We start from the raw sequence: 229,738 nt of genomic DNA on the forward strand, positions 1-229,738 counted from the left end.
TCCCAGAAAAAAAAGCCGCGTTTCTCGATCGAGAAACGCGGCTTTTTTGTCTGGCGGATTTACACCCGAAAGCGCTGCACCATGCCCTGCAGAGCATTGGCCAACTTCGACAACTCATGACTGGAAGCACTGGTCTGATCCGCACCGGAGGCGGAACGCACCGACAGATCACGGATATTCACCAGATTGCGATCCACTTCCCGAGCGACTTGAGCCTGTTCTTCCGCAGCACTGGCGATCACCAGATTGCGCTCGTGAATCTCGTGGACCGAGGCCGTGATGGTCTGCAATGCGTCACCGGCCCGTTCAGCCAACACCAGCGTACTCGTGGCACGGGAAGCACTGGCATTCATGGAGTCCAGCGCCAGGTTGGAACCGTTGCGCATGCCCTGAACCATTTGCTCGATTTCCTGAGTCGATTGCTGCGTACGATGCGCCAATGCACGCACTTCATCGGCTACCACCGCAAAACCGCGCCCACTTTCACCCGCGCGCGCCGCTTCAATGGCGGCGTTGAGCGCCAACAGATTGGTTTGCTCGGCGATGGCCCGAATGACATCCAGCACTTTGCCAATGTCCTGGGACTGATTGGCCAGCGACTGCACCAACTCACCGGTGTGCTGCACATCCTTGGCCAAGGCGCTGATCGCGCTGGCGGTTTCGCTGACCCGCTCCTGCCCCAATTGCGCCGACTCGCTGGATTGGCGGGTAGCATCAGAAGTCGACACGGCGTTGCGCGCCACTTCTTCCACGGCCGAGGTCATTTCGTTGACCGCCGTGGCGGCCTGCTCAATTTCGTTGTTCTGCTGTTGCAGGCCTTGGGTGCTGTCGAGAGTGACAGCATTCAATTCATCCGCCGCCGTGGCCAGCTGAGTCGCTGAACCGCTGATGGCTTGCAAGGTTTCTCGCAGGTTCTGCTGCATGGTCGCCAGTGCCTTGAGCAAACGAGTCACTTCGTCGTTGCCATGGGTTGCTATCGGCCGGGTCAGATCGCCCTGCGCCACGCTCTCGGCAGCCGTCAGGGCTTCGTTCAGGGGGCGGACGATGCTGCGGGTCAGCAACATGGCCAGGCCGACAGTGGCCAGCGCCGCGAAGGCGATGAACAGGCTGACGATGGTCCGCGACGTTTCGTAGTGCGCTGCGGATTTCTGGCTCTCAGCGGCGACCTGTTTGGCGAACAGGTCCGCCAGATCACTGAGTTGTTTGCCGGAGCCATCGACCACGGTTTTCATGTCAACCAGCAGCAGCCTGGTCAATTCGTCACGACGCCCCTGCTCTGCGAGAGTGAACGACTGGGCAATGCCGGTGCGATAGGCCGCAAAGGTGGTTTTGAACTGGTCATACAAGGCCTGGCCTTCGGCGGTGTTGACCAACTGGTCATAGACCGCGATCTTCTCGCTCAATTCCTTGTCGCGAGTGTCCATCTGACCGCGGTAGGTCGGAATGTTCTTTGGGTCCTGATCCAGCGCCATGCGCAAGGAAATGGTGCGGATACGCAACATCAGTTCGCGGATCTCGTCACCCCCGCGAATGCTGGGGAGCCACTGCTTCTCCACGGCCACCTCGCTCTCGCGAATGCTCGCCATTTGCCCCAGGGCAAACACCCCGAGCAACGCCACCAACACAGCGATCAAGGCAAAACCCAGCGCGGCACGGGGGGCAATATTCAGCTGACGAAGAAACATAACGAGCGCCTTTCTTGTTGTTGGCTTGAATGGGGGGCCGCGTTTGCGCCCCGACAGCTCGTTATCGGCTAGTTGTACGACGACTTGATAGGATTCGGCTTTTTCGAAGACAAAAAAAATCCCCGTATCTTTCGATACGAGGATTTTTAATATGGTCGGGGTAAGGGGATTCGAACTCCTGACATCCTGCTCCCAAAGCAGGCGCGCTACCGGACTGCGCTATACCCCGGTAAAAAAAAGGCACCTTTGAAAGGCGCCTTCTGCGAACAGAGCTTTTGGCGTCTGATCTTAAGATTCGATTCCAGCGCTAACTGGTTTCAAAAATGGTGGGTCGTGTGGGATTCGAACCTACGACCAATTGGTTAAAAGCCAACTGCTCTACCAACTGAGCTAACGACCCAAAAATGGTCGGGGTAAGGGGATTCGAACTCCTGACATCCTGCTCCCAAAGCAGGCGCGCTACCGGACTGCGCTATACCCCGGTTTGAAATTGGCTCCGTGACCAGGACTCGAACCTGGGACCCAATGATTAACAGTCATTTGCTCTACCGACTGAGCTATCACGGAACTACATATTTCAATTTACAACGGTGAAGCTTTACTGCGTTCTCTTCGACCCGTTCGCATCGCTGCGTTCGTGTGTCTGAGGCGCGCTATTCTACAATCTTAAGCACCTCTGTCAACCCCCTAAATTGCTTTCAAGTTAATGATTTGCAACTTATTTCAGATTCCTGCTTGGGGAGCGGGAACCCTTCAGGGCGACTTACTGCGGGGCGCACTTTACAAGCCTTTTCCTTTCAGTTCAACAACCTGACGAAAAAAAGGCCTCGCAATGCGAGGCCTCTTCAATTTTGTTGCCGGCGTGGGTCAGGCGAAGACGATCTCGTCGTTTTCCACAATGCCTTTGGCGGTATCGCCGGGCATGAAACGACCCGACAGAATGAGCTGCGCCAGCGGGTTTTCGATCCAGCGCTGAATCGCTCGCTTGAGCGGCCGTGCGCCATACACCGGGTCGTAGCCAACCGCGATCAGCTTGTCCATGGCCTCAGGGCTGAGCTCCAGCTTCAGTTCCCGCTCAGTCAGGCGACTGCGCAGACGACTCAACTGGATCTCGGTAATGCCCGCGATCTGATCCCGTGCCAATGGCTCGAAGATCACCACTTCGTCGACCCGGTTGATGAACTCCGGCCGGAAGTGCGTGGAAATCGCATCCATCACCGCTGCGCGCTGCGCCTCACGATCACCGACCAGTTCCTGGATCTGTACCGAGCCCAGGTTGGAGGTCATGACAATCACGGTGTTCTTGAAATCCACCGTGCGGCCATGGCTGTCCGTCAGGCGGCCATCTTCCAGCACTTGCAGCAGGATATTGAAGACGTCCGGGTGGGCCTTCTCGACCTCATCCAGCAGGATCACCGAATAAGGCTTGCGACGCACCGCCTCGGTCAGGTAACCGCCCTCTTCATAGCCCACGTAGCCTGGTGGCGCACCAATCAGTCGAGCCACGGAATGTTTCTCCATGAACTCGGACATGTCGATCCGCACCATCGCCTCTTCGGTATCAAAGAGGAACTCGGCCAACGCCTTGCACAGCTCGGTTTTACCGACACCGGTCGGGCCGAGGAACATGAACGAACCGCTTGGACGATTCGGGTCGGACAACCCGGCCCGCGAACGCCGCACCGCGTTGGATACCGCGATCACCGCTTCGTCCTGGCCGATCACACGCTGGTGCAACAGGCTTTCCATCTTCATCAGCTTGTCGCGCTCGCCTTCGAGCATTTTCGACACGGGGATGCCGGTCCACTTCGACACGACTTCGGCGATTTCTTCCTCGGTCACCTTGCTGCGCAGCAACTGGTTTTCGCTTTTGCCATGCTGGTCGACCATTTGCAGGCTGCGCTCCAGGTCCGGGATCACCCCGTATTGCAGCTCGGCCATGCGGTTCAGGTCGCCTTTACGGCGCGCAGCTTCCAGTTCCTGACGGGACTGTTCGATTTTCTGCTGGATCTGCGCAGAACCCTGAACCTCGGCTTTTTCCGAGTTCCAGATTTCTTCGAGGTCCGAATACTCACGCTCGAGACGGACGATTTCTTCCTGGAGCTTTTCCAGACGCTTGATCGCCGCTTCGTCGCTCTCTTTCTTCAGCGCCTGGGACTCCACCTTCAACTGAATCAGACGACGCTCCAGACGGTCCAGCACCTCCGGCTTGGAGTCGATCTCCATGCGAATGCGGCTGGCGGCTTCGTCGATCAGGTCGATCGCCTTGTCCGGCAACTGACGGTCGGTAATGTAGCGATGACTGAGCTTGGCCGCGGCGATGATCGCGCCGTCGGTAATCGCCACTTTATGGTGAACTTCATAGCGTTCTTTGAGGCCACGCAGAATGGCGATGGTGTCTTCTTCGCTCGGCTCATCCACCAACACTTTCTGGAAGCGCCGCTCGAGGGCCGCGTCCTTCTCTATATATTGGCGGTATTCATTGAGCGTGGTTGCGCCGACGCAGTGCAATTCACCACGGGCCAATGCAGGCTTGAGCATGTTGCCCGCATCCATTGAGCCTTCGCCTTTACCGGCGCCGACCATGGTGTGCAGTTCGTCGATGAACAGAATGATCTGCCCTTCCTGCTTCGACAGTTCGTTGAGCAGGGATTTCAGGCGTTCTTCGAACTCGCCACGGTACTTGGCACCGGCAATCAGTGCGCCCATATCGAGGGAAAGCAGGCGCTTGCCTTTCAGGCCGTCCGGCACTTCGCCGTTGATGATCCGCTGGGCCAGGCCTTCGGCGATGGCGGTTTTACCCACGCCAGGTTCACCGATCAATACCGGGTTGTTTTTGGTGCGGCGTTGCAGCACCTGAATGGTCCGGCGAATTTCGTCGTCACGGCCGATCACCGGATCGAGCTTGCCTTCTTCGGCGCGTTTGGTCAGGTCGACGGTGTATTTATCCAGCGCCTGACGCGACTCCTCGTGGTTGGCGTCGTTGACCGCCTCACCGCCGCGCAGGTTGTTGATCGCGTTCTCCAGGGCTTTCTTGCTCACACCCTGGCCGAGCAATAATTTGCCGAGCTTGCTGTTCTCGTCCATGGCGGCGAGCAACACCAACTCACTGGAAATAAATTGATCGCCCTTCTGCTGGGCCAGGCGATCGGCCTGGTTGAGCAGGCGCGCCAGATCCTGCGACATGTTGACGTCGCCGGTGGGGTTCTGGATTTTTGGCAGCTGATCGAGCTGTTTGGTCAGCTCTTTGCGCAGGCTGTTGACGTCGAAACCGACCTGCATCAGCAGGGGCTTGATCGAGCCGCCCTGCTGCTCAAGCATGGCTTGCATCAAGTGCGCCGGTTCAATGCCGGGATGGTCAAGACCGACGGCCAGCGATTGGGCGTCGGATAGAGCTAACTGTAATTTGCTGGTTAAACGATCGATACGCATGGGTCACCTTCCTTTTGAGCAGGCCGGACCTATAAAACATCCTGAATGAAGAAACCTGCCAGATACCGTTATAGATGCGGTCGATTCTGGGAGTTTCAAGCGTCGTACAGTTGATGTAGATCAGAGAAGTCTAGCGTTCCAGCCAGACAAGGGAGGCAAACCGACCAGTGCGTGGACTGCGGCGGTAAGAAAAGAAGCGCGGATCGGTCACGGTGCAGAAACCACCGCCATAAACAGCGGTAACGCCGCGAACAGCCAGACGCAAGCGCGCCAGTTCGTAGATATCGGCCATGAACTTGCCGGCATTTGCACTGGGCACAAAGGCTTTGGCGGCTTCAGGCAGTTGCTCGACGAAGGTTTCGCGCACTTCCGGGCCGACTTCAAAGGCTTGAGGACCAATGGCCGGACCGAGCCAGACGAGCACTTCTTCCGACGGCAAGGCCAGCGTGTCGAGCGTCGCTTCGAGCACACCCGCCGCCAGCCCGCGCCAACCGGCATGGGCGGCTGCGACACGAGTGCCGGCACGGTCGCAGAACAATGCTGGCAGGCAATCCGCCGTCATCGCCGCGCAGGCAATGCCGGGCGTCGCCGTCCAGCTGGCATCGGCAGTTGCCACAACGCCTGGGTCCGCGTGAGCCACGACAATGCCGTGAACCTGCTTTAACCAGGCCGGCTGAATAGAGAAATGATCGGTGAGGCGACGGCGATTCTCGGCAACAGCGTCGGGGCTGTCGTCGACGTGATCGCCGAGGTTGAGGCTGTCGAACGGCGCCAGACTGACGCCGCCCGCACGGGTGGTCACACAGGCTTTCACCCCGGCAGGCGCAGGCCAGTCGGGAATCAGCCAGTCACTCATCCGATGAACGCCTCGCGGTCTTGCTTGAGCAGGGTCAGCAACCAGACGAAGTCGTCCGGCAGCGGCGATTCCCAGCTCATGCGTACACCAGTGGTCGGGTGATCCAGCTCCAGGAACCGCGCATGCAGCGCCTGGCGCGGGAACGTCTTCAAGGAATCGACCATAGTCTGGCTGGCGGCTGGCGGGATTCGGAAACGACCGCCGTAGGCAGGATCTCCGACCAACGGGAAGTTGATGTAGGACATGTGCACCCGAATCTGGTGCGTACGACCGGTTTCCAGCTTCACCCGCACGTGAGTGTGGGAGCGGAAACGCTCGAGCACGCGGTAATGGCTGACGGCTTGCTTGCCACCTTCCATCACGGCCATGCGCTGGCGTTGCTGGCCGTGACGGCCAATCGGCGCATTGATCTTGCCGCCCGCCGTCACCACGCCGATCACGATGCACTCGTAGATCCGGCTGACGCTGCGGCTCTGCAACTGTGTAACCAGCTGCGTCTGCGCCTGAATGGTCTTGGCCACAACCATCAGACCGGTGGTGTCCTTGTCCAGGCGATGCACGATACCGGCGCGGGGCACATTGACGATGTCCGGCACGTGGTGCAGCAAGGCGTTGAGCAAGGTGCCATCAGCGTGGCCGGCGGCAGGATGCACCACCAGGCCCGCAGGCTTGTTGATCACGAGGATGTCGTCATCTTCATAGACGATGTCCAGCTCGATGTCCTGAGCGATCCATTCGCCCTGAGCTTCCTGCTCGGCAGTCAGCTCAAGAATGGCGCCACCGTGAACGATGTCTCGCGGGCGGATTACCGCCCCATCCACAGTCAGGCGGCCGTCTTTGATCCAGGCGGAAAGGCGCGAGCGCGAGTGCTCAGCGAATAATTGTGCGGCGACTTGATCGAGGCGTTGGCCGCCCAATTCGGACGGCACCTCTGCGCGAAGTTCAATTTTATCGGACATGCTCGGACTAGGCGTCGGCACAGCCTTTGGTTTCGGCTGCGCGCTTGTGGTTAAATACGGCGTCTTTTGCCCCGAGGCTATTCAACGGGGCGCTCATCATAACAGGACGGCCCCGCCCAAGACAGCGGCCGTCATAGGGACGCAAGCCGCCATGCAAGTGAAACACCTGCTGCTGATCGCCATCCTCGCATTGACCGCTGCTTGCTCATCGAAGGAAGTCGTAGACGAAAACCTGAGCGAAGTCGAGCTGTACCAGCAGGCACAGCGCGATCTGGACAACAATAGCTACACCGCCGCCACAGCCAAGCTGAAGGCGCTGGAGTCGCGTTATCCGTTCGGTCGCTACGCCGATCAGGCTCAACTCGAGCTCATCTACGCCAACTACAAGAACACCGAGCCTGAGGCTGCGAAGTCTGCCGCCGAGCGTTTCATTCGTTTGCACCCACAGCATCCGAACGTGGATTACGCCTATTACCTCAAGGGTCTGACCTCTTTCGACCAGGACGTCGGCCTGCTGTCGCGTTTCCTGCCGCTGGACATGACCAAGCGTGACCCGGGCGCTGCGCGTGACTCCTACAACGAGTTCGCCCAGCTGACCAGCCGCTTCCCGAACAGCCGCTACTCGCCGGACGCCAAGCAGCGCATGATTTACCTGCGCAACCTGCTGGCAGCCTACGAGATTCACGTCGCCGACTACTACCTGACCCGTCAGGCCTATGTCGCTGCCGCGAACCGTGGCCGTTACGTCGTGGAAAACTTCCAGGAAACCCCATCGGTCGGTGACGGCCTGGCGATCATGACCGAAGCCTACCAGCGTCTGCACCTGGACGACCTGGCGGCCACCAGCCTCGAAACACTCAAGCTCAACTACCCGAACCATCCAACCCTGGTGGACGGTCAGTTCGTGCCGACGGTAGATGAAGCCGACAACCGTTCGTGGCTGAGCAAGGCCACCCTGGGCCTGATCGAGTCCCGTCCACCGCTGCCGCCGGGCGAAACCCGCGCCAACCAGGACGTACAGAAGCAATTCCAGGACGCCAAGGACGCGATTCCGAACGATCTCAAGCCTAAAGATGAAAATGGCGACGTGATCGAAGAAGAGGAACACGAGTCCGAAGCCAACAACAGCGACCGCTCGTGGTTCAGCTACATGACCTTCGGCATGTTCGACTGACACACCGGGTTGTGCAAAAAGGGAGACGCTTGAGTCTCCCTTTTTATTTCCGCGATTTATTACGCTGTGCGCCCGTCATGTCCTTGGCTAAACTGCAGAATCACTCGTCATAAAGCAGCTCACCATGCTTCGTCTATTGTTCTGGATCGCCCTGATTGCCGTTGCGGTATGGTTCTGGCGCAAGTTCAAGGCTCAACCCTCTGTGCCCAAGTCCTCTGCCGAACTGGAAGCAGCGCCCATGGTCCGCTGCGCCCATTGTGGCGTCCACCTGCCTCGCGACCGCGCGCTGAGCCTTCAACAACAATGGTATTGCAGCCAGGCTCACCTTGAGCAAGGCCCCAGCACCCGTGATCGCTGAGACGTCCAGTCCCGGCAGCAAACAGGCCCAGCGACTGCTGCGCCTTTATCATCTCTACCGTTTAAGTGTCGGCATCACCCTGGTGCTGCTGATCTCCAGCAACCTCGACAACCAGTTGCTGACCTATTCCAATGACGACCTGTTGCGCAGTGGCAGCTGGTTGTATCTGGTCCTGAACATTCTGCTGGTGGTCTTCCTTGAGAACACCCGCCGTCCGGCACAACTGTTCAGCCTGGCGTTGATCGATGTCCTGCTGCTGTGCGGCCTGTTCTATGCCGCCGGTGGTGTCGCCAGCGCCATTGGCAACCTGCTGATCGTCTCGGTGGCCATCAGCAATGCCTTGTTGCGAAGTCGTATCGGCCTGCTGATTGCCGCCGTCGGCGCACTCGGCATCGTCGGGCTGAGTTTTCTGCTGAGCTTCAGCCATCCCGCCACCCCTAACGATTACCTGCAAGTCGGTACGCTCGGTGCGCTGTGTTTTGCCGCGGCATTGCTGGTGCAAGGGCTGATCCAGCGGGTGGAAGTCAGCGAAACCCTCGCCGAGCAACGGGCCAGTGAAGTCGTGGGCCTGGAAGCCCTCAATGCGTTGATCCTGCAGCGCATGCGCACCGGCATCCTGGTGCTCGACGAACAGCGGCGAGTGCAACTGGCCAATCACAGCGCCCAGGCCCTGCTGGGCCGGGACAACCTCGAAGGCCGAAGGATCGATGACTGCTCACCCGCTCTCGTCGAGCGCCTGCAACTGTGGCGGAATAACCCGACGCTGCGCCCCCAAAGCCTGAAAATCACCAGCAGCGGCCTGGAACTGCAACCGAGCTTCATTGCGCTGGACCAAAGCCCGCACCACCAGACCCTGGTGTTTCTCGAAGACCTCGCGCAAATCGCCCAACAGGCTCAACAACTGAAGCTCGCCGCCCTTGGCCGCCTGACTGCCGGTATCGCCCACGAAATACGCAATCCGCTGGGCGCCATTAGTCATGCCGCCCAGCTATTGCGGGAATCCGAGGAACTGAACGGCGCGGACCGACGTCTGACCCAGATTATTCAAGATCACTCTCAGCGTATGAATCGGGTTATCGAAAACGTCCTGCAACTGTCCCGCCGCCAACAAACCGCGCCGCAACGGCTCGATCTGAAGCCGTGGCTGGAACAATTCGTTGCAGAAAGTCGCGAAGGCGCGCTCGACCGCCAAAAAATTCATCTGCATATCGGCTCGGGCGACTTCAAAACACTGATGGACCCGAACCAGTTGACCCAGATTCTCGACAACCTGCTGCGCAATGCCTGGCGCCACAGCGCTCAAACCCATGATCAGGCGCAGGTCTGGCTTGATCTGTTCATCGACCCCGACACCCAGTTGCCCATCATCGAAGTGTTGGACGATGGCGCCGGTGTGGCGCCGGATCAGCAAGTGCATCTGTTCGAACCGTTTTTCACCACCAGCGCCCAAGGCACAGGTCTGGGGCTTTATCTGTCCCGTGAACTGTGCGAAAGCAACCAGGCCCGCCTAGACTTCAAGCCACGCCAAGGCGGCGGCTGCTTTCGCATCACCTTTGCTCACGGACGGAAACAGAGTTGAACACCAGCCCACAGCAAAAAGTCCTGATCGTCGACGACGAACCGGATATCCGCGAACTCCTGGAAATCACCCTGGGACGAATGAAACTCGACACGTTCAGCGCCCGCAACCTTGGCGAAGCCCAGACCTTGTTGAAGCGTGAAACATTCGATCTGTGCCTGACCGACATGCGTCTTCCGGACGGCACCGGCCTTGAGCTGGTGCAACACATTCAGCAACGCTATCCCCAACTGCCGGTTGCCATGATCACCGCTTATGGCAACCTGGAAACGGCGATCAACGCGCTCAAGGCTGGTGCTTTCGACTTCCTGACCAAACCGGTGGACCTCGCCTGCCTGCGCGAACTGGTCACCAGTGCACTGCGTATGCCCGCGCCAGGCGCCACCGTCGATCGTCGTTTGCTGGGCGACTCGTTGCCCATGCGCAATTTGCGTAAACAGATCGACAAGCTGGCCCGCAGTCAGGCGCCGGTGTACATCAGCGGCGAGTCCGGCAGCGGCAAGGAGTTGGTCGCCCGGCTGATCCATGAACAAGGGTCACGCGCCAACCAGCCGTTTATCCCGGTGAACTGCGGGGCAATCCCGTCGGAGCTGATGGAGAGCGAATTTTTCGGGCATCGCAAAGGCAGCTTCAGCGGCGCCATCGAAGACAAACCCGGACTGTTCCAGGCAGCCCATGGCGGCACGCTGTTCCTCGACGAAGTGGCTGATTTGCCGCTGGCGATGCAAGTGAAACTGTTGCGGGCGATTCAGGAAAAAGCCGTTCGCAGCGTGGGCGGGCAACAGGAAACCGTGGTCGATGTGCGCATCCTCTGCGCCACTCACAAAGACCTCGCCGCCGAAGTCGCCGCCGAACGCTTTCGCCAGGATTTGTACTACCGGCTCAACGTCATCGAACTACGTGTTCCGCCCTTGCGCGAACGCCGCGACGACATCGAAGCGTTGGCCAGCAATGTTCTCATGCGTCTGGCAGCCCGCGCCGGCGAGCCCGCCACGAAACTCCAACCGCAAGCCCTTGAAGCGCTGAAAAACTATCGTTTTCCGGGCAACGTGCGCGAGCTGGAGAACATGCTCGAACGGGCTCACACTTTGTGCGAAAACAAGCAGATCGAAGCCAGCGACCTGCGACTGGCCGAAGGCAACTGCACCGCAGACAGTGGGGTGCAGGACCTGACGCAGATCGACAATCTGGAGGTCTATCTGGATAACGTCGAACGTAAACTCATCCTCCAGGCCCTGGAGGAAACCCGCTGGAACCGCACGGCGGCGGCTCAGCGGTTGAATTTGTCGTTTCGGTCGATGCGTTACAGGCTGAAGAAATTCGGGTTGGATTGAGGGATCTTTTGATCTGCTGTCAGATCCGCCCGGCTGGCGCATACGGCGCCGGATCAATGATCGGCGCCCTGCCCAGCATCACATCCACAAACAACTGGCACGACGCCGGCGCCAGCACCAGCCCGTTGCGGTAATGCCCGCAGTTGAGCCATAACCCATCGAACCCCGGCACCCGGCCGATGTAGGGAATCCCCTCCGGCGAACCCGGTCGCAGCCCGGCCCAGTGCCCGACCACCTCCGCCTCCGCCAGCGCTGGAATCAGCTCCACCGCAGAAGCCTTCAGGCTCTCCAGCGCAGACGCGGTCGGTGTCTTGTCGAAGCCTTCATGCTCCAGCGTACTGCCAATCAGAATGTGGCCATCCCGGCGAGGAATCGCGTAACGCCCCTTGGCCAACACCATGCTCGGCAGGAAGTCCGCCGCGCACTTGTACAGAATCATCTGCCCTTTCACAGGCTCGACCGGCAGCTCCAGCCCCAGGCTTTTGAGCAAATCACCACTCCAGGCGCCAGCCGTCAGCACCACTTGATCACCGTGGATGGCCCCCGTCGAAGTCTGCACGCCGACGACGTGATCGCCTTCACGAATAAACCCGCTGACCTCGCACTGCTCGTGAATCGTCACGTTCGGCAGCGCCAGCAGGGCAGCCTTGAGGGATTTCACCAGCCGCGGATTGCGCACATTGGCCACGTCGGCCATGTAGATCGCCCGAGAGAAACCGGCGCCCAGTACCGGCACGGCATCGTGCGCCGCCGAGATATCCACAGCCCGCAGCGGACGGTTTTCCCGCTCGGCCCAGGCGAGCGCCTCGGCCTCATCATCCAGATCCAGCCAGTACAGACCGGTGGTGTGAACCTCGGGATCAACCCCGGTCGCGGCAAACAGCCGCTCGCCCAGCTGTGGATAAAAATCCTGGGACCAATGGGCCAGCGCGGTGACCGCCGGACTGTAGCGCCATGGGTAAAGCGGGGAAACGATGCCTCCGCCCGCCCAGGACGATTCCTGACCGACATTCGAACGGTCCAGTAGCACAACGCTCTGCACTTCGGACGCGAGATTGAACGCCGTCATCAAGCCAATCACACCGCCGCCGACAATCACCACTTGCTGTTGCATGGTCATGTTCCGATCCAAACCTTAAGTAGACAGAGGGCGCAAAAGGCGCCCGAAAGAAACTCAGCGTCCCCAGCAATCCTTGGTGGTCAGCCCGGTCTTTGCTCCGACCATGCTTCTGACACCGGTGTTGGTGATAGTGAAGTCGCCACACTTGTCAGTGGCCATGCTGCCGGCCTTGCGTGTCGCGGTCAGCAGGAAGGTCTGGTCGGTCAGGGTCGGGGTGATCGTGTAATAGTCATTGCCGGTGCTCAGGCCGGTGGCACCGGTGTAGACATTACTCTTCGAGTAAAACCGTTCGAGAATTTGCGCCTGCTCGGAGAGCAGACCCGCCACTTCAGCCCGACGCCCCTTTTTCACGTATTCGGTGAGGCTCGGGTAGCCAATGGTGATGACGATCCCGATGATCGCAATCACGATCATGATTTCGATCAGGGTAAAACCTCGGTTGGATCTGCGCATGCCTCAACTCTCACTTACTGAATTTGTCGCCACATGATGCGACGGCTGCCGCCGCCGCCTTTTTCAACAAGCCTGACCACCGCACCACTGGTATCACCCAAGAACTTACCAGTTCCACCGTTGACGATGGCGTTCAACATCGGAATACCGCCCGTAGAGATCACACCACTGGACAACACATCGTTGCTGTCGACTAACCCGTCGCCGTTGGTGTCGAGTACCGCGTAGTTGAGCATCTTACCGCTGAACGCATCCAGTTCGACCAGTTTGCCGGTGCCGAAACTGGCGCAAGGGTCCGTGGTGTCGACGTTGGCGGTGGTAAATACGATTCGCCCCAGCACCAGAGACGCCTGATTGATCACCCGCTCACCGGTCAATACACTGTTATAGACCAGAGGCAAGTACCAGCCCTTCTCCGACGGATAAGTCACTTCGCTCTGGCTGGTAGTGATGAACTGTCCCGAGCTTCCCGAGAACACGCCCGTCACCGACTGGATCTGCAAACTGGCCGTGGTGATCTGCCCGGAACCGCCCTCCGCATCCCACACCGCATAAAACGCCTGCAAATCCTTGTTCGTCTTGTCGATGGTCTCGTTGAATTTGCCGGTGCCGAAAAACACCACTTTGCCGCCCAGGGAGTTGTCCGCCAGCAATGGCTGCGCGGTGATCGGCTGCGTGGCACCACCTGCTGCGGTGAACAGCGGCTTGCCGGAAAACGCTACGCCCCAGGTGTCCGTGCTGGCGCCGCTTAAATCAAATTTCCACAGCCTTCCTTTCAGGTCGCCACCATAGGCGGCCTGCACCACATTCTGCGAGTTGACCTTGAGCTTCACCGACGACAAGCCGTTGGTCGTTTCCGTACTGTCGACCACGATTTTCTTGATCAGCGACCCATCGAGGACATCCACCACGTACAACGCTGCCACGCCCGAGTTGCTGCCATAGCCGTTGGAGATGAACGCTGCCCACCGCCCATTCGACAAGCGTGCCACTTCCGGACGGGCGTAGGCATAACCCAGATCATTGAAAACATTCGCCGGATCTGCAGTCGCGGGAGCACTGATTTCCCACAACGCCTTGATCACGTTACTGGGCGACGCGTCGAACAACTGCAGCGCGTAAAAAGTCTTGCCACCCGCCCCGGTCCCGCCGAGCGCCAGGGTTTTCCAGGCGTTATTGAGTTGCGCATCGAACACGCCGACCTGACCGTCGACCAGAAACTTGTGGCTGACGCCGTTGATGTAAGCGGTATCGGCGATATAGCGCAGCGATGGCAAGACACTGGAAGGCATGTAGGCATAGCGCCTGGCACCGTTACCGTTGTCGATGACACTGACAAAACCGTCATTGCCGTTGACCACCAGGCTACTTTTCATGTTGATGGCTTTTGTAGCCAGATAGGTGCTGTAGCTGGTGTCGCCCGTCAGGTCGGACGCGGTTTTTTCCGTCGGCGAGGCCAGCACCAGTGGCGAGTTGATGATATCGCCGAGCAGCACACTGCGCACTTTCAAGCCGGTTTTGTTGGTGCCTTTGCTCCACTCCACCAGATCGGCGCCGGTGATACCGGTGGGCAGGCTCTGGCCCAGCAGCGTCTGCTGCGCCGGGGCAAAATTGGTGAAGGCCAAAGTGATCGGCGCGTTGCTCGCAGAGTTCCAGGATTGGTAAACGGGCGCGGTGGCGCCGGGGACGATGGCCGTGTCGGTAGTCCAGAGCACCGCTGCGGTATTCACCGAGCCGGTGGCGGTAATCCCATAGGACTTGATCGCACCTCGCCAGTCCTTGGGGTCGTAGCTGGTCTGATAGTAGGAGGAACCGACACCGACGATGGAACTGCTGGTGGTGCCACTGCCGCCGGATCCAGCCTTGGACGTGATTTCGCTCAGAGCGGAGGACAGAGCGGTATTGAGTTCGTCGCTGTCGGTCGCCTGATAATACTTGCCCTGCCCATACGTGGCGGCATCTTCCAGCATCTTGTTAGCGGTCGTGAAACCAACGGTGTAGGTATTCATGTTTTGCTTCTGAAAGTCCGGAGAGTCCCAGCTTTTTTTCGACAAATCGACACCCGCACCGCGCATGTCGATGTCGAAGGCGAATTTGGCAATGTCGTCCAGAAAAAGGGAGTCCCCCTCTTTATCGCCAGTCAGGGGATTATCGCCATCGTTACTGATCCTGTCCCAATTGGGCAGTCGGGGGCCATTGGTGGCAATTGCCTGCGGGTCATTGCCGGGAAAAGTCCGATCAAACGTGGGTAAACCATCGGTGACGACCACCCCATAGTTTTTCTGGCAACGATACTGAATCGGGCTGCTGTAGGTGCTGGGCGTACCGTTGTAATACGGTGTAATCCCGCGCATGTAACGGGTGACTTCGTAATAGGCTTCGGCCAGCGGAGTATTCGCAATGGCCCTCAAAGCGCCAATCGAGTCAGTCAACGCTTTGGCTTTTGCATCCGTGGTCACGTCATCGATGGGAAGAGCGATGTAGCCGCCGTTGCCGCTGTTGTTACTGGTTACGCCATTGAAAGTCGCCAGCCCCATTCGAAGCGTGCGGTTGGTGTTGACCAGATCGATGGCAACACTGCGTGCAACACTGATACGAGATTCGGTGGGAATGCTTGAGGTGGCCGTCGAAAAATCGGTGTTCCGACCATTGGCCAAGCTGACGACGTAGGAAATATAGGCAGCGGAGTATCGCGTATCGCCGTTACCTGCCGGATCGGGCAATTTGATGCACAAGGGCGTGAAACTGTTGTTGTAGAACGCGTTGTAGCCACTGGAGCAGCCCGATCTCGGGAGGCTTGAAAGAAATACCAGGTCGTCGGTGATGGCGGGTGAATTCGAGCTGAAGCAAGACCCCAGGAAAAGATTGCACTCCCTCGCCGGTGTCCAATTGGTGGCTGTCGGATCAAATTTCGGGGCATAAATGATGCTGTTCATGCTCCCCGAATTATCAATCAACAACATCACGTTTGGCGGCACTGCGGCAGCGCTCAACAGCGGTGAGTCGGAGGGTGTGAATGCATACGCCGGCGCTGAAAGATAAAGCCCTGACAACATGCCACACAACAGTCGCCACCACCCGGCGCGTCTTTCAGTACTTCGCATAAATACTCTCCACCACACTGCGAACGTTATTGCCGACGATGGCCACTGCCGTGACCCGATAAAGCGTCGCAGAGGTGTTGCTCGGTACATTCACCGCGTTCAACGTGGTGCCGATGTTCTGCACCCCGTAGAAACCGTTGGCGGCGGCGATCCAGGTGACCCCCGAAGTGGAATTGAGACCGGCAGCCGTGACGGTCGATGACTCGGCGGGCGGCAAACATTGATTGCCGCTGCAAACCGGCAACGTATAAGTACTCAGTTGCACCGCACTTTCACCGATGCGCAACGCAGCTTCGGCGATCTGGAACGACTGATTGCGCAGGGTCACGCTGGTGGCCATTTTTTCCTGGAGGGTGGCGTTCTGCATCGATGAAATGCCGATCAGGGTCAGCAACAGTAGGAACACCAAGCTGACCAGCAACGCCATGCCGCGCTGGGTGTGAGAGGTCACGGAAGAGAAATTCATCGGCCCTCCCCTCATGGCAGGCGGTTGCGCAATGCTGCAACCGCGTTGAAGGTTTGCTCGCGAACGCGACTGTCCGGATCTCTCAGCGTCAGTGTCAGGCGCACGCTACGGATTCGCGCAGGGTCGGATGGGTTGGGGCTGTAACTGGAAGCGGCGGTATCGGTGGCCGACGCAGCGAGACCGAAGCTCACGTCGAATTTGCTGACATTGTCGATAAGTACCGCCTGAGCCGGCGTCCCGATGCCAGTGCCCATCGTCAATTGCCCGTTCTTGAGGCTGTAGATCAGCCGCCGAATCGGAAACGCCAGCTGTCCCGTCGCAGGAGACTGCACATTGGAATAAGCCGTCGCCGTGTTTCGGCAATCGGAAACCACCGTCCAGGTCGGCGTGCCGCCGCCTGCTCCCACATCGGCCGTCACCAGGGTCAGCTTGAGCGTGGCATTGTCCCAACTGATCGGCGCTACCTGGCTGAGATAAAAACTTCCCCCCGCGCTGGCATCGGTAATCGTCCCCAGGCAACCAAACATCCCCACCATGCGGATTTCCTGAATCATCTTGCTCAGCACGAAACGCGCATCTTCCTGTATGTTCGCCGCCGCGTTCTGACTGACGTAGGTGTTCTTGGCGGCGATAAAAACCTGCGCCACGCCGAGTACCACGACCAGGCTCAACGCCAGGGCGATCAGCATTTCGATCAGGCCGAAACCTCTGTTGAGCCGGCTCATGGCGTCGACACCGGATCGACCGCGGCACGACTGGTCAGCACAAAGCTGCGGCGGGAATTGGCGGTGTTGGCTGCCCGGGAGTCGTCCCAGGTGATGGTGATGGTGTACACGCGCTGATTGAGCGTGACGCTGCCCGTGGCGGTGCTGCCGAGGAAATTGACGATGTTGGAGGTGAAGTCGTACAGGTCCTGATCCCGCGCGACACTCAGGTTGCCCGACGTCGGCGGCGTGACGGTGTAATCGGCGCCGGAGTTGGCGCGGATGCGGTCCATCATGTCGTAGGCGATGAAACTGGCCTGGCTGGTCATCCGCGAGCTGTCGGTGTACTTCAGCGCATTGAGCTGAAACGCCGCCGCCCCCAACAGGCCCACGCTCAGAATCAACAACGCCACCAGCACCTCGATCAGCGTCATGCCCTCCTGTGCACGCTTGCTCCATCCCCTCATCCGCAACTTCCACCCAATAGAATTCGTCCGTTCAAACACACATTCAGCGTCCTGCTTTGCGCCCCCAGTACATAGCTGATCACCACCGTCGTGGACGGTGCCGACAGCCCCCCCAGATTGTTGAAATCGATGGCGGTCACTCCTGAGGTTAGTGTCAGAGTTGCGCCGCTGCTCATCGCTGGAACAACCCGCAATACATTGGCCGGCGTGCCAGTACTGTCGTAGACAGCCAGTTCCCCGGTCCAGACGCTACCGCCGGCCGTTGGCCGCACCCGGGTAGTAATGCCGCGGTCGATGGCTTCGAGTCGGGCGAAATTCAAAGCTCGCTGCAGATCGCCGATCTCGGTGTCTGCCTTGGTGCCTTGCACCGAACGGGTAAACGCCGGCACCGCCAGGGTAATCAGGATCAGAAAGACCGCGAGCGCGACCAGCAACTCGATCAGCGTGAAACCTTTTGTACGATGACCCATCGGTGCCCTCCGTTGCCGTCGGCTATACCTGCTGTTACACGCTAGAACATTCGACCGACAGATGTTCGGTTGTTTTGCCATTACTCGCGCAAGGATTGCGCGGGCCACCGCATTCCAGGGAGGGAGATTTCATGCGCCAGCAGGGTTTCAGTCTGGTTGAACTGCTCATGGGACTGATGATTGTCGGAATTGTTCTGCATTTGGTCAGTCCGGCGTTCGCAGCGCTTACGGAATCGAACCATCGAGAAGCAGCAGCGCAGTCGTTGATCAACGGTATACGCAATGCCAGAACCCTCGCTATCTCGCGCAATCAGAGCGTTGTGATTCACGGCATCAACGGCGATTGGGGTCAGGGCTGGCGAATCATTCTCGACATCAGTGGAAAAGGGTCGGAGGACCGCAGCAACCCGGTTGTGGTCGAGCACGCGAGCGGCACCGGGGTGCCGATTGTCGGCAATTGGTGGGTCAGGCGATACATACGTTTCAGCAGTCTGGGTGAGCCGCTGATGCCCAAAAAAGCTTTTCAAGCCGGAACGTTGCACCTTTGCGATGCTCGTGCGCCGGTGAGCCAGCTTCAGGTGGTGCTGGCCGCAACCGGTCGAGTCAGCCTGCGCAGCGATAAGACGGCACAGGCATTGTGCGAGAAAGGAGAAAAATCAAAGCAGCGAACGAACGCGTAACTCTTTAGGCATGGAGAACGTGATGTTCTCCTCACGACCGGCCAGCTCATCGGCACCGGTAGCGCCCCAGGCCTGCAGTTGCTGAATCACGCCACGCACCAGCACTTCCGGAGCGGAAGCGCCCGCGGTGATGCCGATACGCTCGACACCATCGAACCAGCTTTTTTGCAGGTCTTCGGCGCCGTCGATCAAGTAGGCCGGGGTGGCCATGCGCTCGGCCAGCTCACGCAGGCGATTGGAGTTGGAGCTGTTCGGGCTGCCGACCACCAACACCACATCGCATTCGTCAGCCAGTTGCTTGACTGCATCCTGGCGGTTTTGCGTCGCGTAGCAGATGTCGTCCTTGCGCGGACCACCGATCGCCGGAAAGCGCGTACGCAGGGCGTCGATGACGCGGCTGGTATCGTCCATGGACAGGGTAGTCTGGGTGACGAACGCCAGTTTTTCGGGGTTGTGAACCTGCAACGCGGCAACGTCTTTTTCGTCCTCGACCAGATAGATCGCGCCACCATTGCTGCCATCGTACTGGCCCATGGTGCCTTCGACTTCCGGGTGACCGGCGTGGCCGATCAGAATGCATTCACGGCCATCGCGGCTGTAACGCGCGACTTCGATGTGCACCTTGGTCACCAGCGGGCACGTCGCGTCGAACACTTTGAGGCCACGGCCGGCAGCTTCGGTGCGTACAGCCTGGGAAACGCCGTGGGCACTGAAGATCACGATGACGTCGTCAGGCACCTGATCCAGTTCCTCGACGAAGATCGCGCCGCGAGCACGCAGGTCTTCAACGACAAATTTGTTGTGTACCACTTCGTGGCGCACATAGATCGGCGGCCCGAAGACTTCCAGGGCGCGGTTGACGATTTCGATCGCCCGGTCCACACCGGCGCAGAAGCCACGGGGGTTGGCGAGTTTGATTTGCATGCTGTGCCTCGTGTCTTGCGCGCAAGAAAATTAAATCATTGCAGGAACCGGCTTGCCGGCTCCCACAGAAAAGCATCTACAACGATTTGACGCTGATGATCTCGACGTCAAAGGTCAATGTCTTGCCAGCCAGCGGATGGTTGAAGTCGATGGTCACTTGCTCGTCATCGAACTCTTTCACAACGCCAGGCAGCTCAGTATTGGCCGCATCGTTGAAGATCACCAGCAAACCCGGTGACAGTTCCATGTCCTTGAACTGCGAGCGCGGGATGATCTGTACGTTTTGCGGGTTCGGCTGACCAAAAGCGTTTTCCGGCTGAATCGTCAGCGTACGCTTGTCGCCCGCCTTGAAGCCGAACAGGGCCGCTTCGAAACCTGGCAACAGGTTACCGTCGCCGACCTTGAAGGTCGCCGGGGCTTTGTCGAAGGTGCTGTCGACGGTGTCGCCGTTCTCCAGGCGCAGTGCAAAGTGCAAGGTGACTTCCGTGTTCTGGCGGATGCGTTGCTCAGCCAATACCTGTTCAGTCATGAACGGCTTCTCCGGTTTTCTTGGATTTGAACATGTCCAGCGCCAGCATCACCGCACCCACAGTAATCGCACTGTCGGCAAAGTTGAACGCCGGGAAGTACCAGCGGTTCTGCCAATGCACCAGAATGAAATCGATCACATGGCCCAGGGCAATGCGGTCATACAGATTGCCCAGCGCGCCACCGAGTACCAGGGCCAGCGCAATGGCCAGCCACGTTTCGTTGCGCCCCAGACGTTTGAGCCACACCACCAGCACCGCACTGACCACGACCGCGATCAGGGCAAACAGCCAGCGCTGCCAGCCCGAGCTGTCGGCCAGGAAGCTGAACGCCGCGCCGGTGTTATAGGCCAGGGTCCAGCTGAAGTAATCGGGGATCACCACGATCTGCTGATACATCTTCAGCGAGCCTTCAAAGTAGAACTTGCTGGCCTGGTCGATGACCAGGACCAGCAAACTCAACCAGAGCCAGCCCAGCCGTCCGAAACGGCCAATGGCATTAGGCATAGTGACGAACCTCGCCTGCGCCGCTGATGTTGTCGACGCAACGACCGCAGATTTCCGGGTGCTCCGGATTCACGCCGACGTCTTCACGGCAGTGCCAGCAACGGGCGCACTTGGCGAAGGCCGACTTGACGATTTTCAGCTTCAGGCCGCTGACTTCGGTGACTACCGCGTCCGCTGGTGCCTGAACAAAAGGTGCAACGCTGGCGGTCGAGGTGATCAGCACGAAGCGCAGTTCGTTGCTCAGCTTGGCCAGGTCGGCGCTCAGCGCGTCTTCGGCAAACAGCGTCACTTCGGCTTGCAGGTTGCCACCGACGGCCTTGGCCGCGCGCTGGATTTCCATTTCCTTGTTCACAGCGACCTTCACCGCCATGATCCGCTCCCAGTAGGCGCGGCCCAGTTCAACGTTTTCCGGCAGTTCGGTCAGGCCTTCGTACCAGGTGTTGAGCATCACCGATTCGTTGCGCTCGCCCGGCAGGTATTCCCACAGTTCGTCGGCGGTGAACGCGAGGATCGGCGCGATCCAGCGCACCAGCGCTTCGGAGATGTGGTACAGCGCGGTTTGCGCCGAACGGCGGGCCTTGCTGTTGGCGCCAGTGGTGTACTGACGGTCCTTGATGATATCGAGGTAGAAACCGCCCAGCTCCTGCACGCAGAAGTTGTGGATCTTGGAGTAGACGTTCCAGAAGCGGTATTCGCCGTAGTGCTCTTGCAGCTCGCGTTGCAGCAGCAGCGTGCGGTCCACGGCCCAACGGTCCAGCGCGAGCATTTCTTCGGCCGGCAGGATGTCGGTGGCCGGGTTGAAACCGGTCAGGTTGGAGAGCAGGAACCGCGCGGTGTTACGGATCCGCCGGTAGGCGTCCGCACTGCGTTGCAGGATCTGCTCGGACACCGCCATTTCACCCGAGTAATCGGTAGAAGCGACCCACAGACGCATGATGTCGGCACCCAGGGTGTCGTTGACCTTTTGCGGCGCGATCACGTTGCCCAGCGATTTGGACATTTTGCGACCGGACTCATCCACGGTGAAACCGTGGGTCAGCAGCTCGCGGTACGGCGCGTGGTTGTCGATGGCGCAACCGGTCAGCAGCGACGAGTGGAACCAGCCGCGGTGCTGGTCCGAACCCTCCAGGTACAGGTCGGCACGCGGGCCGGTCTCGTGGCCCATCGGGTGCGAACCGCGCAGGACGTGCCAATGCGTGGTACCCGAATCGAACCAGACGTCCAGGGTGTCGCTGATCTTGTCGTACTGCGGCGCTTCGTCACCGAGCAACTCGGCCGCGTCCATCTTGAACCAGGCTTCGATGCCTTCGACTTCGACGCGCTTGGCGACTTCTTCCATCAGCTCGGCGGTACGCGGGTGCAGTTCGCCGCTTTCCTTGTTCAGGAAGAACGGGATCGGCACGCCCCAGTTGCGCTGACGGGAGATGCACCAGTCCGGACGGTTGGCGATCATCGAGTGCAGGCGCGCCTGGCCCCAGGCTGGAACGAACTTGGTGTCTTCGATGGCTTTGATCGCCCGCTTGCGCAGGGTTTCGCCGGTCGCAGGCTCTTTGTCCATGCCGATGAACCACTGCGCGGTGGCGCGATAGATCAACGGAGTCTTGTGACGCCAGCAGTGCATGTAGCTGTGTTCGATGATGGTGGTGTGCAGCAGCGCACCGACTTCGGTCAGTTTGTCGACGATGGCCGGGTTGGCTTTCCAGATGAACTGGCCGCCGAAGAACTCCAGCGACGGTACGTAAACGCCGTTGCTTTGAACCGGATTGATGATGTCATCGTTGACCATGCCATATTTCTTGCAGGTCACGAAGTCGTCTACGCCGTAGGCCGGCGAGGAGTGAACCACGCCGGTGCCGGCGCCCAGTTCAACGTAGTCGGCCAGGTAAACCGGCGACAGGCGATCGTAGAACGGGTGACGGAAGTTGATCAGTTCCAGTTCTTTACCGGTGGTGGTCGCGATGACCGAGCCTTCCAGGCTGTAACGGGCCAGGCAGGATTCGACCAGCTCTTCAGCCAACACCAGCAGTTTGTCGCCGACATCGACCAGGGCGTAGTTGAATTCCGGGTGAACGTTCAGCGCCTGGTTGGCCGGGATGGTCCACGGGGTGGTGGTCCAGATCACGATCGAAGCCGGTTTGGCCAGGGACGACAGACCGAAAGCGGCAGCCAGTTTGGCTTCATCGGCAATCGGGAACGCCACGTCGATGGTCGAGGACTTCTTGTTCTCGTACTCGACTTCCGCTTCAGCCAGGGCCGAACCGCAGTCAAAGCACCAGTTCACAGGCTTGAGGCCCTTGAACACGAAACCGCCCTTGACGATTTCGGCGAGCGCGCGGATTTCACCGGCCTCGTTCTTGAAATCCATGGTCTTGTACGGGTTGGCGAAGTCGCCCAACACGCCCAGGCGGATGAACTCGGACTTCTGGCCTTCGATCTGCTCGGTGGCGTAGGCACGGCACAGTTCGCGGGTCTTGTCCGCGCCCAGGTTCTTGCCGTGGGTCACTTCGACTTTGTGCTCGATCGGCAGGCCGTGGCAATCCCAGCCCGGAACATAAGGCGCGTCGAAACCCGACAGGGTCTTCGAGCGAATGATCATGTCCTTGAGGATCTTGTTCAGCGCATGACCGATGTGAATCGTGCCGTTGGCGTACGGAGGACCGTCGTGAAGTACGAACTTCGGACGATCCTTGCCAATTTCGCGCAACTTACCGTACAGGCCAATGCTGTCCCAGCGCTGCAGAATCTGCGGTTCGCGCTGAGGCAGGCCGGCCTTCATTGGGAAGGCGGTGTCCGGAAGGTTTAGCGTGGCTTTATAGTCGGTCATTTATGGCTCTTCATTAGCGATTGGCGCTAGGTGCGACAGGGCACGGGCGGCGGCGACATCCGCATTGATCGCCGTCTTAAGCGCCTCCAGAGAGGCGAAACGCTGCTCTTCACGCAGCTTTTGGTGGAAAACCACCGTCAAACGCCGGTCATACAGATCGCCGGCAAAATCTAAAAGATGGACTTCGAGGTGGGCCTTGCCATCCCCTTGGACCGTTGGCCGCACGCCGATATTGGCGACGCCTGGCCAGGTCTTGCCGTCGATGTCGATGTCGACCAGGTAAACCCCGGACAACGGCACACGACGACGCTTGAGTTGAATGTTGGCGGTGGGCGTACCCAGTTGGCGCGCCAGCTTCTGGCCGTGCAACACGCGCCCGGTAATCTGGAACGGACGACCGAGCAGGCGTTCGGCCAAGGCAAAATCTGCAGCGGCCAGGGCATTTCGCACCTGCGTGCTGCTGACGCGAATACCCTCCAGCTCAACGGTTTGCGCCGCTTCGACAGTGAAGCCTTGCATGACGCCGGCCTGTTGCAGGAAATCGAAATCCCCTACCCGGTCACAGCCGAAGCGGAAGTCGTCACCGACCTCCAGATGCTGGACGCCGAGGCCGTCCACCAGAATGGTATCGACGAACTCGCTGGCACTGAGCTTGCTCAGGCGCTGGTTGAAGGCCAGGCACAGAACCCGGTCGACACCTTCGGCAGCCAGCAGCTGCAGTTTGTCTCGCAGACGGGCCAGACGGGCCGGTGCCGTATCCGGGGCGAAAAACTCCCGCGGCTGCGGCTCGAAAATCACCACGCAGCTGGGTACGCTCAACTCGAGCGCTCGCTCACGCAGCCTCGCCAGGATAGCCTGGTGGCCACGGTGAACACCGTCAAAGTTGCCAATAGTGGCGACACAGCCCCGATGCTGGGGGCGCAGGTTGTGGAGGCCTCGAACCAGCTGCATAACGCGCTTCTTGCTCATAAAGTGGTCGATTATAACCACACCCGGCGGCCGACGACAGGCAACACCGTAACCCAAAGTGATCGAACCGACAAAACCGCCGCCCCGCCCGTGTTTATCGAGGCCGAAGCCTCAGCTCAACGCCTTGCGATTGAAGTCGCGCAAACGGAAGCCCATCAACAGCAACATGCCGAAATACGAGACCACGCCAGCCCCTACCAGAGCGCCCAGCCGCAGGAATCGCTCAAGCATGTGGCCCTGATCCCAGGCCGGCATAAAGTGCATTCCGGCCAGCAACACCGCAGACATCACCGCAACCGCGACCACCAGTTTGCCGCCAAACTTCGCCCAGCCTGGTTGCGGCTGATACATCTGCTGCTTGCGCAGTTGATAGAACAGCAGCCCGGCGTTGATGCAGGCACCAACGCTGATCGCCAGCGCCAGACCGGCGTGGGCCAGCGGGCCGATCAGCACCAGGTTGAACAACTGCGTGACGACCAACGTGAAAATCGCGATTTTCACCGGGGTACGGATGTTTTGTTGCGCATAAAAGCCTGGCGCCAGCACTTTGATCACAATAATTCCGAGCAAACCGACCGAATAGGCGATCAGCGCCCGCTGGGTCATGGAGGCATCAAAGGCACTGAACTGGCCGTACTGGAACAGCGAAACCGTCAGCGGCTCGGCCAGAATCCCCAGCGCCAGCGAGCACGGCAACACCAGCATGAAGCACAGGCGCAGGCCCCAATCGAGAATCCGCGAATACTCGGCGCGGTCCTTGCTGGCATAGGTCTTGGCCAGGGTCGGCAGCAGAATCGTGCCCAACGCCACGCCCAGGACCCCGGATGGCAATTCCATCAAGCGGTCGGCGTAATACATCCAGGACACGGAACCGGCAACCAGGAACGAGGCAAAAATGGTGTTGATGATCAGCGAAATCTGACTCACCGAAACGCCGAGAATCGCCGGCAGCATTTGTTTCATGACCCGCCAGACACCGCTGTCGCGCAGGTTCAGGCGCGGCAGCACCAGCATGCCGATTTTTTTCAGGTGCGGCAGCTGGTAAAGCAATTGTGCCAGGCCACCTGCCAGGACCGCCCAGCCCAGGGCCATGACCGGTGGATCGAAGTACGGCGTCAGGAACACCGAAAAGATGATCATGCTGACGTTGAGCAAGGTCGGCACGAAGGCCGGCACCGAGAAGCGGTTATAGGTGTTGAGAATCGCCCCGGCCAACGAAGACAGGGAGATCAGCAATATATAAGGAAAGGTCACCCGCAACAGGTTGGCGGTCAGCTCGAATTTTTCCGGGGTGTCGGTAAAACCTGGCGCGGTCGCCCAGATTACCCATGGCGCCGCGAGCATGCCCAATGCAGTGACCAGGGCGAGCACCAGCGTCAGCAGACCGGAGACGTAGGCAACAAAAGTGCGCGTCGCCTCTTCGCCCTTCTGGTTTTTATATTCGGCAAGAATCGGCACGAACGCCTGGGAAAAAGCCCCTTCGGCGAAGATCCGGCGCAGCAGATTGGGCAGTTTGAAGGCGATGAAGAAGGCGTCCGTCGCCATCCCCGCGCCAAATGTACGCGCAATGAGGGTGTCACGGACGAACCCCAGAATCCGGGAAAGCATCGTGATAGAGCTGACGGCGGCCAACGATTTGAGCAGATTCATTGAAAGAGTTTGTGCCTGTCGATAAACAGCAGGCGAACAACGCGCCCACTTATGCGATACTCCGCGCCGCAGCAGCACAGAGCCAAAGCTCGCGAGTTTACAGGTCAAGCGCCGGAAATAAATATCCCGCCTCTTTATACCTACCACTTAGCGGAACGTCTCAACCGCCCTTGACAAGACATCAACTCATCGGCATGATTCGCGGCCTATTTTGTTTGCTATTTCCTAAAAAGTCTTTCGAGGAGCTCGACGGTGGCCAACACACCTTCCGCCAAAAAACGTGCAAAACAGGCTGAGAAGCGTCGCAGCCACAACGCCAGCCTGCGTTCCATGGTTCGTACCTACATCAAGAATGTAGTTAAAGCCATCGACGCAAAAGACGCTGAAAAAGCTCAAGCTGCTTACGTTCTGGCCGTGCCAGTTATCGACCGTATGGCCGATAAAGGCATCATCCACAAGAACAAGGCTGCTCGTCATAAGAGCCGCCTGAACGGTCACGTCAAGGCTCTGAACCTTGCTGTTGCCGCATAAGCGATAAGCTTGTTGAAAAACCGACCCCAGGGTCGGTTTTTTATTGCCTGTGATTTGGCAAACACAGGACAAAAAAATGTGGGAGCGAGCCTGCTCGCGATGAGTGACTAACATTCAACATCTCTGCTGAATGAAAGTCCGCTATCGCGAGCAGGCTCGCTCCCACAATTTGGATCTTTGCTAGCTTATTGAGCGTGCGTCCACGGCAGAATCGGAATCGCCGTCACCGCATTCTGAGGGCTGCCCTCGATCAAGCGATCGCTGTAGACCAGGTACACCAGCGTATTGCGCTTCTTGTCGAGGAACCGCACCACCTGCATGGTCTTGAACACCAGCGAGGTGCGCTCCTTGAACACCTCTTCACCATCCTTCAACTCGCCCTTGAAGTTGATCGGACCCACCTGACGACAGGCGATAGACGCTTCAGCGCGATCCTCAGCCAGGCCCAGACCACCCTTCACGCCACCCGTCTTGGCGCGCGACAGGTAGCACGTCACGCCCTCCACCTTCGGATCGTCAAATGCCTCGACCACGATGCGGTCATTCGGGCCGACGAACTTGAACACCGTCGACACCTGGCCAATCTCCTCGGCCGAGGCCAGCAACGGCATTACCAACAGCAGACCCAACAATCCTTTTGTCACGCGCATTCAGGTATTCCTTCAGACCAGGATCAGGTTATCGCGGTGAACCAGTTCCGGCTCCGCCATGTAACCCAACAGACCGACAATCGCCTCAGACGACTGACCGATGATTTTCTGCGCTTCCAGCGCGCTGTAGTTGGCCAGGCCACGGGCGATCTCACGACCGTCCGGCGCCACACACACCACCATTTCGCCGCGACGGAAACTGCCCTGGACCAGCTTGACGCCGACCGGCAGCAGGCTTTTGTTGCCTTGGGACAACGCCGTCACCGCGCCCGCATCCAGCACCAGCGTGCCGCGGGTTTGCAAATGGCCGGCCAGCCATTGTTTGCGCGCTGCCAGCATGCCGCGCTCAGGCGACAGCAAGGTGCCGATACGCTCGCCCGCCTTCAGGCGATCCAGGACACGCTCGAGGCGTCCACCAACGATGATGGTGTGCGCACCGGAACGCGCCGCCAGACGCGCCGCGCGCAACTTGGTTTGCATGCCGCCGCGCCCCAACGCACCGCCGGTACCACCCGCCACGGCGTCCAGCGCCGGGTCATCGGCGCGCGCTTCGTAAATCAGCTTGGCATCGGGATTGTTGCGCGGATCGGCATCGAACATGCCGTCGCGATCCGTCAGGATCACCAGCAAATCAGCTTCGACCAGGTTGGCCACCAGCGCCGCCAGCGTGTCGTTGTCACCGAAACGGATTTCATCCGTCACCACCGTGTCGTTTTCGTTGATCACCGGGATCACTTTCAACTCGACCAAGGCACGCAAGGTGCTGCGGGCGTTCAGGTAGCGCTTGCGGTCGGACAGGTCGTCGTGCGTCAGGAGAATCTGCGCGGTATGCCGGCCATGCTCGGCAAAGCTCGATTCCCAGGCCTGAACCAGGCCCATCTGACCGATGGCGGCCGCCGCCTGCAACTCGTGCATCGCACTGGGTCGTACGGTCCAGCCCAGACGGCTCATGCCCGCTGCCACCGCCCCGGAGGACACCAGCACCAGCTCAACGCCCGCCTCATGCAAGGCCACCATCTGCTCAACCCAGACACCCATTGCCGCGCGATCCAGGCCCTTGCCGTCCGCCGTCAGCAAAGCGCTGCCGATTTTCACGACCCAACGCTGCGCACCTGTCACCTTGCTCCGCATCATCTTCAACCTTAGCTTGAGGACAGCGCGACCCAGCGCTGCCCGTAACGTTATTCGTGACTACCGATTTCCAGATACCAAAACGCCGCTCAATTGAGCGGCGCTTAAGTTTACTGCAACGAATCAGTCGCGCACGTAAATGATTTCCGGACCGTCCTCATCATCCACGTCTTCCTCGTCCCAATCATCGTCGCCGATGTCATGGACCGACTTCACGCCGCTGCGACGCAGTGCACGCTGGTCGTCCAGGGCTTGCAACTGAGCACGGGCTTCGTCTTCGATGCGCTGATCGAGATCGGCCAGCTCTTCCTTGTAAGCCGGGTCGTTCGCCAGGCGATCGGCACGATCTTCCATGTAACGCATGATGTCGTGACACAGACGCTCGGTGCCCAACTTGGAAATGGCAGAGATCACGTAAACCGGACCGGTCCACTCCAGGCGATCGACGATTTCCTTGACGCGAGCATCGTGCTCTTCTTCAAGGATCTGGTCGCACTTGTTCAGCACCAGCCAACGATCACGCTCAGCCAGGGACGGGCTGAACTTGGTCAGTTCGCTGACGATCACTTCGGCAGCATCCGGGGCACTGGTGTCGTCAAGCGGCGCCATGTCCACGAGGTGCAGCAGCAAACGGGTACGCGACAAGTGCTTGAGGAAGCGAATCCCCAGGCCTGCACCATCGGAAGCGCCTTCGATCAGGCCCGGAATGTCCGCGACCACGAAGCTCTTCCAGCGATCGACGCTGACCACGCCCAGGTTCGGCACCAGCGTGGTGAACGGGTAGTCGGCGACTTTCGGCTTGGCGGCCGACACCGAGCGGATGAAGGTACTTTTGCCCGCATTCGGCAAGCCCAGCAGACCCACGTCCGCCAACACTTTCATTTCCAGTTTCAGGTCACGCGCCTCACCCGGCTTGCCCGGAGTGGTCTGACGCGGAGCGCGGTTGGTACTGGATTTGAAACGGGTGTTGCCCAGGCCGTGCCAGCCGCCGTGAGCCACCAGCAGTTTCTGGCCAGCCTTGGTCAGGTCGCCGATCACTTCCTGGGTGGCCGCATCGATGACAGTCGTGCCGACCGGAACACGCAACACCAGCTCTTCACCTTTCTTGCCGGTGCAGTCGGTGCTGCCGCCGTTGGAGCCGCGCTCGGCATCGAAGTGCCGGGTGTAACGGTAGTCCACCAGGGTGTTGAGGTTTTCATCGGCGATCATGTACACCGAACCGCCATCACCACCGTCACCGCCGTTCGGGCCACCGTTTTCGATGAATTTCTCGCGACGGAAGCTCATGCAACCGTTGCCGCCGTCGCCGGCCTTTACTCGAATCGATACTTCATCAACAAACTTCATAACAAAACGCCTCTCGCCATACGGACGAGCCGAAAAAATCTAGACATAAGACTCTTGCAAAAATGAGCGCAGCGACCTCAATCAACGACCGCAAATCCAGCGCTGGAGCCCATTACAAACAGCTTTGCAAGAGACTCACCCCACAAACGAAAAAGCCCCGTCGCAAGACAGGGCTTTTCCAGCAACCACGTAATTATGCCGCGACGACTTCAGTCTTCGGGACAATGCTTACGTAACGACGACCGAAGGCGCCCTTTACTTCGAACTTGATCACGCCGTCGATTTTAGCGAACAGAGTGTGATCTTTACCCATGCCAACACCGTAACCGGCGTGGAATTGGGTGCCGCGCTGACGCACGATGATGTTGCCCGGAATGATAACCTGGCCGCCATACATCTTCACGCCAAGGCGTTTGGCTTCTGAGTCGCGACCGTTACGGGTACTACCACCAGCTTTTTTGTGTGCCATGAGTTCAATTCTCCTAGTGAGGAATTAGGCTGAAATTAAGCCTGAATACCGGTGATTTTGATCTCGGTGTACCACTGGCGGTGGCCCATACGCTTCATGTGGTGCTTACGACGACGGAACTTGATGATGCGGACTTTATCGTGACGACCTTGGGAGATCACTTCAGCCACAACGGTAGCGCCAGCAACAACTGGAGCGCCGATATTCACGTCATCGCCATTGGCGACCAACAGAACGCGATCAAAAGTTACGGATTCGCCGGTAGCGATTTCCAGTTTTTCAATCTTCAGGTATTCACCTGGGGCGACTTTGTACTGCTTGCCACCAGTAACGATTACTGCGTACGACATGGTATTTCTCCGATAATCCTGCTCACCCAGCTCTTTATAAGAAGAGGTATTGGCTGGCATGGCTGCATAAGGCTGGAAGGCCTGTTTGCAATTGCGTAAGGCAGGTGCTGCCCAGGAAGTTCAGGGTGCGCGATTGTACGCAAGCTGCCGGGGCGATGCAAGAGGCCGTCCATCGTGCCTTGACACCCGCCGACGTGGGTCCTAGCATGCCGCGCAACCCTTCTGGAGCAACTGTCGCTGATGCAACCCCAAGCTTTCTACCGCGCGGTGGCGGACGATTTTAGCGCCGTCGACGGCATCATCAAGAAGCAGCTGACTTCCCGAGTGCCGCTGGTATCGAAAATCGGCGACTACATTACCTCGGCTGGCGGAAAACGCCTGCGTCCTTTATTAGTGCTGTTGTGTGGCAAGGCCCTTGGCCGCGAAGGCGACGACCTGCGTCTGCTGGCCGCGACCATCGAGTTCCTGCACACCGCCACCCTGCTGCATGACGACGTGGTCGACATGTCCGGCATGCGCCGTGGCCGCTCGACCGCCAATGCCATGTGGGGCAACGCTCCGAGTGTGCTGGTGGGCGACTTCCTGTATTCGCGTTCCTTCGAAATGATGGTCGAACTGGGCTCCATGCCGGTGATGAAAATCCTTTCGCAGGCCACGCGCATCATCGCCGAAGGCGAAGTGTTGCAGCTGTCGAAGGTCCGCGACGCCAGCACCACCGAAGAAACCTACATGGAAGTCATCCGCGGCAAGACCGCGATGCTCTTCGAAGCTTCGACCCACAGTGCTGCAGCCCTCTGCGAAGCCACTCCGGAACAGGCAGAAGCCCTGCGCACCTTTGGTGATCACCTGGGCGTGGCTTTCCAACTGGTGGACGACCTGCTGGACTACAAGGGCGATGCGGAAACCCTGGGCAAGAACGTCGGCGACGACCTGGCTGAAGGCAAGCCGACCCTGCCACTGATCTACACCATGCGCGAAGGTACGCCGGAACAGGCGGCACTGGTGCGAAAGGCGATTCAGAAAGGTGGCATCGAGGACCTCGAAAGCATCCGCGAGGCCGTTGAAGCGTCCGGTTCCCTTGAGTACACCGCGCAACTGGCCCGTGATTATGTGGCCCGTGCGATCAAATGCCTCGATGCGCTGCCTGCCAGCGAATACCGCGATGCATTGGTGGAATTGAGCGAGTTCGCAGTAGCCCGCACACACTAAAAGCAAGATTAAAAGATCGCAGCCTTCGGCAGCTCCTACGGGCGGACACAAAACCCCGCAGGAGCTGCCGAAGGCTGCGATCTTTTGCTGTCAGCTCCCTCGCCCGAAAAAACCCTATATAATGTGCGCTTTTTAGCGATCCTGAATCCAAGGAGCTTTAGTGAGCACGTTGCCACCCTGCCCGAAATGCAATTCCGAATACACTTACGAAGACGGCGCTCAGCTGATCTGCCCCGAGTGCGCCCACGAGTGGTCCGCCAGCGGCGAAGCTGAAGCAGCGTCCGACGACACCGTGAAAAAAGATTCCGTAGGCAACGTCCTGCAGGACGGCGACACCATCACCGTGATCAAGGACCTCAAGGTCAAAGGCACGTCGCTGGTGGTCAAGGTTGGCACCAAGGTCAAGAACATCCGCCTGTGCGATGGCGACCACGACATCGACTGCAAGATCGACGGCATCGGGCCGATGAAGCTCAAATCCGAGTTCGTCAGAAAAGTCTGAGCCGTCTGCAATCCATCCCGCGCCCTGCGTGGGATGGTGCTTCGCCCTCCTCCGCTTCGCCCAGCAATCCCTGGCAATAGCCAAACGCCAGCCGTTTTGACCTTACGCAATCTTTACCCGGAAAAAACCGCAAACCGCCAATAGGCCCTTGCTATTTGACGAATAAGAATTATTCTCATTGGAACAACCCAATGGAGATGAGAACCATGACTTATTTGATCGATGCCTGGCTGGACCGCCCACACCCATACCTCAGGATCCTGCATCGGGAAACCGGGGAAGTCTGCGCGGTGCTTGAAGAGGAAGCCTTGAACGAGTTGCAGGATCAGGGTGATCTGGACGTCAACGGCCTGAGTTCCAGCGAGCCGGTGGTGCTCAAGGAACTGGTACGCAATCTGTTTCTGTTCTGCTATGCCCGGGCGTTGCGCCCGACCAGTGAGCTGCACAACAAGCTTGAAGTATGAATAGCGCCGTAAAAACTGTGGGGCCAGCCTGCTGGCGAGGGTATCAACGCGGTCTTGAAGAAACCCGGTCGCTCCCATCGCCAGCAGGCTGGCTCCCACATTAGACCGTCATGGTGACAGCCCAGACCTTACAGAACGTCGAGCAGCTCGACGTCGAAGACCAGTACGCTGTGCGGCGGAATGCTGCCAACGCCTTGAGCGCCGTAAGCCAGTTCGCTCGGCACGTACAGGCGCCATTTGCTGCCGGCGTTCATCAGTTGCAGGGCTTCGGTCCAGCCAGCGATCACGCCGCCAACCGGAAACTCTGCTGGCTGACCACGATCGTAGGAGCTGTCGAACACAGTGCCGTCGATCAGGGTGCCGTGGTAGTGAGTACGCACGGTGTCTTCACGGGATGGCTTGGCGCCTTCGCCGGCAGTCAGCACTTCGAATTGCAGACCGGAAGCCAGGGTAGTGATGCCATCGCGCTTGGCGTTTTCAGCCAGGAATGCCAGGCCTTCGCCAGCAGCCGCTTCAGCTTTGGCAGCCGCTTCGGCTTGCATGATTTCGCGAATAACCTTGAAGCTCGCGGACATTTCTTCCTGACCCACACGGCTTGGCTTGCCGGCGAACGCGTCGGTCAGGCCTGCGAGGATCGCGTCCAGGCTAACGCCCGGCGGCGGGTTGTCGCGCAGTTGGTCGCCCAGCTGACGGCCAATACCGTAGCTGACGCGGGTTTCGTCGGTGGACAGATTTACTTCGGACATGACACTGCTCCGCTGTGCGGACGGCCCTGGAACTTGCCGTGCGTGCACAGCGCGTCCCGGAGCGCCCGGAACCAAAAGGGCCAGCAGACTAGCACAGATGTCGCTGCGCTGATGAGGGCTGTCAGCGCAGCCCTGTTGTACGGAAAGAGATCGGCACCTTCAGACTTTCTCCAGCACTGCCGCCCAGACCGCACATTTCGTCATGAACCGAGGTATGCACCAGGTTGAACGGCAAGCTGGGGCAGGCATGGAGTATTTCGCGTGCATGCTCGACCGAGCGCAGGTGAAACATCTGGCCGCGAGCGTCGCTCAAGGGGTACGCCGCGCCATGCATGCGCGCTTCCAGCAGGTAGATTCCACCTTCCATGGAGATCAGGTTCAACTCATCGACCTTCCCGGCGATGGCATAAGCATTCAGCTCTTGCAGGTTCATGAACGCACCTCACACAGTGGCGAGCCAACATCCTTACAGGCATAGGCCTCACTGCATCAAAGCACAAGCCACAAACGACACCGCCCGTCTGTTTCGCAACGGACGGGCGGTGTAAAAAAGGCAAAAACGCAGCAATCAGTGCTTGGTCAGCTTATCCAGATACCCCATGGCAAAGGCCGACACCACGAAAGTCATGTGAATGATCACGTACCACTTCAAATGCTCGGGATCGACGTTTTTGGCGTCCATGAAGATCCGCAACAGATGGATCGATGAAATCGCCACGATGGACGCCGCGACCTTCATCTTCAACGAAGACGAATCCATGGTGCCCAGCCAGTTGAGTTTTTCCTTGCTGTCGTCGATATCCAGTTGAGAGACGAAGTTCTCGTAACCGGAAATCATCACCATCACCAGCAAACCACCCACCAGTGCCATGTCGATCAACGACAGCAGCACCAGGATCAGGTCCGACTCAGCCATCGAGAACACGTTGGGAATGACGTGGAAGACTTCCTGGAAGAATTTCAGCGCCAGAGCCAGCAGACCGAGGGACAGGCCGAAGTAGATCGGCGCCAACAGCCAGCGGGAGGCGTACATTGCATTTTCGATAAAGCGTTCCATTGAATCTCACATGTGGACTGGAAATGGCCGCGAGTATACCAGCCACCTGTTACAGCCAGAAACCATCGGGAAATCCGCCACCTGCACGTGTGTCACAAGGTTTTTCTGCTAGTGTCCAAACCATTGACAGCTCAGCGACAGCGGACAGGAAGACGGGAAATGGGTGTGCGATTGCCTTTGATGAGCGCCGGGGTTTGCCTGGCCGTGCTGATGAGCGGCTGCTCGCCCAGCGATGACAAACGCCAGGTCAGCCTCGAGGAAAAAACCGCGCAGTTCGAGAAGGCCCTGGATGCCATTCAGGACCCGAAACTCAAGGATATCGTGGCCGAACTGGGTGGTTCGCTGCTGTTGCTCGAGCGCGCACAACTCAAACTCGACAGCAAACCCGTGGTCACCGAGTACGGTGAAGACGTCCTTGCGGTGCTCAAGCACTATCCCACGCCCCAGGCGCTGGTCGACACGTACATCAACGGCCTGATCGTGTTGCACAAGGACTCCAGCTCCGACTACCTGACCGACCTGCAGCCAGTGTTCCCCTTCAACTTCGACATTCCGGCCGCGTTTCTCTTTCCCCATGGCCTGGAATGGCAGTCGGTGACCCTGAGCAACAAACGCGTGATCGCGTTCCAGCCGGAATGGTCGGAAACCGACCCCGGCATTCAGCTAAGCCCGTCGAGCTCCAACCTGACCAACCCCGATGACCTGACAGTGACTTATCCGTTCATCGATGGCCTTGACGTCGACAACAAGCACCAACCGCAGCCGGTCAGCCTGCAAGGCAAAGTGGAAGTCATCGCACCCCGCAGGCTTTATAGCTTCGACCTGACAAAAAAGGACGTGGGCCAGACCCGCACCAACGACAACCTCAGCGTCACCTTGCTTAAACTGACAAACAACTACGCCGAGATCGAATTCAACAACAGCGCACCGCTGGCGCCCGAGGTGGGCGGAACGCCGCTCAACCCGCTGATCGTCCAGGCCAAAGACACCACCGGGCAATTTCTTTCGCGCGCCGGCTCGATCAACGAAACCGCCGCGCAAATTGCCTTTTTTCAACAACAGCTCGCAAAAATGCAGCAACAAAAGGCCTGGAGCGAAACGTTCGAAAAACAACTCTATGAAGAGCAACGCGCTTTTGAAAAGCAGCAAAAAAACCATTACTCCAAGGTGTACTTCAACGGGCCGATCGAGACCCTTGAAGTCAGCCTGCTCGACTTCTCGGCGGTCACGGTCACACGCAAGGACCTGGACCTGCCAGTCCGTCGCTTCGACCAGCACACCACCGATAAAACCATCCAGCCACTGACCTTGCCGGTGGTGGTGTACGACGATCAGGCCCCGACCTGGCTCAAAGGTGCGACGCTGACTGAGGAACAACTGAAAAAGAGCGTCAGCATCCGTCAAGCGGTGGAAGATCCTAGCGCGGCGCGCATCGAATTCGACCACGCCCAAAGTTTCAACGATGAATTGCTGGGGACGTCCTTCAACCCCGGGGACAGCCCGGTCAGCTTCTTTACCGAGGACAGCAGCGGTCAACGCGATGAGCCGATCGAGTTACCGCCGGAGGCGTTTCAGATCGATCCTCTGCGCGGCATCATCACCTACGATCTGAACCTGTTTGCGCAAACGCCGGCCTACGCGGTGGGCTCCATGCCGCTGTTCCTGGCGACGGTCGACAAGCAGACACTCGATGCCCACCAACTGCCCAAAGGCCTGGAATTGAAAGGCAATGCGCTGGTGGTTGATCTGAAGCTGTTTCCCGCCCAGGACTGGCGCTTTTTCGCCAGGGACGATAGCGGTCACTATCTCAAGGAGATTCTTTCGGTCATTCACGACGCGAGCGCAGAAGGCCCGGCGTTATTCGGTGTGCATTACTTCTATGGCCAGCCCACTCATCTGGAAACCTATCAGCGAACCGACCTCACCACCGTGCAATACGGCTTCGAGGTCAAGCTCGACAAGGCTGACACGTCCAGCCTTGACCAATAGCCTTCTCAATGGTCGGGGCGAAACTCGAAGCCGCCCAGGTTGCGGCAACGGCCACCATTGATTTCCCGCAGCTGGGCTTGCAGGTGCAGGCACCAGATTTGTGGATCGTCGGCCAGTTCGTAGCCGTGCAGGGTCAGGCTTTCAACAATGGTGTCGAGGATTGATTCAGCCACGAAAGGGCCATGAAACGGGCCCTGGGCCTTGATGGCTGACGGTTGTTCGCCGGCCATTCCGGCGGCAAACAGCAAGGTCCACATGCCCGTATCGCCAGCCAATGGCTTGATGGCGCATTCGATACGGGTCACAAGACCCAGGCATTGACGGGTGAGGCAGAGGTTGCGCGACATGGCGGCGACCCTCGTTAGATCCGGTATTCAGCCCCCACGGGAGAGCTGTCTCGATCCAGTGATTACTGTCGATATCCTTGAGCTCAGAATAGAAGAAAAGTCTGACCAGCACGTCAACTGAGACCAGAAGGCGCCGAATGGTCATTGTGTGAATATTGACGTCAGAGTGATGGCACTTTTTCAGGACTCATCCAATACAAATGTAGGAGCGGGCTTGCTCGCGATTGCGGACTGACACTCAACATCTTCGTTGAATGTGAAGCCCTCATCGCGAGCAGGCTCGCTCCCACAGTTTTGTTGCGCGTCAGGCCGGCTTGGCTTCGACCAAGGCTTCCTGCGCAGCTTCTTTCTCGGCCTCTTTCAGGTCTTCTTCGCTGATCATTTCCGCGATCACCCGCAAGCGCTCCACCACCCGCGCATTCACACTGCCCTCAGGGAATTCGCCATTTTCATCCGGCGCACCGGCAGGCTCGCCCACCAACAGGCTCAGCGCTTCGTCAGCCTGGCGCACTGCGTAAACGTGGAATTGACCTGCGCGCACGGCTGCCAATACCTTCTCATCGAGCATCAGCGTCGCCACGTTGGCGTGGGGAATGATCGCCCCCTGCTCGCCGGTCAGCCCACGAGCTTCGCAGAGACGGAAGAAGCCTTCGATCTTCTCGTTGACCCCGCCTACCGCCTGCACTTCACCGAACTGGTTGATCGAACCGGTGATGGCAAAGCACTGCTTGAGCGGCGTTTTCGACAAGGCCGAGATCAACGTGCACGCTTCACCCAGCGACGCACTGTCGCCATCGACGTAACCATAGGACTGCTCCAGCGCGATACTCGCGGAAATCGCCAGCGGGAATTCCTGGGCGTAACGGCTGCCCAGATACCCGGTGAGGATCATCACGCCTTTGGAGTGAATCGGCTGGCCGAGGTTGACTTCGCGTTCGATGTCGACAATGCCGCTGCCGCCCGGATAGACCGTGGCGGAAATCCGTGCCGGCACACCGAACGCCGAGTCACCGACCTCCAGCACCGTCAGCCCGTTGCACTTGCCGACTGCCGCGCCATCGGTGTCGATCAGGATGATCCCGGCCAGCATGTCATCGAGAATCCGCGCCGAAACACGCCCGGTGCGGGTGGCCTTGGCTTTAAGCGCACGCTCGATATGCCCGGCGTCGGTCATTTCGTCGCCCGCCAGATGACGAATGAAATCCGCCTCGCTGACCAGTTGGAACAGATCGCCGATCCGCGCCGACAAACGCCCCTGATGCTCGGCCAGACGCGCGCTGTACGTCGCCAGACGCGCCACCGCGTCGGCGGTCAGCGGCGCCATGCCTTCTTCGGAGGTGCGGGTTTTCAGTAGCTGGGCGAACTGTTCCAGGCTCTCGTCGACCATCGGGATGTCTTCGTCGAAATCCACCAGGACGCGGAACATCTCCTGGAAGTCCGGATCGAGGTCTTGCAGCGTGTAGTACAGCTGTCGGGCACCGATGATGACGACTTTGACCTGCAACGGAATGTGCTGCGGTGTCAGGGTCACGGTGGCCAGGCGGCCCAACTCGCCCAGCGGCGATTCCATTTTCAGCTTGCGCGATTGCAGGGCGCGCTTGAGCGCATCCCACACAAACGGTTCGCTGAGCATTTTTTCCGCTTCGAGGATCAGAAAGCCGCCGTTGGCACGGTGCAGCGCGCCCGGGCGCAGTTGACGATACGTCGTGTAGAGCGCGCCCTGATCGGTGCTGTATTCGATGCGGCCAAACAGGTTTTCGTAAGTCGGGTGCGGTTCGAACACCACCGGCGCACCGCCGCTGGCCGAATGACCGACCATCAGGCTCGGCGCGTATTGCTCTTCCAGCATCTTGCGGGCAACGGCGTCGGCTTTGCTGTCGTCCACCAGTTGCTCGACCACGGTTTTCAGCAGATAGACCTGCATCGCCTGCAGGTAACCGCACACCGCCGCGTTCTCGGCGTATTTCTCCGACAGCGGCGACAACAATGGTTGCAAGGCCAGGGTGATGGTTTCTTCGTTGAGGTGGCGCAGTTGATTGCTCGACTCGCGCTTCCATTGCGGCAGGCTGGCGAGCTCTTCGTTCAGGCGCTCTTCCAGACCGGAAATGTCATCGTGAAAACGCTCGCGATCGGCTTCCGGCAACTGGGCGAATTCCGCTTCATCCAATGCCTTTCCTTCGCTCATCGGGGTAAACGCGATGTTGCTGGCATCGCGGTAAAGTGCGACTTCTTTCTCCAGCGCCAGGCGTTCGATGATGTCCAGCGCCTTGTCGTAGCGCTGGTTGAAAGCCCGGTCGATGGCGCTTTTCTTCTGCTGGTAGGACGGGTGTTCGAATACGGCCGGAAACGTCGCCAGCAGGTTGTCGATCAGCGCGTTGATATCACCGATGAACGCGCCAGCGGTGCCCGAGGGCAATTCCAGGGCGCGGGGTTCACGGGGCTCATCGAAGTTGTTGACGTAGACCCAGTCCGCCGGGGTCTGCAGGCGTTTGCCTTCGGCTTTCAGGTAGCGTTTGACGAACGAAAACCGGCCGGTGCCAGGCTCGCCCATGACGAAGACGTTGTAACCGGGGCGTGGCATGGCCACACCGAACTGCAAGGCTTCGACCGCACGTTCCTGGCCAAGCACACCGCGGAAAGGCTCCAGATCATTGGTGGTAGAGAAGCTGAACTGTTCAGCGGAAAACGGACGGGTCAGCGCTTCGGGCGCTAGACGCAAGCTGGCAGCAACAGGATCAGGCATCGGGCTTCCTTACATCAGGCGGGGCAGATAGCGGCATTCTGGCGCTGCCTGTACCCCACTGGCAAGGCGCGCCTTTAGCCAAAGCATAGCTAAACTGCTATCCCCAGGCGGACCGGGTCTAAATCAACGTTTTCAACGAATATTTCGCAAAATGTCACGGAACCCTTGGAACGTGCCTAAACTCCAAACTGCGCGGCTGGAACAATAACCGGCCCACTGGCGCCAGATCGGGCCAGACCCCTTGTCCATTGGTATGCACATAAAGAGAACAAAGCTATGAAACGGATTCTTCTCGGTACTCTCTTCACCGCTGTATCCCTCAATGCCATGGCTCAGGCGCCAGGCGGCCCGGATTGCGGTTGGGGCAACATGCTGTTCGAAGGTCAGCGTGGCACCCCGGCTCACTTCCTGGCATCCACCACCAACGGCACTTCCGGCAACGCAACCTTCGGTATGACCTCCGGTACCAACGGTTGCTCGACTAATGCGTCGCTGACCTATGGCGGCAAATCCTGGATTGCCATGAATGGCATGATGAACGAGCTGTCCGAAGACATGGCCAAGGGTCAGGGCGAAGCGCTGACCACTTACGCCGTGGTACTGGGCGTGGCGCCGGAAGACCGTGCGCACTTCGCCGCCGTCACTCATGAGCACTTCCAGCAGATCTTCAGCAAGGCTGACGTGACCGCTGACGACGTGCATACCAACACCCTGGCCGTTCTGAAGAGCGATCCACGTCTGGCCAAGTACGCCACTCAAGCTTAAGCTCGACCCGCCCGTTCCTTTCGGGGAGCGGGTTTTGTTTTTTGGACCTGCCCCTTTTTTTGGGTCTTTATTCTCGAATCTCTAAGTTGCCCACTATGCTCAAACGCCTTGCCTGGCTGGCGCTCTGTGTCTGCGCCCCGCTGTCCGCCGCGCCACACATCGACAATCAACGTTTGCAGCAACTGGCCAATGACCCCTTCTGGATTTCCCTCGGTCATTACGAAACCGCCAAACTGGGCGGCTGGCGCAGCTATGTCAGCGACAGGAAATTCTTCCTGGCGCCCGACGGCAACGAACATCCCGACCGTGAACTGGCCGCCACCGTGCAAGCGCTGTACGCCCCGGCCAGTGCCGGCGAGCAACACGCGCAGTGCGTCTATCCGGCCCGTACTCGCTGGCTGAAAGCACAACTCAATCTGACCGACCTGCCTTCCCTGGACTGCGCCGAGTTCAAGCAATGGTTCAAGGATGTCTCACCCCATAGCGCGGTGATGATTTTCCCGGCGGCCTATCTGAACAGCCCGTCATCGATGTTCGGCCATACGTTGCTACGGATCGATCAGGCGGGTGTGCAGAGCGACAAGACATCACTGCTCAGCTACGCGATCAATTTCGGCGCCTACATCGAAGGCTCGGACAACAGCATCCTCTACGCCTGGAAAGGGTTGATGGGCGGCTATCCGGGCCTGTTTGCGCTGGTGCCGTATCAGGAAAAACTCTCGGAATACCGCAGCCTCGAAAACCGCGACCTGTGGGAATACCGGCTGAACCTGACGCAGCAAGAAACCGAGCGCATGGTCGAGCATGTCTGGGAGCTCAAGCAGATCCAGTTCGATTATTTCTTCTTCGACGAAAACTGCTCCTATCGCCTGCTGGAATTACTGCAAGTGGCGCGTCCGAGTTTGCGCCTGACCGAACAATTCCCGCTGACCGCGATTCCAACCGACACCGTCAAAGCCGTCAAAGAAGCCGGTCTGGTGGAGTCGATTGAGTATCGTCCGTCCCGCGAGCGTGAGCTGCTGAGCCGCGCCGAACCGTTGAATCCTGAAGAGCAGCAGTGGGTGCTGAAAGTCAGCGCCGACCAGAAAAAATTGCAGGAGCCAGCATTCAAGGCGCAATCGCGCGAGCGTCAGGCGCTGATCATCGACGCGGCTTACCGACTGGAACGCTACCGCGCCAACGGCCAGGAGCGCGACCCGCAACGGGCCCAACGCAGTTTCGAATTGCTGCGGGCGATCAACCAGAACCCGCCCCCCGAGCTGAACATTCCCCAACCCGGCCTGCCTGAAGACGGCCATGAATCGCGCACCTGGCAAGCCGGCATCGGCACCCGGGGCGACAAGGCGTTTGGTGAATATGGCCTGCGCATGGCCTATCACGACCTCAACGACAACTCGGAAAGCTTCCCCCTCGGCGCGCAGATTGAAATCCTGCAGATGAAACTGCGCCAGTACGAAGGCAATCAATGGCAGTTGCAGCAACTGGACCTGGCGACCATTCGCTCCCTGACACCGCGTAATGAGTTGTTGCAGCCGCTGTCGTGGCAAGTCACGGGCGGCCTTGAGCGCGTACCGGGCAAACATGACGATGAAACCCTGGTCAGCCACGTCAACGGCGGTGGCGGCGGCACCTGGCAGTTGAGCGAGGACATGCTCGGTTTCGCCTTGGGCACGGTGCGCGTCGAGCACAACAATGACTTTGCCGGTTTCATCGCTCCGGCGGCGGGTTTCAACAGCGGCGTGCTGTGGAAGAACCCGCTGGGCAACTTCAGCCTTGAGGCCAAGGGAGATTTCTTCACCAATGGCGAAGTGCGTCGTAGCGTGAGCCTGAACCAGCAGTGGGAATTGTCGCGCAACCTCGGTTTGCGCCTGAGTGCACAGCGTGAATTCAGCCACCTCGCCTCCCCTGAAAACGAAGTGATGCTTGAGGTGAAGTGGTATCACTACTGACTCAGAAGCACTTGCTCCCCTGTGATGTTGAATGGATTTTTCACAGAGCGACTACAAACGCCTCACGAATCCACTCCTAGACTTCACGTATAGGCCGTCGCACGGCCGGGAGTCCGAGATGTGGCGTTGTGTAGGTATGGTGGTTGTGTTGATGTCGATCGCGGGCTGCCAGACCACCCATGAAGATTTGATTGCCAAAGGATATCCACCGGCCTTCGCCGACGGCTTCGACGACGGCTGCAGCAGTGGCCGACAAGCTGCCGGGGCGATCACCGGTGAATTTCGCAAGAACGTGCCGCGTTATCTCAAGGACAAGCAATACGCTGAAGGCTGGAGCGATGGTTTTCGCCAATGCCAGGCCATGCGCGAAAGCGAAGATCGCGAGGACTATCGCAGCCACCATTGGGACGAGCGTGAAAGAGCCTGGCAGCACCAGAAAGACCAGGACGCCGCCCGTGCGTTTCGCTCGCAATGAGTCGCTTCCAGACATCCGCCGAAACTAAAAGACAGTGACCATGGCCCAAACCCTATAACGGGAGAAAACCATGAGTCGCGCCTTCGTCAATGAAGATAACGCTGCTGCGCAAGCCGATCAGCCAGTCGAACGGCAGGTCAGCGCGCAGCCCAATTACGTCACCCCCGCCGGACTTGCCCAGTTGCAGGCGAAAGTCGCCGAGCTGCAACAGTTGCACAGCGACCAGTCCGCCATGGGCGAGCAGGCCGACAAGCAGCGCCAGGCTGACCTTGAGCGGGATTTGAGGTATTTCAATCAGCGCCTGCAAAGCGCTCAGGTGGTGACGCCCGCCACCTCAACGCAAAAGGTGCAGATCGGCAGCCGGGTAACGTTCGCCGACGAACACAGCGCCGAGCAAACCGTGCAACTGGTCGGCGAGGACCAGGCCGATGCGGCGGCGGGCCTGATCAACTGGGGTTCGCCGCTGGGCCGGGCATTGCTCGGGGCGCAGCTCGGCGACGAGGTGTTGTGGCAACGCCCGGCGGGCAATCAGATGATCGAAATCATCCGCATCGAACCGGCTTAAACCACGCCTTGGGCGAGCATGGCGTCAGCGACTTTGACGAAGCCGGCGATGTTCGCGCCTTTGACATAGTTGATGCGACCGTTCTCTTCGCCGTAGTGCACACAGGCGTGGTGGATCGACTGCATGATCCCGTGGAGCTTGCTGTCCACTTCACCCCCGGTCCACAACAGGCGCATCGCGTTCTGTGACATCTCCAGCCCGCTCACCGCCACACCACCGGCATTGGACGCCTTGCCCGGCGCGAACAGGATTCCCGCCTCGATGAACAGGTCCACGGCCTCAAGGGTGGTTGGCATGTTCGCGCCTTCTGCCACACAGAGGCAGCCGTTGCGAAGCAATGTGCGAGCAGCCTCGGCATTCAGCTCGTTTTGCGTCGCGCATGGCAGCGCGATGTCGCACGCCAGGTTCCAGGGGTGCTGGCCGGCGCGAAACTCCAGGCCGAAGCGACTGGCCAACTCGCCGATCCGTCCACGCTTGACGTTTTTCAACTCCAGCAGCGCCAGCCATTGCTCTTCGGTCAAACCGCTTTCGCAGTGCAGCATACCTTCGGAATCCGAGAGCGAAATCACCTTGCCGCCCAGGTCCATGACCTTGCGTGCCGCGTACTGTGCAACGTTGCCCGAACCCGAAATCGCAACGCGTTTGCCTTCGACGGTTTCACCGTTGCGTTTGAGCATTTCCTCAGCAAAGTACACGCAGCCGAAACCGGTCGCTTCTGGGCGAATCAGGCTGCCGCCATAGCTCGGGCCCTTGCCGGTCAATACGCTGGTGAACTGGTTGCTCAGGCGCTTGTACTGGCCGAACAGGAAACCGATCTCGCGGGCCCCCACGCCGATATCGCCGGCCGGCACGTCAACATCTGCACCGATGTGACGGTACAGTTCGCTCATGAATGCCTGGCAGAAGCGCATGACTTCAGCGTCGCTTTTGCCTTTCGGGTCGAAGTCCGAGCCACCCTTGCCGCCCCCCATGGGCAACGAGGTCAGGGAGTTCTTGAAGGTTTGTTCGAAGGCGAGAAATTTCAGTACGCCGAGGTTGACCGAAGGATGGAAACGCAAGCCGCCCTTGTACGGACCGATTGCACTGTTCATCTGCACCCGGAAACCGCGATTGACCTGCACCTTGCCCTGATCGTCGACCCAGGAAACCCGGAAGACAATGGCCCGCTCCGGTTCGCACATCCGCTCCAGGATCCCGGAGGTCAGATAATGCGGATTGGCTTCAAGAAACGGCCACAGGCTGCGCAGGACTTCTTCCACAGCCTGATGGAATTCAGGTTGATCCGGGTCGCGTTTTTTCAGTCGGACAAGGAAGGTTTCGACGGATTCGATCATGGAAAAGTCTCGGTAAAATTTATTATCGTTGGAGAAGATTGAGCCGGACTTTAGCAAACGGAATGCGCACCACGACAGCGCAAAATGTCGCAGTTATGAAATTAAATGGTGCGCTGGATATAAATAATGCGTGTTTAAGCCGTTCGTCGCACCTAAACAGGGATTCACAATTCAAGTATTGCACCGTCATGGAGATCACTTTCGCGAGCAAGGCGCGCCGCGGTCTTTCTGAGGCCCATAAAAAAACGGAGCCCCGAAGGCTCCGTTTTTTTTCATGCGACCAACCCGATATCAGGCCAGTTTTTTGTGCCGTACACGATGCGGCTGGGCAGCCGCTTCGCCGAGGCGTTTTTTCCGATCGGCTTCGTACTCGGTGTAGTTGCCTTCGAAGAACACCGCTTGCGAGTCGTCTTCGTACGCCAGGATATGCGTCGCCACACGGTCAAGGAACCACCGATCGTGAGAGATCACAATGGCGGCGCCCGGGAAGTCCAATAGGGCTTCTTCGAGGGAACGCAGGGTTTCAACGTCGAGGTCGTTGGACGGTTCGTCGAGCAGCAGGACGTTGCCACCCTCCTTCAGGGTCAGGGCCAGGTGCAAGCGACCGCGCTCACCACCGGACAGGTCCTTGACGAACTTCTGCTGATCGCCGCCCTTGAAGTTGAAGCGACCGACGTAGGTACGCGACGGAATCTCGTAGTTGCCGATGCGGATCTGGTCCGAACCGTCGGAGATCTGCTGGAACACGGTCTTGCTGCCGTCCAGGTCTTCGCGGCTCTGGTCGACGCACGCCAGTTGCACGGTTTCGCCGACTTCGATGCTGCCCGAATCCGGGGTTTCCTTGCCCATCAGCATGCGGAACAGGGTCGATTTACCGGCACCGTTACCGCCGATCACGCCCACGATGGCGCCCTTCGGCATCGAGAACGACAGGTTGTCGATCAACACGCGATCGCCGTAGCCCTTGGTGACGTTCTTGAACTCGATGACCTTGTCACCCAAGCGCGGACCGGCCGGGATGTAGATCTCGTTGGTTTCCGAACGCTTCTGGAATTCCTGCGATTGCATTTCTTCGAAGCGTTGCAGACGTGCCTTGGATTTGGACTGGCGGGCCTTGGCGCCTTTGCGCACCCACTCCAGTTCTTCCTTCATGGCTTTTTCGTGGGCCGACTGCTGCTTGGATTCGGCCGCCAGACGATCGGACTTGGCTTCGAGCCAACCGGAATAGTTGCCCTCGTAAGGAATGCCCGCGCCACGGTCGAGTTCCAGAATCCAGCCGGCAACGTTGTCCAGGAAGTAACGGTCGTGCGTGATCGCAACGACGGTGCCCGGGAAGTCGTGGAGGAAATGCTCCAGCCAAGCGACGGAGTCAGCATCCAGGTGGTTGGTCGGTTCGTCGAGCAGCAGCATGTCGGGGGCGGACAGCAGCAGGCGGCACAGGGCTACACGACGCTTTTCACCACCGGAGAGGAATTCGACCTTGGCGTCCCAGGCCGGCAGGCGCAACGCATCGGCGGCGACTTCCAGTTGGCGATCCAGGTTATGACCGTCGCTGGCTTGCAGGATGGCTTCGAGCTTGGCCTGTTCGGCTGCCAGCTTGTCGAAGTCGGCATCTTCATCAGCGTAAGCCGCGTAGACCTCGTCCAGGCGCGCCTGGGCGTTCTTGATCACGCTGACCGCTTCCTCGACCACTTCACGCACGGTTTTGGTCGGGTCCAGGATCGGCTCTTGCGGCAGGTAACCGATGTTCAGCTCCGGCATCGGACGGGCTTCGCCCTCGAACTCGGTGTCGACGCCGGCCATGATTTTCAACAGCGTGGATTTACCCGAACCGTTAAGGCCGAGCACGCCGATCTTGGCGCCAGGGAAGAAGGACAGCGAAATGTTTTTCAGGATTTCCCGCTTCGGCGGAACAACTTTGCCCAGCCGATGCATGGTGAAGACGTATTGAGCCATGGAGAACCTTGGGTCAGTGACAGATGAATGATTAGGGCGCAGGCGATGCCTGGCCAGGCCGTGCGCGTCGCCCGATTGAAAGCTATCAATATGTGCGCGCTGAAAAAGCCTGATTTTAGGAGCTGGAACGCTCCCGCGTAACCGGCAAAGCTACCTGAATGACGAGAGGCAGTCCAGCCGGGAGGGACTGGCACTTTGCCACAACTCAAGGCATGCTAGCCGCCCTCCGGGCGTCCGGCTTATAGTGCACGTCGCGCCAGTCCAGCCAAACCGCAGGATTACAGTTTGTCCAATGTCACTCCGCCCCTGATCCCCCGTGCACCGACTGTTGCGCCCGGCTCCCCCCTGCGCGGAACCTTGAAGGGTGCGCTGGCGACACTGGTGTTGCTGCTGCTCGCCCTGCTGTTCTGGCAACTGCTGGATCAGCTGCGCGAAACCCAGAAAAACCAGCGTCAGTACACCATCGACTACACCGCCGATCTGGCCGCGCAAGTCAGCCTGAACATGGCACTCAACGCGCAGATCGCCCTCAATCTGCTACCGATCGTCGAACAGCCACAAAGCGCCGACGAACAGCAGGAGTTGCTTCGCAAGCTGCAAAAATCCTTGCCCGACCTGATCAGTCTTGCGCTGTTGAGTCCCTCCGGCAAAATCCTCAGTGACAGCGCCACCGACAGCGAGGACGCCGACTACCTCGCCGACCTGGTTCGTCACAGCCGTCGCCAGGCCCACTATTTCAGCAACGCCGATAACGGTTCGACGGTGCACTTGCTGCTGCATCAGTCCAGCGGCAGCACGCGTGGCTACTGGGCCCTGCGCCTGAAGCCGAGCTTTTTCTCGTCACTAACCAAACAGAACGAAACCGGCATCCGCCCAATGTGGCTGGTGGAAAACCGCTTCAACCACCAAGTCATCAGTCGCGATGATTCGCGCCCCTCGGCCAAGCCGGGCGAGCTGACCGAAGAGGATGTGGCCAACAGCGTGCTGACGGTTCCCCTGAGCAGCAGCGACTGGCAATTGCGCGGCTTGTTCGACCGCAAGCGCGTGATTGAGGAATTGTTACCGGCGTTCATCGGCAAATGCCTGTTGGGGCTGGCGCTCTCCCTGCTGCCGCTGATTGCCCTGCTGAACATGCGCCGCCGTCAGCGCCAGGTGACTGAAGGTCGTCGGCGCTACAAGGATATTTTCGAAGGTACCGGCGTGGCGCTGTGTGTACTTGACGTGTCGGGGCTCAAGCAGGCGTTCGACAAAGCCCGGTTGCACAGCAGCGAACAACTGCGTGGCTGGCTGGAATCTGCGGAGCAACGGCAGCAATTGCTGCAGGAACTGCGCATCACCGAGGTCAACCAGGTTGCCCTGCAACTGCTCAACGTCAACACCTGCGAACAAGCCTGGAAACTGCTGATCGACGGCAATCCGCTGGACGGCACTGCCATCGGCAATCAAGTGCTCGACGCGGTGCTCAACCAGCAGAAACAGCTCGAGCTGGAGATAAAACTCCCGGACGCCAACGGTCGCGACCAGCACTTGTGGCTGGTGCTGCGCCTGCCGGAAGACCAGGATGACTATAAAGCGGTGATCCTGAGCATCAACGACATCACCAGCCGCAAGCTCATTGAATTGTCGCTGCTCGAGCGTGAAGGGTTCTGGTCCGATGTGGTGCGCACGGTGCCGGATCATCTGTATGTGCAGGACGTGATCAGCCAGCGCATGATCTTCAGCAACCACCACCTGGGCCAGACACTCGGCTACAACCGCACCGAGCTGCACCAGATGGGCGAGTACTTCTGGGAAATCCTCCTGCACCCCGAAGATGCCGACCACTACCACCGTTCGCGCCAGACCCAGCGCCACGCCGGCTACACCCAATTGCTACAATGCCAACTGCGCTTCCGTCATCGCGATGGCCAATGGCGGCGGTTCGACATTCGTGAGCAGGCGCTGGCGCGGGACAAACATGACCAGGTCACGCGGATCATCGGTGTGGCCAAGGACATCACTGAGCAGATCGAAGCCAGCGAGTCCCTGCGCGACAGCGAGCAGCGTTACCGGATGCTCGCCGAAAGCATCAGCGACGTGATCTTTTCCACCGACAGCAAGCTCTCGCTCAACTACGTCAGCCCGTCGGTGCAGGCCGTGCTGGGCTACGACACCGACTGGATCTTCCAGAACGGCTGGCAGACGACCATTGCCAACCCACAGCAATTGTCCGGCATCTACAGCCTGATGGACCGCGTCAGCAAGGCGCTGGACAAGCCCGACCAACTGGCGTTGCTGCGCAGTCAGGTGCAAACCCAGCTGTTCCTGTTCGATTGCCTGCGGGCCGACGGGCGCAAGATTCCTATCGAGCTGCGCCTGGTGCTGGTCTGGGATGAACACGGCGCCTTCGAAGGCGTGCTCGGTGTCGGTCGCGACATCAGCCAGCAACGCCGCGCAGAGAAAGACCTGCGCATGGCGGCCACGGTATTCGAACACTCGACCTCGGCGATTCTGATCACCGACCCGGCGGGCTACATCGTCCAGGCCAACGAAGCGTTCAGTCGCGTGAGCGGCTATGCGGTGGAGCAGGTGCTCGACCAGTTGCCGAACATGCTGACCGTCGACGAGCAGCAGGAGGCGCATCTGCGCTATGTGCTCAAGCAACTGAACCAGCACAGCACCTGGGAAGGCGAAGTCTGGCTCAAGCGACGCAATGGCGAGCATTACCCGGCGTGGGTCGGCATCACGGCGGTGCTCGACGACGAAGGCGATCTGGCCAGCTACGTGTGCTTCTTCAGCGACATCAGTGAGCGCAAGGCCAGTGAACAACGGATTCACCGCCTCGCCTATTACGACGCCCTGACCCACCTGCCCAACCGCACGCTGTTCCAGGATCGCCTGCACACCGCCTTGCAATCGGCGGAACGGCAGAAGTCCTGGGTGGTGCTGATGTTCCTCGACCTGGACCGTTTCAAGCCGATCAACGACTCCCTGGGCCACGCTGCCGGCGATCGCATGCTCAAGGAAATGGCCACGCGCCTGCTCGGTTGCGTCGATGACGACGACACCGTAGCGCGCATGGGCGGCGACGAGTTCACCCTGCTGCTGCAACCGCGCATCAATCGGGAAATCGCCCTGAACCGGGCGATACACGTGGCGGAGCAGATCCTCGCCAGCCTCGTGAAACCGTTCGTGCTCGAAGGCCGCGAGTTTTTCGTCACCGCCAGTATCGGCATCGCCCTGAGTCCGCAGGACGGTAACGAACTCAGTCAGTTGATGAAGAACGCCGACACCGCGATGTACCACGCCAAGGAACGCGGCAAAAACAACTTCCAGTTCTATCAGGCCGACATGAACGCCAGCGCCCTCGAGCGCCTGGAGCTGGAAAGCGACTTGCGCCATGCCCTGGAGCAAAACGAATTCGTTCTGTATTACCAGCCGCAGTTCAGCGGCGACGGCAAACGCCTGACCGGCGCCGAAGCCTTGCTGCGCTGGCGTCATCCACGCCGTGGCCTGGTGCCGCCGGGGGACTTCATTCCGGTGCTCGAAGAGCTCGGCCTGGTGGTGGACGTTGGCGACTGGGTGATCAGCGAGGCGTGCCGTCAGCTCAAGTCCTGGCATCAGGCCAAGGTGCGGGTGCCGAAGGTCTCGGTGAACATCTCTGCCCGACAGTTCTCCGACGGCCAGCTCGGCACGCGGATCGCCACCATTCTCAAGGAAACCGGCCTGCCGCCGGCGTGCCTGGAACTGGAACTGACCGAAAGTATCCTGATGCGCGAAGTCAGCGAGGCGATGCAGATTCTCGCCGGGCTGAAAAACCTCGGGCTGAGCATCGCGGTCGACGACTTCGGCACCGGTTATTCATCGCTCAACTACCTCAAGCAGTTCCCGATCGACGTGCTGAAAATCGACCGCACCTTTGTCGACGGATTGCCCTCAGGTGAACAGGATGCGCAGATTGCCCGGGCGATCATCGCCATGGCCCACAGCCTCAATCTTGCGGTGATCGCCGAAGGCGTGGAAACCCATGAGCAACTGGACTTCCTGCGTGAGCATGGTTGCGATGAGGTTCAGGGGTATCTGTTCGGGCGTCCGATGCCGGCGGGCCGGTTTGAAGCGCAGTTCAGCAATGATGCGTTGTTCATGTTCGACTGAAGCGCAATTATTGTGGCGAGGGAGCTTGCTCCCGCTTGAGTGCGCAGCGCTCACAAGATTTTTGGGGCCGCTTCGCAGCCCAACGGGAGCAAGCTCCCTCGCCACAGGCCGGCATGATCACCGCTGATCCCGTCATGAAGCCCACTTGTCTGCGACATGATCTCCTTTCATATGCCATCTAAAACCCATTGGGTTAGAATGCCCCCCTTTTCTGCCCCGATCCTTGAGGACCGCCATGTTCAGCCGTGATTTGACTATTGCCAAGTACGACGCCGATCTCTTTGCCGCCATGGAGCAAGAAGCTCAGCGCCAGGAAGAGCACATTGAGCTGATCGCTTCGGAAAACTACACCAGCCCTGCGGTGATGGAAGCTCAAGGCTCGGTACTGACCAACAAGTACGCCGAAGGTTACCCGGGCAAGCGCTACTACGGTGGTTGCGAGTTCGTCGACATCGTCGAGCAACTGGCCATCGACCGCGCCAAGGAGCTGTTCGGCGCCGATTACGCCAACGTTCAGCCACACGCCGGTTCGCAAGCCAACAGCGCCGTTTACCTGGCCCTGCTGCAAGCAGGCGACACCATCCTGGGCATGAGCCTGGCCCATGGTGGTCACCTGACCCACGGTGCCAGCGTTTCCTCGTCCGGCAAGCTGTACAACGCCGTTCAGTACGGCATCGACGCCAATGGTCTGATCGACTACGACGAAGTCGAGCGTCTGGCCGTTGAGCACAAGCCGAAAATGATCGTGGCCGGTTTCTCTGCGTACTCGCAGATCCTGGACTTCCCGCGCTTCCGTGAAATCGCTGACAAGGTTGGCGCTTACCTGTTCGTCGACATGGCCCACGTGGCCGGCCTGGTCGCCGCTGGTGTCTACCCGAACCCGGTTCCTTTCGCTGACGTCGTGACCACCACCACCCACAAGACCCTGCGCGGTCCACGTGGCGGTCTGATCCTGGCGCGCGCCAACGCCGACATCGAGAAGAAGCTGAACTCCGCGGTATTCCCGGGCGCCCAGGGTGGCCCGCTGGAGCACGTGATCGCCGCCAAAGCGATCTGCTTCAAGGAAGCCCTGCAACCTGAGTTCAAGGCTTACCAGCAACAAGTGGTGAAAAACGCCCAGGCCATGGCCAGCGTATTCATCGAGCGCGGTTTCGACGTGGTCTCCGGCGGTACTGAAAACCACCTGTTCCTGCTGTCGCTGATCAAGCAGGAAATCTCCGGTAAAGACGCCGACGCCGCTCTGGGCAAAGCGTTCATCACCGTGAACAAGAACTCCGTGCCAAACGATCCACGCTCCCCGTTCGTTACTTCCGGCCTGCGCTTCGGCACTCCGGCTGTGACCACTCGTGGCTTCAAGGAAGCTGAGTGCAAAGAGCTGGCCGGCTGGATCTGCGACATCCTGGCTGACCTGAACAACGAAGCGGTGATCGACGCCGTTCGTGAGAAGGTCAAGGCCATCTGCAAGAAGCTGCCGGTGTACGGCGCTTAATCAGCCCGCTAAACCGCAGCAATGAAAAAACCGGCCAGCGATGGCCGGTTTTTTTTGACTGAAATTCCTGACGGCTAATCTGACGGCAGCTCCTACGGGACCAGCACCACTGGTCAGACCGGTAATGCCAATTTGTCTGCTTACCCTTGTAATCCTGAAAAAATCCAGCGTAGACTGCGCCTGCACTGGACATACCGGTAAGACCACAATAATTAAGTCCTGAATCTGATGCGCCCCGCGCACGGCAGCCAGGACACCGACCAGGATTCCTCCCATGCTCAGATGGTGCTCGCGTTCAATCTTCCTTCAAGTGGTTCTCGGACTGGTGCTCGGCATCGTCTGCGGGCTGACCCTTCCCGAATATTCCGCCCAGCTCAAACCGCTCGGTGACGGCTTTATCAAGCTGATCAAGATGCTCATTGGTCTGATCGTGTTCTGCGTGGTGGTCAGCGGCATCAGCGGTGCCGGCGACCTGAAGAAGGTCGGGCGCATCGGCCTGAAATCGGTGATCTACTTCGAAGTGCTGACCACCATTGCCCTGGTGATTGGCCTGGTGTTCGCGTTCACCACCGGCATCGGCAGCGGCGCGAACATTCATCTGGAGCAGTTGTCCGCCGCCGACATGGGCGACATCGCCCAGCGCGGTCAGCATATGCAAACCACCTCGCAGTTCCTGATGAACCTGATCCCGAGCTCGGTCATCGGCGCCTTCGCGGAGAACAACATTCTGCAAGTGCTGCTGTTTTCGGTGCTGTTCGGCAGCGCGCTGAACCTGGTGGGCGAAGCGGCATCGGGTATTTCCCGGTTGATCAACGAGCTCAGCCACGTGATTTTCCGCATCATGGGCATGATCGTGCGCCTGGCGCCGATCGGCGTGTTCGGCGCGATCGCTTTCACCACCAGCAAATATGGCCTGGATTCGCTGCAACACCTGGGCAGCCTGGTCGGTCTGTTTTACCTGACCTGCGTGGCGTTTGTGACACTGATTCTCGGCCTGGTGATGCGCCTTTCGGGCCTGAAGATGTGGCCCTTGCTCAAATACCTGCGTGAAGAATTGCTGATCGTCATGGGCACCGCGTCGTCCGACGCCGTGCTGCCTCAAATCATGCGCAAGCTTGAGCATCTGGGCATCGGCAGCTCGACGGTGGGTCTGGTGATTCCAACCGGGTACTCGTTCAACCTGGACGGTTTTTCGATCTACCTGACCCTGGCCATCGTCTTCATCGCCAATGCCACCGGTACGCCGCTGGCCATGACCGATCTGCTGACGATTCTGCTGGTGTCATTGATCACGTCCAAAGGCGCCCACGGGATTCCCGGCTCGGCGCTGGTGATTCTGGCGGCGACGCTGACCGCGATTCCGGCGATTCCGGTGGTCGGCCTGGTGCTGGTCCTGGCGGTGGACTGGTTCATGGGCATCGGCCGCGCGCTGACCAACCTGATCGGCAACTGCGTTGCCACCGTGGCCATCGCACGGTGGGAAAAAGACATCGATATCCAACGGGCAAATAAAGTGCTTTCGGGTCAGGTCGGTTATACCTTCCAGCCGAAAAAACCGGTTGCCCCGGCGCATCAGCAGGAATTTTAAACAACATGTGCCTGCCTGCGGGCGGGCACATTCATCGCGACTTGGAGCGAACAGTGATTACCTCGTCAACCGTCGTCAATTCAGTGGTAGAAAAACTTCGGGCCGCCCTGGCCCGTGGTCAGTGGCGCTCCGGCGAGATGTTGCCGGGCCAGCGTGAACTGGCCGAGCAACTGGGCATCAGCCGCCCTAGCCTGCGCGAAGCGGTGATCGTGCTGGAGACCCTCGGCCTGGTGCGTTCAATGCCCGGCAAAGGCGTGGTGGTGCTGGACGCCCATCTGAGTGACAGCCAAAGCCACGACAGCGCGGTGGCCGGTGCAAGCCTCGAAGATGTGCTGCAACTGCGCTACACCCTTGAGCCGTTTATCGTCGGCCTGGTGGCGCAATCCATCAGCAGCAAGGAAGTCGGGCAACTGCGCCTGACGTTGATGGACATGCGCGAAGCCCTGGAGGCCAACGACAGCGAGGCGGGCGTAAACGCCTACATCGCCTTCCACGAAGAGCTGTTCACCCTGACCTCGAACCCGATCTTCCAGAGCGTGGTGCAGCAGACGAGCAATGCCCTCAAGCAAAGCGCAGAGGTGTTGCGCAACTCCCCCGAGCATCTGGCTGAGCGTCTGGAAGAGAACGAAGCCGTGGTGCGCGCGATTCGCAGCAAGAACAGCGCCCAGGCCAGTGCCGAAATGCGCCGCCATATCCTTCGCGAAGGAAAGCGGATGGGCATCGAATTGAATATTCCGGACGACAACCTCGGCAGTTGAAACCTATAAAACCGGAGACAGGCCATGAACAGCTTCGCTTCACCACACACTCTTGTCGCCCTGCCCTTTTCTCCGCCGGCGGATGATCTCTACTCGCGAGTCTTCGACGCCATTCTCGAGCAACGCCTCCATGCTGCCAGCCGCTTTACTGAAGAGAGCCTGGCGCAAATGTTCGGTGTTCGCCGCAGTGAGATTCGCGGGGTGTTGACGCAACTGTCCCATCAGCAGGTCATCGTCCTTCGGGCCAACCATCGCCCCCGCGTCGCCATGCTCGATAGCGAGCTGATTCGGCAGACACTGCATGCCCGGCGGTTGACTGAGACCATGGTGGTGCGGCTGGCGTGCCAGCAGCCCCGGTCACAGGACTTGAAATGTCTACGAGCCCTGATCGATAGCGAGCGTCACTGTGCAGCGCGTGGGTCGGCGATCCGGTTGTCGGGGGAGTTTCATCTGAAGTTGGCGGAAATGGCGGGGAATGCACCATTGGCGCATTTTCTGGGCAGCCTTGTGCCGCTGTCTTCGCTGGCGATTGCGCAGGTTGAGGTGCGGGTGGAGGGTTATTGCGATTGGCAGGTGCATGCAGGGATTCTGGATGCAGTAGAGCGTAGCGAGGCAGTCAAGGCGGTCATGCTGCTCAGCAGGCATCTGGATTATCTGGAGGAAACATTGCTGAGCACGGGACCGGGCCTGAGCCAGAATCGTGTTGCGGGTTAGATCGCCATCGCGGGCAAGCCCGCGATAGCGTCATCACTGACGCTACACATATTTCAGCCCGCGGCCACCCGCGCAAAGCCCTCTCGAATTTTCTCTTCCGGCAGATCATCGGCGATAAACACGATCACGCTTTCACGCGCCTCGCCGTCCGCCCATTCCGTATCCCAATCGAATCCGTACAACTTCAGCACACCCTGAAACACCATCCGCCGCGGCTCACCGAGAATGCTCAACACACCTTTGTAGCGCAGCAGTTGCTTGCCATGATCTTCCAGCAGTTCGTTCATGAACTCGCTGAGCTTGTCGATATCCAGCGGCTTGTCAGTGCGCAGCACCAAGCTGGAAATGCGGTCGATGGAAGGCGCCTTGCTGACCGGGCGCAAACTCACGCCGCCACCCAGGTCGGCATTGAGATTGAAACCACGCACGTCGAGCAATTCGGCCAGGTCGATCTTGCCGTGGTCGACCACGCGGATAGGCGCGCGACGGTTGATGCGGGTCAGGCGTTCGCTTAATGCGGTGAACGTTGGCTCGTCCACCAGATCACGCTTGCTCACCAGCAAGCGGTCGGCAAAACCGATTTGTGCCTGGGCGATGGTTTGGGTCAGATGAGTATCGGCATGCGCCGCGTCGACCAGGGTGATGATGCCATCGAGGATGTAACGCTCGCGCAATTCTTCGTCGATGAAAAAGGTTTGCGCCACGGGGGCCGGATCCGCCAGGCCGGTGCACTCGATCACCAGGCGGTCGAAGGCGATTTCACCGCTGTCCAGGCGTTCGAGCAACAGGTAAAGCGCCTTGGTCAGGTCAGTGTGAATCGTGCAGCAGACGCAGCCGTTGGACAGCGTCATCACTTGCACCGGCTCATCACCCAACAGTTGGGTGTCGATGCCGGCGTCGCTGAATTCGTTTTCGATCACGGCAATTTTCAGGCCGTGCTCGGTTTTGAGCAGGTGGCGCAGCAGCGTGGTCTTGCCGGCGCCGAGGAAGCCGCTGAGGATTGTTACCGGGATGGGAGAGGACAAACTGGATCTCCTGTCTCACAAAGTTAAAGTATCAACACAAAATAAATGTGGGAGCTTGCCTGCCAGCGATGGCGGACTGTCAATCAACAAGGATGTTGAATGTTCAGCCGCCATCGCTGGCAGGTTAGCTCCCACAGGGGTTGCTGCTAATCCGGCAACCGGGTCAACAGCACTTGGGCCCACCCTTGCCACCGTAACGGGCTTCCTGACGTTCCCGGAAGAACATTTCGTAGCTCATCACCGGTTTGTCCGGGTGTTTGGTCTGCATGTGCTCGACGTAGTTGTCGTAGTCGGGCATGCCGACCATCAGGCGCGCGGCCTGACCGAGGTATTTACCGAGGCGACTCAGGTCATTGAACATCGTGCATTCCTCGATTACGCATCAGGCAGCGCCTGGAACGGTGCTTCTTTATCCGTACGCTCCTTGGTACCCCAGGCGGAAATACCGACCTTGAGCGCATAGAACAGGATACTGAAGACCACAAACAGGAACAGTGCCGTCAGCGTTGCGTTGGTGTAGGCATTGAAGATCACGTGTTGCATCTGAGTGATGTCCTTGGCCGGGGCGAGGATCTGACCGTTGGCCAGCGCATCGCTGTATTTCTTCGCCAGCGACAGGAAGCCGATCGCCGGGTTGGCGTCGAACAGCTTGATGAAGCCGGCCGTGGTGGTGCAGATCAGCAGCCATACTGCCGGGAGCATCGTGACCCAGACGTAGCGTTGACGTTTCATTTTGATCAGCACGACGGTGCCGAGCATCAGCGCGATACCGGCCAGCATCTGGTTGGAGATACCAAACAGCGGCCACAAGGTGTTGATGCCGCCCAGCGGATCGATCACGCCCTGATACAGCAACCAGCCCCACATCGCCACGCAACCGGCGGTGGCGATCAGGTTGGCCGTCCAGGATTCGGTGCGTTTCAGCGCCGGTACGAAGGAGCCAAGCAAGTCCTGGAGCATGAAGCGTCCGGCACGGGTACCGGCGTCTACCGCGGTCAGGATGAACAGCGCTTCGAACAGGATCGCGAAGTGGTACCAGAACGCCATGGTGTTTTCACCCGGCAGGACACTGTGCAGGATCTGCGCGATACCGACCGCCAGGGTCGGCGCACCGCCCGCGCGGGCCAGAATGGTAGTTTCACCGATGTCCTTGGCCACTGCTTGCAGCGCTTCCGGGGTAATTGCAAAACCCCAACTGCTGACGGTTTGAGCCACAGCCACCACATCACCACCGACGACTGCCGCTGGACTGTTCATGGCGAAGTAGACGCCCGGCTCGATCACCGACGCGGCGACCATCGCCATGATGGCGACGAAGGATTCCATCAGCATGGCGCCGTAACCGATGTAACGGGAGTTGACTTCGTTATCCAGCAGTTTCGGCGTGGTGCCGGACGAGATCAGTGCGTGGAAACCCGAGACCGCGCCACAGGCGATGGTGATGAACAGGAACGGGAACAGACCGCCCTTCCACACCGGACCAGTGCCATCGACGAACTGGGTCAATGCCGGCATTTTCAGCTCTGGCATGGTGATCAGGATGCCGATCGCCAGGGCCACGATGGTGCCGATTTTCAGGAACGTCGACAGGTAGTCACGTGGCGCCAGGATCAGCCAGACCGGTAACGAGGCGGCCACGAAACCGTAACCGACCAGCATCCACGTAATCTGGACGCCATTGAAGGTGAAGGCCTTTGCCCAGACCGGATCGGCGGCAATCTGCCCACCTAACCAGATCGAGCCGAGCAGCAGCAATACACCGACCACCGAGATTTCGCCGATACGGCCCGGGCGGATGTAACGCATATAGATGCCCATGAACATCGCGATCGGGATGGTCGCCATCACCGTGAAAATACCCCACGGGCTCTCGGCCAGGGCTTTGACCACGATCAGCGCCAGCACCGCGAGGATGATGATCATGATCAGGAAGCAGCCGAACAGCGCGATGGTGCCGGGGATGCGGCCCATTTCTTCACGGACCATATCGCCCAGAGAGCGGCCGTTGCGGCGGGTGGACATGAACAGGACCATGAAGTCCTGAACCGCACCGGCCAGCACCACGCCGGCAATCAGCCACAGCGTGCCGGGCAAGTAGCCCATCTGCGCCGCCAGAACCGGACCGACCAGCGGACCTGCGCCGGCGATGGCCGCGAAATGGTGACCGAAGAGGATGTGTTTGTTGGTCGGTACGTAGTCCAGACCGTCGTTGTTGAGCACGGCGGGGGTGGCCCGTCGCGAATCGAGTTGCATCACATTGTTAGCGATGAACAGACTGTAGTAACGGTACGCAACCAGATAAATGGCCACGGCAGCGACCACAATCCACAAGGCATTGATTGCCTCGCCGCGACGCAATGCCACTACACCAAGGGCGCACGCGCCTACGATTGCCAGCAGCAGCCAGGGTAGGTGGCGTAGCAGGCTATTATTATTTTTCATTTTATGATTCCAGCCAGGGTGGACAAGAAAGACAGCCACCCCGAGTTTAGCTCGGCTGACGGCAAAGGCCATACCCCGACGTTGGTCTGGACGCCCTCTGGGCTGGCAGGCTTTGACAATGCGGGTCTATAGTCAGCGAACATTCAGAGGATTGCGCCATGAGTGAACACCCTGCCGATCGCCGCCGCTTCAAACGTATTGAGTTCGACGCCCGAACAGAGCTGTGCCAAGGGGACTTCATCTGGCCAGTGAAGTTGATTGACCTGTCACTCAAGGGGTTGCTGATCGAAAAACCCGAGCCGTGGCTGGGCGATCGGGCAAAGGCTTTTTCCGTCGACATTCATCTGAATAAAGACGTCGAGATCAAGATGGATGTGCAGCTAACGCACGACGATCACGGCCAGCTGGGTTTCGTCTGCCGACACATCAGCCTGGATTCCATCGAGCGCCTGCGGCGGTTGATCGAACTCAATCTGGGGGATCAGAAGGCGATGGAGCGGGAATTGGGTGCGCTTATAGAGGTGTGAACATGCCATTGCAGGAGCCCGCTTGCTGGCTCCTGCAATGATGGAGGTTATTCGAACAATGCGTCGAGAGCCTGTTCCAGACGCGTCACGGCAATAATCTGCAACCCCGGCGGCGCCTCTTTCGGCGCGTTGCCCTTGGGCACAATGGCCCGTTTGAAGCCGTGCTTGGCGGCTTCCTTCAAACGCTCCTGACCGCTGGGCACCGGGCGCACTTCGCCAGACAAACCGACTTCACCGAACACCAGCAGATCATGGGGCAGTGGCCGGTTGCGCAAACTGGACATGACCGCCGCCATCAGCGCCAGGTCCGAAGCGGTTTCCAACACCTTCACGCCACCCACCACGTTGAGGAACACGTCCTGATCGTGGGTCGGAATGCCGCCATGACGGTGCAGTACTGCCAGCAACATCGCCAGCCGGTTCTGATCCAGTCCCAGCGTGACGCGGCGCGGGTTGGCCAAATGGCTGTCATCCACCAGCGCCTGGACTTCCACCAGCATCGGTCGGGTCCCTTCCCACGTCGCCATGACCACACTGCCCGGTACTTCTTCCTGAGCACGGGTCAGAAAAATCGCCGACGGATTGGACACTTCCTTCAAGCCCTTGTCGGTCATGCCGAACACGCCCAGTTCGTTGACTGCACCGAAACGGTTCTTCACCGCCCGCAACAAGCGCAAGCGACCGTCGGATTCACCCTCGAAATACAGCACGGTATCGACCATGTGCTCCAGCACGCGCGGACCGGCCAGCGCACCTTCTTTCGTCACGTGGCCAACCAGAAAAATCGCCGTGCCGCTCTGCTTGGCGTAGCGCACCAGCAATGCCGCGCTCTCCCGAACCTGGGACACGCCGCCCGGTGCCGATTGCAGTTGCTCGGTGAAGATCGTCTGAATCGAGTCGATCACCATGACCTTGGGCTTTTCGACCCGGGCAGTGGCGATGATGGTTTCGATGCAGGTTTCGGTCATGACGCGCAGTTGATCCTGCGGCAATCCAAGACGCCGGGCGCGCATGGCCACCTGTTGCTGGGACTCTTCGCCGGTGACATACAGCGCCGGCATGCTTTTGGCGAGGTTGCACAAGGTTTGCAAAAGAATGGTTGATTTGCCGATGCCGGGGTCACCGCCGATCAGCACCACCGAACCGTCCACCAGACCGCCACCCAAGACCCGGTCCAGTTCACTGGACGCGGTGGAAAAGCGCGGTATTTCCTCGACGCTGACTTCGGCCAGGGTCTTGATCTGCGCCTGTTGGCCGGTCCAGCCGGTGCGACCGCTGGGGGCCGCAGCCCCGCCGCTCTCGACCATGGTTTCGGTCAAGGTGTTCCAGGCCCCGCACTCGCCGCACTGGCCGGCCCACTTGGGGAAGGTTGAGCCGCACTCGGTGCAGCCGTACATGCGTTTGGCCTTGGCCATCTGAACTCCCGGCAAAAAACGCGATGATAGCTCAGCTGGACTGATTCGGCGCGAGGCAGTTGCCCAATGAAACTTGGGCCGAAACTTTTACGATTGCCGGGACTGTCGAGTGACGGCACACAAATCTGTACAACTTTGCGTATCGACACTCCCATTAAAATCCGGACGGCCCTTTCAACAACATTGAAAAGCTGTACAAACCATTTAAATCTCGCTTGGAAAACGTACAACATATTCTTCAATATTATTGTCTTGGCAAGACACACCAACTTACTGGCAATTTAACAGCATGTACAACTTGCCCTGAACCGACGGCTTATACACTCCAACTAACAATGTAAAACTTCAGAGCTCCTATTACTCAATACAACAAGTCGACATCCATTCAACCGCTTCCCTTTCAAACTTTGAAACGATCCGACTATTAGCAGGCCGAACAGGCTGACACCGATAAAGCACGTCCCCGCAATGAAACGGTCACCACGGACAGATCGCAAGGATGATGGCATTTTGTAAACTTTTTTTCGACGACCCGGTCGATAGCAGGCAAGCTCTGTAAGCAGTTGTTTCGGGCGAGAAGCCTTTGGCTGATTTACACTGCATTACCAACCTCATCTGTAACAAGGAAATAACCTATGGGCGTGATAAGTGAGTTCAAGGCCTTCGCGGTCAAAGGCAACGTGGTCGACATGGCCGTCGGGATCATCATAGGCGCCGCTTTCGGCAAGATCGTTTCGTCTTTTGTCGGCGATGTGGTCATGCCGCCAATCGGCCTGCTGATCGGTGGGGTGGACTTCAGTGACCTGGCCATTACGCTCAAGGCTGCCAACGGGGACATTCCCGCGGTGGTGCTGGCGTACGGTAAATTCATTCAGAGCATGATCGACTTCATCATCGTCGCGTTCGCGATCTTCATGGGCGTCAAAGCCATCAACCGCTTGAAGCGCGAAGAGGCCGTTGCGCCCACCCTGCCGCCTGTTCCGACCAAGGAAGAAGAGCTGCTGGGTGAGATCCGCGATCTGCTGAAGGCCCAGAACAATCGGCCTGAATGATCTGATGCACGCAAAAACGGCGCCTTCGTGGCGCCGTTTTTTTACCAGTAGTTTTCCACTGCCACCTGCCCGGGGCGTCGGCTGAGGCTCAAGTGCATGTCGCGCTGTTTCAGCAGTTTTCGCGTTTCATCGATCATCTGTGGGTTACCACAAAGCATGACCCGCGAATGCTCGGCCGACAGCGCCACACCCGCTACCCGTTCAAGTTCGCCATTGTCGATCAGCGTTGTGATCCTGCCATTCAAGGCACCCGGATGCTCCTCGCGCGTGACAGTGGCGATAAATTGCAGCTTGTGTGCGTACTCGGCCAGATAGTCACGTTGCGCCAACCCCGAGATCAGCTCCTGATAAGCCAGCTCCCTGGCTTCACGCACGCTGTAGACCAGGATGATTCTTTCGAATTTCTCCCAGACTTCGAAGTCCTGCAGGATTGACAAAAACGGCGCCACGCCGGTGCCTGTGGATAGCAACCAGAGATCACGTCCGTCAGCAAAACGGTCAAGCGTCAGGTAACCAAAGGCCTGACGGTCAACCAGCAGGGTATCGCCCTCGCCCAACCGACTCAGCTCACTGGTGAATTCGCCGCCCGGCACCACAATGGAAAAGAACTCGAGGAATTCGTCATAGGGTGAAGAGACCATGGAATAAGCACGCCATACGGTGCTGCCATCGGCCTTGGTGACCCCTAGCCGGGCGAACTGTCCGGCACGAAAGCGAAAGCCTGGATCCCGAGTCGTGCGTAGAGTGAACAGGTTCGGGGTCAACGGCTGGACGTCGAGCAGGGTCTGGCGTGTGAATTTTTCTGCGCTGGCGGTCATGGGGCGCTCCATTGAACAGGTGGCTCCAGTGTCCCGCAAAACATGCGAATTAAACACGGACGATTTGTGGTGACTTTAATGCGCATTATCAAAACCCCCTATCACCGAAAACAACAACTTTACGGACTATTCGGTTAATTCGGACGATTCAAATTAAGGCTGTCATTCAATATTTCTTCCTATGTAAATCGACATTTATTAGAACCAGATATTTAGTTTTTAACTTGTTTACAAAGCCAAAAAATCTCACCATGCATGTAGGAATCATCCTACACTCGTTGGGTGCTGGATCTCGGATCCAATTTGCACCCCAGAGAACATTGGATAATGGAGATACAAGATGGAGCGATGGAAGGAATCACAACTCAATCAACTGTCGAAAACAACGGATATAGAAAACGCCTATCGGATCGCCCTTGGATTTGCGAAAAACATCGGGTTTAAATTTTTTGCCTTTTCAACTACTTATCAAACGAATAACAACCAGTTCAATACCGTACGACACAACAACTATCCGGCCGACTGGAATCAGGAATATGAACGAAAGAATCTGAGATCAATCGATCCGGTAGTAGCCCATTGCAATCACTCCATGCTGCCCATTCTGTGGAGCGAAAACCTTTTCTCTAACGTTCCTTCACTGTGGGAGGCCCTTGTAGCGCAAGGTTTGGAGCATGGCTGGTCACAATCATTTCACGACGAAAAGAGTGGTTTGTGCAGCATTCTGAGCCTGGCCAGGAGCCACTCTCCAATCACCGCATTGGAGGTGTATGAAAATTTTGGCTTCTCAATGCTCATGTCCAGTCATCTCCATGAGTTGATCGCACGATCGTTGCCCCAAAAAACGGCAAAACCGGCAACCCCGCATCTCTCACCACGCGAAATCGCCGTATTGGAACTGGCAGCAACGGGCAAGACAGCAGAGCAAAGCGCCAGGATTCTTAACCTCAGTGCCCGTACCGTCCATTTCCACACGCAAAGCTGCATCGAGAAACTCGGGGTCTGCAACAAGATTTCGGCAATCATTGCCGCCATCAAGGCCGGTTACCTGGACAGCACTTCGATCCGTTGAGGATCAAAACCTGCGAGTAATCCAAAAGAAAAAAACGTACCATCTGCGACGCCTCCAGAGTGTTGACGTGTGAACCTTCACGACGCAGTACGCTCGGAGCCTCGCCCGCTACAACGCCCCTGGGCCGCGGGAAACCCGTTGATTACCCAGAGCCCCGCCCCATGCCTTTGCTCGAAACACCCTTCGCCCGCCTCGACCTTATCCGTCAGCCCGAACAGCAGAACGAACCGCTGCAAGCGTTTGATGCCGCCGACGAATACCTGCTCAATCATCTGGCCGAACAGCAACCGACCGCGAACACTCGCGTGCTGGTGCTCAATGACAGCTTCGGCGCATTGGCCGCCAGCCTGGCAGGCAAGGTTCAGGTAACCACCAGCGGCGATTCGTTCCTGGCCTTCCAGGGGCTGGAAAAGAATCTGATCCGCAACGGCCAGGCATTTGATGCCGTGCCGAGTGTACCTGCCAGCGAAGCAGTCACCGGCCCGTTTGACCGGGTGCTGATCCGGGTACCGAAAACCCTGGCTCTGCTGGAGGAGCAACTGATCCGCCTGCAAAACCAGCTGGCACCCGGCGCCCAAGTGATTGCCGGCGCCATGATCAAGCATCTGCCGCGCGCCGCCGGGGATTTGCTGGAGCGCTACATTGGTCCGGTGCAAGCATCATTGGCGGTGAAAAAGGCTCGACTGTTGATCGCTACGGCTGAAGCCAAAGCGCCCGCGACATCCCCCTACCCGACCCGCTATCGTCTCGACACGCCGTCCATCGAGCTGCTCAACCACGCCAACGTATTTTGCCGCGAGGGCCTGGACATCGGCACGCGGGCGTTTCTCCCGCACTTGCCGACGAACCTTGGCCCGGCGCGGGTCGCCGACCTCGGTTGCGGCAACGGTGTACTGGCCATCGCCAGTGCCCTGCAAAATCCCGAAGCGCACTACACGCTGGTGGACGAGTCCTTCATGGCTGTGCAATCGGCTGCCGAAAACTGGCGCGCAGCGCTGGGTGATCGGGACGTGATCGTGCGTCCCGGAGATGGTTTGGCCGGGCAGGAACCACAATCGCTGGACGTGGTGCTATGCAACCCGCCGTTTCATCAGCAGCAAGTGGTGGGGGACTTTCTGGCCTGGCGGATGTTCCAGCAAACCCGGGAAGCGCTGGTGGTGGGCGGTGCACTGTATATCGTCGGCAATCGTCATCTGGGTTATCACAGCAAGCTGGCGCGGTTGTTCCGTGGTGTTGAACAAGTGGCAGCCACGCCGAAATTCGTGATTCTTAAAGCCCGAAAGTAATTCCGGGCAAAAAAAACCCTCCAGTGCAGGAGGGTTGTAAATCCGTGCCGCAAGGCATCGGTATGGGATCTTGCGAATCAGTGCGTCGACAGGCCTGCGGCATTCATGAACATGCGCATCAGGCTCGCGACGATGAAGAGCGCCACTACGCTGCCGGTCCAGATCATCACCAGCCAGCCGAGACGCTGCCACAGCGGTTTTTTCTCTGCTGCTTCGATTTCCTGCAAGGAATGTTTGCCAGCCATCATCGTGATCTCCTCTGAAATGGCGCGGGTTTCAACCCTGCGCCATTACGGTGTGCGCTAGTGGTAGCCGTCTTCGTGGGTGACCTTGCCGCGGAACACGTAGTAGCTCCAGAAGGTGTAACCCAGGATAAACGGGATGATGAACAACGTTCCCACCAGCATGAAACCCTGACTCTGCGGCGGTGCGGCGGCGTCCCAGATCGAGATCGACGGTGGCACGATGTTCGGCCACAGGCTGATACCCAGACCGCTGTAGCCGAGGAAGATCAGCACCAGTGTCAGCAGGAACGGCGTGTAGTTCGCATTGCGGGCCACGGCGCGAATAAGGCCGTACATGGTCACCAGCACCAGAATCGGCACCGGCAGGAACCAGAACAGATTCGGCAACGTGAACCAGCGCGCGGAGATCTCGGGGTGCGCCAGCGGCGTCCAGATGCTGACGATGCCGATCACAGCCAACACCACAAAGGCCAGTGGCCGCGCCAGGTCATGCATCTGTTCCTGCAACTTGCCTTCGGTTTTCATGATCAGCCAGGTGCAACCGAGCAGCGCATAAGCCACCACCAGTGCGACGCCGCAGAACATCGTAAAGGGCGTCAACCAGTCCAGTGAACCACCGGCGAACTGACGGTTGACCACCGGCAATCCATCAATGAACGCCCCCAGAGCCACGCCCTGGAAGAACGTCGCGGCGATCGAACCACCGATGAACGCTTTATCCCAAAGGTGACGCTTGTCGTCCTTGGCCTTGAAGCGGAACTCGAACGCCACGCCGCGGAAGATCAGCCCGATCAACATGAAAATCAGCGGCAGGTACAGCGCCGAGAGCACCACTGAATACGCCAGTGGAAAGGCGCCGAACAACGCTGCACCACCCAGAACCAGCCAGGTTTCATTGCCGTCCCACACCGGTGCGACGGTGTTCATCATCACGTCACGGTCGGTCTTGCCCGGGATGAACGGAAAGAGAATCCCGATCCCCAGGTCGAAACCGTCCATGACCACGTACATCATGATGCCGAAGATGATGATCACGGCCCAGATCAGCGGAAGATCAATACCCATGACTCAAATCTCCTTTTGCAGGCTGGGGTCGTGGTCGGCATCGACGGAATCGTCGGCAGCGGACAGCGGACGGGCCGGCGTACGTTTCTTGCCTGGACCGCCCTCGGGCGTTTCCGCGCCTTCGCCGATCTTCGGACCTTTGCGCACCAGACGCATCATGTAGCCCAAACCTGCGCCGAACAGCGCGAAATAGACTACGACGAACAGGATCAGCGTGATGCTCATCTGCAGGAAGCTGTGATTGGACGACGCGTCTGCCGTGCGCATCAAACCGTAGACGACCCACGGCTGGCGGCCGATTTCAGTGGTAAACCAGCCGGCGAGTATCGCGATCAGGCCGGATGGCCCCATCCACAACGCCAGGTACAGGAACGGTCGCGAGGTGTACAACCTGTCGCGCTTGCGCAGCCACAGGCTCCACAAACCGGTGAAGATCATCAACATGCCCAGGCCGACCATGATCCGGAACGACCAGAACACGATGGTCGAATTCGGCCGGTCTTCAGGCGGGAACTCCTTGAGCGCCGGCACCTGCTTGTCCAGCGAGTGGGTGAGGATCAGGCTGCCCAGGTACGGGATTTCAACGGCAAATCTGGTCTTCTCGGCTTTCATGTCCGGCCAGCCGAACAGGATCAGCGGAGTCGGTTCATCGCCGTGGTTTTCCCAGTGGCCTTCGATCGCCGCGATTTTCGCCGGCTGGTGCTCCAACGTGTTGAGACCGTGGAAGTCACCAATGACCGCTTGAATCGGTGCCACGATCAGAGCCATCCACATGGCCATCGAGAGCATGGTGCGGATCGCCGGGTTGTCCTTGCCGCGCAGTAAATGCCAGGCCGCCGATGAACCGACGAAGAACGCCGTCGCCACGAATGCGGCCGTGGCCATGTGCATCAGGCGGTACGGGAACGACGGATTGAAGATCACCGCCAGCCAGTCGGTTGGAATCACCTGGCCGTTGATGATTTCGTAGCCCTGCGGGGTCTGCATCCAACTGTTGGAAGCGAGAATCCAGAAGGTCGAGATCAGCGTGCCGATGGCGACCATGACCGTGGCGAAAAAGTGCAGGTTGCGCCCGACCTTGTTCCAGCCGAACAGCATCACCCCAAGGAATCCGGCCTCGAGGAAGAAGGCCGTCAGTACTTCGTACGTCAGCAACGGCCCGGTCACGGAACCGGCGAAGTCCGAGAATCGGCTCCAGTTGGTGCCGAACTGATAGGCCATGACCAGCCCGGAGACCACCCCCATGCCGAAGTTGACGGCAAAAATCTTCGACCAGAAGTGGTACAGGTCGCGGTAGGTGTCGTTATGGGTTTTCAGCCACAGGCCTTCGAGCACCGCCAGGTAACTCGCCAGGCCAATGGTGATGGCCGGGAACAGGATGTGGAACGAGATGGTGAACGCGAACTGAATTCGGGCGAGATCAAGCGCCTCCAAACCGAACATAAGTCTTCCTCTGTCAGGTAATACCGGCTGAAGGCTTGCGGCCTGCACCCACTGCCCCCACGGATATGGAGTGTGGCGAATTTGAATTCGTTCTTCTTTTAGCAACATCACACGCAGGGAATCTGGCCATCTGGCCGCCGGATCAATTCCAGAAAGGTTTTGATCTGGATCAAGCATCGCTGAAAGAGTAGTCCGGTTTTTGACGATGGACGGTGTGGTCTTTTGCCGCGTGACAGGTTGCCTCATAGCCCACGCAGTCAGTCGCAGCACATTTCCTGTGGGAATCTGCGGTGAGGCGATTTATCCCCGTTGGCCTGCGAAGCAGTCGTCAACCCTTTACACGCGGTGGGTCTTTGAAATGCCGGGGCTGCTTCGCAGCCCAACGGGGATAAATCCCCTCGCCACAAAATCCCCTCACCATGGGTGGGATATCAGCGCTTTCGGGATCGGTGTCTAGCTAACTGAATTTCCCGCCTCTGCAACTTCTGGTTACAGGTTGGTGATAATCTCGGCCTTCACCTCGCTCAAGACCTGCCTCAGATGCCCAGCCAAGCGCCCTTGCTGTTACGTCATCATCGCCCTTTCATCGCGTTCTGGCTGGCTCGGGTGTTTACCGCCAGCGGCTTTCAGATGCTCACTGTCGCCATCGGCTGGAACCTGTATCAGCTGACCGGCAACGTGCTGGATCTGGGCCTGGTCGGCCTGGTGGAATTTGCCCCGCGGGTGCTGTTCATGTTGCACACCGGGCATGTCGCCGATCGCTATGACCGCCGTAAAGTCGCGGCCATCTGTCAGTCATTGCAGGCATTGATTGCGCTGACGCTGGCGATTGGCGGCGCTACCGGCCACGTCACCCGGGAAATGATCTTCATCCTGGCATTTCTGCTCGGCGCCGCTCGCTCCTTCGAGATGCCGACCACCCAGGCGCTATTGCCGAGCATCGTTCCCGCTGCGCTGTTCCCCCGCGCCGTCGCCGCTGCACAGTCGGCGCAACAATCGGCAACCATCGTCGCCCCGGCCTTGGGTGGTTTGTTGTATGCCTTCGGCAGCGTCTGGGTCTACGGGCCGACCGTGATCCTTTATGTGATCGCCTGCCTGTTGATGCTCAACCTGCCCGCCCGGCAAACGCCGCTGAACAAAGGCAAGGCGACTTTGGATTCGCTGTTGGCAGGCATCCGTTTCATTCGCAGCCGTCCGGACATTCTCGGTGCGATTTCCCTCGATCTGTTTGCCGTTCTGTTGGGTGGCGCGACGGCATTGCTGCCGGTGTTCGCCAAGGACATTCTGCTGACCGGGCCATGGGGGCTGGGCCTGCTGCGTTCCGCTCCAGCAGTCGGTGCGTTGCTGATGTCGCTTTGGCTGGCGCGCTTCTCGGTGGATCGCAAGGTCGGTCGGGTGATGTTTACCGCGGTGGGTGTATTTGGCGTCGCGACCATCGCGTTTGGCCTGTCGACCTCGTTCTGGTTCTCGCTGGCCGTGCTGGTGGTGTTGGGCGCGGCAGACATGATCAGCATGGTGATCCGCGCGTCCTTTGTGCAACTGGAAACACCGGATGAAATGCGTGGCCGGGTCAGCGCCGTCAACGGCCTGTTCATCGGCGCCTCGAATCAGTTGGGCGAGTTCGAGTCCGGCCTCACCGCCCACTGGTTTGGCACCGTGCCGGCGGTGGTCATGGGTGGCATCGGCACGCTGGTGGTGACGGGAGTGTGGATCAAGCTGTTCCCGACGCTGGCCAACCGTGATCGCATGCATGTGCCGGTGGAAGAAGCCAGGGTTTGACACCGTTTAAACGACCAACTCCCCCGCCACCGTCAGCCGAGTCGCCTTGCCGCAAAGTTGCTCCACCAGCGTCAGGGCGAACGCCAAAGCGCCCCCTGAACCTTGGGCGGTAACGCAGTTGCCATCGACTACCACCGGTTGATCAACGAAGTTGCAGCCAGACAGTTGATGACTGGCCGAAGGCAGGCAGGTCATCCGCCGCTGACGCAGGACGCCAAAAGCCTGGAGTGCCACGGCCGGGGATTCGGCGATGGCGGCGAACAGACGACCTGCCGCCGCCTGATCCTTGATCAATTGTTGCAAGGGTTGATGGGCGGCCAGATGCTGCGCACCGACGGCACCGCCGGGCAGTACGATCAAATCAAACGGCTGGGCCAGCAAATCCACCAGCATCGCATCGGCCGTCACTCGGGTACCGCGGGCACAGGTGAGCATGCGGCGCCCCTCGATGCTGGCCACCACCACTTCGACCTTGGCGCGGCGCAGCACATCGATCAATGTCACGGTTTGCAGGTCATCGATGCCCTCGGCGAGGGTAATCAGAGCTCTAAAGGTCATGGGCGCAGTCCACAAGATGATCTTTAAAGCGTAGTCAGCTTTCCTGACCCTTGTTCGAGCGGGCCGTTACTTGATGTAAAGCTGCGTCGACATCGTGTTGCCCGGCGCGTTGATGGACGTGTTGCTGAAGGTGAAGGTGCCTTCCTGTTTGCCGGCCAGATCGAAGACATACAGGTAGCCGACAGTTTTTCTGCCGACGGTGCACTCGGTCAGGTTGCCGTTATCAAACGCACACACCGGGGTCCGGGTGCCGTTCACTTCAAAACCGTCCAGCCCGACTTGCGCGCGACGACCGTAGCCGACTTCGAGCACGTAAACCTTGATGTTCGGTCCAGTGTGATCGCAGCCCGTTTTCACTTGCCCCGGCGAAATGCTCTCAAAACCGCACGCCGGCGATTCGACCTTGAGCACCTGGACCTGGCTCAACGGTGCCGCCGAAGCAGCCCAAGCGCTTTGCGCCCCCAGCAACAAGGCAATCAATGCTCCAAATACGGCAACCAGACGCTTTTTCATGCAATCCCCATGTCCCCCAAAATCCAGCGCGCAGTATGGCGCACTTGGCTTTAACGCAAAACATCGACGACGATCACAGCCATAAGCAGCCACAGCCCCACGCTGCTGGTATGATGCGCGGCTTTTTCCGACCGACAGAAAATTACCAGGCGCCTGCAGCGGTCTGTGCTTTGCTGTTGAGGTCGATACATTCACGGCGCCGGGCGCGCCACGGGGAGCAGACATGCTGGAAAGGCTGTTTCAACTCAAGGCACACAACACCAACGTGCGGACCGAGATTCTAGCGGGCGTCACGACTTTCCTGGCCATGGCCTACATTCTGTTCGTCAACCCGAGCATCCTCGGCGAGACCGGCATGGACAAGGGCGCGGTGTTTGTCGCGACCTGCCTGGCCGCCGCCATCGGCTCCACGACGATGGGCCTGATCGCCAACTACCCGATCGCCCTCGCACCGGGTATGGGCCTGAACGCCTTCTTTACCTACACCGTGGTCCTGCACATGGGCCATACCTGGCAAGTGGCGCTGGGGGCGGTGTTCATCTCGGCCGTGTGCTTCTTCCTGCTGTCGATCTTCCGCATCCGTGAGTGGATCATCAACAGCATTCCGCTGCCGCTGCGGTCGGCGATCGCCGCCGGTATCGGCCTGTTCCTGGCGCTGATTGCCTTGCACAACGCCGGCATCGTTGTCAGCAATCCGGCAACCATGGTCGGCCTTGGTGACCTGAAACAACCGGCGCCCATCCTCGCAACGCTTGGCTTCGCCCTGATCGTTGCCCTCGAAGCACTGGCCGTACGCGGTGCGGTGCTGATCGGGATTCTGGTCGTGACCATCGCCTCGATTGCCCTGGGCTTCACGCCGTTTGGCGGCGTGGTGTCGATGCCGCCTTCGCTGGCGCCGACTTTCCTGCAACTGGACATCAAGGGTGCACTGGACATCGGCCTGGTCAGCGTGATCTTCGCCTTCCTGTTCGTCGACCTGTTCGACAACTCCGGCACCCTGATTGGCGTCGCCAAACGCGCCGGCCTGATGGGCAAGGACGGCCACATGCCGAAAATGGGCCGCGCCCTGATCGCCGACAGCACCGCGGCCATGGCCGGTTCGTTGCTGGGTACGTCGACGACCACCAGCTACATCGAATCCGCTGCCGGCGTGAGTGCCGGTGGCCGCACCGGTCTGACGGCCGTTGTGGTGGCGATTCTGTTCCTGTTGGCGCTGTTCTTCTCGCCGCTGGCCGCCAGCGTTCCGGCGTTTGCCACCGCACCGGCACTGCTGTTCGTCGCAGTACTGATGACTTCCGGCCTGGCCGAAATAGACTGGGACGACATCACCGTTGCCGCACCGGTCGTGGTCACTGCGCTGGCCATGCCGTTCACTTACTCCATCGCCAACGGCATCGCCTTCGGTTTCATTTCCTGGACCGCGATCAAGCTGCTGTCCGGTCGCGGCCGTGAGCTGAACCCGGCGCTGGTGATTCTGTCGATTCTGTTCGTGATCAAGTTGGGTTGGTTCAACGCATGACTTTTGATTCCCAGGCTTACACCGTTCAGCTCGAAGAAAAGGTCTCGCGCCTGCGCGACCTGCTGGCCCCGTTCGATGCACCCGAACCGGCCGTGTTCGATTCGCCGCTGAAAAACTTCCGCCTGCGTGCCGAATTCCGCCTGTGGCGTGAAGGCGGCGAGCGTCACTACGCGATGTTTTCCCAGGAAGACAAACGCACGCCGATCCTGATCGAAGAGTTCCCCATTGCCAGCCTGCGCATCAATGAGCTGATGCCGCAGCTCAAGGCCGCGTGGAAAGCCAGTGCCGCCCTGAGCCACAAGCTGTTTCAGGTGGAATTCCTGACCACGCTGGCCGGCGATGCGATGATTACCCTGTGCTATCACCGCCCGCTGGATGAACACTGGCACGCGGCGGCCACGAAACTGGCGGCAGACCTGAACGTCAGCGTGATCGGCCGCTCGAAAGGCAAACGCGAAGTGATCGGCCATGATTACGTGGTCGAGAAACTGGAAGTCGGCGGCCGCACCTTCAGCTACCGTCAGCCGGAAGGTGCGTTCACTCAGCCCAACGGCACCGTGAACCAGAAAATGCTCAACTGGGCTTACGACGCCCTCGGTGATCGTCCGGACGATTTGCTGGAACTGTATTGCGGCAACGGCAACTTCACCCTGCCGCTCGCGACCCGCGTGCGTAAAGTGCTGGCCACCGAAATCAGCAAGACTTCGGTCAACGCGGCGTTGAGCAACCTCAGCGAAAACGCCGTGGAAAACGTCACGCTGGTGCGCCTGTCCGCCGAAGAGCTGACCGAAGCCCTGAACGAGGTCCGCCCGTTCCGGCGCCTGCAGGGTATCGACCTCAAGAGCTATGAATTCGGCAGCGTCTTCGTCGACCCGCCTCGCGCCGGCATGGACCCGGACACCTGCGAGCTGACCCGGCGCTTCGACAATATCCTGTACATTTCCTGCAACCCGGAAACCCTGGCGGCCAACATCGCCCAACTGCACGACACCCACCGCATTACTCAATGCGCGATGTTCGACCAGTTCCCGTGGACCCACCACATGGAATCCGGGGTGTTGTTGACCCGGCGTTGATTGCATTCGTCCGATACAAAACAGCCGTCAGTACGACGGCTTTTTTGTGCGTGCTCAAACGGGGACATCCGGTTTGCGCGGACGCCCGCCCTTGCGACCATTAGCCCGCGCAGCCTCAGCCTTGGCGGCGCTGCTTTGGCGACCATTGCGCGACGCGATGACCGAAGCGGCCATGTCCATCAGTGGCTTGCTCGCGGAGATCATCCCGGCGATGGACACATGCAGATCCTTGCCCTCATGGCATAGGGCGGTGCCGGAAAAGCCGACTTTCAGGTCTGCGAAATCCTCGACCTCGAAACTGTCGAATTCCGGATAGTGCTCAACGGGCAGCAGCACGCCACTGCCATCAATGAAACTGACGGCCAGACACGGTTCCAGAAAGGTCACGGCAGTCGCCTGCAAACCGCTTTTGTGGCGCACTTGCCCTCGCCGGACGGCTTCATCCAACACGGCCTCACTGACGGGCCGATCGGCCAGTATTCCTGCCTCTATCGTTTTCATAGTTCTATCTCCACGCCCTCCGAAGCGCCAAACAGCGCCAGCAAGGTCCTGTTCGTCTCGGGCTCATAGCTAGCCGAGCAAATCATGTCAGTCGTACTCGCAATCCTTTTCACCACCAGGACTTCGCTGGTCCGCCAGTCCCATATCTGATGATCGAGGCACACCGTGCGCAGCTTTTCCCACCAGATCGTGCGAGCGCGACGCAAGTGGGCAGGTTGTCTGAGTGCTTGACGCAGGCCTTCCAGCACGGCGATGGGTGGCCGGTTGGAATGAGGCACCACATCCCACAGCTCGACACTGTTGTGCCAAAAGCTGAATTTGAAGCGTGCGCTCCAGGCTCCGGCGTCCACATGCGCGTGCGGCGGACAGTGCTCATCGCGCAACATGATCACCATTGAAAGCCCTTGGTAGCTGAACAATTTCATACTAACCCATCCGTTAGGTTATTGAGCCTCATGACTCACCATTCCTTGATCAATCCGATAACCGGTGCTGACCTTCATTCAGTCCCCGCACTTCAGGCTAGCGCTTGACGTCGCCACGGGAGCGGTAATCAGGGGCAAAAATGGTAAGCAATCCTTTCACCAATTTGATAAACACTGTTTACGGCCCTTCATTTGATCCCCGGTGTAATCAATCATGCAGCGAACATTCGACGATCTTCAGCTCGGCAGCATTGAGCTGTTTTGCCTCGCCGCCGAAGCAGGCAGCTTTACCGCCGCGGCCCTGGTGGCTGGCGTAACGCCCGCAGCAGTAAGCCGTTCGGTGTCGCGCATGGAGGAGCGGCTGGGCGTTCGGTTGTTCGCGCGCACCACTCGCAGCGTCAAACTGACTGATAGCGGGCGCCGGTATTACGAAGAATGTCGTCAGGCGCTGGCGCAATTGGTCGAGGCCCAACGCGAAGTGATGGGCCAGCAGCAGGAGCCTTCCGGCACCTTGCGCATCAGCATTCCCACAACGTATGCCCACCACCGGATCCTGCCGTTGCTGCCGGCGTTTCGGGAGCGCTTTCCGCAGGTCAAAGTCGAATCGCACATCAGCAACCGCAACATCGATTTCGTCGGCGAAGGCTATGACCTGGCCATCCGCGTACGGGCGATTCCGGATTCCGGGCTGATTGCCCGGCAGCTTGAGGACGCGGAACTGGTGATGATTGCCAGTCCTGATTACCTGAAGCGCGCGGGCACTCCGCAAACCCTGGACGACCTCAAACAGCACGAATGCATCCAGTACGACTTGCCCAGCAGCGGTCGGCGGATTGCCTGGTTGTTCAACGACCATGGCGAGCAACGCGAGATTCAGGCCGAGGGCAATTTCAGCTGTTCCGACGATGTATTAGGCGGCGTGACGCTTGCCAAACACGGTGCGGGGCTTTTCCAGACCTATCGTTTCATCGTCGAACACGAACTGGCCGAGGGGTCGCTGGTGGAACTCCTCAAGCCTTATGGCGGACGCTCGCGGCCGTTCACCCTGCTCTATCCACAAAGCCGTCATGTGCCACTTCGGCTGCGGGCGTTTATCGATTTTCTGGTTGAGCATATGCCGCGCTAAAAGATCGCAGCCTTCGGCAGCGCCGACAGTGGAATGCGTTTTCCTGTAGGAGCTGCCCAGGCTGCAATCTTTGCAATTGTCCGATCACCGCACACAAAAGCCCGGTTCGCCACCCCTTCAATTGACCAAATTAACCATTTAGTACAATTTATCTCCACAGGCTGGAGCATCAGTCCATGCCAACAATAATAAGTGGAGAGACCCCGATGAACCCTATCGTTCTGGTGCTCAACGGCCCGAACCTCAACCTGCTGGGCACCCGTGAACCGGCGACTTACGGTCACGAAACCCTGGCGGACATCTCAGCGTTGTGCGGCCGTGCCGCCGAAGAATTCGGCCTGGCAGTCGAGTTTCGCCAGACCAACCATGAAGGCGAATTGCTCGACTGGATTCACGCCGCCCGCGGCCGTTGCGCCGGGATTGTCATCAACCCGGCCGCCTGGACCCACACCTCGGTTGCCCTTCGCGATGCCCTGGTCGCCTGCGAACTGCCGGTGATCGAAGTCCACCTGTCGAACGTCCACGCCCGCGAACCTTTTCGCCACCACTCCTTCGTGTCGGCCATTGCCACCGCGGTGATGGCCGGTTTCGGCAGCCACGGCTATCGCCTGGCGCTTGAACATTTCAGCCTGCGCTTGAAGGGGTGAACGTCGTGACTCAGAACAACGCTGTACTGGCCGGGCTGATCGGCGCCGGCATTCAGGCGTCCCGTACTCCCGCGCTGCATGAGCATGAAGGCGACGCCCAGGGTTTGCGTTATCTCTACCGCCTGATCGACCTCGACCAGCTCAATCTCGACAGCAGTGCCCTGCCCGACTTGCTGATGGCGGCCGAGCGGATGAATTTCACCGGTCTGAACATTACCTTTCCGTGCAAGCAGGCGATCATCCCTTTGCTCGACGAATTGTCGCCGGAAGCGCGCGGCATCGGTGCGGTGAACACGGTGGTGTTGAAAGATGGTAAACGCATCGGCCACAACACCGACTGCCTGGGCTTTGCCGAAGGTTTTCGGCGTGGTCTGCAGGGCGTTGCCGTTGACCGTGTCGTCCAGATGGGCGCCGGAGGGGCCGGTGCAGCGGTGGCCCACGCGTTATTGAGCGAAGGCGTACAACTGCTGAGCATTTTCGATGTGGACAACAGTCGCGCTCAGGCGCTGGCGAACAACCTTAATCAGCATTTCGGCGCGGGCCGCGCGGTGGCGGGTCATGATCTGCCAAGCACGCTGGCGCAGGCCGACGGATTGGTCAACACCACGCCCATGGGCATGAAAAAACTGCCGGGCATGCCGGTGCCGGCGGCGTTGCTTCGCAAACAGTTGTGGGTGGCGGAGATCGTTTATTTTCCGTTGGAAACCGAACTGCTGCGCAACGCCCGCGCCCTGGGTTGCCGGACGCTGGATGGCGGCAACATGGCGGTGTTTCAGGCGGTGAAGGCGTTTGAATTGTTCAGCGGCGTGGTGCCGGATGCGCAGCGGATGCTGGCGCATTTTCAAAGCATGAATGGTTGAAGTTTCAGGCTGAACCGTATTCTGTGACGAGGGTGCTTTTTCCCGCCGGGCGGCAATGCCGCCCCAACATATCGGCTATTTTGTGAGTGCTACGCACTCAAGCGGGAGCAAGCTCCCTCCCCACAAAAGCCCCCTGAAACTCATCACAAATCAAGCCTGAAGGTATCGCAACACCGAATCGCAAATCATCTCCCGATGACGCTGCTTGATACTTTCGTCCGCCAGCTCGATCTGAAAAATCTCCCCGAACGTATTGCGATTCGACACGCGATAGAAGCAGAACGAACTGATCAGCAAATGCACATCCAACGGATCAAGCCCCGCCCGGAACACACCGTCTTCAGCCCCGCGACGCAAAATCACACCCAGTGAATCAAGAATGGTGTTGTTCATCGCCTTGATCGCATCGGAACGCTTCACGAATTCCGCGTTGTGGATGTTCTCGATACTGACGATGCGCACGAAATCGACATTGCGATCATGGTGATCGAAGGTGAACTCCACCAACCGCCGAATCGCTTCCACCGGCGCCAGTTCGGCCAGGTGCAGGCGGTTTTCGGTGCTGCGGATATCGCCGTAGAGTTTCTCAAGCACCTCGATGTAGAGCTGTTCCTTACTGCCGAAGTAGTAATAGATCATGCGTTTGGAGGTGTGAATGCGCTCGGCGATCGCATCGACGCGAGCACCGGAAAGCCCCTGCTGGACGAACTCGACAATAGCTTCTTGCAGAATGTTCTCGCGGGTCTTTTCCGGGTTGTTCTTGCGACTCTTGCGCGGCTCGACCAGGGGCTCGTCGGGCGCTACGGAGAGTTCTGAAATTATTGTCATTGTGGGCTCACGGCCATCACTGCACAGGCTGGCAATTATGAGCCGCGCTGCACAGTGAAGGAAGCCGCGCGGCAGCGGTTTAACCTCGCGTTTACCAAATTCCTACAACTTGGCCTGACGAATGGCGCCGCTGCGGGATTTGGCCATGGCTGCCAGTCGCACCGCCACGTTGGCCGCGCCGTAACCGGCGTAACCATTCTTGCGCTGGATGATTTCAAAGAAAAACCGCCCTTCGAACGGCTCCGTATAAACGTGAAACAGCTCGCCACCCTGGGCATCACGGTCGTAAAGCACGTTGTAATAGGCGAGCTCGCTGAGGAACTCATCATCGAAATCGAACCGCGCAGCCAGGTCGTCGTAATAATTAAGCGGGATATCCAGCAGCGGAACCCCCGCCTCCTTGGCGCGGCTGACTTCGGCAAAGATATCGTCGCAATCAAACGCAATGTGATGCACGCCAGAGCCGCGATAACTCGACAGTGCGTGTGAGATCGCGGTGTTGCGGTTCTCGGAAATGTTCAGCGGCAAGCGGATCGAACTGTCGCGACTGCGCAGTGCCCGGCTCTTCACCAGACCATAAGGGTCCGGCAACACCACTTCGTCGTCGGCTTCGAAATCCAGCAGGCTCTTATAGAACAGCACCCAACTGTCGAGGCTGTCGGCCGGCAACGCCATGGCCATGTGGTCGATGCGCTTGAGGCCACCACTGGCCACGGCGGCCGGTTGCAGATTGAAGTCGGTGCCATAGACGTCGGCGTCCCGGTCCACCAGATAAATCAGGCTGCCATCCGGCGCACGTACCGCCGCCAGCTCCAGCTCATTGGGGCCGACCAGTCCGCGATAAGGTTGACCTTTGTAAGCCACCGCCCGGGCCAGCGCGCTGGCGCTGTCCTTGACCCGCACCGCAGTGGCGCACAGCGACGGGCCATGCGCTTCGAAAAAGCTGTGGGCAAATGAGTAAGGCTCGGAATTGAGAATCAGGTTGATGTCGCCCTGACGCAGCAGGCTCACGCTTTTGGAGCGGTGCTGACCGGCCTTGACGAAGCCCAGTCGCTCCAGCCAATGAGAAAGCTTGGCGCCAAGGCTTTCGTCCACGGCGAATTCGAGAAACTCGATGCCGTTGTATTCGCTGGCTTTAGGCGTCTCGAACAGAATCTCCGGATTGGCCGCTGGCTTGGCTTCCTGCGCCAGTCGTTCGCGGGTTTTCTCTTCCAGGTACAACAACGAACGCAAACCGTCGGCGGCGTTGGCTCGCGGCGGCGCGGCGCGGAAGCCGTCGTTGAATATTTCCAGCGACAACGGCCCGGTGTAGCCACTCTTGATGATCGGCGCGAGGAACCCCGGCAAATCGAATTCGCCCTGGCCCGGGAAGCAGCGGAAATGCCGGCTCCATTCCAGCACGTCCATGGCCAGGATCGGCGCGTCGGCCATTTGCACGAAGAAGATTTTGTCGCCAGGGATCTCAGCAATGGCCGTTGGATCGCCCTTGAGCGACAGCGTGTGGAAACTGTCCAGCAACACACCGAGGCTTGGGTGATCCGCCTGGCGAACGATGTTCCACACCTGCTGCCAAGTATTGACGTGGCGCCCCCAGGCCAACGCTTCGTAGCCGATGCGCAGGCCGCGCGCACCGGCGTGTTCGGCCAGCAGGCGCAAGTCGTCGACGAGGATCTGTTCATCACCGATGGCGTCGGCCGAGGCGTTGCTGCAGACCAGCACCAGGTCGGTGCCCAATTCCTGCATCAGGTCGAATTTGCGCTCGGCCCGTTCCAGGTTGCGTGGCAAGCGGTCGCGGCGGCAGCCTTCGAAATCGCGGAAGGGTTGAAACAGCGTGATGGCGATCCCGAGATCGGCGCACATCTGTTTAATTTCCCGAGGACTACCGTCGTAATAGAGCAGGTCGTTCTCGAAAATTTCCACCCCGTCGAAACCGGCGGCGGCAATGGCTTCGAGTTTTTCCGGCAGGGTACCGCTCAAGGACACGGTGGCAATGGAACGCTGCATGTTTCGACTCCCGGTGGAGGCTTCGGCTACAGGGAATTTGCGCCGCTTTTAAAAGAGTGAGTGAATTATTGAGCGGCCCCATACAATGAGCAATTCAAAGTGTACTACCCAGTTAGTTTTGCGTGCGATTATCGAACACAATGGCCTTTGGCGAATTGACGATTTTTCGTCCACTGCCCACCATCCACTACACATTGAGTCCGGTCACAACCAGCGGTCTCGGTGACCAAAGACTCAAAACACCACATAAAAATAATCGGTGGCCTACATGACTCCTTCCCAAAGCTCTCCCGTGGAGCGCTCCTCCACGACTCCTGCCGTCGGCGGTATCGGCGATAAAATCCGCGGCGCCATGGCCGTCGGCAAAACCCGTTGGGGCATGCTGGCGCTGGTGTTTTTCGCCACCACCCTGAACTACATCGACCGCGCCGCACTGGGCGTCATGCAGCCCATTCTCGCCAAGGAAATGAGCTGGACGGCGATGGACTACGCCAACATCAACTTCTGGTTCCAGGTCGGTTACGCCATCGGTTTCGTGCTGCAAGGCCGGTTGATCGACCGGGTCGGCGTGAAGCGTGTGTTCTTCTGCGCGGTGCTGCTCTGGAGCCTGGCGACCGGCGCCCATGGCCTGGCTACCTCGGCGGTCGGCTTCATGGTCTGCCGCTTTATCCTCGGGCTGACCGAAGCCGCCAACTACCCGGCCTGCGTGAAGACCACGCGGTTGTGGTTCCCGGCCGGCGAACGCGCCGTGGCCACCGGCATTTTCAACGCCGGCACCAACGTCGGTGCGATGTTCACGCCGATGCTGCTGCCGCTGATCCTGCATGTGTGGGGCTGGCAGGCTGCGTTCCTGTGCATGGCATCACTGGGCGGGATCTGGTTGCTGTTCTGGGGCTTGAAGTACTTCAACCCGGAAGATCACCCGAGCGTCAAACAGTCGGAGCTGGACTACATCCAGAAGGAAGTGGAACCGGAACAGGCCCGCGTACCGTTCTCGAGAATCCTGCGCATGCGTGGCACCTGGGCCTTCGCCCTCGCCTACTCGATAACGGCACCGGTGTTCTGGTTCTACCTGTACTGGCTGCCGCCCTTCCTTAATCAGCAATACAACCTGGGCATCAACGTGACCCAGATGGGTATCCCGCTGATCATCATCTACCTCACGGCCGACTTCGGCAGTGTCGGCGGCGGCATCCTGTCCTCGTTCCTGATCGGCCGTGGCATGAATCCGATCAAGGCGCGACTGATGTCCATGTTCCTGTTCGCCTGCTGCATCGTCGGCGTGATCATGGCCGCCGGTTCGAGCAGCCTGTGGGTGGCGGTGTTTGCGATTTCCCTGGCCATAGGTGCACACCAGGCCTGGACAGCGAACATCTGGAGCCTGGTGATGGACTACACGCCTAAACACATGATGAGTACGGTGTTCGGTTTCGGCGGCATGTGCGCCGCCATCGGCGGGATGTTCATGACCCAATTGGTCGGCCACATCCTGACCATCACGAACAACAACTACACCGTGCTGTTCACCATGATTCCGGCGATGTACTTCATCGCGCTGATCTGGATGTACTTCATGGCGCCGCGCAAGATTCCGACCGTTACTGAGTAAAGTTCGACGCAATACCCCCTGTGGGAGCGAGCCTTTGTGGCGAGGGGACTTGTCTCCTCGCCACAAAGGCTCGCTCCCACAGTTTGTTACCGTGATCCTCTACTTGCGGCTTTGCTGCCACGCCGCCGCCAACCCGCTGCAGCAAATCACCGCAATCCCGACCACCGTCGTGAGCGTCGGGGTGTGGGAAAACAGCAACCAGCCCAGCAACCCGGCAAACACAATCTGGCAGTACCCGAACGGCGCCAGCAACGCAGGCGCGGCGTGGCGGAAAGCCTGGGTCAGAAACAGATGCGCCGTCATCCCGCAGGCGCCTAACGCCACCATCATCACTCCATGCCCAATGCTCGGCACTTGCCAGAAAAAGGGCACCAATGCGCTCATCACCAGAGTGTTGCACAGGCCGGCAAAGAAGTTGCTGGTGGTCGGGCTGTCGATCTCACTGAGCTTGCGGGTGAGCAATTGATAGAAGCAGAAAAACAGCGCCGAGCAGAGCGGCAGCAGAACCGCTGGCGTGAACAGATCGCCACCGGGGTGGACGATGATCAACACACCGACAAATCCGCAGATCACCGCGATCCATTGGCCGCGGGTGACGCGCTCACGCAGCAGCGGCACCGACAGTGCAGTCACCAGAACCGGTGCGAGAAAGTTGACCGCCGTGGCTTCGGCCAACGGGATGTACTGCAAGCCGGTGGTGAAAAACAGACTGGTGCCCAGCAGACACAACGCCCTCATCAACTGCAGCGATGGCCGTTTAGTGCGTAGGACGCGCAGCCCGGATTGCGGCAGAAAAATCCCGGCCATCAACAAGGTGTGAACCACGTAACGGGCCCAGACCACCATGACAATCGGGTAGAACCCCGAAAGGTATTTCGACAAGGCATCGTGGCTGGAGAAAAGGAAGGTGGCGACGACGATCAGCAGAATCCCTTTGAAGGGTTGGTTTACGCCGGAGAGCGGGGTGCTGACGGTCATGGGTTGCCCTTGTGCCTCGCGAATTCAATTAAATTTAGAACCTGGTTCCAGATTCTTACATAGCCGCAGCGTAAAACCGGGCGAACAGCGCACACAATTTTCAGCAGCGCCGTTAATTGAAGAACTCAGACGCCAGGCTTGCTGCAGACAATTCCTCGGTAAATTTCAGCAACAACGGGGCCAACTCATGAAGTCGGGCTCCCGGCATCCGCGCGCTTGGGCCGGCAATGCTCAGTACGCCAATCACCCGCCCATCGGTGGGGTGCCGTACCACGGCCGCAATCGCTGAAGTGCCCACCGCCGAACTTTCCTCGACCCAGGCGTAGCCTTGCTCCCGCGCCAGCCGCAGCCGTTCCAGCAGTTCAATGTTGGACCGCGGTGCGTTCGGTCCCAGGTCTTTCGGCCGGTCGCCACCCTGGCGTTCCACCAGCGACAAGGCCTCGGCGTCGCTCATGCAGGCCAGCCACGCATGGCCCGAAGCCGTGTAGAACAACGGCGCATCACGCCCCATGTCCGGGTCGTAACGCAACCCGGAACGTGCGCCCTGGGATTTGGCGATCCAGATCTGCCGCTCACCTTCGATGAGCCCAAGACGCACCAGTTCCCCGGTTTCCTGGGCTAGACGATCCAGCACGGGCTGAACGATATCGGCGCCGCTGCCCGCCAGGTAACGAAAACCCATCGCAACCAGTTTGGTCGACAAGTGATACCGCTGGTTCTCCGGATTCTGCCGCACATAACCCAACCGAATCAGCTCCGCGAGCAAACGGTGGGTGGCGCTCTTAGGGATGTCCAGTTGCTCCGCGAGCATCTGCATAGGCAAACCGCGAGGGTCACGGGTGAGGCTTTCGAGCACATTGAAGACACGTTCGATCTGACTGCCGGCCATGGGAGGTTCCGAATTCGATTTGCCCTGATTCTAGAAGATGAACCGGGTAATGCGAAATCTGGAACCCGCGGCCCGAGCGACGCAGACACTCGACTGTTTGATAAAAACCCGCCCCCTGAGGGAATTCGATGGGTTATCCATGTTCCTACAGCCTGCAACCTACCGGCCAGCGAGTGAAAGACGGACGACCGGACTGGCGCCGCTCTCACTCACCAGCAACACTCATCCCCACGGACAATCAGAGGATTCCCACATGCTATGGAAAAAAGGCCGACGCAGCGACAACGTGGTCGATGCCCGTGGCGATGATGTCGGCGGTGGCGGCGGGATGCGCTTTGGTGGCGGCAAGGGCCTGAGCCTGACGGCGATCATCCTGATTGTCGGGATCGGCTGGATCACTGGCCAGGACCCGTTGCAGATCCTCGGGCAGCTGACCGGTCAAATGACCGAGCAATCGGCACCGGCCTCGACGCAAACCCGCAAGGCACCGCCGGCCAATGATGAAGGGGCGGAATTCGTACGCTCGATCCTCGGTGACACCGAAGACACCTGGGGCCAGATTTTTCAGCAGGCCGGTCGGCAGTACAAGAACCCGACCCTGGTGCTGTTCAGCAACCGGGTGAATTCGGCGTGCGGCCTGGCGACGTCGGCAACCGGTCCGTTCTATTGCCCGGCAGACCAGAAGGTCTATCTGGACATGGCGTTCTTCCAGGAGATGTCGCAACGCTTTTCCGCCGCGGGTGACTTCGCTCAGGCCTACGTGATCGCTCACGAAGTCGGACACCATGTTCAGACCTTGCTCGGTGTCTCGGCGAAAATTCAGACCGCCCGCCAGCAAGGCCGGCAAATGGAAGGCGACGGTGGTTTGCTGGTGCGTCAGGAACTGCAGGCGGATTGCCTGGCGGGTGTCTGGGCCAACAACGCGCAGCAGCGCCTGAACTGGCTGGAACCGGGCGACATCGAAGAAGCCTTGAATGCCGCCAACGCCATCGGCGACGACCGCTTGCAACAGCAAGGTCAGGGTCGCGTGGTGCCGGACTCGTTTACCCATGGCACGTCAGCGCAAAGGGTGCGCTGGTTCAAAACCGGATTTGCGCAAGGCCAGGTCGGCCAGTGCGATACCTTTGCGGCGAAAACCCTATAGATGAATAAGTGGCTGTTGGTTCTGTTGTTCACCTGTGCAAGTACCCAGGCTGCCGAGCAGGGGGTCAAGGAGATCAGCCCCGGACGGCTATTGTTGAACGAAGGTGAGATGGCGGTGGGCATCGGTCCGGCACCGGCGAAAATCGAACGCGTGCTGATCATCATCCATGGACGGTTGCGCAACGCCGAGACGTATCGCCAGAGTGCCGAGCGTGCGGCGGAGCAGGCCGGGCAAAGCGCGAATACGCTGGTGATTGCTCCGCAATTTCTCAATGAGACCGACGTGGCACTCCATCCAGTGGCCGACACCGTGTTGCGCTGGCAGGGCAATGACTGGATGGCCGGCGGTGTATCCACCGCTCCGTTTGCGCTGAGTTCCTACGCTGCTCTCGACCAGATCATCGCCCGGCTCGGTGATCGCCGACAGTTTCCAGACGTGAAAGATGTCGTCATCGCGGGCCACTCGGGCGGGGCCCAGGTGGTTCAGCGTTATGCGTTGTTGAGTCACGAGCAACCGGAGCTCAAGGCCGCTGGCGTGCACGTGCGTTATGTCGTCGCCAACCCGTCTTCTTATGCGTATTTAGACGAGCGACGGCCGGTGGCCTTCAGTCACGCCCGCTGCCCGGGCTTCCATCGCTGGAAGTACGGCTTGAGCGATCTGCCGGCTTATGCTGAAGGACAAACGCCCGCACAGCTGGAGGAAAACTACGTCCAGCGTGACATCGTTTATCTGCTGGGGCAGCAGGACACCGACCCGAATCACCCGGGGCTGGATAAAAGCTGTGAAGCCCAAGCCCAGGGTGCTTATCGATTGGCGCGCGGGCGCAGTTTTTTTGATTTTTTAAAGCGCAGCCATCCGAAAGGATTGAACCAGCAACTGATCGAGGTGCCTGGGGTTGGGCATAACGGGGACGGGATGTTTACGTCGCCGGAGGGGCAGAAAGCGTTGTTTCAGTAAAAAAATCAAGCTCAAAGCAATTCCCGCAATGCGACACAATCCGCCGCATGCCAATCGGTCAACTCCGGCCACGGGTTGTCCGGCAGATTCACCAACACCGTCCGCGTTCCCGCCGCCCGCCCGCAATCCAGATCAAAGCGATAGTCACCGACCATCACCATCTCGCTCGCCGGCACCTTCCAGGCCTCGGCCAGTTTCAATAAACCGCCGGGATGCGGTTTGGGTGGCGCTTCATCGCGCCCCAGCACATCTTCCACCGCGAAGCAGTCCGCCAGGCCGATGGCCTCCAGCGTCACATGCGCCAGTTCGCGCGCATTACGCGTGAGAATGCCCAGACGATAACCGCGCCCTGCCAACTCACGCACCAACTCGACGGCACCCGGCGCCGGTTTCGAACCCAGCGCCAGATCCCGTTCATGCTCCAGCAGCCACGCGTGTTTGGCCGCGGCTTCATCGGCTGGCAGCGCCGCGAGGTGGGTCAGAATGTCGTCTTCGGCCGGGATCGCCAATGCCACGCGAATCGCCGCGAAATCATGCACGGCCACCGTCAGGGTGCCGTCCATGTCGAACACCCAGTGCCGCACCTCGGACAGGCTCATGCCCAATCCTTGCGGTGACGAATCAGGCCTTCCTGGGTGACCGACGCCACCAGTTGCCCGGCGCGGTTGAACACGCTGCCACGGGTAAAACCACGGGAATTGCCGGCCCACGGGCTGTCCATGGCGTAGAGCAACCAGTCATCGGCACGCAGGTCCGCGTGGAACCACAGAGCGTGATCGAGGCTGGCAACCTGCATGTCTTTCTGCCAGACCGATTTTCCGTGCGGCTGCATGGACGTGGTCAGCAGACCGAAGTCCGAGGCGTAGGCCAGCAGGTATTTGTGCAGCGCAGGGGTATCGGCCAGGGCACCGTCGGCACGAAACCAGACGTACTTGATCGGATCGGACGGCTGCGGGTTGTAGGGATCTTTCTCGGTGATCGGTCGGAATTCGATCGGTTTCGGGCACAGCAGTTTTTCACGCATGTGCTCGGGAATCAGGTGGGCGCGCTGCTGAGTCAGTTCCAGCTCCGACGGCAGGTTCTCCGGGCCGACCACCACCGGCATCTCGGCCTGGTGCTCGAAGCCTTTTTCGTCGTACTGGAACGAGGCGCTGCACGTGAAGATCGGGTTGCCCTTCTGGATCGCCGTCACCCGGCGCGTGCTGAAACTGCCGCCGTCGCGCACCCGGTCAACCTGATACACCACGGGCAACGCGGAGTCGCCCGGACGCAGGAAATAACCGTGCATCGAATGCACATGGCGCGCGGCTTCGACCGTCTGACTGGCCGCCGACAGGGACTGGCCGATCACCTGACCGCCGAACAACTGACGAAAACCCAGGTCCTGACTGCGGCCACGGAACAGGTTTTCTTCGATCGGTTCCAGGGTCAGCAAGTCGACCAGATCATCCAACACTTGGCTCATTCAGACTCTCCTCACACAACGCTATGCCGCGCAGTCTTGGCTGCGGCGGTCGATTCAGGTTCAGGCCAGGGCCATCATTGTGGCCATTGTAAACGTCCGGGCCGGCTTATCCATGCAAGGTTTGCAGCCATTGTTCACGGGTGATGCGGTACAGCACATGGTGACGCAGGGGATGATCGGCCGCGAGCTTGGGGTGTTCGAAGTCATCGGCTGAATCATGCTGCATGCCGATCGCCTGCATGACTTTCTGCGAAGGCAGATTGGCTTCACTGGTAAAGGACACCACTTCTTTCAGCGCCAGCCGGTCAAACCCGCACCGCAGAGCGGTCCATGCGGCTTCACTGGCATAGCCAAGACCCCAATGCTCGCGAGCCAGACGCCAACCGATTTCGATGGCCGGCGTAAACGGCGCGTCGAAACCGACCACACCCAAGCCGGTAAAACCGATGAACGCGCCGGTGTCCTTGCGCTCCAGCGCCCACAGGCCGAAACCATGCTCGGCAAAATGCCCGCGAACGCGTCCGATCAACGAAGCACTGTCCAGCCGACTCAGGGGCGCCGGAAAATAGCGCATCACTTGTGGATCGGCGCACATCGCCGCAAACGCCGGCAAATCTTCATCACGCCACTGCCGCAACAGCAGTCGCGCGCTCTCGAGTTCCAGTATCGGCTCCATCGTTTTTACTCCCCCCTTTCCATGCCGCAAGTCTACATCGCTGGTAGGATCGTTCACTCATTCCTACCGCCGTACTTGATAAAAGCCCGCCATGCCGCTGCCGCTGATCTACCACGAAGACTACAGCCCCGAGTTCCCGGCGGATCACCGCTTCCCGATGGACAAGTTTCGCCTGTTGCGCGATCACCTGGTGGACAGCGGGCTGACCCGGGACGCCGACCTGCTGCGCCCGCAACTCTGCCCGCCGGAGATTCTCGCCCTCGCCCATGACGCTGCTTATATCGAACGCTACATGAGCGGCGAGTTGTCCCGCGAAGACCAGCGGCGCCTCGGCCTGCCGTGGAGCGAAGCACTGGCCCGGCGCACGGTGCGCGCGGTCGGCGGCTCGTTGCTGGCGGCGGAACAGGCGCTGGAACATGGATTGGCCTGTCACCTCGCTGGCGGCACGCATCATGCGCATTACGACTACCCGGCGGGGTTCTGCATCTTCAATGACCTGGCGGTGATCAGCCATTACCTGCTGGAAAGCGGTCGTGTGAATCGGGTGCTGATCTTCGATTGCGACGTGCATCAGGGCGACGGGACTGCACGGATCCTGCACAACACCCCGGAAGCGGTCACTGTTTCCCTGCACTGCGAGAAGAACTTTCCTGCACGCAAGGCCGAAAGTGACTGGGACATCCCGTTGCCCAAAGGCATGGGCGATGCCGACTACCTGAAGGTGGTGGACGACGCGCTGAATTACTTGCTGCCGCTCTACCAACCGGACCTGGTGTTGTACGACGCCGGGGTGGATGTGCATAAGGACGACGCGCTCGGTTATCTGAAGCTGACAGACGAAGGCGTGGCGGCTCGGGATGAAAGCGTCATGCGCCATTGCCTGGGGCGGGATATTCCTGTGGTCGGGGTCATTGGCGGCGGTTACAGCAAGGACCGCAAGGCGTTAGCACGTCGGCATGGCATCCTGCATCACAGCGCGCAACGGGTGTGGACGTCATCAGGTTGTCATTGAGGTATGAGTCTTTACCCACAATGCCTGTGGAACTGCCTGTGGATAACCTGAGTGAAAGGGCCTGCAGGCCCTGCCGGGTATAGGCTTCAGAGCGGTGGTTGTTTTTTGACCAGCCATTGAAAACGCCAGCGATCCCTGTGGGAGCGGGCGAGCCCGCTCCCACAGTTATGGTGTACTGCTAGAATGCGCGGCTATTCCGTCAAACCGCAGCGCACTCCCCATGACCCAATCTTCCGCCGCCCTCTCCCCTCACGTAGCCATCATCGGCGGTGGCCCCGCCGGCCTGATGGCCGCCGAAGTGTTGAGCCGGGCCGGAATCAAGGTCGACCTGTACGACGGCATGCCGTCGGTGGGCAGGAAGTTTCTCCTGGCGGGGGTCGGCGGCATGAACATCACCCATTCCGAAGCCTACCCGGCCTTTCTCTCACGCTACGCCGAACGCGCACCGCAGATTGCACCGCTGCTGCGTGCCTTTGGTGCCGAGGCGCTGTGCCAGTGGATTCATGACCTGGGCATCGAAACCTTCGTCGGCAGCTCCGGCCGGGTGTTTCCGACTGACATGAAAGCCGCGCCCCTATTGCGCGCCTGGCTCAAACGGTTGCGGGATGCCGGCGTAGTTATCCACACCCGCCACCGTTGGCTGGGCTGGGATGACAACGGTGGATTGCGTGTCGAAAGTCCCGACGGCGAAAAAACCATTCGACCCGACGCGACCCTGCTGGCCCTCGGCGGCGGCAGCTGGTCGCGTCTCGGTTCGGACGGCGCGTGGATGTTGCCCCTGGAGCAGCGCGGTGTAGGACTTATGCCGCTGCAGCCAAGTAATTGCGGCTTCGAGGTGCAGGCCTGGAGCGAATTGATGGTCAGCAAATTCGCTGGTGCGCCGCTGAAAAACATCGCCATCGGGCTCAACGACGATGTTCCGCGGCTCGGGGAATGTGTGATTACGGCCACCGGGATTGAAGGCAGCCTGATCTACGCCCTGTCAGCGCCGATCCGCGAAGCCATCAATCAACACGGCTCGGCGACCATTCACCTCGACCTGTTGCCGGGCAGACCTGTGGATAAAGTTCAGGCGGCGCTGAGCAAACCGCGCGGTTCACGTTCCATGTCCAAGCATCTGCACAGCCAGCTCGGGATTGATGGTGTGAAAGCGGCGTTGCTGCGCGAACTGACGCCGGCAGAATGCTTCGCCGATCCGGCATCACTGGCCAAAGCGATCAAGGCGTTGCCACTGACGCTGGTAAAAACCCGCCCACTGGACGAAGCCATCAGCAGCGCCGGTGGCGTGATGTTCGAGTCGATGGATGAACGTTTGATGCTCAAGCAACTGCCTGGCGTGTTTTGCGCGGGGGAAATGCTGGATTGGGAAGCGCCGACCGGCGGTTATCTGCTGACGGCGTGTTTCGCCAGTGGGCGAGCGGCCGGGTTGGGGATGGTGGAGTGGCTCAGGCGCAAGGATTGAGACCGCGGCGCGCCCATCGCGAGCAAGCCCGCTCCCACACTGGATCTTTTGTGAACACATAATTTGTGAACACCAGAGATCAAGTGTGGGAGCGAAGGCGGCCTAGCAGACGCTGCAGCGAATCAAGGCTTACGCTTACGCGGCCCAGTATTAAACACGGGTACTTTTCGCACAGGCTTGATCGAAGGTTCCGGCGCCGAAGCATCCCCGCTCTCGACCCATTTACCCAAATTGCGTTTGCCGCCACTGGACGTCTTTGGCTTCTTCGGCTTTTTCGGCTTCTTGACCACCTGACCGCTGGCATCGGTATCTGGCACACGGTGCTCAGGTTCGAAGTCATGTTCCACCTGACGAGGCAACGTCTGACGCGTCAACGTCTCGATGGCCGACAGCAGATTCACTTCATCGGCACACACCAGCGAAATAGCCTGCCCGGTGGCGCCCGCACGGCCGGTACGACCGATGCGGTGGATGTAGTCCTCTGCCACGATCGGCAGGTCGAAATTGACCACCAACGGCAGGTCTTCGATGTCCAGACCACGGGCCGCGACGTCAGTGGCGACCAGAATCTGCACTTCACTGGCCTTGAATCGGTCCAGCGCACGCTGGCGAGTCGCCTGCGGTTTGTCGCCATGGATGCCGTCGGCATTGATGCCCAGGCCCTGGAGTTTTTCCACCAATGCGTCCACGCCATTGCGAGTCTTGGCGAACACCAGCACCTGCTTCCACTTGCCCTTGCGCAGCAAGTGGATGAACAGTTCCGGCTTGCGCTTCTTGTCCACCGTCACCACCCACTGTTTCACAGTGTTGGCTGCAACGTTGCGCGGGCTGACTTCGATGCTCAGCGGATCGTTGAGCATTTGCCCGGCCAGCAGGCGAATCGCATCGGAGAAGGTCGCGGAGAACAGCAGCGTCTGACGTTTCTTCGGCAGCACCCGGTAAATGTTCCCCAGCTCCTCGGAAAAGCCCAGGTCGAGCATACGATCCGCTTCGTCCAGCACCAGGGTTTGCAGCTGGTTGAACTTCAGCGCGTTCTGGCGGAACAGGTCGAGCAAACGGCCCGGCGTCGCCACCAACAGGTCGACGCCTTTGCGCAGCTTCATCATTTGCGGGTTGATGCTGACGCCGCCGTACACCGCGTAAGTGCTCAGCGGCAGGTTCTCGGCGTACTGACGCACGGCCTCGTGAACCTGCTCGGCCAATTCGCGGGTTGGCACCAAAATCAGAGCGCGCACCGAGTTGGCAGTGACTTTCGGCCCTTCCATGGCCAGCAATTGCAGGAGCGGCACAGCGAAACCGGCGGTCTTGCCAGTGCCGGTCTGGGCGGCGGCCATCAGGTCGCGACCGGCCAGCACCGCCGGAATGGCTTGCGCCTGAACCGGCGTCGGGGTCTGGTAGCCGAGCGTCTCGAGAGAGCGCAGCAAGGGTTCGATCAGGCCAAGGGTGGCGAAAGTCATGGGATTACCGTAGGAGAATTCAGCGCGGTTGTGCGAAACAAGTGTGCAATGGCGCGCAGTTTACCCTAATTCACGCTCGATTCTGTCTGCACCACGGCAGCCGGTCGTTGCGGCGCCCGGCGCCACTGCGGCAAACCGATCAACACCACGGCACTGATGATCACCAGCATGGCCAACGCTTCTTCGATACCGATGGTCTCGCCGACAAACACGATCCCCAGCAACACCGCCACCGCCGGGTTGACGTAGGCGTAACTGGTAGCCGCCGCCGGACGCACGTTTTTCAACAGGTACATGTAAGCGTTGAAGGCGATGATCGAACCGAAGAAGGTCAGATAGGCCAGCGCCGCCCACCCTTCGATCGGCGGCATGGCCTCCAGATGCTCACCGCTCAAGGCACTACCAATCAACAACGCCACGCCCCCCACCAGCATTTCCACGGCACTGGCCATCGCGCCCTGGGGCAGCGGCAAGTGTTTGCTCCACACCGAACCAAACGCCCAGGAAGCTGCCGCGAAGATCAGCAACAGGGCACCCAGCGGGCTCGATTGCAGGTTGGAACCGAGGTTGAGCATGGCGATGCCGATCAGCCCGAGCACAATCCCGGCCCATTCGAGACGGGTATTACGCGCGCCCCAGAAATAGCCGCAGAGCAAGGTAAACAACGGCACCGTCGCCACCGCCAGCGCGGCGACACCGGACGCGACGCCCATGTGCTCCGCCACACTGACCCCGCCGTTACCGCACGCCAACAGCAAAATCCCGATGATCCCCGCCGCTTTCCACTGCGCCCAGGTCGGGGCCGGCGCCCCGCGCCAGCGCAGGAACGCGTACATCAAGGTCCCCGCGATGACAAAGCGAATACCGGCGAGCAGCAAGGGCGGCCAATACTCCACGCCGATACGGATCACCAGGTAAGTCGAGCCCCAAATCACGTACAACGCGAAAAAGGCAGCGATCAACGGCAAGGGAAAACGGCGCAGGCCAGGCATGGGGGCAGCTCGCAGGCAAGGACAAATGAACAGCTATTCTAGAAAGGCCAACCGCATAAAATAAGTTACAAAACCTGTTTATAGCGCCGGTACACTTTTCAAATCACGGAGATCAGCGCTATAAACCGTGCTTTCGAAAGTCAGTCATTTTTCAGGAATCCGACCATGGACAAATACGACCGCATGCTCCTCAGCGCCCTGCTGGAAAACGGTCGCGCGTCCTACGCCGACCTCGCGCGCAAGGTCAACCTGTCCGCCCCGGCCGTGGCCGAGCGCGTGGCCAAACTCGAAGCCAGCGGGGTGATTACCGGTTACCAGGCGAAAGTCGACATGGCCAAGCTTGGGCTACCGATCCAGTGCGTCATCGAACTGCGCCTGAACCAGCACGGCAACCAGAAGGCCTATGACGACCTGATCAAAATCCCGCAACTGACCGAATGCCACCGGGTAACGGGGGATCCGTGCGTGATCATGCAAGCGGCGGTGGGCTCGATGCCGGAGCTGGAGGAGTTGATCAACCGGATTGCCAAATTCGGGTTCAGCAAGACGTCGATCGTGTTGTCGAGTGCGATAGAGAAGCGGGTGCCGTTGGGGCAGTTGGAAGGGAATGGAAAAGTTTGATCGAACGCGGACCCTGTGGGAGCGAGCCTGCTCGCGATAGCGATTTACCATTCAATATTGATGTCGACTGATACGCCGCCTTCGCGAGCAGGCTCGCTCCCACAGGTACGACGCCATCCTGTAGGACCGAGGCTTGCCCGCGAAAGCGATATATCAGACGCCGCTGTAACTGGCAGACAACAACCCCGGCATATCCCGCAGGCGAACCCAAGGTTCTTTGCGCCAATGCAGCAGCCGCAGCGTTCCGCCGGCCCATTCCATCGCTCGCATATGCGGCGCTTGCGTCGAAACGGGCCCCGCCTCCTCCCGCAACATCGGCACCACATGGTGGGTCAACCAACGCCGCAAATGGCGGTTTTCCGGGCAGTAGTGGTAGACCAGCATCGCGTACACACCTGACTCACTGAGCATCAGGGTTTCTTGCGCTTCATCGCTGCCGGACAGATGCATCATCCGCCGCTGATCAGCATCGAGCTTGAGCGCATGTCTGCCGTTGATATCCACACCCATCAACCGGCCGATATCGCGGGCGCAGAACCAGGGTTCTGCGTGCAGTAAAAGTGCGCGTAGCTGGATGTGATGACGGATGAAGGTTTTGGGGATGAAGTGAGGAGCACAGGTAGCTGTTTGCGCTACAGCCAACTGATCTGAGTCTTCAGGGGGATTGGGGGTAACGTTGATCATGGCAAATCTCCTATAAAAGTCGGAGCTGCCAGCATCACTTGCAGATGATGGGTGGCAGCTATGCGCGGGTCTGCAAGACCGAGTAGGAGACCAATCCCGGCAGACCCGAAGGTCTCCCGCACACAGCTACCATAAATCGATGGTCGCTAATTAAAGCGACGCGATTATAGGTGCGCCTGTGGTCTCCAAACAAATTATTGGCGGGCTTGCAGTCCCGGTCGCTGAATTGTCAGCGACGTTCCAGAGGTTATCGACGCCGCAGAAGGGGGGCAAGACAGACAATCCTTAAGTTTCGGTAGGATCAATCGTCGAGTTTCAGGCGTGTTTAAACACAAGGTTTGAAATTGAACACCGCCCCTGTGGGAGCGAGCCTGCTCGCTCCCACAGGGGATTTGCGGTGTTTCAGTCAGAACCCGCGATGGCGCTTGAGATGTTCATTGATCTTCGCCGCCGGCACTTTCTGCAGGCTCACCAGCAGATCATGGGACAACTCGCGCAACCCATGCTTCTGCCGCAGTTCCTGCGCCAGATGCGCCGTCAGGTTGGCGGCCATCTCGGCGTCAGCCATGGCCCGGTGAGCCTTGCCAGTGTTGGGCAGGCTGGCGAAGGTGGTGAGCGTCCCGAGCTTGTGATTCGGTGCGGCGGGCATCAGGCGGCGGGCGAGTAACAGCGAGCAGGCGAAGTTCTGCAACCGCGTGCGTTTGATCCGCCCCAGCTCAAAGTCCCAGAACTTCTGGTCGAATGCCGCGTTGTGAGCCAGCAAGGGCGTGATACCGACAAACTCGTTGACCTCGTTCATCACCTGCTCGGCCGATGGCGCCGTGCGCAACATGGCGTTGCTGATGCCGGTCAGTTGTTCGATGAAGGCCGGGACGCGCACGCCGGCGTTCATCAGGCTCTGGTAACGCTCGACGATGCGCCCCTGTTCAAGGATCACCACGGCGATTTCCGTGGCCCGGCAGCTGCTGCTCGGGGAGATCCCGGTGGTTTCAAAGTCGATGACTGCTATGCGTTCCAAACCTGTTTCAACTCCGTAAAAATCAATTCTTGAGCAGCAAGGCGCCTTCGATCGGCACGTAGCGGCTGGCGGCGCGGATCAGCGAGTTGGCCGTCAGGCCTGGCACGCCGTAGGCCACGGCTTGCACACCGTGCTTGGCGATGATGCGCTCCAGCAGCATATCGAAATCACCGTCGCCAGAAGCCAGCACCACTTCGTCGACGTGGTCGGCGGCGTCCATGATGTCGAGGGTGATGCCCACGTCCCAGTCGCCCTTGGCCGAGCCGTCGCTGCGTTGGATGTAGGGTTTGAGCTTCACGGTGAAACCGAGGTTGCGCAGGATCTGCTGGAACTGCTGTTGTTTGCTGTCGCCACGGTCGATCGCGTAGGCGTAGGCCTCGACGATCTGGCCCTGTTTGCTGATATCAGCCCACAACGCGGCGTAGTTGAAGTGGCAACCATAGGCCTGACGCACGGTGTAATAGAGGTTTTGAACATCGGCGAACACTGCAATTTTTTTCACCGGTTTTCCTCAAGGCTGGATCAGGCACCGAGCCCGAAAGGTGCCCAGTATGCCAGCCTCGAGGATTGTTCCGCGAATAATCGACCCGAAGCATCTTGGATGCCTCGGACGAATGGCAACCTGTGGCGAGGGGATTTATCCCCGCTGGGCTGCGAAGCAGCCCCCTGCGTCCGTTCACATAAATGGAGAGGGTCGAATACACGACTGCTGCGCAGCCGAACGGGGATAAATCCCCTCGCCACAGAAAATCAATCAGACGAAGGAGTCGTCGTCGCCGCCGAAGAACGATGAGCTGTCATCGCTGTAATCGGCGTCGGCGTAACCGCCCTGATCAGCGGAGTTGTCAGCCACACGCTGATCGTCGCCCCAACCGTTGCCGCCGCTTTGATCGTTGACCTGAGCCGGCTCTTCCTTGATCACTTCAACCACTTCCGGCTGCTGGTTGTGGTGGAACAGGCTGCTGATGCCCTGTGCCAGCATCACGCCACCCGCCACACCGGCGGCGGTTTTCAGCGCGCCACCGAGGAAACCGCCACCGACAGGCTGCTGTTGCGGCGCGTAGTTTTGCTGCGGTGGCGGCGCACCGAAGTTCTGCTGTGGCGGCGGCGAGTTGAACGACTGCCGCCCCGGCTCACGCCAGCCACCATTGGAGGGCGGAGCACTTTGGGCCGGCGCTTCACGGGAACTGCCGCCGAAAATGCTCGACAGGAAGCCACCGCCGCTCGGCGCCGGAGCCGCCGTCTGCGCCTTGGCCGATTGCAGCTCGGCCTGCAATTGCTGGACTTGCTGAGCCAGTTGCTTGTTCTGCGCGTCGAGGCTCTTGACCGCTGCCTCCTGCACCAGAATGGCCTGGGTCATGAAGTAGCCCGCCGCGGGTTGGCGAGTCAGGTGTTCCTTGATCCGCGCCTCGGCCTGGGCGTCGCGCGGGGCTGAATCCGTTTCGGCCTGTTGCAGCCGGGAAAACAGTCCATCGATCAGGGTTTGTTCTTCGCTGTTCATGGCGACCTCGTAGATTGCCGGGGAAATCGTTGACCTTCTCCAGGGAGGATACGGCGCTCGACCTTAATGGAGGCTGAAACAAGTTGTTTCAATGACCTTTACCGAACGTTTACGTTTGCGCCCCGAAGCGCTGCATCGGTTAAAGTGGGCCACTGCTTTCAACCTGCGATACCGACTGATGAATCCGTTCGATGTACTGCGTGACTCTTTGTATTTCTTCAAACGCAATCTGGGCCAGATCGTGCGGCTTTGCCTGCCGCTGGTGATCGTCGAAGCGCTGCTTCAGCAAGTGGTGGATCACTCGACCGAGCCGGACAGTTTTCCCGGCATCAGTGTGATCGTCGGTTTGCTGGTCTATCCGCTGTACACCGCCGCGCTGATCCTGTTTCTCGATGCGCGCAGCCGTGGCGAATCGCCGCGCAACCGTGACCTGCTGTCGAGGTCCGCGTACCTGTGGCCGCGCTTCGCCCTGCTCACTGCGCTCAATACCTTGCTGATCCTGATCGGCCTGTCGTTGTATTTCCTGCCGGGTATCTGGCTGATGGTGACCCTCGCGTTCGGCGAGTACCTGCTGGTGCTGCGCGGCCTGGCGCCACTGGCCGCGATGAAGGAAAGCCTGCGCCTGACCCGCGGCCATTTCCTGCGCATCCTGGTGTGCATTTTGTGTGTGATGGGGCCGTTGTGGTTGCTCAAGGGCTTGACCCTGGAGGTTTACCCGGAGCCGCAGAACCCGGTGATTTCCTTGCTGATCGACAGCGCTCACAGCTTTTTGCAGTTGTTCACCAGCGTGGTGTTGTTCCGTTTGTTCATGCTGATCAGCGACGTTCCCGAGAAAATCGACCGGCCGCTCTAAGCGTGGGCTTCGGCCCCGCTCTCGGTTATGCTCGGGGCCATCTTTTGTAACGCTAATAAGCCGAGCCATGACCCGTCTACTGCGCTACACCCTGCTGGGCCTGGTGATTGCAATCGGCCTGATTGCCCTGCTGATCTACAACCTGACCTGGCGCCCCGAAGCCAAGGAAGTTTTGCCCGTCGGCTGTAATGCTCAAGCGCCGACACTGGTGCCCGGCCAGGCGTTGAAAGTGATGACCTGGAACGTTCAGTACCTGGCGGGCAAGCGCTATGTGTTCTGGAATGACCTGGCCGCCGGCAGCGATGAAAAACCGACGCCTGCAGACATGGCCTTCAGCCTCGATGAAGTGGCGCGGGTCATTCGCGACGAACAACCGGACATCGTGTTGTTGCAAGAACTCGATGACGGCGCCAAGGCCAGCGATTACCAGAACCAGTTCAAACTGCTCCAGGAACGCCTCGCAGACCTCTATCCCTGCAGCACTCATGCCTTCGACTGGAAAGCCGACTTCGTGCCGCAACCGCACATCTTCGGCAGTGTCGGTCGACAACTGGCAACCCTCAGCCGCTACCAGATCGATCACGCCGAACGCCTGCAATTGCCGGTCGCGCCGGCCAACCTCATCAGCCGCCAGTTCCAACCGAAAAATGCGTTGCTGGTCACTTACCTGCCCTTGAGTGACGGCGCTCAGATAGCGGTGCTCAACACCCATCTGGACCGCGCGACCCAACCTGATGAAACGCTACAGACCCAGGTGACGGCGGTGGCCAAAGTCCTCGACAAGTACGAAAGCCGTGGCACGGCATGGCTGATCGGTGGCGACTTCAACCTGTTGCCGCTGGGCCAATATCGACGCCTGACCTCCGAACAACGCGCGCCCTACTCCGCTGACAGCGCGTTGCATGTGTTGTGGGACAAGTACCCGATGATTCCGACCAACAATGAAGCGAGCGGCATCGATCGGGCGCGCTGGCTGACGCATTACCCGAATGATCCGGGGCTGAACGGCCCGGACCGGACCGTCGATTACCTGTTTTACAGCCCGCGGATCAAGCGCGTCGAGGCGTCAGTGCGGCAGGACGATACCTTGCGGATCTCCGATCATTTGCCGGTGATTGCGCGGTTCCTCCTGCCTGCGGCGCCCTAATTTCGGGCTGAATGCAAAACCTGTGGGAGCGGCGGTGAACTCAATGTTCCTCCAGCTCGTCATGCAGCAACCCGAAAATATTGCGCTTCATCTCGATAAACGAGCGCTCCATGACCATGTCCAGGGTCCGTGGGCGTTCGATCGGCACGTCCAGAATCTGCTTGATCCGCCCGGGCCTGGCGCCCATCACATAGACTCGATCGCCCAGCAAAATCGCCTCGTCGATATCGTGGGTCACGAACAGCACGGTCTTCTTGCTATTACCCCAGACCCGCAACAGCAACTGCTGCATTTGCAGGCGCGTCTGGCTGTCGAGGGCGCCGAAGGGTTCGTCCATCAACAGGATCTGCGGATCGTTGGCCAGCGCCCGGGCGATCGCCACGCGCTGCATCATGCCGCCGGACAACTGCTTGGCGTAGTTGTCGGCGAACCCGGCGAGGCCGACTTCATTGACGTAGTAATCGACGATTTCCTTACGCTGGGCCGCTGCCATGCCGCGACGCTTGAGCCCGAACTCGACGTTCTGGCGCACGGTCAGCCACGGGAACAGCGTGTAGCTCTGGAACACCATGCCGCGATCCGCGCCGGGGCCCTGCACTTGCTGGCCGCCAACGTAGATCTCGCCTTCCGTGGGCTCGTTCAGGCCGGCAGTGAGGTACAGCAAACTCGACTTGCCGCAACCCGACGGCCCCACCAGCACCGCAAATTGCTGATCCGGGACTTCGAATGAAACCTGATCCAGCGCGGTGAACATTCCGCCATCGGGCTTCTGGTAACGCAGGCTGACCTTGTCCACTTGCAGGCGTGGCGCGGCGTGCGCCGGGGCAGCCATCGGAGTGACGAAACGCGGGTTGACGGCGGTTACTGAGCCCATGCGGCAATCCTCAGACGAAGGAAACGGAACAGTTGATCGGTGACCAGGCCCAACAGGCCGATGATCGCGATGGCGAGGAAAATCACATCCACCTGAAAGCCACGCATGGCCTTGAGGCTCAAGTAACCCAGGCCACTGGAAGCGGCGACCAGCTCGGCGACCACCAGGTAAGTCCAGGCCCAGCCCATGGTCACGCGCAAGGTGTCGAGCACACCCGGCAACGAGGCCGGCGCGATCACATGCAGCACGGCATCGCGACGGTTTGAACCCAAGGTGTAAGACGCGTTGATCAGGTCTTTGGAGATGCCTTTGGACACGTCCGCGATCATCACCAATTGCTGGAAAAACACGCCGAAGATGATCACCGAGACACGCTGCTCCAGACCGATGCCGATCCACAGAATGAACAGCGGCACGAACGAGGTCACCGGCAGGTAGCGGATGAAATTCACCATCGGCTCAAGGAACGCCTGAACGATGCGAAAGCTGCCCATCAGCAACCCCAGCGGCACCGCCACCAGCGACGACACAATGAAGCCGACCATCACCACTTCAAGACTGGCCCACACATGCAGGCCAAGCGTGCCGTCGCGGCTCAGGCGCACAGCGGCTTCGACCACCGCGCCGGGTGTCGGCAGGAACATGCCCGGCACCACGCCGCCGTAAGACAAACCGGCCCACAGGCCAACCAACAACACCCAGGCCAGACCGTTCGCGCTCCAGATCACCGACACCGGCAGGCCGGTCTTGGGCGTGATGCAGCGGCTCAGCCATGAATTGCGCTTGAACATGCGAACCTCCTACAGCGGGGTGACGAAGCGGTTGTCGATCAGATCGTCATTGCTGACGTTGTAGGGTTTGCCCTGCAATTCACTGGCGGTTTCATTGGCCAGTTTGATCAGCGGTTCGCTGTCGCCCGGCTTGCCCGGCGAGCCCAGGAGTTTTTCGCTCATGGCCTGATCGTAGAAGCGTACGCCTTGCGCGGCAGCTTCCAGTTCCTTCGGATCGGCGAGGTAACCACCGACGCCCTTGGCCATGATTTTGTAGGCTTCCTTCGGATGATCCTTGGTGTACTGCACCGCTTTGTACAGACCGGCGACCAAGGCCCTGACGTCTTCCGGTTGCTTCTCGATGACGGTGCAGTTGAGCGCAACCACATCGACGATCACCCCCGGCGTGCTGCTGCTGTCGATCAGCACCTTGCCCTGTTGCTTGCTGCGCACCATCGACAGGTGCGGTTCCCAGGTCACGGCGGCCGGCACGCGACCGGCGATGAACGCGGTGGCGGCGTCGTCGGCCGTCATGTTCTGCACGGTGATGTCGCTCATGCTCATGCCGTGTTTTTTCAGCAAGTACGACAGCCAGAATTGCGAGGTGGAACCTTCGTTGACCGCCACGGCCTTGCCTTTCAGCTCCTGCAGACTCTTGACGTCCTTGCCCACCAGAACACCGTCGCCACCATGGCTGTCATCCAGTGCAGCTACAGCCTTGAAGCAGAATTGCGGGCGGTACTTGAGCACCTCATCGATGGTCGACGCCGAGCCGGACAATTCACCCGACGCTTGCGCGGCCATGTACATCGAGGCTTCTTCGACGACGGGCAATTCAACGGTCAGACCGTTTTCCTTGAAGTAGCCCAGGTCCTGGGCGAGGTAGAGCGTGCCGTAACCGACCCACGTGGTGTGGCCGATGGAGAGGGTGCCGGCCTGGACGCTGGTAGCGACCGTCGCGGCAATGGCGGTGATCGCCAATGGATGAGCAACGCGGGTAAGCAAGGACTTGATCATGGAGCACTCCCAAAGCTGTTGATTTAGTTTTGTCATGGGCAGTACGGCCAGCGGCGTTTGGAGAAGAGCTGCCACGGGTGGTCTCTGATGGACCTTTTTGTGGGCAGCGTTCGGCTGTCTGGCGAGGTCGATGTTGGCGCAAGGCCGGGAGAAGGAAAATCAGGAAATATGTCGTTGGGAGTGATGAAAAAACTGGGTAGTGCGCACTGAAAACGAGCGCTGTTTGCGGGGGTGCACGGGACGGGTGCAAAAGCTTAGAGATAGGTTGCGGGAGAGAAAGCTATCGCGAGCAGGCTCGCTCCCACAGGGGTTCCATGTCGTCCTCTCTACCGAGGTTGACACCGTCCCAATGTGGGAGCGAGCCTGCTCGCGATAAGGTCCGAAGGACCTTCCTGCGATATCAGAGCCGGCCGTATTCCTGAGCCGTACGATCGACCGCTTTCAGGGTTTTGCCAACCAGTTCATCAACCTCTTCACGACTGGCAATCAACGCCGGCGCCATGATCATCCGCCCCAGCGTCGAACGAATGATCACCCCTTCTTCAAAGCCAATCGTGCGGCAGCGCCAGGCAATGTCGTTCTCGTTGGCAAAGCGCTTGCGACTGGTTTTATCTTCAGCCAACTGCAACGCCGCCACCATGCCGACGCCCTGAATATCGCCCACCAACGGGTGATTGCCGAACACCTCGCGCAAGCACTGTTGCAGGTACGGCCCGATGTCATTTTTGACCCGCGTCACCACGCCCTCATCATGCAACGCCTTGAGGTTGGCGATGGCCACCGCTGCCGCCACCGGGTGCCCCGAATAGGTCAGGCCGTGAGCAAATACCCCGCCCTGCTCTACCAATACCTGCGCCATTTTCTTCGACAGAATCAGCCCGCCCATGGGGATGTAGCCGGAGGTCAGGCCCTTGGCGATCGACAGCGTGTCCGGCTCGAAACCGAAGTGCTCGTGGGCGAACCATTCGCCGGTGCGACCGAAGCCACCGATCACTTCGTCGGCGCACAACAGCACGTCGTACTTGCGGCAGATCCGCTGAATTTCCGGCCAGTAACTGTCTGGCGGGAAGATCATCCCGCCTGCGCCCTGGAACGGTTCGGCGATGAAACCGGCGACCTTGTCGGCGCCGAGTTCGAGAATCTTCGCTTCCAGTTGCTGCGCCGCCCGCAGGCCAAATTCAGCCGGGGTGAGGTTGCCTTCGTGGGCGAAGAAATACGGCTCGTCGATGTGCTCGATGTCCGGCAGCATGCCGCCCATTTCGTGCATGAACTTCATGCCACCGAGTGCCGTCGCCGCCAGCGTCGAGCCGTGGTAACCGTTCCAGCGCCCGACCATGACCTTCTTCTCGGGCTTGCCGAGGATCGTCCAGTAACGCCGCACGGTGCGGATCAGCACCTCGTTGGCTTCGGAGCCGGAGTTGGTGTAGATCGCGTGGCTGTAGTGCCCCGGCAGCAAACTGAACAACAGCTCCGACAGTTCGATCACTTGCGGGTGGGTGGTGTGGAAAAACATGTTGTAGTACGGCAGCTGTTCAAGCTGTCGGGTCGCCGCAGCCGCCAGGTCCTTGCGCCCGTAACCGAGGTTGGTGCACCACAGCCCGGACATGCCGTCGAGGTAACGCCGGCCATCGTTGTCCCACAGGTGCAGGCGCTCGCCACGGACCATCACCCGCGGTCCTTCGTCGTTGAGCGCTTTCTGGTCGACGAATGCGTGAATGTGGTGCGCAGCGTCGGCGGCCTGGTAGTCGCGGGTTTCACGTGGTGTGGTCATCGCCAGTTCTCCGTTTTGTTGTGAGCGGCTGTTATGAGCGCAGCTGAAACCAGGTGGTCTTCAACTGGGTGTATTTGTCGAATGAGTGCAGCGACAGGTCGCGACCGAAGCCGGACTGCTTGCCGCCACCGAACGGCACGGTCACGTCGAGCGCATCGACGCTGTTCACCGACACCGTGCCCGCGCGCAATTGACGCGCCACGCGGTGGGCGCGATTGAGGTCGTCGGTCCACAGCGACGCGGCCAGTCCGTAGACGCTGTCGTTGGCCAGTTGCAAGGCGTGTGCCTCGTCGTCGAAGGCGGTGACCGCCAGCACCGGGCCGAACACTTCGTCGCGAAACAGCGGCATGTCCGGGCTCACGCCGGTAAAAATCGTCGGTTGAATGAAGTTGTCGGAACCGTTGAAAATCGACTGCCGACCGCCACACACCTTGGTCGCGCCCAGGCGTTCGGCCTGCTCGATGAACTTCATGATGCGCGCGGTCTGACGGCTGTCGACAATCGCCCCGGCGCTGCTCGACGGGTCCAGCGGATCGCCCGGCAACCAGCGTTCGGCCTGCGCCTTGAGACGCTCGACGAACTCGTCATGAATCGAACGCTGCACCAGCAACCGCGAGTTCGCCGAACACACTTCGCCCTGGTTGAAGAAGATGCCGAACGCAGCTTTCTCGGCCGCCAGATCCAGGTCCTGACAATCGGCGAATACCAGGTTGGCGCTCTTGCCACCACACTCCAGCCACACCTGTTTCAGGTTCGATTGCGCGGAATACTGCATGAAATATTTGCCGACTTCGGTGGAGCCGGTGAACACCAGACAATCAACGTCCGGGTGTAAACCGAGGGCTTTGCCGGTTTGTTCGCCGAGGCCAGGCAGCACGTTCAACACGCCCGCCGGTAGCCCGGCTTCCAGCGCCAGCTGAGCCAGACGCAGGGCGGAAAACGGCGATTGCTCGGCGGGCTTGAGGATCACCGAATTGCCTGCCGCCAGCGCTGGCGCGAGTTTCCACGCGGCCATGTCCAGCGGGAAGTTCCACGGCACCACAGCGGCGACAACGCCCAGTGCTTCGCGGGTGATGGTTGCCAACACGTTTTGTGCACTCGGGGCGATCTGGCCGTAGAGCTTATCGAGGCTTTCGGCGTACCAGCGAAACACTCCGGCGGCGCCCGGCACGTCGATGTTGTAGGCGTCCATCACCGGTTTGCCCATGTTCAGCGAATCGAGCAGCGCCAGTTCTTCGCGGTGGGTCATGATCAGATCAGCCAGGCGCAGCAGCACGTGTTTGCGCTCTGCCGGCGAACGCGCCGCCCAGGTGCCGGCCTCGAACACCTGCCGCGCATTTCTGACCGCGACGTCGACGTCTTCAGCGCCGCACGCGGTCACGCTGGCCAGACGCTGGCCGGTGGCTGGATTGATCGCGGCGAAGGTCTGGCCCGACTGCGCCGAGCGGGGTTGACCATCGATCAGGGCCTGGTCGGGAAACGTCAGCGCAGCGGCTTTGTTTTGCCAGTAGGTAAGCTCGAACACGTTCAGATGCTCCAAGGGCTTTTCTTGTGTCTGGATGGTGGCCCAGGCCCGTGTCGAGGAAAAATAGTAAAAATGTCTTCGCAGACCATGAAAAAACTGGGCAGCCCATCTCCACGGTTGCGCGGTATGTGGTTATTGTTCAGGCACAACAACACCGTCGTCAGAACGGATGCAGTCGGCGCAAAAATTGCCTGGATGTCGAGTCCATCCACCCCGAGGTTTGCCGTGGCTGCCTACAACCTGCGTCAATTGAAGTACTTCATCACCACCGTCGAATGCGGCAGCGTCGCCGAGGCGTCGCGCAAGCTGTACATCGCTCAGCCAGCGATCTCCACGGCGATCAAAGGCCTGGAAGACAGCTTCGGCGTGCAACTGCTGATCCGTCACCATGCGCAAGGCGTGTCCCTGACCCCCAGCGGTGCACGCTTCTACCGCAAGGCCCAGGAACTGTTGCGCATGGCCAAGGAGTTCGAACAAAACGCCCTGGCCGACAACGACGTGGTGGCCGGGCAAATCGACATTGGCTGCTTCGAAACCGTCGCGCCGCTGTACCTGCCGCAATTGATTGCCGGGTTCTCGGCGCTGTATCCGGGGGTGAAAATCCGCATCCGCGACGGCGAGCAGCAAGAGCTGGTGCAAGGGCTTACGTCGGGCACCTTCGACCTGGCGATCCTCTATGAACACGACCTCGACGCCACCATCGAAACCGAACCGCTGATGCCGGCGCAGCGGCCTTATGCACTGCTGCCGGCGGATCATCGCTTTGCGCAGCTCAAGCAAGTATCACTGCGCGACCTGTGCCTGGAGCCGATGATTCTGCTGGACGTGCAACCGAGCCGGACCTACTTCGTCAGCCTGTTCGAAGAGCTTGGCCTTACGCCAAACATTGCCTTCAGCTCACCGTCGATCGAGATGGTCCGGGGCATGGTCGGGCAAGGGTTCGGCTTCTCGATCCTGGTCACCCGCCCGCATTCGGAATGCACCTACGACGGGCAGAAAGTGGTGTGCGTAGACATCGTCGAAGACGTCACCGGCTCGGGGCTGGTGGCAGCGTGGCTGAAGCGCGGGCAACTGACCAAACCGGCGCAGTTGTTTGCGGATTACTGCCGGGAACAATTGACGGCGAAGGCTGCGACAAGAACCTGAGTCAGATGACCTCCCCGTGGCGAGGGCGCTTGCTCCCGCTCGACTGCGCAGCAGGCGTAAAACCATTGCTGTCTGATAAACCGTTATGGGGCCGCTACGCGACCCGACGGGAGCAAGCTCCCTCGCCACAAGCAAGCTGCCTCGCCACAGGTCTTGTGTTCAGTTTCAGGGATTATTTGCGCGGTTTGATCCGCGCGGTCGCTTCGGCCACCAGCGGATCATCCGGCCAGTAATGCTTCGGATACCGCCCCTTCAAATCCTTCTTCACCTCGGCATAGGTGCTGCGCCAGAAGTTCGCCAGATCCTGGGTCACCTGCACCGGGCGCCGTGCCGGGGACAGCAGGTGCAGCTTCACCACCTGGCGCCCACCGGCGATGCGCGGTGTTTCGGCCAAGCCGAACAACTCCTGCAACCGCACCGCCAGAATCGGCGGCTGCTCGCTGTAATCCAGGCGAATCGACGAGCCCGACGGCACGCTCAAATGATGCGGTGCCAGCTCATCCAGCCGCTGCGGCAAGGGCCACGGCAGCAGGTTATGAACGATGTTCGACAAGTCCAGATTGGCAAAATGACTGAGCCGCGAGACTTTCCCCAGATACGGCATCAACCAGTGCTCGAGGCTTTTGAGCAGCGCAGCATCACTGACATCCGGCCACTCACTTTCATTCTTGCTGCCCAGATCCAACTGCCGCAACAACGCCACTCGCGCCTGCCACTGACGCAATTCCGGCGTCCACGGCAACAGCTCCAGCCCCTTGCGCCGCACCAGATTCACCAGCGCCTGACTGCGCGCGGTTTCATCGAGCCCGGTCAACGGTTCACGGCTGAGGATCAACTCCCCGACCTTGCGCTGACGCTCGGCGCGCAATACGCCTTCGCGCTCGTCCCAATCCAGCTGATCGACCACCCGAACTTGCTCGGCCAACACCGAATCGAACAGCGCCGGATCGAAATCCGCCGCCAGATAAATTCGCTCTTCACGCTGGCCCTGACGACTGCCCAGGTCGGCGATCACCAGCCAGGGTTGTTTCATCAAACTGTCGGCTTCGGCGAACAACGCGGCGCGACCGTTGGCCAGGCGATATTCCGCGCCGCCCGCTCGACGTTGCTGCGCCACACGATCGGGATAGGCCAGCGCCAACAGTGCGCCGAGCCAACGCGGGTGATCCGGATCGCCGACCGGCTCCGACGGTTTGCCGCGCAGGTAACCGCGATACTGACGCGCCAGTTGCCGGGCCCGTTGCACGCCGCCCTGAGCACCGCGCGCGGCACGTTCTTCGCCGGACAGCAGCACCAATCGGCTGTGCAAATCGGCGCCGGCACCGCGCAGGATATCGCGCTCGCCGAGCAGTGCCGCGACATCGCTCGCCATGTCCGCCAGGCCGAGCGCCTGACCACGCAGCAACAAATGGGCGATGCGCGGATGCGCCGGCAGTTCGGCCATGGCCTGACCGTGACGGGTCAGCGTTTCACCGTCCAGTGCGCCCAGTCGATCAAGCAAGTCCTGCGCCTGGGCATACGCCGCTGCCGGTGGCACGTCGAGCCACACCAACTGCCCCGGCGACACGCCCCAGCGACCCAGTTGCAACGCCAACCCGGCGAGGTCCGCCGATAAAATCTCCGCACTGGCGTACGCCGCCAGTTGCTCGTGCTGATCCTGCGACCACAAGCGATAACACACGCCCGGCTCCAGCCGCCCTGCCCGTCCGGCGCGCTGGGTTGCGCTGGCGCGGGAGATGCGTTGCGTGTCGAGGCGGGTCATGCCGCTGCCGGGATCGAAACGCGGCACCCGCGCCAACCCGGCATCGATCACCACGCGCACGCCGTCGATGGTCAGGCTGGTCTCGGCGATGTTGGTCGCCAGCACCACTTTGCGCTTGCCTGCCGGCGCCGGCTCGATCGCGGCGCGTTGCGCGGCCAGGTCCAGTTCACCGTGCAACGGGCAGAGCAACACCTGCGTACTCTCGCCCAGCGCATCGGCCAGTTGTTGATGCACCCGGCGGATTTCCGCTTGCCCCGGCAGGAATACCAGGAGGCTGCCGGTTTCGTCGTTCAGGGCTTCGAGAATCGTCTGCACCAGACGCGGTTCGATGAATTCACCGGACTGGAACGGCCGGCCCCAGCGCATCGCCACCGGGTACATGCGGCCTTCGCTGCGCAGGATCGGCGCGTCGTCGAGCAGCCCGGCCAGGCGTTCGCCTTCCAGCGTTGCCGACATCAACAGGATTTTCAGCGGCTGATCGTCGCGGAACAGTTCCCGGCCATTGAGGCTCAGGGCCAGCGCCAGATCGGCGTCGAGACTGCGTTCATGGAATTCGTCGAAGATCAGCAAACCCACGCCTTCCAGCGCCGGGTCATCCTGCAAGCGGCGGGTGAGGATGCCTTCGGTGACCACTTCGATACGGGTGTTGGGGCCGACTTTGCTGTCCAGCCGAATGCGATAGCCGACGGTTTCCCCGACCTTTTCGCCCAGCTCACCGGCCAGACGCTCCGCTGCCGCACGCGCGGCCAACCGGCGCGGTTCGAGCATCAGAATGGTCTGCCCGGCCAGCCATGGCTCGTTGAGCAGGGCCAAAGGCACGCGGGTGGTTTTACCGGCGCCGGGCGGTGCTTCGAGCACGGCTTCGTGGCGTGTAGCCAAGGCTTCACGCAGGGCGGGTAAAACTTCATCAATCGGCAAAGAAATCATGCTGGCTCCCAAACAGAGGCGCGAGTATAACGGCGAACTGCTCGGCGTTTATCAGGGTCCTAATTCATAGAGACGCCCTTTCGTTTCAAGACTACTCAGGAGATTTCCTATGCGTGTTCCCTTTCGCTTGATTGGCGGTGTATTGGTTGCAACCCTGCTGACCCAGGTAACGGCTTGCGGATCGATTTTCTACCCTGATCGTCGCGGGCAGATCGACGGCAAGATCGACCCGGCCATCGCCGCGCTGGATGCCGTGGGCCTGCTGTTCTACATCATTCCCGGCCTGATCGCGTTTGCGGTCGACTTCGCCACCGGCGCGATCTACTACGCACCGGGCGAAACCGCGCAGGTGGCGCCGGAAAAACTCAAGGAAGCCATCGGCGCCGACGGCAAGGTCGACACCCACAAGTTGCAGACTATTCTGGAAACCGAGCTGGGCCGCAGCTTCCCGCTGGATGACCCACGCCTGATCCAGCACAAGGGCAGCACCCAGCAACTGGCCCTGCTCGGCCTGCAACCTGCCGCGTAATCGGTACACATGAAGGAATAGCCGTACCTATGATTTCCAGCTCCGAACACGCCCGCCTGTTGCGGCTGGCGACCCGTGCCTCGGTGGCGGTGGCGTGCACGTTGATCGTCGCCAAAGGCATCGCCTGGTGGCTGAGCGGTTCGGTCAGCATGCTCGCCGGGCTGACCGACTCCGTCCTCGACGGCGTTACCTCGCTGCTCAACCTGCTGGCGGTGCATTACGCCTTGCGCCCTGCCGACGACGATCACCGTTACGGGCATGGCAAGGCCGAGTCACTGGCGGGCATGGCGCAGGCGTTGTTCATTGGCGGCAGTGCGGTGCTGATAGCCCTGCAGGCTTTTGACCGGCTCAAGCATCCGGAACCGGTGGGTGCGCCGTGGATCAGCATCGGCGTGATTGTGTTCTCTCTGGCGCTGACGCTGGCGTTGCTGATGTTGCAGCATCGGGTGGTCAAGGCCACCGGTTCCAACGCCGTGCGCGCCGACTCCCTGCATTACCGTTCGGACCTGCTGCTCAATGGCAGCATTCTGGTCGCGCTAGTGCTGGCCGGGTATGGCTGGCATCAGGTGGATGCGTGGTTTGGATTGGGGATTGCCGCTTACATCCTCTGGAGCGCCATTCAGATCGCCCGGGAAAGTTTTACGGTGTTGATGGATGAGGAGCTGCCGCAGGATGTCAGCCAGCACATGCTCGAACTGGCCTGTAGCGTTCCGGGCGTATTGGGTGCGCATGACCTGCGCACACGGGTTTCCGGCAACCAGTGGTTCGTGCAATTGCATTTGGAATTGCCGGGGGAGCTGACCCTGTCAGTCGCCCACGGCATCAGCGATCAGGCGGCGGATGCGATTCATGCCGCTTACCCGCGAGCCGAAGTACTGGTGCACGCCGACCCGCAGGAAGTGGTGAACGTCGCCGGGGAGAATCAGAAACTCACCTGATACCCGCGGCTGCTCAGGCAGTTACCCTGGGCCTGACGGTAGGCTTGCACCACCGACGGGTCCGGTTGATAGGTGGCCGTGCGCGGATCGAAACCGCTCTGCTGCACCGCATATTGATAGCACTCGTACCCGTCCTGATTGACCTGCTCCGGCGACTGACCGTTGGCCGGATAGGCCACCACGTCATAACCATTGCTGACCGGTTGCGGCTGCGGGTGCACGGGCGGCTCGACCACCACGTAATCCTGAGTCGTTTCCTGGTAGGCGTAATACGAACCGGCCGCGAGGAACAACAGCGCACCACCAATCCACACTTCGCGGGCGTAATCCGGCAGGTAGCCGACGCGAATCCCGAGTGGCGGCTGCACCACCACATAACGCGGGCCCAGCGGCCGGTACCAGTAGCCGCCGGAGTAGAAATAATCCTGGCCCCGATAGGGCACGCGGTAGTCGCGGTCGGGGAAGCGGTCGATCACATGACCGGGACGATACTGCGGCCCTGGCCCCCAACCATTACCGTGCCCGTCCGGGCGACCGGCCCAGCGATGATCATCGGGACGCGGGCCGTTGTTCTGCCAGTGCGGGTTGTTGTCGTTACGCCGCGGCACGTCATTGTAGTAACCACGCTGTGGCGGCTGGGTCTGGCGCACGGTATCCGGACGCCCCTGGATCGGCAGGTCGTTGGCCGGCAATTGGGGTGGCGGCGGCGGTGGCCGAACCGGGTTGTTGAAGTCGCGAGGCTGATTGTCTCGAGGCTGATTGTTTTGCCACTGGCTGCCATTGCGCGGCTGCCCGTTTTGCTCGAACTGGCGACTGTTGTCGCCGCGAATGATCTCGTTGTTCTGCGGGCGTGGTTGATTGTTGCCGCCATGCCCCTGATTGTTGCCCTGATGGCCGTCGCCGCGTTGCCCGTTGTCGGGACCACGGTTCTGCGGCTCATCGGCCAGCGATTGCGCAGTGACACTGACACACAGCAAACCAACACCGGCCAAACGCCAGATGCGCGACTTCATGCTTTTCCTCACTGCGGGTTAGGGCCTGTACGTAAGACTGGGAAAGCACAGGCCGGTTCTGCAACAGGTTATCAGTCGCGAAACTTATTTATTGAGGGAAGCCGGCGATAAATTGCACGCAAAAGAAAAGGGAGACCCGTCGGCCTCCCTTTGAGAACTTCGTCCGTGCTCGACGCTTATGACGTCGGCTCACCTCACGCCGTCTTCTGGACAGTGTGCAGCTCGGGGGCCGGCACATCCCCGGTGGGGGTGGCGGCCGCGGCAGGCCTGATTGGGCGAGCCGCTGTGGACTGTTTGTCCGAGCAGTGATTCTGGTGATAAGAATAGGCCTGCAGCGGCGACAGATGATTGCGAAGATTGCTCAAATAAACATGACTTGCGCAATTTTTAACCCTGGATAGATAATCTGCCGCAATTGATATGACAAAGGCCTGATTGATGAGCAAACTCGACCGATACGACCTGAGCATTTTGGCGGAATTGCAGCGCGACGCGCGCATCTCCAACCAGGAGCTGGCCGAACGCATCGGCCTGTCGCCTTCACCGTGTTCGCGCCGGGTCAAGCAACTGGAGGACGACGGTTACATCACCCGCCAGGTGGCGCTGCTGGACCGCAAGATGCTCGGCTTGAGCCTGACCGCCTATGTGCTGATCGGCATGGACCGACACACACCGGAGCGGTTCGAGAACTTTGAAGCGGCCATTCGCACGTTGCCGCAAGTGCTGGAATGCAGCCTGGTCACGGGCATGGATGCGGACTATCAGCTCAAGGTGGTGGTGCCGGACATGGACCACTACCAGAAATTGCTGTTGGGGCATCTGACCCGGATTGAAGGGGTGACGAGTGTGCGCTCGAGTTTCGTGTTGAATCAGGTGTTGAACAGCACTGAACTGCCGCTGACTCATCTGCGCAGCTAATTGTGGCGAGGGAGCTTGCTCCCTCGCCACAAGTGCGACACACCGCCGCAGCCCACACCTCCACTACTCTCCCATGCCGTATACTCCAGCGCCTTTTAGCCCCGCCCGCGCTGGAGTTGCCTGATGGATCCTGCCGTATTCGAAGAGTGGATGATGACCGGACTGGTCAGCATTCTGATCATTTTCATGGGTTTCATCGTCTGGGATCTGGCGAAAAAATCCAAGGCCGGGCGCTTTGGCTCGTTCATCCTGTTCTTCGTACTCGGCCTGGGCGTGGCCGCGTTCGTGATCAAAAGCGTGGTAATCGGCCTGATCGAATCCGGGACGTTATAAGCGCGCCGGCACTTCTTTCCACTGGCCCTGATCGAGCCCTTCGATCGACCAGTCCCCGATCCTGACCCGCACCAGGCGCAACGTCGGCAAGCCGACCGCCGCGGTCATGCGCCGGACCTGACGGTTACGCCCCTCGCGAATCACCAGTTCCAGCCAGCTGGTCGGCACGCTTTTGCGAAAGCGCACCGGCGGGTTGCGTGGCCACAGCTCTGGCTCATCCAGTTGCCGCGCTTCGGCGGGCAAGGTCATGCCGTCATTCAGTTCGACACCCTCGCGCAAACGCTGCAACTGCTCAGCGCTCGGCTCGCCCTCCACTTGCACCCAATAGGTCTTGGCCAGTTTGTGTTTGGGATCGGCAATCCGCGCCTGAAGCTGGCCGTCGTTGGTCAGCAACAGCAAGCCTTCACTGTCACGGTCCAGGCGTCCCGCCGGGTAGATCCCGGGGATCTCGATGTAGTCCTTGAGCGTCGCCCGCCCTTCGCCGTCGCTGAATTGCGTCAGCACATCGAAGGGTTTGTTGAATAGGATCAGCTTCGGCTCGGCCGGTGGCGCTTTGGCGACACGGCGCGGGGCTGATGAGGATGGCGCAGGCTTCACGCCAGGGCGGCGGGAAACGGGACGTTGAGGACGGGACATGGCGAAGAGAACATCTAACGGTCAGGGCTGCTAATGCTAGTGCCCCGACCGCCAAATGACCATGACAACCGTTACCGGAACGGCGGCTCGTCGAAGCTGCGCAGCTTGCGCGAGTGCAACGAGTTGAGTTCGGTGCGCAACAGGTCCACCGCCTCGATACCGATCTTCAAGTGCTGGCTGACCGCGCGCTCATAGAAGGCGTTGGCCGAACCCGGCAGCTTGATTTCGCTGTGCAGCGGTTTGTCCGAGACACAGAGCAACGTGCCGTACGGCACCCGCAAGCGATAACCCTGGGCGGCGATGGTGCCGCTTTCCATGTCCACCGCCACGGCGCGGGACAGGTTGATCAGCGGACGCTCCTGGGCCCAGCGCAACTCCCAGTTACGGTCGTCGTAGGTCAGCACGGTGCCGGTGCGCAGGCGTTTTTTCAGCTCGTCGCCCTTCTCGCCGGTGATGTTGGCGGCCGCTTGCTGCAACGCCATCTGCACTTCGGCCAGGGCAGGAATCGGAATGTTCGGCGGCACGACCCGGTCGAGAATCCCGTCGCGGCGCATGTAGGCGTGAGCCAACACGTAGTCGCCAATGGTCTGCGACTGACGCAAACCACCGCAATGACCGATCATCAGCCAGCAATGCGGACGCAGCACCGCCAAATGGTCGGTGATGTTCTTGGCGTTGGACGGGCCGACGCCGATGTTCACCAGGGTCACGCCATGACCGTCACTGGCGATCAGGTGATAGGCCGGCATCTGATAGCGGTGCCAAACCACACCGGCCGCAATCGCCGAGGCTTCGCCGTGGTCCATGCTCTTTTCGATGATCACGTTGCCCGGTAACACCATACGCACGAAACGCGGGTCGCTGCGCAACTGCTCCAGGCCATGAACGATGAACTGGTCAACGTAGCGGTGGTAGTTGGTCAGTAGAATCCACGGTTGCACATGGCGCCAGTCGCTGCCGGTGTAATGCACCAGGCGGCGCAGAGAGAAATCCACCCGCGCCGCATCGAACAGGGCCAGCGGCAGCGGATCGGTGTTTTCCCAATCGTACAGACCGTCAGCGATGCCATCGGTGGCGGCAGACAGGTCGGTGCTCGGGAACACCCGCGCCAGCACGGCAGCGGTCACGCCGGAACCGGCCAGCTCATCGCCCTGCTCGACCACGTAGGGGTAAGGAATGTTCTGCTGGCTGATGCCGACTTCCACGGTCACGGTGAAGTCGTGCATCAACGGTACGAGTTGCTCCAGCAGGTATTTGCGGAAAGCCGCCGGATGGGTGACGGTGACGCTGTAAGTCCCCGGCAATTGCACCTTGGCGTAGGCACGGGTGGTTTGTGGGACTTCGCCTTGGCAATGGTAGGTCAGACGCAGTTCAGGATAACGAAACATCGCACGCTGTTCGGCGTCCGGTTCAACTCGATCCTTGAGATAACGCTTGAGCGCCTGGTTCAGCGCGGTGGTGGCACGATTGTGCAGGTGAGCAAGCCGGTCCACGGCTTCCTCGGCGGTTTGAACGACAACAAAAGCTTCGGTCACGATCAGCATCCTGTGTTCTGACTTGCAGGTCTTCATCTTGCCTGCATCGTCGCGTCACGGGAACAGTGGCGTGTTGATACACAGACACCAGGTTCACCACGCTCCCACATTGAGTCCGTGATGTTTACAAAAGCGGGGTTGACCGGGCGACGATCGCTTCCACATCCAATCCCCGAGGCAACGCACCGTACACTCGGCCGCCGCCATTCAGACGACTGGCGATAAAGGCATCGCTGACCGCCGAGTTGCCCGCCTCCAGCAACAACCTGGCCTGCAGCCCCAAGGCAATGTCTTCGGTGAGCTGGCGGGCACGATACTGAATGTCGCTGGTGTCCTTGAAAGCGGCCTGCAGCTGGCTGATGTGCGCCGCCAGGCGTTTGTCGCCATGACCATCGCCCAACTCGCTGAACAGCACGTCGAGCACACCCGGTTCTTTCGACAGCGCCCGCAGGACGTCCAGGCATTGCACGTTGCCGGAACCTTCCCACGTCGAATTGACCGGCGCCTCACGGTACAAACGCGGCAGGATGCTGTCTTCGACATAACCCGCGCCGCCCATGCACTCGGCGGCTTCGTTGATCATGGCGGGCGCGCGTTTGCAGATCCAGTACTTGCCCACCGCCGTCACCAGACGGGCGAATTTCGCTTCATGTTCATCGTCCAGATGATCCAGCGCCTTGCCCATGCGCAGGCTCAACGCCAGGGCTGCTTCGCTTTCCAGCGCGAGATCGGCGAGCACGTTCTGCATCAACGGTTGTTCGCTGAGCCGCTTGCCGCCAACCCTGCGATGAGCGCAGTGATGACTGGCCTGGGTCAACGCCTGGCGCATCAGCGAGCTGGAACCGACCATGCAATCGAAACGGGTCATGGCCACCATTTCGATGATGGTCGGAACGCCGCGCCCTTCTTCACCGACCATCCACGCCAGTGCACCGCGGAATTCGACTTCACTGGACGCGTTGGAGCAATTGCCGAGTTTGTTCTTCAGGCGCTGGATGTAGAACTGATTGCGCGTGTCGTCCGGACGATGGCGCGGCAGCAGGAAACAGGTCAAACCCTTGTCGGTCTGCGCCAGGGTCAGGAACGCATCGCACATCGGCGCGGAACAGAACCACTTGTGGCCCACCAGTTCATAGGCCTGCCCCGGACCGCCGGCACCGACCGGATACGCCTTGGTGGTGTTGGCCCGCACATCGGTGCCGCCCTGCTTCTCGGTCATGGCCATGCCGATGGTGACGCCGGCCTTGTGCGCCATGCCGACGTTGCGCGGGTCGTATTCGGTGGCGAGGATTTTAGGCAGCCACTGCTCGGCCAGATCCGGTTGCAGGCGCATCGCCGGGACGCTGGCGAACGTCATGGTCAGCGGGCAACCGCTGCCGGCTTCGGCCTGGCTGTGCAGGTAGGTCATGGCGGCGCGGGCAACGTGAGCGCCGGACTGCGGATGCGCCCAGGGCAGCGACGTCAGCCCGTGTTCGATCGCCGTGCGCATCAGTTCGTGATACGCCGGGTGAAACTCCACCAGGTCGATGCGATGACCATAACGGTCGTGACTGCTGAACACCGGCTTGTTCTGGTTGGCCAGAAACCCCGCGTCCATCAGCGGCCCGCCGGCCAGCGCGCCATAGGCGTCGATCCGCGATTCGGCCCAACCGGCCCCGAAACGCCGCGACCACTCCTGCAACGGCAAATCGATGCGATACAGGTTAGTGCCGTCCAGCGACGGTGGCTGGTTGGTGACTTCGTGGGTTTCGGCGAACTGATGCAGGTTCATGACGGGGCTCCTTTGGTCAGCCAAGGGATTCAGTTAATCACTGCCCCGAGGCCGAACAAAGTGGCATATCCGCCTAACTGTCGGCGCTTTCGCCTTGTTCTGGACAGAGCACCCGACGATAAAGGGCAGCCTGCAAGTCTTCGAACTTCACCGGCTTGCTCAGGTGATCAATCAAGGCACCCGTTGGGCAGCGTTCCCGATCAGCGCTCAAGGCAATCATGAACACCGGCAATTGCTCGCAGCCCGGCAGCGCACGGATCTGGCAGCACAGTGACGCGCCATCCAGCGACGGCAATTGGCCATCGATCAGCACGGCATCAAAGGTTTCACGCTGCAAGAGATCCAGCGCGGCCACGCCAATGTCGGCCGTTCGCACCCGGAACCCGAGCTTGAGCAACATGCCGCGCATCACCAGCTGATTAATGCTGTTTTCATCCACCAGCAGCACGGTGCAGTCCTGCGGCAGGCGCAGACGCGGGAACTCCCGCGTCATCATGGGCGTTGAGACTCGCTCTACCACTGGCAACTCAAACTCGACGTCGAGCTGGAAGCGACTGCCACGACCGGGCTCAGAGCGGTGAGTCAGATGCCCGCCAAGCAAGTCGACCAGTTGCCGACAGATCGCCAGGCCGACGCCCAGACCGCCGTATTCCCGGGTCATCGAGCCGTCGAGCTGGAAAAAGCGCTGGTACAGCGTCGCCTCGCCCAAATCGGTGAAGCCGATACCGGTGTCGATCACTGCAAAGGACAGTGCCACCCGGTCGGGGCCTACGGGTTTACCCGTGACCCGCAACGCCACGCCGCCCACACGAGTGAACTTGATGGCGTTGTCCAGCAGGCATTCCAGGCATTGCGCCAACTTGATGTTATCGCCGTGCAAACGGTCCGGCAGGCCTGGCGCGAGGTCAACCTTGAAGTCCAGTGACTTGCCTGACGCATTGCCTTCGAACTGCACCCGCAAGGCATCGACCACACTGCGCAAACTGAAGGGGGACGCATTGGCCTTGAGCTTGCCGGCCTGCAATTCGGTCAGGGTGAGGATGCCGTTGACCATGCGCATCATGTCTCGCGCCGAACCGGCGGCCGTTTGCTGGTATTGCTCCAGTTCCGGGTCCATCTCGACGGTTTGCATCAATTCCAGCGAACCGATCACACCGTTCATGGGCGTGCGCAATTCGTGGGTCAGCGTGGCGAGGAATTCATCCTTGAGCTTGTTGCTGTGCGCCAGTTGCTGGTTGAGCACTTCGAGCTTTTGCCCGGCATCGAACAAGGTCTGCGCCTGTTGCTCGCGCATGGCGTTGATGCGGTCGGCCAGGGCCAGGGACAACAGCGCCACTTCGATGGCCGAGCCGATCTGGCTGGAATACATGGTCAGGAACACGTTCGGCAGGTAACCCAACACCATCAGCGTGTTGATGATGCCGCCGAGCAAAAACGCCGACCAGGCGATGATGAAATACCGAGCCACCCGCAGGCCGCGCCACCAGGCGAAAAACCCCGCGGCGAAAATCACCACGGTGAACGTCAGGGCCAGCGTCGTCGCCAGACGCAAGGCCAGGGCGTAACTGGTCATCAACGACAACCCGACGACCACCGCCCCGAATGCAATCAACGCCAGCAGCAAGCGATCGAGCCAGCGATTGAGGGTCGCCGTCTGCAGGAAGCTGCGGGCGAACTGACTGCCGAACAGCCCTGCGCAACCGATGAAGAACGGCGTCGCGGCGTTGGCCCACCAGGGATTGTTCGGCCAGAAATATTGCACGGCCGCGCCGTTCACTGACAGTTGATACAGCCCGAACGAGGCAATGTAGAAGATGTAATAGAGGTAGCTGGTGTCGCGCACGCTGAGGTAGATGAACAGGTTGTAGACCAGCATCCCCAGCAACACGCCATAAATCAGGCCCAGCACGTAGAGCCGCACCGGCTGTTCTTCAAGGAATGCCGTGCTCGACCACAACGTGACCGGCGCCTGGATCGACCCTTCGCTCTGCAGGCGCAGGTACAGGGTTTGCGGTTGGTCCGGGGTGAAGTTCAGATCGAACAAATAGTTGTTCTGGCGAATTTCGCGACTGTCGAACGGCAAGGCATCGCCGGTCTGACGGGCCAATCGATAGGCACCGGCAGCATCGGGCAAGTACAGGTCGAGGTGATCGAGGGGAGGATAGGCCAGCTCCAGCAACCACGTCCGTTGGGTCGCGGGGTTGGTCGGGCGGTAATTCAAGTCGATTTTCAGCCAAAACACCGAACGCGAGTAGCCGGCGTTGAGGGTGGCTTTATCGTGGGGCTTGAAGTGTCCGGCCGCCGCTTGCGCACGGATATCGTCGATGGTCGCCTGACCATCGGCATCTTCGAACACTTGCAGGGTTCGGCCCAAGGGCAGGCTTTGAGTGAATTCATCGAATTCGACTGCGCTCGCCATGAGGGGCAAGCAAAACAGCAACATCAGCAAATAGCGCATTTAAGCCCCAGCGTGGCCTGTCCGGTTATCTCAGGAAGCCCCTCATTCCCTTTGAGTAGACGTAAAACCGGTATTACCTGTTATTGGTTTGGATCCACTCTAGCATAGCCGTTGATGGCCATTGAACACCATTGAAATATTTCCTGCAAAGGCTCTAGTACGGGCGTTCCAGCGGAACACATTGAGCCAGAGCTGTTTGCTCGGTCAGATTCTGACAATCCCGGCAAGTGGCATTGCCAGCCCATGACTCTCTATCGGCAGGACTGGCGGGCACTGCACCCGAAAATCGATGTTTGGTGGTAAGCTCGCGCACCATGAATATCTACAGCTCTCGCCCCGTTGTCCTCTGTCTCTCCGGCCACGACCCAAGTGGTGGCGCCGGCTTGCAGGCAGATATCGAAGCCCTGCTTGCCCAGGGTTGTCATGCGGCCCCGGCCGTCACCGCCCTGACCGTGCAAGACACGGTCAATGTCACTGACTTTCGCGTCCTCGACCGAGAGTGGGTGCTGGCTCAGGCCAACGCCGTGCTCAACGATTCCGAAGTCGCTGCCGTCAAACTGGGCATGCTCGGCTCCCTGGAAATGGTCGACACCGTCGTCGAACTGCTGCAGGCGCACCCGCACTTGCCGATGGTCTGCGACCCGGTGCTGCGCGCCGGCGGTGGCGGACGACTGGGCAAGGATGAAGTCGGCTACGCCATGCGCGAACGCCTGCTGCCTTTGGCCATCATCGCCACCCCTAACCTTCCCGAAGCCCGCATCCTCGCCGAACTGCCCGAAGGCACCGCGGACGAGTGCGCTGAAAAACTCCTGCCCTACGTCAAACACCTGCTGATCACCGGCGGCCATGGCGATGAAGATGAAATCCACAATCGCCTGTACAGCCGCGACGGTAGTCGCGAAACTTTCACCTGCCAGCGCTTGCCCGGCAGTTACCACGGTTCCGGTTGCACACTGGCCAGCGCCCTCGCCGGTCGTCTGGCCCAGGGTGAAAACCTCGTCAGCGCCGTGCAGACCGCGCTTAACTACACGTGGCGCACCCTGCGCGATGCAGAGCAGCTGGGCAAAGGTCAGTTCGTGCCGCGCCGCCTGCCACTGGATTTCTGTTCGTAACGCCATGAGGCATGTCCGATGAAACTACGTGGCCTTTACGCCATTACCGATAGCCAGTTGCTGGCCGGTAAATTCCTGTCGTACGTGGAAGCCGCGCTGGAAGGCGGCGTCACCCTGCTGCAATACCGCGACAAGAGCAGCGACGAGGCCCGCCGCTTGCGAGAGGCCGAAACCCTGCGCGATCTGTGCGAACGCTACAAGACTCAGTTGATCATCAATGACGACGCCGAGCTGGCTGCGCGCCTGAACGTCGGCGTGCACCTGGGCCAGACCGATGGCCCGCTGACCCCGGCCCGTGCGCTGCTGGGTCGCCAGGCGATCATCGGTTCAACCTGCCACGCGCAACTCGAACTCGCCGAACAAGCCGCCAAGGAAGGCGCCAGCTACGTCGCCTTCGGCCGTTTCTTCAACTCCAATACCAAACCCGGCGCACCGACCTGCAGCCTTGAGTTGCTCGATCAGGCCCGCAGCAAACTGCACCTGCCGATCTGCGCAATCGGCGGCATCACCCTGGACAACGCTGCGCCACTGGTGGCCCACGGGGTCGATCTGCTGGCGGTGGTCCACGGCCTGTTTGGCGCCGAAAGCACGGCGGAAGTCACCCGTCGCGCCCGCGCCTTTAATGCCCTGCTTTCCAAGTAGCCTTAAAAGTCTGATTTGAGAGTCCCATCATGTCTCGTTCCGAAACCCTGTTTGCCAATGCCCAGAAACACATTCCCGGTGGCGTGAACTCGCCTGTTCGCGCATTCAAGAGCGTGGGCGGCACGCCGTTGTTCTTCAAACACGCGGAAGGCGCCTACGTCACCGACGAAGACAACAAGCGCTATGTGGATTACGTCGGTTCCTGGGGCCCGATGATCCTCGGCCACAGCCATCCGGACGTGCTGGACGCGGTACGCAAACAGCTGGAGCACGGCTTGTCGTACGGGGCCCCGACCGAGATGGAAACCGAAATGGCCGACCTGGTCTGCTCGATCGTGCCGTCGATGGAAATGGTGCGCATGGTCAGCTCCGGCACCGAAGCGACCATGAGCGCGATTCGCCTGGCCCGCGGTTTTACCGGCCGCGACAGCATCATCAAGTTCGAAGGCTGCTACCACGGTCACTCTGACAGCCTGCTGGTCAAGGCCGGTTCCGGCGCCTTGACCCAAGGCGTGCCGAGCTCGGCCGGCGTACCGGCCTCCTTTGCCAAGCACACCCTGACCCTGCCGTTCAACGACATCGACGCCGTGGCAACCATGCTCGCCGAAGTCGGCCAGGACGTGGCCTGCATCATCGTCGAGCCGGTGGCCGGCAACATGAACTGCGTACCGCCGGCGCCGGGCTTCCTCGAAGGCCTGCGGACCCTGTGCGACAAGCACGGCGTGGTGCTGATTTTCGACGAAGTGATGACCGGTTTCCGCGTCGCTCTCGGCGGTGCTCAAGCGCATTACGGCGTCACGCCAGACCTGACCACGTTCGGCAAGATCATCGGTGGCGGCATGCCGGTTGGCTGCTTCGGCGGCAAACGCGAAATCATGTCGCACATCGCGCCACTGGGTCCGGTTTATCAGGCGGGCACCTTGTCGGGTAACCCGCTGGCGATGGCGGCCGGTCTGACGACTTTGCGCCTGATCAGCCGCCCCGGCTTCCACGCCGAACTGAGCGACTACACCAGCCGCCTGCTCGATGGCCTGCAACAGCGCGCCGATGCTGCCGGCATTCCGTTCGTGACCACGCAGGCCGGCGGCATGTTCGGCCTGTACTTCAGCGGCGCCGACGACATCGTCACGTTTGATGATGTGATGGCCAGCGACGCGAAGCTGTTCGGCCGTTTCTTCCACCTGATGCTCGAAGGCGGCGTGTACCTCGCGCCGAGTGCATTCGAAGCCGGCTTCACCTCGATTGCCCACGGCGAAACCGAGTTGAAACTGACACTGGATGCCGCCGAGCGCGCATTTGCCGCACTGAAATAATGCTGAGCCGCTGACGTTGGCGATTGCCAGCGTCAGCTTTTGCCTACATTCCAGCGTCTTTTCTTACTCATCTGCCGATAATCCCCCGTAAACCGGGCGATATATTCCCCGCGCAGCAGAAAAACGAGTAAAGACTTTGTAAGGTTGGCCCTGCTTATTTCATAATGCGCGCTTATTGGATCCCTCGATGGGTCCGCGCGCCCCTCAGAGGTAAGTCGATTCCCATGAACCGCACCGGCCGCGCCCTTGCATTGGGCTGCCTGTTGCTCCTTCAGCCCCTGCTCGCGCTCGCACAAGCAGGCGGCAACTCGTTGTTAATCCCAGCGATGGGTCGCTGCACCCTCAATACCCAGCCGCAAGACCTGGAACAGGCGCTCGCCGCCTGCCAGAAAGCGTCGGATGACGGGGATGCGCAAGCGCAATACGAGTTGGGTGAGTTCTACTACGACGGCAAAAACACCCCGCGCGACCTCAAGAAAGCCCTGGATTACTTCGAAAAGGCCTCGCTGCAAGGCCATGCCCAGGCGCAATTCAAACTCGGCACCATGTTCTTCCACGGCGAAGGCGTACCGGCCAATAACGTCCAGGCGTATATCGTGCTGAAAATGGCCGCGGTCAATGGTGCGGAAGAAGCGCTGGATACTGCGGACGAAGTCGCCGAGAAGATGCCGCGTGAAGAACTTGAGGTAGCGACTCAGGTGCTTGGGCAGATCTTCCGCAAGTACCTGATGGAATTGCAAAGTGCCGATGGGCGTACACCGTTTTCGCCACTGCCCTGATTGACGCAGGCCCCTGTGGCGAGGGAGCTTGCTCCCGCTCGGCTGCGCAGCAGTCGTAACGTCAAACAATGCGGTGAATCAGAAAAACGGTATTTGCAGAGTTTAGGGCCGCTTCGCGCCCCAGCGGGAGCAAGCTCCCTCGCCACAAACAACCCAGTTCATTTCAAAAGCTTTCCTGCCTACTTCTCCGGCATCGGCATCGGAAACGGCATGACATTGCCGACCGCACCGCGGGCTTCGCTGATTTTCGGCGTGCCAAGACGCTCGACTTCGTCGATGCGCACGATCGAATGCATCGGCACAAAACTGCGCACGACACCTTCGAACTGAGCCTTGAGCTTCTCTTCGCTCGGGTCGACGACCACTTGCGTGCGCTCGCCAAAGACGAACTCTTCCACTTCCAGGAAGCCCCACAGATCACTTTGATAGATCTGCTTGGCGTACATTTCGTACACCTGGCCCTGGTTGAGGAAAATCACCTTGTAGATTGGAGCTTCACGTTTGGTCATGGTGGGCGAGCAACACATCGGGGGATAAAAATGAGGGCGCGAACTATAGCATAGCCACCGGACGCACAGCGGTAGGAACCTTGGAGCATGTTCCCTATAATGCGCGGTTCTTTGAATCACGTGATGACTGTATCCATGGCCAAGAAGCTTTACATCGAAACCCACGGTTGCCAGATGAACGAGTACGACAGCTCGCGCATGGTCGATCTGCTGGGCGAACACCAGGCCCTGGAAGTCACCGCTCGCGCTGAAGACGCCGACGTGATCCTGCTCAACACCTGTTCGATCCGCGAACGCGCCCAGGACCGGGTGTATTCCCAGCTCGGCCGCTGGCGTGAACTGAAACTGGCGAACCCGGAGATGGTGATTGCCGTCGGCGGTTGTGTCGCCAGTCAGGAAGGCGCCGCCATCCGCGATCGCGCTCCTTATGTCGACGTGGTCTTCGGCCCGCAAACACTGCACCGCCTGCCGGAAATGATCGACGCCGCCCGCGCCACCAAATTGCCGCAAGTGGACGTCTCGTTCCCGGAAATCGAAAAATTCGACCATTTGCCGGAGCCGCGCATCGATGGCCCGAGCGCTTACGTCTCGGTCATGGAAGGCTGCAGCAAATACTGCACGTTCTGCGTAGTGCCCTACACTCGCGGCGAAGAAGTCAGCCGACCGTTCGATGACGTGATTGCCGAAATCATCCACCTCGCTGAAAACGGCGTGCGGGAAGTGACGTTGTTGGGCCAGAACGTCAACGGCTATCGCGGCACCACCCACGACGGTCGCCTCGCGGATCTGGCCGAGTTGATTCGTGTCGTCGCGGCTGTCGATGGCATCGATCGGATTCGCTACACCACGTCCCATCCGCTCGAGTTCTCCGACAGCCTGATCCAGGCTCACGCCGAAGTGCCGGAGCTGGTGAAGCACCTGCACCTGCCGGTGCAATCCGGTTCGGACCGCATTCTTTCGGCGATGAAGCGCAACCACACCGCGCTGGAATACAAATCCAAACTGCGCAAGTTGCGCGCGGCCGTGCCAGGGATCTGCATCAGCTCGGACTTTATCGTCGGCTTCCCCGGCGAGACCGAAAAAGACTTCGAACAAACCATGAAACTGATCGAAGACGTCGGTTTCGACTTCTCCTATTCGTTTGTCTACAGCCAGCGCCCGGGCACGCCGGCAGCCGATCTGGCCGACGAAACGCCGGAAGAGCTGAAAAAAGAACGACTGAACGCCCTGCAACATCGCCTGAACCAGCAGGGTTTCGAGATCAGCCGACAAATGGTCGGTTCGATCCAGCGGATTCTGGTCACCGATTACTCGAAAAAAGACCCCGGCGAGCTGCAAGGCCGGACCGAGAATAACCGGATCGTCAACTTCCGCTGCGACAATCCAACCCTGATCGGCCAATTCGCCGATGTGCACATCGATGCGGCGCAACCGCACTCGCTGCGGGGTTCACTGATCCAGTAACCCCCGTCACAGAGAACCTTTGTGGCGAGGGGATTTATCCCCGTTGGGTTGCGCAGCAGCCCCAAAAACAGGACTGCTGAGCAGCCCAACGGGGATAAATCCCTTCACCACAGTTCAGGCGTCAAATTTCAGCATCCATTTAAGAGCTTTCGCACCCGCCTCACTGGCGTTATCCTTGATTTCATCTTAATTGCCCCAGGGCGGCTAAATACGACCTTGAACGCACCCATAGAACCACATCGTTTCATCCTCGAGCCCTTTGAGGCTCGCCGCTTCGCCAATCTGTGCGGGATGTTCGACGAGCACCTGCGCTTGATCGAGCAACGCCTGACCATCGAGATCCGCAACCGCGGAAACCAGTTCGAGCTGATCGGCGACCCCAAACACACCACCTCCGCGGAAAACCTCCTGCGCCGTCTGTACCGGGAAACCAAAGGTACCGAGCTGTCGCCGGACGTGGTTCACCTGTTCCTGCAGGAATCGGCCGTCGAAGCGCTGGACAACGTTTCCCCGTCCGAACCCTCCGTGGCCCTGCGCACCAAGAAAGGCATGATTCGCCCTCGTGGCTTGAATCAGTTGCGCTACGTGAAGGAAATCCTCGGTAACGACATCAACTTCGGCATCGGTCCGGCCGGTACCGGCAAGACCTATCTGGCCGTCGCCTGCGCGGTAGACGCGCTGGAACGCGAGCAGATCCGACGCATCCTGCTGGTCCGACCGGCGGTTGAAGCGGGCGAAAAACTCGGCTTCCTGCCGGGCGACCTGTCGCAAAAGATCGACCCGTACCTGCGCCCGCTCTACGACGCACTCTACGAAATGCTCGGCTTCGAATACGTCGCCAAGCTGATCGAGCGCCAGGTGATCGAAGTTGCGCCGCTGGCCTACATGCGCGGTCGCACGCTGAACAACAGTTTCATCATCCTCGACGAAAGCCAGAACACCACCGTCGAGCAGATGAAAATGTTCCTGACCCGGATCGGCTTCGGCTCCACGGCGGTCATCACCGGTGACATCACCCAGGTCGACCTGCCCAAAGGCACCAAGTCCGGGCTGCACCATGTGATCGAAGTGCTGAAAGACGTGCCGGGCATCAGCTTCACCCATTTCATGCCCAAGGACGTTGTGCGCCATCCACTGGTGCAGCGGATCGTCGAAGCCTATGAGCGCTTCGAGAATCGCGTGGCCGACGAAACGCCAAAGGACAGTCGCCGCGATGCTTGAGCTTGATCTGCAACTCGCGACTGAAGCGCCCGCCCCCAGCGAAGCCGAGTTCCGCCAATGGTGCGAACTGGCCCTGCGCCAGCGTACCGCCGACTCCGAAATGACCATTCGCCTGGTCGACGAAGCCGAAGGCCGCGAACTGAACCACACCTGGCGGCAGAAAGATTACGCCACCAACGTGCTGTCGTTTCCGGCCGATGTGCCTGATGAGTTTCTCGATATCCCGCTGCTGGGCGATCTGGTGATCTGCGTGGCGGTGGTCGAGCGCGAAGCCGCGGAACAAGGCAAGGAGCCAACGGCCCACTGGGCACATCTGGTCATTCACGGCTGCTTGCATCTGCTGGGTTACGACCATATAGATGACGACGAAGCCGAAGAAATGGAAGCGCTGGAACGAACGTTGCTTGCCGAACTGGGCTATCCCGATCCGTACGCGGACGACGAAATTGAAACATCCACTATCGTGACAACAAAGGATTCAGAGTAATCGCTATGAGCGAAGATCGATCGAGCAACGGGCAGAAGTCATGGCTGGGTAAACTCACCCAGGCTTTTGCCCACGAGCCGAAGAACCGCCAGGAGCTGCTGGAGCTTCTGCGCGATGCGCACCAAAACAAGTTGCTGGACAGCGAAGCGCTGGCCATCGTCGAAGGCGCCATCCAGGTTGCGGACTTGCAAGTACGGGACATCATGGTCCCGCGCTCGCAGATGATCAGCATCAAGGCGACCCAGACACCCCGCGAGTTTTTGCCGGCCGTGGTCGACTCGGCCCACTCCCGTTACCCGGTCATCGGCGAAAGCCACGATGACGTGATGGGCGTGCTGCTGGCCAAGGACTTGCTGCCGTTGATCCTCAAGGAGAACGGCGACAGCTTCAACATCAAGGACCTGCTGCGTCCGGCCACCTTCGTGCCCGAGTCCAAGCGCCTGAATGTGCTGCTGCGCGAGTTCCGCGCCAACCACAACCACATGGCCATCGTTATCGATGAGTACGGCGGTGTGGCGGGTCTGGTGACCATCGAAGACGTACTGGAACAGATCGTCGGCGACATCGAAGACGAGCACGACGTCGAAGAAGACAGCTACATCAAGCCTCTTCCCAGCGGTGATTTCCTGGTCAAGGCCCTGACGCCGATCGAAAACTTCAACGAGTTCTTCGACAGCGAATTCTCCAACGACGAGTTCGACACCGTCGGTGGCCTCGTGATGAGCGCGTTCGGGCACTTGCCAAAACGCAATGAAATCACTGAAATAGGCCCCTATCGCTTCCGCATCCTGAACGCCGACAGCCGTCGGATTCACTTGCTGCGCCTGACGCCTATTGCCCGGTAATTCTAAGGATTGAAATGCATCGTATGACCCGCCCCGGCTGGCCCGGTAACCTGCTGGCCGTGGCGGCCGGTGCACTCACCACCCTGGCCCTGGCGCCGTTCGACATTTGGCCGCTGGCGTTGCTGGCGGTCGGCTTTTTCTACGCCGGCTTACGTGAACTGAACCCCCGCCAGGCCCTGGGCCGTGGCTGGTGCTTCGGTTTCGGCCTGTTTGGCGCCGGCACCAGCTGGATCTACTACAGCATTCACAACTTTGGCGGCGCTTCGGTGCTGCTCGCCGGGTTTCTGATGCTGCTGTTCACCGCGGCGATTGCCTGGTTCTTCGCACTGCCGGCCTGGATCTGGGCGCGCTGGTTGCGTCGCAACGAGGCGCCGCTGGCCGATGCGATGGCGTTTGCGGCGTTGTGGGTCGGCCAGGAAGCGTTTCGCGGCTGGTTCCTCACCGGCTTCCCGTGGCTTTATTCCGGTTACAGTCAGCTCGACGGCCCGTTGGCCGGGCTCGCCCCCGTAGGCGGGATGTGGCTGGTGTCCTTCACCCTGGCCTTGACCGCCGCACTGATCTACAACGCTTCGCGCCTGATCAAGACCGGTCGCAAAGCCTTTATCGTGGCGGGTGCGCTGCTGTTGGTCGGCCCTTGGGTCGCCGGCATCGCGCTTAAAGGCCATGCCTGGACCAGCCCGTCTGGCCCTGCGCTGAGCGTCGCGGCGATTCAAGGCAATATCGAACAAAGCATGAAGTGGGACCCGGCGCAGCTCAACGCGCAGCTGGCGCTGTACCGCGACATGAGCTTCAGCTCGAAACGGGTCGACCTGCTGATCTGGCCGGAAACGGCGGTCCCGGTGCTCAAGGAGTCCGCCGAGGGCTACCTGAGCATGATGGGCAATTTCGCCGCAGAGCGTAAAACCGCACTGATCACCGGCGTACCCATCCGCCAGGAAGTCCGCCACGAGAAGCGTTTTTTCAACGGCATCACCGTCGTCGGCGAAGGCGACGGCACTTACCTCAAGCAGAAGCTGGTGCCGTTCGGCGAATACGTGCCATTGCAGGACATACTGCGCGGCCTGATCGCCTTCTTCGACCTGCCAATGTCGGACTTTGCCCGCGGCCCCGCCGATCAGGCGATGCTGCAAGCCAAGGGCTATCAGATTGCGCCGTACATCTGCTACGAAGTGGTTTACCCGGAGTTTGCCGCCAGCCTCGCGGCTCGCAGCGATCTGTTGCTGACCATCAGCAACGACACCTGGTTCGGCACTTCCATCGGCCCGTTGCAACATTTGCAGATGGCGCAGATGCGCGCGCTGGAGGCCGGCCGCTGGATGATCCGTGCCACCAACAACGGCGTGACCGGGCTCATCAACCCGTTCGGTCAGATCACCACGCAGATCCCGCAGTTCGAACGCGGCATCCTGTACGGCGAAGTGGTTCCAATGCATAACCTGACGCCTTACCTGCAATGGCGTTCGTGGCCGTTGATCATCGTGTGCGTGTTGTTGTTTGGCTGGGCGTTGATCGCGAACCGGATGGCCAAAACCGTTTAATCGCAGCGCCTGCAAAAGATTTTCAGCGGTAAAACAATGAATACCCGATCTGGCCCACCGCCTCATTCATCAGCTGCCCGCTCTGCCAGATCGACTTGAACTCAGGCATCCAGCCACCCAATGGCCGGGCATTGTCCACGCTTAGGAACCCCACTGGTGCGGGCACCACCTCAAATCCTGCTTTCTGGAAACTCCAGACCGCCCGCGGCATGTGCCAGGCCTGCGTCACGACCACAACACGCTTGATCCCCTGTGGCAGCAACACCTCGGCACTGAACTGCGCATTTTCCCAGGTTGTACGGCTGCGCCCTTCCTGCCAACGCACGGTTACACCGAAATCATCGAGTAACGAGTCCGCCATCAATCGGGCTTCTGTCGGTGGCGTGCCGTAATGCAGGCCGCCACTGGTCAGGATCGGCAAGCCTGACGCCTTGGCCAGTCTTGCGGCATAACGTTCTCGCTCCAGACCGACACCGGTCGGCTGATCGTCGCCCCAAGCCAGATCGCCCCGCTCACGCCCGGAACCCAGCACCACGATCGCATCAGCGCGCTGACTCAGGGTCGCCCATTCGGTGCGATCCAGCGCCGGCTCCCGCTCCAGCGCCTTGGCGCTCCATTGCACTACCACCGGCAAACTCATCAGCCAGAAGCCACCGAAGCCCAGCGCAAAGCACAGTCCGGCCAGCCGTGGCCTCGAGCGGCGAAACCACCAGGCAAGCGCCAGCAACAGCAATAAAATGCCGGGCGGCAGCAGAAGTTGTTTTACGAAATAACGAAAAGGCATCGAGCATCTCCAGAAGATGCTCGAAGCCTAAGTGGATTGACGCAATGCGACAACAAATGCGGAAGGACTATGCTTCAAAAAACCATGTGTCATGGCTTCAAGTGCCCTTACTTGAATTGCAGAGACCGGACCTTTACCGCGTCCCTGCCCGGTGCCTTGTCCTTGAGCCAGATGATCTTGGCCGAACGTGGTGCGTCTAGTTGCTTCACTGCTTCTGACAAGCATCCGTGTGTTTCACGTTCACAGCGGTCCAGATACGCCTTGACCAGTGCAAATTCTGCGGGGCTCAGGCCACGCAACTCCAGCTCAAGGGGGCATTCATCGCGCAATCGGCCAGCGGTTTTTGCCGCGTCCAGGGCCATTCCCAGACGATCGATCAGTCTTTCGTACAGCTCCGGCTTTGTAACTTTTTGCTGTGACTCAACCATCCCTCACCTCATTGAAGATAAGACTCACTCCCCATTTAGAGCTTAGCTTCGCTGAACAAACCGGCTGGATGCCGCGACCAACGGCCCTCGCGGCCCTTTTTGCAGGACGCGCGGCAGTAATCAGGGTTTCCCTCGGTAGAGTGCGGTCATGTATGCTACGGCGCTTCCTGTAACTCCACTTCCAGCTCGCTTGGGCATCGCAACGCCGATTTGGCGTGATCACCGTCCAGCGTTGCATTGAAGAGGATTAGGCCACCCCTATTCAGTTCAAAAGTAGCCATGCACGAACAATATCAGCCCCGTGAAATCGAAGCCGCCGCCCAGTCATTCTGGGACGAGCAAAAGTCCTTTGAAGTCAGTGAACAGCCAGGCAAGGAGACGTTCTACTGCCTGTCGATGTTCCCTTACCCCAGCGGCAAGCTACACATGGGGCACGTGCGCAACTACACCATCGGCGACGTGATCTCCCGCTACCAGCGCATGCAAGGCAAGAACGTCCTGCAACCCATGGGTTGGGACGCCTTCGGCATGCCGGCGGAAAACGCCGCGATGAAGAACAACGTAGCGCCCGCCAAGTGGACCTACGAAAACATCGCCTACATGAAAACCCAGCTGCGCAGCCTGGGCCTGGCGGTGGACTGGTCCCGTGAAGTGACCACCTGCAAACCGGATTACTACCGCTGGGAACAATGGCTGTTCACCCGCCTGTTCGAAAAAGGCGTGATCTACAAGAAAAGCGGCACCGTGAACTGGGACCCGGTCGACCAGACCGTCCTGGCCAACGAACAGGTGATCGACGGTCGCGGCTGGCGTTCCGGCGCGCTGATCGAAAAGCGCGAAATCCCGATGTACTACTTCAAGATCACCGCCTACGCGGATGAACTGCTGGAGAGCCTCGACGAACTGACCGGCTGGCCTGAACAGGTCAAGACCATGCAGCGCAACTGGATCGGCAAATCCCGCGGCATGGAAGTGCAGTTTCCGTACAACGTCGACTCCATCGGCGAAACCGGCGCACTGAAAGTCTTCACCACCCGTCCGGACACCCTGATGGGCGCGACCTACGTTGCCGTGGCCGCCGAACACCCCCTGGCCACCCTGGCCGCACAGAACAACCCTGAGCTGCAGGCGTTCATCGCTGAATGCAAGGGCGGCAGCGTCGCCGAAGCCGACGTCGCCACTCAAGAGAAAAAGGGCCTGCCGACCTCGCTGTTCGTCGAGCACCCGCTGACCGGCGAGAAACTCCCGGTATGGGTCGCCAACTATGTGCTGATGCACTACGGCGATGGCGCGGTGATGGCTGTTCCGGCTCACGATGAACGTGATTTCGAGTTCGCCACCAAGTACAACCTGCCGATCAAATCCGTGGTGCGCACCAGTTCCGGTGACACCAACCCGGCCCCTTGGCAGGATGCGTACGGCGAGCACGGCACGCTGATCAACTCCGGCGAATTCGACGGCCTCGACTTCCCAGGCGCGTTCGACGCCATTGAAGTCGCGCTGCTCAAGAAGAACCTCGGCGCCTCGCGCACCCAGTTCCGCCTGCGCGACTGGGGCATCAGCCGCCAGCGCTACTGGGGTTGCCCGATCCCGATCATTCACTGCACCACCTGCGGTGATGTGCCGGTCCCGGAAGATCAACTGCCGGTCGTGTTGCCCGAAGACGTGGTACCGGACGGCGCTGGTTCGCCATTGGCGCGCATGCCTGAGTTCTACGAGTGCAGCTGCCCGAAATGCGGTGCACCGGCCAAGCGTGAAACCGACACCATGGACACCTTCGTCGAGTCCTCGTGGTACTACGCCCGTTACGCCTCGCCACACTATGAAGGCGGTCTGGTGGAAAAATCGGCGGCCGATCACTGGTTGCCGGTGGATCAATACATCGGCGGTATCGAACACGCGATCCTTCACCTGCTGTACGCGCGCTTCTTCCACAAGCTGATGCGCGACGAAGGCCTGGTGAGCTCCAACGAGCCGTTCAAGAACCTGCTGACCCAGGGCATGGTGATCGCCGAGACTTACTATCGTCGCGAAGCCAACGGTGCCTACACCTGGTTCAATCCGGCGGACGTCGAACTCGAACGCGACAGCAAGGCCAAGGTCATCAGCGCCAAACTGATCGCAGATGGCCTGCCGGTAGAAATCGGCGGCACCGAGAAGATGGCCAAGTCAAAGAACAACGGCGTCGACCCTCAGTCGATGATTGACCAGTTCGGTGCAGATACCTGCCGCCTGTTCATGATGTTCGCCTCGCCACCCGACATGAGCGCGGAATGGTCCGACTCCGGAGTAGAAGGTTCGCACCGTTTCCTCAAGCGCGTCTGGCGCCTGGCTCAAGCCCACGTCACTCAGGGCCTGCCGGGCAACCTGGACGTCGCCAGCCTGAACGACGAGCAGAAAGCCGTTCGCCGTTCGATCCACCTGGCCATCAAGCAGGCCAGCCACGACGTCGGCCAGAACCACAAATTCAACACGGCCATCGCCCAGGTGATGACGCTGATGAACGTACTGGAAAAGGCCCCGCAAGGCACTGAACAGGATCGCGCGCTGGTTTATGAAGGTCTGGAAGCCGTGACGTTGCTGCTGGCTCCGATCACCCCGCACATCAGCCACGAGCTGTGGAATCAACTGGGTCACGCAGACCCGGTGATCGACGCCGGTTGGCCGGTGGTGGACGAAACCGCACTGGTTCAGGACAGCCTGACGCTGGTCATCCAGGTCAACGGCAAGCTGCGCGGCCAGATCGAGATGCCGGCCTCCGCGACTCGCGAAGAAGTCGAAGCCGCTGCCCGTGTCAACGAGAACGTGCTGCGCTTCGTCGATGGCCTGACTATTCGTAAAGTGATCGTAGTGCCCGGGAAACTGGTCAATATCGTCGCCAGCTAATTGGATCAGGCGCCAGGGAGCCTGGCGCCGAGTAAAACCTTTCGGGCCGCACGGTCGGCCCACATGGTTTCAAGGGGAGCAACAAGATGATCAAACGCAATTTGCTGGTGATGGGCCTTGCGGTCCTGTTGAGCGCCTGCGGTTTCCAGCTGCGCGGCACCGGTACCTATGAACTCGCCTTCAAGGAACTCGACCTGAGTGCACGCAACTCCTATGGAGAAACCGTGACCATGATGCGTCAGTTGCTGGAGAGCAGCGGCGTCAATATCCACACGGGCGCACCTTACAAACTGGTGCTGGCCGATGAGCAGGAAAGCCAGCGCATCCTCAGTTATGCGGGCGCCGGTCGTACTGGCGAGTACCAGGTCACTACAGTACTCAACTACGACATCCGTGGTGAGCACAATCTTGCGCTGCTGAGCGACAAGCTCGAAGTGCAGAAAGTCTTTATCCACGACGGCAACAACCTGGTGGGTTCCGATCAGGAGGCCACCGATGCTCGCAAGGAGATCCGTCGCGAACTGGTACAACGCATGATGTTGCGCTTGCAGCAACTGTCGCCGGCCCAGCTGGATCAGTTGCAACAGACCGCCGAGGCCAAGGCCAAGGCTGAAGCTGCGGCACTGGAAGCCGCACAGAAGGCTGAAGCGGAAACGCCGCGTCAGTCGCCTATCGAAATCCCGCAGCAGTAAGACTTACGGGGCGCTCAGGCGCCCCGTTCGCCCTCTCTTATGAAACTCGCCCCCGCCCAACTCGCCAAACACTTGCAAGGTGCTCTCGCGCCGGTCTACGTCATCAGTGGCGACGACCCGTTGCTGTGCCAGGAAGCCGCTGACGCCATTCGTGCCGCCGCTCGCCAACAGGGTTTCGACGAACGCCAAGTGTTTGCCGCCGACGCCAGTTTCGACTGGGGCACGTTGCTGCAGGCCGGCGCAAGCATGTCGTTGTTCGCTGAAAAACGCCTGCTGGAGCTGCGTCTGCCGTCCGGCAAACCCGGTGACAAAGGGGCGGCCGCGTTTATCGAATACTGCTCGCGACCAGCTGAAGACACCGTGTTGCTGATCAGCCTGCCGAAACTCGATGGCAGTGCGCAGAAAACCAAGTGGGGCAAGGCGCTGGTCGAAGGCCAGCACACTCAGTTCGTGCAAATCTGGCCGGTGGATGCCAACCAGTTGCCGAGCTGGATCCGCCAGCGCTTGTCCCAGGCCGGGCTCTCCGCCAGCCAGGACGCCGTCGAGCTGATCGCCGCGCGCGTCGAAGGCAATCTGCTGGCCGCCGCCCAGGAAATCGAAAAGCTCAAGCTGATGGCCGAAGGCGGCCAGATCACCGTCGAGACCGTACAAGCGGCGGTAGCCGACAGTGCGCGCTTCGATGTCTTCGGCTTGACCGATGCGATTCTCAACGGTGAAGCAGCGCATGCCCTGCGTATGCTCGAAGGCTTGCGCGGTGAAGGCGTCGAGCCGCCGGTGATTCTCTGGGCCCTGGCCCGTGAACTGCGCCTGCTCGCCAACCTGTCGCTGCAATACAGTCAGGGCGTGCCGCTGGACAAAGCCTTCAGCTCTGCCCGACCGCCGGTCTGGGACAAACGCAAACCGCTGATGAGCAAAGCCCTGCAACGCTACTCGGCACAACGCTGGGCGCAGCTGTTGCTGGAAGCACAGCGGATTGACGCACAGATCAAAGGCCAGGCTGCGGGTTCGCCGTGGATGAGTCTGAGTCGGTTGTCGCTGTTGATGGCCGGGCAAAGATTGTCATTGCCAGCGGAGTAAGATCAAAAGATCCTGCTTCCTACACAAAACACATCCATTTGCACTGTAGACAGAACCCCAACTTCGGCAGATGATTTCCCCCGCAACCCCCACTCACTTGCGAGAAGTCATCATGAGCAAAAAGCCATCTAAAAATGGCCCCAACAAGGCCAAATCCATCATCGCCCAGCCACTGTTCCGCAGCCGTCAGGAACGAGCCGGCAAGGGCAAAGGCAGCTACCGCCGCGAAGCCTTCCAGTCTGACAACTGGGAGGCTTCTTACTTTCTGGCGGCCTGAAAGGCAAGCCAGCGCTCAACATGTTAAGGTCTGCACCTGATTCGTATTCCCTGGACCCGTGCATGCCCTTTTGTATTTCCCGTCGTTGGCACCTGCGCCAATTGATAGCTGCCTCCAGCCTCGTTCTGCTTGTCGCCTGCGCGGAAAAACCGACCGCCGCCGACGCCCAACCGCTTCAGACCCTTCCCGTCGCGACAGCCCCTGCGGTGATCCCGCCCGTGGTGCCGACCGGAGAAAATCTCGACATCCTGCCGACCCAGACCTTCGCCGAATGGCAGGCGGGTTTTCGCAAGGATGCCCTGGCCGCCGGCATCCGCGCCGACCTGTTTGATCGCGCCTTCGCCAATGTCAGCCTGGACACCAGCGTAATCCGTGCCGACCGCAGCCAGCCGGAGTTTTCCCGCCCGGTGTGGGAATACCTCGACGGCGCCCTGTCGCCGCTGCGTGTGCGCAAAGGCCAGGCGCTGGTCAACCAATACGCCGACATCCTGCAAAGCATCGAACAACGCTACGGCGTCGATCGTCAGGCGCTGGTCGCGGTGTGGGGCATGGAAAGTAACTTCGGCCAGTTTCAGGGCAGCAAGTCGGTGATCAACTCCCTGGCGACCCTGGCCTACGAAGGCCGGCGCCCTGGTTTCGCCCATGCGCAATTGATCGCGGCCCTGCAGATCCTGCAACAGGGTGATATCGAGCCGGAGCAGATGCTCGGTTCCTGGGCCGGCGCCATGGGCCAGACCCAGTTCATCCCGACCACCTACAACACCCATGCCGTGGACTTCGATGGCGACGGTCGCCGCGACATCTGGGGCAGCTCCGCCGACGCCCTGGCCTCGACCGCCCACTACCTGCAAAGCTCTGGCTGGCAAAAAGGTCAGCCGTGGGGCTTTGAAGTTCAGCTACCGGGGAGCTTCAACTACGTGCTGGCTGATGGCACGATCCGCAAGACTGTCGCCGAATGGCGGCAACTGGGCGTGACGCTGCCTAACGGCGGACAGGTTCCAGCGGGCTCCGAATACCTGTCCGCAGCGCTGTTGCTGCCGGCGGGTTACCGCGGCCCGGCATTCCTGGTGCTCGACAACTTCCGTGCGATCCTCAAGTACAACAACTCTTCGTCCTATGCGCTGGCGGTCAGTTTGTTGTCCGAACGTTTCAACGGCGCGGGTCTGATCAACGGCACCTGGCCCAAGGATGATTTGCCGCTGAGCCGTACCGAGCGGATCGAGCTGCAAAACCTGCTGAGCGCCCAGAAATACGATGCAGGCACCGCCGACGGCATCATTGGTGCCAACACCCGCAAGGCGATTCGCAGTGCGCAGCAGTCGTTTGGCTGGCCGGCGGATGGGTACCCGACGCACAAGTTGCTCGAAGGCCTGCGTAACCGCTAAAAACAAAAGATCGCAGCCTTCGGCTGCTCCTACAGGGTTTTGCATTCACCTGTAGGAGCTGCCGAAGGCTGCGATCTTTTTTGTAGCCCCGCTACTTACCTGACCACCACATCCTGCTCCAGCACCAATTCCTTGCTCCCCGCATCCAGCCTCACCAACGCCCCCAGCGGCAACGTCAGGTTCGGATCGCAATGCCCGCTGCGCCACCCCGACAGCACCGGTATCCGCAACGGCTCAAAGGTCTGCTTGAGCAAACGCTCCAGCGCGACCGTATCGACCCCCGCCACATCCCCTACCAGAACCCCGCGCAGCTTGCCCAGCGTGCCGGCCAGACGCAGATGAGTCAGCAGCCGGTCAATCCGATACAACGGCTCGTTGATGTCCTCGATAAACAGAATGACGCCCTCGGCATCGATTTCATAAGGCGTGCCCATGGTCGCGGCAATCATCGCCAGATTGCCTCCCAACAAGCGCCCGTGAGCGATACCAGGCTCGATGGTCGTCAACGGATAGGCCACCGGGTGCGCCAGCACGCTGCCCGCCTTCACCTGCCCTCTGAGCATGTTGAAAAACGAAGCCTCGGTAGGCTTTTGCTTGTCACCCAACAGATCGGCATTGAGCAACGGACCATGAAAGGTCACGAACCCCGCATAACGGCTGATCGCCAGGTGCAGCGCCGTGATATCGCTGTAGCCGATGAACGGCTTGGCGTTGTTTTGCAGCAACTCGAAATCGATGCGGTCGAGCAAACGCGGTGTGCCGTAACCGCCGCGCAGACAAATGATTGCATCGACCTCACAGTCGGCGAACGCCGCGTGCAAGTCATTGAGGCGCACATCGTCGCTGCCGGCCAGGTACCCGTCCTGCTCGTAGACACCGGGAAAAATTCGCAGCGCGTAACCGCGGGCCCGCATCCAGGCCACGGCTTTGTCGGTGTCCAGGGCTGCGGGGCCGGCAGGCGCGATTACGCCGATCAGCCCTTCCCGGGGCAACGCCGGCACCGGCGTATGTGGAAACAGTGTGTGGGTCGGTCGAACGGTCATCCATGAATCTCCCTGCGCGAAATCTTCAGCACACAGTAGTCAGGAACGGGGACAAACAGAAGAGGGTCAGTCGCCCCGCAGGTTGCAGGAAAAAACGGTGATCGCCGTAGGCAAGGCGAAAAAATGCCCGCAGGGCCGGAAAGCCATGCGGGCATTTTGTATTTCTCACCGCGTGATCAGGACGACATCAGCTCGGCTTTAACCAGCTTCGCCTGCTCGTCGGCGTGGTACGAGGAACGTACCAGCGGGCCGGAAGCGACGTTCTTGAAGCCCATTTTGTAACCTTCCTCGGCGAACCAGGCGAAGGTGTCCGGGTGCACGAAACGCTGCACCGGCAAGTGGCTGCGGGACGGTTGCAGGTACTGGCCCAAGGTCAGCATGTCGATGTCGTGTTCACGCATGCGCTTCATGACTTCGATGACTTCTTCGTCTGTCTCGCCCAGACCCAGCATCAGGCCGGACTTGGTCGGAATGTGCGGCATCATCTGCTTGAAGCGTTGCAGCAGGGTCAGCGACCACTGGTAGTCCGAACCCGGACGCGCAGCCTTGTACAGGCGCGGCACGGTTTCCAGGTTGTGGTTGAACACATCCGGTGGCTCGGCGGCGGTGATTTCCAGCGCGACGTCCATGCGGCCACGGTAGTCCGGAACCAGGGTTTCGAGCTGCACATTCGGCGACAGCTTGCGGATCTCGCGGATGCAGTCGGCAAAGTGCTGGGCACCGCCGTCACGCAAGTCGTCGCGGTCAACCGAGGTGATCACCACGTATTTCAGTTTCAGGTCGGCAATGGCGATGGCCAGGCTTTCCGGCTCATTGACGTCCAGTGGTTTCGGACGGCCGTGGCCCACGTCGCAGAACGGGCAGCGACGGGTGCAGATATCGCCCATGATCATGAACGTCGCGGTGCCGCCGGAGAAGCACTCGCCCAGGTTCGGGCAGGACGCTTCTTCGCACACGCTGTGCAGCTTGTGTTTGCGCAGCAGGGCCTTGATGCGGTCGACTTCCGGGGAAACCGGGATGCGCACGCGGATCCAGTCGGGTTTCTTCGGCAGCTCGGTGGTCGGGATGATCTTCACCGGGATGCGTGCAACCTTCTCGGCGCCGCGCAGCTTGACGCCGGCTTCTACCTTGGCACGCGGGGCCGGACGCTCGGTGACATCCAGCGTCGGGATCATGGTTTGCACTGCATCAGTAGTCATATCAGTCGATTCCGCCCGTTAGGGTCGTCTGCTCAGCATAGTCGAGGTGTTTGACGAGCTGCGCGCGCAGCCGGGCACTTACCTCGGCAAATTCAATCGATCCTGCGTGATCGCTCAGCTGGGTCATCGCCAGCCCGGCGTAGCCGCAGGGATTAATCCGTCGAAACGGTTCCAGGTCCATGTCCACGTTCAGGGCCAGGCCATGAAAGGAACAACCGTGGCGGATCCGCAGACCCAGGGAAGCGATTTTCGCGCCGTCGACGTAGACGCCCGGCGCATCCGGCTTCGCCGCGGCAGTGACGCCGTAACTGGCCAGCAGCTCGATCAGGCAGTGTTCCATGCGGGTGACCAGGTCACGCACGCCGAAACCGAGCTTGCGTACATCGAGCAACAGGTAGGCCACCAACTGACCGGGGCCGTGATAAGTCACCTGGCCACCACGATCGACCTGCACCACCGGAATATCCCCTGGCAGCAACAAGTGCTCGGCCTTGCCGGCCTGGCCCTGGGTGAACACCGGTGGGTGTTCCACCAGCCAGATCTCGTCAGCGGCATCGCTACCACGCTCGTTGGTGAAGCGCTGCATGGCATGCCAGACCGGCTCGTATGCCATCTGGCCGAGGTCGCGAAAGCCCAGCGTGCCAGACATCACAGCACCATGTGCACGAAACCGGTAGCCCGCAACTCGCTGTTGATGTCGTACAGCTGTTCTTGACCGGTGGCGATGATGTGCAGCTGGATAGTCGTGTACTTGCCGTTGGTACTCTGGCGCTCGGCCAGGGTCTTGTGGTCAACGGTCGCGTGTTTCTCGAGGATCGCGATGATCTTGTCCTTGAAACCCACGCCGGTGTCGCCGATCACCTTGATCGGATAATCCGCGCAGGGGAATTCGATCTTTGGCGCATTTACTTCGGTGTCTGTCATGGCGTAACGGCCTCGTAAGCCGTGGCAACGGACATGGCCCCGCTCCGGATTGGAGCGAGGCCATGAGAGTCCACACTAATTCAGTTGAACAAGCCGTAGAAGAATAGACGGATGCTATCCCACATGCGACGGAAGATACCACCCTCGTCGACCGCGTCCAGGGCGATCAGGTCAGCGCTGTGCACCACCTTGTCGTCCAGTTTCACTTCGACTTTGCCGATCACGTCGCCCTTGGCGATTGGCGCAACCAGTTGCGGGTTCATGGTCATGCTGGCGGCGAGCTTTTTCAGCTGGCCTTTTGGCAGGGTCATGGTCAGGTCTTCAGCCAGGCCGGCCTTGACTTGATTGGTGCTGCCTTTCCAGACAGGGGCCTGGGCCAGCTCGGCGCCTTTCTGATAGAAGGTCTGGGTTTCGAAGAAACGGAAACCATAGGTCAGCAGCTTCTGGGTTTCCGATGCGCGGGCCACTTCGCTGTTGGTGCCGAACACCACCGCGATCAGGCGCATGCCATCACGAACGGCCGAAGACACCATGCAGTAGCCGGCTTCTTCGGTGTGGCCGGTTTTCAGACCGTCAACGGTCTTGTCACGCCACAGCAGCAGGTTGCGGTTAGGTTGCTTGATGCCGTTCCAGAAGAACTCTTTCTGCGAGTAGATCGCGTAGTGAGCCGGGTCTTCGTGGATGATCGCGCGAGCCAGCACGGCCATGTCGTGGGCCGACGAGTAGTGCTCCGGGTTCGGCAGGCCGGTCGGGTTCATGAAGTGGCTGTTGGTCATGCCCAGGTCGGCCACGGTTTTGTTCATCATGTCGGCGAAAGCGTCTTCGCTGCCGGCGATGTGCTCGGAGAGCGCAACACTGGCGTCGTTGCCCGACTGAATGATGATGCCGTGCAGCAGGTCGCTGACCGTCACTTGCGAACCGACCTTGATGAACATCCGCGAACCGCCGGTGCGCCAGGCGTTTTCGCTGACGGTCACCGGATCGTTTTCGCCGATCTGGCCACGACGGATTTCCAGGGTCGCGATGTACGCGGTCATCAGCTTGGTCAGGCTGGCAGGCGGCAGACGCTGGTCACCGTTGTTCTCGACCAGCACGTTGCCGCTGCTGGCATCCATGAGCACGTAGGCTTTGGCGGCCAGTTGTGGCGGCGACGGCATCATCTCGACCGCAAAAGCGGCAGGCGAGAGGAGCAGCGGGACTAGAAGGCACAGGCGTTTGGCAAAGGTGGTGATGTTCATCCGTCTCTCGAAATCGCTAATGGAAACTGCCCGAGGGCAAAACTAATCAGACAACCTTCTAACGGGTTGTCGCGTGTTCAGTCGTTCACTCAGAACCCTTGCCGGGCTTTTGTTCTTCAACGAGCCAACAACCAGGTTCACCCCTGAAACTGCAAGTGAACCGTCAATCAAGTACTACGTATTACTCGGCGGTGACCACGCTCGGCGAACCGAGATTGGCCAGGCGCACACTGTTCTGCACTTGCTGGATTTCACCCGGCGAGCCGATCGGCCCCAGGCGCACCCGATGCAGTGTCTGTTGATTGCGCACGATCGAGCTGATGAACACCGGAGCGCTCACCATCCCGCTGAGCTTCGATCTCAGGAGCTCTGCAGCGTCCGGGTTGGCGAACGCGCCCACCTGCAGATACTGGCCAGAGGCTGGTACAGAAGCGTTTTTTTTTGCATCGATCTGCACGGGCACGACGGCCGCGGCGTGTTGCTGCGGCGGTGGCGTCCATTGTTCGACCGTACCGGCCGAAGCGGTAATCGTCGGCGCGGTATTTTGCGCGACTTGCGGCTCGTTGAGCATCAAAGGTGCCGGACGGCCCTTGGCCGCCCACCATTGCTGCGGATCGATGCCTTCGACCTTGACCCGCGCAGTGCCGGTTTCGGCATAGCCGAGTTTTTTCGCCGCCGCGTAGGACAAGTCGATAATGCGGTCCGAGTAGAACGGGCCACGGTCATTGACCCGCAGGATCACGGTCTTGTTGTTGTCCAGGTTGGTCACCCGAACGTAACTTGGCAGTGGCAAGGTCTTGTGGGCGGCACTCATGCCATACAGGTCATAGACCTCGCCGTTGGCGGTGTTCTGGCCGTGGAACTTGGTGCCATACCAGGACGCCGTGCCCGAGGCGACGTAGGTCTTGGATTCCTGCAGCGGGAAGTAAGTCTTGCCCAGTACGGTGTACGGGTTGGCCTTGTAAGGACCGGTGTGCAGGGTCGGTGTGGCATCCGGGATGCGCGATACGTCGACATCCCACCACGGTGCGCCATCTTTGTGGGCGCGGTTGATGTCCAGCCCCGGCGCCGAGCGCACGGCGGTGGAAGAAGACTTCTGTGTCGGCGAGCGGCTGGTCGAACAACTGGCGACCAGCACCGCCAACGCGGCGAATGCCATCAGCTTCAGGGGTTTATTCATAGGCAATGCCCGCATTACTTGACGCCCCGTGCTTGGACCAGCTGTTCAGACAGTTGATGTACCGCCATGGCGTACATCACGCTGCGGTTATAACGCGTGATAGCGTAAAAATTCGTCAGGCCCATCCAGTATTCAGGGCCATTGTCACCTTCCAGGCGGAATGCCGTGACCGGCATATCATCGCGCAGCGCATCATGACTTGACCACCCCAGCGCCCGCAACTCCCCGACGGTTTTAGTCGGTTCGATGCCGGTGGTCAAACCTTCGTCGACCTGCTCGCCACGCACATCCGCGCGGCTGACCACCGGTTCACCGGCCACCCAGCCGTGACGTTTGAAGTAACTGGCAACGCTGCCGATGGCATCGTCGGGATTGGTCCAGATATTAATGTGGCCGTCACCGTCGAAATCCACCGCATAGGCGCGGAAGCTGCTCGGCATGAACTGCGGCAAGCCCATCGCCCCGGCGTAGGAGCCCTTGAGGGTCAGTGGATCGACCTGTTCTTCTCGAGCCAGCAACAGGAACTCACGCAATTCCTTGCGGAAGAATTCGGCACGGGGAGGATAGTCGAAACCCAGGGTCGACAAGGCGTCGATTACCCGGTAATTGCCGGTATTGCGACCGAAAAAGGTCTCAACGCCGATGATCGAGACAATCACCTGGGCCGGGACACCGTATTCCTGCTCGGCGCGTGCCAGTACCGCCTCGTGCTGCCGCCAGAAATCCACGCCGCGGGCAATGCGCGCGTCGGTAATGAACATCGGACGATATTCGTTCCACTGCTTGACCCGCTCGGCGGGTTTCGAGATCGCGTCCAGAATCGTTTGCTTGCGCTCGGCTTCGCGGAACACGCCCATCAGCTGTTCACCGGCAAAGCCGTAGTCGCGGGTCATTTCACCGACGAATTCGGCCACCTGGGGTGTGCCTTCGTAATCGCCGGCCAACGCGTCCTGCGCAGTGCCAAGGATGCTTACCAGGCCGACCCATGGCGCGTATCGAGTCGCCCAGCCACGCATTACTTGCATTGAAATCTTCACCTTATTCAAACTTGCGCGATCCACTTACGATGGGTATGGATCGACATCAAAACCCCAAACGCTGACAGCAGCGTTACCAGCGAAGTTCCTCCGTAGCTAATGAACGGCAACGGCACCCCCACAACCGGCAACAGGCCACTGACCATACCTATGTTGACGAAAACGTAAACAAAAAACGTCATGGTCAGGGCGCCCGCGAGCAATTTGCCGAACAATGTCTGGGCCTGGGCGGTAATCACCAGCCCGCGGCCGATCAATAGCAAGTAAATCAGCAGCAGCGCGCAGATGCCGACCAGGCCGAACTCCTCGCCCATGACCGCAATAATGAAGTCGGTGTGGCTTTCCGGGAGGAAGTCCAGGTGCGACTGGGTGCCCAGCAGCCAGCCTTTGCCGAATACGCCGCCGGAGCCAATGGCCGCTTTCGACTGGATAATGTTCCAGCCCGTGCCCAGCGGATCGCTTTCCGGGTCGAGGAACGTCAGGATTCGCTGCTTCTGGTAGTCGTGCATGATGAAAAACCACATCCCCACGGCCACCGGGACGGCCGCGGCCAGCACGCTGAGAATCCAGCGCCAGCGCAGGCCACCCATGAACAGCACGAACGCACCGCCCGCGAGAATCAGCAGCGAAGTACCGAGGTCGGGCTGGCGCACGATCAGAATGAACGGCAAACCAATCAGAAACAGACTGACGCCCACATGCTTGAGCTGCGGCGGCAAGGTGCGCTTGGACAAGTACCAGGCAATGGTCGCCGGCATCAGGATCTTCATGAACTCCGAAGGCTGGAAGCGGATCACCCCGGGAATGTTGATCCAGCGCGTGGCGCCCATGGCGTTGTGGCCCATGACGTCCACCACCACCAGCAACAGCACGCCGAGCACGTAACCCACCGGCACCCAGCGAGCCATGAAGCGCGGCTCGAACTGGGCGATGACGATCATCGACACCAGGCCGATGCCGAACGACGTGGCTTGCTTGGCCAGCAGATCCCAGCTCTTGCCGCTGGCCGAATACAGCACGAACAGGCTACCGGCCGCGAGGGTCAGCAGCAGGATCAGCAACGGGCCGTCGATGTGCATGCGTTGCAACAGCGTCGCGCGGCGACGCATCACATCCTCACTGGAAAGGATGCGATCGAAATTACTCTTCACGGGCCGTAGCCTCCGCACTGATTGGGCTGGCGTATTCGGCTTTCAGTCGGCCGTCCTGGTCCAGGAGCCAGGCGTCCATGACCTGGCGCACCACCGGTGCGGCGACGCCGGAACCGGACTCGCCGTTCTCGACCATCACCGACACCACGATTTGCGGGTTGTCGGCCGGCGCGAAGCCGACGAACAAGGCGTGGTCACGGTGACGTTCCTGAACCTTGGAGCGGTCGTACTTCTCACCCTGCTTGATCGCAACCACCTGGGCCGTACCACTTTTGCCCGCGATCCGGTATTGCGCGCCGATCGAGGCCTTGCGCGCGGTACCACGGGCGCCATGCATTACCTGCTGCATACCATGGTTGACCTTGGTCCAGTCGGACGGATCGCGCAGGATGATGTCCGGCATCGGATTGTCATCTTTGGGCCGTTCGCCTTCGACGGTCTTGGCCAGGTGCGGACGGTTCCATACACCTTTGTTGGCCACCAGCGCCGTGGCCTGGGCCAGTTGCAGCGGCGTGGATTGCATGTAGCCCTGGCCGATCCCGAGAATCAGTGTTTCGCCCGGGAACCAGGCCTGACGACGGGTCGCGCGCTTCCACTCACGGGACGGCATCAGCCCCGGCGACTCTTCGAACATGTCCAGGGAGACCTTCTGGCCGATGCCGAACTTGCCCATGTAGGCCGACAGGCGATCAATCCCCAGCTTGTGCGCCAGGTCATAGAAGTAGGTGTCGTTGGACCGCATGATCGCCGTGTCCAGGTCGACATAGCCGTCACCGGTACGGTTCCAGTTACGGTATTTGTGGTCGTAGTTGGGCAGTTGGTAGTAACCGGGGTCGAAGACCCGGGTCGACGCCGTGACGACGCCCGAATCCAGACCGGCAATCGCCACCGCCGGCTTGATGGTCGAACCCGGCGGGTACAGACCACGCAGCACGCGGTTGAACAGCGGCCGGTCGATGGAGTCGCGCAACTCGGAATAGGCTTTGAAGCTGATGCCGGTGACGAACAGGTTGGGGTCGAAACTCGGCTGACTGACCATTGCCAGTACTTCGCCGGTTTTCGGGTCCAGCGCTACCACCGCGCCACGGCGACCGCCGAGCGCTGCTTCGGCGGCTTCCTGCAATTTGATGTCCAGGCTCAGGACGATGTCCTTGCCGGGAATCGGATCGGTACGCTTGAGCACCCGCAATACGCGGCCTCGCGCGTTGGTTTCGACTTCTTCGTAACCCACCTGACCGTGCAACTCGGGCTCGTAGAAGCGCTCGATACCGGTCTTGCCGATGTGGTGGGTGCCGCTGTAATTGACCGGATCGAGGGACTTCAGCTCCTTCTCGTTGATCCGCCCCATGTAACCCACCGAGTGAGCAAAGTGCGCGCCCTGCGGGTAATGCCGCACCAGTTGCGCAACCACTTCAACTCCCGGCAAACGGAACTGGTTCACGGCGATGCGGGCGATCTGTTCTTCGGTCAGCTCGAACAGAATCGGCACCGGCTCGAATGGCCGTCGCCCCTGGCGCATGCGTTTCTCGAAGATCACCCGATCCTCGGACGTCAGCTCCAGCACTTCGACGATCACATCGAGCACTTGCTGCCAGTCGCCGGAACGCTCGCGGGTCATGCTCAGGCTGAAGCTCGGCCGGTTGTCGGCCACCACCACGCCATTGCGGTCGAAGATCAGCCCACGGGTGGGCGGAATCGGCTGCACATGCACGCGGTTGTTTTCCGACAGGGTCGAGTGGTACTCGTACTGAATCACCTGGAGGAAATACAGGCGCGCGATCAGCACGCCGATCAGCGCCACCACTGCAATTGCCCCGAACACGACGCGGCCACGCACCAGACGGGCGTCTTTTTCGTGGTCCTTGATGCGGATCGGCTGGGGCATGAGGCAGAACTACTTGTGGTAAGGGTGGCCGGACAGAACTGTCCAGGCACGGTACAGCTGTTCGCCGATCAGAATCCGCACCAGCGGGTGCGGCAACGTCAACGGCGACAAGGACCAGCGCTGATCGGCCCGCGCACAGACTTCCGGCGCCAGCCCTTCGGGGCCGCCGACCATGAAATTCACCGTGCGCGAATCCAGCCGCCAGCGATCGAGCTCGACCGCCAACTGCTCCGTGCTCCAGGGCTTGCCGTGGACTTCGAGGGTGACAACGCGCTCGTTCGGCCCGACCTTGGCCAGCATGGCTTCGCCTTCCTGACGGATGAAGCGCGCCACGTCGGCGTTCTTGCCACGGGTATTGAGCGGTATTTCCACCAGTTCCAGCGCCAGCTCGGACGGAAGACGCTTGGCATATTCATGCCAGCCTTCTTCCACCCATTTGGGCATGCGTGAACCGACGGCGATCAGTCGCAGTCGCACAGCGGTCCCTTATTGCTGGTCTTTGTTGAGCTTGGTGAAGTGCTCATGGGTGTTTTCCGGGCTGTGGTGCGCAGCGCTGGCCGAACGGCTCTGCTCTGCACCGGCCCACAGGCGCTCCAGGTCATAGAACTGGCGAGCCGAGGCGGTCATCATGTGCACGATGACGTCGTCCATATCCAGCAGGACCCAGTCGCTGTCGCCCTTGCCTTCTTCACCCAGTGGCTTGACGCCCTTAGCCTTGACCGCTTCGCGGACCTTGTCCAGCATCGCGCCGATCTGGCGGTTGGAGGTACCGGTGGCGATGATCATGAAGTCAGTGATGCTCTGCTTTTCACGAACGTCGATCACCTGAATGTCCTGGGCCTTCACGTCTTCCAGGGCCGCTACGGCAACCTTCACCAGTTCTTCGCCGACCAGCTCAGGGCCGGTTGGCACTTCTACTGGCAGCGGGGCGCTCTTGAATGTGCCTTTGCGCTTAACTTTAGCTACGTCTTTGTCAGTCATATAAAACTCGTTTTGCTCATGTGTTCGGGTGGTTCAATACACGTTGGTATCACGTGCCTTGAAGCACTCCCATTCAGTTCGGCGCACGGTAGAGTCCGTGCGCATCGATGTAGGCCAGGACCGCGTCGGGCACCAGGAAACGTACCGACTTACCGCTGGCCAGCAGTTGACGGATCTGGGTGGCGGATACCGCGAGCGGCGTCTGCCAGACGAATGCAATCTGTCCGCTCGGCCCTTTGAGGGCCAGCGGGTCGCTCACCGAGCGCGCTGCCAGCAGGTTGCGCAAGGCATCCGGCGGTTCGCTGTCGGCATCCGGGCGTTGCAGCACCAGGATGTGGCAATGCTGGAGCAACTCTTCCCAGCGGTGCCAAGTGGGCAGGCCGCAAAATGCGTCCCAGCCCAAAAGTAGAAAAACCTGGTCTTCAGCGGCCAGTTCGGCACGCATCAGTTCCAGGGTATCGATGGTGTAGGACGGTTTGTCCCGCAGCAATTCACGGGCGTCCACCACCAACGGGGCCACACCGGCCACCGCGCACTCGACCATCGCCAGACGGTCCTTCGCCGAGACCTGCGGCGTGCCTCGATGAGGCGGCCTGGCACTGGGTGTCAGTCGCAACTCATCGAGCGCCAGCGATTCGGCGACTTCCAGCGCACCGCGCAAATGGCCGATGTGCACCGGGTCGAACGTCCCGCCCAGCATGCCGATACGTCGAGGCGCAGGTTCGCTGGCAGTTACCGGGGCCGACGGATTAAGGTCGCCCAAGTCAGACCGACGCCTGGCCGCGCAACTGGCCATCACCGACCACGATGTACTTCTCGCAGGTCAGGCCTTCGAGTCCCACCGGGCCACGGGCGTGCAGCTTATCAGTAGAAATGCCAATCTCGGCACCCAATCCGTATTCGAAGCCGTCAGCGAAGCAGGTCGGCGTATTGATCATCACCGACGACGAATCGACTTCCGCGACGAAACGCCGAGTGTCTGCAAGGTTTTCGCTGACGATCGAATCGGTGTGATGGGAGCCGTACTTGTTAATGTGCTCGATGGCCTGGTCCAGACCGTCGACCACGCGGATCGAAAGGATCGGCGCCAGGTATTCAGTGTGCCAGTCGTCTTCAGTGGCCGCCGCGGCATCGATGATCGCCCGAGTGCGCTCGCAACCACGCAGCTCAACGCCTTTTTCGCGGAACTGTGCAGCCATCGACGGCAGGAAATCTTTGGCAACGGTTTGATCCACCAACAGCGTTTCCATCGCACCGCAGATGCCATAACGGTAAGTCTTGGCGTTGAAGGCAATGCGTTGGGCTTTCGGCAAATCGGCGTGAGCACTGACATAAACGTGGCAGATGCCGTCCAGATGCTTGATCACCGGCACGCGAGCGTCGCGACTGATCCGTTCGATCAGGCCACGGCCGCCACGGGGCACGATGACGTCGACGTATTCAGGCATGGTGATCAGCGCCCCCACCGCGGCGCGGTCAGTGGTTTCGACCACTTGAACCACGGCGGACGGCAGATCGGCTTCGGCCAGACCGCGCTGGATGCAGGCGGCGATGGCGCGGTTGGAATTGATCGCCTCGGAACCGCCGCGCAGGATGGTCGCATTGCCCGACTTCAGGCACAGGCTGGCAGCATCGATGGTCACGTTGGGCCGGGATTCGTAGATGATCCCGATCACGCCCAGCGGCACGCGCATCTTGCCGACCTGAATCCCCGACGGACGGAAGCTCATGTCGCGAATCGCCCCGACCGGGTCCGGCAACGCTGCAACCTGACGCAGACCGACGATCATGCCGTCGATACGCTCCGGGGTCAGCGCCAGGCGTTCCAGCAGCGCAGGCTCCAGACCATTGGCGCGACCCGCGGCCAGATCCAGCTCGTTGGCAGCCGTCAGCTCGGCACGCGCGGCGTCCAGCGCATTGGCAGCAGCCTGCAAGGCGCGGTTTTTCTGCGCGGTGCTGGCACGGCCGATGATGCGCGACGCTTCGCGGGCAGCGCGACCCAGGCGGGTCATGTAGTCGAGAACGGACTCAGTCATGGTCGGTGGTGGTCTTTGCTAAGGTCTTGGTAAAGAGTAAAGCGGCAGATTATAGCTGTCGCGTCCCCCGACTAACAGCGGTGACGGGCGGATGGTCGAAATGGAGGGCAATTTGCCGACGTTCAGCCGTGATTAAGCTGCAAATTGTTATCATCACGACTCAATCAGCTTTGATAAATGCCGCTCATCATGTCCAACCTGACTGTTCGTGCGCCCGCTGCGAGCCTGCCTACAGGGCTCCCGGACGCGTTTTTCGACCGGGATGCGCAAACGCTGGCCCTGGATTTACTGGGCAAAGTCATCCGTCACCGGGTAGGCGACTTGTGGCTCAGCGCCCGGATCATCGAGACCGAAGCCTATTACTTCGAAGAAAAAGGCAGCCATGCCTCTCTCGGCTACACAGAAAAGCGTAAGGCTTTGTTTCTGGATGGCGGCCACATCTATATGTATTACGCCCGGGGCGGCGACTCCCTGAATTTCAGCGCTCAAGGTCCAGGCAATGCGGTTTTGATCAAATCCGCCTATCCATGGGTCGATGAGTTGAGCGGCCCGGCGAGCCTGGCGCAAATGCTGTTGAACAATCCTGATGCCCAGGGTCGCCCTCGCCCTTCGCAAAAACTTTGCGCCGGGCAAACATTGCTGTGCAAGGCGCTGGGTTTGAAGGTGCCGGTCTGGGACGCCAAGCGCTTCGATCATGAAGTGCTGCTGGTGGAGGATGTCGGCCCTGCACCTGGCCATATCATTCAAACCACACGCCTGGGCATTCCCCATGGGCGTGACGAACACTTGATGTACCGCTTTGTCGACGCGGCTTACGCGCCGTATTGCACGCGGAACCCGCTGCGACGGGGGCAGGTCGAAGGTCGCGATTATTTTTTGCTGACATGAACAATCAAAGAACTTGAAGCATCCGCAATCTCTGCGGGGCTTGTGTGGTGTTTGGGAAGGTTTGCTCGCCCTGAAGGCGTTTATAGAAATTCAATGGAGTTGTTTTTATGGGCCCTTGGCTCGATAGCGTGACCGGATGGCTGGCGACAAACCCGCAGTGGCTGGCCGCGGCGGTTTTCATTGTGGCCTTCGTGGAATGCCTGGCGATTGCCGGGCTGATCGTACCCGGCACGGTGTTGCTGTTTGCCGTCGCGGTGCTGGCCGGTAGCGGCGCGCTGTCGTTGAGCGAAACATTGTTGCTCGGATTCGCCGCCGGCGTACTGGGCGATATCGTTTCCTACTTTGTGGGGCGACATTTCCATCAGAACATTCGGCGCCTGCCCGGCCTGCGCCATCATCCGGAATGGATCGCCGGCGCCGAGGCTTACTTCCAGCGCTATGGCATTGCCAGTCTTTTGGTCGGGCGTTTCATCGGGCCGTTGCGGCCCATGCTGCCGATGGTTGCCGGGATGTTCGACATGCCCTTCCCGCGCTTCGTCGCTGTCAGCCTGCTGGCCGCTGCCGGTTGGAGCGTCGCCTACCTGTTGCCCGGCTGGGCCACGGGGGCTGCGATTCGTTTGCCGTTGCCGGAAGGTTTCTGGCCTGAGGCCGGGATCGTTGCCGGCAGCATCGCGGTGATGGTGGGCTTGAGCGTGACCAGCAGCCTGCGCCGCCATCGCAAAGCCACAATACTGATCACCAGCATGAGCTTACTGATCCTCGCGGGGCTGTTTATCGGCTACCCGCACCTGACCGCCCTCGATCAGGGCGTCATGACGCTGGTGCAGGAACACCGCAGCCCGACGCTCGACGAAGTCGCCGTCACCTTCACGCTGATTGGCGAGTTCCGCAACATGCTGCTGTTCAGCGCCCTGCTGACAGGGCTGCTGCTGGTGGCCCGGCAATGGCGACAGGCGATTTTTGCGGGGAGCACATTGCTCTTCACGGCGCTCGGCAACACGTTTACCAAACAGTTTTTCGCCCGCGTGCGCCCGGAAGTCTTGAGCGATCCGTTGGTGAGCTACAGCATGCCCAGCGGTCACGCCTCCGGGGCCTTCGCGCTGTTTCTGACCCTCGCCGTTCTGGCTGGTCGCGGACAACCCCCGCGGATGCGTCTGACCTGGTTGCTGTTGGGCTGCCTGCCGGCACTCGCGATCGCGCTGTCACGCGTCTATCTGGGCGCGCACTGGCCCACGGATGTGCTGGCCGGCGCAATGCTGGCGGCGTGTGTCTGTGCGGCGAGCCTGGGGCTGAGTCAGCGCCGGACACCGCTCAATGCCATGCCGCCGAGGATCTGGTGGCTGGTGTTGCCGGCGATGGTGGCGCTGTTCGGGTTCTTTGCGTTGCGGCATTTACCGCATGCGATGGTGAGATACGCCTACTGAAGATCAAAAAATCGCAGCCTTCAGCAAGTTCCTACGCCTTACCCATGTAGGAGCTGCCGAAGGCTGCGATCTTTTCATCAGGCAAACAACTCACCCTGCAACTCATCCAGCAGTGCCTGGATCGCATCCAGTCGCTGCTGCGGATCGTCGAGTTGCAGCAGGTCGATTTTGTCCAATTCGGCAAACGGCAACAGGTACGCCAACTGATTGGCCAGCGACTGTTGCCCGGTCGCCTCGGTGCCCATGTTCAAGGCTTCGACCATCGGGTGTTCGGCCAGGGCCTTGAGCAGTGCAACCAGGTCGGCGTCCTCATCCTGCAACGGTTGCTCGGGCTCGTCTTCCAGCCACTCGACCTCGGCGACCGTCAATTGATCGCGCTGGACCTCGGTGCGCAACACGTGAAAACGCCGTCCGCCCTGCACCCGAATGCCCAGCAAACCGTTGTCCTGCTGTTTGAAGTCGGTAATCAGGGCTTCACAGCCGACCAGCGCATAGCCCGCCGGAGCGATGCCGACTTCTTCGCCATCAAGAATGCACACCACGCCGAAACCGCCGCCCTGTTTCATGCAGCGGCTGATCATGTCCAGGTAGCGCGCCTCGAAGATCTGCAAGTCGAGGATGCAGCCAGGAAACAGCACCGTGTTCAGCGGGAAAAGCGGCAAGCTCATAGACATTTCCTTACACCACCATCGACACTGCCAACGGCAGGAACACCGCCGTGGCCACGCCCATAAGACTCATTGCCAGCGCCGCGAAGGCGCCGCATTCTTCACTTTCCTGCATGGCCACCGCGGTGCCGACCGCATGGGCAGTCATGCCCAGCGCCATGCCACGCGCCTCGGGGCTGTGGACGCCGAGCCGATTCAGCAGGCTCGGCCCAAAGATCGCCCCGATCACGCCGGTGATCAACACAAACACTGCCGCCAGCGCCGCGACGCCGCCAATCTGCTCGGCCACCAGCATGGCGATCGGCGAGGTCACCGACTTCGGCGCCATGGTCATCAGGATCATGTGTTCGGCACCGAACGACCAGCCCAGCAACACGCCCATGCCGGTGGCGACGACACCGCCTATCACCAGCGTAGTAAATATCGGCCAGAACAACTGCCGGATCCGCCGCAGATTGAGGTAAAGCGGTACAGCCAGCGCGACCGTGGCGGGGCCGAGCAAAATGCTGAGGATCTCGGTGCTCTTGCGGTACTCGGCGTACGTCAGGCCGCAGCCCACCAAAACGCCAATCACCAGCAACATGGAGACCAGCACGGGCTGCAGAAAGATCCAGCGGGTTTTCTCGAACGCCGCCAACACCAGTTGATAAGCGCCGAGGGTAATGCCGATGCCGAACAACGGATGATGAATCACCGACGTCCAGGCGCCTTGCCAGTCCAGGATCATTGCGAGTCCTCGCGGTGCGCGTGACGCTTGACCATGCGCTGCATCAGCACACCCGCGAAGGCCATGGACAACAGCAGCGACAACACCAGCGCACCGACAATGGCCCAGAAGTCCGCGGCAATGTCCTTGGCGTACACCATCACGCCCACAGCCGGTGGCACCAGCAGCAACGGCAGGTAACGCAGCAGGCTGCTCGCGGCCAGGTTGAGCGGTTCGCCCACCTGCCCACGACAGATCAGGTACACCAGCAGAAGCAGCAGGCCGATAATCGGCCCCGGCAGCACCGGCAATAACAAATGGTTGATGGCTGTGCCCAGCAATTGGAACAACACCAGCCAGGTCAGGCCACGTAACAACATCCGTCCTCTCCCCGAAAAATCGCGCCCGGCATTATAAGCATGCCAACGCTATGGACCGGCATTCGCCAAAAGCATGGTCGGTTGACCGGAGCAATTCGCCATGTTGATCTAAAGTGGTAATCCGGGAGGTCAAATCCCCCCACCTCAAAACTATAAAACCGATGAACCCAAGGAGAGTCTCAATGCCCTATGTTCCCGTTGCAGAGCTCAAAGATTATGTCGGCAAGGAACTTGGACGTTCCGAATGGCTCACCATCGATCAGGAGCGCATCAACCTGTTCGCCGAAGCCACAGGGGACTATCAGTTCATCCATGTCGACCCGGTCAAAGCCGCGCAAACGCCATTTGGCAGCACCATTGCACACGGTTTCCTGTCGCTATCGCTGATCCCCAAACTGATGGAAGACATCCTCATCCTGCCCGAAGGCTTGAAGATGGTGGTCAATTACGGCCTGGACAGCGTGCGGTTCATTCAGCCGGTAAAGGTCAACTCGAAAGTGCGGCTCAAGGTCGACCTGACCGAAGTCACCGAGAAGAAACCCGGCCAATGGCTGCTCAAAGCCACCGCCACGCTCGAGATCGAAGGTTCGGAAAAACCGGCCTACATCGCCGAGCCATTGTCACTCTGCTTCGTGTAAACCCTCCCGGATGCGAAGCAGCTCACGCTGTTTCGCGACCTCTCTCTATTTAAGGTCATAGAGCTGCGGCATACTCGGTCGCCTAATTGCCCGGATCCCGCTATGCGCTCACTTGCACTCATTGCCTTGACCCTGATGCTCACCGCTTGCGGCGACGGCGAATCGCTGTTGCCGCCCGATGCGCGCCTGCCGGATGGCGGACGCTATCGCGGCGACCTGGTCAACGGATTGCTGCAAGGCCAGGGTCGCGTCGACTACCCGAACGGCAGCTGGTACGCCGGCAGTTTCGACAAGGGTCAATGGCATGGCCCGGGCGAATGGCACGGCAGCAACGGCGAAGTGTATCGCGGTAATTTCAACCTGGGACTGTTCGACGGTCAGGGCACGCTGACCACCAGCGGCAGCAGCTACACCGGCGGTTTCAAGGCGGGTCGGCGCGAAGGCGAAGGCACCCTCAAAGAAAACGGCATGACCTACCGCGGCGAATTCAAGGCCGATCAATATTCAGGGCTCGGACGTCTGGAACTCGATGACGGCAGCTCGTATCAAGGCCAGTTCGCCCATGGCAAGCCCAACGGCGAAGGCCAGCGCGGTGACGCCAGCGGCAATCAGTTCACCGGACATTTCAAGGACGGTCAGCTGGAAGGCAACGGGACTTTCAACAGCGCCGAAGGCGACATCTACGTCGGCGGCTTCAAGAACAACCAACTGCACGGCAAGGGCCGCTACGAGAATGCCGACGGCGATGTCTGGCTGGGCCAATTCAAGGAAGGTTCGCTGAACGGCAAGGGCGAGTTGATCGGTGCCGACGGTAGCCACTACATCGGCCAGTTCAGCGACTGGCGCTTCACTGGCCAGGGCCGGCTGAACCTGCCCGACGGCAGTTTCTACATCGGTCAGTTCGACGGCGACAGTTATCAAGGTCATGGCACGCTGGTGTTGACCGATGGCACCGTACAGAGCGGCACCTGGGTCAATGGCCAGCGAGTGCGCGATGCCGATGGCAAGCTGCTGCCCGACAGCCTCGAGCTTGGCCTGCTGGCTCAGGGGCGCTTGCTCGAAGATGCGCTGGCCAATGTGCCGGCCTCGACCCCGGCGATCGAGTTGTACACCCTGACGCTGGGCGGTGACGGCAAGCAGAGCGTGTTCCTGCGCGAATCCGATTACGTCAGCAATATGCTGACCAGCCGCTTCGGTGCGTTTGGCCAGATTCGCCTGGTGAACCACCGCGACCATCTCGTCGATCGGCCGATGGCCACCCGGGAAAACCTGCGCCGCGCCGCGCTGACGCTGGCCGAACGCAGCGGTCCGGAAGACTTGATCTTCATCTACCTGACCAGCCACGGCACCAGCGAACACGAACTCGTACTCGATCAGCCGCGCATGGAACTGTCCGACCTGCCGGCGGACGAACTCGCTGCCGTGCTCGCACCGCTGAAAAACCGCGACAAGATCATTGTGATTTCGTCTTGCTACTCCGGTGGTTTCATCCCCGCCCTCAAGGACGAACGCACGCTGATCATGGCGGCCGCGCGGGCCGACCGTGTGTCCTTCGGTTGCACGGAAGAAGCCAACTTCACTTACTTCGGCGATGCGCTGTTCGCCCAGGCCCTGAACCAGACCGACGACCTGGAACAAGCCTTCAAGCTGGCCAGGGCCACCGTGGCCGAGCGGGAACTGGCGGACAGCTTCGAAGCCTCTGAACCGCAGATCTGGGCACCGAAAACCGTACTCTCCCACTGGCAGCTGTTACGCAAACAGCAGGCACGAAAAGCGCTACAAAGTGTCTCTATCAGCAACAAGGATGCAAAGAGCAACTAAGCTGATCAGTATCAAGGGGGAAACACTATGTACTTGACGCCTCAGCATGTATTGCTTGCCGGAGCTACCGGCCTGACCGGTGAACACTTGCTTGATCGCCTGCTCAACGAGCCTACGATCACGCGCGTATTGGCCCCCTCACGCCGGCCGTTGGCCAAGCACCCCCACCTGGAAAACCCGGTCGGCGACCCGGCGGAATTCCTGCCGCAACTGAACGGACGCGTCGACATCGCCTACTGCTGTCTTGGCACCACGATCAAACAGGCTGGCTCGGAAGAGGCGTTTCGCGCGGTCGATCTCGACATGGTGGTGGCTTTCGCCAAACGGGCGCGGGAAATGGGCGCGCGGCACTTGATCGTGATCAGCGCCCTGGGGGCCGATCGCAGATCCTCGATTTTCTACAACCGGGTTAAGGGCGAGATGGAATACGCATTGCGCGCGCAAAACTGGCCGCAGCTGACCATTTGCCGGCCTTCGGTATTGCTGGGCGATCGTATCGAGCCTCGGCCGGCCGAGCTGTTCGCCGGTCCGTTGTCCCGCCTGATCCCGGGCAAATACCACGGCATCGAAGCCTGCCAACTGGCTCGCGCGATGTGGCGGCTTGCACTGGAGGAGCAGGATGGGGTGCGGATTGTCGAGTCGGATGAGTTGCGCAAGCTCGGCAAGTAACCCGCGAACCTGTGGCGAGGGAGCTTGCTCCCGTTGGGTCGCGTAGCGGCCCCATAAATTGGGACTGCTGCGCAGCCCAGCGGGAGCAAGCTCCCTCGCCACAAAAAGCCTCGCTTACTCCTACAACCCGCCGGTCGCCTGAAAACTCACGCCGATCACCGTCAACACCGACAACGGCAACAGCAACGTATCCAGCAAAGCACTGGCCGGCAGATCAATACCAGGATAGCTCGGTGCTTCTGCCCCAAAACGATCCATCGCGCAGCAACCGCCATTCATGGCGTACAAATCCAGTCGCGTTCCCGCATACACCACCGGAGCCCCCGGCTTGGCAGCATCCAGCGTGCGCACCGTGGCACAGCCCGCCAGTTGCAGAGCCAGCACAACCATCAGCAGCTTATTCATCGCTGGTCAGATGGTGTTCGCCCCAACGTGGCAGCATGTCTTGCGGGATGTTCAGCAGGTTGAGAATCCGTGCCACGACGAAGTCGATCAGGTCATCGATGGTTTGTGGCTGATGATAGAAGCCCGGCGACGCGGGCAAGATCGTCACACCCATGTTCGACAACTTGAGCATGTGCTCCAGATGAATACTCGAATACGGCGCTTCGCGCGGCACCAGGATCAGCTGGCGACGCTCTTTCAGTGTGACGTCAGCGGCCCGTTCGATCAGGTTGTTACAAGCACCGGTCGCGATAGCCGACAGCGTGCCAGTCGAACACGGCACCACCACCATCGCCGACGGCGCGCCGGAGCCCGAGGCCACCGGCGACATCCAGTCCTCCTTGCCGTACACCCGAATCTGCCCCGCGGCAGCGCCGGTGTACTCGGTGAGAAAGGCCTGCATCATCTGGGTTTTCGGCGGCAACGTAACGTCGGTTTCGGTGGCCATCACCAGCTGCGCAGCCTTGGAGATCAGGAAGTGCACCTCGCGATCTTCGCGAATCAGGCAGTCCAGCAGGCGCAAACCGTACTGGGCGCCCGAAGCGCCGGTCATCGCCAGCGTGATGCGTTCCGGGCCATTGTTCATTTGAGCGCCTCGGCCAGTTTGCCGTGCAGGCCGCCGAAGCCGCCGTTGCTCATGATCACCACGTGAGTGCCGGGTTGAGCCTGGCTTTTCACGCGCTCGATAATGCCTTCCAGAGAATCGCTGACAATCGACGGCACCGTGCACAGCGCCGCGGTAGCGCTCAGGTCCCAGCCGAGGTTGGCCGGTGCGTACCAGATCACTTGATCGGCATCGACCACGCTTTCCGGCAAGCCATCACGGTGAGCGCCGAGCTTCATGGAATTGGAGCGCGGCTCGATGATGGCGATCAATGGCGCGTCGCCAATGCGTTTACGCAGACCGTCGAGGGTCGTGGCGATGGCAGTCGGGTGGTGAGCGAAGTCGTCGTAGATGGTGATGCCACGGACTTCGGCGACTTTTTCCATCCGGCGCTTCACGCTTTTGAACGCGCTCAACGCAGCGATGCCCATGGACGGCACGACACCGACATGCCGCGCCGCCGCCAAGGTGGCCAAGGCGTTGGCGACATTGTGTTGACCGGTCATGTCCCACTCGACCACGCCTTGAGCGACGCCTTCGAACATCACTTCGAATGTCGAACCGTCTTCACTCAGCAGTTTGACCTGCCACTGACCACCAGCGCCGGTGGTTTGCACCGGGGTCCAGCAGCCCATCTCGATCACACGCAGCAAGGCCGGTTCGGTGGTCGGGTGGATCACCAGGCCTTCACTCGGGATAGTCCGCACCAAATGGTGGAACTGTCGCTCGATAGCCGCCAGATCGGGGAAGATGTCGGCGTGATCGAACTCCAGGTTGTTCAGGATCGCCGTACGGGGGCGGTAGTGAACAAACTTGGAGCGCTTGTCGAAAAATGCACTGTCGTATTCGTCGGCTTCGATCACGAAGAACGGCGTGCCGCCCAGACGCGCCGACACCGAGAAATTCTGCGGCACGCCGCCAATCAGGAAACCGGGGCTCATGCCCGCGTGCTCCAGCACCCAGGCGAGCATGCTGCTGGTGGTGGTTTTGCCATGCGTGCCGGCGACGGCCAGCACCCAGCGACCTTGCAGCACGTGATCGGCCAGCCACTGCGGGCCGGAGACATACGGCAAGCCCTTATTCAGGACGTATTCGACCGCCGGATTGCCGCGGGACATGGCGTTGCCGATGACCACCAGATCCGGGGCCGGATCGAGTTGCGCCGGGTCGTAGCCCTGGGTCAACTGAATGCCCTGAGCCTCAAGCTGAGTGCTCATCGGCGGATAGACGTTGGCATCGGAGCCGGTCACATGATGGCCCAGCTCTTTGGCCAGAACCGCCATCGAACCCATGAAAGTGCCGCAGATACCAAGAATATGAATGTGCATTAGTCGACCTCGTAAAACATGGCCGCAGGTTAGCTTAGAGAGGCAGAAATCGCACTCTTTAGCTGAGACTTGCCACCACCACTGTGGCGAGGGAGCTTGCTCCCGCTGGGGCGTGCAGCGGCCCCCACCTGCGCTCGCGATTACTCTGGCTTATTGCATTCCTTGATTGCGACGGGAGCGAGCTCCCTCGCCACAAAAGCGGTTTACCGGGCAATCCCGTGCTTGCGCAGTTTTCGGTAAAGGGTATTGCGGCTGACACCAAGCTGTTCGGCGGTATTCGTCATATGCCAGCGCGTCTGTTCCAGCACATTCAACAACGCCAGCCGCTCGGCATCGTCCAAGGGGTGTTCGGAAGGCTGGTCAACGGCAACCACCGGCATCGGTCGCGCCTGACGAATCATCACCGGCAAATCCTCCAGCCCGATCCGCACGCCGTCGCACAACGCTGCCAACGTGCGCAGCACATTGCGCAACTGCCGCACATTTCCGGGCCAGGCAAAACCCAGCAAGGCCTGGCGTGCCGGCTCATCAATCAGCACCGCCTCCCCGCCCGCCTCTTGCGCCAGCAGAAAATCGAGCAACTGGGATTTGTCACTGCGCTCGCGCAACGCCGGCAGTGCGATCTCCAGACCGTTGAGCCGGTAATACAAATCCTCGCGGAAGCTGCCGTCCTGCACCCGTTCCAGCAAATTACGGTGAGTGGCGCTGATGATCCGGACGTTGACCGACTCCGGCTCACCGCCAATCGGCACGACTTGCCGGTCTTCGAGCACCCTTAATAGCCGGGTCTGCAATGCCAGGGGCATGTCGCCGATTTCATCCAGAAATAATGTCCCGCCATCTGCCTGCTGCAACTTGCCGCGCATGCCTTCCTTGCGCGCACCAGTGAAGCTGCCGCCGCGATAACCGAACAGTTCGCTCTCGATCAGGCTTTCGGGGATGGCCGCGCAATTGAGCGCAACGAAGGCCTTTTGCGCCCGCTGACTGGCCTGATGCACCGCCTTGGCGAAGGCCTCCTTGCCGGAGCCGGTTTCGCCATTGATCAGCAGCGGTACGTCCCGTTCGAAGACGCGAAGGGACTTGCGAAAATCTTCCTGCAACCCGACGTCGCCCAAACATATGCCCGACAACCGCGACGGCTCGCTGATCACCGGAGCAGGCACCACGGGCACCGGAATGCTGCGCGGCTGACCACGCAACACGGCAAACAGACTTCGCCCGTCGCGGGTGCGCAGCGGCCAACTGGCGCTGGCATTCACACTCGCTCGGCCCAGCAACTCGTCCAGCGAGCAATCGAAAAACGCCTCGACCGGTTTCCCCAGCAGTCCGCCGCGAACATGGCCCAGCAGGTTGAGCGCACTCTGGTTGACCGCGCAGATCCGCCCTTCCCCGTCGAACGCCAGCAACCCTTCGCTGAACAGCCCGACGGATTCGGCCTGCAGGTGGAAGCGCAGCAACCACTGATTGTCGAAGTAACGCAGGAAGTAGCAGCTCTCGATCATCTTCGCCGACAGATTGACCAGCGCCATGGTGTGAAACTGGCTTTGCCGCGAGACGTCGTGACGCGCCGAGGACACGTCGAGCACCGCCAGCAGTTCGCCATGCGGGTCGAACACCGGGCTCGCCGAGCAGGTCAGGCCGGTGTGGCGGCCGCGAAAGTGTTCGTCCTGGTGGATGGTCAGCGATTGGCGTTCCACCAGGCAGGTGCCGATGCCGTTAGTACCTTCGCAGGCTTCGCTCCAGTCGGCGCCGAGCCAGAGGCCGGCGCGTTCGAAAATCTTCCGCTCGGCGGGCGCAGTCACGCAGTTGAGGATCACCCCGCGCGCATCGGTCAGCAGCACCGCATGACCGGCGCCGGAGAGTTGCTGATGCAGGCTGCTCATTTCGTTGCCGGCGATGTGCAGCACTTGCTGCAAGCGCTCGCGGCTTTCAAGGACACGGCCATGCTCCAGCACCGTCGGCGCCATGGTCAGGGCGGGGTCGAGGTGATAGTCCTCAAGACAGCGCAGCCAGGACCGGGCGATGGACGGGTCGCTGCCGGGACCGTGCAGGTGGGATTTGCCCTGGGTCACGGTCAGCACTTGCTGGGCATGGCGACTCAAATGGTTGTCGTGCATTTCTTATTATTCTCTCCGAGAGCTGTGCTGAAACCCCACTAAGGAGCCTGGAACACATCCTGTGGCGAGGGAGCTTGCTCCCGCTCGAGTGCGAAGCGCTCGCCAAACCTGACCGGCAGACATATCCGGGGCCGCTTCGCAACCCAGCGGGAGCAAGCCCCCTCGCCACACACGTTATCCGTGTGGCAATTGTGGTCCAGCATCCTCCAGCCATCGACCCAATGCAATGCTGGCAAGACCGCCCGGTCACAGGCTGTCCCACAAACGGCACAAAGTGTCACGGGCACCGTACCGAAAGCGTCACAGGCGCAGCCCGTCCGTCCGACAAAAATCGCGCAAAGCCTTGATTTGCCTGACCTGCAGGGCAGTGGCCCGGCCTTTGCTCTACGCTTAAAGCAAGCGCACAGGCGCTCTTCCTTACAAATACAAAAAGCCAAGGAGAAAACATCATGCGTTACGCTCACCCCGGTACTGAAGGCGCTATCGTTTCGTTCAAGAGCAAATACGGTAACTACATCGGCGGCGAGTTCGTCGCGCCTGTCAAAGGTCAGTACTTCACCAATACCTCGCCAGTGAATGGCCAACCGATTGCCGAATTCCCGCGTTCCACGGCCGAAGACATCGACAAGGCCCTGGACGCTGCCCACGCCGCTGCCGACGCCTGGGGCGCCACGTCCGCCCAGGCTCGCTCGCTGGTGCTGCTGAAAATCGCCGACCGCATCGAACAGAACCTCGAACTGCTGGCAATAACCGAATCCTGGGACAACGGCAAAGCCGTGCGTGAAACGCTCAACGCCGACATTCCGCTGGCCGCGGACCATTTCCGTTATTTCGCCGGTTGCATCCGCGCGCAGGAAGGCAGCGCTGCCGAGATCGACGGCAACACTGTGGCTTATCACATCCATGAACCACTGGGCGTTGTCGGGCAGATCATCCCGTGGAACTTCCCGATCCTGATGGCCGCCTGGAAACTCGCCCCGGCCCTGGCCGCCGGTAACTGCGTGGTGCTCAAGCCTGCCGAGCAAACCCCGCTGGGCATCACCGTGCTGATGGAGCTGATCGGCGACCTGCTGCCGCCGGGCGTGCTGAACGTGGTGCAGGGCTTCGGCAAAGAGGCCGGTGAGGCCCTGGCCACCAGCAAGCGCATTGCCAAGATAGCCTTCACCGGCTCGACCCCGGTCGGCTCGCACATCATGAAATGCGCCGCCGAAAACATCATTCCGTCCACCGTGGAGCTGGGTGGCAAGTCGCCGAACATTTTCTTCGAAGACATCATGAAGGCCGAACCGTCGTTCATCGAGAAAGCTGCCGAAGGCCTCGTGCTGGCATTCTTCAACCAGGGCGAAGTCTGCACCTGCCCGTCCCGCGCACTGGTACAAGAGTCGATCTACGACGAATTCATGAAAGTAGTCATGAACAAAGTCCTGCAAATCAAACGTGGCGACCCACTGGACACCGACACCATGGTCGGCGCACAGGCGTCCGAGCAACAGTTCGACAAAATCCTTTCGTACCTGGAAATCGCCAAGGGCGAAGGCGCCGAACTGCTGACTGGCGGCAAGATCGAAAAACTCGAGGGCAGCCTGGCGACGGGTTATTACATCCAGCCGACCCTGCTCAAGGGCACCAACAAAATGCGTGTGTTCCAGGAAGAAATCTTTGGCCCTGTGGTGAGCATCACCACGTTCAAGGACGAAGCCGAAGCCCTGGCCATCGCCAACGACACCGAGTTCGGCCTGGGTGCCGGCCTCTGGACCCGCGACATCAACCGCGCCTATCGCATGGGCCGCGCCATCAAGGCCGGTCGCGTGTGGACCAACTGCTACCACTTGTACCCGGCGCATGCCGCGTTCGGCGGTTACAAAAAATCCGGCGTCGGTCGTGAAACCCACAAAATGATGCTCGACCACTATCAGCAGACCAAAAACCTGCTGGTGAGCTACGACATCAATCCGTTGGGGTTCTTCTAAAAACCGGGGGCCACACGGGTATTCCCGTGTCGCCCTTTCGATAGTCATCGCGGGCTTGCCCGCGATGGCGCCCTGAACGACAACATCAAATCATCGCCCTGCCGCTCTGGCACGGGCTTTGCGTGCCCGCTCTACAGGTAAATGCAGTTCCCGAAAGTCCAACAGATCAAACAATAAAAAAGACAGCGAGGACTTATGACTTCTTCCACACAGCTCAAACCCACACTCGGCACCCTGCATTTATGGGGCATTGCCGTCGGCCTGGTGATTTCCGGCGAATACTTCGGCTGGAGTTACGGCTGGGGCACCGCAGGCACCCTGGGTTTCCTCGTCACCGCGCTGATGGTGGCGACGATGTACACCTGCTTCATCTTCAGCTTCACCGAATTGACCACCGCCATTCCCCATGCGGGCGGGCCGTTTGCCTACAGCCGGCGGGCCTTTGGCGAGAAAGGCGGCCTCATCGCCGGCATCGCCACCCTGATCGAGTTCGTCTTTGCGCCACCCGCCATTGCGATGGCCATCGGCGCTTATCTGAACGTGCAATACCCGGAACTTGACCCCAAGATTGCAGCCGTTGGCGCCTATTTCGTCTTCATGACCTTGAATATCCTCGGCGTCAGCATCGCCGCGACCTTCGAACTGGTGGTCACCGTTCTGGCCGTCGCCGAGTTGCTGGTGTTCATGGGCGTGGTCGCGCCGGGCTTCAGCTTCAGTAACTTCGTGCTCAACGGCTGGTCGGGCTCGAACGAGTTCACCATTGCCTCCATCCCCGGCATCTTTGCGGCGATCCCGTTTGCGATCTGGTTTTTCCTCGCCATTGAAGGCGCGGCGATGGCAGCTGAAGAAGCCAAGGACCCGAAACGCACGATTCCCAAGGCCTACGTCAGCGGCATTCTGACCCTGGTGTTCCTCGCGATCGGCGTGATGGTGATGGCGGGCGGCGTGGGCGACTGGCGTCAACTGTCGAACATCAACGACCCATTGCCCCAGGCGATGAAAGCCGTGGTCGGCAACAATTCGACCTGGATGCACATGCTGGTCTGGATCGGCCTGTTCGGGCTGGTGGCGAGCTTCCACGGGATCATTCTCGGTTACTCGCGCCAGTTCTTCGCCCTGGCCCGTGCCGGTTACCTGCCTCGCTCGCTGGCCAAACTGTCGCGCTTCCAGACCCCGCACCGGGCCATTCTGGCCGGCGGCGTGATCGGCATCGCGGCGATCTACAGCGACGGCCTGGTCAACCTGCAAGGGATGACCCTGACGGCGGCAATGATCACCATGTCGGTATTCGGCGCCATCGTGATGTACATCATCAGTATGCTGAGCCTGTTCAAACTGCGTAAAACCGAGCCGAACCTGGAGCGCTCCTTCCGCGCGCCGGGCTATCCGATCGTCCCGGGGATTGCGCTGTTCCTGGCGGTGGTGTGCCTGGTGGCGATGGCGTGGTTCAACCCGCTGATTGGCTGCGTGTTCCTCGGGTTCATGGCGGCCGGTTACCTGTATTTCCAACTGACCGCCAAGCAGCGCTTCGATGCGCCGGCGGATGCGATGCTCGAAGGCGTCTGAGTTGCACCGGCGCCGGGCCATGAGCCCGGCGCCTGCTTTATTGAAGTGCACACAGTTCCCTTGTGGGAGCCAGCCTGCTGGCGATTGCGGCCTGACAGTCAGCATGGATTTCGACTGACACACTGCAATCGCCAGCAGGCTGGCTCCCACAAGGGTTTGGCGGTGTATTTGAGACATTTACAGAATCAGGAGGACACCGTGGCCACATTTGCCCATTCCGTCGGCGCCCAGACCTATCGCTTCGCCAGCCTGAAAGAGGTCATGGCCAAGGCCAGCCCGGCGCGTTCCGGGGACTTTCTGGCCGGCGTCGCCGCCCTCAACGATGGCGAGCGTGTGGCCGCGCAAATGGCCCTGGCCGATATCCCGCTGACTCATTTTCTGCAGGAAGTGCTGATTCCCTATGAGGCCGATGAAGTCACCCGACTGATCATCGACACCCACGACAAACAAGCCTTCGCCGCGGTCAGCCACCTGACGGTCGGCGGATTCCGCGACTGGCTGCTCAGTGACGCTGCCGAAGAACAGAGCCTGCGCGCCCTCGCCCCCGGACTGACGCCGGAAATGGCCGCGGCCGTGTCGAAAATCATGCGCGTGCAGGACCTGGTGCTGGTCGCGCAGAAAATCCGCGTGGTCACGCAATTCCGCGGCACCATGGGATTGCGCGGACGCTTATCCACACGCCTGCAACCCAATCACCCCACCGACGAACCGGCGGGCATCGCCGCGAGCATTCTCGACGGTCTGTTGTACGGCAACGGCGACGCGATGATCGGCATCAACCCGGCCACCGACAGCATCGCCTCGATTTGCGCAATGCTGGAAATGCTCGACGCGATCATCCAGCGTTATGAAATTCCTACTCAGGCCTGCGTGCTGACCCACGTCACCACGTCCATCGAAGCGATCAATCGCGGCGTTCCACTGGACCTGGTGTTCCAGTCGATCGCCGGCACCGAAGCGGCCAATGCCAGCTTCGGCATCAACCTGAACGTTTTGCAGGAGGGCTACGACGCCGGTTTGAGCCTGAATCGCGGCACCTTGGGGCAAAACCTGATGTATTTCGAGACCGGCCAGGGCAGCGCCCTGTCGGCCAACGCCCACCACGGCCTCGATCAACAGACCTGCGAAACCCGAGCCTACGCCGTGGCGCGACACTTCAAACCGTTTCTGGTGAACACGGTTGTAGGGTTCATCGGCCCGGAATACCTCTACAACGGCAAACAGATCATCCGTGCCGGTCTGGAAGACCACTTCTGCGGCAAATTGCTCGGCGTGCCGATGGGCTGCGACATCTGTTACACCAATCACGCCGAAGCCGATCAAGACGACATGGACACCCTGCTGACCCTGCTGGGCGTGGCCGGGATCAACTTCATCATGGGCATCCCCGGATCCGACGACATCATGCTCAATTACCAGACCACCTCGTTCCACGACGCGCTCTATGCCCGACAAACCCTGGGCTTGAAGCCGGCTCCGGAATTCGAACAGTGGCTGGCCAGAATGGGCATCTTCACCCAGGCAGACGGCAAGATTCATTTCGGCGACAGCCTGCCGCCCGCCTTCCGCCAGGCGTTGGGGCAACTGGGATGAGTGTCGAAATGGATAAACCGCCTGTTGATGCAGAAAATCCATTGCTGGCACTGCGGCGCCTGACCCCGGCGCGGATTGCCCTGGGCCGTACCGGCACCAGCATGCCCACCAGCGCACAGCTGGATTTTCAGTACGCCCACGCCCAGGCCCGGGACGCGGTGCACCTGCCCTTCGACCATGCCGGGCTCACCGCCCAGTTGGCCGAGTGCGGATACGAAAGTGTGCTCCTGCACAGCGCCGCCACAAACCGGGACACTTATTTGCAGCGCCCTGACCTGGGGCGGAAATTGAGCGATGAGTCGGCGCAAATCTTGCGCAATCATGCTTCAGCCCATCCCGGCGGCGTCGATCTGGTGATTGTCGTGGCCGATGGTTTGTCGGCACTGGCTGTGCACCGTCACACGGTGCCCTTCCTGGCGCGCATGCGAGAGCAGATCGAAGTCGATGGCTGGACGGTTTCTCCGGTGATTCTGGTAGAGCAAGGCCGGGTCGCTGTGTCCGATGAAATCGGTGAGCTGCTGGGCGCAAAAATGGTGGTGATCCTGATCGGCGAACGCCCTGGACTCAGCTCGCCAGACAGCCTGGGGTTATATTTCACCTACAGTCCAAAGGTCGGCCTGACTGATGCTTACCGCAACTGCATCTCCAATGTGCGACTGGAAGGCTTGAGTTATGGCATGGCGGCACACCGTTTGCTTTATTTGATGCGTGAAGCCTGTCGGCGGCAGCTGTCGGGGGTCAACCTGAAGGACGAAGCGCAGCTTCAGACGCTGGAGTCGGACGCAGGAGCGGACATCAAAGGTAATTTCCTACTGAATTCGCCGAAGGCCTGAACCGTTTCCGCATTGCGTTTCTCATTCGGTTTCAGGCAGGATCGAAACACGGCTGCCCGAGTGAGAACCGTTCGCCGTCAGAGCAAGACAGCCACTTGAAGACGAGACCTATCGATGCGGATTATTCAAGCGACCCTCGAACACCTGGACCTGCTGACCCCGTTGTTCGTCAAATATCGCGAGTTTTATGGTTCCCTGCCGTATCCGGACTCGTCCCGGGCGTTCCTCGAGAAACGCCTGCGCCGCAAGGAGTCGGTGATCTACCTGGCCCTGGCCGATGACGACGACAAGAAGCTGATGGGTTTCTGTCAGCTGTACCCGAGCTTTTCGTCGCTTTCGCTCAAACGCGTGTGGATCCTCAATGATATCTACGTCGCTGAAGACGCCCGCCGTCAGTTGGTCGCCGACAATCTGATGCGCACCGCGAAAAAAATGGCCAAGGAAACCAACGCCGTGCGCATGCGCGTTTCCACCAGCAGCGACAACCAGATCGCGCAGAAAACCTACGAATCCATCGGGTTCAAGGAAGACACCGAGTTCAAGAACTACGTGTTGCCGATCAGCGACGAGCTGTAACGCCTCCACGCTGTGGCGAGCTCTTTGTGGCAAAGGAGCTCGTCGGATCGCCGCACCGTCCCGCTCGGCTGCGCAGCCGTCGTAAAATCGGCCAATGTAATTCCCTTGGCTGACCGCGAACCCAGGTTCTGGGAGTGCTTCGCCCTCCAGCGGGAGCAAGCTCCCTCGCCACAGGTGGTGTGTGCAGCCTGTCGGACTGTGATTTTCGAGACATCCCCCGCTACAAACTCGACGCGCTTTTCACTTTCCAGCCCGTATAATGCCGACCTTTCCGGCTTGTAAGAAAAACTACACCCGTCTGTAGCCTTACGCGAAGTCATCCGCACAGGCCTGCCGAGTCGGGCCGTCACCACAGGTGCCCCCCATGGATTTCAACCCGCTCGACCTTATCCTGCATCTCGATGTTTACCTCGACTTGCTGGTGAACAACTACGGGCCATGGATCTACGCCATTCTGTTTCTGGTGATCTTCTGTGAAACCGGCCTGGTGGTGATGCCCTTCCTGCCGGGTGATTCCTTGCTGTTTATTGCGGGTGCCGTGGCGGCCGGTGGCGGCATGGACCCTGTGCTGCTGGGCGGTTTGCTGATGCTCGCGGCGATCCTCGGTGACAGCACCAACTACGTCATCGGACGAACGGCAGGCGAACGTCTGTTCAGCAATCCGAACTCGAAAATCTTCCGTCGCGATTACCTGCAACAAACCCACGATTTCTACGACAAGCACGGTGGCAAAACCGTGACCCTGGCGCGGTTCCTGCCGATCATCCGCACCTTCGCACCGTTCGTCGCCGGCGTGGCAAAAATGCCTTATCCGCGTTTCTTTGCCTTCAGCGTCCTCGGCACCATCCTTTGGGTGGGCGGCCTGGTGACCCTCGGTTACTTCTTCGGCAACGTTCCGTTCATCAAGCAAAACCTGTCGCTGCTGGTAGTGGCCATCATCCTGCTGTCGCTGGTGCCAATGATCATTGGCCTGGTCCGCAGCCGCTTCGGCAGCTCCGCCTCCAAAGCCGAACCCCGCTGAGCGATGTGGTCGCTCAGCGCCTGGCGTCGCCGGCGCATTCTCGCCAGACACCCGATTGCCGATGACATGTGGCAGCGGGTGCGCCATCACCTGAGTTTTCTCGACGGCATCAGCGCCGCTGAAGACCAATGGCTGCGCGAGGCCAGTGTGTTGTTCCTGGAAGACAAACACCTGACCGCCCTGCCCGGCGTCGAACTCCATCAGGAACAGCGCTTGCTGCTCGCCGCCCAGGCGCAATTGCCCTTGCTGAACCTGGGCGATCTGAACTGGTATCAGGGTTTTCACGAAATCGTCCTCTACCCCGACGACTTCCTCAGCCCCCAGCGCCATCGCGACGCCAGTGGCGTGGAGCACGAATGGGACGGCGAGCACAGCGGTGAGGCCTGGCAGCAAGGCCCGATCATCCTCGCCTGGCCCGGCGTGATGGCCAGTGGCGGCTGGGAGGGCTACAACCTGGTGATCCACGAACTCGCGCACAAACTCGACATGCTCAACGGCGACGCCAATGGCCTGCCGCCGCTGCATGCCGACATGCGCGTCAGCGACTGGGCCAGCGTCATGCAAGAGGCCTACGACGACCTCGACCGGCAACTGGAGTGCAACCCTGACGCCGAAACCGCCATCGACCCGTATGCGGCGGAAAACCCCGCCGAGTTCTTTGCGGTGACCAGCGAATACTTCTTCAGCGCTCCGGATTTGCTGCACGAGGCGTATCCTCGGGTGTATGAACAGCTGAAGCTGTTTTACCGACAGGACCCATTGGCCCGGTTGCGGCAACTTCTGGCCGAAGACCCGGTCTATCAGGCACGCGACTAAGGTCTACAAGACCCTTGGTGCATGGCATCGACGGCGGAATATGCCTATAATCGCCGCCACTTTTTGGTCAATCCGGCCAAGTGTTTTTGGTCAACTAACGGGGGCACCGCCCAATGAGCTACAGCAAGATTCCGGCTGGCAAAGACCTGCCGAACGACATCTACGTCGCGATCGAGATTCCGGCCAACCACGCGCCGATCAAATACGAAATCGACAAAGACAGCGATTGCCTGTTCGTTGACCGTTTCATGGCCACCCCGATGTTCTACCCGGCCAACTACGGTTACATCCCGAACACCCTGGCTGACGACGGTGATCCCCTCGACGTGCTGGTCGTGACCCCTTACCCGGTTGCTCCAGGCTCCGTCATCCGCGCCCGTCCGGTCGGCATCCTGAACATGACCGACGACGGCGGCGGCGATGCCAAAGTCATCGCAGTCCCGCACGACAAGCTGTCCCAGCTGTACGTCGACGTGAAGGAATACACCGACCTGCCACCCCTGCTGATTCAGCAGATCGAGCACTTCTTCGCGAACTACAAAGATCTCGAAAAAGGCAAATGGGTGAAAATCGAAGGCTGGGCCGGTGCAGACGCCGCCCGCGAAGCGATCACCAAGTCGGTTGCTGCCTATAAAGGCTGAGACGCCACTGGCCTTGCGCCACTGACGACTTGAAAAAACCCCGGTTGATCCGGGGTTTTTTGTGCGTGTTTGAATCAGCTTAAACAGCACGTTTAACTGGCGGGTGCAGCGGTTTTTCCTTGTTTAATTCTTACCAAAGACGTCTTACATCAAGACTTAAATTTCACGTTAAATTTGAACGTTTTGTTGAATCAAAGCCTTATGCCGCGCGGCTAGACTCGTGTTTATGAAAAAGAACAAAACCTGCGGCCCACGATTCAGAATGCTCCTGAAAGAGGTCCAAATCACGACCACGAGATTTGCCGAATTCCTGGGCATTTCCGACCCTCAAACTGTCCACAACTGGTATTCCCGCGGAGTGCCCGACTACCGCATGGAGGATGTTGCCAGAAGACTCTCCGTGAACAGCGAATGGCTGAAAACCGGGGAAGGGCCAAAAGACGCCAGGGAATTACGTCTGGTCGACGACTCCGGCAACGCCTTCGACGCCCAGTCGATCCGCGGCACCTATCGGGTCATCGAACCCGTCGACATCGAACTGCCCTTTTACAAAGAAACGGCCATCACACCCGGCGCTGACAAAACCCACGTCATCAAAGACCCCAGCGAATCGATCCGCCTGCCACGCAGCGATCTCGACTCCCTGGAAATCAATCACGCCGACGCCATCTGCGCCCGGATGGTCGGCAACAGCATGGCCGAAAGAATCGAAGACGGCTCCATCGTCGCCATTGATCGCGGGCTCACGCAAATTGTCGACGGAGAGATCTACGCCATCGAGCACGACGGCATGCTGCGCATCAAGTACCTGAGCCGGGTGCCGGGCAACGCGATTCGCATGCGCAGCCACAACAGCGCCGAATACCCGGACGAGGTCATCAGACCTCCGCAAATCGAAGAAGAAAACATCAGGGTGCTGGGATGGGTGTTCTGGTGGTCGACGCTAAACAAACGCAGGCCGCCGGTGCCATTCCTGTAACACTGCATTGTTTTCATACGGATATGCTCACTTCCACTGGCATCACACGATCCCTGTGGAAGCGGGCTTGCCCGCGAAGACGGCAGAACATTCGCCTCAAACCCCGGATCAGCCACTCCATCCAAGGCACCTGGCAGCCCTGCCCCGCACACCAAGCTGGGAATTCTCCAAAAAAATCAGTATGCTGCGCCCCACATTTGCGCATCGACCCGCACCGCGGCTCCGATCGCACCGACAAGGCAGATGATTTTCTCGCCGAGTCCCACAGCCGGACGCAAGATCCGGGTGTACGTTTTGAAGGCTGGCGCGGTTTACCAAAAATGAACCAAGCCAGTCCCCGAGAAGCCGGCCACAAGCCGGCTTTTTAATTGTCCGAAATAATCCTATCCCATCCAAGAATCTTCCTGATAGCTTAGCTATTCCGGGGGTTTCAGGCATTCCCCTGTCCGATGGTGTTCAACGCCATTTGACCTCATCCGACGATGAAGTGGGGGGACAGGTGGGGGGACAAAACGGACGACAGGGGAAATCCAATGGGTAAGCTGAATCCGAAACAAGTCGAAAACCTGACCGAACCCGGCACCTATGAAGATGGTGATGGGCTTCGCTTGGTCGTCAAACCTACCGGGCGTAAATCTTGGCTACTTCGCTTCCAACTGGCAGGTCGTCGTAGAGAAATGGGTCTGGGCTCATTCCCTGAGGTGAGTCTCAAGAAAGCCAGACAAGATGCCAGTGCTAAACGTAGCCAACTGAGCGACGGCATTGATCCCCTGGCAGCCAGGGATATAGAGCGCGCTGCTCAACGGGAAGCCCAGCGTGCAAGCGAAGCCAAGCAACTGAAGTTCGAGACACTCGCAACGGAATACCGTGATGCTCACGGCGCGGCATGGTCGGAGAAATGGCGTAAAGGCTGGCTGCGAAAGTTAGAGCTGTATGCGTTTGATCACATAGGCAAGCTGGCAGCCGAAGACATCGGAACTCCCGAAGTACTCAAGGTGTTGCAGCCTATCTGGGCCACCAAAACGCGCACCGCCGACGAGGTACGCGGACAGATCGAACAAGTCCTGGATGCCGCCAAGGCACGGAATCTACGACAGGGTGAGAACCCTGCTCGCTGGCGCGGGCACTTAGACAATCTGTTGAGCCGTGCTGAAAAGAAGAAGGCTCGGAAGCGCGAACACTTCGAAGCGCTACGCTGGCAAGACGTACCCAAGCTGATGGCTAAACTCGGCGCAAATACCACACCGGCGTCCTTGGCCGCTCAACTGTTAATCATGACCAGCGCACGCGCGCACATGGTGAGGTTTGCACGTTGGGATGAGTTTGATTTGGAAGCCGGTACTTGGTCGCTGCCAGATGAGCGGATGAAAATGCGTGTGGCTTTTGTAATCCCGCTTGCCAAAGAGGTCGTAAAGCTGGTGCAGAGTATTCCGAGAGATGAAGGAAGCCCCTTCCTATTCCCCGGTCAGGGTAAGACAGGGGTCATGCACGCAAACGCCATACGAACGCTCCTACATGGAATGGAATACGAACACATAACGCGACACGGCTTTCGCTCTTCATTTCGTGATTGGGCTGGTGAATGCACGCACTACCCACGCGAGGTGTGCGAAATGGCATTAGCACATGACGAGCGTGATCAAACTGAAGGGGCGTACTCTCGCTCCGACTTCCTCGACAAGCGCCGGGCCCTGATGATTGACTGGGCGAAGTTTATACGCCATGCACCTTTGGGATTAGAATAAATACGCGGATCTATAGATATAGGTAGCAAACTGTAAGTAACGGAAGCGTCAAGCCAGATATAAAACCCACAACCCAAAACCGCCTAAAACCTAGAGAAAAAAATGCCAAAAGACACCATCTCTGAAGAGCAATCCACAAATATGGAAAAGTTTACCGACCTCCTAAACGATATAAAAATCGATGGGAAAATCGATAATATTCTAAGGCAACTTGACCATCTAAATGAACGTTTCGGAGAAGGCAATACAAACACACAACTTCAAGACATCGCTAACGGCATAGACTGCGGAGAAATAAATAAAACATACATAAACGATCAATACTTCCATATAAATTTCAAAGACAAAGACCCAAAAACAAAGCTAACAAGAACTCTTCTGCTGGCCCATATTTATACCTACACAGCGATTCAACTTGAAAAAAACAATAGCCTCATGATGGCTTGGAATGCAATTTCGGAAGCATGTAAGTACATTGGAGCCTGCAATTCCATCTATGAAATTTTAGCAAACCCCAAAACTAACAGGGCTAGCAAAGGTGGCAAAGCAAACGCAAAAAAAATAAGCGACTTCAAAGAATCCGTCATTGAAGCTCTGCATGCCTTTAGACCGAAAAAGGGTTGGAGCAGCTCAAGCATGGCTACGGACCAAATAATTGACTACTTAATAAAATCATCCCCTCCGCGCAAGGACAATCAACTCGAGGATCCGAGCGATTTAATCGCAAAGGTACGAAACATGATTGAAAATGATAGAGACGTCAAAACGGCATTTAACTCCAAAACTAGCCAAGCCAAAACTCCAACCGTTTTAGGAAATCAGAATTCATCCAACAACATTTAAAAATTAGCACCGAGAAAAAATATTCAGCAGTTACAAACCCAACTTACAGCGAGCATGACATACAGCCCCCCTAACCCCTAGAAGCCTAAAACCTCAATTCGCTGCAATTTATCTGCGGTTAGATCCAAGTATAATTGCAGCGCCAACTTCAAATCCAAACTTACCACTTTGTATTCAGCTCAACAAACTGAACCCCCCTTCTAGTGAAAAAACTAATTTTCCCTTGGCTATACAGCTCTTCCAAAGCTTTGTTCAAGCGATTTTTCTCTCTCATTTTGTTGGGGCCATACTGACGTATGTAATTCTTAGCTACCCAGTCGTCCCCTTTATCCCAAAAATACAACAACCACTTGTTTAGCTCTACCGCATCTGACTCTTCCTGTGTCTTGGGCAAAAACAAATAATGAAATTCATCAGAACACCAAAGGCAAAAATCGACTGCAAACTTCAGCGTACTCCATGATATATCCCCCTCAAAGCCTTCAAAATAATGCAAGAGGGCAGCAACTCTAGCAATATTATCCGCCAGTTTTGAGGCGTGATCACCCATTTGATGAAATCGCCCCTCCGTTTTAATTTTAGATTCAATAGCATTGTAAGTTTCTAGCCACATTTCACTAGCTTCCGGCGAGAAACCAATAGTTATTCGCTTTTGATCAGGCGCTTCCAACAAAGCAGAGTTCAGTTCAAGAATCTCGGCCAGTCGTACAGAAAACCTATCGCGATACTCCCAAGAAACAGTTTCATTTTTAAGAAACCTAGTACCTTGCGTCGATTTTGGACAACAAACTAAAAATCTAGCCCAGAGACCTGAGCCACGAGACTTTTCTCCAGCGCTCTTGATATATTCGTTGAATGCACTTCTCTGCGACATTATCGACACAGTCAGTCGCGCCCCAACAACTTCGTAACTTGCAGCTGTTTTACGATCAACAGTTATGGTATCTCCACTCCAAATAGCATTATGCTTAGACAAGTCAGTTAGTGCCCTGCCATTAAGCACTCCACCCCCTTCACTCGACACCAATCCAGCCGATGGCAAGTTTTGATAGAGCCCTAGGAATAGAGCTTCAGAGGTAGAGTCTTCGTATAGCATCTTAAACTGCTTAGGTTTCATTGGTCGATCAAACCCGTGCTCGATCGAACGGCGCTCAGCTTCTTCCGAACATTCCCCATCACGAGTGAGCTTTGCAATTTGCTTAAGTATTACTTTATTTTTTGTATCCCATATTTTCAACTTCGATTCCCACTCCTTTAGGTTAATTTGATACGCAGTTCCTTTCATTTTTTGAAACTGACGAATCGGTTCAAAAAAAAGGTTTTCTGCTGTTGACTTTCGCTCCCCCGAATCCGCGATAGACAACAGCATTAGCGATAGCGGAACACATTGCCCAATTGGTTTACGGACATCACATAGCCCTTGAACACCGACGGCAATCGCGGCCAAAGCTCCGAAGAAAATTAGCGATCGCGGAGCTTGGATGTTGTTTTCAGCCTCATCCACAGCCGCCTTCAAGATGGGGAGGCATCCAAATGACGGGAAAGGGCCTCCAATTTTCGGTAACACTCGCTCCCGATAACGGTCAGTGCTCATTTCTGGCTCGCTCGTAAAACCGCAGCACCAGCTACTACCCTTGAGTCAATCCAAAGGCTGATATCCGACTCGATCCAACCAATAGCCCCCCTTGGGCCTACCGACAGCTTTATCGGGCGTGGAAACGCGGGGTTGTATCGTGGCGAACAGGGATTCATCCAGTCGTAGACCGTCGACCGCCCCACCCCGAGGCGCTCTTGCAGCTTCTTCAAACGCAAGACGCGAACGAATGCCTTAGCTTCCCCATCCTGATCCAAAAAAATACGAGTTTTTTCATCGTCAACTGCACGCATCGCACCACCCTCCTTCTACAAATTCGAGATGACGCAATGCTACCCAGATGATTTTTTTATTTAACCGCATCCGCTTACGTTACTTTTTTACCGCAAGCGCCCCCCTTGAAATAAAACCAAAAACATGGATCACAAAATCTTAGAAAATTTCATTTATTTACTTGGCACTCACCTCCTGCCCTGCTATTTCCGCTATTCGTAGCGGAAATAGCAGGGGGAGCTGATGCCTGCGATGCAGCTGTGACGCCATCTTCAGCGCTCATTTCGCGAAGACATTCGGTACCAATCAAATGCACCCAAAATAATCTCAGTCATACATCACGAACCTGAACCAATCCGCATTGACCATTGAGCCCCAGGCACGAATTTGAACTCTTTAAGCAGGTGGCCTAGGCCGCTTGGTTGGTGGGCTCGATTCCGCGCAAAGGCCTCATCCCGAAATTGTCTATAAAGGAAATTGCTCATGACCGACCAGTGTCCTAGCTGCCAATCTGCTTCCGTAATAACAAAAGATATCGCAAGGAAAATCGGTGCCATTATCGGTACTGTCGGGGGGGCCGCCCAAGGTGTCACAGGCGTCAGGGCTGGTGCCCAGGTGGGCGCAGTTATCGGCGTCGCGGCTGGCCCCGCTGGTGTCATTGCTGGCGGTATGGCCGGAGCCATCCTCGGCGGCTTAGCCGGCGCCGCGACCGGTTGTATCGCGGGTGCCAAACTCGGCGAAGTCATCGACGAGCGAGTTTTGGACAATTACGTTTGTCTCGACTGCGGACTGTCGTTTAGCTGCCGTCATTCCGCTTGAACTGCTCGTCTCCCGCTTGACGCCACTGCTGCTCTCCATCTGATCCATCCCCCCTCTCTATCAACACCCCAGCACGCCGATTGATTCCTCCTGAGCCTTCAGGGGCTTCGCCGTGCGCCTATGAAAAGGAAGCTCCCCATGGCACACCTCATCGAACGACTGGCTTACGTTGGCGCTACGCCTTGGCATGGCCTAGGCAATCAACTCTCGCCCAATCAACCGCTGGAAGTCTGGCAACAAGAAGCCGGCATGAACTGGCAGATCCAGGAATCACCGGTACGGTTCATGGCGGATGCTGTCGGCCATCTCGGCACCATCCATTCGTTCCCCGAACAGAAAGTTCTCTACCGTTCGGACAGCAAGGAAGCCCTGTCCGTCGTCTCGCAACGCTACCAGGTGGTCCAGCCCCGTGAGGTCCTAGAATTTTACCGTGATCTTACGGAGTGCTCTGGCTATGAACTGGAAACCGCCGGAGTCCTGAAGGGAGGTCGAAAACTCTGGGCACTGGCGAGGACCGGACAGTCGACTGCAATTAAAGGTAATGACGTGGTAAATGGTTACTTGCTCCTGGCAACGTCCTGTGACGGCACACTAGCCACCACGGCAACTCCCACCACCGTTCGCGTCGTCTGCAATAACACACTGACCATATCCCTAAGCGGAGCCACCCGTGCAATCAAGGTTCCACACAACACGCGCTTTGATTCGCAGGCAGTAAAAAAACAACTAGGCATTGCCGTCTCGCAGTGGGATGAATTCATGTATCGAATACGCGCCCTCGCGGAACGCAAGGTTCAGTGGACAGAGGCAATGAGCTTCTTCATGGAGGTGCTGTGCAACACCAGCGCGCATGAGCCCATTCCCAATGTACTGCCCAACAAACGAGCTATGGAGAAGGTACAGAGCCTGTATGAAGGTAAAGGCCGAGGCTCTGAAATAGAGTCCGCTCGCGGAACAGCATGGGGCTTGCTGAACGCTGTGACTGAATACGTGGATCATGAAAAGCGCGCCAGGAGCTCTGAGTATCGAATGGACTCGGCATGGTTTGGACAAGGCGCAGTGATTAAACAGAAAGCACTCGATGCAGCTTTACAACTCGTTGCGTGAGCCAAAGCAATACCGAGCGCTATCACCTTAAAGGGCGCTCGGAATCATTCAACCCCGAGACCCAACTCCCAGTAACTGCGCACTCACCCGTCAGGGTTTTAAGGCGTTCGTGATAGGAATACCAGTATGAAATATCCCAAGCTCAAATTCGGTGAATCGCCCCACACCTATGTCATGGAGTCACCAGTCACCGAAGCCGACATTCTGCAGATGGCTCAACAACTCGCGATGTATCGTCTGTCTAAAGGGCGGGCTCTGACTGAACGCAGACTCGTATTTAGTCATCTACAAACGCTGCTGCAATTCCATGAATACGAAGTCTTTGCTTTGTTGCTTCTCGATACCGAGCACCGGGTTATTGGATTCAAGGAGCTGTTCAAGGGCGCATTGGAAGTTGCCTGCGTGTCCCCTCGAGAGGTGGTCAAGATAGCTTTGGAGCACAACGCTGCGGCGGTCATTCTGGTGCATAACCATCCTTCCAGTGCCCCAGAGTTAAGCCAGGCCAATCACGCAATGACTACAACCCTCAAACATGCCCTCAACATGATTGGCACCCAGATATTGGATCATGTCCTAGTGGGCTATGAAGGCTGCGTATCGCTCGCAGAAAGGGGATATCTGTAGGGGCGCGCGGCCTTTACATTCGCTGGCCAAGCAGAACCAACAAGTGGCAACCGCCACATCTCGGGCATGAACCAATATCGCCTCAACTCAAGGAGAATTCCATGGCGTTAATACGCTTCTTGCTCGCACTTCTTATCTTCATCGGTGTACTGGCAAGCACCTCCGCAATAGTGCTGGCGGTGATCCTAATGCTACGGTTTCCACTGATCTTGATTTCAGTAGGCCTTGCCTGTCTGCTCTTTCACTTGGTGTTCAAGCGCCTTCACAGAACCGGGTAGGCGGCATAAAGCAGACAGAAGCTGTTGAAGAGCTCTGTCTGCCGTGATTTATTCTGTCTTTCGCCGCTTGGCACTATTGTCTCTTAAATATCACTCTGACTCAGCAGCTTGGAATTACAGACTACAGCGCCGGCGATATCCTGGATGCCCTTGGACGACAGCTGCTTCATCCGCTCAAACTTGAGTTGGCGACCCATCACCTCATATTCAAAGCAGCATGCTAAAGTCTGCTGCTGTGGTCCTGATCTCTTTCTGGAGCCAGCACCTCATTATGCGTCCCAGCGCCAAATCGAAAAAGTCTACCTCTACCCCATGCCTGTAGTTTTTCGAAAATCCATTGGCAACCTTGCGGCCCTTAAGCGTCAGACCCAGCCACCTTTACTCAGAGGTTGATCTCATCGAAAGTAACTCGAGAATCCAGCTGTTCGGCCAAGTTGGCAACTCCTCCCGCATATCGTTCAGCCACGTTGAAGATTCTATACCGTTAAGTTTAGCGATCTCCAGTGCCAGATCTAATCACTTTACTTTCACCTGGCCGCTCATGAGCATTGGGAGTAGCCAATCACGCAGGGCTTCGAGCTGCATATTTTCTTTCAGCACAATATCCCTCTGTTTAAAAAGTGACTTACAGTGAGAATCGTAATCTTCTAGTAATTTTTGGGGAGGGAGGGTTGTTTTAAACCACTTAACTCCATTCAAGTCCAAATGAAGAACGAGCGTTCCTGATGCATAGCTTTTTATATATTTATGATAGCTTTTCGAGTTAAACAACTGCTCTAAATATGCCGCACAGAAAACGGATGAAGAAACAGAGGCGACATCACAAGAGATCAAAGGGCTTTCTTCGAAAACATCAGGAATTACGAACGCCTTCCCTGTGATATCCGCATTTCTTGTCACATCGGTAATTGCAACAACTAGATCGCCTGCCCTAAGCCGAGCATCAGCTTTAGACTTTCCGTTAAAGTACTTTGTCCCTTCAGGTTTGAACTGCCCGCTCAGAGAAAAGGAATTCAAGTTAATGAATGGCGTTCCTTTCTCTTGGATATCAGAGCTCTTATAAGAGATCCCACGCTTAAAGGAAATAAAATCTCCAAGCTCGCAGTCTCCCCACCCCTCTGGAACATCACGTTTCAAAGTTTGATTGTAGAGCATTTTACCGCCGGAAATTTTGTAGGGCTTTCCGTTAACGTCGGGGAAGTCAAACTGCACAAACCAATAGTCATACAGAGTTTTCGCCATCGCTTCCAACTCGGCGGTAATTGCTACATTAAGCTCTATTTTTTTATCGATGTTTTTTAAAACGGACGCAACAACTTTCTGTTCCGCTAATGGTGGTATACGGAGTTCAAAGCTTGGGAGTTCATTTAATGCTATTCTGTCAACTGTAGCACCGCGTATCGTATTCCCTACGATAGTTTGCTGAAATGCCGGGGATAGATAAGCATATAAAAGATATTCAGGTAACACTTTCCCCCGCTTTGGTCGCAATAGACCCATGCGCCGGCCTAGGCAAGCTTTGATGCCTGAAGGCATTAGCGCAGCTTCACCTAATCGTGTTTCATAAGAAAATAATAAATCCCCTTCTTCAGGGGTTACACGCTTAGTCCAAATCTTAAAATCTTCATCGCTCACGAAAGCAGACTTAGACAAAACCAATCGCCCTTTGTCTAGGCTTGATATGCTAAGGAAATACGGTCCCGATTCAATTTTTTTAGGAGTTGCATGAGGACCATCAAACACCTCAGCAATTTCACCAATAGTGGTCATGTAATTATACATTTAAGGCCACCTTGGAAAGCTGATCTTTAATATCGTCCTCCAATGTTCTTGATTGATTGAATAGGTGATCAAGGCTATCGGCAAACCCTTTCATCTTGGCTGCAAAACGCTCCGGAGTAATATCCACATATTCAATTTTCACATCGAAATACTGACCGGCACTTAGACTGTAATTTTTAGCTGCTATATCCTGGTAGCTGACCGCTACCGAGAAACCGTCCTCTGCCTGTTTGGCGTTGAACACGCTAATTATGCGTTGCTCCTCTTCCTGTGCAAGCAGAGTTTTCTGATTTTTACCGTCTTTGACTTTTTGGCCAAGGTTGGAGGCATCGACCAGAATCACATCGCCTTCGTTACTGTCATCTATAAACAGGATGGACACGTTGGTGCCGGTGGTGGCAAAAATATTGGAGGGCATGGAAACCACTCCTGCCAGCATCTTGTGCTTGACCAAATGTTCGCGAATACCCTTATCAATACCGGATTGCGCAGTGATAAAACCCGTCGGCACTACCACTGCAGCTTTACCGCCGGGCTTCAACGATTTGATGATGTGCTGCAAGAACAACTGATAGATCTCCATCTTGTCCTTGGCTTTGGCTTTAATTTTTGGTATGCCGGCAAAAAAGCGCTCTTTATTTTCCTTAGTATCTAGCGAGTTCCTGATATCGCTGAAATCCAATTTAAATGGCGGGTTTGACACTATATAGTCAAACTTTTTTAAGCTTTTGCCATCTTTATGATGAGGATGAAGCAAAGTGTCGCCTTCAATTACATTGGGAATTGAGTGGACAAGGTTGTTTAGAATCAAGTTAAGCCGCAGCAAGTTTGAGGATTTTTTCGATATGTCTTGGGTATAAATTGAACAGCGTGTCTCACCTATTGCGTGAGCGACATTCATCAGCAAAGTGCCAGAACCCGCAGACGGGTCGTAACAACTGACATTTTTAATACTGCCTTGTTGATCTTTCGGTACAAGTATCTCCGCCATAATGCGCGCTACCGCATGGGGCGTGTAATACTCAGCATATTTACCACCTGAATTACTATTATAGTCCTTAATCAAATATTCAAAAATCGTAGCGTAAAAATCGAATTTCTTATTGAAAATTCTTTCAAAGCTGAATGTTGCCAACTTATTAATAATCGCACGACAAAAAACATCACGCTTTGAAACAGTCACATTTTCACTAATCCGGCTAAAAAGCTGTACTTTTTCCCCTGTATCAGTCATTACTGCAAATACATCATTGTTGAGTATAGCGATGTCTATTAGAGTATCATCAAACAACTTAGCAAAATCTGGTTCGTTTTGCTTGTTATACAGATAAGAAATTAAATGCTGCGGTTTTAGAATCGCAGCATCGCTTGAACCCAAGCGGCGCTGTAGCTTTTTATAGTCTTGATCTGAAAGCTTATTTAGTTCTTTTTCCCAATCCTGCGTGACTGAAAAAATCGGATAGATCTTCTTGGCTTCATAAGCAAATTTATCACTTAAAAATTTGTACAAAAAAGCCTGGGTAATAATATCGAATTCACTTGCGCTATTGCCCAGGCCGTTTGCTGCGCAAATCGCTTTTAAATCATCAATAAGTGCTTTGGTGTCTTGTTGGAACTCGACTTCTACCACGTTGCTGCTCCAGTATTAAATTCTTTTGTATATTCTTTCGTTACCAGCTGCTGCAGATAGTCACCCGCAGCGACTGTTAGTTCAAAGTTATGCTCATCTTCAAACACGCTAAATATTTTTGATCCTACCTTGCGTGTAAAATAACTCTCATTACGAATGATTTGCTCGTTATCTAAAATTAGACTGTCAGTCTGACTTTTCACATCTTTCAAAGCTTCAAACAACTCTCGCTCAGATTGACTTACTGCTTTTGCCTCTAAAACTCGCTTGTGAACACGAGCGTATTTTCTGTCGCCCGCATATTTCTGTCTTAATTGTTCATTTTCGCGATTTAGTTCTTTGACACGTCCGTGAATCTTATTGAGCGCATCAATATTGGCTACCATTTCATCCTGAGTGACTTCGCTAAGATTTTTTTTCTTAAACAGACGCTCAAGCTCTTCCTTCAAGCTTACGAATTTGGGATCTTGCTGGTCAAAGTTGCTGATCAAGGCTTCGCGGGTTTGGCGCAGCGTATTTTTTAATTTGTCGGCTAGTACCAGTTCTTCCTCGCCAAGTTTGACGAACTTGAAGATGACATCTTCTAAAGCCATATTCAGTAAATTGGCGGTATCTGTGCCTTTCTCAATGCTCTCTTTCAGGTTGAGCATGTCCAGATGGTTGCTGGTTTCCCGGTAGAGGATGCTCAATTTCACGAAATCCAGCTCATTGAGGAAGCTGTATTCCTCCTGCAAGCGGATCAGGTTGTATAGACTTTTCGCATCCGCCAGTGCTTTTTTCAGGGCCAGCACGGTTTCTCTGTCCTGAATCTGGTTGATCTGGTTGGTGAATACTTCGGCGTTCTCAATATCAAACCGAAAAAGCACGTCTTTGATATATTCAATTTCCTGTTTGATCTCCTCTTGAGATTTAAACAGGTTAGAGTAGTGTTCCATTTCGTCACCCAGCTCTGACTGCAGTTCGTCAAAGTAGGCTCTGTTAGTAACGTCAAACTCTTTACGAATATCGGCGAAGTCCACTACGTAGCCATAACGGAAGTCTCTGTAAGTACGATTAACCCGTGTTAGAGCTTGCAGCAAGTTATGCTTACGAATCACCCGCCCCAAGTAGAGCTTCTTCAGACGCTTGGCATCAAAGCCGGTAAGCAGCATGTTGTAGACGAACAGAAAATCTATCTTTCCTGCTTTGAAATCCTCAACCCATTCTTTGCGCTCATCTTTAGTGCCTATGTCATGCAGGATGAGAGCGGCACTTTTTACCTTATTTTCTAACTTTACTTTATCTCCATAGCTGTCAGTCTTAGCATAGACACGCTTGAAGACGTCATACATCTGCTTGGCCTGGTCTGAGCTGTCGCAGATCACCATCCCTCCAATGGTTGCGTCGTTAAGAGCTCCACGACTTTTTTCAAAGTCTGTGATTATGTAGTCGAGCATGGGCTCGACGAAGCTGGAATGGGCGTAAATAAGCTTGCGATCCACATCGCCTATTTTAACCTCCGCTTCCTCTAGCGCCTGCTGCAATACCATCTTGTAGTTAGTAGCGATTTCTTCTCGAATAAGACGCAGTGTGTAGCCATCGGCGATAGAGGCGTTGTAATAGTATTTGTGGATGTACGGCCCGAACAGCGCTCGGGAGTTGTAGTCCTCACCTAATAGCGGCGTGCCTGTCAGGCCAATCTTGATGGCACAGGTGTCAGACTGGGTCAAGTTGACTAGAAAGCTACCTTTCGGATTATAGCTTCGATGCACTTCATCCAGAAAGTAAACGCGTTGAATAGCAATGTCGTAGTCCTTAGTGGAAACTACGTCCGGGTCATCTTTAAATTTCTGAATATTGACGACGGTAATTTCAGGTTTGCCAGAGTGATTATGGATTACCTGGGTTGCTTTGATGTCGCGCGTAAAGGCTTCTCGGGAGTTAATGGTGTGTACGGTCAGACCACGAGCTGTAAATTCCCGTTGAGCCTGCTGCAGCAAATCCAGGCGATCAACAATGAAGTAAAACTTCGGGATAACCTGCTGCTTCTGAAAATAATCTGTCAGAAAACGCACGTTGTAGAAGGCGAGCGCGGTTTTCCCACTACCCTGGGTATGCCAAATAATGCCTTTTTTGAAACCCGCGTTTAGCTTGCTTTCAATTGCTTTGGTCGCGAAGAGCTGGGGATAGCGCATGATGTGCTTTTGCAAGCCATCAGATTCTGACACGTAAGCAAGTCCATAGCGCAGAATAAAAGCCAATCGCTCCTGGCTTACTAATGAGGTGCAGATACGGTTGGTTGGTCGATTGGGATCTTTATTGATGATGAACTCTGGATTGCTGCGAATGACTTCAAGGTTGTTGTCTTTCAACACATTGAGCTCATCATCATCCGTTAATGGATTAAGAAGTGCCGTAAGATTTAATACTTCTTCTTCACGAAAGTAGTTAAACGTTGGCTTGCAGTAGGAACTGCTAGCATAAAAGGCGCCTTGAATAGGTTCAGGGTCACCGTCGCTGTACTCCATGTTATTGGAGAAAATCATGAACTGGGTGATATTGGTGAAACGTTTGAATTTTGGGTTCTGAAAGCGTTTATTGGTACGGGTACGCTCTGCGAGTATGCCCTCGCGGTTATTGGGTTTCTTTACCTCAATGAAGACCAGTGGCATTCCGTTAACCAACAATGTGATGTCGGGCCGAAATTCCTCATCGCCATTCTGACAGGTAAGCTCAGTGACTACATGAAAGCTGTTATTGCTGAAATTCTCGAAGTCAATCAGCTTGGTATTGGAGCGATCACTAATTCTCTCAAAGAAGGTACGACCCAAATCTTCGTTGTCTAGCAGCAGCTTGACGTCTTCAAGCAACCGCCCTATGTCATAGGGCTCAATACCAGGATTTATCCTAGCAATGGCCGCATTAAAAAGCTCCGGGAATATGTTGGTATCCAGATCCCAAGACTGGTTCTTAAGCGAAAGATAGCGGTAGCCCAATCTCATTAAGTGGAGAATAGTTGGAAGTTTTACTCGGGTATCTTCGTTGAACTTCATAACGCTCCCTGTTTATTTTGGGTGTGCTCAAGCAATTCGCCTATCTCACACTCAAACAGCATGCAAAGCTTTTCGATTGCGTCCAAATCCACTTTCTGCGCTGTTTCTTTGTACAGCAGAGTAACAGTGACTCTGCTCAGCCCTGTTTCTCTGGCGACGTCTGCTATACGCATCTTATGTTCACCCATCAGACGGGCGAGATGGCAGCGGATCATGGCTTCAGCCTCTTTATTTAGCAGTCAAATTAACAATGGGAGGGCATCATTCGATGTGGCTTTGGGCGACATTTTGTTAGCCAGAGTAACATAATGGGACTTATCGATGCAGCTATCCATTGAGCTTTAACAGCGGGGCTCCAGCAGAGAGCTAATTTAGATTTGAGTTTCCGTGCGTCCTTGATCGTGTGTCTTGTATCGACTCACGCTAGCCTCCAACTGCGCTGCAGCACATCCAGCAGCGCGTCCTGCCGCGCAGCGACTACCGTCGGTGTCCAGCCATCCGTGTGCAGCACCTGACTAGTTAGCGCATATGAGCAAACCCCACTGGTACCCACGAAATACGCCGACTTCTTCCTATCGAAGTCATAGTTCAGTGCCTTGGAATTACGTGCTCGGTTGAGCGGCACCAGGTTGGCCAAGCGATGTAGCCAGAGTGCGCGCTCATCGACATCCGGCCAGTTTTTCGCCCACTCGCTGGCTGCGTCCACCGTCTGCGGCAGGACATGCTCTATAGTCAGCACATTGGGCATGTAGTTGGCCGCTTGATCGGAAACGTAGGAGTCCAGACGCAGAATCAGATAGTTACGCCGACGTGCGGTCATTTCATAGACGTTGCCGTTCAATGCCCTGAGCATCTCGTCACATTCTGCCGGTGTCAGTTCGATACGGTCGACTAGAACACTATTTTGGAGATCCTCCAGGACCAGGGCATAGCGCTCAATCCGCTGGTTTACGTTCTTGGCGGTGACATGCAGATAGGCCGCCAAACGCTCCAAGCGAGTGAGGAAGTCCAGCACTACGTCAGCAGCGCCACCATAACGGGCGAGAAACGCAATCGCGACCGGCAACCAGTCAGAGTTGTCGATCCTATTTAGCCAAGTGAACAAATCGTTGATTTTCCCAGCATCTGTGGAAGACACGTATTGCGCATTCTTTGCCACCAAGTAAGCCTCGGCATATGGAGCAACCACCTGCTCAACCAGCGCCTCGGATGATGTCACTTTGCTCAACACATGGTCACGGAACTCTTCCAGCAGCATCCGCCTCGCTTTGAAGCGGGCGTAGATCATGCGGATATGACTGAACAGCTCACTGAAGCCATCACGCCCAGTAGCAACCTCAAGATCCTCCCAGCGATCATTGAAGGCCTCGCGCTTGTCCTCAGGCAACTTGCCGATCACTTCCGCCTTGATGATGTCTGTGGGCAGAAGATCGAGACCGCGATTGTTCAACACAGAAAAAACCCGAAACGCCGACTGCTGGCTTGGCGTGGTCACCACAACTAAAAAACAACGCATTAGCAAGAAAGAACCGAAGTCGACGATGCTCGTCTCGTCGCTGGCGAACTTCGCTGCAAGGCGCTCCAGCAGCAGCCGTGCATTACCCTGGATATTCCGCTGCGACTCATTCTCCAGTTGCGCCGGATCAATCCGCGCAAGATTCTCGAAATTGAGCCCTTGCACAAATTGCGTAAAGAAGACCCGGTCCCGTTCACGCAGCGCCAGGCGCGGCTTGGAATTCAGCTTCAGAGCCACGTTTCCAGGCTCGCGGATGAAGCTATAGAAAGCCGAGTGATTTTCTCCGGTCAGCAACGATGTAATCGTTGCCAGCAGGATAGTCAAAGTGGTCAAACGCTGCTGGCCGTCGATTACCTCAGCCAGAGGCTTCCCCTCGTCCTTGATCAATACAATGGAACCCAGGAAATAACTGTCCTCCGCCTCCTTCTCGAAGAAGTCGTATAGATCGTCGAACAGTTCACCCGCCTGGTCTCGTGTCCAAGCATAAGGTCGCTGATACGGGGGAATCACATAGTCGAACTCGGAACTAAAGATCTTCGCAAGCTGGTACTCGGCGCCACTGATTTTCTTGCTCATCCTGAATAACTCACTCGTCACTTCCCGCAGCCTGCAGGAACCAGATTAAAAAATCGAAACCACGCACCGAATATTTCCAGCTTTATGCAGCTCTATGTCTGGATTGTTCCGTCGCTCACACTTAGGGTCATCATGCCCTAGTGCGGCCGAATTCCGGCGGGGGGAGGAATGGCAGTTTCCCCAACGCCCGCTCAGCCCAGCCCAACGAACTCTGGCCGCCAGAATGGGCTGTGTATTTACCCTATCGTTATTGCGGGATATCAGTAGTACCTTACAAATCAGGTCCAGGTTTGCGCGAAACGCTCGCGGAGACTATCAAGGGGCGCGGGCAACTGCCCGCTGCAGGTCAGGCCCAGGTAAGTGGCTGCACGCGTGAAGCCGACATACAGAAACCTTTCGAACAACTCCGGCATACGCTGCGCCAGAGTATCAACATCGACGAAGAATACAGCCTCAAACTCCAACCCCTTGATATGCTCAACAGCAAACACCCGCACATTGTTCTCCCCGCCCAAGGCCTGCCCCCCCAGACAGGCATCGACCTTAATGCCATAATCCTCCAGATCCTGATTGAGCAACTTGGCCAGCACTGTCACCTGCTCATCGTCGTGTACCAGCACCGCGATTGTTGGCAATGTCTTGAGCTGCCGTTCGATTGCAACAACTGCCTCCGCCAACCAGGCACTTACAACCACAAGATCACCGGCATGCTCCAGTAGGATCGGCGCAACATCTTCGTGCGCCATGGCATTGGGCAGCTCAGCTGTGGCTTCCTGATCACTGCCGCTTAGATTCAACAACTCACCGGCCAGATCGTTGAGCAAACGACTTTGGCGATACACGGTGTTGATACGCCGAATATCCAAACCGTTGGCCGCCCACTGCAACTGTTCTTTGTTACGGATACCGATGCCGGTGATGCGCTGATTGAAATCACCGCATGCAAAGAAGGAATGAGTATTGAGCGAAGTTAGGCTGTACATGGCTGCCAGCTGCAAGGAGGAAAAATCGGTGGCCTCATCCACCAACACTTGATTGCAGAAGTTGGAAGCAATAGTGGCCAAATATTCCGGCAGATTGCCCTGGCGACTGAGGGTGAGTGAGCGATTTCCCAGAAGCTCGCGGGCATTGCGCAGACTGAGCAGCACCAGCGCATCCAACTCGAAGCTCGATAGATGCCTTACATTGATACCGTCTATGCGGTACAACGTCTGGTCGGTCTGGTACAACTTGCGAAAGGCTTTGTAGCTTGCAGCTACATCCGTTACATAACGCCGGTGGGCGTTCAGGAAGCGCCGCAAGGCATTCTGCAGAGCCGCACGCTGGCCTATATCCAGTAAGGTTTCCTCATCAGGCAAACGCTCCCCCAGCCAAGCGACAATGGTGTGCGCTCGCCCGGTAGCGGATAGGCGCTTCTTCTGAAAGCGTGAACGCGCCAAGGCCACAATTGCTTTTTGATACTCCTTGAGCGCCTCCGGATTGGAGACTTTACCCGTGGAAGGAGGGGACGGCTGCAGATCCTCCTCTTCGGCATCAAAGACTTCGTCCTCATCCTGCTCATCAGCAGCGCCAAGCCCCGTCAAAAAATCGACCAACAGGATGAAAAACGTCTTGTCCTTATCGTACTCAGCTTTAATCAACGCCTTTGCACTGCGATCGGTCTGCTGCTTTAAGCCATCAAGGGTGTTTCTGATGGCGAGTTCTATGGGTGCCAGCTCGGTATAGAGCGGTACCAGCGCCTCAGGCCTGGCTTGCGCCATGATTGAAACAAGTTTCTGTATCACCGCACCGTCAGTGGTATCGCCCAGCTTGCTCAATTGCTCGGCACCGGCCTGTAGTTGGCTGAACAGTCGCTGACGATGGAAAGCTGAAACCTGCTCGTACCACATCTGGGGTGAGATCAGCACACCATCGCTGAGCACCTCAAGATCTTGCTTGAGCACAAAAGCACCACGCCCATCCCCGGTTTGCAGCAGATTCAGCACATTACGCGCCAGCGCGCGACGACGGTTTTCCCAGGTCAGAATTCGCTCATCCGATGCAGGTACATCCTCTCGACTGAACGCTTCCTTGAGGTAGTGTTTCAGCAGTTCTGTAGGAGTGAACATCACCCAGCTATGGACGTGAGTCTTGCCGGCATCATCATCCACTGCCAGACGTTTCTCTCGTTCGTCAAGAAACTCAATTTCGAGCTTTTGGCTCAGCCGCTTGATCAGCGTAGTGGTTTTACCAGTGCCCGGCGGTCCCATGATCATCAATTGGCTGTCGAGAGGTAGACGGAAAATCTCGTCCTGAAACTTGTCGAGGATCGGCTGATCGCGCAGCGCCATGGATTGACGGATGCGATGCATCAGCCCTTGATGGATATGCTGCTCTGTAGCTCCAGCCTCCAGCATTGCATCAAAGTCATCCGCCGCCTCAGCGTCCAATGCACGCAACAAGGCCCGAAGCGAATCGATGGTGCAGGCACTCAATTCCTCATGATCGAAGCGAGTATCCAGCGCATCCCAACCCAACTCATCCAGCTTAGGCTTGAAATACGCGGACTCTATTACTGTGTACTCATGGCCGTTGACCTCCAGCGCATCGCCCACCGGCAAAGAAGCCAGCCGGCCCTTAGCGGAGTGGTAGCTGGCTAGCTGCGCATCGTTTTGAAGAGATACCTGGAACTTACGCGTCACGTAAAGCAGCTGTTGATCGCCCTGCTCATCTTCCAGTAGCAATCTCGCGATAGCCGGCTCTCTGATCAGCGAGGCATAACCGTCCTGGTTCTCGCGGTTGATAGTCGCAAGGGTTCGTGACGCGCCTGTATCAGTAAATGTGTTGGCGTTGGCAAAGGCGCCAGCATCGATACCATGCACCGCTCTCTGTTTCTGCTGAGCCAGTTCGACAATATGCGTGAAGGTGGCCAACGTTTCTTGGGCCAGCTCTACCAGATGTTGATCCCGTTTCATTAGTGCAGCACTCCCTGTTCTGTTTGTCCAAAGCTTCCAACACTACATTCTGGGTAGGGTAAACAACTGGTTTGTGTTGGCCATAACTCTGAGAATAATTATCCAGCCCCTCAAGCTGCGAATTCACCAAGGAGCTCATCGGATAGCTTCTCCGCCATCTTCGCGATGTTTATCGCCTCGGCCATAATTCCCTGGGCTCTTTATATTGAACAAAGTAGCGCTAGCGCCATGATGGCACGGCCAGTGGCACAGTAGACACGATGGTTGAACTGGCTACAAGGTGATCACCCCTGCGACATTGCTAGCTATTGCAAACTGGCACAAATGTGCAGTTACCTCGTGCTCGCGACGAGTCCGTGGGCTATTTGTACATAGCCCGACGCTGAGTCGAACCGGCGATCATCTCGTCTTGTTCTGTGGCCTCATCCATTTCCTGACAGCTGATCAGCATGCGGATTCTATCGACCAGCGCATTCATCGCTTGAGCAGTGCTTAAGTAGCCAGTCTCCGTGCTGTTCATGCAGATCAGCCCCAATGGGCTGTCTTCAATCCCAATCTCCCGGTAAGCCATCCAGAACACGTCTTGATGTTCATCGTCGCAGCATTGCGCGTACGCCTCGTTAATCTGTGGCACGCAGCGGAATAGACTGGAGAGCGGTGTCAACTTGATTTGCTCATCGCCCACTACATCTAAGCTGACACGGTATGCCGGACCGTCCGTGCGGGCGACAGCTTGCACCAGTCGACCAATGACGATTGCAGCGTGTAATTTAGACAAAGGAAGTCGTGGATTGATGTAGGGAAGGAGCATGTCAGTGCGTGCTGAATACTGGATTCTCTGAGTAGGGGGATGAGCCAAGCAGCACATACCTGAGCGCGAGGCCCCGTTGTATTGGCTCAGCCTCTGCTGCAACCAAACGCCCGGCATCGACTGCCGTAATCCTTGGTAGCTGCCTTGCAGAGATAGCTGACCCGATAGAAGTAATCCTCCATCTCTACATGATCATCATGAGAAAGGTGGTACTGAGGATTGGCAGGGACATGCACCAGTCCATCAGCGTCTTCGAAAGAAATTCTCAGTGCACTCGCCCATGCAGACTGAAGGCGGCTGTATAGATTCTCCCTTCCGGAATGGAAGCGTCCCACGGTGTGGTACGCATCCTTGTTGAGCAGCAATACGAAGTGGTAGTGCGGCCGTCCCTCCTGACCTATCTCCCTGACCCAACACCATCGCACCCGTGTCTGATGTGCTGTGCCATTCAGGCGCCTGGAGCGCTCCCGTGCGGATTCAATCCTGGCGATCAAGGAGTCGACAAACCTGGATATGACAGCGTTCCCTGATGCAGGTGGCAGATAGTCATCTGGAAAACGTAGGTCGAAACGTAGTGCGAACACTCTGCGGTGATCACTCAGCGCCAACTGAGTGGTTTCATAAAGCCGCTCTAGGTATTCAGTAATGAGGGGGCCGCGTAACCTCATCACGGGCAGACCTCTAAAGGTGTTCTCGTGATGCAGGTGGAGATTGCTGTTGCCGGCGTGACGCTTGGATTGCTGTGCCATGGTGGGTGATCCGCTGAGTGAATTCATAAACTCAGCAGGCTATGTATTTATTTACGGCATTGATCTGCCAGTGAGAGCTCAGCGTATGGCGCTGATCCTGTTACTGGTTGCAATGTGGAGTGTGGCTGGGTTCCTGATGCCGCCCCCGTTGAGGGCTATGACGATGCAAAGCTGTTGTTATGAACATAGCTACGCAAGGCTCTATAAATAATACTAATACCGAAATCTATCACCCTAGGCCAACGAGAGGCTTGGAAAGCAATGTCCCAGACAAAGCGGGAAGAACGTAGCTATTTCAGTAACTCAGATGCTCTGGAAATAAACCACTGCTTGGAACCTTCCGGTCAGCACGAACTCCGACGGAATGGCTTGGCGAACGCATAGCCAATTGAGTAATCAACCGACCTTAACGTCGTCGCAGAAGCGCTACTGATTTCGAACGTCTAAGATAGACCGGTGCCGCTGAAAGTAGTTAGGCGACGCAGAGCGTCCATGGGGGGACAAATGGGGGGACAAAAAAACACCAACCTATAGAACCCAATAAAATATGGCCTAAATCTCAAAATAACGCCGCCCACAAGCCGGCTTTTTAATGTCCGGAAGAAAGCACGCAGCATCAATGCATGTAATGCAGAATCGGTCAGCGGCCTGCTGACCAATTATGGATAACTAAACCCCTTAACCAACGTCAACTCCCCCACCGCCCGCATCGGCACCAGAAACGTCTCCATTTTCTCGTCCGGCGTTCCCTCCTCCGTAATCACCGTAACCTGCGCCGTCGTCAGCGGCTGAACCGCATCCTCTTGCCCTTCCTCATCACTGCGATACCCGCCCCCAAAGTAGTTCACATACACCAAATACTGCCCCTTGATCGGCGCTGGCATGGCAAAAATTTCCGGGCCATACCCCGTCGTCACGTCCACATCCAGCGCCGCACCATTCGCCACAACCCGGTCGCCATACCAGATGTGCGCGCCATCGGGCGTGACGAGGTGCAAGTCCAGATCCGTACCGTCGCTGTCCCAGGCCAGTAACACGCGCAATTTCGCCGGGGTGGCGCCGCCACTGGTATTGAGAAATTGCGTGCGGTGGCGCTGCTGGCCATCGGGGCTGCGGACTTCGACGCTGTTGCTGCCGTTGGGGAAGGAGAACGGTCGATCGAAGCGGCCAGCGGAGTCGATCTTCAGCGGCATGCTGACGCCGTTGACGATCAATCGGCCGGGCTCAGTGGACTTGGGTGTGGCTTTGATCTGGCCGGTGATGCGTGCGGTGTTGGCCTGTCCTGCCGGCGTGTTCACCGAGGAAGCCGGGTAGTTGACAGTCTGGCGGAAGTTTTCGCCTTCGCCCCCGACTGCACCGGTGCGCCAGCCGCCGACGGGGGTGTCGAGTTTGGCGGCGCTTTCAGCCGCGGAAACCGTCGGCAACATGCAAACAGAACAAAGGAACAGGAAGACCTGTGGAGAACGGAGTTTCATGGCCTATTCCAGCAAGAGGTGGCGGGCGAGCCCTTCAATGTAGGTTTCATCCTGGCCGTTGGGATGAGCTTCAAAAGCCAGGTGCAGGTATTCGTGGGTCAGGTCGAGGCGGTCTTGCAGCGACAGCACGCCGCGCACGTAGATGCGCTGACGCTCGCGGTCGACATAGGGGCGGCCGAAGGCGAGGCGACAGACGGCGAACGTGCTGACTTCGTTGTAGCCGACCTCGCTGTCCAATCGCGCACGCCAGCCGCGGCGTTGGGTTTGCAGCCAGTCTTGCGCGGCGGGCAGTACGTCGCAGGAGGCGACGGGGTTGTCCCAGCGGCTGAGGCTGGCGCGCGGGTAGGCGTGCAGCAGGATGGCGTCGTAGCGTTGGCCGGCGTTGGCTTGCTCGACGGCTTGTTGCCAGGAGAGTTTGTCCGGGCCGGGTTGGTCGGAGTGGTAGGTGACGGTGCTGCCGGCGAGGACGAGGTCGCTGGTCCACGCGGCGATGTGGCGTGATTCGGCGGTGGCCGGGCGTGGTGCGACCCGCTGGCGACTGCTGCTGTCGTCGATGCTCAGGCAGTCGCCGTGGCGGGTGGCGTTTTGCAGCAGGTAGGTGCGAATGGCGACGGCCAGGGCTTTGGCGGCTTCGGCGGGTTCAGGTTTGGCTTCCCGTTGCAGCACTCGGGCGACGTATTCTTCGCGATCCAGACGGGCGACCAGATTGTCGCCCACCAAAAACAGCTCACCGTCGCTGTGAATATCCAGTTGATTGCCATTGGCGAATTCAACGCGATAGTCGCCCTGCAAAGGCCCGGAAGACACAACCCTATCCCCCGCCAGAACGCGTCCAATCGGATAACGAGAAAACAAGCCGACTTCAACGCAGCGCCCCGCATCCAACGGCCAATCAACCGGCAACACCGACGCCAACGCCTGACCGTAATTGCGCAGAACCATCTGACTGGTCCCGCGCCCACCGGCCCAGATCGGCGTGCCATCCACGGTCCAACCGGCAAACCCACCCTGACGCGACGATGGATCGTGATCACCCAACCAGCTCCAGGTTTTCACCCGCAACCGGCTACCGAGTTCGCCGACGACATTGCCGTCAGCGGCATTCAACACCACATCAAGCAACACCCGCCGCGCCTGATCCTGTGCGGGCATCACGGCCAACATTCGCAGTAGTTCCACCACCGAAACCCGCGTGGATGGCTGCAACGAAGGCAAGTCCAGCAGCCACTCGGGCGCTTTCCGTGCCTGCCAATACGTGCGCCAACCTGTGCCGGAAATACCCAACCGAGCAGGCTCAAAATACAAACCGCAGGACTTCACCAGCGCCTGATCACGTTCGATCTTGCCGCCCGCGGTGCAACAATAAACTTCTTCTTTCGACTGCCCGCGACATTCATACGCCGGCTCTCGAGCACCGGTGTCCACCAGCCAGCCGTAGACAAACAACTTCCACACACTGCCCAACGGCGTCTGCAAAGCGTCGGGCAACGGCTCGCGAGAAATCACCTGAGTCGGGCTCAGCGCCAGCAATTCACCCTTGAAGCCCAGTCGCAACGGTTCGTCCTGCGCTGCCGCCAGCGCAGGGATCAAACACAGCAGCCACCAGACCAAACGTCGGGTCATGTCAGTTGACCGTGACCTGACCCAGCGCCGGTTTCTGTTCCAGAGCCTGATGCTGTGGCGCGTAGACCTGAGTGAAACGCACTGGCGGCAGGTTGAACTGGCCTTTCTGCGAGAAGCGCACCAGATGACGCAGCCGCAATTCACCACTCAAGGCGTCCACCGGAATCGCGTAAGCCATCTGACCCGGTTCGAAGCGCGCCTTCTCCAGCGCAGTCGGTTCAGTACCGGCCTTGCCCATCAATTTGATGCCCCACGTGGTGCGCTCGACATCCGCGCCCGGCGGCAGAGGCACTTCGATCATCCCGTAACGCAGCGGCTTGGCGGCTTTGCTGGTGATGATCACTTCGTCCAGATACAGGCTGTCGCTGGACAACGGCTTGCTGCCAACCGCTTCGAGTTTGAAGGTGAAGGCCGCGTCACCCGGCACCAGACGCGACAGCCGACGGGTGATGGTCACGGCCATCGGATCAACCGGCGGTTGTTTAGTCTGGAAACTCAACGCTGCCCGCAACGGGCGCTCTTGCGTCCCGGTCAGCGACAACACTGCCGGTACGGGCGCAGCGCCCTGCCACGTCCAATACATCTCACCGGTATCACCGTAGTTTTTCTTCCAGCCGTCACCCGGTGCCAGTGCGATGGTGGGCGAAGCCTGCTCGATGCTGCGTTGCAACCAGGTCAGCGCCAACGCGCGCTCCAGGGTCGATTGCTGCGGCAACAGACGTTGCAACAAGGCTTGCGCGTGAGCCTGATCGAAGGCTTGCAACGACAGGTTCAACGCTTCGGCAAACGGCTGGGAACTGACCGCCAGACGCTGTTGCGCATCGGCCAATTGACGATTGAAAGCATCGGGCAATGTCACCTTGGACTGACGAGCCAACGATGCCGTCAACGCACGCGCCGCCGCCAACCCGAGCGCCGAATCCGGATCGCTCATGACGATGCTGTCTTCGCCATCGTCCATCAGGTTCGCCGCATTACCCTCGCCCGCTTTCGCCAGATCATCCATCAAACCGCTGAGCAAGGTGTTCACCGGCAATTGCATCTGTTTGGCGAACGAAAGAATCAGCGCCCGCTGCAACAACGGCGTGTTCTTGGCCTGCTTCGAATACACCTCCAGCACCCGCTGCCAATGCTCCGGCGGCAGGCTCAGTTCCAAGGCTTTGCTGGCGTGCCAGTCGGCGTAATACGCGTAAGCCGTGAGAAACGCATCCGGCTCGCCGTCCATGCCCCACCAGGTGAAGCTCGCCGAAGGCCCGGCCATTTGCACCAGGCGCAGACGGCTGTTTTGCATGATCAACCGCAAGCGATCGCGGATCTGCGGGTTCGACGACAAGGTCGGGTACGCGATGCTCAACGGCAGCAAACGACTGGCCGTCTGCTCGACGCCGCCGTACGGATAGCTCAGCAAATCATCGAGCGCCGAGCGGAACAGCGCTTGCGGGCTGTCATCCAGCCGCAGGCGAATGTCCGTTGCGTCCACCGGCAAGGTCAGCGGCGTGTCGCCGCTGGCCACGTCCAGGCTTTGGCTTTGTGTGACCTGCCAGCCTTCGCCGGTCGCGGTCAGGCGCACGGCCAGCGCGTCAGCGGTTTTGCCGTCCAGCACCAGCTCGGCGGTCCACTCGCCCGTGGCCAAGTCGAACGCTGGCAACGCGATGTAGTTGATGCCGTTGTTCAGCGTCACCGGCACCCGCTGTTCGGCACCGGCGAAATGAATCACCAGCTCAGCCTTGACCGGTTTGTCCGCCTGGCTGAAGGCGAACACACCGAGATCCGGCTTGTCGCCCGTACGGAATTTGCTCGGGCCGCTCCACTTCAGGTACAGCGGTTTTTCCGAGCGCACGAATTGCTTTTTCTGCCCGACCTGACCGTCATCGGCGATGGCTCGCGCGGTGATGCGCCAGCGGGTCAGCGAGTCCGGCATCTTGAAGGTGAAGCGGGTTTTGCCGTTGGCGTCGGTGATCAATTCCGGCTGCCATGCGGCGGTGTCGACGTCTTCACGACGTGGCCGCTCCAGCACTTTCACGCCTCGCTCGCTGCGATTGGCTTTGCCCGGCGCGCCTGGGCTGCCCGGCAACGCGACGTCGTAACTGATGAACGACAGACTGGCGCTGGTGCGCACGTTGTTGCGGCGTGGATGGTAGAAGAACTGGTCGATGGTCGGCGCGACTTCCGGTTGCAGCGCGTAGACCATTTCGTCGACCACGCTGACCGTCAGGTGCGCCGGAATCGGCTTGCCGGCGAATTGGGTGGTGAGGTCGACGGACACGGTATCGCCCGGTTGATACGCTTCTTTGTCGGTGGTGATAGCCACGTCGATCTGCGGCGCAATCACCTTGATGCCGGCGTTCTGGAAGCTGTATTGACCGCCCTTGGTGTACAGAACCGAGAACGTCAGGTTCGGCGCGAAATTGTCCTTCACCGGGATGCGTGCTCGGTATTGGGTGTCGCTGAGTTTTTCCATCTTCAGCCAGTCACCGCCCTTGGACAGCAGCGCAGTCGCCTCGACTTTGTCGCGCTCCAGCGACAGCAGTGCATCGCTGACGGGCTCCGGAAAAGTGATCAGCGCAAGGGCTTCGTCGCCTGCCTTGTACTCGGGTTTGTCGAGGACGATTTCCACGGTGCCGGGCACGGCTTTGACGCCATCGCCGGTGACTGAATGGCCTGTGGCGCCGACCACGCGACCGTGGTCATCCTTCAAGGTCAGGTTGTAAGTGCCAGGACGCTCGAACGCCAGCGTGAAGCCCTTATCGGATGCGGCAAGTTTGCCTTCACCGGTGCTCTGATCTTCCAGACGCACCCAGCTGTAGCCGCTCGGCGTGACCGCTTTGCTCTGCTCGCTGCCACCTTCGTTGGCGTAGCTGAAAACAACCTTGTCACCCACCGCACTGAAGCGCTGCGGCGCCCGCAGACTGAAACTCGCGGCCCCCCGGTCGATGAGGATTTCCTTGGTGGTCCTGACCCGATACGCCGCACCATCGCTGGCGAAAACGGTGAGCATGTAGCGGCTCGGTTTCTCGGCGGCGGGCAGGTCGAGGGTCGCGTTGCCTTTGGCGTCGGTGGTCAATTCGGTACTGGTCAGTTCCACCGGGAATTGCCCGAGGTATTGCAGCTCGTTATCGACCATCGACAGTTGCTGGGCGCGCAGGCTCAGGGTCAGTTTGGCATTCGCGACGGGCTTGCCGTCCGGGTACAGCAGCACCAGGCTGCCTTTGACCGGCTCGCCGGTGCGGTAATCCTGCTTGGCCAGGTTCAACGAGATTTCGAAGTGCGGCTTGATGTATTCGGCAACCCGGAAAGCGCTGCTGTAGGCCTGATCCTTGTAGCTGAAACGCAGTTCATAACCGCCCGCCACGGCATTGTCCGGCAACTGGAAACGACCTTGAGTGCCAGCCTTGGAATCGAGCTTCAGCGCCAGCGATTGCAGCGCGGTGCCCGTGGCATCGAGTACCGTCACGTTGACGTCGGCAGCGGTCGGTGCCACGGAATCCCGGGCGTTCTTGAACTCGCGACCGACGATTTTCAGCGACACCCAATCCCCCGGCCGATACAGCGGCCGGTCGGTGAAGGCATAGAGTTTGGTGTCGTAGATTTCGCTGTCGTAATAGAAGTTCTCGGAGACAAACACCCCGCCCTCTTCGTCCTCGCCGATCACGAACGAACGCTCCGGACTGACGTGTTTCAGACGCAGCAAACCATCGGCATCGGTGGCGCCACTGCTCATTACGCCGAGGCCATCGGTCCACAGCACATTCACCTTAGGCACCGAACTGCCTTCGTGTTTGCGCGCCGCCCAGACCAGCAGTTCATCACCGGCAATCTTGCTCACGGCCACGGTGTTGGAGACGAAGACCATGGTGGTCGCGCGGTACTTGCCGATCAGCGCTTCCACCAGATACAGCCCCGGTTTCAGGTTGCCCAACGGGATGTACACGTTGCCTGGCGCGACAGTGACGAACTCGCTGGACGAACCGGCCAGATTCACGCCTTCTGGTGGCTGGATCGGTTTGGCTTGCCACAGCGGATAACGGAACTGGCTGACCACCGGCAGGCCTGGAATCAGTGCGAATTGCGGCTGGGCGTCGTAAGGCGTTGGCGCAGCAATCGCGGTGCCCATCTTCAGTTCAGGCACTTCCTCGGTGACTTGTTTGCGCGACTCGTAGGAAAACGCCCGCTGCATCACGCGACGGGATTTGCGGTACCAGTTGTCCCACAGGTACGCGAGGGTGTTCGACAGACCTTCACCCTTGAATTGGCCGTCGCTGACCACGCGATGCAGGTTCTTCTGGCGCTTGAGGAAATCCAGCGGCTTGTCGATGCGATACACCCGAATGTCCGCGCCGCCGTAGGGCTCCATGCGAAAGCGGCGATAGTCACGGCCCGGCGCTTCGAGGCGCACCATCGCCTGCTCGTCACTGGCAAAACTGCTGTCCGCCAGCAGGAAAAAACTTTCACCGGCCACCGGCGTGTAGCCGCTCGGCTCGACGGTGTCTTCGGCGTTCACTGCCGAAACAGGCAGGACCAACACCAACAATAGAGACAGAAAGCGCAGCATGCGGGCACCGGTCATTGGGAGAGAAAGTTCAGTCGATAGACGCCGATGAAGTTGGGGTTGGCTGCGTCGGGTATCCATCGGGTGTCCTTCCATGTCATGAGTTGCTGCAGGCTCGCGGATCGCATGCCGTTGTCAGTGGGGGTGGTGGTGCCGGTGTGATAGGCGATGTAGCGGCCCATCCAGATCATCAGGTGCTGGTCGTCGCCCTGATCGAAAAACATCAGGTCGCCGGGTCGCGCTTGCGCCACGTCGCGGCCAACCAGATGGCTGTTGAACTGAATCAGTTTGATCGCGTTGACGTAAGGCCCGACCTTGCCGCCGCCCTGCTGCCATTGCTGGGCGAGGCCGCGTTGGGCGTCGCTCAGTTGCAGCTCCGGCGGCAGGTAGCGGTTGGACAGGCCATTGCTGCGCAGCCATTTGTCGTCATGGACTTTCAGCGCTTCGTTGGCGGCAAAACGCACCAGCCCTGCGCAGTCCTGCTGATACCAGCGCGGGCTCGGGCCTTGGGTCAGCTGCTCCTGGGCGATGCGCACGAACCAGGCGCGAAACACCTGGGATTGCTGCGGGTCGAGCGGCGCGGCGTCACTGGCAAATGCGCGACTGCCGAGCAACATCGCCAGCAGGCCGAGGCCTCGGATAAGTGCGGTCACAGGGCTTTCCATTCCAGTGGCAGCCATTGCCAGTGGCCGTCGGGCTCGCTGCCTTCCGGCAACGTCAGCGCGTATTTTCCGTAGCCGCCGAGCTTGCGCAGTTTCGGGATCAGGTAAGTTTGTGCGGCGTTATAGAACACCGGCTCCATGTCCTGCGGCAGGCTGTCGAGGGTTTCCTGTTGCATCAGTTGCGCCATGGAATCCGGGCCGAAGTAGACCGGCATCAGCAGGTCTTTCGGCACCACGTCGGCCATCGGCGGGAAACGTTTGTCGAGGGTGCCGAGGGCTTTGTCCACCAGCTTGTCATCGAGGGAAAACAGCAGTGTCGAACCGTGGCGCGCCAGGCTGACTTTCATGAAGGCCTTGCCGGTGATCGCGTCCGGGTTCTCGGCATCCTTGGCTTTGTAAGGGCCGAAGTTGGAGCTGACCTGACGCTGCCACTGGTGGTGTTCACCTTCCAGTTTTTCCACCACCGGGAACGCGTGTTCTTCGACGTTGCCTTCGTAGGCGCCGACCATCGAACCGAAAAGGCTGCCCAGGTCGCCATCGAGTTTGGCGCTGTCATCATCGTTCAGGCTGGCCACCAGCAGCGGCGTGTACAGCCGCGAATCGGCATACCAGCACAGGCCGGCAGCACCGGCCATGTGTTCGGTCAGGGCCTGGGCCACGGTTTCTTCGGCGCCGAGTTTCACCAGCAACGGTTTCTGTTGTTCGGCGGCGAGCGGTAGCGCCACACAAGCGCTGGCCCCCATCGGCATGGCTTGCCAGATCGGTTTGAAATCGAAGTCCGGCTGGTTTTCCAGTTCGTCCATGGCGAGGAAGCTGTGCCAGCCTTTGTCGTCCATATCGAAACGCAGGCCGGCGAAGTTCGGGATGAAACGCTGGTAACCCATGGCCAGGACGCTGGAATTGACCGAGAGGCGTTGTTTCACTTCAGGGGCGCGAGGTGGCAGGCCGAAGGCTTCGGGGAACAGTTTCTGCCCGCCAAGCAGTGCTTCCAGCGATTCAGTCGAGACCATGCCGGGTTCATCGACCGGACCGTGGCCGGTCTCGTAGAGTTTGGCCGGGTTGGACAGCACCACCAGTTTGTCGCCATGGGAGGCGAACAGCAGCGCTTTGCTGTGGTTGTAGGTGAGCTGATAAAGCGGCACCACATCACCGCCGACCTTCATCTCACTGAGCTGGGTCAGCTGCGAATCATCCAGCGCCACTTTCGCCAGCGGCTCCAGCACTTTGGCCAGACCACCACGATCCATCACCAACAAAAAGTCTTTCAGGCGGCCATCCGCCCCGCGCCACAACGCTACGTCCGCCGGTTGATCGAAAAGCTGTTCGATCAGGCTGTCCTGCAATTTCAGGTCATGTTCGTAGATGATCCGGCGCAGACTGCCGATCAAGCCAAGGCGATCGGCATGGGCTTCGTAATAGAAGACGAAATCTTCGGTGAGGGTTTCCTTGAGGAACGGCACCGCCAGCAAGTCTTTGGGCAACTGGCTCAAGGAGTGGGTTTCGAGCAGACCGTCCGGCCGGCTCATGCCCAGTTTATCGCTGGCCAACTCGGCGGGCAGCGCCTTGGGTTTGTGCATGAACCAGCCAAGTCCGGCCGCCACGCCTGCCACAAGGATCAGCCCGCCCAGCAGCACAGGCCAACGCCGGGAGGATTTGGCTGCGGGTTCGGCAGGAGAAACAGTGTTATCGCTCATGTTCACGCTCATGTTCCCAAAGCTCAGCAATTCATCCGTGGTGCGGGATGCTTAATAGTTGAAAGTCTTGACCAGCAGCAGGTCACCGATCGCGCGCAGGGGCACGATGAAGGTCTCGCGTTTTTCGTCGACGGTGTTTTCGTTGAGCACCAGATTGATCTGCGAGGTGATCACCTCGTTCTGGTTGCTGGTCTCATCGAAGTTATAGCCGCCGCTGCCGAAGTTGCCCCAATAGTTCACGTAAACCAGATAGGTGCCATGCAGCGGCGCGGTCATGGTGAACATTTCCGGGCCGGGGCCATCGACGCCGTCCGGGTCCAGGCCACCGCCGTTGCTCATCGCCGGGCGAGCCCAGAACGCATGCTGGCCGTCGGGGGTAATAATGTGCAGGTCGAGTTCAGCCTTCGGATCGTCCCAACCCAGCACCACGCGAATCCGCGCCGGGGTGCGCAGGTTATTGGCTTCGTAGAACTGAACGCGCTTGAGGGATTTGCCTTCGGCACTGCGCACTTCGACGCTATTGGAACCGGCGCCAAACGCGTACGGCCGGGCGAAACGTCCTTGGTCGTCGGTGTAGAGGTTCAATGGATTGCCGTTGACCGCCAGCGTGTGCGGCCCGCGTTGCGTGCCAATGGCCTTGAGCTGGCCCTGGATCATCGTGCGATTGCGCTGCCCGCCCCGGTCGATGGGCGGCGTGGGATAGGCCACTTGTGGGTTTTCGCTGCGATCGAGCAGGCCGTTGTAGCGCCAGCCGCCCACCGGCTCCGACAGCTCGGCCGTCGGCTCGGCGCAGGCAGCCGTCGCGCAGAGCCACCCCATCAGGCATAGAAAAAATGAACGCATGTGACGCCTCCTGCCATGCATAACGAAACCTTGCGCCTGATCCTCGGCGCGTTACAGATCCAAAAACTGCGTTTCGTCAGAAAGACCCGTGACTATTGGGTCGTAGAAGCCGCGAAGGTTAGCCATTTGGAGGATTTTTAACAATCGGATACATCTCGAATTGCGGGGGTTATCACGATGTTGTCAGGCGTGAGCCGAATAGCAGCCTTATTCGGCTCACAAAATGAGCCGAACAATTCTGTTCTCGCGGATGTATCCGAAACCCTGTGGGAGCTGGCTTGCCTGCGATGACGGTGTATCAGGCAGCGGGGGATTGATGGTGTTCAACCAAATCCCCAGCTGACAACGGCCGCTCATTTGCCCATAACCCCCATGTCTGCTAGTGTCGCGCCGGTTTAACGTCAACCGGAAATCGCCGCCATGGCCCGTAAAAAAGCTGCACTGGATTTCGAACAATCCCTCGCCGACCTGCAAACGCTGGTGGAGCGACTGGAGAACGGCGAACTGTCGCTGGAAGACTCGCTGACCGCTTTCGAGCAGGGCATCGGTCTGACCCGCGATTGCCAGGCAGCGCTGGCCCAGGCCGAGCAAAAGGTTCAAGTGCTGCTCGAACGTGATGGCGAGCTGGCCGAGGAACCCTTCGACGCGGATCAACCAGAATGATTGCAGCGTATTCGGCGACCAGCCAGGCCCGCGTCAATGCGGCACTGGAAACCTTGTTCAACGCGCCAAGCCCGGAACTCGCGCGGCTGTACGAAGCCATGCGCTACAGCGTGATGAACGGCGGTAAACGCGTTCGTCCATTGCTGGCCTACGCCGCGTGCGAAGCGTTGGGCGGCAAGGCTGAGCAAGCCAACGGCGCGGCCTGCGCGGTGGAGCTGATTCACGCTTACTCCCTGGTTCACGACGATCTGCCGGCGATGGACGACGACGATCTGCGGCGCGGCCAGCCAACCACCCACAAAAAATTCGATGAAGCCTGCGCGATTCTCGCCGGCGACGGTTTGCAGAGCCTGGCGTTCAGCGCCCTGCTCGACCCGCGCCTGAGCTCATCGGAGGCAGAGATTCGCCTGCAAATGGTCAGCGCTCTGGCGTTGGCGGCAGGCCCGGCGGGCATGGTCGGCGGCCAAGCCATCGACCTCGGCTCGGTGGGCTTGAAGCTCGATCAAAAAGCCTTGGAAACCATGCACCGGCACAAGACCGGCGCGCTGATCGAGGTCAGCGTCAAACTCGGCGCCCTGGCCAGCGGCCGTGCCGAGAAGGACGAACTGAAGTCCTTGAAGGCGTATGCACAGGCCATCGGCCTGGCATTTCAAGTGCAGGACGACATTCTTGACGTCGAAAGTGACACCGAGACCCTTGGCAAACGCCAGGGCGCCGACATCGCTCGCGACAAGCCGACCTACCCGGCCCTGCTCGGCCTCGATGCGGCCAAGGCCTACGCCCTGGAACTGCGCGACCAGGCCCTGCACGCGCTGCGACCGTTTGACGCGGCCGCCGAGCCGTTGCGCGACCTGGCCCGTTATATCGTCGACCGCCGCAGCTGACGGCGTATCCGCCAAAAAAGACCAACGCGTGGGCAGGGGCCGATGCATCAGGTAAACTGCCGCCTCTTCTATACCTATAACGATTCGCCTGATGCCCACGACGTTTCATGAGATTCCCCGCAAGCGCCCGACCACGCCCCTGCTCGACCGTGCCAACACGCCGGACGGCCTGCGCCGGTTAGGCGAAGCCGAGCTGGAAACCCTGGCCGATGAGTTGCGCCTGGAATTGCTCTACACGGTCGGTCAGACCGGCGGGCATTTCGGTGCAGGCCTGGGCGTCATCGAGCTGACCATCGCGTTGCATTACGTCTTCGACACCCCGGACGACCGGCTGGTGTGGGACGTGGGTCATCAGGCTTATCCGCACAAAATCCTCACCGGCCGTCGCGAGCGCATGGCCACCCTGCGCCAGAAGGACGGCGTTGCAGCCTTCCCGCGTCGTTCCGAGAGCGAGTACGACACCTTTGGCGTCGGCCACTCCAGCACCTCGATCAGCGCAGCGCTGGGCATGGCCATTGCCGCCCGCCTGCAGAACAGTGATCGCAAGGCCATTGCGGTGATCGGCGACGGCGCGTTGACCGCCGGCATGGCGTTCGAAGCGCTGAACCACGCGCCGGAAGTGAACGCCAACATGCTGGTGATCCTCAACGACAACGACATGTCGATCTCGCGCAACGTCGGTGGCTTGTCGAATTACCTGGCGAAAATCCTTTCCAGCCGCACCTACGCGAGCATGCGCGAAGGCAGCAAAAAGGTCCTGTCGCGCCTGCCCGGCGCCTGGGAAATCGCCCGCCGCACCGAAGAATACGCCAAAGGCATGCTGGTCCCCGGCACGCTGTTCGAAGAGTTGGGCTGGAACTACATCGGCCCGATCGATGGCCACGACCTGCCAACCCTGATCGCCACCCTGCGCAACATGCGCGATCTGAAAGGCCCGCAATTCCTGCACGTCGTCACCAAGAAAGGCAAAGGCTTCGCCCCGGCGGAAGTCGACCCGATCGGTTACCACGCGATCACCAAGCTCGAACCGGTCGACGCACCGGCCGCTGCGCCGAAAAAGGCGGGCGGGCCGAAGTATTCCGGTGTGTTCGGTGAATGGCTGTGCGACATGGCGGCTTCTGATCCACGCCTGGTCGGTATTACACCGGCGATGAAGGAAGGCTCCGATCTGGTGGCGTTCAGCGAGCGTTTTCCGCTGCGCTATTTCGACGTAGCCATCGCCGAGCAACACGCCGTGACCTTCGCGGCCGGCATGGCCTGCGAAGGTGCGAAACCGGTGGTGGCGATTTACTCGACCTTCCTGCAACGCGGCTACGATCAACTGATCCACGACGTCGCGGTGCAAAACCTCGACGTGCTGTTCGCCATCGACCGCGCAGGCCTGGTGGGCGAAGACGGCCCGACGCACGCGGGCAGTTTCGATCTGTCGTTCCTGCGCTGCATCCCCGGCATGCTGGTGATGACCCCGAGCGATGAAAACGAACTGCGCAAAATGCTCACCACCGGCCACCTGTACAACGGCCCGGCGGCGGTGCGTTACCCGCGCGGCAACGGCCCGAACGCAACCATCGAAAAAGACCTGCAACCGATCGAAATCGGCAAAGGCGTGGTTCGCCGCCAGGGCAGCAAAGTTGCCCTGCTGGTGTTTGGCGTACAACTGGCCGAAGCGCTGAAAGTCGCCGAGACGCTGGATGCCACCGTGGTCGACATGCGTTTCGTCAAACCGCTGGATGAAGCGCTGGTTCGCGAGATTGCCGGCAGCCATGAGTTGCTGGTGACCATCGAAGAAAACGCGATCATGGGCGGTGCCGGTGGTGCGGTGAGCGAATTCCTCGCCCGGGAAAACATCCTCAAGTCGATGCTGCACCTGGGCTTGCCGGACAGCTATGTCGAGCACGCCAAGCCGGCGCAAATGCTGGCCGAGTGCGGGTTGGATGAAGCCGGCATTGAAGCGTCAGTGCGTGAACGCCTGGAACTGCTGAACATCTGATCCGCTGAATAAATGCAATACCCTGTGGGAGCGGGCCTGCTCGCGATTGCGGTCTGTCAGTCAATGTAGATGTTGACTGACAGACCGCAATCGCGAGCAGGCTCGCTCCCACATTGGTTTTCTGTGCCCTTCAAAACTTGTATTCGCTTTAAAGCGTCAACGGACTGCCCATGAAACTCTCCCCCCTCGCCCTGACGCTGACGCTTCTACCGTCCGGACACCTGCTGGCCGACACCTTCGAACGCGACCAGGCCCTGAAGCTGCCCGACGTGCTGATCAGCGCCAACCGCCAGGTCGAAGCCCGCAACGACAGCAGCGCCGCCAACACCGTGTTCACCCGCGAAGACATCGACCGCCTGCAACCGGGCAGCGTCACCGACTTGCTGCGTCGGGTGCCGGGCGTGCAGGTCGGCCAAACCGGCGGGCGCGGCAGCCTGCCGGGGATTTACATTCGGGGGACAAAGTCGGCGCAGAGCCTGGTGCTGGTGGATGGTCAACGCATCGGCAACTCGACGTCCGGCGACAGCAACCTGCAACACCTCAACATCGAACAGATCGAGCGCGTGGAAGTGCTGCGCGGCTCCCGTTCGGTGATTTACGGCAGCGATGCGATTGGCGGGGTCATCCAGATTTTCACCCGCCGTGGCGCCGAACAAGGTCTGCAACCGCGTCTGCATATGGGTTTTGGCAGCAACCAGACGTGGGAGCGCAGCCTCGGATTATCCGGTGGAGATGAGAAAACCCGCTTCAACCTGGGCGCCAGCCTTGATGAAACCGCCGGGATCAATCGCACCCATGAGTCGTACCCGAGCGATGGCGATCACGATGAGTATCGCAACAAGTCGTTGAGCCTGAGCCTGAGTCACGCCCTCACCGATGACGTCGAAATCGGCGCCAACGTGCTGGATAACCGTGGCAAAAGCGAGATCGATAGTCCATTCGGGCGCTATGACGAAATGACAGAAGCGTCCTACCAACAGCAGACTTACAGTGATTTCACCGTGAGCGGCGTCAGCAGTTACGTCGACGCGCGCATCAACGACCTGTGGAAAACCCGCGTCGAATTCGGCCACAGCGAGAATCGCGAGAAGTCCTTCGACAAGCTCAGCGACGAACGCAGCGTGTTCAACACGTATCGCGACTCAGTGAACTGGCAGAACGACCTGACGCTGAACGAGCGCAACAGCCTGATCCTTGGCGGCGACTGGTACGAAGACCGCATCAACAGCAGCACCGCCTTCGACGAGGACAGCCGCTGGAACCGCGCGGCGTTTATCCAGCATCGTTATCAGGCGGACAGCTTCTCCACGGAACTGGGCCTGCGCCACGACCAGAACCAGCAGTTCGGCAGTCAGAACAGCTGGAGCGGCACGTTCACCTTGCCGCTGAACCCGGACAACGACGTGCTGCTGACCTACAGCGAAGGCTTTCGCGCACCGACGTTCAATGACTTGTATTACCCGGACTTCAGCAATCCGGACCTGAAGCCTGAAACCTCGAAAAGCTATGAGCTGCAATGGCGCAGTCAGCTGACCGATTTCAGCCGCCTCGAAGCCTCGCTGTATCGCACCGACCTCAAGGACGCGATCATCTTCGGCAGCAACGACCGCCCGCAGAACGTCGCCTCCGCGCGGATCAACGGATTTGAAGCGGCGTTGAAGCAGGAACTGTTTGGCTGGCAGAGCGCTCTTGGCGTGGCGATCATCGACCCGCGGGATCGCGACAGTGGCCACACCCTGGCGCGTCGCGCACGGCGGACGTTGAGCCTGGATCTGGACCGACAGTTTGATCGACTGAGCCTCGGCGCCAGTTGGCAAGCGGTGAGCAGCAGTTATGACGATGAGAAAAATCAGCAGCCGTTAGGCGGGTATGCACTGCTGGGACTGCGCAGCAGTTGGGCGCTGAATCGTGAGATCAAGCTTGAGCTGAAGGTCGATAACCTGCTGGACAAGGGGTACAGCCGGGCGCTGTACAGCCATGACGGCAGCCAGTTTGGCTATCGTGAGGAAGGACGGGCGTGGATGTTTGGGGTGACGTGGACACCGGAGCTCTAAGAGCAACCCGATCACCTGTGGCGAGGGAGCTTGCTCCCGCTCGACTGCGCAGCAGTCGCAAAACAGGCTGACGCGATCCCACCTGAAGTAACGCACTGACGGATTTGGGGCCGCTTCGCAGCCCGGCGGGAGCAAGCTCCCTTGCCACAGGTCAGCGGTCCGGCTCGATGATGTGGCAAAGCTTCGCAGTCGCTTCGATCATCTGCCCACTCGGCCGTTCCAGGCCCTTGTCCAGCACCAACCGCAATTGATCCTGCGCCACCGCCGCCACCTGCGGCCAGGCCTTCCACGCCTCCAGTTGCGCCTGATCGCTGGCCAGGATCACCTCGGGATTACGCTGCAACACCGCCTCCACACTGACCTGCGGCGCGGGCAATGTCAGGTCGGCAAACACATTGCGCGCACCGCACACTTCCAGCGCATCACTGATGATCTGCCCGCCGCCGACGGTGTACAGCGGACGATCCCAGACCTGATAAAACACTCGTAACGGTTCGTCCCGTCGATAGCGCTGACGCAGTGCATCGAGGCGCTGACGCAGATCGCTGGCCAATGAAACGCCACGCTCGGGACGGCCGAGCTGCAGGGCGATCGCCTCGATTTGCGCGGTCAGTTGTTCAAGGTTGTGCGGATCGGCGACGTAGGTCGGGATGTTCAAGCGCTTGAGTTGTTCACGCTGGGCCGGGCCGACGCTGCCGGGCCAGAGCAGCAGCAAATCGGGTTTCAGGCTGAGCAGCCGTTCCATGTCCAATTGGCCGTAGCGGCCAACGGAAGGAAGGTCCTTGAGTTCAGCAGGACGATCGCCGGCATCGAGCACACCGACCAGAAGATCGGCTGAACCCAGTTCAACAACGATTTCAGACAAAGACGGCGCGAGACTGACGACGCGTTCGATAGCAGAGGCCATGCCGCTGACGGCCAGCAGCAGAACCGCCAGCCCGATGCGGCGCATCAGCCGAGTTGACGCGGAATACGGTAGAGATAGAACAGCACCGTTGTCGACAGCGCCAACAGCACCAACGGCACCGCTTCGAGCCCGACGAACACCGCCAGAGCGCCAATCCAGGCAGGCAGGCCGGCCGCGAGAAACGCTGAACGGCGCTTAGCGGCGAGGGTAATCCAGGCGGCAGGCTCTTCAGGGGTATCGAGGGCTTTCTGGGTGGCGATCAGCGCGTGTTTGTAGCCGCCAAAAAACTTCAGGCTGACAAACATCGACGCCACACCGGCGATGAACAACGGCATCGCCAACACTGGCAAAAGCGCCTCGCCCTGGCCGAATACGCCGTTGATCACGAACAGCGGCACCAAGGCCAGCGCCAGGTATTGCCACCAGCTGACGGCCAGTCGCCGCCGCACCTGACCGCGGGTCACGCCCGGTCTACCTCGCCCTGGTGCTCGTTGCCCATCATGTGGTCAAGCTTGCTGGCCTTGGTGGCCAGGTAAAGTTTGTTGTGCGGATTGTGGCCGGTGTGCAGCGGAACGCGCTCGGCAACCACAATGCCCATGTCGGTCAACGCTTTGACCTTGCGTGGGTTGTTGGTCATCAGACGCAGGGATTTCACACCCAGATGCTCGAGCATTGGCAGGCACATGGCGTAGTCGCGCTGGTCCGCGGCGAAGCCCAGACGCTCGTTGGCTTCAACGGTGTCGGCACCGCCGTCCTGCAATTCATAGGCGCGGATCTTGTTCAGCAGGCCAATGCCACGGCCTTCCTGACGCAAGTACAGCAACACGCCACGGCCTTCCCGGGCGATGGCCTGCAACGCGGCCTCGAGTTGCGAGCCGCAGTCACAGCGCTGGCTGAACAAGGCATCGCCCGTCAGGCATTCGGAGTGCAAGCGGCCGAGTACCGGGGCACCGTCGTCGAACTCACCGAGGCTCAGCACGACGTGCTCACGCCCGTTCTCTTCATCGAGAAAGCCGTGCATGGTGAATTGCGCAAAAGGCGTTGGCAGCTTGGAAGCGGCGACAAAAACGACAGGCACCGGTGTGCTCCTGATCAATAGGTACTGGAGATTCGCAGACGCGGCATTGTAACAGCACGTTCCTACAGACGCTTAGGCTGAATTATGGAGCATAACGATCTAAAAGTTTGATCCCCGCCCCGTTCTAGCCCTGCGGGAGCGAACACAGGAATCATCACCTGCGCAGGATCTTTGTTCAGTTCGAATCGAAGGGATAGGGTTGTTTCCAGCGTTCGAAGATCGGTTTCAGCCGGCCGTTTTTGACCAGCACCTCCATTCGCCGGTCGAACAGAGCCATCAACTCCCGCGCCTTGGGTGTATCGGCAAAGCACAGGTACAGCGGCAATTCCGCGATGTGCGTGCGTCGGAACTGGGACGGATCCTTGGCCTGGCGGACGATGTAATCCACCTCGGTCAGCGCGTCGATGTAGAAATCGGCGCGGTCGTGGGTCAGCATCGACAGAATGCCAGTGCGCCGAACGACTTCGTTATAGCGGTTTATGTTGGGCAGGTAATTCTGGAAATCATAGCCGCGAACCCAGGCCAGTCGATAGTTGCCCAGGGTCTCCGGGGTCGGCGCCGGGTTACTGGCCAGCCCCAGGGCGTAGATGTGATCGGTGTCGTAATTCCAACGCGGATACAGCAGGTCGCTGACTTCATCGCGATAGCCGCCGACACAGGCGTCCACTTCGCCCCGCTGGGCCAGGCCGATGGCGCGAATGTAAGGTTCGGTGCGGATGTCCAGCTTGACGCCGGCCGGCTCGAAGACTTCACGCAGCACGTCCCAACCCAGACCATGGCCATCGGCGGCGGTGTAGTCTTCCCAGTCTTCGCTGGCCAGATGAATCACCGCTGGCGTCGTCACTGCCTCCCCCGCCAGGGCGAGGGAAGCAAACAGGGCGAAACCCGTCAGAGCCAACCAGCGTCGAGCCATCCTAGTCTCCTGCTTCGCCACTCATCAGGCGAAAATCCATACCAGCCCCTGCATCGCCAACCACGCGAACACCCCGGCCAATACGTCGTCGAGCATGATCCCGACGCCGCCGTGCACGTGCCGGTCGATCCAGTGAATCGGCCACGGCTTGAGAATGTCGAAGAAGCGGAACACCAGAAAACCCGCGAGCAACCAGTACCAGCCTTCCGGCACCAGCCAGAGAGTGATCCACATCCCGACCATTTCGTCCCAGACGATGCCTTCGTGGTCGTGCACCCGCAAATCGTCGGCCACTTTGCCGCACAGCCAGAAGCCGAACAGCATGGTGATGCCCAGCATCAGCCAGTAACCCCAGTCGGGCAGCATCTGCCACAACGGAATAAAGGGTAGCGCAACCAAGGAACCCCAGGTGCCCGGTGCCTTTGGCAAGGTGCCCGAACCGAAGCCGAACGCCAGGAAATGCCATGGATTGCGCCAGACCGACGGCGGTACGAACTCCGCCGGAACCTGTTTGGGATGATCTGTCACGGTGTCTCCCGAAAATGTTGATAGCCCCGGGTTTGCGGGGTGATGTCTTGTCCGGCAGCATCCAGCAGCACGACGCCCTGCCCCGTCACCACACGCCCGACCACATGAATTGGCCAGCCATCTGCCACCATCCGCGACAACTCGACGGACGGTAAGGTGAAGGCCAGCACGTAATCGTCTCCGCCGCTCAGGGCAGCGTGTTCGGCACCCGGTTGACCGAGGAAGGCCACTAAAGCCTTCGACAGCGGCAATCGGTCCCGTTCAACCTGAATGCCGACCTTCGACGCGAGCGCAATGTGCCCGCAATCGGCGAGCAGGCCGTCGGAGATGTCCAGCGCCGACGTCGCCTTGCCGCGCAAAGCCCGACCCAACGCGAGTTGCGGTTGCGGCGACCAGTAATGCGCCAGCAACGGATCGGCGATGGCGGCTTCGGCAGTTCGCTGACCGAGCACCAGGGGCAAGGCCCCGGCGGCGTTGCCCAGCTCACCGCCGACACACAGCAAATCGCCGACCTGAGCGCCGCTGCGGGTCAGCGCCTTGCCTGCCGGCACACGTCCGAACACTGTCATGGTCAGGCTCAACGGCCCGCGGGTGGTATCGCCGCCCACCAGCGCCACACCACAGCTCTGGGCCATGAGGCTCAAACCATGGGCATACGCTTGCAGCCAATCGGCGGTCGCCGAAGGCAAGGTCAGGGCAAGGGTAAAGGCGATGGGAGTGGCGCCCATGGCAGCCAGATCACTGACGGCCACGGCCAGCGAGCGCTGACCGAGCAGAAACGGGTCGCAAGGGTCTGCGAAATGCACACCGGCCACGAGCGTGTCGGTGGAAACAGCCAACTGCTCCCCGGCGGGAACAGCCAGCAAGGCGCAGTCATCGCCGATCCCGAGGGCAACGCCCTCGCCGCCCTGCGCACAAGGCGCGGCGGCGAAGAAATTGCGGATCAGCTCAAACTCACCCATTGCGATTTCAAGCGCCGATCAGCGCTTGAACGCCTTCACTTCAGCTTCACGCAGACGCGGGGCCAGCTTGTCGAGTACGCCGTTGACGAATTTGTGGCCGTCGGTGGAACCGAAGACTTTCGCCAGCTCGATACCTTCGTTGATCACAACGCGGTACGGCACATCAACGCGCTCGAGCAGTTCCCAGGTGGACAGGCGCAATACCGCCAGTTCAACCGGGTCGAGCTCTTCGATGGTCAGGTCGAGGCAAGGCTTGAGCGCGGCGTCGATCTTGTCCTTCTGCGCAGGAACCCCGTGGAGGATTTCACGGAAGTAGGCGCCGTCGACATCGCTGAAATCGTTATCGACCCGGAACTGCGCTTCGATCTCGTTCAGCGACTGCTTGGCCATGTGCCACTGGTACAGCGCCTGGGTCGCGAGCTGACGGGCTTCGCGACGCTTGACGCTTTTCGATGGCTTGCCGGCGTCCGCAGGCTTTGGATCGCGCGGGTTGAAACGATCGCTTTCGTCGCTAATCACTTGGCCTCCAACTGCGCCAGCAGGCTGACCATTTCCAGAGCGGACAGGGCAGCTTCGGCACCTTTGTTACCGGCCTTGGTGCCGGAACGTTCGATGGCTTGCTCGATGGAATCAACGGTCAGCACGCCGAAAGCGACCGGCACGCCGAACTCCATGGACACCTGGGCCAGGCCCTTGGTGCATTCGCCCGCCACGTATTCGAAGTGCGGAGTACCGCCACGAATGACCGCGCCCAGAGCGATGATGGCTGCGAACTCGCCCTTCTGAGCGACTTTCTGCGCAACCAGCGGGATTTCGAAGGCGCCAGGCGCACGGATGATGGTGATGTCGCTTTCGCTCACGCCATGGCGAACCAGGGCATCAACTGCACCGCTGACCAGGCTTTCAACGACGAAGCTGTTGAAACGGCCCACTACCAGAGCGTAGCGGCCTTTAGGGGCGATGAAGGTACCTTCGATGGTCTTCAGGGTCATTCGTTAGATCTCTTAAAGAGCCGGGACGCATTTTCTACGCGTCCCTCAGTGATATTTGAACCGCGAATACAGGGCCGGGAACAACCGGTCATTATTCGGAGGGCACGTATTCTACAACTTCCAGATCGAAACCGGATATCGCATTAAATTTCATCGGCGCACTCATCAGGCGCATTTTGCGCACGCCCAGGTCCCGCAGGATCTGCGAACCGGCACCGACAATGCTGTAGGTGGTCGGTTTTTTCACCGGCGCGTGCTCCGCCGTTTCACGGATGTGTGCCAGCAACACGTCGCCATCGAGCGGGTGACCGAGCAACAGCACCACGCCGCTGCCGGCCTCGGCAACCGCGGCCATGGCGGCACGCAGGCTCCAGCGGCCAGGCTGCTTGACCATCAACAAATCGCGCAGCGGGTCCATGTTGTGCACGCGAACCAGGGTCGGTTCTTCGGCGCACACGTTGCCCAGGGTCAGGGCCATGTGCACGTCGCCTTCCACGGAGTCACGATAGGTCACCAGGTTGAATTGGCCCAGTTCGCTGTCCAGCGGCTGCTCGGCAATCCGCTGAACGGTACGTTCGTGGATCATCCGGTAGTGAATCAGGTCGGCGATGGTGCCGATCTTGATGTTGTGTTCTGCAGCAAAGGCTTCGAGTTCGGCGCGGCGGGACATGGTGCCGTCGTCGTTCATCACTTCGCAGATCACGCCGCTCGGCTCGAAACCGGCCATGCGTGCGAGGTCGCAGGCGGCTTCAGTGTGGCCGGCGCGAGCCAGGGTGCCACCGGCCTGGGCCATCAGCGGGAAGATGTGGCCGGGGCTGACGATGTCTTCAGCCTTGGCGTCTTTCGCGGCAGCGGCCTGCACGGTACGCGCACGGTCGGCGGCGGAGATGCCGGTAGTCACGCCAGTAGCCGCTTCGATCGATACGGTGAACTTGGTGCCGAAGCCGGAACCGTTGCGCGGTGCCATCAACGGCAGCTTCAACAGTTCGCAGCGCTCGCGGCTCATCGGCATGCAGATCAGGCCACGGGCGTGCTTGGCCATGAAGTTGATGTGTTCAGGCTGGCAGCACTCGGCGGCCATGATCAGGTCGCCTTCGTTCTCGCGGTCTTCGTCATCCATGAGGATGACCATCTTGCCTTGGCGGATGTCTTCAACCAGTTCTTCGATGCTATTGAGCGCCACAAGGCACCCCCTTGGGTCAGGATTTTAGGTAGCCGTTGGCGGCCAGAAAGCTTTCAGTGATGTTACTGGAAGTTGGCTCTGCGGCCTTGTCGCCCAACAGCAGGCGCTCCAGGTAACGGGCAAGCAAGTCGACTTCAAGGTTCACCCGGCGACCTGGCTGGTACGACGCCATGATGGTTTCGCTCAGGGTGTGCGGAATGATGGTCAGCATGAACTCGGCGCCATCGACCGCGTTCACGGTCAGGCTGGTGCCGTCGACGGTGATCGAGCCTTTATGGGCGATGTACTTGGCGAGTTCCTTCGGCGCACGAATGCGGAATTCCACGGCGCGGGCGTTCTCGGTGCGGGCAACCACTTCACCCACGCCATCGACGTGACCGCTGACCAGATGCCCGCCGAGGCGAGTGGTCGGGGTCAGGGCTTTTTCCAGGTTGACCGGGCTGCCGCTTTTCAGGTCGTTCATGGCGGTGCAGTCGAGGGTTTCGCGACTGACGTCCGCGGCAAAGCCATTGCCCGGCAGTTCAACCGCCGTCAGGCACACGCCGTTGACCGCGATGCTGTCGCCCAGCTTGACGTCGCTCAGGTCGAGCTTGCCGGTTTCTACGTGTACCCGCACATCTCCGCCTTTTGGGGTCAATGCACGAATACTGCCGATGGATTCGATGATGCCGGTAAACATGGAGTCCTCCTCGAGAACAGGGCCGTCGCGTGGCGCAGGCCGGAAATTATACGCTCGCCGCTGGCGCAGGAATGGCAATGACTCGCCAGTCATCGCCAACCGCGCGAATTTCAGTGATTTTGAGCTCGGGCGCGTCTTTCATCTGCGCCAGCGGCCAGTCCAGCAATGGACGGGCCGAAGAACCGAGGAACTTGCCGGCGATGAAGATCTGGAACTCGTCCACCAGACCTTGCTGGGCAAATGCCCCCGCCAGACGCGGGCCCGCTTCGACCAGCACTTCATTGACGCCGCGATTGGCCAGTTCGACCAGCAACTTGCGCAAGTCGACCAAACCATCGTCGCCAGCCACGATCAGGCATTCCGGACCGTTGGCGTATTGTTCTTCGATGGCCATGCAGGTGGCGACCAGCGCCGGGCCCGCCTTGAAGAACGGCGCGTCCAGCGGCACGCGCAAACGGCCGTCGATCAGCACGCGCAGCGGCGGGCGGCTCATGGCCAACGCAGTTTGCTCGGCGTCCAGCCCCAACTCACCCGCACGTACGGTCAAACGGGCCTTGTCGGCCAGCACCGTGTCGGCGCCGGTCAGCACCACGCTGGCTTGGGCGCGCAGGCGTTGAACCGCCGAGCGCGCAGCCGGGCCGGTGATCCATTGGCTTTCGCCGCTTTCCATCGCCGTGCGACCGTCGAGGCTCATGGCCAACTTGACCCGCACGAACGGCAAACCGTGTTCCATGCGTTTGAGGAAGCCTTGATTGAGCTTGCGCGCCTCGCCTTCCAGCACACCGCTTTCGATAACGATTCCGGCCTGAGCCAGACGCTGCATGCCGCGGCCAGCCACCGACGGGTTCGGATCCTGCATCGCCGCGACCACGCGGGCGACGCCGGCATTCACCAGCGCATCGGCACAGGGCGGTGTATGGCCGTGGTGGCTGCACGGTTCGAGGGTCACGTAAGCGGTGGCGCCACGGGCCTTGTCGCCCGCCGCACGCAGGGCGTGGACTTCGGCGTGGGGTTCGCCGGTGCGCTCGTGCCAGCCTTCGCCGACAATTTGCCCGTCCTTCACGATCACGCAACCGACCCGAGGGTTGGGGTGTGTCGTGTAATAGCCTTTGCGCGCCAGTTCCAGGGCGCGGGCCATGTAATGGGCGTCGAGGATGGCTTGTTCTGGGGAGGAGGTCATTCTTTCACCGGCTCACGGGCCAGGCGATCGATCTCTTCGCGGAACTCGTTGAGGTCCTGGAAGCGCCGATACACGGAGGCGAAACGAATGTAGGCGACTTCGTCGAGCTTTTGCAGCTCGGCCATCACCAGTTCACCGACCACGAGGGACTTGACCTCGCGCTCGCCGGTGGCGCGCAGCTTGTGTTTGATGTGCACCAGCGACGATTCGAGGCGCTCGACACTCACCGGGCGCTTCTCCAGCGCACGCTGCATGCCGGCGCGCAGTTTTTCTTCGTCGAACGGCTGGCGGCTGCCGTCGGTTTTGATCAGGCGCGGCAACACCAGTTCAGCGGTTTCGAACGTCGTGAAACGCTCGCCGCAGGCCAGGCATTCACGCCGGCGGCGCACCTGTTCGCCCTCGGCGACCAGACGCGAGTCGATGACCTTGGTGTCGTTGGCACCGCAGAAGGGACAGTGCATGGTGGCAGGCAACAAAAAAAGGGAGGGCCATGGTAGCGCATCCCTGTGGCAAGACAAGCCATAGGGTTTGCGGTATACAGACTGGCTATAGAGAACGATCCATGGATTTCACCTTGCTGGAGCCGCAAATGTCCCTCAGACCGCTCGTATTGCTCAGCCTTTTCAGCCTGTTGGTGGCCTGCAGCAGCGATGCACCCAAGCCTCAGCCGCCGACGCCAGGGCCTGCCCCGCAAGCGGCGCAGAAGAAAGCCAAAGAGTCCGCCAACCTCGGCCCGCTGCCCGCGTATCAGCGTGAATTGAGTGGCACCCTGCAAGGTGTGCCGTCAGGCGCCGAAGTCGAGCTGGCGCTGCTGGTGATCGACGAAAAAGACCGCCCGCAGCAATTGCTCGCCAGTTCCAGCCTGATCGGCACCAACCAAGTGTTGCCGTTTCATCTGCGCTTCAACCCGGAATCTTTCCCGGTCGGCGCCCGCGTTGAACTGCGGGGTCGCGCCAGTCAGTCCGGCCAGCTGATTTTGCATCTGCCTGCGCAGGCCATCACGCAACCAACCACGCAGACATTGGGCCAGCTGCAATTCGTCAAAGCGCCTTGATTGCACCGCTCGGCCTGCAACAGGCATTAAGTGAATTGCTGGGTGACGCCCGGCTCGTCCCTGTCGCCTTGCCCGATACCGAGCTGAAACTCTGGCTGATCGACGGCGACAACATGGGTCGCGCCTTCAGCCCGGAAGAAACCCGGCGGATTCTGCATGAGCCGCCGTACTGGAGTTTCTGCTGGGCCAGCGGGCTCGCGGTGGCCCGTTATCTCGCCGACTTCCCCGAATGGGTCAAAGGCAAACGGGTACTCGATTTCGGTGCCGGTTCCGGGGTCGCGGGGATTGCCGCCGTGAAGGCCGGGGCGCTGGAGGTGGTGGCCTGCGACCTGGATCCGCTGGCGATTGCCGCCTGTCGGGCGAATGCTGAACTCAACGACGTGGAACTGAACTACTCGACGGATTTTTTCGCCGAGGCGGACCGGTTTGATCTGATTCTGGTCGCCGATGTGTTGTATGACCGGGCGAACCTGCCGCTGCTCGATGAGTTTTTAAGCCGCGGGCGGGAAGCGCTGGTGGCGGATTCGCGGGTGAGGGATTTCAGGCATCCGCTGTATCGGCGCATCGAAATGCTGGAAGCGATGACCCTGCCGGATCTGGCTGAGCCGGAAGAGTTTCGGCATGTGAGCCTCTACCACGCGCGGCGCGTCTGAAGCCGCTAAAAGATCGCAGCCTGGGGCAGCGCCTACATTGACCGAATGCGCCCCCTATCCTGCAGGAGTTGCCGAAGGCTGCGATCTTTTGCGCCAGCCCTTATAGTGAGCAGATTCACGCTTTTACGAGATCCCCCATGAGTCAGGAAACGCCGTACATCTTCGACGCTACGACCGCCGATTTCGACCAGTCGGTGATCGAGAACTCTTTCCACAAACCGGTGCTGGTGGATTTCTGGGCCGAATGGTGTGCGCCCTGCAAAGCGCTGATGCCGATGCTCCAGACCATTGCCGAGAGCTATCAGGGCGAGTTGTTGCTGGCCAAGGTCAACTGCGACCTCGAACAGGACATCGTTGCCCGCTTCGGCATTCGCAGCCTGCCAACCGTGGTGTTGTTCAAGGATGGCCAGCCGGTGGACGGTTTTGCCGGTGCGCAACCGGAATCCGCCGTACGGGCGATGCTTGAGCCTCACGTACAAATGCCGCCCCCCGCGGCGGCTGATCCATTCGATCAGGCTCAGGCGCTGTTTGACGAAAGTCGTTTCGCCGACGCCGAAGCCATTCTCAAAGTGCTGCTGGGCGAAGACAACACCAACGCCAAGGCACTGATTCTGTATGCCCGTTGCCTGACTGAACGCGGCGAGCTGGGTGAAGCGCAAGCCGTACTCGACGCGGTGAAAAGCGATGAACACAAGGCAGCATTGGCCGGCGCAAAAGCGCAGATCCAGTTTCTCGGCCAGGCCAAGGACTTGCCGGATGCCGCGGACCTGAAGGCGCGTCTGGCGCAGAACCCGCAGGACGATGAAACGGTGTATCAACTGGCGATCCAGCAACTGGCCCGTCAGCAGTACGACGCGGCGCTGGATGCGTTGCTCAAGCTGTTCATCCGCAACCGCAGCTACAGCGAAGGCTTGCCGCACAAGACCTTGCTGAAGGTGTTCGAACTGCTGGGCAATGATCACCCGCTCGTGACCACGTACCGTCGCAAGTTGTTTGCTGCGCTGTATTAAGCCGGGTTGATCCAGCTATAGAGCGGCGTATCCCCGCCGCTCGACACTTTCACCTCCGCGCTATGGCGCAACCGCACCAACAGGCGTTTGCCCGACGATGGGCTGCCCGTCAGTCCTTCCAGTTGCTCAAGCAAATCAGGCCCGCTCAATTGTCCGGCCTTGCGCAGCAAATCCTTTGCGATCTGCCACTGCGCATCGTCCTGATTGACCGGCTTCGCTGGCGCCACGCTGGTTTCAGGCTTGATCACCTGCAACTGTGCGCCGAGCCGCGCCCAGTCACCGTCGTCCATCTCCAGGGTCAAATCCACTGGCCAGTCGCCGATGCTTCCGCGTATTCGCAACATAAGTCTGCTCCTGCACATTTCTGACCCACATGCTCCCATGGGACTTGTGCAACGCCAAGCGGGCGGTCAAACTCTCAGTACTTTCGTTATAAGATTACATAACAGTTTATTCATTTTACTTCCGGAGACCCGCCATGCGTCGTCTGCTGCTCGCTTTACCGTTTGCCCTGTTGCCGTTGGCTGTCGCCCATGCCGCTGATGAACATGATCATGAACATGAGCACGGCAGCCTTGGCGCCCACGAACATGGTGTCGGTCGCCTGAACGCGGCGCTGGACGGCCAGACCCTCGAGCTGGAACTGGAAAGCCCGGCGATGAACCTGGTGGGTTTCGAACACGCTGCCACCACCGACGCCGACAAGGCCAAAGTCGCCGCCGTCCGTACGCAACTGGAAAAACCGCTTACCCTGTTCAACCTGCCGAAGGCCGCCGGTTGTGTGGTGGCGACCCAGGAACTGGAAAGCCCGCTGTTTGGTGACAAACCGGATGCCGATGATGATCACGACGCCGATGCCAAAGACGAACATCACCACGATCACAGCGAAATCCACGCGCACTATCAATTCACCTGTGCGGCCCCGGGTGCCCTGAAAACCCTGGACCTGGCGATCATCTTCAACACCTTCCCGGCCACCCAGAAAATTCAGGTACAACTGATCAGCCCGAGCGGGCAGCAAGGGGTTGAAGTGACGGCCAAGGCGGCTGCCCTCAAGTTCTGACCCCAACACACATCCAAATGTGGGAGCGAGCCTGCTCGCGATAGTGGCGTAACAGTCACCATCAATGTTGAATGTCATGCCCCCATGGCGAGCAGGCTCGCTCCGACAGGGTTCACCACCAACCTGACCGGTTTCACATGACCCAAGCACTTATCGAACTGTCCGACCTGGGCTTCAGCTGGCCCGGTCACCCGCCGCTGCTGGACATCCCGGCCTTCCGCCTGGAACCCGGCCAAACCCTGTTCCTCAAAGGCCCCAGCGGCAGCGGCAAGACCACCCTGCTCGGCCTGCTCGGCGGCGTGCAGAAGCCCGATCGCGGCAGTATTCGCCTGCTCGGCCAGGAACTGACCGAACTCGGCGCCGGTGCGCGTGACCGCTTCCGCGTGGATCACACTGGCTACATTTTCCAGCAGTTCAACCTGCTGCCGTTTCTCTCGGTGCGCGAGAACGTCGAGTTGCCCTGCCACTTCTCCAGGTTGCGCGCCGAGCGGGCAATCCAGCGCCACGGCAGCGTCGACCAGGCCGCTGCCACCCTGCTCGCTCACTTGGGCCTGAAGGATGAAAGCATCCTCGGCCGCCGCGCCGATTCGCTGTCCATCGGTCAGCAACAACGCGTCGCCGCCGCCCGCGCCTTGATCGGTCAGCCGGAACTGGTGATCGCCGACGAACCGACTTCCGCGCTGGATTACGACGCTCGCGAAAACTTCATTCGCCTGCTGTTCGCCGAATGCCGCGAAGCCGGGTCGAGCCTGTTGTTTGTCAGCCACGACCAAAGCCTCGCGCCGCTGTTCGATCGCCACCTGTCGCTGGCCGATCTCAATCGCGCCGCCACCCCGTCCGAGGTCTGAGATGTATTTGTTTCGTCTAGCCATGGCCAGCCTGGCAAACCGCCGCTTCACCGCGATCCTCACTGCATTCGCCATTGCCCTGTCGGTCTGCCTGCTGCTGGCTGTGGAACGGGTGCGCACTGAAGCCAAGGCCAGTTTTGCCAGCACCATCAGCGGCACCGACCTGATCGTCGGCGCCCGGTCCGGCTCGGTGAACCTGTTGCTGTACTCGGTGTTCCGCATCGGCAACGCCACCAATAACATCCGCTGGGACAGCTTCGAACACTTCGCCAACAACCCGAAAGTGAAGTGGGCGATCCCGATGTCGCTCGGCGATTCCCATCGCGGTTATCGGGTGATGGGCACCACCGAGGCGTACTTCGAGCACTACCAATACGGCCATCAGCAACACCTGGAACTGGCCGACGGCCGAGCCTTCGCCACCGACCCGTTCGAAGTGGTGCTCGGCGCCGAAGTGGCCGATGCGCTGCACTACAAACTCGGCGACAAACTGGTGCTGGCCCACGGCGTGGCGGTGATCAGCCTGGTCAAGCACGACGACAAGCCGTTCACCGTAGTCGGCATTCTGAAACGCACCGGCACCCCGGTGGACCGCACGCTGCACATCAGCCTCGGCGGCATGGAAGCGATTCACATCGACTGGCACAACGGCGTGCCGGCCCAGGGCAAAGGCCGGATCAGCGCCGATCAGGCACGCAACATGGACCTGACGCCACAAGCGATCACCGCGTTCATGCTCGGCCTCAACAACAAAATTTCGACCTTCGCGTTGCAGCGCGAAATCAACGAATTCCGCGGCGAACCCATGCTGGCGATCCTGCCGGGCGTGGCGCTGCAAGAATTGTGGAGTTTGATGAGCACGGCAGAAAAAGCCTTGTTCGTGGTCTCGCTGTTCGTGGTGCTGACCGGGTTGATCGGCATGCTCACGGCGATCCTCACCAGCCTGAATGAACGTCGGCGCGAGATGGCAATCCTGCGCTCAGTGGGCGCTCGGCCGTGGCACATCGCAACCTTGCTGGTGCTGGAGGCGTTCGCCCTGGCGCTGGCGGGCGTGATCGCTGGCGTGGCGCTACTTTATGTGGGTATCGCCGCCGCGCAGGGTTACGTGCAGGCCAATTACGGTTTGTATTTGCCACTGGCGTGGCCAAGCGAATATGAATGGACGCTGCTCGGTGGCATCCTGATCGCCGCGCTGCTGATGGGCAGCGTGCCGGCGTGGCGCGCGTATCGCCAATCCCTGGCCGATGGCCTGTCGATCCGACTATGAGGACGTTAATGATGCCCCGCGCTCTGCTTGCGCTGTTGATGCTGGTCGCCCTGCCGCTATGGGCGGCCGAGCCGAAAGAACTGACCTGGTCGGAAATGATTCCGCCGGACGCGATGCCGGAAGTACCGAACATGACACCCCTGCACGACCTGTCGCAGATGAGCAGTGCGCTGTCCGCCGAGTCGGCGCCAGCCGCCAAACAGGATATGCCGAACGCGCCGGTGGTGAAGAGCCTCGACGGCCAGAACATCCGTTTACCGGGCTATATCGTGCCGCTGGAAGTGAGTGAGGAAGGCCGTACCACGGAGTTTCTGCTGGTGCCGTATTTCGGCGCCTGCATCCATGTGCCGCCACCGCCGTCGAACCAGATTGTGCATGTGAAGAGCGAAGTCGGCGTGAAACTCGATGAGCTGTATCAGCCGTACTGGATCGAAGGAGCACTGCAGGTTAAAGCGTCGACCAGTGAGTTGGCGGATGCGGGGTATCAGATGGAGGCGGACAAGATTTATGTGTATGAATTGCCGGAGTGAGCCCGGCAGTTCTGTGTTGTCTGATCAATCGCCATCACGGGCAAGCCCGCTCCCACAGGGACCACCCAAATCCTGTGGGAGCGGGCTTGCCCGCGATGGAATAATCAAAAGTTCCACAAAAACCAACCCCATGACTGTTTCATTGAGCTGAATCAAAAGTCCGTACCAGACGGCTCCGTACCATTGGACATCGAACATTTTCAACGTCCTTTGGAGCCTCCATGCACAAGTCCTTGCTCAGCGCTTCGCTGTTTGCCCTCGCGCTCGCAACCCCACTCGCCTACGCCCACGAATCCGGTGACATCATCGTTCGTGCCGGTGCAATCACCGTCAACCCGAAAGCTGACAGCTCCAGCGTCAAGGTCGATCAAGGCCCTTTGGCCGGCACCGACCTGGGTGGCAAGGCCACCATGAGCAGCGACACGCAACTGGGTCTGAACTTCGCTTACATGCTCGACAGCCACTGGGGTATCGAGCTGCTCGCCGCCTCGCCGTTCGAGCATGACGTAAAAATCAAAGGCACCGCCCTCGGCGCGGGCAACGGCAAACTCGGCACCCTGAAACACCTGCCGCCGACCTTGAGCATTGTCTACTACCCACTGGACGGCAAGTCTGCATTCCAGCCGTACGTTGGCGCCGGTATCAACTACACCTGGATTTACGACGAGCACGTCGGCAGCGAGGCCAACGCCAAGGGGTTCAGCAACTTCAAGGCGGATAACTCCTGGGGCATGGCGTTTGAGGTCGGTGCTGACTACATGATCACCGACAACGTCTTGCTCAACGCCCAAGTGCGTTACATCGACATCGATACCACCGCGACCGTGGAAAACGACGCAGTGAAACCAGGCACCCGTGCCAAGGTCGATGTGGATGTCGACCCGTTCATCTACATGGTGGGCCTCGGTTACAAGTTCTAAATCGTTCACGTGGTGGGAACGAGCTGAAAAAAAGGCGCCTTCACAGGTGCCTTTTTCATGAGGGCGAAAAACTCAGCGACCGAGCAACCGCGCCAGGCCGACAGCCATCGGTGTCTGTTCGGGGCAGGTAAACCGCTTCAGCAGACGCTGATTGTTCGCCCGCGAATGGCGGATATCACCAGAACGCGCCGGGCCGTAGCTCACCGGTGGCAGTTCACCGACCACCACTTTCAACGCTTCCAGCATTTGCTTGAGCGTGGTCGCCCGGTTCCAGCCGACGTTGACCGCACCGATTCCAACCTGCGGCTTTTCGATGGCTTGCACCAGCACGTCGACCAGGTCCTCGACGTACACGAAATCACGCGTCTGCTCGCCGTCGCCGAATACGGTGATCGGCAGGCCCTTCTGCGCCCGCTCGCTGAAAATGCTGATCACCCCGGAGTACGGCGAGGACGGATCCTGGCGTGGGCCGAAGATGTTGAAGAAGCGGAAAATCACCGGTTCCAACCCATGCTGGCGGCGGTAGAAATCGAAGTAGTGTTCGCTGGCCAACTTGTCCGACGCATACGGCGTCAACGGTGCCTTGGGCGTGTCTTCGTCGATCGACTGGCCTTCGCCATTGTTGCCGTAGACCGCAGCACTGGAGGCAAACAGCACGCGTTTGACGCCGCTCTGGCGCATGGCTTCGCAGACATTCAGCGAGCCGATGAAGTTGCTCTGGTGCGTCTTCACCGGGTCGTCCACCGAGGCTTGCACCGATGCTACCGCCGCCAGATGCGCGACCGCACTGCAACCGGCCATGGCGCGAGCGACCAGGGCCGCATCGGCGACATCACCGACGATCAGCTCGACGCGAGGATTATCCAGCGGCAGGTTGCTACGTTTGCCGGTGGACAAGTCATCGAGAATCCGCACCGTATGACCCTTGGTGAGCAAGGCGTCGGTCAGGTGGGAGCCGATGAAACCGGCGCCGCCGGTGATTAAAACGGGGCCGTCAGCCATGGCGATAGAACCTGTCCAGTAAACTCGGGAGCGCCGCACGCCAGGCGCGGGGCTTGATCCCGAAGGTGTGGAGGATTTTCTTGCAGGCCAGCACCGCGTGTTGCGGCTCTTCGGCAGCGTCCGGGCGCGCAGCGTGAGCCTGGGCGGTCGGCGCTTCGATGGCCAGCGGATGCAGCGCGCGGGCTTCAGTGAGAATGGCCTGCCCCAGCGCCAGCGGCGTGGTCGCCTCGTGCCCCGCGTAATGGTAGGTGCCCCACAGCGGCGCCGCGCAATCGAGTTGCTTGAGCACGGAAATGATCACCCGGGCCGCGTCGTCGACCGGCGTCGGGTTGCCCCGGCGATCATCGGCCATCAGCAGCTCGTCAGGTTGTTCCGCGCGGGACAGGAATCGTCCGAGGGTGCCATCGGGGCTGTCATCGAGCAGCCAGCCGAACCGCAGCAGCACGTGCTGCGGGCAAGTCGCGCGCACGCTTTGTTCGATCCGCCACAAGGCCTGACCACGCAGGCCCAAAGGCACCGGCTCGTCTTTTTCGCTGTAGGCCGTCGCCCGGGAGCCGTCAAACACGCGATAGCTCGAGGGTTGCAGCAGAACGATGTTGTGGTGCTGGCACAGTTCAGCCAGGCGCTCGATCGCACGCTCTTGCCCGGCCAGACGCGTTTCGCTGACCGTCTCCGCCTGAAACCAGTCGAAGTAGTAGGCGAGGTTGATCAACGCGTCCGGCCGGGTGTCGTCGAGCAATTGCGTCAGGCTCGCGGCATCCCAGCCGTCTTGCGGTGGGCGGGGGGCGAGGAAACCGATGTCTTCCTCCGCACCGAGGCGAATCAGCGCCTGCCCAAGGGCATTTCCGCCGCCCAGTAACATAAGGCGCATTCGCATAGAGTCAGCAGGCCCAGTCTGATTGGAACAATGGCTTTATCGATACCGCTCGCGGGCGATGTCGTCGATAGTTGCCGGAATCGTTGCATTTTGCGGGTTTAGTGCGCAACCGTCATCCGTAAAGTGTAGATCCTGTGTTCAATGCGGCCCCAGTGGCGAGGGCGCTTGCTCCCGCTCGGCTGCGAAGCCGTCGTAAATCGGGCGGCTCGCAGTGTCAGCATGAACAGAGAGGCAGGTTTTGGGGCTGCTGCGCAGACCAGCGGGAGCAAGCGCCCTCGCCACAAAGCCGGTGATAAACCGAGCGGTACTTGCATCTTCCCATCCCCACCCGCATAAATTGTTCCATGAATCTGCCCATTCCCACGGACGCGGCCCTGACAGGCTTCCACCCCGCCGTCAGCGCCTGGTTCAGCAGCACCTTTCCGACGGCTACCGCCGCCCAGGCCCGGGCGTGGCCGCTGATCCGCCAGCACCGTTCGACCCTGATCGCCGCGCCCACCGGCTCCGGCAAAACCCTCACCGCGTTTCTCGCCGTCATCGATGACCTGGTTCACCGTGCCCAGGAAACCGCAGGCGGTTTGCCTGACGAAACCCTGGTGGTCTACGTCTCGCCGCTCAAGGCCTTGTCCAACGACATCCAGATCAACCTGCAAAATCCGCTGACCGGCATCCGTGAACAGTTACGCGTGATGGGCTTGCCCGAGCTGCAAATCACCACCGCCGTGCGCACCGGGGACACGCCGCAAAAAGACCGCTCGGCGATGCGCAAGACCGCGCCGCACATTCTGGTCACCACCCCGGAATCCCTTTACGTGCTGCTCGGTTCCGACTCCGGCCGGCAAATGCTCGGCACCACGCGCACGGTGATCGTCGATGAAATCCATGCCATCGCCGCCAGCAAGCGTGGCAGTCATCTGGCCTTGAGCCTGGAGCGTTTGCAGGCGTTGTGCGCAACACCGCTGATGCGCATCGGGCTGTCCGCCACGCAAAAACCGATCGAGGCCGTCTCGCGCTTTTTGGTGGGGCGTGATCGCGAATGCGCGATCATCGACATCGGTCACGCGCGGCCGCGGGATCTGGGCATCGAAGTACCGCCGGTGCCGTTGTCCGCCGTCATGGCCAATGATGTCTGGGAACTGGTCTATGACCGCCTCGCCGTCCTCGCCCGCGAACACCGCACCACGCTGATTTTCGTCAACACCCGACGCTTGGCCGAACGTTTGAGCCGGCATTTGAGCGAGCGTCTCGGCAAGGAAGCGGTCGCCGCCCACCATGGCAGCCTGGCCAAGGAGTTCCGCCTCGACGCCGAACAGCGGCTCAAGCGCGGCGACCTGCAAGTGCTGATCGCCACGGCGTCGCTGGAATTGGGGATCGACATCGGCGATGTCGATCTGGTCTGCCAGATCTCTTCACCGCGCTCGATCGCCGGTTTTCTGCAACGGGTCGGCCGCTCCGGCCACCAGGTCGGTGGCACACCGAAAGGCCGGTTATTCGCCACCACCCGCGATGACCTGATCGAATGCACCGCCCTGCTCGACTGCGTGCGCCGGGGCGAACTCGACACGTTGAACATTCCTCAAGCTCCCCTGGATGTACTGGCCCAGCAAATCATCGCCGAGGTCAGTTGCCAGGAATGGCCGGAACAAGCGCTGCTGGAAATGTTCCGCAAAGCCTCGCCGTACGCAGGCCTCGACGAAAAACATTATCAGGCGCTGCTGCAGATGCTCGCCGAAGGCTACAACGGTCGCCAGGGCATTCGCAGCGCGTTCCTGCACCGCGACGCCGTGACGCGCACGTTGCGTGGTCGCCGGGGCAGCAAACTGACCGCCGTGACCAGCGGCGGCACCATTCCGGACAACGCCGACTACAGCGTGCTGCTGGAACCGCAAGGGCTGAACATCGGCAGCGTCAACGAAGATTTCGCGGTGGAAAGCATTGCCGGCGACATCTTTCAGTTGGGCAATACCTCGTACCGAATCCTGCGGGTCGACACCGGCAAAGTCCGGGTCGAAGATGCTCACGGGCAGCCGCCGACCATTCCGTTCTGGCTCGGTGAAGCGCCGGGGCGCAGCGCTGAATTGTCCTTCGCCGTGGCCCGCCTGCAAGCGCAACTCGATGCCCTGCTCGGCGCTACGCCCGGCAACTTGCAACCCGCCCTCGACTGGCTGACCGACACCCTCGGCCTCAACCTCGCCAGCGCCGGACAACTGGTGGACTACCTCGCCCGCGCGCGCCTGACACTGGGCGCCCTGCCGTCCCAGGACACGCTGCTGATGGAGCGTTTTTTCGACGAGTCCGGCGGCACGCAACTGATCATCCACACGCCATTCGGCAGCCGTATCAACCGCGCCTGGGGCCTGGCCCTGCGCAAGCGATTCTGCCGCACCTTCAATTTCGAATTGCAGGCTGCCGCCAGCGAAGACGCGATCGTCCTGTCGCTGTCCACCAGCCACAGTTTTGAGCTCGACGAAGTCTGGCGTTACCTGCACAGCAACAGCGCCGAGCACCTGCTGATCCAAGCAGTACTCGATGCGCCGCTGTTCGGCGTGCGTTGGCGCTGGAATGCCGGGGTCGCGCTGGCGCTGCCGCGTTACACCGGCGGGCGTAAAGTCGCGCCGCAGATTCAACGAATGAAAAGCGAAGACCTGATCGCCAGTGTGTTCCCCGACCAGATTGCCTGCGTGGAAAACCTCGCCGGCGAGCGCGAGGTTCCCGACCATCCGCTGGTGGAACAAACCCTCGACGATTGCCTGCACGAAGCCATGGACTGCGAAGGCTGGCTGGCCTTGTTGCGCCGGATGGAAAACGGCGACGTTCGCCTGATCAGCCGTGACCTGCCCGCGCCCTCGCCACTGGCGGCAGAAATTCTCAGCGCCCGACCTTATACCTTCCTTGACGACGCGCCGCTGGAAGAGCGCCGAACCCAAGCCGTGCTCAACCGGCGCTGGACCGATCCGCAGTCCACCGACGACCTCGGCGCACTGGATGCCGAGGCGATTCAAGCGGTACGCGATGAGGCCTGGCCGACGCCGACCGGCCTTGATGAAATGCATGAGGCGCTGATGAGTCTGGCGTGCATCAGCGATGCCGAGGCACAGGCCAATCCGCAGTGGCCCGAGTGGCTGAACGCACTTGCCGACAGCGGGCGCGCCAGTCGGTTGCAGGTCGATGCCGAGCGATCACTGTGGCTGGCAGTGGAACGACTGACGTGCCTGCGGGCGATGTATCCACAGGCACGTCAGTCGTTCCCTCCGCTGGAGGCGCTGCCAGGATTCGATGAGGCCTGGGAGCCGGACGACGCGTTGCTGGAAGTCATCCGCGCGCGGCTCAGCGCTTTTGGTCCGTTGCCGCTGAGCGCGATTGCCGAACCGCTGGGATTTCCTCCGATACACATCACCCAGGCGCTGGCACAACTGGAGCGCGAAGGTTATGTGCTGCGCGGGCGATTCACCCCCGGCACCGATCAGGAGGAATGGTGCGAACGGCATTTGCTGGCGCGGATTCATCGCTACACGGTCAAGCGCCTGCGGCGGGAAATCGAACCCGTGGCGCTGCAGGATTTCATGCGTTTCCTGTTTGACTGGCAGCATCTTTCTGCGGCGACTCAGGGCCAGGGCAGCACCGTGTTGCCAGCGATTGTCAGTCAATTCGAAGGCTACCCTGCCGCTGCTTCCGCTTGGGACAGCGACATTCTGCCGGCGCGGATCAAGGATTATTCGCCAAGCTGGCTGGATGACCTGTGTCGCAGCGGCAAACTGGTCTGGACGCGCCTGACTGCAAGCAGCAAAAGCACCAGCACCGCGTTGCGCAGCACGCCCATTGTGCTGCTGCCGCGCAGTCAGGTCGGGTTGTGGAGCAGTCTGACCGAGCAGACACCCGTCAGCGAACTGTCGCCGAAAACGCAAAAGGTTCATCAAGCACTCAGTCAGCATGGCGCGCTGTTTTTCGATGAGCTGATTCACGAGGCTCATCTGCTGCGCTCGGAGCTGGAAATCGCCTTGCAGGAACTGGTCGGCGCCGGGCTGGTGAACGCCGACAGCTTTGCCGGTTTGCGGGCGCTGATTACGCCGGCGAGCAAACGCCAGGCCCGCAGCAGCCGTCGCGGACGCGGGGCGTTTATCGGCGGCATGGACGATGCCGGTCGCTGGGCCTTGCTTCGACGCGGGCCACCAGCGCCGACCGTGGACAACAAACATCCAACACCGAGCGACACGCTGGAACACATCGCATTGACCTTGCTGCGCCGCTACGGCGTGGTGTTCTGGCGCCTGCTGGAACGCGAAGCAGACTGGTTGCCGAGCTGGCGCGAATTGCTGCGCACGTTCCATCGGCTGGAGGCCCGCGGCGAGATTCGTGGTGGGCGGTTCGTGAATGGCCTGGCCGGTGAGCAGTTCGCCTTGCCCGAGGCGATCCCATTGCTGCGGGAAGTTCGGCGGCGGGCACACGACGGCAGTTTGATCGCTGTGTGCGGGGTGGATCCGCTGAACCTGGCGGGCACGCTGTTACCCGGAGCGAAAGTACCGGCGTTGGCGAGCAATCGACTGGTGTATCGCGATGGTCTTCCGGTGGCTGCCGAGATCGCCGGAAAGCAGGTTTTCTGGTTGGAATCGACGATCGAAATACGCAACAAACTGATCCGGCATTGATGCTGTCCCGGCCGGTCCCAAGAAAAATCATTGAGTACGCGGCTGATCCGGCAACAACACCGGCGAATTCTCCGGCGCTGCGCCGTCATCTTCCGGCTCCCCCATCCCCCGCTTCGGCATTAAAACCTGCTGTGGATAAGTCTGCGCGAAATGCACCCATGGGCTGTTATCCACAAGCTTCTTCAAACGCTGGTTAAACGCCCGGCTCACCGCATACTGCCCACCCGATACCGTACGGAACTGCGCCGTCAGCACCACGCCGTTGAGGTCCATTTTGTCGACGCCAAACACATCCAGCGGCCCTTGCAGGTTGTACTTGAGAAATGCGTCCTCACGGATCGACTCCCCCGCCTCGCGAATCAGCTCGATGGCCTTGTCCACGTCGGTGTCGTAGGTGAACTGCACCGAGAAAAACGCATAGGCGAATTGCCGTGACTGGTTTGTCACGGCCTTGATCTGCCCGAACGGCACCGAGTGCACAAACCCTTTGCCGTCGCGCAGGCGCAAGGTGCGGATGGTCAGGCCTTCGACGGTGCCGGCATGCCCGGAATCGAGCACGACCCAGTCGCCAATCGACAGGGTGTCTTCGATGATGATGAACAGGCCGGTGATGACGTCCTGCACCAGTTGCTGCGAGCCGAAACCGATGGCCAGGCCGACCACCCCGGCACCCGCCAACAGCGGTGCGACATTGATACCGAGGTTGGCCATGGTGGTGATTGCACAGATCACCACGAGGATGATTTTGATCGCGTTGCGCAGC

The 229,738-nt window shown here is 59.4% G+C and carries 209 protein-coding genes and 4 tRNA genes (1 of these 213 cut by a window edge); 88 read left to right on the forward strand and 125 right to left on the reverse strand.

Features of this window, described 5'->3' with window-relative positions; translation table 11 throughout:
• Positions 1-59: 59 nt before the first annotated feature.
• From ACM6I5_RS00005 to rluD, 8 genes are all read right to left on the reverse strand, one after another.
• Positions 60-1,685: a methyl-accepting chemotaxis protein gene (locus ACM6I5_RS00005; RefSeq protein WP_414882967.1), complete on the reverse strand. Its 1,626-nt coding sequence runs from the start codon at positions 1,683-1,685 to the stop codon at positions 60-62.
• 152 nt (positions 1,686-1,837) lie between these two features.
• A tRNA-Pro gene (locus tag ACM6I5_RS00010) sits at positions 1,838-1,914 on the reverse strand.
• Positions 1,915-2,009: 95 nt separating this feature from the next.
• A tRNA-Lys gene (locus ACM6I5_RS00015) sits at positions 2,010-2,085 on the reverse strand.
• 5 nt (positions 2,086-2,090) lie between these two features.
• A tRNA-Pro gene (locus ACM6I5_RS00020) sits at positions 2,091-2,167 on the reverse strand.
• A 9-nt stretch (positions 2,168-2,176) separates the two neighbouring features.
• Positions 2,177-2,252 (reverse strand) — tRNA-Asn (locus tag ACM6I5_RS00025).
• 300 nt (positions 2,253-2,552) lie between these two features.
• Positions 2,553-5,117 (reverse strand): ATP-dependent chaperone ClpB, encoded by a 2,565-nt coding sequence (gene clpB / locus ACM6I5_RS00030; RefSeq protein WP_414878311.1) that lies wholly within the window; start codon positions 5,115-5,117, stop codon positions 2,553-2,555.
• 130 nt (positions 5,118-5,247) lie between these two features.
• Positions 5,248-5,973 (reverse strand): peptidoglycan editing factor PgeF, encoded by a 726-nt coding sequence (gene pgeF / locus ACM6I5_RS00035; protein ID WP_414882968.1) that lies wholly within the window; start codon positions 5,971-5,973, stop codon positions 5,248-5,250.
• Complete coding sequence (gene rluD / locus ACM6I5_RS00040; protein ID WP_017340837.1) at positions 5,970-6,932, reverse strand: 23S rRNA pseudouridine(1911/1915/1917) synthase RluD; 963 nt, start codon at positions 6,930-6,932, stop codon at positions 5,970-5,972. The genes pgeF and rluD overlap by 4 nt, the downstream gene beginning before the upstream one ends.
• A 151-nt stretch (positions 6,933-7,083) precedes the next feature.
• Here rluD and ACM6I5_RS00045 point away from each other — a divergent pair, with 151 nt between their 5' ends.
• From ACM6I5_RS00045 to ACM6I5_RS00060, 4 genes are all read left to right on the forward strand, one after another.
• The gene (locus ACM6I5_RS00045) at positions 7,084-8,106 is read left to right on the forward strand and encodes an outer membrane protein assembly factor BamD (protein WP_017340838.1); all 1,023 of its coding nucleotides are present in this window, start codon (positions 7,084-7,086) and stop codon (positions 8,104-8,106) included.
• A gap of 124 nt (positions 8,107-8,230) precedes the next feature.
• A complete protein-coding gene (locus ACM6I5_RS00050; RefSeq protein WP_414882969.1) occupies positions 8,231-8,464 on the forward strand; it encodes a PP0621 family protein in 234 nt (77 codons plus the stop codon).
• Positions 8,454-10,043, forward strand: coding sequence for a sensor histidine kinase (locus tag ACM6I5_RS00055; RefSeq protein WP_414878314.1), 1,590 nt, complete (start codon positions 8,454-8,456; stop codon positions 10,041-10,043). The genes ACM6I5_RS00050 and ACM6I5_RS00055 overlap by 11 nt, the downstream gene beginning before the upstream one ends.
• Positions 10,040-11,377 (forward strand): sigma-54-dependent transcriptional regulator, encoded by a 1,338-nt coding sequence (locus ACM6I5_RS00060; RefSeq protein ID WP_414882970.1) that lies wholly within the window; start codon positions 10,040-10,042, stop codon positions 11,375-11,377. The genes ACM6I5_RS00055 and ACM6I5_RS00060 overlap by 4 nt, the downstream gene beginning before the upstream one ends.
• A 19-nt stretch (positions 11,378-11,396) precedes the next feature.
• Here the strand turns inward: ACM6I5_RS00060 and thiO are convergent, their stop codons facing one another.
• The 7 genes from thiO to ACM6I5_RS00095 are packed head-to-tail and all read right to left on the reverse strand — an operon-like array spanning position 11,397 to position 18,161.
• A complete protein-coding gene (gene thiO, locus ACM6I5_RS00065; protein WP_017340842.1) occupies positions 11,397-12,497 on the reverse strand; it encodes a glycine oxidase ThiO in 1,101 nt (366 codons plus the stop codon).
• Positions 12,498-12,551: 54 nt separating this feature from the next.
• Positions 12,552-12,950: a type IV pilin protein gene (locus tag ACM6I5_RS00070; protein WP_017340843.1), complete on the reverse strand. Its 399-nt coding sequence runs from the start codon at positions 12,948-12,950 to the stop codon at positions 12,552-12,554.
• A 14-nt stretch (positions 12,951-12,964) separates the two neighbouring features.
• Complete coding sequence (locus ACM6I5_RS00075; RefSeq protein ID WP_414882971.1) at positions 12,965-16,054, reverse strand: pilus assembly protein; 3,090 nt, start codon at positions 16,052-16,054, stop codon at positions 12,965-12,967.
• Entirely contained in the window at positions 16,041-16,520 is a 480-nt protein-coding gene (locus ACM6I5_RS00080; protein ID WP_414882972.1) for a PilX N-terminal domain-containing pilus assembly protein, read from the reverse strand. Before ACM6I5_RS00080 ends, ACM6I5_RS00075 begins: the two co-directional genes overlap by 14 nt.
• A gap of 11 nt (positions 16,521-16,531) precedes the next feature.
• On the reverse strand, positions 16,532-17,245 hold the full coding sequence (locus ACM6I5_RS00085) for a PilW family protein (RefSeq protein ID WP_414878317.1): 714 nt from the start codon (positions 17,243-17,245) through the stop codon (positions 16,532-16,534).
• A complete protein-coding gene (gene pilV / locus ACM6I5_RS00090) occupies positions 17,242-17,691 on the reverse strand; it encodes a type IV pilus modification protein PilV (RefSeq protein WP_017340847.1) in 450 nt (149 codons plus the stop codon). Before pilV ends, ACM6I5_RS00085 begins: the two co-directional genes overlap by 4 nt.
• Positions 17,688-18,161: a GspH/FimT family pseudopilin gene (locus tag ACM6I5_RS00095; RefSeq protein ID WP_017340848.1), complete on the reverse strand. Its 474-nt coding sequence runs from the start codon at positions 18,159-18,161 to the stop codon at positions 17,688-17,690. Before ACM6I5_RS00095 ends, pilV begins: the two co-directional genes overlap by 4 nt.
• Positions 18,162-18,292: 131 nt before the next feature.
• Between ACM6I5_RS00095 and ACM6I5_RS00100 the strand changes: the two genes are divergently transcribed.
• The gene (locus ACM6I5_RS00100) at positions 18,293-18,841 is read left to right on the forward strand and encodes a GspH/FimT family protein (RefSeq protein ID WP_017340849.1); all 549 of its coding nucleotides are present in this window, start codon (positions 18,293-18,295) and stop codon (positions 18,839-18,841) included.
• On the opposite strand, the gene ispH is transcribed toward ACM6I5_RS00100, so the two are convergent.
• The 6 genes from ispH to murJ all read right to left on the reverse strand — a co-directional run bounded on the left by ispH (position 18,818) and on the right by murJ (position 26,242).
• Entirely contained in the window at positions 18,818-19,765 is a 948-nt protein-coding gene (gene ispH / locus ACM6I5_RS00105; RefSeq protein WP_214378885.1) for a 4-hydroxy-3-methylbut-2-enyl diphosphate reductase, read from the reverse strand. The two genes, ACM6I5_RS00100 and ispH, sit on opposite strands and share 24 nt — an antisense overlap.
• A 76-nt stretch (positions 19,766-19,841) precedes the next feature.
• On the reverse strand, positions 19,842-20,279 hold the full coding sequence (gene fkpB / locus ACM6I5_RS00110; protein ID WP_193393009.1) for an FKBP-type peptidyl-prolyl cis-trans isomerase: 438 nt from the start codon (positions 20,277-20,279) through the stop codon (positions 19,842-19,844).
• 7 nt (positions 20,280-20,286) lie between these two features.
• Positions 20,287-20,799 carry a signal peptidase II gene (lspA, locus tag ACM6I5_RS00115; RefSeq protein ID WP_017340852.1) on the reverse strand — a complete coding sequence of 171 codons (513 nt, stop codon included), beginning with the start codon at positions 20,797-20,799 and terminating at the stop codon, positions 20,287-20,289.
• Positions 20,792-23,623 carry an isoleucine--tRNA ligase gene (gene ileS / locus ACM6I5_RS00120; RefSeq protein ID WP_017340853.1) on the reverse strand — a complete coding sequence of 944 codons (2,832 nt, stop codon included), beginning with the start codon at positions 23,621-23,623 and terminating at the stop codon, positions 20,792-20,794. The genes lspA and ileS overlap by 8 nt, the downstream gene beginning before the upstream one ends.
• On the reverse strand, positions 23,624-24,574 hold the full coding sequence (gene ribF / locus ACM6I5_RS00125) for a bifunctional riboflavin kinase/FAD synthetase (RefSeq protein ID WP_414882973.1): 951 nt from the start codon (positions 24,572-24,574) through the stop codon (positions 23,624-23,626).
• 129 nt (positions 24,575-24,703) lie between these two features.
• Positions 24,704-26,242, reverse strand: a complete 1,539-nt coding sequence (murJ, locus tag ACM6I5_RS00130) for a murein biosynthesis integral membrane protein MurJ (RefSeq protein ID WP_414882974.1) — start codon at positions 26,240-26,242, stop codon at positions 24,704-24,706.
• 252 nt (positions 26,243-26,494) lie between these two features.
• Between murJ and rpsT the strand changes: the two genes are divergently transcribed.
• Positions 26,495-26,773, forward strand: a complete 279-nt coding sequence (rpsT, locus tag ACM6I5_RS00135) for a 30S ribosomal protein S20 (RefSeq protein WP_008154937.1) — start codon at positions 26,495-26,497, stop codon at positions 26,771-26,773.
• 185 nt (positions 26,774-26,958) lie between these two features.
• On the opposite strand, the gene ACM6I5_RS00140 is transcribed toward rpsT, so the two are convergent.
• The 5 genes from ACM6I5_RS00140 to rplU all read right to left on the reverse strand — a co-directional run bounded on the left by ACM6I5_RS00140 (position 26,959) and on the right by rplU (position 30,720).
• Positions 26,959-27,423, reverse strand: coding sequence for a CreA family protein (locus ACM6I5_RS00140; RefSeq protein WP_017340856.1), 465 nt, complete (start codon positions 27,421-27,423; stop codon positions 26,959-26,961).
• Between the two features lie 12 nt (positions 27,424-27,435).
• Complete coding sequence (gene proB, locus ACM6I5_RS00145; protein WP_017340857.1) at positions 27,436-28,554, reverse strand: glutamate 5-kinase; 1,119 nt, start codon at positions 28,552-28,554, stop codon at positions 27,436-27,438.
• Positions 28,555-28,677: 123 nt separating this feature from the next.
• Complete coding sequence (cgtA, locus tag ACM6I5_RS00150; RefSeq protein WP_017340858.1) at positions 28,678-29,901, reverse strand: Obg family GTPase CgtA; 1,224 nt, start codon at positions 29,899-29,901, stop codon at positions 28,678-28,680.
• 193 nt (positions 29,902-30,094) lie between these two features.
• Positions 30,095-30,370, reverse strand: coding sequence for a 50S ribosomal protein L27 (gene rpmA / locus ACM6I5_RS00155; protein ID WP_017340859.1), 276 nt, complete (start codon positions 30,368-30,370; stop codon positions 30,095-30,097).
• Positions 30,371-30,405: 35 nt separating this feature from the next.
• Entirely contained in the window at positions 30,406-30,720 is a 315-nt protein-coding gene (rplU, locus tag ACM6I5_RS00160; RefSeq protein ID WP_003176051.1) for a 50S ribosomal protein L21, read from the reverse strand.
• A 240-nt stretch (positions 30,721-30,960) separates the two neighbouring features.
• On the opposite strand from rplU, the gene ACM6I5_RS00165 reads away from it, so the two are divergent.
• From ACM6I5_RS00165 to ACM6I5_RS00175, 3 genes are all read left to right on the forward strand, one after another.
• Positions 30,961-31,929 (forward strand): polyprenyl synthetase family protein, encoded by a 969-nt coding sequence (locus ACM6I5_RS00165; protein ID WP_017340860.1) that lies wholly within the window; start codon positions 30,961-30,963, stop codon positions 31,927-31,929.
• Between the two features lie 160 nt (positions 31,930-32,089).
• The gene (locus tag ACM6I5_RS00170) at positions 32,090-32,431 is read left to right on the forward strand and encodes a zinc ribbon domain-containing protein YjdM (RefSeq protein ID WP_010467527.1); all 342 of its coding nucleotides are present in this window, start codon (positions 32,090-32,092) and stop codon (positions 32,429-32,431) included.
• A gap of 206 nt (positions 32,432-32,637) precedes the next feature.
• Positions 32,638-32,895, forward strand: coding sequence for a hypothetical protein (locus tag ACM6I5_RS00175; protein WP_017340862.1), 258 nt, complete (start codon positions 32,638-32,640; stop codon positions 32,893-32,895).
• A gap of 128 nt (positions 32,896-33,023) precedes the next feature.
• Here the strand turns inward: ACM6I5_RS00175 and ACM6I5_RS00180 are convergent, their stop codons facing one another.
• The 3 genes from ACM6I5_RS00180 to ACM6I5_RS00190 all read right to left on the reverse strand — a co-directional run bounded on the left by ACM6I5_RS00180 (position 33,024) and on the right by ACM6I5_RS00190 (position 34,698).
• Positions 33,024-33,641 (reverse strand): FKBP-type peptidyl-prolyl cis-trans isomerase, encoded by a 618-nt coding sequence (locus ACM6I5_RS00180; RefSeq protein ID WP_017340863.1) that lies wholly within the window; start codon positions 33,639-33,641, stop codon positions 33,024-33,026.
• A 121-nt stretch (positions 33,642-33,762) separates the two neighbouring features.
• Positions 33,763-34,074 (reverse strand): DUF6482 family protein, encoded by a 312-nt coding sequence (locus ACM6I5_RS00185; RefSeq protein ID WP_017340864.1) that lies wholly within the window; start codon positions 34,072-34,074, stop codon positions 33,763-33,765.
• 135 nt (positions 34,075-34,209) lie between these two features.
• Positions 34,210-34,698 carry a TIGR00645 family protein gene (locus ACM6I5_RS00190; protein WP_007943976.1) on the reverse strand — a complete coding sequence of 163 codons (489 nt, stop codon included), beginning with the start codon at positions 34,696-34,698 and terminating at the stop codon, positions 34,210-34,212.
• A gap of 159 nt (positions 34,699-34,857) precedes the next feature.
• On the opposite strand from ACM6I5_RS00190, the gene ACM6I5_RS00195 reads away from it, so the two are divergent.
• Complete coding sequence (locus ACM6I5_RS00195; RefSeq protein ID WP_414882975.1) at positions 34,858-36,687, forward strand: hypothetical protein; 1,830 nt, start codon at positions 34,858-34,860, stop codon at positions 36,685-36,687.
• 5 nt (positions 36,688-36,692) lie between these two features.
• Here the strand turns inward: ACM6I5_RS00195 and ACM6I5_RS00200 are convergent, their stop codons facing one another.
• Together ACM6I5_RS00200 and ACM6I5_RS00205 are read right to left on the reverse strand one after the other, a co-directional pair.
• Positions 36,693-37,034, reverse strand: coding sequence for a hypothetical protein (locus ACM6I5_RS00200; RefSeq protein WP_017340866.1), 342 nt, complete (start codon positions 37,032-37,034; stop codon positions 36,693-36,695).
• A 304-nt stretch (positions 37,035-37,338) separates the two neighbouring features.
• Complete coding sequence (locus tag ACM6I5_RS00205; protein WP_017340867.1) at positions 37,339-39,777, reverse strand: Lon protease family protein; 2,439 nt, start codon at positions 39,775-39,777, stop codon at positions 37,339-37,341.
• Positions 39,778-40,053: 276 nt separating this feature from the next.
• On the opposite strand from ACM6I5_RS00205, the gene ACM6I5_RS00210 reads away from it, so the two are divergent.
• The 4 genes from ACM6I5_RS00210 to ACM6I5_RS00225 all read left to right on the forward strand — a co-directional run bounded on the left by ACM6I5_RS00210 (position 40,054) and on the right by ACM6I5_RS00225 (position 43,531).
• Positions 40,054-40,542: a DUF3015 domain-containing protein gene (locus ACM6I5_RS00210; protein ID WP_017340868.1), complete on the forward strand. Its 489-nt coding sequence runs from the start codon at positions 40,054-40,056 to the stop codon at positions 40,540-40,542.
• 95 nt (positions 40,543-40,637) lie between these two features.
• Entirely contained in the window at positions 40,638-42,491 is a 1,854-nt protein-coding gene (locus ACM6I5_RS00215; RefSeq protein WP_414882976.1) for a DUF4105 domain-containing protein, read from the forward strand.
• 118 nt (positions 42,492-42,609) lie between these two features.
• Positions 42,610-42,966, forward strand: coding sequence for a hypothetical protein (locus ACM6I5_RS00220; RefSeq protein WP_017340870.1), 357 nt, complete (start codon positions 42,610-42,612; stop codon positions 42,964-42,966).
• Between the two features lie 70 nt (positions 42,967-43,036).
• On the forward strand, positions 43,037-43,531 hold the full coding sequence (locus ACM6I5_RS00225) for a GreA/GreB family elongation factor (protein WP_017340871.1): 495 nt from the start codon (positions 43,037-43,039) through the stop codon (positions 43,529-43,531).
• Here the strand turns inward: ACM6I5_RS00225 and gdhA are convergent.
• Both gdhA and ettA read right to left on the reverse strand, forming a co-directional pair.
• Positions 43,528-44,865, reverse strand: coding sequence for an NADP-specific glutamate dehydrogenase (gdhA, locus tag ACM6I5_RS00230; protein WP_414882977.1), 1,338 nt, complete (start codon positions 44,863-44,865; stop codon positions 43,528-43,530). The genes ACM6I5_RS00225 and gdhA overlap by 4 nt on opposite strands.
• 291 nt (positions 44,866-45,156) lie before the next feature.
• Positions 45,157-46,821, reverse strand: coding sequence for an energy-dependent translational throttle protein EttA (gene ettA, locus ACM6I5_RS00235; protein ID WP_017340873.1), 1,665 nt, complete (start codon positions 46,819-46,821; stop codon positions 45,157-45,159).
• Between the two features lie 285 nt (positions 46,822-47,106).
• Here ettA and ACM6I5_RS00240 point away from each other — a divergent pair, with 285 nt between their 5' ends.
• The 5 genes from ACM6I5_RS00240 (at position 47,107) to ACM6I5_RS00260 (ending at position 55,504) form a co-directional block, all read left to right on the forward strand.
• Positions 47,107-50,955, forward strand: coding sequence for an EAL domain-containing protein (locus ACM6I5_RS00240; protein ID WP_414878323.1), 3,849 nt, complete (start codon positions 47,107-47,109; stop codon positions 50,953-50,955).
• A 235-nt stretch (positions 50,956-51,190) separates the two neighbouring features.
• A complete protein-coding gene (gene glyA, locus ACM6I5_RS00245; RefSeq protein ID WP_017340875.1) occupies positions 51,191-52,444 on the forward strand; it encodes a serine hydroxymethyltransferase in 1,254 nt (417 codons plus the stop codon).
• A 274-nt stretch (positions 52,445-52,718) separates the two neighbouring features.
• Complete coding sequence (locus ACM6I5_RS00250; RefSeq protein ID WP_414878325.1) at positions 52,719-54,032, forward strand: C4-dicarboxylate transporter DctA; 1,314 nt, start codon at positions 52,719-52,721, stop codon at positions 54,030-54,032.
• Between the two features lie 53 nt (positions 54,033-54,085).
• Positions 54,086-54,790 (forward strand): FadR/GntR family transcriptional regulator, encoded by a 705-nt coding sequence (locus tag ACM6I5_RS00255; RefSeq protein WP_414882978.1) that lies wholly within the window; start codon positions 54,086-54,088, stop codon positions 54,788-54,790.
• Positions 54,791-54,814: 24 nt separating this feature from the next.
• Positions 54,815-55,504 carry a GntR family transcriptional regulator gene (locus ACM6I5_RS00260; RefSeq protein ID WP_414878327.1) on the forward strand — a complete coding sequence of 230 codons (690 nt, stop codon included), beginning with the start codon at positions 54,815-54,817 and terminating at the stop codon, positions 55,502-55,504.
• A 53-nt stretch (positions 55,505-55,557) separates the two neighbouring features.
• On the opposite strand, the gene yjiA is transcribed toward ACM6I5_RS00260, so the two are convergent.
• The 3 genes from yjiA to ACM6I5_RS00275 form a co-directional block, all read right to left on the reverse strand.
• Positions 55,558-56,529 carry a GTPase gene (gene yjiA, locus ACM6I5_RS00265; protein WP_017340880.1) on the reverse strand — a complete coding sequence of 324 codons (972 nt, stop codon included), beginning with the start codon at positions 56,527-56,529 and terminating at the stop codon, positions 55,558-55,560.
• Between the two features lie 163 nt (positions 56,530-56,692).
• Positions 56,693-56,890: a YbdD/YjiX family protein gene (locus ACM6I5_RS00270; RefSeq protein WP_007895266.1), complete on the reverse strand. Its 198-nt coding sequence runs from the start codon at positions 56,888-56,890 to the stop codon at positions 56,693-56,695.
• Positions 56,891-56,904: 14 nt separating this feature from the next.
• Positions 56,905-58,971, reverse strand: coding sequence for a carbon starvation CstA family protein (locus tag ACM6I5_RS00275; RefSeq protein WP_017340881.1), 2,067 nt, complete (start codon positions 58,969-58,971; stop codon positions 56,905-56,907).
• A 158-nt stretch (positions 58,972-59,129) separates the two neighbouring features.
• Between ACM6I5_RS00275 and ACM6I5_RS00280 the strand changes: the two genes are divergently transcribed.
• The gene (locus ACM6I5_RS00280) at positions 59,130-59,498 is read left to right on the forward strand and encodes a PilZ domain-containing protein (protein ID WP_017340882.1); all 369 of its coding nucleotides are present in this window, start codon (positions 59,130-59,132) and stop codon (positions 59,496-59,498) included.
• A 47-nt stretch (positions 59,499-59,545) separates the two neighbouring features.
• Here ACM6I5_RS00280 and radA read toward each other — a convergent pair whose 3' ends face one another.
• Entirely contained in the window at positions 59,546-60,913 is a 1,368-nt protein-coding gene (radA, locus tag ACM6I5_RS00285) for a DNA repair protein RadA (protein ID WP_008040321.1), read from the reverse strand.
• A 635-nt stretch (positions 60,914-61,548) separates the two neighbouring features.
• On the opposite strand from radA, the gene mscL reads away from it, so the two are divergent.
• Complete coding sequence (gene mscL / locus ACM6I5_RS00290; RefSeq protein WP_017340883.1) at positions 61,549-61,965, forward strand: large-conductance mechanosensitive channel protein MscL; 417 nt, start codon at positions 61,549-61,551, stop codon at positions 61,963-61,965.
• A gap of 41 nt (positions 61,966-62,006) precedes the next feature.
• On the opposite strand, the gene ACM6I5_RS00295 is transcribed toward mscL, so the two are convergent.
• A complete protein-coding gene (locus ACM6I5_RS00295; protein ID WP_414882979.1) occupies positions 62,007-62,783 on the reverse strand; it encodes a ferredoxin--NADP reductase in 777 nt (258 codons plus the stop codon).
• A 340-nt stretch (positions 62,784-63,123) separates the two neighbouring features.
• Here ACM6I5_RS00295 and ACM6I5_RS00300 point away from each other — a divergent pair, with 340 nt between their 5' ends.
• A complete protein-coding gene (locus ACM6I5_RS00300; RefSeq protein ID WP_017340885.1) occupies positions 63,124-63,855 on the forward strand; it encodes a helix-turn-helix transcriptional regulator in 732 nt (243 codons plus the stop codon).
• A 161-nt stretch (positions 63,856-64,016) separates the two neighbouring features.
• Positions 64,017-65,141 (forward strand): methyltransferase, encoded by a 1,125-nt coding sequence (locus ACM6I5_RS00305; RefSeq protein WP_414882980.1) that lies wholly within the window; start codon positions 64,017-64,019, stop codon positions 65,139-65,141.
• Positions 65,142-65,218: 77 nt separating this feature from the next.
• Here the strand turns inward: ACM6I5_RS00305 and ACM6I5_RS00310 are convergent, their stop codons facing one another.
• From ACM6I5_RS00310 to ACM6I5_RS00320, 3 genes are read right to left on the reverse strand one after another with little or no spacing between them, the layout of a single operon-like run.
• Positions 65,219-65,386 carry a DUF2474 domain-containing protein gene (locus tag ACM6I5_RS00310; RefSeq protein ID WP_080995174.1) on the reverse strand — a complete coding sequence of 56 codons (168 nt, stop codon included), beginning with the start codon at positions 65,384-65,386 and terminating at the stop codon, positions 65,219-65,221.
• 57 nt (positions 65,387-65,443) lie between these two features.
• Complete coding sequence (gene cydB, locus ACM6I5_RS00315) at positions 65,444-66,451, reverse strand: cytochrome d ubiquinol oxidase subunit II (protein ID WP_017340888.1); 1,008 nt, start codon at positions 66,449-66,451, stop codon at positions 65,444-65,446.
• Positions 66,452-66,454: 3 nt separating this feature from the next.
• Positions 66,455-67,894 (reverse strand): cytochrome ubiquinol oxidase subunit I, encoded by a 1,440-nt coding sequence (locus ACM6I5_RS00320; protein WP_017340889.1) that lies wholly within the window; start codon positions 67,892-67,894, stop codon positions 66,455-66,457.
• A 540-nt stretch (positions 67,895-68,434) separates the two neighbouring features.
• Between ACM6I5_RS00320 and ACM6I5_RS00325 the strand changes: the two genes are divergently transcribed.
• Entirely contained in the window at positions 68,435-69,673 is a 1,239-nt protein-coding gene (locus tag ACM6I5_RS00325; RefSeq protein WP_017340890.1) for an MFS transporter, read from the forward strand.
• A gap of 6 nt (positions 69,674-69,679) precedes the next feature.
• Here ACM6I5_RS00325 and ACM6I5_RS00330 read toward each other — a convergent pair whose 3' ends face one another.
• The gene (locus ACM6I5_RS00330; RefSeq protein WP_017340891.1) at positions 69,680-70,231 is read right to left on the reverse strand and encodes a DJ-1 family glyoxalase III; all 552 of its coding nucleotides are present in this window, start codon (positions 70,229-70,231) and stop codon (positions 69,680-69,682) included.
• Between the two features lie 66 nt (positions 70,232-70,297).
• The gene (locus ACM6I5_RS00335; RefSeq protein WP_017340892.1) at positions 70,298-70,744 is read right to left on the reverse strand and encodes a DUF4879 domain-containing protein; all 447 of its coding nucleotides are present in this window, start codon (positions 70,742-70,744) and stop codon (positions 70,298-70,300) included.
• Between the two features lie 223 nt (positions 70,745-70,967).
• On the opposite strand from ACM6I5_RS00335, the gene ACM6I5_RS00340 reads away from it, so the two are divergent.
• Together ACM6I5_RS00340 and trmA are read left to right on the forward strand one after the other, a co-directional pair.
• Complete coding sequence (locus ACM6I5_RS00340; RefSeq protein WP_017340893.1) at positions 70,968-72,263, forward strand: NCS2 family permease; 1,296 nt, start codon at positions 70,968-70,970, stop codon at positions 72,261-72,263.
• On the forward strand, positions 72,260-73,339 hold the full coding sequence (gene trmA, locus ACM6I5_RS00345; protein WP_414878332.1) for a tRNA (uridine(54)-C5)-methyltransferase TrmA: 1,080 nt from the start codon (positions 72,260-72,262) through the stop codon (positions 73,337-73,339). Before ACM6I5_RS00340 ends, trmA begins: the two co-directional genes overlap by 4 nt.
• Before the next feature lie 54 nt (positions 73,340-73,393).
• Here the strand turns inward: trmA and ACM6I5_RS00350 are convergent, their stop codons facing one another.
• Positions 73,394-73,840: a DUF2442 domain-containing protein gene (locus ACM6I5_RS00350; protein ID WP_017340895.1), complete on the reverse strand. Its 447-nt coding sequence runs from the start codon at positions 73,838-73,840 to the stop codon at positions 73,394-73,396.
• Positions 73,837-74,265: a DUF4160 domain-containing protein gene (locus ACM6I5_RS00355; protein WP_414882981.1), complete on the reverse strand. Its 429-nt coding sequence runs from the start codon at positions 74,263-74,265 to the stop codon at positions 73,837-73,839. Before ACM6I5_RS00355 ends, ACM6I5_RS00350 begins: the two co-directional genes overlap by 4 nt.
• 214 nt (positions 74,266-74,479) lie before the next feature.
• On the opposite strand from ACM6I5_RS00355, the gene ACM6I5_RS00360 reads away from it, so the two are divergent.
• From ACM6I5_RS00360 to ACM6I5_RS00370, 3 genes are all read left to right on the forward strand, one after another.
• Entirely contained in the window at positions 74,480-75,391 is a 912-nt protein-coding gene (locus ACM6I5_RS00360) for a LysR family transcriptional regulator (RefSeq protein ID WP_017340897.1), read from the forward strand.
• Between the two features lie 206 nt (positions 75,392-75,597).
• A complete protein-coding gene (aroQ, locus tag ACM6I5_RS00365) occupies positions 75,598-76,038 on the forward strand; it encodes a type II 3-dehydroquinate dehydratase (RefSeq protein ID WP_414882982.1) in 441 nt (146 codons plus the stop codon).
• A gap of 5 nt (positions 76,039-76,043) precedes the next feature.
• A complete protein-coding gene (locus tag ACM6I5_RS00370) occupies positions 76,044-76,898 on the forward strand; it encodes a shikimate dehydrogenase (protein WP_414882983.1) in 855 nt (284 codons plus the stop codon).
• 150 nt (positions 76,899-77,048) lie between these two features.
• Here the strand turns inward: ACM6I5_RS00370 and ACM6I5_RS00375 are convergent, their stop codons facing one another.
• Entirely contained in the window at positions 77,049-77,726 is a 678-nt protein-coding gene (locus ACM6I5_RS00375) for a TetR family transcriptional regulator (protein WP_017340900.1), read from the reverse strand.
• 102 nt (positions 77,727-77,828) lie between these two features.
• Positions 77,829-79,730: a 3-dehydroshikimate dehydratase QuiC gene (gene quiC, locus ACM6I5_RS00380; protein WP_017340901.1), complete on the reverse strand. Its 1,902-nt coding sequence runs from the start codon at positions 79,728-79,730 to the stop codon at positions 77,829-77,831.
• 352 nt (positions 79,731-80,082) lie between these two features.
• Here quiC and ACM6I5_RS00385 point away from each other — a divergent pair, with 352 nt between their 5' ends.
• Positions 80,083-81,339, forward strand: coding sequence for an MFS transporter (locus ACM6I5_RS00385; protein ID WP_238588327.1), 1,257 nt, complete (start codon positions 80,083-80,085; stop codon positions 81,337-81,339).
• Between the two features lie 99 nt (positions 81,340-81,438).
• On the opposite strand, the gene ACM6I5_RS00390 is transcribed toward ACM6I5_RS00385, so the two are convergent.
• Complete coding sequence (locus ACM6I5_RS00390) at positions 81,439-82,317, reverse strand: DMT family transporter (RefSeq protein WP_017340903.1); 879 nt, start codon at positions 82,315-82,317, stop codon at positions 81,439-81,441.
• 112 nt (positions 82,318-82,429) lie between these two features.
• A complete protein-coding gene (locus ACM6I5_RS00395; RefSeq protein ID WP_017340904.1) occupies positions 82,430-83,206 on the reverse strand; it encodes an IclR family transcriptional regulator in 777 nt (258 codons plus the stop codon).
• A 253-nt stretch (positions 83,207-83,459) separates the two neighbouring features.
• Between ACM6I5_RS00395 and ACM6I5_RS00400 the strand changes: the two genes are divergently transcribed.
• Both ACM6I5_RS00400 and ACM6I5_RS00405 read left to right on the forward strand, forming a co-directional pair.
• Positions 83,460-84,350 (forward strand): neutral zinc metallopeptidase, encoded by an 891-nt coding sequence (locus ACM6I5_RS00400; protein WP_414878108.1) that lies wholly within the window; start codon positions 83,460-83,462, stop codon positions 84,348-84,350.
• Positions 84,351-85,307: an alpha/beta hydrolase gene (locus tag ACM6I5_RS00405; protein WP_414882984.1), complete on the forward strand. Its 957-nt coding sequence runs from the start codon at positions 84,351-84,353 to the stop codon at positions 85,305-85,307.
• An 11-nt stretch (positions 85,308-85,318) separates the two neighbouring features.
• Here the strand turns inward: ACM6I5_RS00405 and ACM6I5_RS00410 are convergent, their stop codons facing one another.
• The 3 genes from ACM6I5_RS00410 to ACM6I5_RS00420 form a co-directional block, all read right to left on the reverse strand.
• The gene (locus ACM6I5_RS00410; RefSeq protein WP_017340907.1) at positions 85,319-85,906 is read right to left on the reverse strand and encodes an HAD family hydrolase; all 588 of its coding nucleotides are present in this window, start codon (positions 85,904-85,906) and stop codon (positions 85,319-85,321) included.
• The gene (tesB, locus tag ACM6I5_RS00415; protein WP_017340908.1) at positions 85,903-86,772 is read right to left on the reverse strand and encodes an acyl-CoA thioesterase II; all 870 of its coding nucleotides are present in this window, start codon (positions 86,770-86,772) and stop codon (positions 85,903-85,905) included. The genes ACM6I5_RS00410 and tesB overlap by 4 nt, the downstream gene beginning before the upstream one ends.
• 106 nt (positions 86,773-86,878) lie before the next feature.
• Positions 86,879-87,448, reverse strand: coding sequence for a GNAT family N-acetyltransferase (locus tag ACM6I5_RS00420; RefSeq protein WP_017340909.1), 570 nt, complete (start codon positions 87,446-87,448; stop codon positions 86,879-86,881).
• Between the two features lie 91 nt (positions 87,449-87,539).
• On the opposite strand from ACM6I5_RS00420, the gene ACM6I5_RS00425 reads away from it, so the two are divergent.
• On the forward strand, positions 87,540-88,460 hold the full coding sequence (locus ACM6I5_RS00425; RefSeq protein ID WP_414878111.1) for a histone deacetylase: 921 nt from the start codon (positions 87,540-87,542) through the stop codon (positions 88,458-88,460).
• 220 nt (positions 88,461-88,680) lie between these two features.
• On the forward strand, positions 88,681-89,922 hold the full coding sequence (locus ACM6I5_RS00430) for a TIGR03862 family flavoprotein (protein ID WP_414882985.1): 1,242 nt from the start codon (positions 88,681-88,683) through the stop codon (positions 89,920-89,922).
• A 122-nt stretch (positions 89,923-90,044) separates the two neighbouring features.
• Here the strand turns inward: ACM6I5_RS00430 and ACM6I5_RS00435 are convergent, their stop codons facing one another.
• On the reverse strand, positions 90,045-91,379 hold the full coding sequence (locus ACM6I5_RS00435) for a DEAD/DEAH box helicase (RefSeq protein WP_017340912.1): 1,335 nt from the start codon (positions 91,377-91,379) through the stop codon (positions 90,045-90,047).
• Positions 91,380-91,444: 65 nt separating this feature from the next.
• Entirely contained in the window at positions 91,445-92,371 is a 927-nt protein-coding gene (gene yedA / locus ACM6I5_RS00440) for a drug/metabolite exporter YedA (protein ID WP_017340913.1), read from the reverse strand.
• Between the two features lie 165 nt (positions 92,372-92,536).
• Between yedA and ACM6I5_RS00445 the strand changes: the two genes are divergently transcribed.
• Positions 92,537-92,992, forward strand: a complete 456-nt coding sequence (locus ACM6I5_RS00445; RefSeq protein WP_017340914.1) for an Lrp/AsnC family transcriptional regulator — start codon at positions 92,537-92,539, stop codon at positions 92,990-92,992.
• Between the two features lie 153 nt (positions 92,993-93,145).
• Here the strand turns inward: ACM6I5_RS00445 and ACM6I5_RS00450 are convergent, their stop codons facing one another.
• The 4 genes from ACM6I5_RS00450 to ACM6I5_RS00465 form a co-directional block, all read right to left on the reverse strand.
• Positions 93,146-93,676 (reverse strand): Bro-N domain-containing protein, encoded by a 531-nt coding sequence (locus tag ACM6I5_RS00450; RefSeq protein ID WP_414882986.1) that lies wholly within the window; start codon positions 93,674-93,676, stop codon positions 93,146-93,148.
• Positions 93,677-94,082: 406 nt separating this feature from the next.
• Positions 94,083-94,694, reverse strand: a complete 612-nt coding sequence (locus ACM6I5_RS00455; protein ID WP_017340916.1) for a PolC-type DNA polymerase III — start codon at positions 94,692-94,694, stop codon at positions 94,083-94,085.
• 22 nt (positions 94,695-94,716) lie between these two features.
• Complete coding sequence (locus ACM6I5_RS00460; protein ID WP_017340917.1) at positions 94,717-95,196, reverse strand: NYN domain-containing protein; 480 nt, start codon at positions 95,194-95,196, stop codon at positions 94,717-94,719.
• A gap of 252 nt (positions 95,197-95,448) precedes the next feature.
• Positions 95,449-96,195 (reverse strand): DUF2076 domain-containing protein, encoded by a 747-nt coding sequence (locus ACM6I5_RS00465; RefSeq protein WP_414878115.1) that lies wholly within the window; start codon positions 96,193-96,195, stop codon positions 95,449-95,451.
• Positions 96,196-96,373: 178 nt separating this feature from the next.
• Between ACM6I5_RS00465 and ACM6I5_RS00470 the strand changes: the two genes are divergently transcribed.
• Together ACM6I5_RS00470 and ACM6I5_RS00475 are read left to right on the forward strand one after the other, a co-directional pair.
• Positions 96,374-97,048, forward strand: coding sequence for a YciC family protein (locus ACM6I5_RS00470; protein WP_031319133.1), 675 nt, complete (start codon positions 96,374-96,376; stop codon positions 97,046-97,048).
• Between the two features lie 67 nt (positions 97,049-97,115).
• A complete protein-coding gene (locus ACM6I5_RS00475; RefSeq protein WP_414882987.1) occupies positions 97,116-98,195 on the forward strand; it encodes an endonuclease/exonuclease/phosphatase family protein in 1,080 nt (359 codons plus the stop codon).
• A 40-nt stretch (positions 98,196-98,235) separates the two neighbouring features.
• Here ACM6I5_RS00475 and ACM6I5_RS00480 read toward each other — a convergent pair whose 3' ends face one another.
• The 5 genes from ACM6I5_RS00480 to ACM6I5_RS00500 form a co-directional block, all read right to left on the reverse strand.
• Positions 98,236-99,069, reverse strand: a complete 834-nt coding sequence (locus tag ACM6I5_RS00480; RefSeq protein ID WP_017340921.1) for an ABC transporter ATP-binding protein — start codon at positions 99,067-99,069, stop codon at positions 98,236-98,238.
• On the reverse strand, positions 99,057-99,860 hold the full coding sequence (locus tag ACM6I5_RS00485; RefSeq protein ID WP_414882988.1) for an ABC transporter permease: 804 nt from the start codon (positions 99,858-99,860) through the stop codon (positions 99,057-99,059). The genes ACM6I5_RS00480 and ACM6I5_RS00485 overlap by 13 nt, the downstream gene beginning before the upstream one ends.
• 9 nt (positions 99,861-99,869) lie before the next feature.
• Positions 99,870-100,856 (reverse strand): ABC transporter substrate-binding protein, encoded by a 987-nt coding sequence (locus ACM6I5_RS00490; RefSeq protein ID WP_414882989.1) that lies wholly within the window; start codon positions 100,854-100,856, stop codon positions 99,870-99,872.
• A 400-nt stretch (positions 100,857-101,256) separates the two neighbouring features.
• Positions 101,257-102,627 (reverse strand): aspartate aminotransferase family protein, encoded by a 1,371-nt coding sequence (locus ACM6I5_RS00495; RefSeq protein ID WP_414882990.1) that lies wholly within the window; start codon positions 102,625-102,627, stop codon positions 101,257-101,259.
• A 31-nt stretch (positions 102,628-102,658) separates the two neighbouring features.
• The gene (locus ACM6I5_RS00500) at positions 102,659-104,152 is read right to left on the reverse strand and encodes an aldehyde dehydrogenase (protein WP_414882991.1); all 1,494 of its coding nucleotides are present in this window, start codon (positions 104,150-104,152) and stop codon (positions 102,659-102,661) included.
• A 225-nt stretch (positions 104,153-104,377) separates the two neighbouring features.
• Between ACM6I5_RS00500 and ACM6I5_RS00505 the strand changes: the two genes are divergently transcribed.
• On the forward strand, positions 104,378-105,298 hold the full coding sequence (locus tag ACM6I5_RS00505) for a LysR substrate-binding domain-containing protein (protein WP_031319135.1): 921 nt from the start codon (positions 104,378-104,380) through the stop codon (positions 105,296-105,298).
• A gap of 172 nt (positions 105,299-105,470) precedes the next feature.
• On the opposite strand, the gene hrpB is transcribed toward ACM6I5_RS00505, so the two are convergent.
• Positions 105,471-107,987: an ATP-dependent helicase HrpB gene (gene hrpB, locus ACM6I5_RS00510; RefSeq protein ID WP_414882992.1), complete on the reverse strand. Its 2,517-nt coding sequence runs from the start codon at positions 107,985-107,987 to the stop codon at positions 105,471-105,473.
• A 109-nt stretch (positions 107,988-108,096) separates the two neighbouring features.
• Here hrpB and ACM6I5_RS00515 point away from each other — a divergent pair, with 109 nt between their 5' ends.
• Together ACM6I5_RS00515 and ACM6I5_RS00520 are read left to right on the forward strand one after the other, a co-directional pair.
• The gene (locus tag ACM6I5_RS00515) at positions 108,097-108,516 is read left to right on the forward strand and encodes a hypothetical protein (protein ID WP_017340970.1); all 420 of its coding nucleotides are present in this window, start codon (positions 108,097-108,099) and stop codon (positions 108,514-108,516) included.
• Positions 108,517-108,545: 29 nt separating this feature from the next.
• Positions 108,546-109,454 (forward strand): cation diffusion facilitator family transporter, encoded by a 909-nt coding sequence (locus ACM6I5_RS00520; protein WP_017340971.1) that lies wholly within the window; start codon positions 108,546-108,548, stop codon positions 109,452-109,454.
• Here the strand turns inward: ACM6I5_RS00520 and ACM6I5_RS00525 are convergent.
• Positions 109,439-110,467 carry a DUF6515 family protein gene (locus ACM6I5_RS00525; protein WP_414882993.1) on the reverse strand — a complete coding sequence of 343 codons (1,029 nt, stop codon included), beginning with the start codon at positions 110,465-110,467 and terminating at the stop codon, positions 109,439-109,441. The genes ACM6I5_RS00520 and ACM6I5_RS00525 overlap by 16 nt on opposite strands.
• A 438-nt stretch (positions 110,468-110,905) precedes the next feature.
• Between ACM6I5_RS00525 and ACM6I5_RS00530 the strand changes: the two genes are divergently transcribed.
• Together ACM6I5_RS00530 and ACM6I5_RS00535 are read left to right on the forward strand one after the other, a co-directional pair.
• Positions 110,906-111,385, forward strand: coding sequence for an Lrp/AsnC family transcriptional regulator (locus tag ACM6I5_RS00530; protein WP_007894448.1), 480 nt, complete (start codon positions 110,906-110,908; stop codon positions 111,383-111,385).
• Positions 111,386-111,508: 123 nt separating this feature from the next.
• Positions 111,509-111,718 (forward strand): DUF2788 domain-containing protein, encoded by a 210-nt coding sequence (locus ACM6I5_RS00535; RefSeq protein WP_007937369.1) that lies wholly within the window; start codon positions 111,509-111,511, stop codon positions 111,716-111,718.
• Here ACM6I5_RS00535 and ACM6I5_RS00540 read toward each other — a convergent pair.
• The 4 genes from ACM6I5_RS00540 to ACM6I5_RS00555 form a co-directional block, all read right to left on the reverse strand.
• Entirely contained in the window at positions 111,713-112,354 is a 642-nt protein-coding gene (locus ACM6I5_RS00540) for a pseudouridine synthase (protein WP_017340973.1), read from the reverse strand. The two genes, ACM6I5_RS00535 and ACM6I5_RS00540, sit on opposite strands and share 6 nt — an antisense overlap.
• 71 nt (positions 112,355-112,425) lie before the next feature.
• The gene (amn, locus tag ACM6I5_RS00545) at positions 112,426-113,925 is read right to left on the reverse strand and encodes an AMP nucleosidase (RefSeq protein ID WP_193393003.1); all 1,500 of its coding nucleotides are present in this window, start codon (positions 113,923-113,925) and stop codon (positions 112,426-112,428) included.
• A gap of 88 nt (positions 113,926-114,013) precedes the next feature.
• Positions 114,014-115,660, reverse strand: coding sequence for an acyl-CoA dehydrogenase family protein (locus ACM6I5_RS00550; RefSeq protein ID WP_017340975.1), 1,647 nt, complete (start codon positions 115,658-115,660; stop codon positions 114,014-114,016).
• A gap of 73 nt (positions 115,661-115,733) precedes the next feature.
• Positions 115,734-118,118: a 7TM diverse intracellular signaling domain-containing protein gene (locus tag ACM6I5_RS00555; RefSeq protein ID WP_414878121.1), complete on the reverse strand. Its 2,385-nt coding sequence runs from the start codon at positions 118,116-118,118 to the stop codon at positions 115,734-115,736.
• Positions 118,119-118,432: 314 nt separating this feature from the next.
• Between ACM6I5_RS00555 and ACM6I5_RS00560 the strand changes: the two genes are divergently transcribed.
• From ACM6I5_RS00560 to ACM6I5_RS00575, 4 genes are all read left to right on the forward strand, one after another.
• The gene (locus ACM6I5_RS00560) at positions 118,433-119,230 is read left to right on the forward strand and encodes a hydroxymethylpyrimidine/phosphomethylpyrimidine kinase (protein ID WP_414882994.1); all 798 of its coding nucleotides are present in this window, start codon (positions 118,433-118,435) and stop codon (positions 119,228-119,230) included.
• An 18-nt stretch (positions 119,231-119,248) separates the two neighbouring features.
• Entirely contained in the window at positions 119,249-119,872 is a 624-nt protein-coding gene (thiE, locus tag ACM6I5_RS00565) for a thiamine phosphate synthase (RefSeq protein ID WP_017340978.1), read from the forward strand.
• Positions 119,873-119,901: 29 nt separating this feature from the next.
• Positions 119,902-121,185 carry a glutamate-1-semialdehyde 2,1-aminomutase gene (gene hemL / locus ACM6I5_RS00570; protein WP_017340979.1) on the forward strand — a complete coding sequence of 428 codons (1,284 nt, stop codon included), beginning with the start codon at positions 119,902-119,904 and terminating at the stop codon, positions 121,183-121,185.
• Between the two features lie 224 nt (positions 121,186-121,409).
• On the forward strand, positions 121,410-121,964 hold the full coding sequence (locus ACM6I5_RS00575; protein ID WP_017340980.1) for a tetratricopeptide repeat protein: 555 nt from the start codon (positions 121,410-121,412) through the stop codon (positions 121,962-121,964).
• 179 nt (positions 121,965-122,143) lie between these two features.
• Here the strand turns inward: ACM6I5_RS00575 and ACM6I5_RS00580 are convergent, their stop codons facing one another.
• Positions 122,144-122,473 carry a DUF1820 family protein gene (locus ACM6I5_RS00580; RefSeq protein ID WP_007894425.1) on the reverse strand — a complete coding sequence of 110 codons (330 nt, stop codon included), beginning with the start codon at positions 122,471-122,473 and terminating at the stop codon, positions 122,144-122,146.
• Between the two features lie 135 nt (positions 122,474-122,608).
• On the opposite strand from ACM6I5_RS00580, the gene miaB reads away from it, so the two are divergent.
• The 5 genes from miaB (at position 122,609) to lnt (ending at position 128,028) form a co-directional block, all read left to right on the forward strand.
• Positions 122,609-123,937 carry a tRNA (N6-isopentenyl adenosine(37)-C2)-methylthiotransferase MiaB gene (gene miaB, locus ACM6I5_RS00585; protein WP_031319146.1) on the forward strand — a complete coding sequence of 443 codons (1,329 nt, stop codon included), beginning with the start codon at positions 122,609-122,611 and terminating at the stop codon, positions 123,935-123,937.
• 216 nt (positions 123,938-124,153) lie between these two features.
• Complete coding sequence (locus tag ACM6I5_RS00590; RefSeq protein ID WP_031319147.1) at positions 124,154-125,158, forward strand: PhoH family protein; 1,005 nt, start codon at positions 124,154-124,156, stop codon at positions 125,156-125,158.
• On the forward strand, positions 125,151-125,645 hold the full coding sequence (gene ybeY, locus ACM6I5_RS00595; RefSeq protein ID WP_017340983.1) for an rRNA maturation RNase YbeY: 495 nt from the start codon (positions 125,151-125,153) through the stop codon (positions 125,643-125,645). Before ACM6I5_RS00590 ends, ybeY begins: the two co-directional genes overlap by 8 nt.
• 5 nt (positions 125,646-125,650) lie before the next feature.
• The gene (locus ACM6I5_RS00600; protein ID WP_017340984.1) at positions 125,651-126,490 is read left to right on the forward strand and encodes an HlyC/CorC family transporter; all 840 of its coding nucleotides are present in this window, start codon (positions 125,651-125,653) and stop codon (positions 126,488-126,490) included.
• A 14-nt stretch (positions 126,491-126,504) separates the two neighbouring features.
• On the forward strand, positions 126,505-128,028 hold the full coding sequence (gene lnt / locus ACM6I5_RS00605; RefSeq protein WP_414882995.1) for an apolipoprotein N-acyltransferase: 1,524 nt from the start codon (positions 126,505-126,507) through the stop codon (positions 128,026-128,028).
• Between the two features lie 22 nt (positions 128,029-128,050).
• On the opposite strand, the gene ACM6I5_RS00610 is transcribed toward lnt, so the two are convergent.
• Both ACM6I5_RS00610 and ACM6I5_RS00615 read right to left on the reverse strand, forming a co-directional pair.
• Complete coding sequence (locus tag ACM6I5_RS00610) at positions 128,051-128,812, reverse strand: YdcF family protein (protein ID WP_017340986.1); 762 nt, start codon at positions 128,810-128,812, stop codon at positions 128,051-128,053.
• A 107-nt stretch (positions 128,813-128,919) separates the two neighbouring features.
• Entirely contained in the window at positions 128,920-129,240 is a 321-nt protein-coding gene (locus ACM6I5_RS00615; RefSeq protein WP_017340987.1) for a hypothetical protein, read from the reverse strand.
• Positions 129,241-129,519: 279 nt separating this feature from the next.
• On the opposite strand from ACM6I5_RS00615, the gene leuS reads away from it, so the two are divergent.
• The 5 genes from leuS to ACM6I5_RS00640 all read left to right on the forward strand — a co-directional run bounded on the left by leuS (position 129,520) and on the right by ACM6I5_RS00640 (position 135,557).
• On the forward strand, positions 129,520-132,126 hold the full coding sequence (gene leuS / locus ACM6I5_RS00620; protein ID WP_414882996.1) for a leucine--tRNA ligase: 2,607 nt from the start codon (positions 129,520-129,522) through the stop codon (positions 132,124-132,126).
• Between the two features lie 86 nt (positions 132,127-132,212).
• Positions 132,213-132,818 (forward strand): LPS assembly lipoprotein LptE, encoded by a 606-nt coding sequence (lptE, locus tag ACM6I5_RS00625; RefSeq protein ID WP_017340989.1) that lies wholly within the window; start codon positions 132,213-132,215, stop codon positions 132,816-132,818.
• A gap of 39 nt (positions 132,819-132,857) precedes the next feature.
• Positions 132,858-133,895 carry a DNA polymerase III subunit delta gene (holA, locus tag ACM6I5_RS00630; RefSeq protein ID WP_017340990.1) on the forward strand — a complete coding sequence of 346 codons (1,038 nt, stop codon included), beginning with the start codon at positions 132,858-132,860 and terminating at the stop codon, positions 133,893-133,895.
• A 112-nt stretch (positions 133,896-134,007) separates the two neighbouring features.
• The gene (gene arfA, locus ACM6I5_RS00635; protein WP_017340991.1) at positions 134,008-134,172 is read left to right on the forward strand and encodes an alternative ribosome rescue factor ArfA; all 165 of its coding nucleotides are present in this window, start codon (positions 134,008-134,010) and stop codon (positions 134,170-134,172) included.
• A gap of 62 nt (positions 134,173-134,234) precedes the next feature.
• Complete coding sequence (locus ACM6I5_RS00640) at positions 134,235-135,557, forward strand: lytic murein transglycosylase (protein ID WP_017340992.1); 1,323 nt, start codon at positions 134,235-134,237, stop codon at positions 135,555-135,557.
• 95 nt (positions 135,558-135,652) lie between these two features.
• Here ACM6I5_RS00640 and ACM6I5_RS00645 read toward each other — a convergent pair whose 3' ends face one another.
• The 13 genes from ACM6I5_RS00645 to ACM6I5_RS00705 form a co-directional block, all read right to left on the reverse strand.
• Positions 135,653-136,600: a S66 peptidase family protein gene (locus ACM6I5_RS00645; protein ID WP_017340993.1), complete on the reverse strand. Its 948-nt coding sequence runs from the start codon at positions 136,598-136,600 to the stop codon at positions 135,653-135,655.
• Between the two features lie 176 nt (positions 136,601-136,776).
• A complete protein-coding gene (gene lipA / locus ACM6I5_RS00650) occupies positions 136,777-137,799 on the reverse strand; it encodes a lipoyl synthase (RefSeq protein ID WP_007946663.1) in 1,023 nt (340 codons plus the stop codon).
• Between the two features lies 1 nt (position 137,800).
• Positions 137,801-138,448: a lipoyl(octanoyl) transferase LipB gene (gene lipB / locus ACM6I5_RS00655; protein WP_017340994.1), complete on the reverse strand. Its 648-nt coding sequence runs from the start codon at positions 138,446-138,448 to the stop codon at positions 137,801-137,803.
• Positions 138,448-138,723, reverse strand: a complete 276-nt coding sequence (locus ACM6I5_RS00660; RefSeq protein ID WP_017340995.1) for a DUF493 domain-containing protein — start codon at positions 138,721-138,723, stop codon at positions 138,448-138,450. Before ACM6I5_RS00660 ends, lipB begins: the two co-directional genes overlap by 1 nt.
• Positions 138,724-138,803: 80 nt before the next feature.
• Positions 138,804-139,961 carry a D-alanyl-D-alanine carboxypeptidase family protein gene (locus ACM6I5_RS00665; RefSeq protein WP_414878124.1) on the reverse strand — a complete coding sequence of 386 codons (1,158 nt, stop codon included), beginning with the start codon at positions 139,959-139,961 and terminating at the stop codon, positions 138,804-138,806.
• 181 nt (positions 139,962-140,142) lie between these two features.
• Positions 140,143-141,156, reverse strand: coding sequence for a septal ring lytic transglycosylase RlpA family protein (locus tag ACM6I5_RS00670; protein WP_017340997.1), 1,014 nt, complete (start codon positions 141,154-141,156; stop codon positions 140,143-140,145).
• Entirely contained in the window at positions 141,156-142,166 is a 1,011-nt protein-coding gene (gene mltB / locus ACM6I5_RS00675; protein ID WP_017340998.1) for a lytic murein transglycosylase B, read from the reverse strand. Before mltB ends, ACM6I5_RS00670 begins: the two co-directional genes overlap by 1 nt.
• A gap of 17 nt (positions 142,167-142,183) precedes the next feature.
• Positions 142,184-143,287 carry a rod shape-determining protein RodA gene (gene rodA / locus ACM6I5_RS00680; protein WP_050558263.1) on the reverse strand — a complete coding sequence of 368 codons (1,104 nt, stop codon included), beginning with the start codon at positions 143,285-143,287 and terminating at the stop codon, positions 142,184-142,186.
• A 31-nt stretch (positions 143,288-143,318) separates the two neighbouring features.
• Positions 143,319-145,214 carry a penicillin-binding protein 2 gene (gene mrdA, locus ACM6I5_RS00685; RefSeq protein ID WP_414882997.1) on the reverse strand — a complete coding sequence of 632 codons (1,896 nt, stop codon included), beginning with the start codon at positions 145,212-145,214 and terminating at the stop codon, positions 143,319-143,321.
• A 9-nt stretch (positions 145,215-145,223) separates the two neighbouring features.
• Positions 145,224-145,691 (reverse strand): 23S rRNA (pseudouridine(1915)-N(3))-methyltransferase RlmH, encoded by a 468-nt coding sequence (gene rlmH, locus ACM6I5_RS00690; protein WP_007937439.1) that lies wholly within the window; start codon positions 145,689-145,691, stop codon positions 145,224-145,226.
• A 9-nt stretch (positions 145,692-145,700) separates the two neighbouring features.
• Complete coding sequence (gene rsfS / locus ACM6I5_RS00695; protein WP_017341001.1) at positions 145,701-146,195, reverse strand: ribosome silencing factor; 495 nt, start codon at positions 146,193-146,195, stop codon at positions 145,701-145,703.
• A 73-nt stretch (positions 146,196-146,268) separates the two neighbouring features.
• A complete protein-coding gene (nadD, locus tag ACM6I5_RS00700; RefSeq protein WP_033037434.1) occupies positions 146,269-146,991 on the reverse strand; it encodes a nicotinate-nucleotide adenylyltransferase in 723 nt (240 codons plus the stop codon).
• The gene (locus ACM6I5_RS00705; protein ID WP_017341003.1) at positions 146,960-148,231 is read right to left on the reverse strand and encodes a glutamate-5-semialdehyde dehydrogenase; all 1,272 of its coding nucleotides are present in this window, start codon (positions 148,229-148,231) and stop codon (positions 146,960-146,962) included. Before ACM6I5_RS00705 ends, nadD begins: the two co-directional genes overlap by 32 nt.
• 189 nt (positions 148,232-148,420) lie before the next feature.
• Between ACM6I5_RS00705 and ACM6I5_RS00710 the strand changes: the two genes are divergently transcribed.
• A complete protein-coding gene (locus ACM6I5_RS00710) occupies positions 148,421-149,119 on the forward strand; it encodes a DNA-3-methyladenine glycosylase (protein ID WP_414882998.1) in 699 nt (232 codons plus the stop codon).
• 107 nt (positions 149,120-149,226) lie between these two features.
• Positions 149,227-150,543 carry a bifunctional DedA family/phosphatase PAP2 family protein gene (locus tag ACM6I5_RS00715; RefSeq protein WP_017341005.1) on the forward strand — a complete coding sequence of 439 codons (1,317 nt, stop codon included), beginning with the start codon at positions 149,227-149,229 and terminating at the stop codon, positions 150,541-150,543.
• Positions 150,544-150,620: 77 nt separating this feature from the next.
• Here ACM6I5_RS00715 and ACM6I5_RS00720 read toward each other — a convergent pair whose 3' ends face one another.
• The 3 genes from ACM6I5_RS00720 to ACM6I5_RS00730 are packed head-to-tail and all read right to left on the reverse strand — an operon-like array spanning position 150,621 to position 152,297.
• The gene (locus ACM6I5_RS00720; protein ID WP_017341006.1) at positions 150,621-151,211 is read right to left on the reverse strand and encodes an LON peptidase substrate-binding domain-containing protein; all 591 of its coding nucleotides are present in this window, start codon (positions 151,209-151,211) and stop codon (positions 150,621-150,623) included.
• A gap of 10 nt (positions 151,212-151,221) precedes the next feature.
• On the reverse strand, positions 151,222-151,938 hold the full coding sequence (locus ACM6I5_RS00725) for an LrgB family protein (protein ID WP_017341007.1): 717 nt from the start codon (positions 151,936-151,938) through the stop codon (positions 151,222-151,224).
• Entirely contained in the window at positions 151,935-152,297 is a 363-nt protein-coding gene (locus tag ACM6I5_RS00730; protein ID WP_017341008.1) for a CidA/LrgA family protein, read from the reverse strand. Before ACM6I5_RS00730 ends, ACM6I5_RS00725 begins: the two co-directional genes overlap by 4 nt.
• A 182-nt stretch (positions 152,298-152,479) precedes the next feature.
• Here ACM6I5_RS00730 and ACM6I5_RS00735 point away from each other — a divergent pair, with 182 nt between their 5' ends.
• The 3 genes from ACM6I5_RS00735 to ACM6I5_RS00745 all read left to right on the forward strand — a co-directional run bounded on the left by ACM6I5_RS00735 (position 152,480) and on the right by ACM6I5_RS00745 (position 155,425).
• Positions 152,480-152,935, forward strand: coding sequence for a MaoC family dehydratase (locus ACM6I5_RS00735; protein WP_017341009.1), 456 nt, complete (start codon positions 152,480-152,482; stop codon positions 152,933-152,935).
• Between the two features lie 102 nt (positions 152,936-153,037).
• Positions 153,038-154,756: a C13 family peptidase gene (locus tag ACM6I5_RS00740; protein ID WP_017341010.1), complete on the forward strand. Its 1,719-nt coding sequence runs from the start codon at positions 153,038-153,040 to the stop codon at positions 154,754-154,756.
• Between the two features lie 27 nt (positions 154,757-154,783).
• Positions 154,784-155,425 carry an oxidoreductase gene (locus ACM6I5_RS00745; protein WP_017341011.1) on the forward strand — a complete coding sequence of 214 codons (642 nt, stop codon included), beginning with the start codon at positions 154,784-154,786 and terminating at the stop codon, positions 155,423-155,425.
• A 120-nt stretch (positions 155,426-155,545) separates the two neighbouring features.
• On the opposite strand, the gene ACM6I5_RS00750 is transcribed toward ACM6I5_RS00745, so the two are convergent.
• The 4 genes from ACM6I5_RS00750 to ACM6I5_RS00765 all read right to left on the reverse strand — a co-directional run bounded on the left by ACM6I5_RS00750 (position 155,546) and on the right by ACM6I5_RS00765 (position 159,918).
• A complete protein-coding gene (locus ACM6I5_RS00750) occupies positions 155,546-155,830 on the reverse strand; it encodes a YceK/YidQ family lipoprotein (protein ID WP_017341012.1) in 285 nt (94 codons plus the stop codon).
• A complete protein-coding gene (gene ubiX / locus ACM6I5_RS00755; protein WP_008035761.1) occupies positions 155,823-156,455 on the reverse strand; it encodes a flavin prenyltransferase UbiX in 633 nt (210 codons plus the stop codon). The genes ACM6I5_RS00750 and ubiX overlap by 8 nt, the downstream gene beginning before the upstream one ends.
• The gene (mpl, locus tag ACM6I5_RS00760; RefSeq protein WP_017341013.1) at positions 156,452-157,801 is read right to left on the reverse strand and encodes a UDP-N-acetylmuramate:L-alanyl-gamma-D-glutamyl-meso-diaminopimelate ligase; all 1,350 of its coding nucleotides are present in this window, start codon (positions 157,799-157,801) and stop codon (positions 156,452-156,454) included. The genes ubiX and mpl overlap by 4 nt, the downstream gene beginning before the upstream one ends.
• Positions 157,802-158,004: 203 nt before the next feature.
• Entirely contained in the window at positions 158,005-159,918 is a 1,914-nt protein-coding gene (locus ACM6I5_RS00765; protein WP_414882999.1) for a sigma-54-dependent Fis family transcriptional regulator, read from the reverse strand.
• A 449-nt stretch (positions 159,919-160,367) separates the two neighbouring features.
• Here ACM6I5_RS00765 and ACM6I5_RS00770 point away from each other — a divergent pair, with 449 nt between their 5' ends.
• From ACM6I5_RS00770 to ACM6I5_RS00820, 11 genes are all read left to right on the forward strand, one after another.
• Positions 160,368-161,888 (forward strand): aldehyde dehydrogenase family protein, encoded by a 1,521-nt coding sequence (locus tag ACM6I5_RS00770; protein WP_017341015.1) that lies wholly within the window; start codon positions 160,368-160,370, stop codon positions 161,886-161,888.
• 195 nt (positions 161,889-162,083) lie between these two features.
• A complete protein-coding gene (eat, locus tag ACM6I5_RS00775; RefSeq protein WP_253405119.1) occupies positions 162,084-163,454 on the forward strand; it encodes an ethanolamine permease in 1,371 nt (456 codons plus the stop codon).
• Between the two features lie 198 nt (positions 163,455-163,652).
• Positions 163,653-165,047 (forward strand): ethanolamine ammonia-lyase subunit EutB, encoded by a 1,395-nt coding sequence (locus tag ACM6I5_RS00780; protein ID WP_414883000.1) that lies wholly within the window; start codon positions 163,653-163,655, stop codon positions 165,045-165,047.
• An 8-nt stretch (positions 165,048-165,055) separates the two neighbouring features.
• Complete coding sequence (gene eutC / locus ACM6I5_RS00785) at positions 165,056-165,880, forward strand: ethanolamine ammonia-lyase subunit EutC (protein WP_414883001.1); 825 nt, start codon at positions 165,056-165,058, stop codon at positions 165,878-165,880.
• Positions 165,881-165,994: 114 nt separating this feature from the next.
• Positions 165,995-166,456, forward strand: a complete 462-nt coding sequence (locus ACM6I5_RS00790) for a GNAT family N-acetyltransferase (RefSeq protein ID WP_017341019.1) — start codon at positions 165,995-165,997, stop codon at positions 166,454-166,456.
• A 364-nt stretch (positions 166,457-166,820) separates the two neighbouring features.
• Positions 166,821-167,477 carry a DedA family protein gene (locus tag ACM6I5_RS00795; RefSeq protein ID WP_017341020.1) on the forward strand — a complete coding sequence of 219 codons (657 nt, stop codon included), beginning with the start codon at positions 166,821-166,823 and terminating at the stop codon, positions 167,475-167,477.
• A gap of 3 nt (positions 167,478-167,480) precedes the next feature.
• The gene (locus ACM6I5_RS00800; RefSeq protein ID WP_414883002.1) at positions 167,481-168,293 is read left to right on the forward strand and encodes a zinc-dependent peptidase; all 813 of its coding nucleotides are present in this window, start codon (positions 167,481-167,483) and stop codon (positions 168,291-168,293) included.
• A gap of 113 nt (positions 168,294-168,406) precedes the next feature.
• Positions 168,407-168,934, forward strand: coding sequence for an inorganic diphosphatase (gene ppa / locus ACM6I5_RS00805; RefSeq protein ID WP_003205933.1), 528 nt, complete (start codon positions 168,407-168,409; stop codon positions 168,932-168,934).
• A gap of 226 nt (positions 168,935-169,160) precedes the next feature.
• On the forward strand, positions 169,161-169,913 hold the full coding sequence (locus ACM6I5_RS00810) for a S24 family peptidase (protein WP_414883003.1): 753 nt from the start codon (positions 169,161-169,163) through the stop codon (positions 169,911-169,913).
• Positions 169,914-170,446: 533 nt separating this feature from the next.
• The gene (locus ACM6I5_RS00815; RefSeq protein WP_414883004.1) at positions 170,447-171,658 is read left to right on the forward strand and encodes a tyrosine-type recombinase/integrase; all 1,212 of its coding nucleotides are present in this window, start codon (positions 170,447-170,449) and stop codon (positions 171,656-171,658) included.
• 102 nt (positions 171,659-171,760) lie between these two features.
• Positions 171,761-172,501: a hypothetical protein gene (locus ACM6I5_RS00820; protein WP_414883005.1), complete on the forward strand. Its 741-nt coding sequence runs from the start codon at positions 171,761-171,763 to the stop codon at positions 172,499-172,501.
• 160 nt (positions 172,502-172,661) lie between these two features.
• Here ACM6I5_RS00820 and ACM6I5_RS00825 read toward each other — a convergent pair whose 3' ends face one another.
• Complete coding sequence (locus ACM6I5_RS00825) at positions 172,662-174,095, reverse strand: YfjI family protein (protein ID WP_414883006.1); 1,434 nt, start codon at positions 174,093-174,095, stop codon at positions 172,662-172,664.
• Positions 174,092-174,388 carry a helix-turn-helix transcriptional regulator gene (locus ACM6I5_RS00830; protein ID WP_414883007.1) on the reverse strand — a complete coding sequence of 99 codons (297 nt, stop codon included), beginning with the start codon at positions 174,386-174,388 and terminating at the stop codon, positions 174,092-174,094. The genes ACM6I5_RS00825 and ACM6I5_RS00830 overlap by 4 nt, the downstream gene beginning before the upstream one ends.
• Positions 174,389-174,851: 463 nt before the next feature.
• Here ACM6I5_RS00830 and ACM6I5_RS00835 point away from each other — a divergent pair, with 463 nt between their 5' ends.
• From ACM6I5_RS00835 to ACM6I5_RS00845, 3 genes are all read left to right on the forward strand, one after another.
• A complete protein-coding gene (locus tag ACM6I5_RS00835) occupies positions 174,852-175,187 on the forward strand; it encodes a hypothetical protein (RefSeq protein WP_414883008.1) in 336 nt (111 codons plus the stop codon).
• 138 nt (positions 175,188-175,325) lie between these two features.
• On the forward strand, positions 175,326-176,294 hold the full coding sequence (locus ACM6I5_RS00840; protein ID WP_414883009.1) for a DUF932 domain-containing protein: 969 nt from the start codon (positions 175,326-175,328) through the stop codon (positions 176,292-176,294).
• 126 nt (positions 176,295-176,420) lie between these two features.
• Positions 176,421-176,918, forward strand: coding sequence for a JAB domain-containing protein (locus ACM6I5_RS00845; protein WP_414883010.1), 498 nt, complete (start codon positions 176,421-176,423; stop codon positions 176,916-176,918).
• Positions 176,919-177,712: 794 nt separating this feature from the next.
• Here ACM6I5_RS00845 and ACM6I5_RS00850 read toward each other — a convergent pair.
• From ACM6I5_RS00850 to ACM6I5_RS00915, 14 genes are all read right to left on the reverse strand, one after another.
• Positions 177,713-178,978 (reverse strand): restriction endonuclease subunit S, encoded by a 1,266-nt coding sequence (locus ACM6I5_RS00850; RefSeq protein WP_414883011.1) that lies wholly within the window; start codon positions 178,976-178,978, stop codon positions 177,713-177,715.
• Positions 178,971-180,608, reverse strand: a complete 1,638-nt coding sequence (locus tag ACM6I5_RS00855; protein ID WP_414883012.1) for an HsdM family class I SAM-dependent methyltransferase — start codon at positions 180,606-180,608, stop codon at positions 178,971-178,973. Before ACM6I5_RS00855 ends, ACM6I5_RS00850 begins: the two co-directional genes overlap by 8 nt.
• Positions 180,602-183,640, reverse strand: coding sequence for a type I restriction endonuclease subunit R (locus ACM6I5_RS00860; RefSeq protein ID WP_414883013.1), 3,039 nt, complete (start codon positions 183,638-183,640; stop codon positions 180,602-180,604). Before ACM6I5_RS00860 ends, ACM6I5_RS00855 begins: the two co-directional genes overlap by 7 nt.
• Positions 183,637-183,855 carry a helix-turn-helix domain-containing protein gene (locus ACM6I5_RS00865; protein ID WP_414883014.1) on the reverse strand — a complete coding sequence of 73 codons (219 nt, stop codon included), beginning with the start codon at positions 183,853-183,855 and terminating at the stop codon, positions 183,637-183,639. The genes ACM6I5_RS00860 and ACM6I5_RS00865 overlap by 4 nt, the downstream gene beginning before the upstream one ends.
• A gap of 203 nt (positions 183,856-184,058) precedes the next feature.
• Positions 184,059-185,732, reverse strand: a complete 1,674-nt coding sequence (locus tag ACM6I5_RS00870; RefSeq protein ID WP_414883015.1) for a DUF262 domain-containing protein — start codon at positions 185,730-185,732, stop codon at positions 184,059-184,061.
• Between the two features lie 278 nt (positions 185,733-186,010).
• Positions 186,011-188,686 carry an ATP-binding domain-containing protein gene (locus ACM6I5_RS00875; RefSeq protein ID WP_414883016.1) on the reverse strand — a complete coding sequence of 892 codons (2,676 nt, stop codon included), beginning with the start codon at positions 188,684-188,686 and terminating at the stop codon, positions 186,011-186,013.
• 361 nt (positions 188,687-189,047) lie between these two features.
• Complete coding sequence (locus ACM6I5_RS00880) at positions 189,048-189,497, reverse strand: hypothetical protein (RefSeq protein ID WP_414883017.1); 450 nt, start codon at positions 189,495-189,497, stop codon at positions 189,048-189,050.
• An 86-nt stretch (positions 189,498-189,583) separates the two neighbouring features.
• Positions 189,584-190,246, reverse strand: a complete 663-nt coding sequence (locus ACM6I5_RS00885) for an inovirus Gp2 family protein (RefSeq protein WP_414883018.1) — start codon at positions 190,244-190,246, stop codon at positions 189,584-189,586.
• Between the two features lie 659 nt (positions 190,247-190,905).
• Positions 190,906-191,721, reverse strand: a complete 816-nt coding sequence (locus ACM6I5_RS00890) for a YfaP family protein (RefSeq protein WP_414883019.1) — start codon at positions 191,719-191,721, stop codon at positions 190,906-190,908.
• Positions 191,722-191,724: 3 nt separating this feature from the next.
• Positions 191,725-193,344: a DUF2300 domain-containing protein gene (locus tag ACM6I5_RS00895; RefSeq protein ID WP_414883020.1), complete on the reverse strand. Its 1,620-nt coding sequence runs from the start codon at positions 193,342-193,344 to the stop codon at positions 191,725-191,727.
• 1 nt (position 193,345) lies between these two features.
• Positions 193,346-197,911: an alpha-2-macroglobulin family protein gene (locus tag ACM6I5_RS00900; RefSeq protein WP_414883021.1), complete on the reverse strand. Its 4,566-nt coding sequence runs from the start codon at positions 197,909-197,911 to the stop codon at positions 193,346-193,348.
• Entirely contained in the window at positions 197,908-198,558 is a 651-nt protein-coding gene (locus ACM6I5_RS00905) for a DUF1175 domain-containing protein (RefSeq protein ID WP_414878168.1), read from the reverse strand. Before ACM6I5_RS00905 ends, ACM6I5_RS00900 begins: the two co-directional genes overlap by 4 nt.
• Positions 198,543-200,249, reverse strand: a complete 1,707-nt coding sequence (locus ACM6I5_RS00910; RefSeq protein WP_414883022.1) for a DUF2138 domain-containing protein — start codon at positions 200,247-200,249, stop codon at positions 198,543-198,545. Before ACM6I5_RS00910 ends, ACM6I5_RS00905 begins: the two co-directional genes overlap by 16 nt.
• A 51-nt stretch (positions 200,250-200,300) precedes the next feature.
• The gene (locus tag ACM6I5_RS00915) at positions 200,301-201,092 is read right to left on the reverse strand and encodes a YfaP family protein (RefSeq protein WP_414883023.1); all 792 of its coding nucleotides are present in this window, start codon (positions 201,090-201,092) and stop codon (positions 200,301-200,303) included.
• A gap of 420 nt (positions 201,093-201,512) precedes the next feature.
• Between ACM6I5_RS00915 and ACM6I5_RS00920 the strand changes: the two genes are divergently transcribed.
• The 4 genes from ACM6I5_RS00920 to ACM6I5_RS00935 all read left to right on the forward strand — a co-directional run bounded on the left by ACM6I5_RS00920 (position 201,513) and on the right by ACM6I5_RS00935 (position 206,683).
• Complete coding sequence (locus ACM6I5_RS00920) at positions 201,513-201,755, forward strand: exodeoxyribonuclease VII small subunit (RefSeq protein WP_007894317.1); 243 nt, start codon at positions 201,513-201,515, stop codon at positions 201,753-201,755.
• The gene (ispA, locus tag ACM6I5_RS00925; protein WP_017341030.1) at positions 201,752-202,639 is read left to right on the forward strand and encodes a (2E,6E)-farnesyl diphosphate synthase; all 888 of its coding nucleotides are present in this window, start codon (positions 201,752-201,754) and stop codon (positions 202,637-202,639) included. Before ACM6I5_RS00920 ends, ispA begins: the two co-directional genes overlap by 4 nt.
• Before the next feature lie 91 nt (positions 202,640-202,730).
• A complete protein-coding gene (dxs, locus tag ACM6I5_RS00930; protein WP_017341031.1) occupies positions 202,731-204,629 on the forward strand; it encodes a 1-deoxy-D-xylulose-5-phosphate synthase in 1,899 nt (632 codons plus the stop codon).
• A gap of 170 nt (positions 204,630-204,799) precedes the next feature.
• Entirely contained in the window at positions 204,800-206,683 is a 1,884-nt protein-coding gene (locus tag ACM6I5_RS00935) for a TonB-dependent receptor domain-containing protein (RefSeq protein WP_414883024.1), read from the forward strand.
• Between the two features lie 151 nt (positions 206,684-206,834).
• Here the strand turns inward: ACM6I5_RS00935 and ACM6I5_RS00940 are convergent, their stop codons facing one another.
• From ACM6I5_RS00940 to nrdR, 12 genes are all read right to left on the reverse strand, one after another.
• Complete coding sequence (locus tag ACM6I5_RS00940; RefSeq protein ID WP_414883025.1) at positions 206,835-207,635, reverse strand: cobalamin-binding protein; 801 nt, start codon at positions 207,633-207,635, stop codon at positions 206,835-206,837.
• Entirely contained in the window at positions 207,635-208,054 is a 420-nt protein-coding gene (locus tag ACM6I5_RS00945) for a hypothetical protein (protein ID WP_017341034.1), read from the reverse strand. The genes ACM6I5_RS00940 and ACM6I5_RS00945 overlap by 1 nt, the downstream gene beginning before the upstream one ends.
• The gene (gene ribA / locus ACM6I5_RS00950; protein ID WP_008033730.1) at positions 208,051-208,668 is read right to left on the reverse strand and encodes a GTP cyclohydrolase II; all 618 of its coding nucleotides are present in this window, start codon (positions 208,666-208,668) and stop codon (positions 208,051-208,053) included. The genes ACM6I5_RS00945 and ribA overlap by 4 nt, the downstream gene beginning before the upstream one ends.
• Before the next feature lie 175 nt (positions 208,669-208,843).
• Positions 208,844-209,581: a substrate-binding periplasmic protein gene (locus ACM6I5_RS00955; protein ID WP_414878143.1), complete on the reverse strand. Its 738-nt coding sequence runs from the start codon at positions 209,579-209,581 to the stop codon at positions 208,844-208,846.
• Between the two features lie 24 nt (positions 209,582-209,605).
• Entirely contained in the window at positions 209,606-210,109 is a 504-nt protein-coding gene (locus ACM6I5_RS00960; RefSeq protein ID WP_008033735.1) for a phosphatidylglycerophosphatase A, read from the reverse strand.
• On the reverse strand, positions 210,106-211,071 hold the full coding sequence (gene thiL, locus ACM6I5_RS00965) for a thiamine-phosphate kinase (RefSeq protein WP_414878144.1): 966 nt from the start codon (positions 211,069-211,071) through the stop codon (positions 210,106-210,108). Before thiL ends, ACM6I5_RS00960 begins: the two co-directional genes overlap by 4 nt.
• Positions 211,072-211,089: 18 nt before the next feature.
• Positions 211,090-211,590 (reverse strand): transcription antitermination factor NusB, encoded by a 501-nt coding sequence (nusB, locus tag ACM6I5_RS00970; RefSeq protein WP_008033741.1) that lies wholly within the window; start codon positions 211,588-211,590, stop codon positions 211,090-211,092.
• A complete protein-coding gene (gene ribE, locus ACM6I5_RS00975) occupies positions 211,587-212,063 on the reverse strand; it encodes a 6,7-dimethyl-8-ribityllumazine synthase (RefSeq protein WP_003228649.1) in 477 nt (158 codons plus the stop codon). Before ribE ends, nusB begins: the two co-directional genes overlap by 4 nt.
• A gap of 91 nt (positions 212,064-212,154) precedes the next feature.
• The gene (ribBA, locus tag ACM6I5_RS00980; RefSeq protein ID WP_017341037.1) at positions 212,155-213,246 is read right to left on the reverse strand and encodes a bifunctional 3,4-dihydroxy-2-butanone-4-phosphate synthase/GTP cyclohydrolase II; all 1,092 of its coding nucleotides are present in this window, start codon (positions 213,244-213,246) and stop codon (positions 212,155-212,157) included.
• A 16-nt stretch (positions 213,247-213,262) separates the two neighbouring features.
• Positions 213,263-213,925, reverse strand: coding sequence for a riboflavin synthase (locus tag ACM6I5_RS00985; RefSeq protein ID WP_017341038.1), 663 nt, complete (start codon positions 213,923-213,925; stop codon positions 213,263-213,265).
• A gap of 46 nt (positions 213,926-213,971) precedes the next feature.
• Entirely contained in the window at positions 213,972-215,105 is a 1,134-nt protein-coding gene (gene ribD / locus ACM6I5_RS00990) for a bifunctional diaminohydroxyphosphoribosylaminopyrimidine deaminase/5-amino-6-(5-phosphoribosylamino)uracil reductase RibD (protein WP_414883026.1), read from the reverse strand.
• Entirely contained in the window at positions 215,102-215,566 is a 465-nt protein-coding gene (gene nrdR / locus ACM6I5_RS00995; protein ID WP_003228656.1) for a transcriptional regulator NrdR, read from the reverse strand. Before nrdR ends, ribD begins: the two co-directional genes overlap by 4 nt.
• 128 nt (positions 215,567-215,694) lie before the next feature.
• Here nrdR and ACM6I5_RS01000 point away from each other — a divergent pair, with 128 nt between their 5' ends.
• From ACM6I5_RS01000 to trxA, 3 genes are all read left to right on the forward strand, one after another.
• Complete coding sequence (locus tag ACM6I5_RS01000; protein ID WP_031319153.1) at positions 215,695-216,159, forward strand: YbaY family lipoprotein; 465 nt, start codon at positions 215,695-215,697, stop codon at positions 216,157-216,159.
• Complete coding sequence (locus ACM6I5_RS01005) at positions 216,156-216,812, forward strand: class I SAM-dependent methyltransferase (RefSeq protein ID WP_414883027.1); 657 nt, start codon at positions 216,156-216,158, stop codon at positions 216,810-216,812. The genes ACM6I5_RS01000 and ACM6I5_RS01005 overlap by 4 nt, the downstream gene beginning before the upstream one ends.
• Before the next feature lie 137 nt (positions 216,813-216,949).
• The gene (trxA, locus tag ACM6I5_RS01010) at positions 216,950-217,822 is read left to right on the forward strand and encodes a thioredoxin (RefSeq protein WP_414883028.1); all 873 of its coding nucleotides are present in this window, start codon (positions 216,950-216,952) and stop codon (positions 217,820-217,822) included.
• On the opposite strand, the gene ACM6I5_RS01015 is transcribed toward trxA, so the two are convergent.
• Positions 217,819-218,166, reverse strand: a complete 348-nt coding sequence (locus tag ACM6I5_RS01015) for a hypothetical protein (protein WP_017341044.1) — start codon at positions 218,164-218,166, stop codon at positions 217,819-217,821. The genes trxA and ACM6I5_RS01015 overlap by 4 nt on opposite strands.
• Positions 218,167-218,300: 134 nt before the next feature.
• Here ACM6I5_RS01015 and ACM6I5_RS01020 point away from each other — a divergent pair, with 134 nt between their 5' ends.
• The 4 genes from ACM6I5_RS01020 to ACM6I5_RS01035 all read left to right on the forward strand — a co-directional run bounded on the left by ACM6I5_RS01020 (position 218,301) and on the right by ACM6I5_RS01035 (position 221,530).
• Positions 218,301-218,885: a DUF2796 domain-containing protein gene (locus ACM6I5_RS01020; RefSeq protein ID WP_414883029.1), complete on the forward strand. Its 585-nt coding sequence runs from the start codon at positions 218,301-218,303 to the stop codon at positions 218,883-218,885.
• 137 nt (positions 218,886-219,022) lie between these two features.
• Complete coding sequence (locus tag ACM6I5_RS01025) at positions 219,023-219,733, forward strand: ABC transporter ATP-binding protein (protein ID WP_414878149.1); 711 nt, start codon at positions 219,023-219,025, stop codon at positions 219,731-219,733.
• 1 nt (position 219,734) lies between these two features.
• On the forward strand, positions 219,735-221,000 hold the full coding sequence (locus tag ACM6I5_RS01030; RefSeq protein WP_414883030.1) for an ABC transporter permease: 1,266 nt from the start codon (positions 219,735-219,737) through the stop codon (positions 220,998-221,000).
• Between the two features lie 11 nt (positions 221,001-221,011).
• Positions 221,012-221,530 carry a DUF3299 domain-containing protein gene (locus ACM6I5_RS01035; RefSeq protein ID WP_031319154.1) on the forward strand — a complete coding sequence of 173 codons (519 nt, stop codon included), beginning with the start codon at positions 221,012-221,014 and terminating at the stop codon, positions 221,528-221,530.
• A gap of 24 nt (positions 221,531-221,554) precedes the next feature.
• Here the strand turns inward: ACM6I5_RS01035 and ACM6I5_RS01040 are convergent, their stop codons facing one another.
• On the reverse strand, positions 221,555-221,728 hold the full coding sequence (locus tag ACM6I5_RS01040) for a hypothetical protein (RefSeq protein ID WP_414878151.1): 174 nt from the start codon (positions 221,726-221,728) through the stop codon (positions 221,555-221,557).
• Between the two features lie 23 nt (positions 221,729-221,751).
• On the opposite strand from ACM6I5_RS01040, the gene ACM6I5_RS01045 reads away from it, so the two are divergent.
• Complete coding sequence (locus tag ACM6I5_RS01045) at positions 221,752-222,450, forward strand: OmpW/AlkL family protein (protein WP_414878152.1); 699 nt, start codon at positions 221,752-221,754, stop codon at positions 222,448-222,450.
• A gap of 72 nt (positions 222,451-222,522) precedes the next feature.
• Here ACM6I5_RS01045 and ACM6I5_RS01050 read toward each other — a convergent pair whose 3' ends face one another.
• Together ACM6I5_RS01050 and ACM6I5_RS01055 are read right to left on the reverse strand one after the other, a co-directional pair.
• Complete coding sequence (locus tag ACM6I5_RS01050; RefSeq protein ID WP_414883031.1) at positions 222,523-223,452, reverse strand: NAD-dependent epimerase/dehydratase family protein; 930 nt, start codon at positions 223,450-223,452, stop codon at positions 222,523-222,525.
• Positions 223,445-224,329: a sugar nucleotide-binding protein gene (locus ACM6I5_RS01055; RefSeq protein WP_017341052.1), complete on the reverse strand. Its 885-nt coding sequence runs from the start codon at positions 224,327-224,329 to the stop codon at positions 223,445-223,447. The genes ACM6I5_RS01050 and ACM6I5_RS01055 overlap by 8 nt, the downstream gene beginning before the upstream one ends.
• A gap of 344 nt (positions 224,330-224,673) precedes the next feature.
• Here ACM6I5_RS01055 and ACM6I5_RS01060 point away from each other — a divergent pair, with 344 nt between their 5' ends.
• Positions 224,674-228,975, forward strand: a complete 4,302-nt coding sequence (locus ACM6I5_RS01060) for a DEAD/DEAH box helicase (protein ID WP_414883033.1) — start codon at positions 224,674-224,676, stop codon at positions 228,973-228,975.
• A gap of 27 nt (positions 228,976-229,002) precedes the next feature.
• On the opposite strand, the gene ACM6I5_RS01065 is transcribed toward ACM6I5_RS01060, so the two are convergent.
• Positions 229,003-229,738: the final stretch of a mechanosensitive ion channel family protein gene (locus tag ACM6I5_RS01065; RefSeq protein ID WP_414878155.1), read on the reverse strand. 1,382 nt of this gene lie beyond the right edge of the window; only the last 736 of its 2,118 coding nucleotides appear in the window; the start codon falls outside the window, past its right edge; its stop codon occupies positions 229,003-229,005.

The organism is Pseudomonas sp. IT-P171, assembly GCF_949767765.1.
In the GTDB taxonomy this organism is placed as follows: Bacteria; Pseudomonadota; Gammaproteobacteria; order Pseudomonadales; family Pseudomonadaceae; genus Aquipseudomonas; species Aquipseudomonas fluorescens_B.

Coding starts and splice junctions, on each gene's coding strand:
- ybeY (WP_017340983.1), top strand. CDS start 125,151: ATGCTTGAGCTTGATCTGCAACTCGCGACTGAAGCGCCCGCCCCCAGC.
- ACM6I5_RS00140 (WP_017340856.1), bottom strand. CDS start 27,423: ATGCGCGTGACAAAAGGATTGTTGGGTCTGCTGTTGGTAATGCCGTTG.
- ettA (WP_017340873.1), bottom strand. CDS start 46,821: ATGGCTCAATACGTCTTCACCATGCATCGGCTGGGCAAAGTTGTTCCG.
- ACM6I5_RS00445 (WP_017340914.1), top strand. CDS start 92,537: ATGGACAAATACGACCGCATGCTCCTCAGCGCCCTGCTGGAAAACGGT.
- ACM6I5_RS01035 (WP_031319154.1), top strand. CDS start 221,012: ATGCCCCGCGCTCTGCTTGCGCTGTTGATGCTGGTCGCCCTGCCGCTA.
- ACM6I5_RS00815 (WP_414883004.1), top strand. CDS start 170,447: ATGGGTAAGCTGAATCCGAAACAAGTCGAAAACCTGACCGAACCCGGC.
- ACM6I5_RS00350 (WP_017340895.1), bottom strand. CDS start 73,840: ATGAAAACGATAGAGGCAGGAATACTGGCCGATCGGCCCGTCAGTGAG.
- ACM6I5_RS00435 (WP_017340912.1), bottom strand. CDS start 91,379: ATGACTTTCGCCACCCTTGGCCTGATCGAACCCTTGCTGCGCTCTCTC.
- ACM6I5_RS01025 (WP_414878149.1), top strand. CDS start 219,023: ATGACCCAAGCACTTATCGAACTGTCCGACCTGGGCTTCAGCTGGCCC.
- thiO (WP_017340842.1), bottom strand. CDS start 12,497: ATGACCATGCAACAGCAAGTGGTGATTGTCGGCGGCGGTGTGATTGGC.
- ACM6I5_RS00715 (WP_017341005.1), top strand. CDS start 149,227: ATGGGCCCTTGGCTCGATAGCGTGACCGGATGGCTGGCGACAAACCCG.
- ACM6I5_RS00280 (WP_017340882.1), top strand. CDS start 59,130: ATGAGTGAACACCCTGCCGATCGCCGCCGCTTCAAACGTATTGAGTTC.
- mltB (WP_017340998.1), bottom strand. CDS start 142,166: ATGCAAGTAATGCGTGGCTGGGCGACTCGATACGCGCCATGGGTCGGC.
- ACM6I5_RS00535 (WP_007937369.1), top strand. CDS start 111,509: ATGGATCCTGCCGTATTCGAAGAGTGGATGATGACCGGACTGGTCAGC.
- ACM6I5_RS00180 (WP_017340863.1), bottom strand. CDS start 33,641: ATGTCCGAAGTAAATCTGTCCACCGACGAAACCCGCGTCAGCTACGGT.
- arfA (WP_017340991.1), top strand. CDS start 134,008: ATGAGCAAAAAGCCATCTAAAAATGGCCCCAACAAGGCCAAATCCATC.
- ACM6I5_RS00870 (WP_414883015.1), bottom strand. CDS start 185,732: ATGAGCAAGAAAATCAGTGGCGCCGAGTACCAGCTTGCGAAGATCTTT.
- ACM6I5_RS00225 (WP_017340871.1), top strand. CDS start 43,037: ATGAGTCGCGCCTTCGTCAATGAAGATAACGCTGCTGCGCAAGCCGAT.
- tesB (WP_017340908.1), bottom strand. CDS start 86,772: ATGAGCCAAGTGTTGGATGATCTGGTCGACTTGCTGACCCTGGAACCG.
- ACM6I5_RS00825 (WP_414883006.1), bottom strand. CDS start 174,095: ATGAGCACTGACCGTTATCGGGAGCGAGTGTTACCGAAAATTGGAGGC.
- pgeF (WP_414882968.1), bottom strand. CDS start 5,973: ATGAGTGACTGGCTGATTCCCGACTGGCCTGCGCCTGCCGGGGTGAAA.
- ACM6I5_RS00940 (WP_414883025.1), bottom strand. CDS start 207,635: ATGCGCCGCATCGGGCTGGCGGTTCTGCTGCTGGCCGTCAGCGGCATG.
- ppa (WP_003205933.1), top strand. CDS start 168,407: ATGAGCTACAGCAAGATTCCGGCTGGCAAAGACCTGCCGAACGACATC.
- leuS (WP_414882996.1), top strand. CDS start 129,520: ATGCACGAACAATATCAGCCCCGTGAAATCGAAGCCGCCGCCCAGTCA.
- rodA (WP_050558263.1), bottom strand. CDS start 143,287: ATGCGTCGCCGCGCGACGCTGTTGCAACGCATGCACATCGACGGCCCG.
- ACM6I5_RS00185 (WP_017340864.1), bottom strand. CDS start 34,074: ATGAACCTGCAAGAGCTGAATGCTTATGCCATCGCCGGGAAGGTCGAT.
- ACM6I5_RS00490 (WP_414882989.1), bottom strand. CDS start 100,856: ATGATCAAGTCCTTGCTTACCCGCGTTGCTCATCCATTGGCGATCACC.
- ACM6I5_RS00465 (WP_414878115.1), bottom strand. CDS start 96,195: ATGAACAGCGAAGAACAAACCCTGATCGATGGACTGTTTTCCCGGCTG.
- ACM6I5_RS00400 (WP_414878108.1), top strand. CDS start 83,460: ATGCTATGGAAAAAAGGCCGACGCAGCGACAACGTGGTCGATGCCCGT.
- ACM6I5_RS00735 (WP_017341009.1), top strand. CDS start 152,480: ATGCCCTATGTTCCCGTTGCAGAGCTCAAAGATTATGTCGGCAAGGAA.
- murJ (WP_414882974.1), bottom strand. CDS start 26,242: ATGAATCTGCTCAAATCGTTGGCCGCCGTCAGCTCTATCACGATGCTT.
- ACM6I5_RS00710 (WP_414882998.1), top strand. CDS start 148,421: ATGTCCAACCTGACTGTTCGTGCGCCCGCTGCGAGCCTGCCTACAGGG.
- ACM6I5_RS00395 (WP_017340904.1), bottom strand. CDS start 83,206: ATGGCCGGCAGTCAGATCGAACGTGTCTTCAATGTGCTCGAAAGCCTC.
- ileS (WP_017340853.1), bottom strand. CDS start 23,623: ATGACCGACTATAAAGCCACGCTAAACCTTCCGGACACCGCCTTCCCA.
- gdhA (WP_414882977.1), bottom strand. CDS start 44,865: ATGATCGAATCCGTCGAAACCTTCCTTGTCCGACTGAAAAAACGCGAC.
- ACM6I5_RS00355 (WP_414882981.1), bottom strand. CDS start 74,265: ATGAAATTGTTCAGCTACCAAGGGCTTTCAATGGTGATCATGTTGCGC.
- ACM6I5_RS00175 (WP_017340862.1), top strand. CDS start 32,638: ATGACTTATTTGATCGATGCCTGGCTGGACCGCCCACACCCATACCTC.
- ACM6I5_RS00640 (WP_017340992.1), top strand. CDS start 134,235: ATGCCCTTTTGTATTTCCCGTCGTTGGCACCTGCGCCAATTGATAGCT.
- ACM6I5_RS00250 (WP_414878325.1), top strand. CDS start 52,719: ATGCTCAGATGGTGCTCGCGTTCAATCTTCCTTCAAGTGGTTCTCGGA.
- ribF (WP_414882973.1), bottom strand. CDS start 24,574: ATGCAGCTGGTTCGAGGCCTCCACAACCTGCGCCCCCAGCATCGGGGC.
- ACM6I5_RS00670 (WP_017340997.1), bottom strand. CDS start 141,156: ATGCGGGCATTGCCTATGAATAAACCCCTGAAGCTGATGGCATTCGCC.
- ACM6I5_RS00770 (WP_017341015.1), top strand. CDS start 160,368: ATGCGTTACGCTCACCCCGGTACTGAAGGCGCTATCGTTTCGTTCAAG.
- lptE (WP_017340989.1), top strand. CDS start 132,213: ATGATCAAACGCAATTTGCTGGTGATGGGCCTTGCGGTCCTGTTGAGC.
- ACM6I5_RS00915 (WP_414883023.1), bottom strand. CDS start 201,092: ATGCGTTCATTTTTTCTATGCCTGATGGGGTGGCTCTGCGCGACGGCT.
- ACM6I5_RS00800 (WP_414883002.1), top strand. CDS start 167,481: ATGTGGTCGCTCAGCGCCTGGCGTCGCCGGCGCATTCTCGCCAGACAC.
- mpl (WP_017341013.1), bottom strand. CDS start 157,801: ATGCACATTCATATTCTTGGTATCTGCGGCACTTTCATGGGTTCGATG.
- quiC (WP_017340901.1), bottom strand. CDS start 79,730: ATGCAGCGTTCCATTGCCACCGTGTCCTTGAGCGGTACCCTGCCGGAA.
- ACM6I5_RS00360 (WP_017340897.1), top strand. CDS start 74,480: ATGCAGCGAACATTCGACGATCTTCAGCTCGGCAGCATTGAGCTGTTT.
- lipB (WP_017340994.1), bottom strand. CDS start 138,448: ATGTCTGGCACGCTGGGCTTTCGCGACCTCGGCCAGATGGCATACGAG.
- ACM6I5_RS00310 (WP_080995174.1), bottom strand. CDS start 65,386: ATGGCTGGCAAACATTCCTTGCAGGAAATCGAAGCAGCAGAGAAAAAA.
- ACM6I5_RS00555 (WP_414878121.1), bottom strand. CDS start 118,118: ATGCGCTATTTGCTGATGTTGCTGTTTTGCTTGCCCCTCATGGCGAGC.
- rluD (WP_017340837.1), bottom strand. CDS start 6,932: ATGTCCGATAAAATTGAACTTCGCGCAGAGGTGCCGTCCGAATTGGGC.
- ACM6I5_RS00005 (WP_414882967.1), bottom strand. CDS start 1,685: ATGTTTCTTCGTCAGCTGAATATTGCCCCCCGTGCCGCGCTGGGTTTT.
- ACM6I5_RS00550 (WP_017340975.1), bottom strand. CDS start 115,660: ATGAACCTGCATCAGTTCGCCGAAACCCACGAAGTCACCAACCAGCCA.
- ACM6I5_RS00875 (WP_414883016.1), bottom strand. CDS start 188,686: ATGAAACGGGATCAACATCTGGTAGAGCTGGCCCAAGAAACGTTGGCC.
- ACM6I5_RS00205 (WP_017340867.1), bottom strand. CDS start 39,777: ATGCCTGATCCTGTTGCTGCCAGCTTGCGTCTAGCGCCCGAAGCGCTG.
- ACM6I5_RS00880 (WP_414883017.1), bottom strand. CDS start 189,497: ATGCTCCTTCCCTACATCAATCCACGACTTCCTTTGTCTAAATTACAC.
- ispA (WP_017341030.1), top strand. CDS start 201,752: ATGATTGCAGCGTATTCGGCGACCAGCCAGGCCCGCGTCAATGCGGCA.
- ACM6I5_RS00540 (WP_017340973.1), bottom strand. CDS start 112,354: ATGTCCCGTCCTCAACGTCCCGTTTCCCGCCGCCCTGGCGTGAAGCCT.
- ACM6I5_RS00955 (WP_414878143.1), bottom strand. CDS start 209,581: ATGGCTCGACGCTGGTTGGCTCTGACGGGTTTCGCCCTGTTTGCTTCC.
- ACM6I5_RS00485 (WP_414882988.1), bottom strand. CDS start 99,860: ATGTTCAAGCGCAATTCATGGCTGAGCCGCTGCATCACGCCCAAGACC.
- ACM6I5_RS00795 (WP_017341020.1), top strand. CDS start 166,821: ATGGATTTCAACCCGCTCGACCTTATCCTGCATCTCGATGTTTACCTC.
- ACM6I5_RS00070 (WP_017340843.1), bottom strand. CDS start 12,950: ATGCGCAGATCCAACCGAGGTTTTACCCTGATCGAAATCATGATCGTG.
- ACM6I5_RS00260 (WP_414878327.1), top strand. CDS start 54,815: ATGAACAGCTTCGCTTCACCACACACTCTTGTCGCCCTGCCCTTTTCT.
- ACM6I5_RS01040 (WP_414878151.1), bottom strand. CDS start 221,728: ATGTTCGATGTCCAATGGTACGGAGCCGTCTGGTACGGACTTTTGATT.
- ACM6I5_RS00645 (WP_017340993.1), bottom strand. CDS start 136,600: ATGACCGTTCGACCGACCCACACACTGTTTCCACATACGCCGGTGCCG.
- ACM6I5_RS00405 (WP_414882984.1), top strand. CDS start 84,351: ATGAATAAGTGGCTGTTGGTTCTGTTGTTCACCTGTGCAAGTACCCAG.
- clpB (WP_414878311.1), bottom strand. CDS start 5,117: ATGCGTATCGATCGTTTAACCAGCAAATTACAGTTAGCTCTATCCGAC.
- ACM6I5_RS00740 (WP_017341010.1), top strand. CDS start 153,038: ATGCGCTCACTTGCACTCATTGCCTTGACCCTGATGCTCACCGCTTGC.
- ACM6I5_RS00295 (WP_414882979.1), bottom strand. CDS start 62,783: ATGACCGCCAGCGCAGAAAAATTCACACGCCAGACCCTGCTCGACGTC.
- ACM6I5_RS00580 (WP_007894425.1), bottom strand. CDS start 122,473: ATGACCAAACGTGAAGCTCCAATCTACAAGGTGATTTTCCTCAACCAG.
- ACM6I5_RS01030 (WP_414883030.1), top strand. CDS start 219,735: ATGTATTTGTTTCGTCTAGCCATGGCCAGCCTGGCAAACCGCCGCTTC.
- ACM6I5_RS00075 (WP_414882971.1), bottom strand. CDS start 16,054: ATGCGAAGTACTGAAAGACGCGCCGGGTGGTGGCGACTGTTGTGTGGC.
- ACM6I5_RS00385 (WP_238588327.1), top strand. CDS start 80,083: ATGGCCGTCGGCAAAACCCGTTGGGGCATGCTGGCGCTGGTGTTTTTC.
- ACM6I5_RS00810 (WP_414883003.1), top strand. CDS start 169,161: ATGAAAAAGAACAAAACCTGCGGCCCACGATTCAGAATGCTCCTGAAA.
- ACM6I5_RS00480 (WP_017340921.1), bottom strand. CDS start 99,069: ATGGGCTCAGTAACCGCCGTCAACCCGCGTTTCGTCACTCCGATGGCT.
- ACM6I5_RS00840 (WP_414883009.1), top strand. CDS start 175,326: ATGGCACACCTCATCGAACGACTGGCTTACGTTGGCGCTACGCCTTGG.
- ACM6I5_RS00430 (WP_414882985.1), top strand. CDS start 88,681: ATGACCCAATCTTCCGCCGCCCTCTCCCCTCACGTAGCCATCATCGGC.
- ACM6I5_RS00420 (WP_017340909.1), bottom strand. CDS start 87,448: ATGGAGCCGATACTGGAACTCGAGAGCGCGCGACTGCTGTTGCGGCAG.
- ACM6I5_RS00520 (WP_017340971.1), top strand. CDS start 108,546: ATGATTTCCAGCTCCGAACACGCCCGCCTGTTGCGGCTGGCGACCCGT.
- ACM6I5_RS00615 (WP_017340987.1), bottom strand. CDS start 129,240: ATGGTTGAGTCACAGCAAAAAGTTACAAAGCCGGAGCTGTACGAAAGA.
- ACM6I5_RS00215 (WP_414882976.1), top strand. CDS start 40,638: ATGCTCAAACGCCTTGCCTGGCTGGCGCTCTGTGTCTGCGCCCCGCTG.
- ACM6I5_RS00475 (WP_414882987.1), top strand. CDS start 97,116: ATGACCCGTCTACTGCGCTACACCCTGCTGGGCCTGGTGATTGCAATC.
- ACM6I5_RS00920 (WP_007894317.1), top strand. CDS start 201,513: ATGGCCCGTAAAAAAGCTGCACTGGATTTCGAACAATCCCTCGCCGAC.
- ACM6I5_RS00095 (WP_017340848.1), bottom strand. CDS start 18,161: ATGGGTCATCGTACAAAAGGTTTCACGCTGATCGAGTTGCTGGTCGCG.
- nrdR (WP_003228656.1), bottom strand. CDS start 215,566: ATGCACTGTCCCTTCTGCGGTGCCAACGACACCAAGGTCATCGACTCG.
- ACM6I5_RS00910 (WP_414883022.1), bottom strand. CDS start 200,249: ATGAGCGATAACACTGTTTCTCCTGCCGAACCCGCAGCCAAATCCTCC.
- ACM6I5_RS01020 (WP_414883029.1), top strand. CDS start 218,301: ATGCGTCGTCTGCTGCTCGCTTTACCGTTTGCCCTGTTGCCGTTGGCT.
- rsfS (WP_017341001.1), bottom strand. CDS start 146,195: ATGACTGACAAAGACGTAGCTAAAGTTAAGCGCAAAGGCACATTCAAG.
- aroQ (WP_414882982.1), top strand. CDS start 75,598: ATGAACCCTATCGTTCTGGTGCTCAACGGCCCGAACCTCAACCTGCTG.
- ACM6I5_RS00275 (WP_017340881.1), bottom strand. CDS start 58,971: ATGAAAAATAATAATAGCCTGCTACGCCACCTACCCTGGCTGCTGCTG.
- ACM6I5_RS00165 (WP_017340860.1), top strand. CDS start 30,961: ATGCAACCCCAAGCTTTCTACCGCGCGGTGGCGGACGATTTTAGCGCC.
- ACM6I5_RS00560 (WP_414882994.1), top strand. CDS start 118,433: ATGAATATCTACAGCTCTCGCCCCGTTGTCCTCTGTCTCTCCGGCCAC.
- ACM6I5_RS00325 (WP_017340890.1), top strand. CDS start 68,435: ATGCCCAGCCAAGCGCCCTTGCTGTTACGTCATCATCGCCCTTTCATC.
- ACM6I5_RS00330 (WP_017340891.1), bottom strand. CDS start 70,231: ATGACCTTTAGAGCTCTGATTACCCTCGCCGAGGGCATCGATGACCTG.
- ACM6I5_RS00495 (WP_414882990.1), bottom strand. CDS start 102,627: ATGACCACACCACGTGAAACCCGCGACTACCAGGCCGCCGACGCTGCG.
- miaB (WP_031319146.1), top strand. CDS start 122,609: ATGGCCAAGAAGCTTTACATCGAAACCCACGGTTGCCAGATGAACGAG.
- ACM6I5_RS00905 (WP_414878168.1), bottom strand. CDS start 198,558: ATGGAAAGCCCTGTGACCGCACTTATCCGAGGCCTCGGCCTGCTGGCG.
- ACM6I5_RS01045 (WP_414878152.1), top strand. CDS start 221,752: ATGCACAAGTCCTTGCTCAGCGCTTCGCTGTTTGCCCTCGCGCTCGCA.
- ACM6I5_RS01000 (WP_031319153.1), top strand. CDS start 215,695: ATGTCCCTCAGACCGCTCGTATTGCTCAGCCTTTTCAGCCTGTTGGTG.
- ACM6I5_RS01050 (WP_414883031.1), bottom strand. CDS start 223,452: ATGGCTGACGGCCCCGTTTTAATCACCGGCGGCGCCGGTTTCATCGGC.
- radA (WP_008040321.1), bottom strand. CDS start 60,913: ATGGCCAAGGCCAAACGCATGTACGGCTGCACCGAGTGCGGCTCAACC.
- amn (WP_193393003.1), bottom strand. CDS start 113,925: ATGAAGACCTGCAAGTCAGAACACAGGATGCTGATCGTGACCGAAGCT.
- ACM6I5_RS00660 (WP_017340995.1), bottom strand. CDS start 138,723: ATGACAGACACCGAAGTAAATGCGCCAAAGATCGAATTCCCCTGCGCG.
- ACM6I5_RS00895 (WP_414883020.1), bottom strand. CDS start 193,344: ATGACCCGACGTTTGGTCTGGTGGCTGCTGTGTTTGATCCCTGCGCTG.
- mrdA (WP_414882997.1), bottom strand. CDS start 145,214: ATGCCCCAGCCGATCCGCATCAAGGACCACGAAAAAGACGCCCGTCTG.
- ACM6I5_RS00720 (WP_017341006.1), bottom strand. CDS start 151,211: ATGAGCTTGCCGCTTTTCCCGCTGAACACGGTGCTGTTTCCTGGCTGC.
- dxs (WP_017341031.1), top strand. CDS start 202,731: ATGCCCACGACGTTTCATGAGATTCCCCGCAAGCGCCCGACCACGCCC.
- ACM6I5_RS00600 (WP_017340984.1), top strand. CDS start 125,651: ATGAGCGAAGATCGATCGAGCAACGGGCAGAAGTCATGGCTGGGTAAA.
- ACM6I5_RS00190 (WP_007943976.1), bottom strand. CDS start 34,698: ATGGAACGCTTTATCGAAAATGCAATGTACGCCTCCCGCTGGCTGTTG.
- ACM6I5_RS00335 (WP_017340892.1), bottom strand. CDS start 70,744: ATGAAAAAGCGTCTGGTTGCCGTATTTGGAGCATTGATTGCCTTGTTG.
- ACM6I5_RS00750 (WP_017341012.1), bottom strand. CDS start 155,830: ATGAATAAGCTGCTGATGGTTGTGCTGGCTCTGCAACTGGCGGGCTGT.
- ACM6I5_RS00425 (WP_414878111.1), top strand. CDS start 87,540: ATGCCGCTGCCGCTGATCTACCACGAAGACTACAGCCCCGAGTTCCCG.
- ribD (WP_414883026.1), bottom strand. CDS start 215,105: ATGACCTCCTCCCCAGAACAAGCCATCCTCGACGCCCATTACATGGCC.
- ACM6I5_RS00210 (WP_017340868.1), top strand. CDS start 40,054: ATGAAACGGATTCTTCTCGGTACTCTCTTCACCGCTGTATCCCTCAAT.
- lspA (WP_017340852.1), bottom strand. CDS start 20,799: ATGCCTAATGCCATTGGCCGTTTCGGACGGCTGGGCTGGCTCTGGTTG.
- lipA (WP_007946663.1), bottom strand. CDS start 137,799: ATGACTACTGATGCAGTGCAAACCATGATCCCGACGCTGGATGTCACC.
- trxA (WP_414883028.1), top strand. CDS start 216,950: ATGAGTCAGGAAACGCCGTACATCTTCGACGCTACGACCGCCGATTTC.
- ACM6I5_RS00470 (WP_031319133.1), top strand. CDS start 96,374: ATGAATCCGTTCGATGTACTGCGTGACTCTTTGTATTTCTTCAAACGC.
- ACM6I5_RS00340 (WP_017340893.1), top strand. CDS start 70,968: ATGCTGGAAAGGCTGTTTCAACTCAAGGCACACAACACCAACGTGCGG.
- ACM6I5_RS00860 (WP_414883013.1), bottom strand. CDS start 183,640: ATGAAGTTCAACGAAGATACCCGAGTAAAACTTCCAACTATTCTCCAC.
- ACM6I5_RS00765 (WP_414882999.1), bottom strand. CDS start 159,918: ATGCACGACAACCATTTGAGTCGCCATGCCCAGCAAGTGCTGACCGTG.
- ACM6I5_RS00705 (WP_017341003.1), bottom strand. CDS start 148,231: ATGACTGAGTCCGTTCTCGACTACATGACCCGCCTGGGTCGCGCTGCC.
- holA (WP_017340990.1), top strand. CDS start 132,858: ATGAAACTCGCCCCCGCCCAACTCGCCAAACACTTGCAAGGTGCTCTC.
- ACM6I5_RS00515 (WP_017340970.1), top strand. CDS start 108,097: ATGCGTGTTCCCTTTCGCTTGATTGGCGGTGTATTGGTTGCAACCCTG.
- ACM6I5_RS00410 (WP_017340907.1), bottom strand. CDS start 85,906: ATGAGCCTGTCCGAGGTGCGGCACTGGGTGTTCGACATGGACGGCACC.
- ACM6I5_RS00730 (WP_017341008.1), bottom strand. CDS start 152,297: ATGTTGTTACGTGGCCTGACCTGGCTGGTGTTGTTCCAATTGCTGGGC.
- ACM6I5_RS01015 (WP_017341044.1), bottom strand. CDS start 218,166: ATGTTGCGAATACGCGGAAGCATCGGCGACTGGCCAGTGGATTTGACC.
- ACM6I5_RS00900 (WP_414883021.1), bottom strand. CDS start 197,911: ATGACCGGTGCCCGCATGCTGCGCTTTCTGTCTCTATTGTTGGTGTTG.
- eat (WP_253405119.1), top strand. CDS start 162,084: ATGACTTCTTCCACACAGCTCAAACCCACACTCGGCACCCTGCATTTA.
- nadD (WP_033037434.1), bottom strand. CDS start 146,991: ATGGCCAGTTGCGCGGCCAGGCGTCGGTCTGACTTGGGCGACCTTAAT.
- proB (WP_017340857.1), bottom strand. CDS start 28,554: ATGCGGAGCAAGGTGACAGGTGCGCAGCGTTGGGTCGTGAAAATCGGC.
- ACM6I5_RS00450 (WP_414882986.1), bottom strand. CDS start 93,676: ATGATCAACGTTACCCCCAATCCCCCTGAAGACTCAGATCAGTTGGCT.
- ACM6I5_RS00850 (WP_414883011.1), bottom strand. CDS start 178,978: ATGTATAATTACATGACCACTATTGGTGAAATTGCTGAGGTGTTTGAT.
- lnt (WP_414882995.1), top strand. CDS start 126,505: ATGCATCGTATGACCCGCCCCGGCTGGCCCGGTAACCTGCTGGCCGTG.
- ACM6I5_RS00885 (WP_414883018.1), bottom strand. CDS start 190,246: ATGGCACAGCAATCCAAGCGTCACGCCGGCAACAGCAATCTCCACCTG.
- ACM6I5_RS00200 (WP_017340866.1), bottom strand. CDS start 37,034: ATGTCGCGCAACCTCTGCCTCACCCGTCAATGCCTGGGTCTTGTGACC.
- ACM6I5_RS00375 (WP_017340900.1), bottom strand. CDS start 77,726: ATGACAATAATTTCAGAACTCTCCGTAGCGCCCGACGAGCCCCTGGTC.
- ACM6I5_RS00390 (WP_017340903.1), bottom strand. CDS start 82,317: ATGACCGTCAGCACCCCGCTCTCCGGCGTAAACCAACCCTTCAAAGGG.
- ACM6I5_RS00820 (WP_414883005.1), top strand. CDS start 171,761: ATGCCAAAAGACACCATCTCTGAAGAGCAATCCACAAATATGGAAAAG.
- ubiX (WP_008035761.1), bottom strand. CDS start 156,455: ATGAACAATGGCCCGGAACGCATCACGCTGGCGATGACCGGCGCTTCG.
- ACM6I5_RS00865 (WP_414883014.1), bottom strand. CDS start 183,855: ATGATCCGCTGCCATCTCGCCCGTCTGATGGGTGAACATAAGATGCGT.
- ACM6I5_RS00050 (WP_414882969.1), top strand. CDS start 8,231: ATGCTTCGTCTATTGTTCTGGATCGCCCTGATTGCCGTTGCGGTATGG.
- glyA (WP_017340875.1), top strand. CDS start 51,191: ATGTTCAGCCGTGATTTGACTATTGCCAAGTACGACGCCGATCTCTTT.
- ACM6I5_RS00745 (WP_017341011.1), top strand. CDS start 154,784: ATGTACTTGACGCCTCAGCATGTATTGCTTGCCGGAGCTACCGGCCTG.
- ACM6I5_RS00195 (WP_414882975.1), top strand. CDS start 34,858: ATGGGTGTGCGATTGCCTTTGATGAGCGCCGGGGTTTGCCTGGCCGTG.
- yedA (WP_017340913.1), bottom strand. CDS start 92,371: ATGCCTGGCCTGCGCCGTTTTCCCTTGCCGTTGATCGCTGCCTTTTTC.
- ACM6I5_RS01060 (WP_414883033.1), top strand. CDS start 224,674: ATGAATCTGCCCATTCCCACGGACGCGGCCCTGACAGGCTTCCACCCC.
- ACM6I5_RS00525 (WP_414882993.1), bottom strand. CDS start 110,467: ATGAAGTCGCGCATCTGGCGTTTGGCCGGTGTTGGTTTGCTGTGTGTC.
- ACM6I5_RS00080 (WP_414882972.1), bottom strand. CDS start 16,520: ATGAATTTCTCTTCCGTGACCTCTCACACCCAGCGCGGCATGGCGTTG.
- ribE (WP_003228649.1), bottom strand. CDS start 212,063: ATGACCCTGAAGACCATCGAAGGTACCTTCATCGCCCCTAAAGGCCGC.
- ACM6I5_RS00845 (WP_414883010.1), top strand. CDS start 176,421: ATGAAATATCCCAAGCTCAAATTCGGTGAATCGCCCCACACCTATGTC.
- thiL (WP_414878144.1), bottom strand. CDS start 211,071: ATGGGTGAGTTTGAGCTGATCCGCAATTTCTTCGCCGCCGCGCCTTGT.
- ACM6I5_RS00045 (WP_017340838.1), top strand. CDS start 7,084: ATGCAAGTGAAACACCTGCTGCTGATCGCCATCCTCGCATTGACCGCT.
- ACM6I5_RS00790 (WP_017341019.1), top strand. CDS start 165,995: ATGCGGATTATTCAAGCGACCCTCGAACACCTGGACCTGCTGACCCCG.
- ACM6I5_RS00220 (WP_017340870.1), top strand. CDS start 42,610: ATGTGGCGTTGTGTAGGTATGGTGGTTGTGTTGATGTCGATCGCGGGC.
- ACM6I5_RS00830 (WP_414883007.1), bottom strand. CDS start 174,388: ATGCGTGCAGTTGACGATGAAAAAACTCGTATTTTTTTGGATCAGGAT.
- ACM6I5_RS00300 (WP_017340885.1), top strand. CDS start 63,124: ATGGAGCGATGGAAGGAATCACAACTCAATCAACTGTCGAAAACAACG.
- mscL (WP_017340883.1), top strand. CDS start 61,549: ATGGGCGTGATAAGTGAGTTCAAGGCCTTCGCGGTCAAAGGCAACGTG.
- ACM6I5_RS00610 (WP_017340986.1), bottom strand. CDS start 128,812: ATGCCTTTTCGTTATTTCGTAAAACAACTTCTGCTGCCGCCCGGCATT.
- ACM6I5_RS00100 (WP_017340849.1), top strand. CDS start 18,293: ATGCGCCAGCAGGGTTTCAGTCTGGTTGAACTGCTCATGGGACTGATG.
- hrpB (WP_414882992.1), bottom strand. CDS start 107,987: ATGATTTCTTTGCCGATTGATGAAGTTTTACCCGCCCTGCGTGAAGCC.
- rpmA (WP_017340859.1), bottom strand. CDS start 30,370: ATGGCACACAAAAAAGCTGGTGGTAGTACCCGTAACGGTCGCGACTCA.
- ACM6I5_RS00085 (WP_414878317.1), bottom strand. CDS start 17,245: ATGAGCCGGCTCAACAGAGGTTTCGGCCTGATCGAAATGCTGATCGCC.
- pilV (WP_017340847.1), bottom strand. CDS start 17,691: ATGAGGGGATGGAGCAAGCGTGCACAGGAGGGCATGACGCTGATCGAG.
- rplU (WP_003176051.1), bottom strand. CDS start 30,720: ATGTCGTACGCAGTAATCGTTACTGGTGGCAAGCAGTACAAAGTCGCC.
- trmA (WP_414878332.1), top strand. CDS start 72,260: ATGACTTTTGATTCCCAGGCTTACACCGTTCAGCTCGAAGAAAAGGTC.
- ACM6I5_RS00835 (WP_414883008.1), top strand. CDS start 174,852: ATGACCGACCAGTGTCCTAGCTGCCAATCTGCTTCCGTAATAACAAAA.
- ACM6I5_RS00935 (WP_414883024.1), top strand. CDS start 204,800: ATGAAACTCTCCCCCCTCGCCCTGACGCTGACGCTTCTACCGTCCGGA.
- ACM6I5_RS00575 (WP_017340980.1), top strand. CDS start 121,410: ATGAACCGCACCGGCCGCGCCCTTGCATTGGGCTGCCTGTTGCTCCTT.
- ACM6I5_RS00665 (WP_414878124.1), bottom strand. CDS start 139,961: ATGAACATCACCACCTTTGCCAAACGCCTGTGCCTTCTAGTCCCGCTG.
- ACM6I5_RS00725 (WP_017341007.1), bottom strand. CDS start 151,938: ATGATCCTGGACTGGCAAGGCGCCTGGACGTCGGTGATTCATCATCCG.
- cydB (WP_017340888.1), bottom strand. CDS start 66,451: ATGGGTATTGATCTTCCGCTGATCTGGGCCGTGATCATCATCTTCGGC.
- ACM6I5_RS00320 (WP_017340889.1), bottom strand. CDS start 67,894: ATGTTCGGTTTGGAGGCGCTTGATCTCGCCCGAATTCAGTTCGCGTTC.
- thiE (WP_017340978.1), top strand. CDS start 119,249: ATGAAACTACGTGGCCTTTACGCCATTACCGATAGCCAGTTGCTGGCC.
- ACM6I5_RS01055 (WP_017341052.1), bottom strand. CDS start 224,329: ATGCGAATGCGCCTTATGTTACTGGGCGGCGGAAATGCCCTTGGGCAG.
- ACM6I5_RS00890 (WP_414883019.1), bottom strand. CDS start 191,721: ATGAAACTCCGTTCTCCACAGGTCTTCCTGTTCCTTTGTTCTGTTTGC.
- ACM6I5_RS00530 (WP_007894448.1), top strand. CDS start 110,906: ATGAGCAAACTCGACCGATACGACCTGAGCATTTTGGCGGAATTGCAG.
- ispH (WP_214378885.1), bottom strand. CDS start 19,765: ATGCAAATCAAACTCGCCAACCCCCGTGGCTTCTGCGCCGGTGTGGAC.
- ACM6I5_RS00305 (WP_414882980.1), top strand. CDS start 64,017: ATGCCTTTGCTCGAAACACCCTTCGCCCGCCTCGACCTTATCCGTCAG.
- eutC (WP_414883001.1), top strand. CDS start 165,056: ATGGATAAACCGCCTGTTGATGCAGAAAATCCATTGCTGGCACTGCGG.
- hemL (WP_017340979.1), top strand. CDS start 119,902: ATGTCTCGTTCCGAAACCCTGTTTGCCAATGCCCAGAAACACATTCCC.
- ACM6I5_RS00985 (WP_017341038.1), bottom strand. CDS start 213,925: ATGTTTACCGGCATCATCGAATCCATCGGCAGTATTCGTGCATTGACC.
- cgtA (WP_017340858.1), bottom strand. CDS start 29,901: ATGAAGTTTGTTGATGAAGTATCGATTCGAGTAAAGGCCGGCGACGGC.
- ACM6I5_RS00270 (WP_007895266.1), bottom strand. CDS start 56,890: ATGTTCAATGACCTGAGTCGCCTCGGTAAATACCTCGGTCAGGCCGCG.